The organism is Lachnoclostridium sp. An169, from assembly GCF_002160525.1.
Taxonomy (GTDB): Bacteria; Bacillota; Clostridia; order Lachnospirales; family Lachnospiraceae; genus Mediterraneibacter; species Mediterraneibacter cottocaccae.
The window spans coordinates 1-230,686 of record NZ_NFKT01000002.1 but is presented as its reverse complement, the minus strand read 5'-3'; the positions used below and the strand labels follow the sequence as shown (position 1 = coordinate 230,686).

Below are 230,686 nucleotides of genomic sequence, written 5' to 3'. Positions count from 1 at the left end.
AGTGATTTGTGATACCCGTCTTTTTCCAGGTGATGAAAGAAAAATTTTCTTCCCGGATGAGCACGGTTGGGGCGGACCAGCTGCCCGTTATACTGTACTGCAAAATCGAGCGGTGCCTTCTGGCATAACTTCATGCGTCCGCTGACATTATTAAAAATCTGTTCTCCTTTTGCTGTATTTACAAGGACAAGAGATGTTCCCTTCCAGTCATTGCATTCTTCATTCCACCGATGAATCTGCCAGAAGTCCCCAAGTGTTAAATCAGCCACTCTGTTTCTCTGTGCATAATGACATGTGCTGCAGCAAGGTCGGTTAATGATCCCTTTCAGGAATCCGTCGTTCCACTTGGATTCATTCCAGGCCGCATTAAACACTGTGCCATCTTCAAAGTAGATCGTGGTTGGTGTTGACCACCCATAAACTGTTTTATCCCGGAAGTTTACTTCTTTTACTTTTCGTCCTTTTGCAGTTTCCTTTACAAATGACTGGTACGCAGTAAGTGAATTCGCTCCGTGGCATACCAAATCTGCAGTGTAAAGATTCGCCCAGTCCTGCCCGAGAAAAGAATACAGCCCTGCGACCTGACAAGGACATCCTACAAAAAGAACCTTTCTTCCCTGTTTAAGCTCCTGAAGCAGATCTTTATATACAGATCCGATTGCGCTTTGAACATATTTTGATCCTCTTAGTTTCTTTAGGCCATCTTTCCCATCAACGATAATATGTGATACTTCCATATAGTCATCGCTGTATGCGGCACCAGCAACAACACCGCCATCATCAAGAATCTTTTCCGCCAGCAGGGTAAACATTCCACCGGAGGAACTAACTGCCCGGATTTCATCATCAGCCATAGTGGCATAGCAGGTTCCTTCACTGTGGATCAGCTTTTGGGTCGATGCGGTATTTAACTCCGGACATACGTTAAAGCATTGTCCGCAGTTGACACACTTCTTTTCAGCTATGACAGGATAAATAAACCCTTCTCGGTCATACTGCATCGTGATTGCATTTACCGGGCATTTATTGAAGCAGGATGCACATCCGGTGCAGCGTCTTTTTTCCAGAACCGAAACTGTTCTATTCACTCTTTATTTCCCCCTTAATTTTTTTGTGACACTGTTTTTTCTAAAGCCTGGAGCCTCTTCTTAATACTGTCGATTTCATAAATGCGTTCACCATTTAAAACACGCGTAAATAATCGGTTGTCTAAAGATTGTTCACTATTCAGGTTATCCACACTGTTTTTGTCCGAAACACCTGTCAGGGAATCGATCGCATCCGCAAGATACCGGTAAGTTGCATCCGTATAGTGCAGAGGACTCTTTCCCCATTTATGATTTTCACTTGCATAAGTAAAAAGCGGCAGTTTAATTCTTTTACAGTTCGGAAGATACTCGTATAAAATCTTATAGAGCTTTTGCCAGAAAGCATTGCACTCTCCGATTTTATAGTCATTTTTATAGTTCGCCAGTTTTCCTGAGTTGGAAATAATATTTTTCGCGTACTGGATTTCGACAACATATATATTTTCCGGCAGATAACCGTCAGGATTTGTTTCGCTTTTAACGATATCCTCTGCAAAGCGGGAAAACTTTTCGCGTATTAATGTTTCATCCAGATCAAATGGTGACAGTACTTTTTCAAGTTTGTAAGCACCACCGTCTTTTTCGAATAACTGCCGGTAAAGCTCATCAACTTTCCCCCAGTGATTCAGCATAATTTTCTGACCGCTATGGTCCAGAATATATCTCTCAAGCCGTTCCTCACCCAAATCAAGAATCAGAATATCTGCTTCGCTGTTTTTCAGTTTCTGAACAGCATTCTGATGGAGCTGAAGCTCGAACATATTTTTTTCGTAATTTAAGACTTTTCCCGAAGAATTATCGAATTTTTCATTAACAGGCGGACAGTACAGGTTTGTTATTGCCAGTCTCTCAATATTGCTGCAGACGGTATAGCGCCCCGGAAATGTATACCTGAAAATGTCCCGGGACACACAACAGCCAAATATATCTACTTTAATTGAAGCCGTTTGTTTTTCAAGACGATCTATTCTTGCGGCAAGATCATGAATTTCTTCGAGGATTTCCCCGTTCGACTTTTGAAATAACATGCTGTTTTTCAGAGACTGGTCTCTGTAAAGGTTTTCTGTTGTATTTATTTTTGAAAATCCGCACAGTACATCAATTGCACGCATGAAATAATCATAGGTCTCCTGTGTATAATGCAGAGGATGTACTCCTCTTATATGATTTTCGGAAGAATATGTCTGCTCTGGCAGTTTAATAATCTTGCATTCTGAAAAATATTTGTGGAAGATCTCATATATCTTCCTCAGAAACTCATTTTTTTCAGAAATGTGATATCTCTCGTCATGCTTATGTAAGGATCCGTCATTTGACAGAATGTTTTCCGAATAATAAGACTCAATCACAATGATGTTTCCTGCCCGATATCCATTTGGATTTCCATCCGTTTTGATTATATCTTTCGCAAATTGACGGATACTATCTTCCGCAATCTCTATTGCAAGTCCACCCGAAACAATTCTGCCGGATAATTCATATTTTTCACTGAAGAGGCTATGATATTTTTTACGGTTTCTTTCCGGAACTGCCACCTGATACCAACCGTCTTCCAGAGTCCATCTTTCCATTAATTCGTCCGCCAGATCCAGTACCAGAACAGAAGCTTCACTTTTCTTCAATAAGTCTGTGGCTTTTCTGCTTAACTGTATTTTCAGCATTTGTTTTTCAAAGGCAGACAAAGCAGTTTCATCCAAGATGTCCTTTTTTATCGGAATCGGTTCTTCATACAAAGACGTTATGGGAACGTTACCCAGACGATTGCAGACCTTATACTTCCGATCATCCACATCCCGGAAAATGTCCCGGCAGACACAACTGCCGAAAATATCTATTTTAACAGCCATACAACTTTTCCTTTCTGATTTTGTAAGTATGCAGTATATTCGCATAACTGTTTTTCATTTTTAGTCTCCAGCTGACATATCTGTGAAATACAGGATTGACAAATTTCAGCAGTTCTGTCCGATCTTTCATCCAGTTATGCATTCCCGGCAGTTTCCCGCCTTTTTGAAAAAAACGGTATCCTTTCGTAAAATGATACATTGCCAGTATGCACAGATATTTCAGTGTCTGATCCCCCTCACGATGGAATTCCTCCAACCGTTCCTGCCACTTTTCGATCATCTCATTCGCATTTTCTTCCAGCCCATGCAGGGCATTTACCACCATCGGATTGCGGATATCGTAATAAATGATCCGCGGCGTTACCCGGTATTCATATGTCTCATGCCAGACCTGGACTCCCCTCAGAGCAGTCACGCGTCCCGGAAATCTCAATCCGTACTCCACATCATCACAGTGGATGAAGAATGGGAACGGGCAGTTTTCAAGAGCAAACTCCGCCGGATAAGTGCAGAACCACCATCCGCCGTAATCTCCGGACAGAGCAGTGGTGAGCATGGCGTTTTGGCTGATGCTCATATCCAGATTTCCTCCTGCGTGCCGGATGTTCCCCTTATTCCAGATCTCTATGCCGGTATACTGGATTTTCCGGTCATCCAGCCGGAACATTCTTCCGGCAACGGAAGTCATCTGCTTTTCTTTTTTCAGATAGGAAAGATAAGCAAACAGCCGATAGAAGCTTTCCATCTGGAATTCCACATCATCGTCCATAAACACCACATGGGAAAAGGAGCAGGTACTCTGCAGTTTCCTGATCTCTTCGAGACCTCGTGTAAATCCGCCGCTTCCTCCGCCTTTATTGGAGTTTGGATGGATATGGATGTTTGGATGTACAGGGTCTGATGTGAAGCTGTTACCGTTGTCAATTACAAACACATGCATTGATCCATTTAGTTCTGCAGATGGTTTCTCTGGTCTGTTCCGGGCTGGAATTTCCTGTAAATGACTGTTTTGAAAAAACACGCTGTCCATAAACTTCTTCAGATTATCTGCAAGCTGTTTTTCCCGATGAAAAGTGCAGATGTTTACAGCCAGACGGATATCGGAACGAAACGGTATGGTATCTGTGGAATAACTTCCTGCCCGAAATACCGAATCTCTGATCGCATGTATTTCCCAAAAGCATGTTCCGCCATATAAATTTTTCGGAATCTCAAAATGAAATTTCTCCATTGTTTCTGCTGCCGATTCTATGACCTCTTCCAGGAGGAGCATCTCGTTCGTTTGTCCATTTCTGCCATCCAGATACTTGAGAAAAAATCTGCCTTTTCCCTGGAATAAAACAGTCAGAGTAAATGTTTTGGCCGTGGTATCTTCCAACCAGCTCCCGAGGTCAAAAGCATTCATATAAGTATCAGTGCTTACAGAACTTCCCGCCGGCAGAAGGACAGAATCGTTATTCAGTTTTGCATTTCCACTTAGCCGGAAATAGATATCCTCTATCGGACAGACAGCATCGGGAAAAATGATATTCTGCAGGACCATATTTCACATCCTTTACTCTGCGGTACCTTCGATAATTGCTGATTATCCAACATTTACATCACGCAAATGTCTCTCGATGCCGGATAATTACGGATTATCCAACGTTCATTTCATCCATCAGTCCACAAATCTCTTTAAAGAACTCCCGGTTCTTCTCATTCTCCCCCAGCAGCATGGGTGCATAGGCATCTCTTCCGGAGATATTCTGGAACATGACCGATTTCTTCATAATTTTACCATATTCTTCAGCAAAGTCCAATATCCCTTTTTGAATCTGCTCTATTTTCTCATTATCGACTGTGGATTCTTTAAATCTACATTCATAATGTCCTGTTTCGTCCAGATAAAAGCCTTTCAGGCTTCCATGAGGCGCGTCCAGCAGGACCTCCCAGTAGAGATTGTGATTCTTCCCGGGATCATGGAATTTCCAGATATCCCGGTTTTTCCTCTGGGAATACATATAGCTTACTAGCTTTCCTGTCTGCAGGAAGGTTTCGCTGGCATCAGGTTCGGCGTTTGCCGCAGTATTTGTCCCGGCGATAATACCGGTTATACTGCAGTCCATCTTCCATATCTGATTTACGATGTGGTTAAGGGTAATTGCGCCGCTCCCTGCCCAGCCGATATCCACGGCTGCCGCACGGCTGCATCCTTCCAGTATTTCAGAAAAATACTGTTTTCCCGCTTCAAGCTGTTCCTTGTAGTGTTCCAGCACCCGTTCCCAGGACTTCATAAAGAAATCTTTTACCTTTTCCACATTTTTGTCTGTCAAATCTGTCTCTGTCCCCAGACCGCTCTCTTTTACAAGCCCGTCCAGCATATCATCCAGCTCCATTGCCCCCAGGATCTTCCTCATTGTGTATCCCTGATTGACCTTGTGGAACAGGAACCTGCGGAAGTAATCATATTTGAAATACTCCGCCGCCATCTTGGTGGCCGCCAGGCGGGACCAGTATACATACCTGCACATTCCGGCGTCTTCCGGATACAGGAGCTTATAAGCTTTCATCAGGACATCGCCGTCCCTGGCCAGAAACAGGACTCTGTCCATCTTCTGTCTATGAACATAGTCGTGAATGAACTGACAGTATCCTGTCACAAACAGCCCGCCATAAATATATCCATATTCATATTCTCTGGTGTATTCATTCAGACCGTTATGGATATGGGCGTTTACCATTCCCCGGTAAATGCTTCCGGTAATGGAAGACATATCCTCAGGGCGGTATTCCATTCCGGCATCGTTGACATTTGCATAATGTCTGGACGCAAAACCGTGTTTCACAGAATTTTCTATGTCCGCAATCTTGTTGTCACCGACATGGATAAAGGTAAGGCCCTTTCTGCCCTTCTTCTCTTCTTCCTGTTTTCTGACCTCATCATACAGATCACCCCTGCTTTTTGATTTCCCCAGATCACATGATACATAATAAGCATCAAAAAATCCATAATCACATTTTTCCAACAGTGTCCGGATCCGGTCAGTATTCAGGTACATATCCGAGGTAATTATAATCCGCTTGCCAAGTCTTCTCAGTTCGCTGACAACCCGTTTCATATAGGGATTCGCAAAGCAGAAGCTGTATTCCAGTTCTGTCTCTCTCTTAAGAGCTGTATCAGAACAGATTCCTGTTTCTTCTGAAAGCACCTCGTATATTTCTTCCAGATTTACCTCGTAATGGTTCTCTTTCCTGTACTTTCTTTCCCTGGCGCGCCATTCCATCTCCATACGGATTCTTTTGAAATCCATATATCCCAGTTCATCTCCCAGCAGGAAGAACAGATCTGCCGGACTGGAGAAGGGCCTTAGAACCAGTGTGTCAAATACATCGAATGACACGACATCGTATTCTGCAAGCTCCCGCGCAAACTCTTCCGGGGTTTTCCGCCTGGAAAGGGAAGATTCGCTTCCACCGCAGTACAGACGTTTTGCTTCGTAATACGGATACTTTTCCGATATACCGATCTTCCGGTATCGGAAAATATGGTAGGCAGCGTTCAGATACAGCAGATAAAACCATACAAGACCGCGCCCGGCGCCTTTTGCCTGTTTTCTTTTTTTATTGTACCTCTCCCGGATTCCCGGCACCTCATTGACCAGTGCGCTGTAGATCCGGTCGATTGTTTCCATGCTGCTCATTTCCCTGACATCCTTTAACCCTGATTCATTTTCTCATACGCCGCGCACACTTCCTTTGGTCCGCCTACCATGCGCAGGTGTCCCTTTTCAATCCACACAACCTTTGTACAGTTGTTCCGGATCACAGAAGTGGAATGGGACACGATCAGTACGGTAGAACCGCCGTGCATCATTTCCTTCACTTTCTTCTCGCTCTTCTGGCGGAAGAACATATCGCCGACACTTAAGACCTCATCCAGAATCAGGATCTCCGGGGTATCGCGGATAGTTGCAATCGCGAATCCGAGTCTGGATACCATACCGGAAGAATAGTTTCTTACTTTTTCTTCCATGAATCCTTCCAGCTCTGCGAACTTGACAATATCGTCGTATTTTTCATCAATAAATTCTTTTGTATAACCGATTACCGCCCCGTTCAGGTATACGTTCTCACGTCCGGTAAGTTCGTAGTCAAAACCGGTTCCAAGCGTCAGAAGCTGAATCTTATTCTTGTCGACCGTAACTTTCCCCTGCGACGGCGCAAGCACGCCGGAGATAATCTTCAGGATCGTACTCTTTCCGGAACCGTTCGTTCCGATAATCCCGACAACTTCCCCCTTATGGACGGTAAAGCTTACGTCATCAAGAGCCTTGAATTTCTCTGTGTTCCTCTGTCCTTTCAGCGTACGAATCAGCAGTTCTTTGATACTTGTAGCCTCATCTTTCTCGCGCTTGAATTCCATGGTAACATGCTGTACGTCAATCTCAATCTCGCGTTCATCTTCCGCCGGGGCAGCCTGCGCTCCCTGCGTTGCCGCAGGCGTTGCTGCCGCTGTTGCCTTTTCCGCTGCCGGAGCCGCTTTTCCTGTCGCCGCCCCCGCTGCAGTTTCTTTTCCCGCCGATGTTGTCTCCTCAGTTTTCTTTATGTCTTCCGGTTTATCCGCCGCAGCGGGATGAACCTGCCGCTTTCTTTCTTCCGTCTTTTCTGACGCGGCCGCCTTTATCTCCGCCTCTTCAGCACCTGAAGCTGCCTGCCCTGTTTCTCCCCTTCGTTCCACAGGTTTTCTCCGCTTTACAGGCTGTCGTACGCCGCCGGTTCTGGATCGGTTCACAGCCGCCGTATGTCTGCGTTTATGTCTCTTCTTATTTCTCGAGATCCTGATCAGAGTTGCGATCAGGAGGAGAAGGATAATCGCAAGGACAACCAGTACAACCGCAAATATGATCTGTCCTCTTGTCAGCCTCGCGAGAGCATTCTGCACCGTTGGCTCTGCGGATACCTCTCCCTCACCAGGATGTTCTTCCGACACCGGATCCAGACTCGTCACAGGCTCCGCCCGGTTCACTGTTACTGTATATGTGACCTGATTTCCGGAAGAATTTGTCACAGTTACATTGATTGTATTCATCCCCACAGCAAGGGTCGTATCAGACACCTGCACTGCAGACGCAGCGTCTTCCGCGACGGCCTCTACATTTGCTGTGGCAATATCATTGGCTACATCCACGGAATACGCGAGCACATCCGGGCTGAACCCCGGCACAGGCTGACCGTTTACCGTCAGGGAGCTCAGAGCGCATCCGGCCGGGAGCGGGACGGAAATCGGCGCTGACGCATCCGTTGCTGTTGAAGTTTCACCGGACGCATACTGTACCGTCACATTCGTAATCGAGATCTGCGTAGTTCCCGAACGAAGCGGAGTAAAATAAACCATCAGACTGAACTGTTCTGTATTTCCCGCCCCGCTGCTGATCCGTACTCTCCCCTCTGCTTCCAGTTCACCGCCGGAATTATACTGGAGCATCTGCGGATCATACTGGAGTGTCATATCAACATAGGACATGGGCTCGTCAGACTCCACATATACACCGATGGGTGACTCTGTACCCTGCACCCACTCATAAGATTCCGAGCCGAATCTGGAAATTTCGCCTTCCGCCTCGGCATGAATATCGCTTATCAGAAATCCTGACACTATAATTGCCATAGCTGCCAGAACGTTTTTCATCCACCTCTTCATAACTACCTTCATCTGCTCCTTAAATCTTCTGCATTACCTGATTCTTATTCTTCCGGAACACGGCATAACCGACCGCGTATGCCACAGCCGCCCAGACCACCATCCGGGCGATCTCATCCGCCGGAGGGATAACGCCGTACATGACGACGCTCCGCATGCAGTCTATATACACAAAAATCGGGTTAATCTCAATAACCTGCCGGATAATCCCCTTCATACTGTCAATCGGATAGAACAGTGCCGAGCAATACATCCACAGTGTCAGCAGGACTGAATACAGATGCTTTACATCTCCAAAAAACACATATGCAGTCGAGAGAATAAATGATATTCCCAGTGCAAATATCAACAGAAACAGAACAATCACCGGCGCGAACAGCATAGTCAGTTTCGGCGTAACCCGGAACACGACCAGCATGATCACATAAGCGATCAGGGAATATCCCAGATTCACAAGCGCCGTGTACACTCTCGCAAGGACGAATATCTCCATGGGGAGCTTCACTTTAATCAATAATGTTTTATTATCCACCAGTGTAGTCATCGCCGCGTTGGTCGCTCCGGTAAACATCTGCCAGAGAATATATCCCGACAGATAATAGATCGGATAATTCTCAATAGAGCGCTGAAAGAGCTGCGAGAATATCATGGAGAGGACGGACATCATCAGCAGCGGATTGAGCACGCTCCAGACGATTCCCAGATACGACCTGGAATACCTCCTCTTGATCTCCCTCGACGTCAGTTCCCGGATTACGAAAAAGTACTGTTTTCTGTTTTCCCGTTTTTCCTGTCTTATTGCTTTTTTATCTATATTATTATCCTTCTTATCTCTGGACATTATTTCTTCTCCACATATACATCTGCCTTATATATAGCAGGTATTTATACATCCCATACTGCATGAGATGGTATCTTGGCCTTTTCTTGGCGCAGCGCACCACGCTGCCCTCGTACCAGGCGCTTTCCTTGATCTCGGTCTTGCGGATTCCCAGCATTACCAGGATCTTGTTGATCACATGGTTATCCGTGAGATCCTTTTCATCCATCACTGCCGCAAGCTGACGGCTTCCGTATTCAAGCACATCGTCACAGAAGACAAGGGTTCCGTAGACTTCCGCCTCATCTTTTGTGGGGTTACCCATGAAGAGCTTCAGAAGTTTCTTCATGGCTTTCTTATCCTTGCGGCAGTTGACTGCACTGATATCAGTGACGCTCTCCGCCGCTTTCTCTGTGTAACCGAGCAGTACCGTTTCCAACTGCTCCATATATTGCTTTCTCTCCGGCGCGATGGAATCATACACCGGTATGTATTTTCCGTCTTTTTCCTCGTACCTCAGGGTCATGCCGTGAGGTGCGCTGAAGATGGTTTCAAACAAATTGTTGTTGAAATTCACCTTCTCGCTGAGCTGTCCTTCCGGGCTGAAGTAATAGCAGTGATAGGTTTCCCGCGGCACACCCGGCGGAAGTTCATACAGTCCCCAGTAATATCCTTCCAGCTCGCTTTTTCTCCCCATGCTTTTGAGCATCTGGTTGAGGGTCTTCTGCATGGACCCGACCCATCCGCTGTCCACGATGGCGTCCTCCACACCGTCCAGAAAACCTTCCTGGCGCAGATATCCCTGCAGGGCAGGCATGGCGTCCTCCGAGTGACGGAGCATATATTCCATAAACATTTTGGAATGGTAAAGTTTCTCTTTTATTTCCGCAAGACGCACATAAGGGACAGGTTCATTTTCATGTCCCGTCTCTCCGATCTCGTTGAGCACGTCTTTCTGCTCCTGCATATCGAGCCCTGCGCGGTTAAGCACCCGCGTCAGAGTTGCATCGATACTGTCCCTGCATATGTAATCCATGGCGTCCTCCACGTCCAGATGGTACATCGGAATACGCAGGGAATAGCGTGAGCAGCTCACGTAACGGCAATCAATGGGAAGATTGAGTTTCTCCACATAGATTTTTGCCGTCCTGTACATAAAATACCCGTCCCTGGCTAAAAAATGCAGCCTTTTTTTACCACTTTTCAATGCCTCCTGCAAGACCCAGGTCACAAAAGTATTTACCATGGGTCCAAGCACGTAACTGCCGGCGCCGGCAAACGGATTATCCTCCGCCTTCTCCGGCACCGAGGCAGGGCAGTAAATCTTTTCCTTATTCAAAAATTTTCTGTAAGTTTCAAATCTGGCCTTTCTCGCATCTGTCTGAACAGCCATTCTTATTCCTCCTCAGTATATTATGCAGTAGTCCGTTCGGCAGGACGGCGCCTGCCAGCGGGCGGAACACATATACCGCTGTAGACGGCTTCAGGATTCCCATGCGCTTGAATCCGCGGTACCTGATGCGCATCTCATTCAATCTGTTATCTATACTTCTCCTTACATAGGAGTTCTGGTCTTCCCGGTATAAGAGCAGGCTTTCCTGCAGGTTATATCCCCGCTTCCCCTGCATATGAAGCCGCATGAAGAGCTCATAGTCCTCGCAGCGCCTCGTAACGCCGGCAGAAATATAGGCATTTCTGCCCCATACCGCCTCCCTCCGGAACATGACCGAGGGATGGATATAAGGGGAGTACCTGAGAAAATCTTTCTTTTCAGGCTTCTCCGGCATCGTTTCTGTCCGCCATATCCCGGTTTCGTCAAACAGGTCCGCATTTGAGCCGACCCAGTCATATTCCGGGTGCTGTTCCAGAAAACGCACCTGCTTCTCCAACCGCCGGGGCAGGGAAACATCGTCGTCATCCATTCTGGCAATATATGTTCCCGCAGACAGCTTTATGCACTGGTCAAGAGCATAGGCAAGTCCGTGGTTTCTCTCATTTCTCACACAACGGATCCGTCCGTCGAGATCAGCCGTTCTCCGGATAATTCCGGCGGCTTCCGGCGCCGATCCGTCATCATAGAGGATCAGCTCCCAGTCGGTAAACGTCTGTTCCATGATGGAGCGCACCGCTTTCGTCAGCTGCTCCTCCTTCGGGTTGTAAGTCCCGATGATCACGCTGATCTTCACATCACTCATTACGCATCTCTTCCTGATAGACATGCCTCATGATTTCATTGGCATATTTCTTGTCAAACTTCATCACTGACTCTCTGCAGTATTTCTGCATCTTGCGCCTTGCTTCCGGCTCAAGCCCCTGCACAAAACGGATCCCCTCGACAAAGCTCTCCGGGCTGCTGCTGTTGCAGACATATCCGTTCTTCTGATGTTCCATATACTCTCTGGTACCCCGGTTATCTGACGCGATAAGCGGCACACCCATTGCAAGCGCTTCGAGGGCAGCCATCCCGAGCCCCTCCCTGAGGGACGGGAACACTGACGCATCCGCGCACCCCTCGATGGGTCTGACATCCATACAGTATCCGAACATCCTCACGTTGTCCTGTAGTCCCATCTCATCAATCCACTCTCTCATACGGTCGTGAAAGAATCCGTCGCCGCAGATGCCGTAGACTATCCCCGAGATATCTTCCCCGGAATCCCGCATCTTCTTCAGTGCCTGGAGCACTACTATATGGTTCTTATTCTCATTGAGTTCTCCCACGCTGACGAGAAAGAACTTGTCCTCCACATGGAGCTCCTTCCGCTGCCTTTTTTTCTCCTCATCGGAGAGGGGACGGAACCGTTCCATATCCAGCCCGATGCTCGGCAGCTGGTATACTCTGCCGCCTTTTCTCAAATGCAGTTTTTTTGCGCTTTCGTAATCTTCTCTGTTGATTGTGATCAGCACATCTGTATAATGTGCCAGTATTTTCTCTGCAAGTTTATAAACTGTGTTGTTAATCAGGGGAGCGCCTTTGTAGAAGTGAAAACCGTGTGCTGTATATATAACCCTCAGATCCCGATTCTTATGTCTGAAATATCTCCCTGCAAGGCGTCCAAGTACGCCTCCCACAGGGGCATGGCAGTGAATGATGTCAATATTGTTCTGCTCAACGATCTCGATAATCTGACGCAGCGCCTTACTGTTGGCGCGCACCATGAAAGGAGACCGCTCCACGCAGATGTCATGTGGGATCACACCGAGTTCTCTGTATTCTTTCGGATCGAAAAGATAGTGTTGTTCCTTCATATTAGATGCATAGTGGACTTCATAGCCCAGTTCCCGAAGAATTCTGACATTTTCTTTTTCAAATTTATCGATAAATCCGCTGACACATGTCAGAATCAAAACACTCTTTCCCACTGTTTCTCCATTCCTTTGCCCAAAATGTGCCTTATACCACAATTTACATTTTAAGGGGTGGTTTTTTACCCCCCCCCAAAGAGAAACTGCTATATGCAATCACATCGTTAGTATTATATGCCCTGAAATGCACAATTGTCAAGGAAATGTGACACCTTACGACCTTGTACATACTGGGCTTTTTCCCTCTGCACCGGAAAAACTGTAAAAATTCGTTGGTGCTTGTAATTTTTGGTCGTTTTTTTGTAAAAAATAGCACTCCTCAAAACTGCTGTTTTTTTCATACAGCCGTCTTAAAAAGTGCTTTTTCTTACTGTTGCTTTATGGCGCCGTTATCACAGCGGTTGCCCCAGGAATCGATCAGCATGCCGTCCCGGTACACGCAGATGATCTCACAGTGGTTCGCGCATTTCCCGCAGGTCACTTCCCTGGTCTTAAATTCCATATCCGCCACATCAAAAGAGAACGCCCTCTCGTCCTGGCTTTCTTTTGCCAGAACCGCGATGCCGAACGCTCCCATGAGGTGCCCGTTCTCATCGACCAGCACGGGCATGCCCAGTTCTTCCTCGAACATTCTCACCACGCCTGCATTCTTGCTGACGCCGCCCTGGAACACCACAGGAGCCACAATCTTCTTGCCTTTTGCCACGTTATTGAGATAATTTCCCGCAACCGCCTTGCAGAGTCCGGCGATGATCTCCTCTTTCGGACATCCCACCTGAAGCTTGTGCACCAGGTCGGACTCTGCGAACACGGTACAGCGCGCAGCGATCGGCGCTGCCTTTTTCGCCTTCAGGGCGATCTCGCCGAATTCTTCCACTTCCACGCCCAGACGGTGTGCCTGGCTTGAGAGGAACGCGCCGGTTCCGGCAGCGCACAGGGTATTCATGGCGTAATCTACTGCCACGCCGTTCTCCACGCAGATGATTTTCGAGTCCTGTCCGCCGATTTCCAGGATCGTGCGCACATCCGGATGGAGGGTGGTTGTCCCCACAGCATGGGCGGTGATCTCATTTTTCACAACCTGTGCACCGATCATGCTCCCCACCAGTTTTCTGGCGCTCCCCGTTGTCCCGGAAGCCACAATCTTATATTCTTCCCGGCTGTTCGCGGCATCAAACTGGCTTTTGAGCTCATGGAGCACGTTCTTTGAGGCATTCATGGGATTGCCTTCCGTCCAGAGATAACACTGTGCCAGGATTTCATTTTCTTCATTAATAATAACGCCTTTTGTCGATATGGAACCGATATCGATTCCCAGATAAGCCTTCTTCATCGTAACACCTTCTTCTTTCTCTCAAGCATATCGTAAAACGCTTCCAGTCTCGTATCAAGTCCCGTATCGCTCTCCTGCAGGTCATAGCTCAGATACAGAACCGGAATGTGGTAATCCCGGCTGATATTCTGAAGCACCGGGATGGCATCCATCTCCGGCGTACAGCCAAAGGATTTCACATGAATGATCCCGTCAAATCCCTGTTTTGCATAGTCCATGGCCGAGTTGATCGTCCAGGTGGTGGTCGGACCCATGCTGTACTGCGCATATTCCCGGATTCTGGGGCGCAGCGCCGTCTCCTTTGCACGGAAATGGCAGTTTGTGATGTTCATGAACCGGTGGACCGATGCGCCCAGGTTAATCAGCTTTTCCTGCAGGAACTGGTTGGAATGTTCATCCATGATCGTATAGTACTCTCCCACCACGCCGATGCGCACGGGATTCTCCGGCATCTTCAGGGGGAGTTCCTCCAGCGCCTGCTTTGCCCTCTGATACCCCCTCTTTATCTCCTGTCCGCTCTCAGCGATCTGCATCTCCATAAGGAACTGCCGGTACACCTTTTTGTAACTGCCCTTCTCCGCCTCGAAGCCGGCGTTCCGGTAATACATGGCCTCGATCTCGTCCATATATTCCGCCATCTTCACCCCTTCATAAGCTCCCGTGACCAGTTTTGCGGGATTGAGTTTCGGATTTATATGGCGGGCCAGCCGGATCCATTCTTTCTTGCTGCCGCCCATGTACTCGGCAAGATTGATAAAATCGCACCGGTACCCCAGTTCCCGGATAATCTCTTTCTGGAGTGCGCCGTAATAATCAAGCCTGCACAATCCTCCCGTCTCCACCAGCACCTCCGCGCCGGCCTCCAGGGCTTCAATCAGGCTGCCCAGGGAATGTTTGAACGGCGCGCAGGCATAATCCGGGCTGTATTTGCTTCCCAGCTCGGATGTTTTCTTCGTCGCCGGCGGCAGAAGAATAAACTGCGCCCCGATCCCCTGTTCCACAATATATCGGATGGCATAATCGTAGTGGTTGATTCTGGGGAACGCCACTTTTTTTCTGTTGTCAATTCTTAGTTCCATAGCCGCCTGCTTTCTGATATTTGATAATATCGATAAAACTTTCTATTCTCGTCTCCACACCGGCCGTGCCGCTCTGTGCATCCAGCGTCAGGCTTAAGACCGGCAGGTCCTTGATCCTGCGGATGAGCATGTCGTTTACCAGGGCGTCCGGTCCGCACGGATACGCGCTCACCAGCACGATCCCGTCCGCTTTTTTCCGCAGCGCCATAAGCGCTCCTATTATCTCCCGGTTAATCAGCCAGGGCATAACCCGGGAGAAATCATAACTTTTCTTCAGGGCGCTGTCCCGGTCCACATAGTCTGTATACAGCACACTGGCACCCATCTTTTCCAGAATCCGCGCAAGTTCTCCTCCCATATACGCGTCATGAAGCACATAGGGATGCCCTGCCAGAACAACCTTTGTTCCCTCTTTTTCCATCAGCTGGTTCTGGGCTTTCTCACGGCTTTTCAGCCATGCTTCCTGCTGCTTCTTCGCAAAAATATACGCCTTTTTTGTCTCTTTTTTCGTCTTCCCAAGTTTATCGCCCAGTTCCAGATAAACTTTTTCCTCCGTTGTCCTGTCATACCAGTCATAGCTGACTGTCAGGACCGGAATCTGTTCATCGCGGAAAATGTTTTTCACAAGATCAGGCAGCGCCTCGTATCTTGTACACATTTTTTCCCGGGTTTTGAACCCGCCCATGCGGGGAATGAAAACAGCATCGCATTTCCCCATCAGTTCCATCACATGGCCCAGATACATTTTAAACGGAAGGCATGTCTCGTCAACCGCCCTCTCCGTTCCCTGCTCAAGGATCTGCCGGTCACTCTTCCGGCTGGTCACGCAGTGAAATCCGAGCTGTTCAAAAAAGTTTTTCCAGAGAACCCCGTCTCTGTGTATCATCAGTCCCCCAGGGATTCCTATTGTCTGAATCATACTGCAGTATTTTCCCCTTTCCTTCTTATTACAGAAATCTTCTCAGGACGAAAAGAAAGCGGCAGCGCATCCATGGCACTGCCGAATCTCTTTTCTATTGTTATTGTTCGATCTTTTTCGGTCTTGCAATCTTAAGCTGTACATTTACCCCGAACGGGTTGATCGCCACGCCCTTTGCCTCCGGGACGAGGAGTTCCGGGATCTTCCCCGCAGGAACAGCTGCCGTGCGGAACTTTTTATCCCGGGCAAACTTGCGGAATTCCACCGCATCGGTAAACACCGGCTGATAGACGGATCCGTCTTTCTGTTTCAGCACCGGCACCTGACCGTCTTCCTGTATGGCAAGGATAAATGTTCCTTCTGTATAATGTGCCAGGAGTTCTTCCTGAAGCTCTTTCAGCTCCCGGGTAGGTTCTGCGCCGTTCTGCCGGCGAAGCTCCTGCATGAAATACATTGCAGTAAGATGAAGCGCCGGATTCTCGATCAGTTTCTGTCCCTTCGGCAGTTCCTCCGGCGTCTTCCGTCTGACAAGCTCGTTAAGCTGCACGCTGATCGCCATATCCGTGCCGCTGTTCACAGCCAGACAGTTCACTCCCATAGTGTAAAGATTCGTATAAAATCCCAGGAGCTGCTTTTCTTCTACTTTTGCCACGGCAACCTGGTAACGCTGTTCCGCCAGTGCTTTTGCCTTTTCTTTTGCATCATCCAGGCGGTAATATAAAAATACCTGGTCGTCGAATGTCTCATCATCGCAGTCCACGAAAGGCATCCTGGTCGCCACGGACATGACCACATAGATCTCGCCCGGGTTTCTGAGCGCCTGAAGTGTCTCCTGCTTTGTGACAGTTGTTTTCTCTTCCATCGGTATCGTCTTTCCTTTCTCCTATCATGGGACAGACCATTCTGTCCCAACATCAAGTATTTTATCAGTATAGCCGCATGAAATCAACCGGGAATTTTAAAACAACCGGCTGAACAGCTCCGCCAGATGCGGCAGGAAGATAATGCACCCGATAATCACAGACATCACCGCAGAAAAAAGCACCGCTCCCGCTGCAGTATCTTTCGCAATCTTTGCCAGCGGCTTTTTCTCCTCCGTGACAAGATCCACAACCGCCTCCACCGCGGTATTTACCAGTTCCAGGGAGATGATCAGTCCGAACAGAAGCAGGCAGATGCACCACTCCGTGGCCGTAAGCCCCAGGAAAGTGCCCGCAGCCGTCACTGCAATCACAGCGACGCAGTGAATCTTCATATTGCGTTCTTTCCGGATGCCGGTCCGGATTCCGTCAAAAGCATATCCGAAACTTTTTACCAGCGAATTCTTTTTCTCCTGCCCGCTGCCCTGGATTCTGTCCTGATTATTCACCTGTTTTTTTCCGTTATTCTTATCCCGGTTCACCGTTCTCCTCCCCTGTCTGAGCAAAAAATATTTTATATTTTCCATATGTACTGCCATAAATATCTTCTGTCACGCACATGCACCGTCTACTTTCTCGACAGCAGATGCTTGATGAACACATACAGCACAATGATGAACGCCATTACGTATCCGAAGGCTCCCAGCGCCGGGATGCCCAGCACTTTCGGCGACATGTCCGTGGTGCAGATAATACTGGAACTGATCAGAAGCGCCATGACCCACAGCCCCATCACGATATTGCGCACCAGACGCCGGAGCAGGCGCGCCAGGTCATCCGTCACCTGCAGGTCCAGGTTCACTTTTGCCTGGCCTTTCAGATACCCGTTCATCATATCGGTAACCAGGGACGGGATATCCAGAGCTTTGCGCATGGATTTGAGCGCGCTCCTCCCGCTGTTCTTCAGCTCCTTTTTCAGGTCAAAGGAACGGAAAAATTCTCCCGCCATGTGGGATGCCGCGATTTCCACCATATTGATGTCCGGCGCGATGTCCGCCAGAACGCCTTCCATATGGGTAAGACCCCGGGCAAGCATGGTCAGGCCGTGGGGCATCTTGATTTTGTTATTCTTCATAACCTCCATCAGGTCCGCCATGACTTCCGCCACGTTGATCTGCCCCATCTCCGTGTTGCCGTATTTCATCAGCAGTCCTTCAATGTCCTCATGCAGTTTGCGCTGGTCCGGCTTCTCCCGGAACTCCCCCAGCGACAGCACCGCCTGCTGGATCAGCCCTACATCATTAAATGCAATGCCCTGCACGGCTCTCCCGATCATCTCCCGGTCATGTTCCGTCAGGCGCCCCATCATTCCCATATCAATCCAGATAATCTTTCCGTCCCGGATCTTTACATTTCCGGAATGGGGATCCGCATGGAAAAATCCGTCGTCCATGACCTGCTTGATGTAGTTGTCCACCAGTTTGCTTCCGATCTCCTTGAGGTCATATCCTCCCGCGAGCAGAGCCTCCTTATCATCGATTCCGCAGCCGTCAATGTATTCCATGACAAGTACATGGACCGTAGTGTACTGCTGATACAGAACCGGCGTCCCCACAAAGCTGACATCCTTATTCCGCCGGGCGAACTCCTCCATGTTCGATGCTTCTGTCAGGAAATTCATCTCATCTCTCGTGACAGACCACATCTCGTCCAGCACCAGATCCAGATCTGCCATGCCTTTTATGCTGACCGGTGGCAGAAGCTTCACCGCCTTGTGCAGGAGATCGATATCTCTTGCCATTTTTTCGTAAATGCCCCTTCTCTGGACCTTCACGACCACCTCTTCTCCGGTGCGCAGGACCGCACGATGTACCTGTGCAATCGACGCGGAACCCTGAGGCGTCTCCTGGATCTCGGAAAACACCCGTTTCCAGGAGCGCCCGTAGGACTCCTCGATCACTTCCTTCACTTCCTCAAAGGGCATGGGCGTCACTTCCGAGCGGAGCCGCATCAGTTCATCGCAGTACCGCTTCGGCAGGATATCCGAGTGCATGGACATGATCTGCCCCAGCTTGATGAAAGTGGGCCCCAGATCCTCCAGAATGGCGCGGAGCTTTTCCGGGGTAACTCCCTTTGTGATGTTATGCTTCCGGAGTACCGCAGTGATCTCCCGAAGCCTGGAATTGTATTCTATCGGTTCAATTGCACTCATCCTCATCCTCTTCTGCTTCCGCGGCTTCTTTCTTCAGGATCTGCTGTTTGAGCGCCTCGATCTGTTCCGGTGTCATATTGTCCAGAAGCTCGCTTAACTCCTCCGGCGAAGACGCCTTAACCGAGACGTTCACCTTATCTTTCACCGTCTTTTTAATGTTGTGCTTCAGCTCTTCATTGAGTACCTTTCCCTGTTCTACTGTCAGTTCGCCTTTCTCCACCATTTCGTCGAGAAGTTCTTTTGATTTTTCTGCAGTAACCGCCACAGCGCCGACTCCCGCAAGAAAGATTTTTTTCAGGTTGTCACTTAATTTTTCCATAATGTATTGTCTCCTTTCACTTCCATGCAGACTTTTATTTCTGCTGATCTGTTCCGTATTTTTCTTTATAGCGGTCAATACACTCCTCGATCACCTTCACCGCTCCCAGGGCGCCCTCGAATTCGTTGACCGCTGTCTTTTTGCCCTCCAGGTCTTTGTACACAGTAAAGAAATGGCGGATCTCATCAAAAATGTGTTTCGGGAGCTGTGAGATCTCTGTGTACGCCGCATATGTGGGATCCGCCCAGGGAATGGCGATCACCTTTTCATCCCCTGCACCGCCATCCGTCATCTTCATGACGCCGATGGGATAGCAGCGCACCAGCGTCATCGGCTCCAGAGGCTCCGAACACATGACGAGCACGTCAAGCGGATCTCCGTCGTCCCCCAGTGTCCTCGGAATAAATCCGTAATTCATCGGATAGATTGTGGACGTGTAAAGCACACGGTCCAGAATAATGAGCCCGGTCTCCTTGTCCAGTTCGTATTTCTTCTTGCTTCCTTTTGAGATCTCAATTACAGAAATGAAATCCGTGGGAAAAATTCGCTCCTCGCTGATATCATGCCAAATATTTCCCATAAACCGCACCTCCTGTTCTCCGGCTGTATTTTCCTATCTCTAATTCTACATCGTAAGCGCGGTTCCGTCCAGTAAAGATTCGGTTTTATCACCATATATCATGCCGGATGTAAAAAGGCACCCGGAGTTTTCCGCTCCGGATGCCTTCTTCAACAAATTTACATCAGTTTTCTGAACAGTTCTTTCAGGTCTTCCACGCTTGCGTCCTTCGGGTTGCCCGGTGCGCATGCGTCAGCATGTGCGGACTCTGCGAGGAACTGCAGGTCTTCTTCTTTGAGTGCTTCCAGTTTTGTCGGGATTCCGACGTCAACAGAGAGCTGGCGCACTGCGTCGATGGCTGCTTTTCTGTACTCGTCCACAGACATGTCATCCACGCCTTTTACACCCATGGCTCTTGCGATCTCGCGGTATTTCTCACCTGTACACTCCTGATTGTACTCCATAACAATGGGGAGCATCATTGCACATGCAACTCCGTGGGGAGTGTCATAGACAGCTCCCAGTGTATGTGCCATGGAGTGAGCGATACCAAGACCTACATTTGAGAATCCCATTCCGGCGATGTACTGGCCGAGAGCCATTCCGTCGCGTCCCTCTTTCTCGTTTGCGACAGCGCCTCTTAAAGAGCGGGAGATGATCTCGATTGCTTTCAGATGGAACATATCTGTCATTTCCCAGGCAGCTTTTGTCGTGTATCCCTCGATCGCATGTGTCAGAGCGTCCATACCTGTGGAAGCGGTAAGTCCCTTCGGCATGGAAGCCATCATATCCGGATCAACAACCGCGATAACCGGCATGTCGTGGGGGTCAACGCACACGAATTTTCTCTTCTTCTCTACATCTGTGATTACGTAGTTGATCGTAACCTCAGCCGCCGTTCCCGCTGTTGTCGGAACTGCAATAATCGGCACGCAGGGATTCTTTGTGGGAGCTGTTCCCTCCAGGCTTCTCACATCCTCGAACTCCGGGTTTGCGATGATAATGCCGATGGCTTTAGCCGTATCCATGGAGGAACCGCCGCCGATGGCAATGATATAGTCAGCCTCCGCTGCCTTGAATGCTGCAACGCCGTGCTGTACATTTTCGATTGTCGGGTTTGCCTTGATATCAGAGTAGATCTCATATGCAAGACCTGCACCGTCAAGCACATCCGTCACCTTGCCTGTTACGCCAAATTTGATCAGGTCCGGATCCGAGCAGACAAATGCTTTCTTGTATCCTCTTGCCTTTGCCTCTGTCGCAATCTCCTGGATCGCGCCTGCGCCGTGATAAGAAGTCTCATTTAACATGATTCTGTTTGCCATTGTTATCAGTCTCCTTTTCTTTCTGTGTTGAGTTTCTGCCGGAAATGACTGCCGTATGTTCACCTCCCGGCTTTCTGTTTATATTTTAACAATCTTACGCGGAAAGATAAAGTGACAAAGCAGGCAATCTGTAACGTGCAGAATCCGGCACGGCAGTCAGACTTTCGCTTACAGGAGGTCCAGCGTCCGGAACACTTCGCTCAGTTCCGCGGGCATGGCGTCCACCAGATCTTCCGCCATCTTTTCCGGATCCGCGTTGATCTTCCCCAGCACCCACTGCACGGTCATATAGATCGACCCCTGACAGTACATTTCCAGGAGAAATTTCAGATGCGGGGACATTTTTCTTCCGGTCTTCCCCTCAATCCGCTCCGTGTAAAACTGCAGGATCAGGTGAAAATCGTGGTCGCGCAGGTTATTCTGGTCATCATTTTTAAAAGCCGCCCGGAAGAACAGCTTCTCGTCTTCTATATAATGGAACTTGTTGACCAGTCCCTCGAAGATCGTCCTTCCCTCCCCCATGTGTTCGAAAGACTCCAGAAGGATCTTGTCGAAATACCAGTTGATCAGATCATATTTATCTTTGAAATTGCGGTAAAATGTCTGTCTCGTTGTCCCGCACTCATCCACGATCTCCTGAACCGTGATCTTCTCCACCGGGGACCGGCGCATGCAGATCTTCATGGCGTCCGCCAGACGGTATTTCATATTTTCAGATTTGTTGTGGTTTGTTTTTTCTTTATCTGCATTCACTTTTTTTCACATTCTCCATCTGTAAGCTGCTTTTCCATGACTTTATCTCAATATCTCAATATATCTTCCCGATCTCTTCCTCTATCCCGTATCGTTCCCGGAATTTTGCCAGATCGTCCTCCCCGCGGATCAGCATAACCTCCTCGAATTTTCCGGAAGCAAGATCCTGAAATCCGGCCACCTGCTCTCCGGTGCAAATACTGCAGCGCAGGACAGGGCGGCAGGTATTCCGGTCGTATGTGAGAATTTTCTTCTTTTTTCCGAACATTGTAGTTACACCTCTTTTTTCATTGTATCATCCGGCTTTTAAAATGACAAATCATTTGTCTCTCCTTTTTCCTATAATAAAGCTGCTTTTTACCCGATCCCCCGGATTCTCTCAATCACGCTTCTTCTCCGTATCATGCCCGCGCCCGCTGCCACCGGGATGGCGATACACACCGCCAGGGTAACTGCGGTCATTCCGACCACCGGACCAGCCGGCACCATAAAGGGCGCCTGCATATAATTCATGGACTGATAGATGAGGTACGTCACCGCCAGGCCAACTGTCCCGGTCAGAACCAGCGAGCCCGCGCCGTAGCAGAAACCTTCCAGAATCAGCAGAAAATTTCTCTGCCGGTCCGTCATTCCCACGCTCTCGAGCACGGCAAGCTCCATCTGGCGGTTCTGGACATTTCCCAGCACGGTATTGATGTAATTCAGGATCCCGATCACTGCCAGGAGCAGGGCGATCCCGGTGCTTACCAGCGACAGATTTCCCTGTGCCCGCTCTGCATCTCTCATGGAATCCAGTTTTGACTCCCATGAAAAATCCGATGTATCCGGAGACGCCTGGATCAGATCCATCACATGATTTTCCGCAGGCACGGCAGCATCCGCTTCATACCTCACGCCTGTTTTTTCCACGAAGGGATCCGCCGCAAATTCTTTTAACGCCGTATCGATCACAATGACCGTCGGAGTTATCCCCTGCGTTGTACCGGTATAATAGTATCCCTCATTGGTCATCCCGGCAATTTCAAATTTTCTGCTTTTTTCTCCTCCGGTCATATTCCCGTATATGCTGCCCGCATCCGCGGAAGCCGGATTGTCAGGCGGCTGACTGCCTTCCGCGCCGTCCATCGTCCGAAATGCCACACAGGTCACGCTTTTTCCCGCCGCATCCTCCGGCGTGAGATCCAGATCATTTCGATAGAGCACGCAGGTCTCCCCGCGCAGAAAAGCCTCTTTATCAAAAGGTACGGAAGACTCATCCAGTGTTTCCTGCAGATATTCCACCTCATTTTCGCTGATTCCGACAATCGAGGTGGGAAAGTTTTCCGGATGCTCTCTGTACTCTTCCGCTGCTTCTTCATAAGGGATGTTCATCCATTTTGCGTAGAATTCTTCCATCCACAGCTCCATGAAGTCCGGATCCCAGGGAACCATGATCTCCGCCGTGTAGAAAGGATATATTTCCTGCACCCCATCTGTGTCTGTCAGTTCTTTGAGAAACTCCTCATCCATGATCTGCTTCCACTCTGCCGGATCTTCTTTATCCAGAGTGTCATTCCTGAGCACCAGATCCGCATCCATGTGGTTTGTCACGATCGTTCTCGCCCCCTGGCTGTCGGCCAGTGTGGTCATGCAGAGAAAGACCGAGAGGCCCGCTGCCAGAGAGACCATGATCACTGCAGATTTTTTCTTATCTTTTGTGATCTGCCCCACAGCCATCCTCCAGAGAAGTCTTCCCCTTCCCGTTCTGTGCCAGCCGTCCCTTCCGCATGCCGGACGGTAGCTCACAGCCTCAAGAGGCGATACTTTTTCTGCCAGGCGTATCGGTTTCCTGCTGCCCGCCCAGATCGTAAGTGCCGCAACCGCAATGCTCAGGAGAAACACTGCCGGCTGAAATGTGATTCGTATCTCCCCCACGGTGCCGGTGCGGATCCCCATAAGCCTTATGATATAAGGAAGCAGCTGAAACGACACGGCGCTTCCAAGCAGGATCCCGGCTGCGATTCCGGATCCTCCGGTCAGGAGCATCTGCCGCCGGATCAGCATGCGGATCTGCCGCTGTGTCATGCCGATAGTCTGAAGCAGACCGAAATAACGGACATTCTGTGACACAGACAGGTACATGATATTATAAATGAGTAGATACGCACACAGGCAGGTGATCAGCGCAAGTCCGCACAGCCCCAGGAAGACAGGCAGGGAATATTCCGCGTCACTGTTAAAGAAGAGGACCTGCTTTTTCCCCAGATCCAGTCTCTCTTCATATGCCGCCTGCTGCCCGGGAGTGATCACCGTCTGTTTAAAGTCCAGATAATATCTCCCGGACGCCGCGTCTGCAATCTGAAAACCGGACTCCCGATAAAATGCTTCCGACACATAGAATGCGCTTTTCTCCCCGAATCCGTCCCAGATCCCGGATATAGTAAACTGCTTTGTCAGCGTGTTTCCCGCCGCGTCCACATACTGCGCCGAAAACGAATCCCCCACGCCAAATCCTGCAAGTCCGGATCTCTCAAGCCCTTCCCCGGTGACCATGACCTCATTTTCATCTACAGGGTAAGTTCCTTCCACACTCACTCTGGCAGGAGCCATGATCTCATTCCAGTACGCCTCATCCGCCCAGACGCAGCCTGCTTCCATGGTGTCGTCATTTTCTGTGGCGGAAATATAGCCTGCAATTCCGACTGTTCCTGTCTGCCGGATCGCAGGATCCGATTCGCACTTTTCCCGCTGTTCCTCCGTTACCCCATAAAGTACCGCATCATAATCTCCTCCGTTTAAACGGATATTCTGAAGCCGGTATAGCTTTATCCAGGTCACTCCCACGGTAAAGATACAGAAAAGCATGAACGAGGCAAGAACCACTGCCGCCGTCATAATCAGATTCCGGCGCAGGTTATTTCTCACAGAGCGCCCTGCCATCCGGCGGATCACTTTCCGGTTGTTATTCGCCAGCATATCCGTCACCTGCCTTTTTCAGAGCGGCACCGCCTCCGTCTCCCACAATTTTTCCGTCCTCGATATGCACGATCCGGTCCGCCATCTGGGCGATATCATTGTCGTGGGTGATGAGTATCACCGTCTGCTGAAACTGTTTTGCCGCCACTTTCAGAAGCCCCATCACATCGTGTCCGGATGCGGAATCCAGGTTCCCCGTGGGCTCGTCGGCTAAAATGATGGAGGGACGTGCCGCCACCGCCCTGGCAATGGCAACTCTCTGCTGCTGTCCGCCTGAGAGCATCCCGGGAAGCGCCTCCATTTTCTCTTCGATTTTTAACAGTTCAAGAATCCCGTGCACGAATTTTTTATCCACCCTTTTTCCGTCCAGTTCGATGGGGAGGACCACATTTTCATACACGTTCAGATCCGGCACCAGATTATAATTCTGGAAGATAAATCCTACCCTGCGCCGGCGGAATACGGCAAGCTGCTCCCGGTTCATATCCGAAAGTCTCCTCCCGTCCACATAAACCTCCCCCGCCGTCGGGGTGTCAAGGGCCCCGAGCATATGCAGAAGCGTGCTCTTGCCGCTCCCGGATTTTCCGATGATGGAAACAAATTCCCGCTCTTTTACGGCAAAGTCCACCCCGTCCAGGGCCTTCACAATATTATTTCCGAGACGATAGTATTTTTTCAGACCTTTTGTCCTGACGATCATGAAATCCATAGTCATTCCTCCTTTTCAGTTCCAGAATAATCTATAAAAATCACAAACCAGTCTCATTTTCAAACAATCACAAAACTGTGAAAATCTGCCGGCCGGATTTCTGATTCGGCAGATAAATACAAAAATCCGCGCCCTTTCCCGGCTCCGAATGAACTTCCACATAACCGCCCTGCAGCTCGGCAATCTTCCTCGTCAGATACAGGCCGATCCCCAGCCCCTCCCGGTCATGTACCTCCGGTTCCCGGTAAAACCGGGTAAAGATCTGCGCCTGATGTTCCAGCGGGATCCCCCTTCCCGTATCCCGCACATGAATCTCGGTGAAAATCTCCCTCTGACAGATGGCAAGCGTAACCTTTCCTCCCGGTTCCGTATATTTCACAGCATTGTCGAGAAGATTGTAGACCGCTTCCTCCGTCCATCTGCCATCATGGGGCACAAGGAGTTCTTCCGGTCCGCCTCCGCGCAGCCGCACTTCCGATCCTGTCTCCACAGCCAGAACAATTCCTTTCTTTTCTGCCGCAGGCACTACCCCGGAGACGGCTTTTCCCACTGTCTCCATGAGATCTTCTTTCTCTTTTCTGATCTGTATAATCCCGGTCTCCAGACGCGACATCTTCACCATACTGTCAAAGAGGAACTCCAGCCGGACTGTCTGGTGTTCCAGGCATTCCAGAGATGTGTCAATTTCTTTAGATATTATTTTATTTCCTATTTTACTTCTCAGGATCTCCAGATAGATTTTCTGATTGGCAAGCGGTGTCTTTGTCTGATGGGAAATGTCAGAGATCAGCTCCTGGATCTGTCTTTTTTCCTCCTGATTTTCCCGCGCTCTTCTTTCCAGAATATGATCTGCCCGCTCCAGCTTTTCACTGATTTTCCCCAGAAGAGAATCTTCTGTCTCCCTGTTCATCTCCGTTTTTTCTCCGCGAATCACTGCATCCAGGTTCTGTTCCACCTGATCGGCAAATTCATACACATCCATTTTCAGTTTCCTGTATTTCCATGCCAGAACAACTGCTGCCAGGGTCATGCAGACGGCAGCGACAGCTAACCAAGCCATTGATATCCCATCCCGTATACATTAGAAATATATTTGTGGTCTTTATCCTCAATCTTACTCCGGAGCCGGTTGATATTCACCGCCAGAGCGTGTCTGTCCGCAAGCTGACTGCCGCCGTCCCACAGCCGGTCCAACAGAACTTCGTATGTAAGGAGCTGTCCCCGGTGGGCGAGCAGTTCCCGGAGGATCCGAAACTCTGTCGGCGTCACCGGACAGTCGGAACCGTTTACCTCTGCTTTTGCCCGGGTAAAATCAATCTGCAGAAAGCCATCGTCGAATATCATCCCGCTCTTTGCCGTGTTCCTCTTGAGAATCACGTTGATCTTGCTCAAAAGGATCTTCATGGAGAAAGGTTTTGTCACATAATCCTCCGCTCCGGCCTCGTATCCTCTGAGCATGTCCTCCTCCAGATCACGGGCGGAAAGAAAGAGAACAGGTACCTCACGCCTTCCGCTTCTGCGGATCCATCCGCACAGTTCAAATCCTTCTCCGTCGGGAAGATTCACATCCAGAAGTACCAGATCCGGCTTCCCCGCTTCAAATTCCGCTTTTCCCTCTGCAATCGAACGGGCAGAAGACACCGCAAATCCATGTTCTGACAGAAACAGGGAAATCCCCTGATTCATCTCCCGGTCATCCTCAACAATAAGAATTTTCTGCATCATCTGCTTCCCCTTCTTCATATTCCTGAGACACTTCCTCCATCCGTATCTCAAATATCGTCTCCTCAATCACCCTTACACACTCATCTGTATGCTTTTTTATATCCGCTCCCCAGAAACGGATCACCGTCCAGCCTTCAAAAAGCAGCTTTTTATTCACCTCATCGTCTCTCTGCCGGTTACGGGAGATCTTGCTGATCCAGAATTCACTATTATTGCTTTTCTCAAGTCTGGGCTTAAGAACCTCCCAATCTTTCCCATGAAAAAATTCTCCGTCACAAAAAATGGCTAGTTTATATTTCGTAAACACAATATCCGGCTTTCCCGGAAGTTTATCGTAATTTTTACGGTAACGATAGCCTTTTTTCCAGAGAGCTTTCCTCAAAATCACTTCTATCTTTGTATTTTTACTCCGTATATGCTGCATGTTTTTCCTGCGCTGTTCCGGTGTCAGTGTATCCATATCTGCTCCTATGACTTCTGTACATAATCTAAAATACGCTCTGCAAACTTTGTCTCCCGGGATGGAGAAAGCTCCACAACCCACTGGCTGTACTCTCTTCTTTCTCTATCCATTGCATCCCCCGGCTGTATATTGAGTTCACGGATTTCCATCCTTTTACCGTCCTGTTTTTCTGTTTTCTTTCCCGGAAATATAAAACCGCATTTTTTTACGTTAAGAAGCAGCGCATAAAAAAGCAGTTGGTGTGAATTCTGCCGTCTTGTCTGTGCACAGACATCGCTGGTGCTGTTCTGATACTTTACGTCAAATACAGCGACATACCGTTCTTCTCCACCCCTTCGCTTTTTCAGAGCAATGTCGGGAATATAATTTTTCATCAGATATGCCTGGGGATCCTGATCTTTCAGCGTCAGAAGAGGATTGTTCCGGGGCGTCCGGTATGGATCCAGGAAAATCTCTGTTCCGGGCGTTTTCTTCAGATACTCCTTGATGGAAGAACGGACGTAAAACTCGAACAGCCGCTCCATATTGATCGTATACGGCACAACATAGCGCACTCCTTCCGCCTCGTCGTGATAGAGATCTCCGGTTCCCGCGCCGGACAGAACCGTCTTCGCCAGCGCCATCACTTTCTTGTAGCAGGAATCAAATCCCGTGAGGTTTACCTTTGCGAAATCACTTTTTGCCACGGAAACGGTCCTCACATCTTTTAAAACATTCTCACAGTAACGGCTGATCCTGCTGATTTCCTGCATGGCGATTCCGTTTTCCCTGAGGATCCGCTTTGACTTTTTAAGCGCCGCTTTCATGATCCGGTTTCCCGTAGTATCTACCGTAAATACCGGATATCTGCAGTATACCCGGTCTTCCCGCCCCTGAGCCAGATTTCGCCGGATATGCTCAGACACTTTAATATTCCCTACAATACGCCCGTTAAGATTTGCCTCCTCAAAGTCCATCCTCCGGCGGATAAATTTCCGGCACACCATCTCGCACTCTTTGATGCAGGAAACCGCCGCAAGAATCTCTCCTCCGTTCTCTGCAGCATTTACCGGGATCAGATCTTCCCCGGTCTTCACCTGAAAGAATTCCCCATCCCCACCGGAGGTATACAGCTCATACTCCGGATCGTTCATCACTTTCACGAGCATATCCCAGGGACTGAGCTGAAACCGGGGTGTGATCAGAACAGCTTTTCTATTGCCGCTTTTCGGATCCACAACCGGTTTTCCCGCATAGTCTTTCAGCCATCCGGCTCCCACGGTACCGCTTGTGTGGTAGTTGCCCCTGCTGTCCAGATAGAGCCCCATCTCATCCGGCGACACGCCGTTCATATTTTTTGCCGCCGCGGTTCCTCTGGGGATCTTCCGTTCACAATCCCTGCTCCAGTCAGTCAGCCCGCATATCAGGTCTGCCTTCATCTTTTATCCTCCTTATCGCTGTCCGAATAACCGCGCCTGCATTTTTTGCCTGCACACCCGGGAAACCGGCCTGCATGGTTCCTCTGCCTATTCGTCGTCAGATGATGCAGCGGCCAGAATATTTTTCTCCTCCAGCTTTTCACGGATACTGTCCAGAAATTCTGCTGCTGAGAGCTCCTCCAACAGTTTTCCGTACAGCTGCTCCATCTCATCTGGATCTGCAGAGTTCATCAGTTCCTCAAGAATCCGGAACGCCTCTTCCTCAAAGACTTCCGGGTCTCTGCCGTATGTATCATTAAGAAGCACGCCGTCATTATAGTACTCCCTCAGCACCGGAACCACCTGATAGAGGAAACGGTCCCGCATCTGCGCCGCTGCAGCGGGAGTATTTTCCTTTCTCAGGAAATAGGTATGCCCGGTCTGAACATCCGCCCTGCTGTAGTCGTCGGCATTCAGATACAGGTCGAACACCCTCTCTGTGAGGTGAAACAGCTTCAGTTCATCCGACGTTTTCCAGTCATCCCCATTCAGGCTTCCATAGACAATGCGGATATCCGGCAGCACAGGAAAGAAGAGGAATCTGCGCCGGATCGCATAGTCAATCGAAGATATGGACTTGTCCGCAGTATTCATCGTTCCGATGATATACAGGTTGCCTGGGATCTTAAGACGCGCCTCGCCTTCCGCCGCATAGGGCGTCACCACGCCGCTGTCTCTGTACTCCAGGGCATAGATCAGCTCTCCGAATACTGTGGCCAGATTCGCCCGGTTGATCTCGTCAATGATCAGATAGAATCTGGGACTGTTTTCCGGATTGACCGCATTGTAATGCTGCCCGGCAATCCGTGCCATCTTTCCGAGGGTCCGGTTCACGGTTTTATAAATCACCGGAGATGGCTGCTGCATTTTCAGGGTATATTTTGCCGTGCCGTTCTCATACACCTCGCCTGTCACTTCAGAAGTTCCCTCCGGCGCCGCAGTCACCGCGATTCCCCTCACGAAATCCTCGTAGGTGTATGATGGATGAAACTGAATAATATCCCAGTACACATTATCATTTCCCGTTAGTCCCCCTGGCAGGCTGTATTCATCGCCGTCTGAGACCAACTGACGTTTCTTCAGTTCTTCCTCATCCCAGTGTTCGCCTCTCTGGCTGATCAGTCCGGCCTGTATTGCCAGAAACTCTCTGGCCCCGTAGGTTTTGGAAGTTCCCGGCGGTCCCTGCAGAATCATCTGGTGTATCCCTGTGCTTTCCATCACTGACTGGTATCTGTCGTCCATTCGTCTGTAAACTCCTTTCAAATCTCCGCTTAACATTCTGCTCCATGTAGGCAGTGCCCGAATCTCCCCCAGCAGATTCCACCTCCGCTCATCCGGATTTCCCCCGTGCCACGCCATCTGGTCTATCCTCTCCAGGTCCTCTGACACCATCCTGATATCATCGTCTGCAGCTTTTCTCTCATCCGCATCTGGACTTTCACGTTTAAAGATCTGCAGCTGGTTTCTGAACTCCTGCAGATATTCATATACCAGAACTTTCACAATCGGATAGAGATTCCGGTACCTCGCGCGCACCGGCCCCGTCAGCCGGCAGCCATCCACGGTCTTCACGAAATCTTTGTTATCCAGGCCTATTTTTGAGAGCAGCACATATTTCTGCCCTTTATAGTAAAATGCATGAAGATCCCTTTTATAGGAAGTAAGTCCTTCATTTCCCGGGGTAGTATCCGTGCTTCCTGTTACGATCCGGTCTGACAGCCTGTTCTGGGCCAGAAGGCATCCCTCATACTGCCCCGTTTCATCCCGCTTAAAATAGATCTCCCGCCCGCGGCACAAAATCTCCATGATGCTCCAGTTATTAATCAGCGGATGGCAGATCATGTCGTAAACCAGTTCAAAGAGCACACCGTATGTAGGGTTATATTTCTGGCTTTTGTTCAGCGGATTCTGCACCCCTGCCGTGCGCTTTCTGCCCTGATAGAGATTCAGGAAGATCTTCCGGTAGTCCTGGTGAATCACAGGCTCTATTTTTTCTTCCTGCACTTCCCCCAGTTCTCTTGTTGTGGAAACATATGTTCTCTCCGCCTCCGGGAGCTCTGCTTCCACAAGGATTCCTTCCTCCCTGTACTGTCTCAAAAACGGGAGCACCTGCGCCCTGATTTTATTCTGCAGCAGTTCCCGGGCATTCCACATGGAAAAATTCTCTCCCGGGAGAAAACAGGTGCAGCCAATCCGGTATTTTTCCCTGTCCTGTGAAAACTCCGGGGCGATTCCGTCAAGAAATCCGTTATAATAACGGTACTCTTTCTTTACCTCCTCCCGGAAATCATCAAGGACGGAGACGGTCTTCTTTGAACAGAATCTGGAATACATTTCCCACAGTTCATTCAGCGCATCGCACATTTTCTCTGCGAGTGCATTATACTTTTTGATAAATCTGCGCGGAATACCCGCGCGCCTCGTCCATTTGAGCGGAAAAGTCACCTGCAGGAAGCGCTCCGCCTCTTTTTCTCCAAAGCACCTGGATACATCCGGCAGTTCAAGAAGAAACTGCTCCGTGTCCCCCGACGCCGTGAGAAGAATGCCGCCGCATCGCATGGCAGAAATAAGTTCCTTCCATGCGCTCTGCAGATCGATCACCTTCTCCAATGTCTCCGTCTCTATATTATAGTAAGCAGAACGGTAAAATTCTGAGACAAGAAGCTCTTCCAGTTTCTTTTCCGTATTTTCCATCTGGATAACCGAAAAACCATTTCTCACTGCCGCTGAAATTCCGAAAGCCGGCCGGAGCGTATTCGCAGTCATGAAAACATAAAGATTCTCCGGCACAGTAATACTTTTTCCCGAAGCCAGGGTCACGCTCTCTCTCCGGTGGGCAAAAGCATACAGCAGCTCTCCCAAAACAGCTGCTGTATCGACCCGGTGTATATCGTCAAGAATCAGGAATCCGGGCTTCTGTGTCGTTTTCATCTCGTCAAGAAGACCTGTTAATATTCCTTCTTTCTCCGCAAAGACGACGCGTCCATCCTCCGTCGTCATGCCCGGGCCGCCGGTAAAATCCGCCGGTGACATACCCTCGTGGAGAGACACCAGGCGAATTCCCGGAAAATAGTGTTTTTCTGCGTACTGAAATGCCTGTCCGCAGAAATTCTCCGGCCGGTAATATCTTGACTCTTTTTTCTTTTTCTCCTTATCCGTCATCCCATCCCAGATAAGACTAAGGACCGCCTGTTTGGCGCAATAGGTTTTCCCTGTACCCGGCGGCCCTGCAAAAATCCTGTTATCAGCCATGTTTTTTCCTTAATCAGCCCTCTGTCCTTCCTTTTTATTATCCGGCCCGTGGCTGTCGTAATCTGAAAGCAGATCGTACACTGCCTCTGCCAGTCTCCTTGAGAATTCCGGCGGAACGGCATTTCCGATCATTTTGTAAAGTTCTACATTACTTCCCTCAAAAATATAATCGTCATCGAAGGTCTGCAGCCGGGCAGCCTCCCTCACAGTAATCGATCTGAGCTGTTTTGTATCCGGATGGATATGCCGCAGCCCGTCCTTATAGAGATGAGCCGGAATCAGATTACTGGGTTCATCCCAACGGATCACATGATATTTATGCACGTTGGACGTTTTCCCCGTCTTCTCTGTATAGAGCTTTTTAATCGCATCCGCCGACACATACTCACATCGTCCTGATTCGATATCCTCGGTCAACAGCTTAAAGATCCCGATATCCCGCTCATTGTGCCACCGGGCTACATGGTTTGCCACAAATGGATCAGGCAGGGAGTGGGATATCTTCTTTCCATTATATTTTTCGTCGTGACCAAGCGGATACAGTCCCGGCAGATCGCCGATCGCTTCCCGCACCGTCTTCTTTGTTTTTCCCTTATAGCGGGGCAGATATTCCTCATAGAACCGCTCTGCCATTTCCGGGCACTTTTCCCCAAAATATTTCTTACTGATTCCCAGAATGATGATCCGTTTCCGGTTCTGTGGCACATCGTACTCTGTGAAATCGATCACCGCATTTTTCAGTTCCGGGAGGACATAATACCCCGATTCAGAAAAACTTTTCTGAATCACATCGATGATCGGAATATCCCCCGGCCTTGCACTTAAGATTCCCGGAACATTTTCAAACACAAACAGTTTCGGCTTATAGCGCTCCACCACCTTCAGATAACTCTCAAACAGATAGTTCCGGTAATCATTTTTCATCCCGTGTTCGTCCCGGATCCGCCCGGCGATGGAATACGCCTGGCACGGCGGACCTCCGATAATCAGATCAAGACCGCCCCCCTCTTCAATCCGTCTGTCAAGTCCCTCGTTCTTTCCATATTCTTTATCATCCCAACCGTGGAACAGTTCGTCCGTCCGCTGAATGTCAAAGCGGAGCACTCTCTTCTCTGCGTCATCGTACTTCCATCTGTCTCTCAGTCTTTTCTCAAGGTTCCGGCACGGTCCTTTCTCCCACTCGACGGCCGCAAGTGTCTTATAATGTCCGGACTTCTCAAAGCCTTCCATCAGTCCGCCGCAGCCGGCAAACAGATCGATCGAACGTATCTCCTTATTCCGCATGTTCTTCCTCTCTCCCTATACTTTTGAGCAGCGCTTTTGCCAGAGCCTGTCCCAGAAGCGGGGGCACCGCATTTCCCACCTGCCTGTTCTGCTGCGTTCTTGTCCCGGTAAACACAAAGTCATCAGGGAATGACTGCAGCCGGGCATTTTCCCGGATCGTCGGCACCCGGTTGTACTGGTAATGGAAATGGTTCCTGTGGCCGGTATCGATCGTCCGTGACGGCTTATTCCCATCATATCTGGTCCACGCCTCGTTGAACTTCCGGCTCTCTCCCCATCCCGGGGGCAGGTCCTTGTAATTGCCGCCTTCCGGCACGAGCGCGATGGTATCCTTTACCATCTGGGTATGGTTCGTTGCCACATGATTATAGAGGATATGGCAGTCCCCCCTCATAAGCTCCTGATATTCTGTAAGTGGGGGAGATGTATAATCGTCTTCCTCTTTTCCCAGTTCTTTTTCCCTTGAAGGGAGATCACTGATCGCATCCCGGCAGGTCCGGTAATTCTCCGGCGTAAACTCTGCTTCCGGGAACTGCGGATCCCCGTACTTTTTTTTCACTCCCATAAAAATCAGTCGTTTTCTCATCTGCGGCACACCATAATCCGCCGCGCAGAGAATCTTACAGTCAATATTATATCCCATCTTTCGGAATCTTCTTAAAATCTCTTCTTTGATCTGCCCTTTATACAGTGTCGCCATCCCGGGGACATTTTCAATAATAAACCCTTCCGGCTGAAAATCCTTCACCATCCGAATCACTGCCAGATACAGCTTGTTTCTCTCGTCATCAAAATTTCTCGGTCCGGTCAGAGAAAAGCCCTGGCATGGGGGGCCGGCAATAATCACATCAATTTTTCTGTCTCCGGCGATTCTTCTGATCTCGTCAAATGTCTCCTGTTTTGATAAATCCGCGTTCAGCGCCACGGCTCCGTTGTGATTTCTGACAAAAGTATTCAGAGCAGCCTGGTCATTGTCCACTCCGACGATAATGTCAAAGCCCGCGTCCATAAAGCCTTTTGACAGGCCGCCGCAGCCGGCAAATAAATCAATTGCGTTCAATCTTTCTTCCTCCATTTTACTGTCTCCAACTAATTTTACCATTAATGTACTTTTTTTCAACAGTGAAATCAAATTTTCCTTCTTTTTTGCCGTTCATTCTCTACAAAAAATATTTTTTATCAATGCCATACGTATGTCGCTATTTTTTAGTATTATTATTTACAATAAAGCATTGGGAGGAACAATTATATGGAAGACTGCAAATATTCCCCGTCTGTAAGACAGGTTCTGCTTTTTCAGCTGCTTCTGTCCCAGACACCGGTAACACGTATGGAACTGATGGATGCATTTCAAATATCAAAGCGGACTTTGGACCGGGATATTGCCTGTCTCCGGAACGCTCTGTCCGAAATGGCGGTATTTGAATTTCAGCTTCCCCTGTATACCCTTATCTTCGATCCGGAAAAAGACAGTTACCATCTGATAAAGGAGGAATTTTATGGTTAAAGAATTTTTGACGGAAAACTTAAAGGAACATGTACTCGACCTGGCATCGCGTAGCGATGAGGTAATTGTTATCAGCGGCTATATCGGGCCCGGTGCCGTCTCCGACCTGGCATTGGTCTGCCCCCATACTACTGTTGTTTATGGCATGTATGGAAAAGACGGCATCTCAGATTTCATGCACAAATCCGTTTGTGAACTCACCCGCAGCATGCCGCATCTTCGTATTTTGTACTCACAGAATGCGGTCCACGCAAAAATCTATGTATTTAAAAAGGACAGGTCGGTTTTCTGCGTTCTCACCGGTTCTGCCAACCTGTCTGAGCGAGGTTTGTCCGCGCCGGCAAACGCAGAAATTCTTACCGTACTTGCTCCGGACTATTATGCAGACGCCTCTGCATATCTCCGGACAGTCCTTACTGACTGCATCGAATGCAGCTCGCTACCGTCTGCTCCTGTCCGCACTCCTGCTTACCGCCGTGTTTCTGCCTATTCCGCACGCATAACCAATCCACTTACTGTTCTGATGCCCCTCTTCCTCACCGATACCCGCAGGAAAAAATATGTGCCAGAACACAGTGGGCTCAACTGGGGAAACCAGGCTGGCCACAGTCGGAAATCCGGCGCCATGGAGTCTTATATTCCAATCAGTGCCAGACACATAGACTCCTACCCCATGCTCTTTCCCCCAAAGCAGTTAGTGCGGCTTACTTCCGGTGGAAAAAGCACACGAGAAAACGATCCAATCGAAATCATCTGGGATGACGGTCATATCATGAAAGCGATTTTCAGCGGAAACGGAGTTATAAGAAACTCCCGGCTTTATCCGAAGCAGCTCACTTCCAACGACGGAGGCGGTGCAGAACTCGGAGGATATATTCGTACACGTATGGGACTGGACGAGCGGCAGCTGATTACCTATGCCGATCTTCAGCAGTACGGGCGCGATACGATTCAGCTCACTCTGATTCAGGAAGGGGTTTATGCCGCCGATTTTTCCGTAATATGAACCGTACTCCCGCGAGAATAAGCACCCCCGCCAGCGCCCCGGCGCTGTCCAGCAGCACATCTGATACCTGACCGCTGCGTCCCGGGATAAAAAGCTGATGAAACTCATCGGTTGCAGCGTACACCGTAGCGGTCAGCCAGGGAATAAAAATCTCCGTCCGTCTCCTTCTGAGCTCCCTGCCGTTTTCAATACAGGCTCCTGCCGCCAGAATCCCGAGAAGCGCATACTCGGAAGCATGGGCAGTCTTGCGCACCGGATGATCCACAGTTTCTGCAAAGGCCTGTTGTTCCGCTTCACTCCAGTCCTCAAATCCGGGAACAAAGATCTCTCCGATCAGAAGCCCCACTCTGCCGCTGTCCTGTTCCGACACACTGCCCGGACGGGCGGAAAAAGAAAAAATCACCACCATCCAGAGTATTGTCAGTATTAAAAAAAACTTCTGTCTTGACGACATGTTTCTAAATATTCCCATAGTATTCCCCTGTTTTGCATATATTTGTTCTGTTCTCCCAAACATCTGCCATTCTTAATTCACATCAACCGTCCGGTTCACTTCCATCTTGTCCATAATCCCGTTTGCAGTCACCCCGGGATGGGTCACTTTGATCCGGCACACCTGTTCCACAAATACAGGATCCAGCTGCAGGTCTGCCGCGATCTTCGCCACCTGCTGCCCCTTCTCCATCCGTTTCAGAATCTGTTTGAGAATCTTCAGAAGATCCTCCCCCTCCCCCGGAATCCTCACATCCACATCTGAGGCATCCATAGCTGTTTCAGCTTCTGTATCAGTCCCCGGCCGGCTTTCCGTCCTGTTCCGCCTGTCCTCATGTGGAATATCAATCCTCTCCACCGACCAGGCGCCATTTTCGATGGTAAGCACCGCCATGGTGATATCCTGGTTGAATCTGCACTTTCCGCAGCTCCCCGGATTCAGCCACAGGCGTCCGTCTCTGCTTTCCTCTGCATATTTGTGGGAGTGTCCGTATATGATGATCTGACTGTCACCCGGCTCCTGCGGCACATCCTTCTTTTTGTGGGTCATGAAAAACTTCACTCCACCCAGAATGAATTCTTCATAAACCGGAAGATTTTCCGCCCACTCCTTATCATTATTCCCCCGCACTACATAAAACGGCGCGTCCTTCTTCTTTGCCCGCTCTATCTCATCCAGAATCTTACGGCTGTTAATATCCCCTCCGTGGAGCACTGCATCACACGCACCTACCAAACGGATCACCTCCGGGCGGAGCAGCCCGTGTGTATCTGAAATCACCGCAATTCTCATTTTCTGCAACTTCCTTCCTGTAATACCTTTCCTGTGCCAATACCTTTTCTGTGCTGTCTCACCTCATTATAATCTATTTTCCCTTTCTTTACTGCACATACTATTTTCTATTTGCTTTATAAAATTCTGAATATTTATATTATTTATATTTTTTATCAGATTTTCTATTGACATTTTCACTGTTGTGAGTTATTATAATGACATCAAAAGAAAAGGAGGACGGACCACCAAAAACTTAATTTGAAAAACGGGAATTCTAAAGAAAAGAGGTATAGTCCAATGGGAAGGTAAGAAATCAACAGACGGAAAACACTATTTGAAAGAATAGTTTCAGATAGATATCAATTGAATAAGGAGGTAAGACCAATGGATGGAATAAGCTGAAAATCCACTGTACGAATCGGAAATCGATACAGTGGATTTTTTATTGCGATTTTTTATATTGATTTTTATAGTGATCTTTTATATGTAATTTTCAGGAATATTATATTTCCTTATGCCATATTTCGCTGTTCTCTTCAGAGAACAGCGCCTCAGCGAATGTACAAAAAGCGCATCCCTTTTTCTGTGTCATAATAAATTTTCATAACAGGTTCTTTCTTTCCGATATCTCCACGCTTCAAATAAACAGTAATATCCAGAATCCCCGGCATCTCTCCAATATCAGTCGAAAAATGGATTGTCTGAAACAAATTCTCCCGATACATCTCAAGTACCTGAGAAGCGAACGCTTCCCCGTCTTCAATCTTCCCGCTGTTAGCTACAACCGTCAGCCTGCATGTACCGCCGGCACTCACACTGCTCACAGCATCCGGAATCCCGGAATTATCCCGTTTCCACTGCTCATATTTTTCTGATATTACAGCCGCTGCTGCCACCAAAGAGAAAACGGTAAGAACGGCTGCCGCCAGAAAAAGGCCACACTTTTTTACATTTTTCATATTTGCTCCTTTTTGTCTCACTTTTACAACCGATTATATCTTCTGATGTATATAAAATCAAGAAAAGTGGTGCAAAAAATGAGACATCAAACGCAAAAAAGGAGGACAGATCCATGCCGAAACCAAGAACAAAAACGGGTGAAAAAAATCTGATCGGGAAAAACCTCATAGAACTGCGGGCAAGAAACAACTGCTCCCAGCGTCTCCTCTCTTACAAGCTGCAGCTGCTGGGGTACGATATGGACAAAAATGTCATTACAAGAATTGAAACCCGGAAACGGTACGTTACGGACATTGAGCTCAAAGCGCTGTGCGAAGTGTTTAGTGTTACTTATGAAGAACTGATCGACGGGCCAAAATCCTGAAGCATCCGCCGACAGGCTCGCAAAACAAAAACACTCCGGAGGACCTCGCTGCCCACAGCAGGATGTTTCCCCGGAGTGTTTATATTTTTTACTTTAATGCTTTTTGCGTCTGAAAAGTCTGTCCTGTTTCAAATACTAAGCCCTGCTTTTCCTTCTAAGCACCATAAGCGCTGTCGCCGCAGCTGCTCCCATCACGATCACGTACACGAAAACATTTGCGGAATCTCCTGTCTTCGGAGTAGAGCCCGTCTTATCTGTCGAGCCCGTCTTTGTCGGTCGAAGATCCAGAGGCACGTTGATCTCGGAAAGCTCCTGCTTATTTACAACAACAACATAGTCTGAAGCATGATCCATCGTGAAGGAAACATATCCGTCCGCGCCGATCTTTGAAGCGTCGATGAAATTAATCTTCTTATCGTTGTCATACCAGAAGAGGTTGCCGTATTTTCCGCTATATCCCGTCCCCATATAGATCTTAAGCTCTGCCGTAAATCCAAAGGCACCGTCATGCGCCAGGGTAAACTGCTTTGTTGCATTTCCGTTTGCCAGTCTCTTTACAACATCCGCCGGAATCGCATTTACATCAGTCTTCACGGCAAGATCAATATCTTTCAGAGAAGATGCGCTGACGCTCTTTCCATTGATCGTCCAGGTGTATCCGTCCATCTGAAGGACAACATTCACATCTTTTCCCTGCGCTGCAGAAAGGACTTCTTCCGGAACAACAGTCGTACTTCCCATGGAAACTGCCACGGATGTACCTTCTGCAGCTTTCTCCACTGCCGAAACTGCCTCTTCTACATTGAGAACCTCCTCGGCAGGCTTGTCCGTTCCCGGGTTATCGGTTCCGGGTTCTTCAGTTCCTGGCTCCTCTGTTCCCGGCTCTTCTGTTCCAGGATTTTCCGGTTCTTCAGTTCCTGGTTCCTCTGTTCCGGGGTTTTCCGGCTCCCCGGTCCCCGGCTCCTCAGTTCCAGGATTTTCCGGTTCTTCCGGAGTCGGATCTTCCGGTTCCTCCGGTACAATCGGCTCTACTTCCGGATAGCCTTCAAGGAAGGAAACATACTGCCACTCTCCCTGTCCGCCATCCTTTACCACAAGGGTACACTCCATATACTGGTCCGGGTCATTCATATCCGGTTCTTCCACCGCAGTTTTATATGACAGCTTAAAGCGGATCGCATACTGATCATAGCCCAGATCCTCTGTTTTCACGATCTCTGTCACATTCGGCGCGTCTCCCATTCCACTAAACGGCAGAACGATTGCATCCAGATCTTTATCATAATAGATCATTTCAGATGCAGTAATCAGTTTCAGGTCAGGCACATTTACAAAATATTTTTCTGCCTCCGCATAGAACACATCGTAGGGAACCTCTGCCTGGTTCTTTGTGTGATTATAGTACTCCGAATACGTGTCGAACATGCCAGCGCTCATCTGGTATGCTATCATGCCTGCAACTTCCGCCGACGGCGTTCCTTCAAACGTCAGGTCCGGGAAACCGGCGTCGCTCGTCCAGGTAATATACCTGATATTAGCAATAAACTTGGCAGCCGTCTCTTCCCAGTCTTTTACCTCTGTGGGAATCGATTCTTCCAACAGATAATATACATTAGACTCTCCCGGCACGAAATTATACCCGTCAAATGAAATGCTCTTTCCGTCTTCACTGACGGTTCCCGGCAAAGCTCCGATGCTGTACTCATCTTTGTAGAGTACCTTTATCCTTGATCCATCCCATCCCTCCGGAATCGGCATAGTCACTGTGATATCCTTCAGTTCCGGGTATTCTACATCGCCGAGGATCGTCGTTGTAAGCTCGTAGGCTTTTGCTCTGCCATGCTTATCCATAACGGAAACCAACTCATCGATATCCGCCTGGTCCGCATATTCTTTCGATACCAGTGTCATTCCGCTGAACCAGGATTCCATCTCTGCGGAACCCGGTACGGAAATGCTGAACCCGTTTCCGTCAGACAGCGTGCTCTGAGTCGAACCCGTTACCCGAAGTGTTGCCGGGGCGTGCAGGTCAACACCGAAATTCGTACTTCCGGAATACTGCTGAATCGTACCCGCATCAGACGGAATCAATTCCACATCTCCAAGTCCGTATCCATCCTCAAGCTCAAATCCGAAAGAACTCGGATGACCTGTATGGATATAAAAACCGGTTCTCTTTCCGTTCACCCATACCTCGGTGGCATCTCCGTCACCTCCGTAAATCGGCCCGGTATAAGTCACATGCCCGACCGTCTCAATCTTAATTTCATATTTCTTGTCCTTTGCTGTGTCGTTGAAAGTAAGGACTCCGTCGCTGATCGTGTACGGATAGATGGACTGCTCATCCGACTCTGCCAGAAGATTTCCCTCTTCGTCACAGAGCTGTGCCTTCACTTTGATAACCGCTGCCGTGCAGTCCGCGTCCGGCGTGTATTCCACATAATATACTGCGGAATCATCACTGCTCCACTCATCCGCCGGCTGAAGCACCATATCTTTGTGCTCCGGCTCTGCCAGTGCGATCTGGTCCGCTCCCTCTGTCACCACGACCTTCACATCGTAACCGTCAAGGGATACTTCCCGGTCAGATACATTCTCCACAAAAACGGAAAGAGTATCTGTATTCCCCACTAGCTGCTCAAGCGGATATTCGCTGAGGCTGACCGTCAGCGGCACTTCATTTTCTGCTGCTTCTGCTCCCAGTGCGGTGAAAGATGACATGCCGATCACCGTACTCACAGCAAGAGCACAGCTTAACATTTTTCTGTACATCTCTCCTACCTCCTCATATTATTTGCAAATATGCCTGTACAGGGCATATTTATTATATTGTACCACGTTATGGAAAGATTGAAATGCGGATGTAAAAATCGGCATATTCTATGTAATAAACAGCATTTTCCGCCGATCGTGTACTTTTTCGGCGTTTTCATATCAAATTAGAGGAATATCATTGATGAATTTACGACTGAAAAGAGGTGCCGCACAAGAGAGGTGACAACTGAAAAGAGCATACCGCAGAGGGAAATATAATACCCATGCAGTATGCTCTGATAAACTATCTTATATTATTCTGTCCGAAAGACCTCTTCCGGCATACAGGAAATTAAGCGTTCTTTTTTGCGATCGCTGCCTGCGCTGCCGCAAGTCTTGCCACCGGTACACGGAACGGTGAGCAGGATACATAGTCAAGTCCGATGCTGTCGCAGAATTCTACAGAGCTCGGATCTCCGCCATGCTCGCCGCAGATACCAACGTGCAGGTTCGGGTTAACCGGTTTTCCAAGTTCGATTGCCATCTTCATCAGCTTGCCAACGCCAACCTGATCCAGTTTTGCGAACGGATCGTTCTCGAAGATCTTAGCGTCGTAGTAAGCGTTGAGGAACTTACCGGCATCGTCACGGGAGAAACCGTATGTCATCTGAGTAAGGTCATTTGTACCGAAGCAGAAGAAGTCAGCCTCTTTTGCGATCTCGTCAGCTGTAAGAGCAGCTCTCGGGATCTCGATCATTGTACCAACTTCGTACTTCAGGTCACTGCCTGCTGCTGCGATCTCAGCATCTGCTGTCTCAACAACAAACTTCTTCACATATTTCAGCTCTTTCACATCGCCAACAAGCGGGATCATGATCTCCGGAACGATATTCCAGTCCGGATGAGCTTTCTTCACATTGATAGCCGCACGGATGACAGCTCTTGTCTGCATCTTTGCGATCTCCGGATATGTGACTGCCAGACGGCATCCACGATGTCCCATCATCGGGTTGAACTCATGAAGTCCGTCGATGATTGCTTTGATCTGCTCAACAGTCTTGCCCTGAGCGTCAGCCAGTTTCTTGATGTCCTCTTCCTCTGTCGGAACGAACTCGTGAAGCGGCGGATCAAGGAAACGGATCGTTACCGGGTTGCCCTCGAGAGCCTCATACAGAGCCTCGAAGTCTCCCTGCTGATACGGAAGGACTTTCTCAAGAGCTTTCTCTCTCTCTTCCTCTGTCTCAGCACAGATCATCTCACGGAATGCATCGATTCTTCCCTCGCCGAAGAACATATGCTCTGTACGGCAAAGTCCGATACCTTCTGCGCCAAGCTCTACGGCTTTCTTTGCGTCAGCCGGAGTATCTGCATTTGTACGAACCTGCATTGTTCTGTACTTGTCAGCCCACTCCATGATGCGTCCGAACTCTCCTGCGATCGTAGCGTCTACTGTCGGGATGATTCCGTCGTAGATGTTACCTGTTGTACCATCGATGGAGATCGCATCTCCCTCATGGAACTCTTTTCCGCCAAGAGTAAATTTCTTATTTGCCTCATCCATAACGATGTCGCCGCATCCGGATACGCAGCACTCGCCCATACCACGGGCAACAACGGCTGCATGGGATGTCATACCACCGCGGACTGTCAGGATACCCTGAGCAGATTTCATACCTGTGATATCTTCCGGTGATGTCTCAAGACGAACAAGGATAACCTTCTCGCCTCTCTCTGCCCACTCAACAGCATCGTCTGCTGTGAAGACAACTTTACCGCATGCAGCTCCCGGAGAAGCGCCAAGGCCTTTGCCCATCGGTGTAGCAGCTTTCAGTGCAGCAGCGTCGAACTGCGGATGAAGCAGTGTATCAAGGTTTCTCGGATCGATCATTGCAACAGCTTCTTCCTCTGTTCTCATGCCCTCGTCAACCAGGTCGCATGCGATCTTCAGAGCAGCCTGTGCTGTTCTCTTACCGTTACGTGTCTGAAGCATGTACAGTTTACCGTGCTCTACAGTAAACTCCATATCCTGCATATCTCTGTAGTGTGTCTCCAGAGTATGGCAAACTTCATTAAACTGTTTGAATGCCTCCGGGAATTTCTCTTCCATCTCGGAGATGTGCATCGGAGTACGAACACCGGCAACAACGTCCTCGCCCTGTGCATTTGTCAGGAACTCGCCGAAGAGTCCTTTTGCTCCTGTAGCCGGGTCACGTGTAAATGCAACACCTGTACCACAGTCGTCTCCCATGTTACCGAATGCCATCATCTGCACATTGACAGCTGTTCCCCATGAATACGGGATATCGTTGTCACGGCGGTATACGTTAGCTCTCGGGTTGTCCCAGGAACGGAATACAGCCTTAACAGCGCCTACCAGCTGCTCTTTTGCGTCTGTCGGGAAATCTGTGCCGATCTTCTCTTTGTACTCAGCCTTGAACTGTCCTGCCAGAGTCTTCAGATCCTCTGCTGTCAGCTCAACGTCCTGCTTAACGCCTTTTTCTTCTTTCATCTTATCGATGAGCTCTTCGAAGTATTTCTTTCCAACTTCCATAACTACGTCAGAGTACATCTGGATGAATCTTCTGTAGCAGTCCCAAGCCCAGCGCGGATTGCCTGACGCTTCCGCCAGAGCCTCAACTACTTCTTCGTTAAGACCAAGGTTCAGGATCGTGTCCATCATACCCGGCATGGAAGCTCTTGCACCGGAACGAACGGATACGAGAAGCGGATTCTCTTTATCGCCGAATTTCTTTCCTGTGATCTCTTCCAGTTTTGTCATTGCCTCCATGATCTGGCCCATGATCTCGTCATTGATCTGTCTGCCGTCCTCATAGTACTGAGTACAAGCCTCTGTCGTAACAGTGAATCCCTGCGGTACCGGGAGTCCAAGGCCTGTCATCTCTGCAAGGTTTGCACCTTTGCCGCCAAGAAGGTTTCTCATTGTAGCGTTACCTTCCGTGAACATATAAACCCATTTTGTTGCCATGTTCAATGACCTCCTCAAAAAATTTGCAAATATTTATGCAATAATTCGCATATAATATTTTAATGGTTCAAAGCCCGTGCGTCAAGCGTTTTATGGGGGAAACATACATAATCTTTACAACCTCTGCCATATTTTCTGTCTGATTCTGTCCTTTATGAGAAAAAACCGCCTTCTGCGGGGGAAGCATCTCCGGCAGAAGGCGGTAATGTATATCTGCGGTGTGTTATTCTGTGACCTATTCTACAGTCCATCCTGCTGATTCCAGATTTTCCACAGTTGCATCCAGCGAAAGCTGGGTCAGGTCTTCATCGTCCACGGGAAGCAGTCCCTGTCCGATTACCGTTTTGAGTGTGTCTTCATCTGTCGGAATTACAATCGTCTCCGTCAGATATCCGTCGCCTTTTTCCGCACTGTACTCCACGCCTTCAATTGCACTGTAGGCAGCCTGCGCCGCTTCCACTGCACTGTCCAGTTCCGCCAGCTGATCCTCGGTGTAACCTTCCAGACTGATGGAGGACTCCTGGGTCAGTCTGGTAACCCGGTCCCCTCTGGCATCAAAAATCATTTTCATCGTAACGCCATTCTGCTCCAGTGTGGCTGTTTTGGCCGCTTTGACTTCTTCCGGCTCGCCGCATGCGGTAAGTGCAAAGACAGAGAGCGCCAGAACAAATGCACAGACAGCCTTTTTCATACCGGAACGGAAGGTGTCTGTAATTGTTTTGGAATGGAAAACGTCTGTAAATTTTCTCATAAAGGAATCCCCCTTCATTTGTTCTTTTCTTTCAGTTTGTTTTATAATTTCAACTTCCCTTTTCTTTCAGCGTCCGCCTTCCGGGCCCCGGGACTTTACATTTTCAGGAATGCGCGGTATCCTTTGACCGCCTCGTATACGTCCGCCTTGCTTGAAACTTCGTAAGGTGCATGCATGTTCAGCACCGCAACTCCGCTGTCGATGACCTCCATGCCGTAATTTGCCATGATATAGGCGATCGTTCCGCCGCCGCCCAGGTCCACGCGTCCGAGTTCTGCAAACTGATATGCTACATCAGCATCGTCCATGGCTTTCCGAAGTTCTGCGATATATTCTGCATTTGCATCGTTGGAGCCGGATTTTCCGCGGCTTCCGGTAAACTTGTTAAAAGTGATGCCGTTTGCGAAGAACGCAGAACTTCGTTTTTCAAAGGCCTCCGCATACATGGGATCGTAGGCAGCACTCACATCGGAGGAGAGCATTTTGGAATTTGCCAGGGCACGGCGGACTTTCAGCTCGGATTCTCCCTCTGTGAGAGCCACCAGCTCGGCAACTGTGTTTTCAAAGAAACGGGAATGCATTCCGGTGGCGCCCACGCTGCCGATTTCTTCCTTGTCAACAAGGAGACAGCAGCCGGTACGTTTTGCATTTTCCACATCAAGCATGGCAAACAGGGAAGTGAACGCACATACCCGGTCGTCCTGTCCGTAGGAGAGAATCATGCTGCGATCCAGTCCGCAGTCACGCGCCTTTCCGGCCGGAACGATCTCAAGTTCTGCCGAGGCGAAGTCGTCTTCCTCCATGCCATACTTTTCTTTCAGAAGGGCAAGCACATTTGCCTTGATGGTGTCAGATGGTTTGGAATCGGACTGGGCTTCCGTGTTCTGATTAGACACATCGGAAGTCTGTGCGGCTCCGGTCTCCGGTTTTGCAGCTCCGGTCTCTGACTTTGCGGCATCGGCTTCCGGCTTGTCGAACACTTCGCTGACCGGGCGGTTGCCGATGAGCAGATCCAGTTTTTCTCCGTCAATCACTTTGGAAGCTTTCTTCTCCATCTGTTCCTGAGCCAGATGGACTAACAGATCCGTAATCACAAATACCGGATCACTTTCTTCCTCTCCGATATTTACTTTTACCACAGTTCCGTCCTTCTTTGCAACCACGCCGTGAAGCGCAAGAGGCTGCGCCACCCACTGGTATTTTTTGATACCGCCGTAATAATGCGTATCAAGATATGCCAGTCCTTCGTTTTCGTAGAGCGGATTCTGCTTGACATCGATGCGCGGCGAATCAATATGCGCGCCGAGAATGTTCATGCCTGCCGAGAGTGGCTCTTCGCCGATGCGGAATAAGGCCAGCATTTTCTTCATGCATACCGCGTAAATCTTGTCTCCGGGATGCAGAGGCTGTCCTGACTGCATGATCTCCTCTATGTCGCGGTAGCCTGCCTGCCTCGCCATATCCACGGCCAGCGCCACGCACTCCCGCTCCGTCTTACCTGCGTCCAGGCAGGCTTTATATCTTTCGTTGATTCGTTCCAGCTCTGAAAGCTGGTCTGTTGAGTAAGTTGTCCAGATGTTTTTCATGATTTGTCCTTTCCGGGACGTAGTAAAATTCAATTTTGCTACGTCCCGAATTAAGCTTCAGTGTGTCCCAAATTGAATTTTACCCTGTCCCTTTTTGCTATTTTCCAATTATACATCTTTTAACGTATCGATACAATTGTTCTGTTTTTCTTTTTGAAATATTCAGTTCCGTCTGTAGCTTTTCCTTATAGTTTTCACGCAGATTCTTATTTTCAATTATCTCTTTTGCTGTACCGGTATTATGAAGATGGGCCTCCTGCTCAAGCATTGCCAGAGCTATTTTCTTCCTCTGAAGTTCTACTTCATTCGGGACATCCATAAAGACATTCTTCTGATTTTTCTGATGAAAATCCAGATATTCATTAAAATCTGCAAACTCCGTCTGATACATTTTCAACGCATTCGGATGTATTATCTTCGTTTTCTCCGTCTCGTATTCCTTCATACTTGAGAAACTGTATTTCGAGGGATTTTTTACGATATTTGCATTCACCGGATTCATATGAATATATCTCATACAATTCCAGAAATACCGCGAATCTTCAACGCATTCGCTTTTAAAACGATTCTGAAAAACATGTCCATTTCTGTTATGTTTATAATTGTAATATTCTGCGAATTCTGCCAAGACAATGGCTATATAACCTGACAAGAATTTTAGATCCGCACGGATCAAAAGATGAAAATGTGTCGACATAATAACGTATGCATAGATCTCGACTCCGTACTTTTCCAGATGCTTCTCAAGAAGCCTTTTGAAATTATTCTTCTCTCGGGTTTGGTCAAAAATGCGCTCTCGGTTAATTCCCCGTCCTATCACATGATAAATATCCGTACTGCTTCTCTTTCGCGCGGCACGTGGCATCCCATCACCTCGTTTCTTTCTGGTTTGGGACAGGGTAAAATTCAATTTGGGACACACTGAACCTCAATTGGGGACATAGTAAAGTCCAATTGGGGACGTAGCACTTTTTAATTATACTACGTCCCCAATAAAATTACCACTCAAATTTTTTCTCAAAATATGCTTTCAGATCTTCGATCTTGACACGCTCCTGTTCCATCGTATCGCGGTCGCGCACGGTCACGGCTCCGTCTTCCTCTGACTCGAAGTCATAGGTCACGCAGAACGGAGTACCGATCTCATCCTGACGGCGGTAGCGTTTTCCGATGTTTCCTCTGTCATCGTACTCACAGTTATAATACTTGCACAGTTCTGTGTAGATCTTCTCTGCGCCTTCTGCAAGTTTTTTGGAGAGCGGCAGCACGCCGATTTTAACCGGGGCAAGTGCCGGATGGAAGTGAAGCACGGTTCTCATATCCGGTTTTTCTTCTGTTCCGATGTTCTCCTCATCGTAAGCGCTGCACAGGAAAGCGAGCACCATACGGTCAGCGCCGAGAGACGGCTCAATTACATACGGAATGTATTTCTCTTTTGTCTCATCGTCAAAATAGGTAAGATCCTGTCCGGATACGTTCTGATGCTGGGTCAGATCGTAATCGGTACGGTCAGCAATGCCCCACAGCTCGCCCCAGCCGAACGGGAAGAGGAACTCTACGTCTGTGGTAGCTTTACTGTAGAAGGAAAGTTCTTCCTTATCATGATCGCGGTAGCGCACTTCATCGTCCTTCAGACCGAGAGAAGACAGCCAGTTCAGGCAGAAGCTCTTCCAGTAGTCGAACCACTCAAGGTCCGTATCCGGTTTGCAGAAGAACTCAAGCTCCATCTGCTCAAACTCTCTTGTGCGGAAAGTGAAATTACCGGGTGTGATCTCATTACGGAACGATTTTCCGATCTGGGCGATACCGAACGGCAGTTTCTTTCTGGATGTACGCTGTACGTTTTTAAAGTTTACAAAAATTCCCTGCGCTGTCTCCGGACGGAGGTAAACGGTATTTTTCGCATCCTCGGTCACGCCCTGGAATGTTTTGAACATCAGGTTGAACTGACGGATATCGGTGAAATTATGTTTGCCGCAGGTCGGGCAGGGAATCTGGTGTTCTTCGATAAACGCCGTCATCTGTTCCTGGGACCAGCCGTCCACAGATCCGTCCAGGGTGATTCCCTTTTCCTCGCAGTAATCCTCGATCAGCTTATCCGCACGGAAACGTTCATGACATTCCTTGCAGTCCATCAGCGGATCGCTGAATCCGCCGAGATGTCCGGATGCCACCCATGTCTGGGGGTTCATAAGGATCGCGCAGTCAACGCCTACATTATAAGGATTCTCCTGCACGAACTTTTTCCACCATGCACGTTTTACATTATTTTTAAGCTCAACCCCAAGGTTTCCGTAATCCCAGGTGTTTGCAAGACCGCCGTAGATCTCGGAGCCCGGATATACGAAACCTCTTGATTTCGCAAGTGCCACAATTTTATCCATTGTTTTTTCAACCATGTTTACTTCCTCACATTCTTTTCATTTATCTCAACATTGTACCTATTATAAATTGTGCTCCCGCATTTTTCAAGAGATTCCTCTTCTATTTTGATATACTCTGCCATTTTTGACATACTCTGCCATTTTGACACGCCGCATTGTCTTTCCGATCTGTTCATCCTGGCCGGTTCTCACAGCAGCGTCTCCAGAATTTCCAGAGAATTAAACTTCTTATCCACGTAAATATCCATCAGTCTTCCCATCACTTTCCCCAGCTCTTCCAACACTTTGTCGGAGACAGTAAACGTGTAAAGTTTCTCGATTTTACTGGTTTCAATATATTGCATGCTATATAACGTCGATTTATCAATCACAATTCCGTCAGGCACATTCTCCCGGCATCTGCTGCACACAAGTCCGCCTTTGAGTGCGCTGAACACTGCCGGGCGTTCCCGGTCACCGCATTTGACGCACTGAAAGACCTGGGGAGCCTGCCCGTTAATGCACAGGGCTTTCAGCTCAAATATGTATCTTACAAGACGATCCGGAATGTGCGGGCTGGTCAGTGCCCGCAGTGTCTGGTAGAGAAGTTTTAGCATTTCCCGCTCGTCATTGTTTTCTTTTGTATAGTATGCGGCGAATTCAAGAAAATAGAAGCCATAGTAGGCTCCCGTCACATCTGAGCGCAGCTCGGCAAAATAATTGGAAATATTTGCCGACTGTATCGTATAGGAAGTCCGCCCCTCGTACACGGTAAACTCACCGAACGCAAACGGATTGACCGCCCCCACCAGAGGGCTGTTCGGTCTTCGTGCGCCTCTGGCAAAGGCGGAGATTTTTCCATGTTCTTTTGTAAGTAGCACAACACGGCGGTCATACTCTCCCACCGGTGCGGTGGAGAGCACCATCCCCGTCAATACAACCTGATTCACGCTGTTCCTTTCCGCTTCCGCCCGGAAGCATCTGTTTTTCCCTGTTCATCCGGAAAACATCTGTTTTTGCTCTCACCTGGAAGCACCTGTTCCCTTGTGCTCACTTATTGCGAAGTTTCGCATCACTGCCTGCGTTTTCTTCCGGCCTGCCGCCGGGAATGCCGCCCATACCGGAAATATGGTCCGGTGTAATCCCGCTGCATTCCCGATGTATCCGGTAGTTCAGATAATCATCAATCTTTCCTGTTGTCATAAACTTTTCCCAATATCGTTCTTCCATCAGATCACCTCTTCTTCCGTGTCTGCCGTTTTTACAGAACCTTTTTCTGCCCGGCTTCTGTTCTTAGGTTCCCCGATCGGAAAAGACGCTATACCCCGTAAAAAATACCAGATGTTTTTCCTGCAAATGCCTTGACAACTGTCCTGTCCATTATATTGGACTTTCTTCAAAAATTCAATATTTTCCACACTGTAAGAATGCATCAGTCAACAATTCTGTCCGCCGCCATATATGCAAGAAACACCGCTGCCGTCAGCAGGACTGCCGCAGCAATATGAAGCCGGAACAGGACTGCCGTCAGCAGAAGATTTACGAAGATACCGGCAAAAAATGTGGCGAAGAGAAGCGCGGCATTCCAGACTTTCCATTTCTTTTCCCTGCGGAACGCCGTTCTGGACAGGAACAGAAACAACCCGTCCGCTGCCGCAAGGATGAAGAGTCCGCCCAGAAGATTTCCTGCCGTCACGGACAGCCGGATTCCTGCAGGGCGATCCAGAAAATACAGCGCTGCATTTTCAAGCACACCTCCAATCAGCCAGATTGCCAGAAGAACGGCAAGCGCCAGAAGATTATCCCGGACGATGCCTGCCATTTTTTCCTTCCATGTCATATGAGGGATCTCCCGGAGCACACTGTCACAAAACTGACAGTAATCGCCGCCGATCACAGCCGCCGCAGTGTCTCCCCGCTGCTCTCCGTCTATCAGCATCCGGGTAATATCCCTGCGGATCAGTTCCTGCTGAAACGGACTGATATCACATCCCCGCAGATAGACAATCATATCGGTCAGAATGTCTCTCCCCTCCGGGGACAATTCTTCCTCCAAGCGGTTATTTTCCTGTAACAGCTGTCTTGTTCTTATGCTCATTCTCCGCACCTCCTATCGCTTTGCTGCTCTGTTTGCCTGCTGCTGCGCAGATCTTCCGCCACCAGCCTTACCGCTTCTGCAAGCTCTCCAAAGCTTGTGAAAAACGCTTCCATTTCCCGGTCTCCCTCTGCTGTAAGGGAATAGTATTTTCGTTTTGGCCCCTTTTCCGACTCCCGGTAATCTGCCGTGATCAGACCATTTTTCTCCAGACGGAGCAGAAGGGGATAGATCGTTCCTTCTGCAATATTTCCAAATCCGTATTCTTCCAGCTGTCTGGATATTTCATAGCCATATGTCTCCTGCTTTCCAATGATCGCCAGGATACAGCCCTCCAGAGTGCCTTTGAGCATCTGTGACGGGATCATGCTATCACCTGCCTTGCAATGCAATATAGTTTACTATATTGTATTACAAGGTATGATTTCTGTCAACCTGATCTCCCATATTTTATCTGGATTTTTCTGCGATTTTTCTGCATTGTCTGTATGGCCGGAGAAATGAGATGTGCCCGTCAAAGCTTTTTCGACAGATAAAAAAGCGGAAGACCTTTCTTCCGATCTTCCGCCCGCTTTTCTTTTTCCGTATGAATGAAGCATGGATGAAGCCGCTGTTTTAAAAGCAGCTTCTGTTCTCATCCGCATCTCTACATCTCGTCTTCCCGGTATCCGAAATTTTTCATCAGATAATCGCTGTCGCGCCAGTTTTTCTGCACCTTGACCCACAGTTTCAGGTTCACCTTGCAGTCCAGCATACGCTCAATCTCGTAGCGCGCCGTGCTGCCGATTTTCTTCAACATGCTGCCCTGCTTTCCGATAATAATCCCTTTATGGGAATCCCGCTCGCAGATGATGGTAGCGTCAATATGCATGACTTTATTCTGCATTTTCATCCTGTCAATGGCAACCGCGATACCGTGGGGAATCTCCTCATTCAGACAGTGCAGCGCCTTCTCCCGGATCAGTTCCGCCACGATCTGGCGTTCCGGCTGGTCAGTGACCGTGTCCTCATCGTAGAACTGGGGACCATAGGGAAGGTATTTCATAATCACCTTCACCAGTTCGTCCGTGTTGTCGCCTCTGCGCGCCGACACAGGCACAATCTCGGCGAAATCATATTCTTTGCGGTACACATCGATGGCAGGAAGTACTTCCTCATTCTTCACCGTATCCGTTTTATTGATCACCAGGATCACCGGTGTTTTCACCTTTTTGAGCTGATCGATGATGTGGCGCTCTCCCGCGCCGATAAAAGTGGTGGGCTCCACAAGCCAGAGCACAACATCCACTTCATTGAGGGTGCGCTCGGCCACATTAACCATGTACTCTCCCAGTTTGTTCTTCGCCTTGTGGATGCCCGGCGTGTCCACAAATACAATCTGCCCCTCCTCTGTAGTGAGAACCGTCTGGATACGGTTCCGGGTAGTCTGGGGCTTGTTTGATGTGATGGCGATCTTCTGGCCGATCAGATGATTCATCAGTGTGGATTTTCCAACATTTGGCCTGCCAATCAGCGTGACAAAGCCGGATTTGAAATTTTCTTTCATGTATTCTCCTCAATTGGGGACGTAGTAAAATTGAAAAATACTACGTCCCCCTTCACAGTTTTTTCACAAATTCTTGATTTCCATGAACATGTCTTTCGCCTCTTCTATCTTCTCCTCGCCGCCGATCACGCAGAGCAGGTCTGCGTCGAGAAGCGCCTGGAGGACGTCCGCGAGAGCGCGGATATCTTTCTGCTGTGCAGTCAGGATCTGTTCCCGCTCGGTGCGTATCATCTCTTCGGTGACATGGTTCATATACAGGTTCATGGAGCGGTTTCCCTTTGCTGCAGGGTTCATGGGGCGGTCGATATTGCTGATGGTGCCGATGATGAATTTATTCATATCCCGGTCTTCCACATTGAAGTTCTTCAGGTAATCGACAACACCTTCGTACACTTCCATGGTTTTTTTCAGGTTCGGGTCGCGGTAGGACACAAGATAGCCTTCACCGATCCGGTTGAAATTGCTCATGCATCCGTAGGCTCCGCCCTTGACGCGGATATTCTGCCAGAGATAATCATAGCTCAGGATCACTTTAAGGATCTGCAGGGCGCCGGTGTATTCCGCTCCGCCGTCAATGAAGTTCCCCACTCTCGCCACGTACTGAACCTTGGAAGATGTCTTGAATCCTTCATTTCGCTTTACGCAGTGGATAACGCAGGGCGTCTCCGGTCCTTTTTCTCCGGTATGGAGAGTATTCCTGATCTTCTCAAATGCTTCCGCCGCCGGGGCAATCCCCTCTTCTGCCGAGGTATAACTGATCATCAGGTTATCTGCGCGGAAGATCTTCTCCGCGATCATTTTCAGGTTGCGGATCATTTTCTCCTTATGCCCGTCAAAATCTTCCTCGATGGCTTTCACCACTTCATAGAAACCGATTCCATCCGTATCGTCCTTGAATTTCGCGATGGGCGAAGTGTATGACAGGGCGCGCAGGGCCGCAGTCGTATGTCCGGAGGAGGTAAAGGACATCTGAAGTCTGGATTTGAGCATGGCAAGGATCTCTTTTAAGCGCTTCTCATCATCCAGTTTCGACTCCATGAGGATCTCCCGCATCATTGCAAAGAGTACATCCATCTCCGGGTACAGCGCCTTTCCTTTCATCTCAAATGTAGCGCGGAACTCCTTTTCTTTTACCTTTGTCACATCGGTATAGAGTTCCAGGGATGTGCCGATTCCCCCGGTGTGTACGTTGATCTCGTTAAAGAGCTCCCCGTAGCCGTAATTGTTTGTATCAATAATTCCCAGAACACTCTGAAGCATTCCCACATAGGGGAGCAGCTCCTCGGAAATGCCGGAAAGATCGAACATGAGCGTGACATAGCCGATACCGTTTGTCTCCACATTGTGGTGGATCATCTTCACGCCGCCGATCTCTTTCTCCTCGTTGTAAACCGGGGCGATCTCCCGGGAAATGTCTTCTCTTCCCAGCACCGGAATCTTTGCCAGGTCCTCCTGGGAGGACTCTTCTTCCTGGTACGCCTCCAGTTCTTTCGTGTCATCCACAAGTTTCTGAACTTCTTCAGGAGAGAGGCTTTCCTTGTATACTTTCAGCTTTTCGGCGAACTCGTGGTCCATCCGCGCCGTGCGCCCCTTCTCCGGACGGATGATCACAACCGCGCTGTGAGTGTTGTCCAGAAGGTATTTCTGAATCAGATCTTCAAAATATCCTGTTTCCACCTGTTCTTTGAGGAAATCAAAGGTGGGAATCGCCTGCATATGGATAAACGGTTTGCTGTCATCATACAGCCAGCTGTCGAAAAGCTGCAGGCCGTACATCAGTCCCCGCGGATAGTTCCCGAAATCCGCCTCCCGGAAACGGAACTCATGGTAATTGATTCCCGCGCGCAGTGCCTTTTTGTCAATACCGTTTTCCACGATCCCCCTCAGTGTGTCTTCAATCACACGGACAAATTCTTCCTTCTGCTCCATGTTGGCGTTCTTGGAAATCACGGAGAACACCGGCTGGTACACGCCGTTGTCGTAGGATCCCAGAATGTCTTTCCCGATGCCCGCGTCAGTCAGCGCTTTTTTCAGTGGAGCTCCCGGCGCAGAGAGCAGAGCATAGTCCAGGATCTGGAATGCCAGGTAGAGCTTCTCATCCAGAGAAGTGCCGATTACCTTGTTGTAGGAAAGGTAGGTATTATCCTCCTCATTTTCATCGCTTGCTATGGAATATTCCTGGACAATCTCTTTCATTTCAGCAAACGGCTGCTGATACCCGATCTCGGAATCCACCTCGATTTTCCCGAAATCGGAGAGGTAATTTTCATCCAGCCATCTCAGCTTTTCCTCCATGTCCATATCGCCGTAGAGATAGATATAGCTGTTGGACGGGTGGTAGTATTTCCTGTGGAAATCGAGGAACTGCTCATAGGTCAGATCCGGGATCACCTCCGGGTCGCCGCCGGACTCGTTTGCATAGGATGTATCCGGGAAGAGGGAATTTAAGATCACCCGGTCAAGCACTCCCTCCGGGGAGGAGAACGCGCCTTTCATCTCATTGTAGACGACGCCGCTGACTGTCAGTTCCCCGTCCGGGTCGTCCAGCTTGTAGCTCCAGCCCTCCTGGCGGAAGATCTCATCATGCTCATAGATATTCGGATAGAACACCGCATCCATGTACACATGCATCAGATTCTGAAAATCCTTGTCATTGCAGCTTGCCACCGGATAAACGGTCTTGTCCGGATAAGTCATGGCATTCAAAAATGTATTTAAGGAACCCTTTACCAGTTCCACAAAGGGATCCTTCACCGGAAACGCCTTCGAACCGCAGAGAACCGAGTGTTCCATAATGTGGGGAACGCCCGTGCTGTCTGAGGGCGGCGTGCGGAAGCCGATGGCAAACACTTTGTTCTCGTCATCGTTTTCCATGAGCAGGACTCTCGCCCCGCTCTTCTTGTGTTTCAGCAGGATTCCTCTGGATTTCAGATCCGATAAATCTGCCGTCTGTAACACTTCATATGCTGTCAGATCATAAATACTCATAGATCAGTCTCCTTGCTTTTCCCCGCCTGTGCGGGGGATAATTCATCTTCACATACGCGCATCCCGCTGCATATGCGCAGCACGGATACGCCTTTTATATGCACTGTATAGTATACCACTAACCGGGAAAGTTTAAAAGCCGCTATCTTCTCAGCGCTATCTTTTCATCGCTGTCTTTTCATCGCTGTCTTTTCACCGCTGTCGTCGCAGCATATATTCCCGGATCCGCTCCTCTTCCCTTCCCTTATAATACGGAATCTCATGTTCGGAATTTCCCGCCGACGCCAGCAGATGTACTTTCCCGTGCCGGATCCCGGTAAGCCTTGCCAGAACATTCTCTTTAATCTCCACATACTGGATATTTCGGTAACGCATGCAGATATAGCTGCGTCCGAAATAGCCATGGGAAATCTTGAGGAAATCTTCCCCGATCCCCACGCCTGCGGCTATGTAGGAGAGTGTCATGAAGAGCAGCGCCAGAAGGACTGCCGCAACGGCACCGGGCAGGGCCCACATACGGTATTCGCCCATCCCGATTGCAAATCCTGCCGCAGTGGCGCAGACGACGAGCACATAGATTCCGAAGGGGATCAGCCATGCCGCCCACGTCGATGCGGGCTGCCTTTTCGTCTCCTGCTTTACTGTACCGGCGAATTCAGGCAGCAGCGCACTCAAACACTGCTCCATTTTATCCTTCTTCATGTAGAGCAGAAGAAAAGAGTCTTTCTCCTCTTTTTCGTCACCCATTCCCACGTTGACGATCTCCGCCATGTAACGGCGGGACAGTCTCGCCACTAAGGACTGGCGGATCACCAAAGCCTGGATCTTGTCCACAGGGATCATGTACTCCACTTTCTTCAGAAGCCCGTACCGGATGTAAATGCGGCTGCCCACCCGCTTTGCCCGGAAATCATAGTAACGGACAAAATCTTTTACCGTATCCCACAGAGCGGAAAACACCAGAGCCGCCACGACGAGGATGGCCGCCGCGGCGCTCAGCAGTGTCTGCATGAAATCCGGCTGGCTGACAAGCCGGGTCACGGCCGCCACAGCGGCGGCGATTCCTCCCACGAGAATGAGGATGGAAAACAGATTCACAGAGAACAGCCCGTGCTGGAGAATATCTCCCAGGTCCGCCCGTACATCGTAATTGCCGCCGTCATCCTCCGGTCCCATGTAACTTTGGGCGCCGTAGTTCTGTCCATCGAAGCCGTAAGCTGCACTCTCCCGTGCACAATAATCTGCCCCGGATATCCCGGCTTCTCCGGATAGCCTGTCTGTTCCGGCTGTTCCGGACATCCCGAAAGCTCCCGTTGCCTGTCCCTGCGTTTCCCCGGCATATTCCCGCATTCTCGCAAGGATTTCCTGCTTGAACCGCTCCGCATCTTTCTTTTTCAACACGATCTTCACATCCGTTTTTTCCGCTGTGGACCGGCTGTTTGTGTCGAGCTTTACCTTGCAGGTCCCAAGCAGCATCTCAAACAGATTCTGTTCCAGATTGATATTGGAAATATTCCGGATACTGATTGTGTTTTTCTTTTTGTTGACCGTATTCACCTCGATCACTATCGCATTCTCTTCCAAACAGATCCAGGTCTTTGACCAGACAAAGAACCGGTTTACCACAAGAACAGCAATCAGGGCAGCCACACCGAGGAGAACCAACACTGCAGTACCGGAAAAGGCCGACAGATCCTGCTGCGACAGATCTGCAGCCAAATCGGAGAACTCGTCAAAGTCCTGAATCACCATGGCTGCGACAAAAACGGCAAGCGCCACGATCCCGCCGCCGATCTGCTCTGCAATAATCGAGATATGGTTCCGAAATTTTCTTTTATCTTCCATTTTCTTCCCTCTGCTCCACTGCGATCTCATTGATCCTCTTTCTTAAGCTGTCCGCGATCTGCTCTGCCTTCTCCTCCTCAAGGAAGGAAATGGTCACATCGCCTCCCCCGGTGGTCACAATCACTTTTGCCACCCGGAACATCTGGTCAATCGGTCCCCTGGCAGTCTGAAGCTTGTGAAGCCGCTCAATCGGAACGATATCCCGTTTCACAAACAGATAGCCTTCCCGGATATCGATGCACTCGTCATTAATACTGTAACGATACCGGTGATACCGGAAATAGGGACTGACAAGCACTTCAATGAGAATGAGAATCACAAGGATCAGCGAGATCCATTTCCCGATCGTAATGTTCTTCGGGATGATCCAGAACAGATTCACAGCTCCGACAATCACCAGCAGAACCACACCTGTGACAAATCCCGCCGCATACATACAGTACAGCGCTCTCTTTGAGAGTTTTTCGTATTTTACTGTTTCTTCCTGCATAGTTGCCCTCCTCTGAAAATACTGATTTGCAGTCAGTATATCAGATCGGATATTCTCACGCAAGTGCCTCCTCGATCCTGAGCAGCCGGTTATATTTCGCCACCCGTTCAGACCGGCAGGGCGCCCCTGTTTTTATCTGTCCGGTGTTGAATGCCACCGCCATATCGGCAATGGTTGTATCCTCCGTCTCCCCGGACCGGTGGGAGATAACCGCCGCGTATCCGGCCTCCTGTGCCATGCGGACAGCTTCCAGTGCCTCTGTGACCGTGCCGGTCTGGTTGACCTTGATCAGAACTGCATTGGCAGCGCCGAGCTCGATTCCTTTTTTCAGCCGCTTCGTACTGGTCACAAACAGGTCGTCGCCTACAAGCTGCACCCGGTTTCCCAGTCTCCGGGTAATCAGCTGCCATCCCTCCCACTCATCCTCATCCAGCGGGTCCTCGATGGAGCAGACAGGGAACTCGCTGATGAGATCCTCATAGTATGTGATCATTTCTTCTGTGTTCCGCACCACCTCATGCCCCTTCATCCTGCTCTCCCCGGGGAATACATAGAGGTGCCGCCCTGCGTCATACAGACCGGAAGCCGCCGCATCCAGGGCAATCCGGATATCTCTTCCCATGCGGAATCCCGCCCGCTCCGCCGCATCCCGTATGGTCCGAAGCGCCTCCCTGGTATCCGCAAGATCCGGGGCGAATCCGCCCTCATCTCCCACAGAGGTATTCAGCCCCTTTTCCTGCAGCACTCTTTTCAGCGAGTGATACGTCTCGGTTCCGATTCTCAGTCTCTCCCGGAACGTATCCGCCCCGCAGGGCACAATCATAAACTCCTGAATATCCAGGGAATTATCCGCATGTACGCCGCCGTTTAAAATGTTCATCATGGGCACCGGCATCCTGACCGCCTGCATTCCTCCCAGATAACGGTACAGAGGCAGCTTCAGCGCGGCCGCTGCCGCATGTGCCGCCGCCATGGATACTCCAAGTATGGCATTGGCTCCCAGAGCACTCTTGTCCGCAGTTCCGTCTGCCCGGACCAGAGCCCGGTCGATTCCTTCCTGGTCAAATACATTCCTGCCGATTACCACAGACGCCAGACGGCTGTTCACATTCTCCACCGCCTGTTCCACTCCTCTGCCCCCGTACCGCTTTCCCCCGTCCCTCAGTTCCAGCGCCTCATGCTTTCCGGTGGACGCCCCTGAGGGAACCGCTGCGCTTCCAACGGTATCCTCCCCGACCAACACCTCCACCTCGATGGTAGGATTTCCCCGGGAATCCAGAATTTCCCGCGCATACACATCCCGAACCGGTAAATTTCTTTCCATAATATATTCTTCCTCCTGATCATTCTGAATTTAACCATTGCTGTACTGCTGTTTATTATCTCCCCGGCACTTTGATTAATGCGTTGACTTTTTATATTCCAGACATTACAATTTGAGTGGAAACAGGCAGTTAAAGGGGAGGAAATCAAACGATGAAAGAACGAATACGCTATATCCTGATGCTGACATTCAGCACGCTTCTTATCGCTGCAGGAACATATTTTTTCAAATTTACCAACAACTTCACCTTTGGCGGAGTCACCGGTCTTGCCGTGCTTGTGGCGCGTTCCGGGCTTATCTCAGCCGGAGACTTCAACCTGATCATGAGCATGATCCTTCTTGTGATCGGACTGATCGTCCTGGGAAAAAAGTTCGCCGCCAAAACCGCTTACTGCAGCATCCTGCTCTCGTTGGCACTATCCGCAATGGAACGGATCTGGCCCATGAGCGGACCGCTGACCGACCAGCCCATGCTGGAGCTCTGTTTTGCAATTGCTCTTCCCGCACTGGGCTCGGCAATTCTTTTTAACATCGGCGCTTCCAGCGGCGGTACTGATATCGTTGCCATGATTGTGAAAAAGTATTCCAGCTTTGACATCGGTCGCGCTCTGCTGCTCTCGGACGCGCTGATCACTGCCGCCGGATTTCTCGTATTTGATATTGAGACCGGACTGTATTCCGTGCTCGGTCTCGCCATCCGCTCATTTATGGTGGATACGTTTATCGAGAGTTTTAATCTTTCCAAATATTTCAATGTAGTGTGCGACCATCCGGAGCCCATCTGCGACTTCATCGTCCACACGCTCGGGCGCAGTGCCAGTGTATTCGAAGCAAAGGGCGCTTATTCAGGGAAGGAGAAACATATCATCCTGACGGCACTCAACCGGGTCCAGGCTGTACGTCTGAGAAACTATATCAAGGCGACGGAACCGACTGCATTTATCCTGATCTCCAACACAAGCGAGATCATCGGCAAAGGTTTCCACAGCGTATAAGCGCATAAGTGTATAAAGGAGAAATTTTTAATATGAAGCATCTTGTAATCGCAGAAAAGCCCTCCGTGGCGAGGGATATCGCCCGTGTCCTCGGCTGCGGGAAGAAAACCTCTTCCTATATGGAAGGAAAGGATTACGTTGTCACCTGGGCGCTGGGGCACCTTGTCACTCTGGCTGATCCGGAAGAATACGGGGAACAGTATAAGACATGGAGTATGGACACACTTCCCATGCTTCCCGAACACTGGAAACTGGTGGTAATCCGGCAGACATCCCGCCAGTATCAGGCGGTCCGGGAACAGATTTTCCGGAAAGATATCTCTGATATCGTCATCGCCACAGATGCGGGGAGAGAGGGAGAACTTGTGGCGCGATGGATTCTGGATAAGGCAGGAAATAAAAAGCCGCTGAAACGACTGTGGATCTCTTCCGTCACGGACAAAGCCATCCGCGAGGGATTCGCACATCTGCGGCCCGGAAGGGACTATGACAATCTCTATCATGCCGCTGTGGCGCGGGCAGAGTCAGACTGGGTGGTGGGCATCAACGCCACCCGTGCCCTGACCTGCAAATACAATGCCCAGCTCTCCTGCGGAAGGGTCCAGACGCCTACTCTGGCAATGATCGCCGCAAGAGAGGAGGAGATCCGCCGTTTCCGCCCGGAGACCTATTACGGTCTGAGGGCAGTGGCAGGAGGCGTTACATTTACCTGGGCAGACCCGAAGACAAATTCCGGGCGCACCTTTGACCGGAAACGGATTGAGGCGGTCAGGGACAGCGCCGGTCCGAAACTTCACATCACCGAAGTCAGAAAAAAGGCGAAGAAAACATTTTCGCCGGCTCTCTATGACCTCACAGCCCTCCAGCGCGAGGCGAACCAGCGGTATGGCTTTTCCGCCAAGGAGACGCTCAACATCATGCAGCGCCTGTATGAGAACCACAAGGTTCTGACCTATCCCAGGACAGACTCCCGGTATCTTACCACAGATATCGTAGGGACACTTAAAGAGCGCCTGAAAGCATGTGCTGTGGGTCCCTACCGGAAATGCGCAGCCCGCTTATCCATGCAGGAGATCCGCCCCGGCAAATCGTTTGTGGACAACACAAAGGTATCGGACCACCACGCCATTATCCCCACAGAACAGTTTGTTCAGCTGGAACATATGAGCAGCGATGAGCGGAAGATCTACGATATGGTCGTCCGCCGCTTCCTCGCCGTGCTCTCCCCCGCATGTGAGTACGAGGAGACATCGCTGACCGCACAGTTCCGGACAGACAGCGGACACGGCGGAAAAGCTGCCGGCAGATCCTCTTCCTCTGATGGCACTCAGAACGCTGCTGTCTTCCATGCCCGCGGGAATGTGATCCGCTCAGCCGGATGGCGGGACGTGTACGCGGACAGCAGTTTTGCTGCAGACACCCTGGAGGAAGACGAGAGCGATGAAGGATATGGAAGTCCGGGCGGTTCCCAGACAGCTCTTCCGGATCTGAAGGAAGGGGATGAGCTGACCGTCTCCTCCCTCTCCATCACGGAGGGGAAAACAAAACCGCCGGCTTATTTTACTGAGGGAACTCTGATCGCTGCCATGGAAAATCCGGTCCGCTATCTGGAACACAGGGACAGGACGCTCGTCCGCACACTGGGTGAAACCGGAGGACTTGGCACTGTTGCCACAAGGGCTGATATTATAGAGAAACTGTTCAACAGTTTTCTCATGGAGAAAAAGGGAAATGAGATCCACATCACGTCCAAGGGGAAACAGCTCCTTTCCCTTGTTCCCGCAGATCTCAAAAGTCCGGAGCTCACCGCCCAGTGGGAACTCCGTCTGCAGGCCATTGCCCGCGGAAAAGAATCCGACAGAAAATTCATGGCGGAGATCGAAGACTACACCCGCAGCCTGATCCGGAAGATCAAAGATGCAGACGGCACCTTCCGCCACGATAACATGACCCGCCACAAATGCCCCCAGTGCGGAAAATTCATGCTGGAGGTCAACGGAAAACACGGAAAGATGCTGGTCTGCCAGGACCGGGAATGCGGTTATCGGGAAACCATCTCCCGCCATACCAACGCCCGCTGCCCGGTCTGCCACAAGAAGATGGAGCTGGTTGGAAAAGGCGACGCCCAGCGGTTTGTCTGCTCCTGCGGCCACAAGGAGAAACTGTCCGCTTTCCAGGAGCGGAAGAACAAAGAAGGACGGGGAGCCAACAAGCGGGATGTGGCAAATTATATGAAGAAACAGGCCCGGGAGGCAAAGGAACCGGTGAACAACGCATTTGCCGAGGCACTGGGGAAGATCAAACTGTAAATGTAAAGTAAAAAAGGGATGCCGCACGAACAGTTACCTGCTTTGTGCTGCATCCCTTTTCCATGGAATCTATAAAATATGATAATGAGGAATAATGTCCTCATAGGTTCCGTCCTTCATCCGGAATCCGCCGGGGATTGTCCCCAGTCTCACAAACCCGAGCTTTTCATACAGCCTGAGGGCATATGTATTGCTTTTCACAACTGCGTTAAACTGCAGAATACGGAATCCCAGTTCTTTTCCCTTCTCCATGCAGTGCCCTACAAGCTGTTCCCCGATATGCTGTCCCCTCATATCCCTGCGTACTGCGTAACTTGCATTGCAGATGTGCCCGCACCGCCCTACGTTGTTGGGATGTAGGATATAAAGCCCGACGACTTCTCCCGTCGTGACATCGCAGGCAAGTCCCGTAAATGACTGTTCCTCAAAAAATGCTCTCCCGGTCTCTTCATTCAGCAGCTCCAGCTGCGGAAATGCCACACCGTCCTCCACCACCTGATTCCAGATCAGAACGGCTTCTTCTGTATCCTCCCGGCGGTACTCTCTTATTCGAATTTCCATAGTGTTCTTCATCTCTTTTCTTTCCCCCATCAGCACAGGCCGATGATTCAGTGAAAATAGTGATCCCCGATTTTCAGTCCCCAGTTTCCGTTTCCAAAGTACAGGCAGTCCCCTACAGGATTGCTTCCCGCCATGGCGTCTGCTGCTGCCTGCATGGCGGAATCCGTATACCCGCCTTTTGCCAGAACAGAATCCAGCCATCCGGTCATCGCCGGTCCGAACTGTCCGGACTGGTAGATCACTTCCCGGATTGTGTTCGGATAAGATCCGCTGTTTATCCGGTTCATAACCACCGCTCCAACTGCGACCTGCCCCTCATAAGGCTGGTTGCCCGCCTCGCAGAAAATCAGCGCCGCAAGCAGTCTCTGATCTGCCATTCTCGCTTCCTCGGCAGCTTTCTCCCGGGCAAGGCGCTCCGCCTCCTCGGCAGCTCTTCTTTCTTCCTCAACTTTCTCGATATATGCCTGCTGTGCTTCCTGCGCAGCATCCTTCATATCCAGAACGACTGACGCATGAATCTGCTCTGCCGTATCTGCAAAGTCCCATTCTTCTGCCCTCTCCTGTGCAGAGGAAACGATCACCCCTGCTGTGTCCTGCTCCATGGCCAGACTGGTAAAACCGGTCAGAACAGTCATACTGACTGCGGCGGCATATATGGCCATAAGAATCCGCCTGTTTTTATGTTGTATCATATACTCCTCCTCTGAACTTATTGCAATATCTTTACAATCACATTATGAAATATATGTGAAATTTTCAAAACTATTACAGATATTACAAAAATGTTACGGAGGCTATTCTAATACAAATTTCCAGATCTGTCAACTTTTTTATTTCATTTCTTTTTTCTTTCTCAAAATCCGGAAGCTTTTCTTACCTCTGCCAAACATCCGTCTATGCTTCCCCTATTGCCCAAAAGCCATTCTTCTGCCCGGAAGCAGAACGCAATAAATGCCCGGATCTGGAACATCCTCCACATCCGGGCATCCTCAGCACAGCCGATGTCTGCACAAGTCTTATTTCCTCAGGAAATTGGCAATTCTCTTATATACAATAAATGTAACTGCCCCGTTGATTCCTGCCTTAATTACATTGAACCCGACAATAAACGGCATCAGCTGCCACACTGTAATCGCAGGAACGCCCATAAACAGCGGCGTAATCACCATATTGGCACCCATCATGACAACTGCCATGGCCGCCATACCGCATACAAGGGCAATGACCGCCCTCACTCTTGTTTTCTTTCTGCTGTATATGGTTCCGGAAACTGTCACAAGCACACCGGTAGCAATCACATGCATCAGTATACCGTACAGACCGCTTGATGCACTTACAGTCAGCCCCTGGACTACCGATGTTACTACCGTCAGCACAAGCCCCGCAAGCGGTCCGAACGCAAACGTCCCGATAAGAATCGGAATATCTGCCGGATCATACTCAAGAAATGCTACTGCCGGAAAAATCGGGAAATGGATCAGGTAGACAAGCACCACCGAGATCGCCACCATTGCCGCCATTTTTACCATCTTCATTGTTCTTCCGCTGTTTACAGCCATCTGTCCTTCTGTCATCATTGTTCTCTCCTTTTTCTTCCGCATCTGGGCGGTTTATTGTTTCTGAAAAAGGCAATCTTCCCTGAAATCCCATCATCAAAGAACTTCTGTTCTGACACTGGCATACCTGATGTTTCGTATGTTAATGACAGAAAAAAGCCCCGGACCTTTTTTGTCCGGGGCATGAACTCTCTTCAATGAACCACTGCCGAATCCTCTGATTCCGGCAGATATGAATCTCTTCTCTCATCCAGACTATACTGTCGGTACCGGAATTCCTTCTGAAGAAAGTCACCGGTTCAGCCGCTGAAACAGCGGGTCGCGGACTATACCGCCGGTTGGGACTTGCACCCGACCCCGAAGATCAATCACTTTTTCTGCATATTAATATAACTCTTTATAAGCGCGATTTCAAGGGGTTTTTCGGAATTTTTGAAATTTATTTTTTCTCACTGATTGTCGTAAAATCCTATTTTACGACAGTCATTTGTCGTAAATTCAGCGTACATTTATCCCGTTGTTTCCTCTTTGTCATCTGTTTTTTATGATTGAGTTTCTGCATCTGATTCCTGACACGCTTCAGATTCACATGATCGTATGTCTTCTAGATTCTCTTTGCATCTACGTGCCCCATGATATACACCATGGGACTCAGGTCCACTTCTACTGTAGATGGACGTTTCAGACGCTCTTTCCTGAGTTCTTTCATAATAATTCATTCTTTTTAGCTCCTTAATCTTTCTTATTCTAATAGTTGATATATGAAAAACCCTCTGGAAATCCGTTCTTCCAGAGGGTTCTGTATTGCTTTTATTATTGATACCTCAAAACTTATATCTCTCCAACATATAAATCGGGACTGTTATAATTTTACCATCTTCTCCCCCCTTAGTATTTCCTTTCAGATACAGAAGCCGGTCCGCCTTTCCTGACTGCAGTGCTTTCAACGCGGTTTCAGCTTTTCCTCTTCCGGTCTTCACTTCCACCAGATAACGCCTGTTTCTTTCTAAACTCTGAACGACAAAATCTATTTCACCGCCTTTATATGTTGCAAAAGCAGGCGTTTCAAAAGCAATCTCCGGCGGGAAATCCTGCCTTTTCTTTAGATTAATAAACACATAATTTTCATTGAGTGTTCCGTTCAGAGCACGCTCGTCTGTACCTGTCCGCTTCAAATAATAATTCGCTACCCCCAGATCCATAAAATAGCACCTGCTCGCCGATTTAAAATCCATGATATCCAGTTCAGTTATCTTAGCACAAAAACCAATGATCCCGGAGAAATAAAGCCAACTTATCGCTCTGTTACAAGCTGCTTTTGTTATATTACTTGAGTAGTCTCTTGTGACGATCTTCTGAAGTTCCTCGCTGATACTGTCTTCAGCAAGACCCTTTTTCTCACGGTTCAGTATCCTGCATATAGAAAGGAAAATCTGAGTAAAGACTCTGTTGTCTAAAATATCTGTAAAATATCGGATTGATTCATTTGTAAATGTGTCAATGATCTTAACGAGTTCGCCCTGTGCTTTCTGTATATCTTTTGATTCCAGATATGTTTGTACGACTTTCGGATAGCCGCCCACCTGACAGTAAGTATCATAGATTGCTTTCAGCTTGTCATAGAGAGAATCTTCCTGTACCGTACCTGTTATCTGCATATACTTTTCATAAATCTCTGTGTCGTATGCTTCCAAAAATTCTTCAAATGACATCGTATAGATCGTAAGCTTTGTCACATCTCCGCTTGAAAACCGGAACTCCGGTTCATACACTCTGCCCAGATAACTCCCTGTCACAATAAAATGACACTGAAACTGTCTTGTAAACTCTCTGATCCGATTATAAATCTCCGCTGACTCCTGAATCTCGTCAATGATAATAACTGTATCATCTGTATCCTGAAAATCCGGTTCATACAGATGAAAGGCATCATGCAGGGGATGTTCCGGTCTTTTCTCCCCCGGCTGCCATTGTGTAGCCTGCTTATAACACTCCATGAACTGTTTGCCGCTCAGTTCAAACAGATTAACGTATATTTTATGTGCAAAATTTTCGTCCGCAAATTTATTGATCAGATATGTCTTGCCAACCTGTCTGGCGCCGTTGACCTCAAGCGTACTGTGGTCAGCATTATCTTTCCACTGTACAAGCCTGTCATATATCTTTCTTTTAAGGTACATCTGTTTCCTCCTGATCTGATTTAAAACTTCCATGTTTCTTTATTATACCAGAGTATCTACCGCTATACATCTATAATTTAAAAGTACCCCGCCACAAGGACGAGGTATTTCTTTTACAGAGCTCTTCTGATCTGCTTTTTATTTCATTTGTCGTAAAACCGACCTTTTTTCACTTCTAAGACGCCTGCAAACGGCGTATTTCCGGGATTCTCTGATTTATGAACTTATTTCCGACCCCGAAGATCAATCACTTTTTCTGCATATTAATATAACTCTTTATAAGCGCGATTTCAAGGGGTTTTTCGGGATTTTTGAAATTTTATTTTTTCAGGGCAGCCAGCTCCAGATGCTTCTTTGCCTCTTCCCTGGAGTGCAGGATATGCACTTCTTTCGTCCCGCTGTACTGTCTCACCAGTTCATACATCTGCGGGAGCTGGTCTTTCGGGAAATCCATGATCCACTGTCTGAACTCTTCATCGAATTCCTCCTCCACCCATGGCAGATCCTCCCGTTTCTTCCCGATCCGCGAACGCGCCCCTTCCAGGCAGACATCCAGAGGATAATCGAGAAAGAACACGGTATCGCACGCCTCAAGCCGCACATCAAGCGTCCGGAGATAATTCCCGTCAATAATCCATTTTTCTTTTAAGAGCAGTTCTTCCAGACGGGCATCAAACTCCTCCGGGGAGATATGCGTCCCGTCGCTCCTGTGCCAGATCATATCCAGATAAAACAGCGGAAGCCCCGTTATGTCACGGAGCTTCCTGGCGAATGTGCTTTTCCCCGCTCCGGGGCATCCGATCACAATCACTTTCTGCATTGTATACCTCTTCACATTTTTTTATCCTTTTATTCATAATCCATTCAAATCTTCATCACACTTTTTACACAACTTCTTTATATACTATAATTGTTCTTAAGAAGAGAACACTTTTTCATAAACTTTTTCCCCCTTTTGAGTCACAGCAATGTGACTCTTTCCTTTTGCCCGAAAAACTGCCCAGGGGCATCCTTATGCAGAATCTTCGCGCCTCACTCCTGCATCACAGAATTTTCCCCCGCATCCTGCCCCACAGATGGATCTGGACATAGTCGTACGCCCGGTCATAGATGAACAGAGCCACCTGGCCGGCAACAATAACTCCTGCCACGAATCCTGCGGACAGATCCCGGGAAAAGAGCAGATCCCGGAAAATCAGAACAACCGGTATATAAATAATATTGAAAATCACATACTTGGCAGCCGTAAACACCGTTCTGCGCCGTGCAAGCTGAGGCCGCCTTTCCAGAGCCCTCCACACAGCCTCGATCCCCCAGATATAGAGCCCCATGGCCGCAAACGTCAGCACATAAAACTTATTCGGTGCTGTGATAAGTCCAAGGAGTACGGCTGCGATATAGAAGGCGCCTCCCATCCGCAGACCGTATTCTCTTACCACAATTCCAACAAAATAGGACGCTGCCGCCAGAAGAAACAGCGTCCCCGTCTCGATCAGGCTGCCCAGGGCCATAAAAACGACGGTCAGAGCAAGCAGAAGACCGCCGAACGCGATGGTTTTTGCCTTTACATGCATGTGCACAAATCTCCTCCCATACACTCACAGAGCTGATCAGCAATACACAGATCACAGCACATATTTCCGGTTCCGCAGCCGTAACCACCTGTACCGTACCCGTTTCCGTAAGGGCTGTTCTGATATCTCCTGCTGCTGAAATCCAACTGATTCAAAAGCTGCCGGTACTGCATATTCCCGGGTTCCATATTCACCGCCTGCGCCGCATGATCCCTGGCAAGCACATTGTTGCCGAGACCGGCGTTGGCGCAGCCGCTTAAATAATACCAGAGCGCTGATCTCTGCGGAATCTGGTCCAGCGTATTCAGAGCTTCCCGGTATCGTCTGCTGTTGATATAGTTTACTGCCGCCTGAATCCTCGGATCCTGCTGGTCTCCCTGGCCGCTGTATCCTCCGCCGTAAGAATAAGATCCACCGTAGGAACTTCTTCCCCCGTAATTATTGCCGCCATAGGAATTTCCGCCGTAGGAACTGTTTCCTGAAGAATATCCGCCCCCTCCGGATGACCGTTCATGCATAATGGTGTCGTAAGCCTCCTGGACCTCCTTGAATTTCTCCTCTGCCAGATCAGCCAGTGGATTGTTCACATTGGCATCCGGGTGATACTTTCTCGTCAGATCCCGGTAGGCTTTCTTTATTTCATCGTCCGATGCATTCGGAGAAACGCCGAGCACATCATACGGATTTTTGTTCATTTTTCTTTTCCTCTCTTTTCTTCATCTGTATCTTATTATAACGATTCCAGACTCCATCATACAATATATTTCGTAAAATGTCCACATCAACAAGGCACGGAAGACGCTCAAATTCCGCGGTACTTTCCGCAATCATCATGCACAGGATCTGATGCATCCTCTCCTCATAATCTTCCTTTTCATAAATCACCTTCAGCGGATTATAACGGTTCTTTTCCATATCTTCCGGAAGGTCTTCATAAGCATCCATTATATAGATAAATTTTCCGAGAAAAAATCCCATCCGGCGCATATTCTTTTCCCAGATATCCTCCCGGTAGGCAAACAGCTCTTCCATCAGCCGTCCGAAACATCCGGCAGTCCGGTCGATATCCGTACTGTTCTCCTTCTCGCATACTGCCAGTTCCCTCAGGCACTCCTCGATCACGCGGCTCTGTCTGGGATATTCCTCAATGATCTTCTTCGCCTTCCCCTGAATCAGGCTCTTTGTCATAAAACTGCTTACCTTCCGGTCGTCCGCCCAGTCATCGGCCATATGATAATAGGCAAGAAGCACATTCATTGCCGCCGCATAGGAGGTGATCTCGCTGCGAAGCATCATCTGTTTTTTCACCGGATGGACCTTACACCGGTGCATCTGGGAAGTCACTTCACTCTCATAAAGAGAAGTCAGAAGAATCACAGCAAACGTCATATCATAGGTCAGGGTCATCTGTCCCATAAATCCGTAGCGCTCCTTCAGTTCCCTGCACAGTCCGCAGTAGTATGCCCTGTATTTTTTTAAATCCTTTACCTTCAGTTCCGGTTCGCATATCGTCACATAACCAAACATTATCCTTCTCCTGTCTTCCGCCGCATTCGTGTCATGCTGATATTGTACCACGCCCCGCAGTTTCTGTTTATAATATTTTTGTGAACTTTCGCTCCTTATTGTTAACCGCAAAATATTTTCAGTTGACATTTGCTTTTTTGCATTATATACTCTTGATGAATTTACAAAAAAGAAACGGGAAAAAGAAAGGACTTCTCTCATGACTGAAAAAAATCTGACATCAACGAAACCGCCCCACACAAGCACGAAAACACTCACTCTGATCGGACTGACAACCGCGGCGCTCTGTATCCTCGGCCCCATGTCCATCCCGATTCCGGTGAGCCCGGTTCCGCTTTCTCTGACGAATTTTGCCATCTATCTTATCATATATATCCTTGGCATGAAACACGGAACCATAAGTGTCTTTATCTACCTCTGTGTGGGAACCGTGGGACTGCCTGTCTTCTCGGCTTTCAGCGGCGGACCCTCCAAGCTTTTCGGTCCCACCGGAGGGTATCTCATCGGCTTCCTTTTCCTGGCTCTCATCCAGGGCTTTCTGATGGAACGCTTCCCCGGAAAGCGGACTGCCGCCATCACCGGCATGATCCTGGGGCTCGCCGTCTGCTATACCTTCGGGACAGTCTGGCTTGCCGCCCAGATGAATCTTGGCTTCTTCGCAGCCCTCGGTATCGGGGTGATCCCGTATCTGCCGGGCGACGCAGTGAAGATCATCGCAGCTGTTCTGGTGGGTCCCAAGCTTCAGAGCGCCCTCAGACGCTTTCGGTAAAAGAAAGGGCATGCAGCACAGAGAAGATTCTCATGCTGCACGCCCTTTCTTTTTTCTGTTCTATATCATCAGATAATTTTCTTTCGGTAAATCCCGCACTTTCTCAGCGCTCCTCGCGGAAGTAGTTGAGCCCGCAGCTCTTTGGCTGGGCATGCTCACGGCTCTCTCTCATACTTGTCACAACAAGTACCACAATCGTCGCCACATAAGGAAGCATATCGTAGATCTGTGCCGGAAGTCCCGGTATATTCACATACATACGCATGACAGTCAGTCCGCCGAAGACGATTGCCACAAGAATTCCCTTCGCCGGTCTCCATGTCGCGAAGATAACGAGCGCCACTGCCAGCCAGCCGTAACCGCTGACACAGTCGTGAACCCATACGCCGGATGTGGTGACCATGCTCATGTACATACCGCCGATTCCGCAGATACCGCCGCCGATCACTGTGGCCGCGTATTTGTACGCCGTGATATTGATACCCGCAGCATCCGCTGTCGCCGGATCCTCTCCCACCGCGCGCAGGTTCAGACCCACTCTGGAGCGGTTGAAGAACCATGCCATAATCACCGCCAGAACAATGGCGAAGTACACAAGCCAGTTATACTGGAACAGAAGCGGTCCGAGCACCGGAATATCGGAGAGGACCGGAATATTCAGCCGGGAGAATGCATTTTTCGTCACAGTAGAGACAGCCACATACCCGCCCGCGTTCTGTCCGATATATTCTCCGAAGAAATTGCCGAAACCGGTTCCGAAGATGGTCAGGGTCAGACCGGTTACGTTCTGGTTCGCCCGGAGTGTGATCGTGAGGAAGCTGTAGATCAGGGCCCCGAAAGCTCCGGCGATGAAGGATACCGCCAGCGCGATCAGCGCCGATACCACGCCGTTTGGTGTTCCTCCCGAACTGATAACGCCCTGCTCATAATAGTAGGAGCCTGCCAGTCCGGTGATGGCGCCCATGAACATCATACCTTCCACACCAAGATTTAAGTTTCCGGATTTCTCCGTCAGGATCTCGCCCAGTGCTCCGAGCAGCAGCGGCGTTCCCGCAAGTACGGCCGCAATCAGAAGACCATTCAGTGTATTAAGCATTCTGCTCCTCCTTTCCTCTCCTGATCAGACGATAGGAGATAAAGAACTCACATCCAAGCATAAAGAACAGGATGATTCCGATCAGAAGATCCGAGGCTGACGCCGGGATCTTGAAATTCGTCTGTATCGTATTGGAACCACGCTCAAGCATGGCGATGAACACGGACACGACAAGCATCCCGAAAGGATTCATCTTGGCAAGCCACGCCACCGTAATCGCGGTAAATCCCACGCCGCCGGCGGTTCCCTCTGTAATCGTGTAGTCCGCTCCCGCAAACTGCAGCATTCCCACAAGCCCGCAGAGCGCACCTGAGATAAACATGGTTCTCTTAAACACACGTCCCACATTGATTCCCGCATAGCGCGCCGTGTTGTTGCTCTCGCCCACAACAGCGATCTCATATCCCTGTTTGGTCTTGTTAAAATAAATATACGACACTACCACAAGGACGAGCGCGAGAATCCACCCCCAGTGGACGCCCAGCACCTTGGTCAGACGCGCCCCCGGAACAAGCATCGCAATCTTCGGGAAACTGCTTCCCTCCGCCTTCCAGGGTCCGTTCATCAGATATTTGATGAATGCCAGCGCGATATAGTTGAGCATCAGGGTGAACAGAGTCTCGTTGGTTCCCCATTTTGCCTTACATACCGCCGGAAGCAGGCCGTACAGTCCTCCCGCCACGATGGAGGCCAACATCATCAGGATTACCAGCGGCAGTTTCGGGAAAATGTGCGCCGTAAAAAGCCCGAACGCCCCGGCTGCGACAGCTCCCACAAGGATCTGTCCCTCTCCGCCGATATTCCAGAACTTCATTTTAAATGCAAACGAAATGCCGATCGCCGTGATCAGAAGCGGTACGGCAATTTTCACTGTCTCATGAATAACCGTGCTGGAGCCGAATGCGCCCACAACCATCGATGTGTAAACCGAAAACGGGTTGTGTCCCAGTAAAAGGATAACGATTCCTCCTGTCACCAGGGAGAGAATGAACGCCGCCGCACGGATTGCCCACGCTTTTTTCTGGGAAATGGCATCTCTTTTGACCATCCTGATCCATGGTTCTTTCTGCTGTCCGTTTTTTGTGCTCATTCCTTACGCCTCCTTCTCCTGTATTTCTTTCCCCGCATCTGCATGAATCATCATGAGACCGATATCATCTTTGGTAACTTTGTGCGGGTCCACGATCCCGCTGACCTTTCCTCCGCACAGAACCATGATCCGGTCGGACAGCTGCATCAGAACGTCCAGGTCTTCTCCGATAAAGATCACTGCAACGCCTTTCTTCTTCTGTTCGTTCAGCAGGTCATAAATCCTGTATGAGGAGTTGATGTCAAGCCCCCTCACAGGGTAGGCCACAATAAGTACGGAAGGCTGACAGGCGATCTCCCTGCCCAGAAGAACCTTCTGGACATTTCCTCCCGAGAGTCTGCCCACCGGAGTCTCCACGCCCGGGGTGATGATCTCCAGCTCCTCGATCAGCTTCTCCGCCAGCGCTCTCGGAGTCTTCCTGTCAACAAAAATTCCTTTTCCCGACTTGTAGCTTCTCAGCATGACATTGTCCGTCATGTCCATTCCCGCCACAAGCCCCATGCCGAGACGGTCCTCCGGCACGAATGCCATGGAGATTCCTTTTTTGACAATCTCATCCGGCTTCAGGCCCAGGATTCGCTCCTGAACCGGCACGCCGTCATGGCTTCCGGAATAGAGCACCGAACCGCCGATGGAAGGATAAAGTCCGGCGATCACCTCGCACAGTTCTTTCTGTCCGCTCCCGGCGATTCCCGCAACGCCCAGGATCTCCCCGCCGTAAGCGTCAAAGGAGACATTGTCGAGAGCTTTGATTCCATCGCTGTTCAGACAGGTAAGATCAATAACCTGGAGCCGCTTTTCCCCGCGCTCCACAGCCGGGCGCTCAATCTCAAGGCTCACCGGCCGTCCCACCATCATCTCCGTGAGCTGTGCCTGATCCGTCTCTGCCGTATTGACAGCTCCTACGTACTCACCTTTTCTCAGAATCGCAACCCGGTCTGAGATCGCAAGCACCTCATGCAGTTTGTGGGTAATGATAATAATAGACTTACCGTCCTTTTTCATGTTTCTGAGCACTGCAAACAGCTTGTCTGTCTCCTGCGGCGTCAGCACTGCCGTCGGCTCATCCAGAATCAGGATGTCCGCGCCTCTGTAAAGGACCTTCAGGATCTCCACGGTCTGCTTCTCAGAAACCGCCATGTTGTAGACCTTCTTTGCCGGATCGATCTCAAAGCCGTAACGCTGTGCAAGCTCTGCCACCTTTGCGTTGATCTCCTTCCGGTTTACGACCGCCTTTCCCGGCAGCCCAAGCACAATATTCTCCGCGGCGGTGAGCACATCTACCAGTTTGAAATGCTGGTGGATCATGCCGATGCCGAGATCAAACGCATTTTTCGGGGACCGGATTGTTACTGCCCTGCCCTTTACCCGTATTTCTCCATGATCCGGAAAATAAATTCCCGACAGCATGTTCATCAGCGTCGTCTTTCCGCTTCCGTTTTCGCCGAGAAGCGCCAGAATCTCTCCCTGCCTCAGCTCGAGACTGACGTCGTGGTTGGCCACAACCTTTCCAAAAGTTTTCGTTACATGATGCATTTCCACTGCATACTGCAAAGCCTCGCTCAAGCCCTCATCCTCCTTTGTCTGTAGATTATTTTATATCCCATGAGGTAAACAAAGCCGTCCGAAGACGGCTCTGTTTTTCACTGCTGTTTCACTATTCTACTACGTTGCAGCCCTCAATGATATACTGCCATGACGGTGCGGAAGCATCTTCCTGCTCGTGATAATAGTCACCTTCTGCAACATCGTACTCCTCACCCTCCGGGCTTACGCCTTTAAGCGGGCCTGCGAATACGTGAAGATCACCGGAAATAATCTTCTCCTTTGCCGCATCGATTGCTTCCTGAGTTCCCTCTGCTGCGATCGCGGTGTTCAGCGGTGACAGATAGACAGCTCCGTCTGCCAGACCCTTGCACCAGTCAACCGGAATTTCATCTCCGTTGATTACAGCCTGAACCGCCTCGGTTACATAGATACCCCAGTCAATACGCGGGGAGATCAGGGAAGCGTCCGGCGCTGCATCGATCATATCGTTGTTGTATCCAACCTGCCATACGCCGTTCTCCTCAGCTGTTGTAGCCGGAGCTGTTGAATCGGAATGCTGTGAGATCACATCGCATCCGCGGTCGATCAGCGCTTTCGCAACCTGGGACTCTACAGTCGGGTCATTCCAGGAGTTGGTGTACATGATATCCATCGTCACATCCGGGTTCACACTCTTTGCTCCCAGATAGAAAGCGGTGTATCCGCTGATAACCTCTGCAAACGGGAATGCTGCAACATACCCCAGTTTGTTCGTCTCTGTCTTCATACCTGCCGCGATACCTGCCAGGTAACGTCCCTCGTAGATCGAAGCAAAGTAGTTGTGGAAGTTGTCAAGTCCTGAATCTTTCGCCTGATATCCGGTAGCATGACAGAACTCGATATCCGGATACTCTGCAGCAACTTCTTTTACATAGTCCTCAAAACCGAAGCTTGTCGCAAAGATGATGTTGCATCCCGCGTCAACGAGCTCTCTCAGAGCCGTATCACACTCCGCGCCCTCCGGAACGTTGTATTTATTTACGATCTGATCGTCACTCAGGCCGAGAGCTTTCTGCATCTCCTGAGTTCCGAGATCCTGGTTGTATGTGTATCCCATATCACTCGGGTCGGATACGTGTACAAATCCTACCTTGATCTCATCCTTCGGGATTCCTTTCGATGTTTCAGACGTCTTGTCTCCTGTGTTGTCGTTTCCTCCTGTCTCTGCTGCCGGCGCGCCGCATCCTGCGATCAGAGTGACAGCCATGGCTGCGCATAAGAACATGCTGAGAATCTTCTTTTTCATATATTTCCTCCTTTACTGCGAAACGGGACCGTATCATTCTGCCGGTCCGACTGCATGATGTGAAAAAAGCTATCCGTACTCGAAAACATGTCCGCCATCGGATAGCTTTTTCAATGTAATTTTACTATATCGTGCTGTCAGAAGTCAATAGCGCACTGGAAAAACTAAACAGTATATTTATTTAAGAACAAATTTATAAAAAGGTAATCTTCTTGTTATTCCTTTTCCTCCATGTTAGAATTAGAATAATATTATGTACGTACTTTTAAGAAAGGAACCGGGTAAACTGATGTCGAAAGTATTTAACACAAATGGTGCCTGCAGACCTGATCTGCATTACATGGTTGATATCAGGCCAAAACTGAAGGAAATCAAGGCAATGGTTGATGCAGGCGAGTATTTTATTGTCAACAGAGCAAGACAGTATGGCAAGACAACCACACTCCATGCCCTGGCGGATTACCTGAAAGACGAGTATGAAGTGGTAAGCCTGGATTTCCAGATGATAAGTGCGCTTGCCTTTGAAGATGAGACAATATTTGTATCGGCTTTTTCAGAAGAATTACTGGATACTGTGCAGACTTTTCCGGAAGAAATAAGTATCAGACTCAAAGAATTTGCCACAGGGACTGCAAGGATCAATTCCCTCCAGATGCTGTTCAAAGTCCTGAAATCATGGTGTGCCGCATCTCCCCGGAAACTCGTCATGATTATCGATGAAGTGGATACCGCTTCAAACAACCAGGTATTTCTTGATTTTCTTGCCCAGCTAAGAGCTTATTATCTGAAAAGACCGGCAACCGCCACATTTCACTCGGTCATTCTGGCAGGAGTTTATGACGTCCGCAACATCAGACGAAAAATCCGGCCGGATGAGGAGCACAAATTGAACAGTCCATGGAACATCGCAGCTAAGTTCCGCATTGATATGAGCTTTTCCGCACAGGAAATCGCCGGCATGCTCCGTGAATATGAAAACGATCACCAAACCGGCATGGATATTGATATGATCGCGGATCTGATCTATACTTACACATCCGGGTATCCATATCTGGTTTCCTGCCTTTGTAAAAATATGGATGAAGAAGTCTGCGGAACAGCTGATTTTCCGGATAAAAAGAGTGCATGGACGAAAGCAGGTTTTTTCGAAGCGGAAAAACTGCTCGTCAATGACAGCAACACACTCTTTCAGTCACTGACCGGCAAGCTTCAGGATTACCCGGAACTGCGATCCGTGCTGTATGAACTCCTGTTCACAGGCAAACCGATTCCTTATGTTCCGCAGAACCAGTATATTGAGACAGCTGCTATGTTCGGTTTTATAAAAAACGATGGCGGAAATGCGGTAATTTCCAACCGGATTTTTGAAACGGTGCTCTATAACCTGTTCATTTCGGAGGAATTTTCTACAAGCGCTATGTACAACACAGCTGTGCAGGAAAAGAATCAGTTCATTGTCGGAGGACATCTGGACATGAGAAGAATCCTTGAAAAATTTGTAGAGACTTTTGATTATCTTTACGGTGATCAAAATGAAGAGTTTCTCGAAGATGCAGGGAGGCGGTATTTTCTTCTGTTTCTTAAACCGATCATTAACGGAGTCGGCAGTTATTGCATCGAACCACAGACAAGAAACAGCGAACGCATGGACCTGGTCATCTATTACCGCGGCGAACAGTATATCCTGGAGCTCAAAATCTGGAGGGGAAATGCTTACAACGAGCGTGGTGAAAAACAACTGTCCGGGTATCTTGATCACTTCCATCTAAAGAAAGGATATATGCTGAGCTTTAATTTTAATAAGAACAAAGTTGTCGGGGTAAAGGATATCGTGGTGGGGGATAAACGGATTGTAGAGGCGGTTGTGTAAATACAGCCTATTCTGAGGTATGAATTTTTACTAAAAACCGCGTCCTTTATAGAAGCAGCTCGGCTCAAAGACCTGTTAAAGGAGCTTTGAGCCGAGTTTTCTCTAACTTAATGTAATCATATGCCATTGCGATCCCGCAGCACTTCCACCTGGCATTCATACCATTTTTTGTTCTTATCATCAAACATTTCATCATTTGACCCGGAATTGATCCAGTAATTTTCAAGATTGTTATTCGCCAGGGACGCCACAACTGCACATGGATTGTAAATCTGTTTCCCGGATTTCGTGTAATAACCATCATACCAGATGCGAAGTCCTTCCCGTGTCACATTCCCTGCTGAAGATCGTCCGGACTGGTATTTCCGGAACAGTTCATCCACCTCATCGTCGGTAAATCCAAAATACTCGGAAAAAGCCTCCTCTTCCGCCATTGTATATTCATAAAACATATTAAGTTCCGAACCGCTTGAGTACTTGGCGATCGGCAGTATTCCGGTCATATATGCCAGTTCAACATATGGCTGATCTTTTAGAAGATTACTCAGGAAATCGATATATTCTGCCTTATCGTTATCCGTTACAAAATCTCTGTGGAAGATAAAGTCCCATTCATCCAGAATGAAAATGAACTTCTCACCGCTCCCGAATTCGATAATGCTGTTAAAGGCATCCCAGAGCGCATCCTCCTCTCTGATCGGCACATCCGGGAAAGCTCTTTTCAAGTCTTCCAGGAGTCTTGTCTCAATCCTCCTGATATACTCATCATAAGATCTGCACCTTCTTGGCATCTCATTTAACATGATGTGTATGACATTATGCCGGTTCAGATGATCCCGGAATCCATCGAGCGAAGCTGCTTTCAGTCTGCGGAAAATCTCACTGCTGTCGTTCTCTCTGCTGAAATAGGAAGAAATCATGTTTGCCATCACTGTCTTTCCAAACCGCCGCGGTCTGGTGACGCATATATATCTGTAACTTTTCCCCTGCTCTGCCCCTTGCTTTTTCGGGAAATTCTCCGTCAGTTCGACTGCAGGGATCAGATATTGAAGAATCTGCGATTTATCAACAAAGTATGCTGAATGTACATCTTCCTGAAACAGAAGATATGGTTTTTTACTGTTCAGATAAAATCCCATCCGCTCCACCTTTCTTCACTGATGCACTATAATATTACTGCATATATAGTTTACCATGATTTCTAAGATCACGAAAGACCTCTCTGAGAAATCATATACTCTTCATATCCTCACTCCCGCACAATGCCTCCACTCCATCTCCCCGACTGCTTACCGTGCAGTCCGCACATTCACAAAACTCACATTCCCGCAGTACTCCAAAGAAATATTCTGCTTTCTCACGTTCTCTTTCTTCCCCAGTGTCAGATCTTCAAATACGATATTCCTCAGTTCATGCCCCGGCTCATCAAATCCGGAGAGTTCCACCGGATCGCAGAGGATCACCGCATCCTCATCTCCGACATATTCTCCGGTGATCTGGATCCTGCTGAACCGGCAGTTTTCAAATACCGGCTGAACTCCTGCTCCGATGCCGTCGTCATTATACGGTACACTGTGCATCAGGATCCGGGGCGTCCGGCAGTTTCTCACGACAATATTCCTTACATAACCGCCCCGCTTTTTCGTGCCCTTGATCTCGATCCCGCACCTGGACCTGGTCATGTCGCAGTCCCAGATCATCACATCTTCCACTCCGCCGGACATTTCGCTTCCGATGGTGATCCCGTGTCCGCTCTCACTTTTACAGTCGAAAATGCGTATGTGGAGGGACGGTCGCCCGATCACATTTCCCTCCGGATTTTTCCCGGATTTGATGGCGATCCCGTCGTCTCCGGTATAAAACGTACAGCCGAATATCGTACAGTTTTCCGAGGAATCCGGATCCCATCCATCCCCGTTCCAGACACCTTTGGAGCGGAAAATACAGTTTTCTGTCACGATATTGTCCGAGTAGATCATATGAACGTTCCAGCTGGCTCCGTCTTTTATGGTAATCCCGGAAATATATATATTCCGGCAGTTACTGATATTGATAAGCCTGGGGCGGAAGCGTCCGGGGATCGTCTCCGGCTTTTCACATTCCAGTATCTTCTCCCCCAGAGATTCCAGATAGTCTTTCAGGTTTTCTGTCTCAAGAGCGATCACTCTCTCTGCCAGCACTCTGCCTCCGCCCGCAATGGTGCCTCTGCCCCGGATCACGATATTCTCACAGTTCGGCCCGCTGGCGTGATCCAGACTTCCCATGTTCAGCAGACTGCTGTAGCACATCATCTCCTGCCCTTCAAAACGGCTGGGAATCTTCGGGAGATAATCTTCCACTCTGTCCGTCCCCTGAAGCACAGCCCCCTCCGCCAGATAAATTTCCATATCGCTGTGAAGGGTGAGCGCACCGGTAAGAAAGATTCCCTCCGGTATATAGACACATTCCTCTTCTGTACAGTCATCAATAGCCCCCTGGATGGCTTCCGTGTTCATCGTCCTGCCGTCTCCCACAGCAAAATACGGTGCTTTGCTTATATCCAGGATCTTTTTGATTTTCTTCGTCTCAACGGATAGCGTCTGCGAAACCAGGACTGTTTCCCCCCGCATCCATTCCACCCGGGCATCAAATGATGTCTCGGACGGCAAATCTTCAAATGCCCAGTGGGTCCTATCCGTCTGTCCTGTCATCTTCCCATCCAGAAAGATCCTGTAGCAGTCTCCTTCCATAAAAAACTCCGGCATATCCCAGTAAATGCAGATCCTGTCATCTGTCGTCCTGACAGAGACAGGTTCCATTTTAACGGAACTCTGTTCCACTTTTTTTCTTTGTTCCATTTTTCCTCTCCACTCCATCCTGTTTTCTTCTCACAGATTTTCCTGAAAGTTGATATTCTATCAGATATGTCTGCTTTCTTCTCTTGCCTTCATCACAGCTTTGATCAGATCGGTTTCTGATTTTTCCACACGGTCCCAGACTTCCGCCTCACCACTTCCTTCTTTCCGGTTGATCTCCGCCGTCAGTTCTTCCCAGAGGTTCCCCTGAGGCTTAAAATCCACTCCCGGTCTTATCTCCGGAAAAACATCCGGAAAATATTCTGCCAGTCTTCCCGCGATAAACGAGGCAAACAGGTATGCACCATATTCATTTGTGTGGGTGCTGTCACCGGGATGAAAGTATCCGCGGGCCTCTTTTTTCCCTTTTTCTTTATAAAAGTTCACGGAATACTCGTGCAGGTCGATCACCCTTGTTCCATTCTCTTCTCCGACGCGGCGCACCATGTCGGCATATTCTTCCAGCAGGTCAAAATAAGTTCCATCCTCATGCCACATATTTCTTCCCAGAGGGGTAACAAGTACAGGTACCGCCCCCGCACGGCGCACTTCTTCGATAAACCGGCGCAGATTACTCCGATATTCTTTCTCCGGCTGGAGATGCGCTCTTTTCTGGTCATTGTGCCCGAACTGGAACAGACAGAGATCTCCCGGCCCCATGTGATGCTGTACCACGGCGAAATGGCCGTCTTTCCGGAAAGTCTCCGTTGTATTCCCGCTGTGGGCCTGATTATCCACAGCAGCATTCAGTCCCAGAAATGCAGGGAGGGACTGCCCCCATGAGGCATAACATGCTCCGGGCTCATAAGGGATCTCCCCGCACTGATCCGCAACCGTGGAATCCCCGCACAGGAAAACTCTCGGCAGATACTGCTCCTGTGCCGTACACACCTCCACCTCAACAGCATCTTTCTCTGCAGTGCAGACCGTAAAAAACAGATGTTCTACCATATATGCATGATGACGGTATCTGGGCACATACTCAGACACTACCTGATAGTACTCTCTTTCCAGAGTTTCCCCCTTCTGCATATAAAGGATATCCTGGAGCTGTTTCCGTCCCGTGAACAAAAATGTGGAACCTGTATCCTCAATCGCTCTTAAGCGGATGTGAATCTTATAGATTCCCTGTCGGACACAACCTGGCGTATAGAAGCTGACCGGCTCCATCCCCTTCCACCAGGTTTCCAGTCCGGCATCAAATCCGTTTGTCAGGTCGGGGATCGTAATTAATGCGTTTCCATTCTTCTCTTTGTGAGCAAGTTCAAACATTCTGAAAGTAATAGTTTTTCTTTTCTTATCCATTATATTTCTCCGCTTTTTCAGTTCATGGCATTTTCAGAGTTTTTCCAAATTTTTTACTGCCACTGTGCAGAATGCTTCATCCGCTTTCATAAGTTCATAAAGTTCCAGATCCTTCAGATGATTATCCATATTAAGAATCAATTTGATTCGCTGATCCTCTTCCGAATCCATGAACTCTGACTGCCATTCATAAAAGTGCGGACCGTCTCCCAAATTTCTTATATAGCTCATCAGCCCTTCCATAACCCATCCGCTTTGTTTCACATCTGTCAGGCATTCATTTGCATAAAACCCACGCCATTTCCCATGCTCCCTCAAACGCATTGCTTTATCAGCTTTCAGAAAGTTTTCTCTTGCATATCCCGCCAGATAAAAGGCTTCCCTGTAGTTTCCCCTGACGGCAGTCAGCATGCTGCTGCAGGCAAGGAATGCGCCAGTGTAGGAAAAATAGAGAATTTGAGACTGCAACAGTACAGTATCGCGGAAAAGTCTGCGTGCCCCAACACATTCACCAGGCTCAAAAAATGTTTCTTTTCCTGCTGTCTCCGCAAGACATACCTCCGCTTCACAGCATTCCTCCATATACAGCCTGTATCCGGACATTCCTTTTTTGCAGAGATTCAAAAAACACTTGATCTGCTCTTCCAACGTAGGAGCACTGCAGGCCCATTTCATTTCCCCGGCAGGACTGCTTTTATCCGCCAGGTACTGCGACACCAACACTCGAGTCATATGATTCGGGAACTGTTCCCCGGCATGCTCATCTTCTTTCTCTCCATATGATACGGAAAAATGATGGTAATCAATAAGGCATTTTTCAACCGGTACGGTGTTTTCCGCACTATAATACATAGAAATATATTTTTTTCTGTGTCTGCTCACATCTATTGTTCCCCACTTCCACAGGTTTGCAATAAAATCAAGAAAATAAATATGTGGTTTTACATTGGAACAATTTATAATCCAATAATTCCGCATATTACACTGCAACACCTTTTCGAGTTCATCTTTTACAAATTCTGGTGAATTTGGAAGCATGGTCACGTGATTTGCGGCTTGAAGATCATAAAAAGAAACATGGTAATAGATTCCATGCTTTCCCTCATCGTTTTTCTCCGGAAGTGCGGGAACTCTGGGGTTATGGTTCATCTGACGGCGGCTTACCATTTTTCCATATCCATTGTCTCCCCATATTCTGATCACATTTCGGGGCAGATCCAGACATCCCTCTTTATAAAGCTCCATTGCTTCTCCATAAAGATTTGTACAGCAGACAGCGTCCGGAATCTCCTTCCTGACCATTTCATACTGAAGACGTATCAGACTGCTCATCAGTTTTCCTCTTTCCTGTGGAGTCCGGTATCTGTCATCCTCCTCCCAAAACGGCCGGTCTCCCTGCCCCCTGAAACCCAGATTCCAGATGACTTTATATTTCTTCTGTCTGTTGACCGCTTCTTTCCAAAGATTCTGAAATTTTTCCGGATACCGGTCATATGAGGCTATAAGTTCCGGATAAACCCTTCCAAACATTTCTGCTCCGAGAGGCTCTGCATGATGATGTGTGATGTATAACCCCATAGTTGCAGCCGTTTCCCGATAACGAACAGCATTTTTATCTGTCCCGGGAATCACCATGTTCCCGCCGCATCGCAGCAGCGCTTCAAAAACCATTTCCCACGGTTCTGATTTCCTGTTGTTTACAGACCATTTATGTATGAGCACCTCATCATTTACAAACCACCCTCTCAGTCTTACCGCAAAAGGAACTGACTGTTTCCTGAAAGTTTCAGAAATGCTGTATCCTTTCCTTGGGACTATTCTCTGGTCATTCCAAAACCAGAAATTACTGATTCCCAGAATTTCCCGGCTGACTTCATAGATCCCATATATAAATCCCATTTCATCTCCTGCCCGGATAATCAGTTCATTTTGAACGTCATCCGCCTCAATGCGGAAACATTCTTCTTTCATTTCCTGTTCTTTCAGTCTGATTTTGCATCCGTTTTCATCTGACGGAAGACACGCCTTTCCAATATCCCGTTTCAAAACAGCCAGAGCATTCTCAACCGGCAGACTGCTACCCTCATAGATAATCTCTGTATTTATATTAAGAAATAATTCCATCTCTAATTTTCTCCTGCCTTTCTCTCTGCATCGCGGAACTCTCTGGGCGAGACCCCGGTATATTTTTTAAATACTTTTGAAAAATAGTTTGAGTTGGCATATCCTGTGTGGATCGCGATATCTGTCACTGACCACTGTCTGCCTCTCAGAAGTTCTTTTGCCTTTTCCATGCGGATTCCTTCTATATATGAGACCAGATTGATCCCGGTTCGCTCCTTGAACAGCGTGGACAGATAGCTCACATTCAGGCCGTATTTGTCGGCAAGCCATGCCACGCTCAGGGTATCCCCGTAGTTCCTCTCAATGTACTCTTTGATCTTCTCTACCACATCTTCTCTTTCTCTGTGCATCACTACGTCGACCAGACGCCGGATAAGACCCTGGAGCCGCTCCCGCAGTTCATCCGCCGTATGGTACACAAGGAGATAATCTTTACTGCGGAAATCATGGAAGAGGACATTGAAATCCATATCCCCGCTGGCCTCGTTTGGCAGATGCCTTAAAAGTACAAGGATCTCGTCAATTCCCTCTTCAATAAAGGCAATGGAATTCTGCTCTGTCAGAAGAGCGTCCACAAGATCTCCCAGTTCATCCTTCACGTATTCAAACTCTCCCTTTGAGATCTGAGCGTACACCCGTTCAAGATCCTGGCGGAACTTCCTCTCAGCCTCCGCAAAATCCCGGGTCTCCCAGACCGAGTGCGAGATCAGGCGTTTCCCGGGCTGAAATATCTTTCGTTTCAGATAACTGATGCTCTGGCTTACCGCCTTCTGCAGCCCTTCACATTCAAACGTTTTGGAAACGGCTGCCCGAAGATCCGGATCCCCGATCCAGTCCATGACATTTTCCGCGCAGATTCCTGCCAGTTCCTGGGTACCGGTCTCGGTATTCAGCAGAAACACATGACAGGTACTTCTCGAACAGTCCCGCAGATAATAGGAAAAACAGTTCTGGTGCTGTTCTGTTTCCGCCTTCATCGCCGATTCTATCCGCGCACCGTACTCTTCATCCTTTTCCGAATAAAACGCCAGCGCAGTCACCCATTTATAGTGAAACGGGATTTCCGGACCGCCGGGTTCCGTCTGGATACTCCTGGATATACGGCTTAATTTTTCTTCTTTTCTTTTGTGCAGCAGCTCCTGCAGAAGCTTTCCCAGCTCTTCTTCGTCCACCGGTTTCAGCAGATACGCCTCTACCCCCAGCTTGATCGCACTCTTCGCATATGAAAAATCACTGTATGCACTCAGGATCACATAGTCGATATCCGGATGTGTCTTTTTTGCCTCCCCGATAAACGCCAGACCGTCCATCTTCGGCATGCGGATATCGACCAGGACAATCTGCGGATTGAATGTATCCAGAAGCGCGAGCGCCTCCTCTCCGTTTCCTGCCTCTTCGATCTCCGTGATCCCGAACTTTTCCCAGTCCATCCGGTTCCGTATACTTTTCCGTATATATTTCTCATCATCAATGATCATCACTCTGTACATGGTCATGCCCCTCTCAATATGATATTGTCCGATGTGTCTTTCGGCTCCATGGGCTGATAGGGGATCTTGATCGCAATGCAGGTTCCCCGCCCCGGTTTACTGAAGATCTCCAGAGAGTATCCGTCTCCATAAAACAGCTTTGACCGCAGATGCACGTTCAATATTCCCAGACTCTTATACTGTTCAATATACTCCAGGGGATGTTCTCCTGTCACCTTCAGCCTCTCGTTCAGCTCTTTAAGCTTCTCCGGCTCGATCCCTGAGCCGTTGTCATAGACCATAAGGAGTACTTTGTCCTCTTCCTTTTTGATACGGATCCGGAGCATGCCTCCCGAATAAGTTTCACTGAGGCCGTGGGATACCGCATTTTCCAGCAGAGGCTGCAATGTAAATTTGAGCACCCGGCAATCCAGACACTCGTCGTCAATATCATAGAACACTTCAAACCGGTCTTCGAACCGGATCTTGATGACCGTAACATAATTCTGGATCTGTTCCAGCTCCCGGGCGATCACGGTCACATTCTCAAATCTTGTATTATATCGCAGAAGTCCACTTAAGCACCGGCTCACAGTGATGACCTCCTGGTTCATGCCCTCGCTCGCAAGCCCCATAATTGTCTCCATACCGTTATAGATGAAGTGGGGATTGATCTGCTGCTGAAGAGCCTTGATCTCAGCCTCTTTTACCAGGAGCTGCTCGGATTCCACCCGTTTGATCAGATCATTGATCCGCTGCATCATATCGTTGAATTCCCGGATCAGGATGGCGATCTCATCCTGGGTATCCGCCTCCACCCTTGCATCTAGATCGCCTTTTTTTACCTGCTCCATCCCGTTGACCAGGCGCTTAAAGTTCACTGTGATCACGGAAAAACATTTGCCGGAAATGAGCACAGTCACTGCAAGGATCACTGCAAGAATCAGCAGGAGCACCGGAATAATCCGGTTCTGTGCCTGCATGATCTCTGCCTTGGAACTGGCCATGCACAGATACCAGCCCGTACTCGCCTCCGTACAGTAGGATATGATATAATCTCCGTCCTCCCAGGTTCCTTCCTCATTTGCTTCCAGGACCGACAGAGGGATATCAACCTCCATCTTGTCATAGAACAGGATGTTTCCCTCTTTATCCATGATCGTCGCCCCTGCGATCTGGTTAAAACTGTGTACAAACCGTTCCCGCAGGTCATTCATATCCATATCGATCTTCAGATACCCGACTGTATGGGGGCTGTAGATATCTTCAATCTTAAAAACATAAGTCTGAGAAACTCCTCCCCCCTCCTCACTGGTCATAAGAATATTTTTCCCGCTTTTCCAGATGATCTCCTGATACCAGTCTGTATAGCGGTAATCGGAAATGGGAACCGCCCGTCCGCTCTCCTCGATCGAATAGCGGCTCGACCATTTTCCTGTTTTATAAAAACTGATCGTCAGTTCCGGGTGGGAATAATAATACTGGCTTTCCACGCCCCTAAGCAGCGCCATATCTCCTGGAAGATCCATGTCACTTCTCATAAAATCAATGATGTCCCGGTTGTAAATGATAGCATCGGCGATATTGTTGATATCCTCGAAATACTGTTCTACCATCGTTATGCTGGATTCCATCAGGCTCTGCCGGAGGTTCTCTGCCTGGTTCATGGCATTGGTGCGCATGATCCCATATAAAAACAGTGCCACAATAAGGTTGGAACCAATAATGATCAAAAGCAGATATTTCAAAAAACGTTTTGTAAGAGTCTGTTTCTCTTTCATCTTTCCTCCTGCCTGCGGGTATTTTTACCAGTTCAGTTCACTCAGCTCATCAAGTTCCCTGCGGATATTGCGGAATGTATATTCCAGTTCCTGCTGATCCATCAGATAAAGGGACACCTGCTGTCTCATGATCTCCATCCCACCCTGATACAGAGTTCCCACTGCCGTCTCTGCCGGAACTTCTCTCATCAGGAAATACTCTCTGCCGGCCGGATTTTCTGCAGAACTCAGATAGATCTCACAGATTTCATCTGTCTGCCATGCCGGGGCGGTGTTATTCTCTGCCAGTATTCTTGCGCCCTTCTCTCCCGTGCAGAACTCGATAAAGCGGAACGCTTCGTCCGGATGAGCCGACATTTCTGCCACCGAAGCTACCGCTGTATTAAACACATCCGTATATTCCCCTCCATTCCATGCAGGGAGAGACACAATATCATATTCCAGAGAAAGCCCCCGCTCCTGTATATCCTGGTTCAGAATCTTAACCTCTGTGTCATCCCCGAAAAACATTCCGAGCCTTCCCTCCAGAAACAGTGTATAATAATTATTTTCCACGTCATCGCCCCATTCAGCATAGGAAAACGGCCCGGAAAAATCGCTGGTAAACTCATGGCACCACTGCGCAGTCTCCTGGAACACCGCCAGGTCTTCCTCCCGGAACGGATCCACCGCTCCCCGGGTCCTGGCCGGAAGCGTCCACCAGTATCCGGAAGCCTCAAATCCCGGCGCTCCATAGACCTTCTCATTTCCGGACCATCCGGTCAGCTGTACGGCGGTCTCTTTTAACGCTTCCCATGTCCACCCCTCCTGCGGGTAAGAGATTTCCTGTGCATCAAAAAGTGTCTTGTTGTAATACACACAGATTCTGCCAATCCGGTAGGGTACCATGGAATATTTTTCGTCTTCCTCCATGTTGGCATACCAGTTCTGATAATAGGAGAGCACCGGACTGTCTTCCGACCACTCAGTCAGATCTTTTAAGATTCCTTTTTCCCGCCACAGAACCGCATCCCCCGTGTCCGGAAAGAAGATGCAGTCTGCCTCTGCCTCCTGATTTTTGATCTTCATCATCTGCTGTGTATATTCTGAATCCGGGATAAAATGAAGATTCACAGAGATTTCCGGATTTTCCTCCTCAAATGCTTCTGCCAGAAGTCCAAGACTCTCCTTCTCACTCTGCCCGGCGTAAACTTCCAGCACAGTTTCCTCCGTTTCCCGGTCAGCTGTGATCTCCTGCTCCGGTCCTTTGCATCCAGTGCACAGGCATATCAGAAGCATACCGGAGAGAATCATTTTCCCGTATTTTCTCATGTAATCTCCTCCCTTCAGCTTTAATCTGATTATAAGAACAAACACTGAAAAACTCAATCTGTTTATATATGGCTAAAGCTGCCTCTATGAACATCGGAAAATGCCCATAAAAGCAGCAGCTTGCCAACCAGTTGACTCAGCCTTTTACCGCCCCGGCGCTTAAGCCTCCCACGATGTTCTTCTGGAAGAAGAAGAACAGAAGCACCGGCGGGATCAGGGACGCCACACTCATGGCAAACATGGCTCCCCAGTCCGTCATCGATGAAGGATCCGAGAAAAGCTTCAATGCCACGGATACTGTATATTTTTTCGGTGACGTCAGGTAGATCAGGGGACCGAAGAAATCTTCCCATTTCCAGTAGAACTGGAAGATCACCGACGTTGCGATGGACGGACGGATCAGAGGAAGGATCACTCTTGTATAGACTGTAAATTTTCCGGCGCCGTCCAGATATGCCGCCTCGTCCAGTTCCGCAGGGATAGAGCGGATGAACTGCATATGCTGAAAGATGAAAAAGGCAGTTCCGAACCACGTCGGCACGATCAACGGCAGATATGTATCCAGCCATCCCAACTCGTTAAACATGATATACTGCGGGATCATAACGATCTGTCCGGGCAACATCAGGGAGATCAGGACCGTAAAGAAACACAGGTTCTTCCCTTTGAAATTCAGTCTCGCAAACCCGTAAGCCACCAATGGGCATATCACCACAGTTCCCAGTACACACAGCAGTACGACAAAGAATGTATTGCTGAAAAATGTGGAAAATGAGATCCCACCAAAACCGCTCCAACCTTTTACGTAATTTTCTATCTTGAAATCCCATGGGATCAGATTACCCGCATCCACAAATACCTGAGAGCTGTCTTTCAGAGAACTGGAAAGCATCCAGATAATAGGATAGAGGGCTGTCAGCGCAAACAGGATACAGACAAGATGAAACGCCACACTTCCTAATGTTTTCTTCTTTTTCACTATTTCTTCCCTCCACTTTCATAATATACCCAGGCATCCGAACTCTTGAATACAAAAAGGGTAAGGATCAGGACAATCACAAACATAATACACGACAGGGCAGATGCATACCCCATATTAAAGTCTTCAAACCCCTGCTGATATACATACAGCTGATAGAACAGTGTCCGGTTCATCGGTCCGCCATTCGTTACGACCAACCCCTGGGTGAATGTCATAAATCCATTGATCATCTGCATCACCAGATTAAAGAAAATGATCGGTGACAGAAGAGGGAGCGTGATCTTAAAGAAACACTGTATGCTGTTGGCGCCGTCCACTTTCGCAGCCTCATAATAACTGGTGGAAATATTTTTCAGTCCTGCAAGGAAGATCAGCATTGGCGAACCGAACTGCCAGATTGACATCAGGATCAGCGAACCAAGCGCTGTATTCGGATCTGCCACCCAGGAAATATCTGCATTGATCCCGGTAAGTGCCTCGATCAGCGCGTTCACCGCACCGTCACGAGAGAAGAGATTTCTCCACATTACAGAGACAGCCACGCTTCCGCCGATAATGGAGGGGATATAGAAAAGTGTTCTGTAAATCCCTATTCCTCTTCTCTTCTGCTTCAGGAGCACAGCGACCAACAGGGCGGCAATCAGCTTCAGGGGCACAGAGATCAGCGCATAGATAAATGTTACTGTCAGTGAAATAATAAATTTCTCATCCTGCGTAACGATCTCAATATAGTTTTTAAGCCCGGCAAACACCGGAGAAGTGAACATATTATAGTCCGTAAAGGAAAAATAGAGCAGGCAGATAAACGGGATCAGCGTCAGCAGGATAAATCCCAGAAGCCAGGGTGCCACGAAGATATATCCGCCATAAAGCTCAAAAAATCTTTTTTTCTTCATATTTACCTCCAACCACAGCGAAAAATGGGTACAAAATATGCGGGAGCCCGGTATCTCCACCGCCGCTCCCGCATATTTTCCTGTCAGTTCACACTGGCAGCTTCCGCTATTGCATCATATGCCTCTTCGGGAGTCACATCTTTGTACATGATCCTCTCTTCATATTCTTCGATCAGTTTCTGGATATCGGAAGTTCCTGCCATCGCCGGAAGATCATTTGCCGAACTGTACTCCAGCGCCTTATCCACAATATCTGATACCTTCTTTGTTGTTGCATCAAAGCTGGGAGTCATAGCCTCACGGATGTCATCCGCTGCCGGAATTCCTCTCTCGGTCTGCAGGATTTCATTTGCCTCTTCATCATTGAGCAGGAAGTCGATCAGTTTTGCTGCCGCCTCTTTATTTTTCGATGTACTTGCAATAGACAGATGTGCACCTGCCTGAACTATTGTTGCCTTGCTGACGGAAGCTCCCGGTAGTAAAATCATCTGGAGATCTTTGCCCGCCGCTTTCTCATAATTTGGAAACTGATTTGACGGGATGACCCCCACTGCAGATTCTCCTTTGACAAGTGTGCTGTCCTCTGCCCCGTTCTCAGCCATCGTGACATCATACGGTGGAATCCAACCATTCTCTGCCCATTTTAATCTCATTGTATAGAAGTCGACAAACGTTTCTTTGGAAAAACCAATCAGGCTGTCTCCTTCAGAAGCGAACTCCGTTTCGCCCTGCAGTCTGCAGTAATATTTCAGACCATCGCCGGCATGCCGGAAGAAATCCATAGATGCGTATTTTCCTGTAACTTCCTGGATCTTTGCGAGATCAGCCTCCATAGCCTCAAAGGACTCATATCCGTTCTCCGGAATCTCAAGTCCCGCCTGCTCGTAAATCTCCGGGTTCACTACCATAGCCCGGGTATTGATTCCGAAAGGCATACCGTACAGATTGTCTCCTACACTTCCTTCAGCTATCAGATTCTCAGAAATAGATGATGTGTCGATCAGGCCGTCTTCCACATAAGTATCCAGAGGTTCGATCAGACCTCCATCCTGAAACTGCTGCAGTTCTGATGATCCGATATAACTCTGGAACACATCTGGCAGGTTGTCAGACGTGGAAGCGATCGCCAGATTCTCGTAATAAGAATCATAAGGATAAAAGCTTGTCTCTACAACAATGTCCGGATTCTTTTCCATGAACAACTGTACAGCTTCATTTGTCATATCCGCTCTTTCCTGTCCGCCCCACCATGCAAAGCGGATCGTGGTCTTTCCTTCGCTGCTGCTTCCTTCGCTTCCCTCATTCTGCGTGTTTCCGTTTCCGCATCCTGCCAGTAATCCTGCTGCAAGTGTTCCGGCCAGCAGGCATGCCATCAGTCTTTTCTTTTTCATTTCTTCATTCTCCTCTCTTAAGTATCTCTCTCTTAAGTGTCTTTATTGTAGCTCTCTGTATATCAGATAAATATAAATTTTTTTGGGTAAAACCTATCAATTTTTTATGTCCTCTGTTTTTTATACTATTTCTGTCCATTCTCCCGTTTTGACATTCACTCACACGGAAACTGCCTGACTCCCGTAAGGCGCGATGACTACAGAAGTTTCGCGTCCTTCCACACCGATTCTTGTCTCCTGAGGCTGATCCGAATTATTGACTGCCACGAGCATTCTGCTCTCCGGGAAATATGCACATTCCACTGCCGGGTTATCAGGAAGTGAGACTGTCCTTTCATGGATCCCCGAGAGCAGAAGTTCAAGCAGCATCCTGTTATTTTCCGTTCCTTTTCTGAAGTGGGACATATAGATCCCCCGTCCTTTTCCATAACGATTTACAGTGAGAGTGGGGACATTTTCTTCCCGTATCTCCGACTTTTCCGCACGGAGTACTTCCACTTTGTCATGCAGCAGAAAGACTCCTTCCCCTTTCGGGATGCAGGCGTTTTCATATTCACGTTTTTCCTCAACCGGCCATCGCCCGTGGCAGGTTCTCGCTCCTGTATCTTTGTCCACCCCGAGCACTTCTGCCATCCTGAAATAGTTCATATAGCCGGGCACAGCCGACGGCTCATGGATCCCCAGGAACGTGCCGCCATCATATACGAAACGGCTGATCTTTTCCACCACTTCATCGTCTTTCCACCGGTCTCCTCCGCTCCAGGCAGTCCCTGCTGCTCCTGCGTTAATCAGCACATCCACACTGTCCAGGGCTCCGTTCTTAATATCTTCAAATCCCAGGAAGGACACCTGAACCGGGAACCCGGAAAGCGCCTCATTGACATGGATCAGATCATGCATATACGTCTCGTGGAAATGTCCCGACAGACTCCAGGAACGCAGAGCCCCCCAACTGTGCAGAACTGCCACCCTGACAGGACAGGTATATACGTCTCCTTCTTCGTGAAGCAGCACGATTTTTCTGAATTCTTCTGATATCTCCGCAATACAGTCCACAAAATCCGGATAATCCTGAACAAGATGAAGATATCCGCCAAGTCCGATCCGCTCAACCGGCTGGCGGAGCAGAGCCCTGCGGACCGCCACCCAGTAGCGCCTCGCATCTTCCGCCGGCTCGCCGCCTTTTGAAAATGTCGGTTTCCCGCCCAGTCCGACCGGGAACAGATAGGGATGCAGACGGATCTCATGGACCTCTGTTTTCACATTTGCACAGAGGCGTACTTCATAGCCGGAAAAGACACATTTGATCATTCCGTCAAAACCAAATTCCGGAAAAAGACTGCTGTACGGCTCCGTCCCCACCCAGCTGTCATCATAGAAGACATATGCCTTTTTCCCGTATGATTTGACCATATCCACAAGCTTTTTCCCGAACTCCACCACAAAACGGTTGGTAAATCCGATATAATCCAACAGTTTCTTTGTCGGAGGCATATGAGTCACGTGAAGTCTGCCCTGATTGATAAAGTCCTCTGACGTCAGCGCATATCCGCACTCTCTTTCAAAATCATCCAGCGCCTGGGGACTTACCGTAAAATCATAGGACGCCCAGTCCGTATAGAGATTCCGGTTCTTTTCACTGCTTCCCCAGATCCAGACAAAATTGTAAAACATCGAAGTAAACCGGACAACCGTAGTATCCGGGTGCTCTCTGCACCATTGCTCCAGCCACTGGTACAGATATGCCTGCGCTTCTTCTGATCTGGGATCCACAGGCATGAGATGCTCTTTGTCCCAGTTATTTGTCACATGATTGTACATGGAGATCTCTTCCCAGATCCTGTAAGCCATAAAATTCACCGTATACTGGTGAAACGGCACGGTATTCTTTACAGTGACCGTCTTTTCTTCCCCGTCATACTTCCAATTTTCTGCGGGAACCTCCTCATTTACCGTGCGGTCAAATACCTGCCAGTATTTTCGTGACTCGCTACTCTCATTGACACGGAACTGTTCCGTATAATAGCCGTCCAGCAGAGGAATCACTGCCAGATCAGATAATGCCGTAACCGGCTTTGAGATCAGAAAAGTCTGCTGAAGCTTATCCGGATGTTTCCTCGCCCATTCATTGTGATCCCGGATCATGCAGACAGTCGAATAGATCCCGTATCCTGCCTGAATAATCTCATCGGAGAGCGTTGTCCCGTCACTGTCTCGGATCACATCTGCTCCCCATTTTTCTGCCAGTTCAAGAGTCAGTTTCTCATACCCGGACTCCCCGGGCATGGTAAATCCTATCTTACTGTTCATCTTCTGATATTCCCTTTCCCTTTTACAATACATTTTATCGTTCCCGGTTTCATCCCTGCTGCCCATGCAGATATCTGGAAGCCTCCGCTCTCTCCGGCTTCCACGAGGACAGATGCCTGTCCGTGATACAGATGGATCCGATCTTCGTCACAGGGTTCACTGCTCATCAGGTTTCCGCTGTCAACTGCAAGTATCCTGCCATTCCCTTCCAGGCAGAATCTTACCAGAGAACTGTCTCTGAAACATGGGATTCCGGCTTCATCGCAGGCCCTCACTGTAAGCATCCGCTGTTCTCCTGCAGAGATCTCCACACATTCCGCTTCATCAAATGTGATCTGTACCGGATACGAGGGAGTTGTGACCGTTCTTCTGCACACTTCTTTTCCTCCGTCATATCCTATCACAGTCACTGTTCCGGGAACATACGGGATATATCCTGTGAGCATCCGGTCATGGCACTGTGCAGGCACCGGAATGAAATACTCTTTGTCGTTGACGAACAGACGTACCTTTTCACAGTTACTGGCGATCATATAAGGGATGACCGTTCTGTGAAACTGCGGGAAATGCCAGTGTTCTGCATACATGGGGATATCCCAGTGTTCCTTGGTCCCCTCATCAGCCAGGCTGTAATCCATAACAGCAAAATATACCATCGGTTCCTTACTCCAGTAGCTCTGCATCAGATAATAAGAAGGGCGTTTATCTCCGTTAGTACGGATCAGCGCCCCGCTCCACCCCTTTGACGGATAGCCCATAGATTCCCCCAGATAGTCATATCCGGTCCAGATACAGCTTCCGATCACATAATCTATGTTTTCCGGTACAAGAGACGGGTTTTCACAGATAAAATTCTGGATCTGATTCTCATGTCCTTTGAAAAACTGGTACACTTCCGTCCCAAGGATCAGTTTTTCCGGCATCCTTTCGTGAATCTTCTCATACCACTGTTCCTGGTAATTGCAGGAAATGATGTCCACGATCTCACCGATCGCCGCGATCCGCTCAATTCGTTCCTCCATATCATAGATCTCTGTATCATCTGCCTCATCCACAAAATTCTGAATATCCTCGATCTTCGAGACGTCAATATCACTTTCCCTCTTAAAATGAGGATTCATGGCATATGTCACCGGTCTTGTACCATCCAGACTCACAACATGTTCTTTCAGCATCTTCAGAATGCTCAGCATGGATGGCTGAGCCTGGTTCTCCACTTCATTTCCAACTCCCCAGATGAAAATGCAGGCCCTGTTTCTGTCCCGTTCCACCATGCAGGTCAGATCTTTTTTCCACTCTGTTTCAAAATATCTTCCGTACAGCCCTCCGGTCCATTTATCAAAGCATTCTTCATAGACATAGAATCCCATCTCATCACAAAGGTCGAGAAATTCTTCCGCGTAAATATGGTGGGCTGTACGGATGCAGTTACACCCCATCGCTTTAAGCGTCCGGAGTCTTTCCCTCCATAACTCCTGTACCACCGCAATTCCCCTGCATCCCACATCCTGATGGAGACAAACGCCTTTTAACTTGACCGGACTGCCATTGACATACATTCCCCGGCCCGGTACAAAAGAAAATTCCCGGATTCCGATCTTCATCCTGATCTGGTCCGTACTCCTGCCATTGTCCAGCAGTTCCAGAGTAAGGTCATAGAGCGCAGGATTTTCCGCCGACCACAGTTCAGCCTGAGGGATCGATATACGCAGCGTTTTTCCCTTCCCATCTGTCTGCCAGATCTTATCCTTTCTGCAGACAGTAAGGCGGACCCTTTCATCTGTTCCCGGTTCTACGGTGATCACTCCATCCGCCCCTTCCCGTGCTGTCTGAATGATCACCTTCCGTTCATCCAGATGTTTCTCCTCCAGTTCCAGCCACTTCACGGTTCGGTAGATCCCCGCTCCACTATACCAGCGGTCCACCGGTCTGGCTGTATTGTCCGCCCTTACAAGGATCTCATTGTCCCCCGCTCTCACGAGATCTGTGATATCCAGGCGGAACGGGCTGTATCCGTATTTTCTTCCTCCGGCTTCTGTTCCATTGACCCACACAGTACTGTTCTCATAGACTCCGCCAAAATCCAGGTAATACCGGTATCCATTCTTTTTTTCCGGCAGGAAATGATTTTTTCTGTACCAGCCTACTCCCCAGCGTTTACGGAAGCCCTGAGCTTCCCCCTGTTCCATATCCTTCTGGAACGGAGCGGTAACAGCCCAGTCGTGGGGAAGATCAATCTTTTTAAAGATTTTTTCACCGTTTTCTTCCAGGGCAAACTCCCAGTTTTTCATGATTTTTATCTCTGTTCTCGGCATTATCTTTTCTCCTTTTATTCCTCAAAATCTTTCAGCCAGTTTTCCACCAGATCCGGCCAGATCTGCACAGACGGTTCCTCTTTTCTCTGGGCATGCTGTCCACATTCCTTAAGCGCTGTCAGGATATCACTTCCCCTGGGAAGAGAATTCAACTTCTCAAGCGGTTCCGGCAGTGCGATCCCATGCTCAATACAGTAAGAGACATATGCCGCCTGCTGTTCCATGGTATAGTCTCCTCCGACCTTTCTTGAAACCCATTGTTTATCCGCCAGTGACAGTCCGTGTATCCCCCTTCGGAATACATGATGCTCAAAGGGGACCTCTGCCTTTCTGCACGCTTCTGCGAACAGATAACTGTTTTCAACAGGTACAGCAGCATCTTCAGCAGTCTGCCAGAGAAACACCGGAGGCATGTCCCCTGTTACCTGCTTTTCCAGAGACATATACTCTAGTTCTTCTTTGGAAGCATCTTCCCCAAGCAGCGCTGTAAAAGAGTCTCTGTGCGCATATTTTCCTGAGGTGATCACCGGATATGCAAGCACCACATAATCCGGACGGTTCGATATCCCTGCATACTCACCGCCGATTTTTACCCTTTCATCTGCATAGTGTACCGCCAGACTGCCACACAGATGTCCTCCCGCTGAGAAGCCACATATTGTCAGATTTTTTCCATCCACCTGAAGCTCCTTTTCATTCTTGCGGATCCACACAAGTGCTTTTGACAGATCCCTCAACGGCTGAAATCCCAGAGGCCGAGGCCCCGGCATGCAGGTCGTATATGTCAGCACAAATGTCTGGAATCCCTTTTCATAAAATTTTTTTGCCACGATCTCGCCTTCGGCCGGGGAAACCAGCCGATATCCCCCGCCAGGCACAACGGCAAATCCTGGTCTTATCCCGCCATCTTCGTGCAGATACGCGGTCAATGTCGGAACAAACTCTCCGACTACAGGGTAAGTAAACTCTTCCTTTTTCCACAGTTTGATCGTTTTCATCTCCATGGCTTATCCTCCCTCGTACAGTATCTAACTAGATATTAGCGAATATCTTTTACTGAAAATAGCAATTTTCTTGGATGAAACAGGGAGAATTTTTGCATAAAAAAGAAAGCCCTATCAGGCTTTCCTTTTTATGCTTTCTCTTATTCCACACTCTTCAGCGATTCCACCATATTGATCGCCTTCAGCTTAAAGTACATCACCCCGTTTACAAAGCACGAGAAAGCTATCGTAATCAAAAATCCATACACATAACTGATCGGATTAATGTTCCTTCCGAACATCACCGACTCGATCTCCACCGTAGCAATAACAAACCGGTGAAGAATGATTCCAAGCACAATTCCAAAGAGCGCGCCGACCAGTGTCAGGATTATATTTTCCCGGTATACGTAAGCGCATACCTCGCTGTTGTAAAAGCCCAGAACTTTCAGCGTGGCAAGCTCCCGCTTCCTCTCCGTGATACTGATGTTGTTCAGGTTGTAGAGCACTACAAATGCAAGAGCGCCTGCCGAGAGGATCAGCACAACAATAACGATATCCAGCGCGCTCAGCATGTCCTCCACCTGCTGTTCCAGATCGGTGGTGTAGCTTACGCTCAGGGCGCCGGGAAGTTTCAGTATTTCTTCTCCGACTGCATCCGCCTCATCCGTCGTGTGATCCGGCGTCTCATAGTAAACGCAGTTTGCCTCAGGCGCTTCCCCGTAAAGCTTTTCATAAAGAACCGGCGTCATGTAAAGATAATGCCCCATATAGTTCTCACAGATAATCTCCACCGTTACGGTCATATCGCCTTTCTCTTCGTCGCGGATCGTGATCTCATCGCCCACTTCCACGTCGAGTTCTTTCGCCATCTTCTCCGTGAGTGCCGCGCCGCTGTCAGAGAGGGAATATTCCTCATGGGACACTCTGTCGCGGAGCACGACGAACTCAGGGAAGGAATCTGTTTCCTCCGGAACGTTGAGATATACATCGTGCCACTCGCCGTCATTTCCCACGGTAATCTGGGTCAGCAGGCTCTCCGCCGCTGCCGTCACACGGCTGTCTGAGGACAGCACTTCGTATACTTCCTCTTTTTCCTCCTCCGAAGCGTCCTCGTCCAGGATCACATTGCCGTCGTAGAGCTGGATCTGCTCATACTGGAGAACCGCTATGGCGAAGATGGAATCCCGCAGTCCGAAGCCCACCAGAAGGAGGGCCATACAGCCGCCGATTCCGAATATTGTCATGAAAAACCGTTTCTTATATCTCACAATATTGCGAACGGTAGCCTTCCAGGAGAAGTTCAGCCTCCTCCAGATAAAGGGGATTCTCTCCAGGAAAACTCTCTGTCCCTGTTTCGGTGCGGGCGGACGCATCAGTTCCGCCGCCTGTTCTCTCAGGTCTCTGTAACAGGAAAAGAAGGTGGCAATCAGCGTACATGCCAGTGCAGTGATTCCCGCCATTGCGCCGTAAAGCATATTATAAGGCACCCGGATCTCATGCATATGTTCATACATAATGCCATATGCCGTGATAATAATATACGGCAGGGACTTTTCTCCCAGCAGCACGCCCACAACCGCTCCGGTCACCGTAGCCAGGCAGGCGTATCCGAGATATTTCGCCGCAATGGAATGTCTCTCATATCCGAGGGCTTTCAGTGTACCGATCTGTGTTCTCTGCTCCTCCACCATACGGGTCATGGTAGTGAGGCTGATCAGCGCGGCTACAAGGAAGAACAGCACCGGGAACACCTCTCCGATGGCGCGCATCCGGTCCGCGTTATCCCCGTATCCGGAATGTTCCGGAAGGTTATCCCGGTCATATACATACCAGACCGGCTCGGACAGATCTGCAATCTCTGCCTCCGCATCCGCGAGTTCCTTCTTCGCATCCTCGATCTGCTGTTCGCCGTCAGCGATCTCATCCTGTGCTTCCCGCTCGCCTTCATAGTAATCTGCCCATCCGTCATCGATCTCCTGCTGCGCTGTGACAAGCTCTGCCTCCGCATCCGCAAGCTGCTGCTCCCCGTCTGCGATCTGCTGCCATCCGCTGTTGATCTGTTCCTGACCGGACTGGATCTGCGCCTTTGCCGCGTCGATCTGCGCCTGTGCCTGAGCGATCCGGGCATCCCCCTGGGTAATCTGTGTATAGAGTTCATTCATCACCGCCAGAGTCGCCTCGTCGGTCTGTCCGGAGGCAGCCAGGGCGTTGTACTGTTCCTTCGCCTCATTGAGCGTATCAATCTGCTCGTTTAATGTGTCAATCTGACTATTCAGCTCCTCCGCCGCCTGATCAAGCTGCGTCTGCCTGTCTGTCAGCTCCTGCCGGGAAGACTGGATCTTTGCCCGGTTGTCTGCCACCTGCTGCCTGCCGCTTTCCAGCTCTGCCTCCGCATCCTCAAGCTGTGCCCTTGCATCAGCAAGTTCTGCCTCGGCTTCCGCCTTTCCGTCCGCAAGCTCCGCTTCCGCATCGGCAAGTTCCTGACGGGCATCCTCAAGTTCACTGTCCGCCTCATCCATGAGCTCATCATAGCGCGCCTGTTCCCGCTCTGCGCTGATATCTTCCACCCGGGTCAGGACTTCCCCGATCCGCTGGTCATATTCATCGGTAAACTCCGTCAGCGCCTTCGCGCCTTCCACCTGAGCGTAAATCTCCGTGTAGACGTCCATGCAGAAGCTTTCCTCCGGCACGCAGATAAAGGCACTCAGACTTCCGGTTCCGATGGTGGTGCTTCCCCTGCTGAAAGCAATATAGCAGGGACTGCTCACCGAACCTACAATCGTAAATGTGTCCGTCTTCAGCGAATCTGTGACCGGATCATCGGTACCGCTTGAGAAGGTGATCGTATCTCCGATCTCCAATGAGCTCCCGTTCAGATAATCCACATCGACAACGCACTCATCCTCCGCTTCCGGAAGTCTTCCCTCTTCCAGCTGCACCTGGTTCATGGTCGGCAGAAGAGACATCACATGGACCGCTGCCTGGTTGTCCCCTTCCGTACAGAGGACATCCAGCGAGTATCCCCCTTCCGCCTTCTCAATCCCGTCCACCGCTTCCACCGCGGCGATATCGTCATCCGTAAGTCCCATGGTACTGATGACTTCAATATCCATCAGATTCTTACTGTCAAAATATGCATCCCCGGAATACCTCATATCCGGCTCCGACGAACGGATGCCGGAAAAGAAAGCACATCCGATGGCAACGATAAAAAATATGGACAGGAACCGGCCGAGACTGCGCCGGATTTCCATAAAAAAGTCTTTTCTCAACGCCTTCTTCTTCATCCCAATTCCCCTACCATTCTATCTCGTCGATCGACATCGGATTCTCGTTCAGCTCCATCTTTGACACCTGGCCGTTCTTGATATGTATCAGCCTGTCCGCCATAGGCGCAAGCGCCTGGTTATGCGTGATCACGATCACCGTCATGCCCCGCTCCCTGCACATATTCTGCAGGAGCTTGAGGATGGCTTTTCCCGTATTGTAATCCAGGGCACCGGTGGGCTCGTCGCAGAGCAGAAGCTTGGGATTCTTTGCAAGCGCCCTTGCGATAGAAACTCTCTGCTGCTCCCCGCCCGAGAGCTGTGCCGGAAAATTGTCCAGACGGTCTCCCAGCCCGACCTCCTCCAGGACTTCCTTCGCGTCGAGTGGTTCCTTACAGATCTGGAGAGCCAGCTCCACATTTTCAAGCGCGGTCAGATTCGGAACCAGGTTATAGAACTGAAAGACAAAACCAATGTCCTCCCTCCGGTATCCGGTCAGTTTCTTTGCATTGTAGGCGGTAATGTCCTCCCCGTCCACAATCAGTTTCCCGCTTGTTGCTGTATCCATGCCGCCCAGGATATTAAGCACTGTCGTCTTTCCCGCGCCGCTTGGGCCCACGATCACGACAAACTCGCCCTTCTTTATGGAAAAATTAATATTGTCAGCCGCCCGGATCTCCACCTCGCCCATTTTGTAAACCTTGGTGATATTTTCTAACTTTACAAAATCTTCCATATGCAGTTTTCTCCTGAGTTTTATTAAGCGGAGCGGATATCCTGTGTATCCGCTCCGTCCGTTATTTGTTTAATTATAACATAATATCGGGGAATTTTGAGATGTTTCGAAAAATTTCAGATTTATTTCATAATATCAGTTCCGGTTCAGCTTTACGGCAAAACGGAACAGTACCAGGCCGATCAGGAACATGACGGAAAGCGCGCTAACCGCAATGTTGATCTGACCCGTGAGCTGGCTTAACACGGAGACGAGTGCAGTTCCGATCACCGACGCCCCTTTTCCGCAGATATCATAGATACCGAAGTACTCTCCGGATTTCTCCGCAGGAATAATTTTCGCAAAGTAGGATCTGGAAAGCGCCTGAACGGTTCCCTGGAACAGGCCCACCATCACCGCCAGGATCCAGAAATCAAGCTGGGAGTCCAGCCAGTATGCATAGACGGCAATACAGAAATATCCTGCGATGCAGATTGTTATAATCGTCTCCGGTCCGATCTTCTTCACAAACCTGCTGAAGATCAGAACTGCCGGGAACGCAACGATCTGGGTCACAAGCAGCGCCAGGAGAAGTCCTGTGCTGTCAAGCCCCAGCGCCTGACCGTAGGCAGTCGCCATGTCGATCACCGTATACACTCCGTCAATGTAGAAGAAAAATGCCAGAAGGAAAACAAAGATATGCTTCTCTTTGACCACTTCCATCAGGGTATGTCCCAGGCGCTTGAAGCTGGTACTGATCACATGCTCTCCCGCATCCGCAAAATACTTCTGCTGGTAGCTTTTCAGCAGCGGAACGGAAGTACACAGCCACCAGAGCGCCGTAATCAGAAATGCAAGGATCATGGTCGTCTGCATCCCCAGGCCAAAGTTTCCACCGCCCAGCACAATCACCAGACTGATCACAAAGGGAATACAGCTTCCGATATATCCCCAGGCATAACCGTGGGACGATACCTTGTCCATCCGGTCCGGTTCGGTCACGTCCGTGAGCATGGAATCATAGAATACAAGGCTTGCGGAATAGCCGGTCTTTGCCAGGACAAACACGACGAGGAACCACAGCCAGGAGGAGAGGAAGCCCAGTACAATACATCCCACAACGCCCACTCCCATGGAAGCCGCAAAGATAATCTTCTTAAAGTTCTTCGTGTCCGCGACCGCACCCAGGGTCGGTCCCAGAATCGCCACGATCAATGTACATACGGATGTGGCATAGCCCCAGTACGCAAGATAATCTACATCCGAGATTCCCGCATTTCCGGCAAGATAGTTAAAATAGATCGGGAAAATGGTGGACACCATCAGCGTAAACGCCGAATTTCCCACATCATAAAGCACCCAGTTCTTTTCCAGTGGTGTCAGTTTAAACTTCATTGTCATACTCTCTCTTTCTTTTTTTGATTTTACGCATGTGCAGAGCCGCCGCAGCCGCATGCCGCAGAGCCGCACTTACAGCGTCAGCTTCTCCCAGTTCTCCCCCGCGCCGAAAGTCTCATGGAACCGTTTCGGCAGTTCTCCGTTATTGAAAAGCTTCTTCTGATACTGGATGATCAGCCCTGCCGCCAGAGGCACGGCGCCCGCGAACTGCCTTTTCAGGAGCTGGCAGTAGTCCCTGCACGCCGGGTTGGGTTCCAGGCTCATCACCATCCCGTGCATGGAGTCGTAGATCTTCGCCAGTCTCATCACCGTGAAGATCAGATTCCGTTTCGCGGGGCCAGGCGCCAGCAGCACCTTATGGCAAAGGATCATCCACTTCATGCACTTTTCCACAAGTTCCGGCGTGAGATCGCTGTAAAACGGAGCAATCACCTCGCCGTTCTTCAGGCTGGGATGGATATGTTTTGTCGCAAGATACCTCACCGGGTTGATGTAATCTTCCTTCAGCAGGAGCCGGTCGAACTCCATCTCGATCTCCGAATGGCTGATGCCGCTGACCTGGATCATCTTCTCCACATAAGGATGGCATTCACTGTCCAGGGCAAAGTGGCAGATCACTCCGTAGATATAGGCTCTGGCAGCCGCCGGGTCCTCCGCCTTTGCGATAACCTCTGCAGCGTGGTTGAAAAACACATCCGCCATCTCGTCATGCAGCGCATATCCCTGGCTGTTCACCGGATTCTTTGACAGTGGTTTATAGTAAAAAAGAAGATCCGGACCATGAAGTCCCACGTCAAACAGTTCTCTGTTGTTTTCGATTGCATTCTGCAGCGGCCTCGGCAGTGCGCTCATAACTTCTTTTCCAAACTTGTAATGTGCATATGTTGTCGGCATGTACAAATCCCCTTTTCTGTATAAAATCATCCTGCCCGGATTGCGCGGGTTCGCAGCGCAGGAACCTCACCGCGGCATCCGGACACTATGATATTATATTATCACATATCTTACGTAAAGAAACCATTATATCTATGAAATTTTTCTGTAAAATGTAAACTCTTTTCCCTTGACTTTTTTCAGTCCTGCACCTATTATAAATATGTGTGAAAACACACTGTCTTTTCGGATACACTGTTTGTGTATTCTGTTTTTACGGGCTTGTACTGGTTTCGACAGGGATCTTGAAGATGGAGAAGCTATCCGCAGGCTGATGCGTCAAATCGCAAACTTAAAATTAAACGCTAACGACAATTACGAATTAGCTGCAGCCTAATTGCTGCATGTCAGCCCCGGGGCACTCACACTTCGGGAATCTGGCATCAAACATGTGAGAAACGATGACGGCAAAGCTTTGAGCCGTCAGGCGTATCATGAAGCTACTGAACCCGTGAGGATGTTCGTTTCCGCACGGCAGAGGGAATGAAAAAGAACGGACTATGATAGTAGAAGTACATGGGATAGGTTTTTGGACGCGGGTTCGATTCCCGCCAGGTCCACTTGGCCGCGAAGCGGCGAACACTTTGCGGCCGGCCGCAGACGGAAACATAGCTCAGCTGGGAGAGCGCTCGCCTGACTAGCGGGAGGTCATGGGTTCGAGCCCCGTTGTTTCCACTGATAAAAAGGACTCTGCACATGCGTCATAGTCCTTTTTTGCTGTCTTCCTTTATTCCTGCTCCTGCAGGATCTCGCATCTTCCCTTTCCGTTCCGCTTGATCCCGTAGAGAATCCGGTCTGCCATCTTGTAGAGTTCGGAGAAGGTTCTCTCCTGTGTCCCGTATATGCCGCCTATGGAAACTGATGTGGACACAAGGGGATATCTGCGCCCTGCCTCTTCTTCATAACTCCGGATTATTCTCTCTGCAATCTCGGATACAGCCTCCGGGCTGTGGCAGGGCTGCGCAAACAGAGCGAACTCGTCGCCGCCCAGCCGTATGACAAAGTCCGAAGCCCGGAACGAACGTTTCAGAAGCCCGCCCATAAACCGGAGCATTATATCGCCTTCATTATGTCCGTACAGATCATTTACATTCTTAAAATTATCCAGATCAAACATGAGGAATATGTAGGGCACATCCTTCTGCATATGGCGTGAGATCAGAATCTCGCCGCCTTTTCTGTTGAACACACCTGTGAGATAATCTTTCTCCGCTTCTTCCATAAGACGGTCTCTCATTTTCCTGCTGTCTGAAATATCTACGAGGACACTGATAATAACCTGACGGCCGTCTTCCATGGTAAGCTTTCGCCCCACATCGTGAACCCAGAGAAAGGATCCGTCCTTTCTTATAATCCTGTACTCTACAGCCAGCTGCTTTTCCCACTTTACCCTGGCTGACAGAAGTGCCTGGACGATATCGCGGTCCGCCGCGCAAACCGCATTGAGCATCATTCCCCCTGTCCTCTCAACAAACTCGTCGTAAGTATATCCCAGCATCTGAAGCATCGTGTCGTTGATGACATAAAGAGGGAAACCCTTTTCTATATATATCCCTATGATTCCGCCCGGCATCATACGGCAGAGGAGTTCGATCAGCTCATACTGCGCTGCCTCGCTCATTTTTCCTCTCATTCCTTCATTATCCATCTGACTCGTCCTTCCCGCCCGGCTTCCTATTTCTTCAACAGCCGGGCTTTTCTAATATTTCTGATAATCAAAGAGCTTTGTCAGTTTTCCGTCAAAGAGTTCCGTCAGCTCTGGTAGAGGCGGCGAAGCGGCTTTTCCGCCGAGAAGAAACACTCCAGCAGCCTCGGATTGAAAGCCCCGCACTCTCCGTCTCTTATCATGCGGAGGGCCTCTCCCGCCTCAATGGCGCCTTTATAAACCCGCCTGCTCACAAGAGCGTCATACACATCCGCCAGGGATACGATCTGTGCCCACAGAGAGATCTCATCCCCTTTCAGTCCGTCCGGATATCCTCTTCCGTCCCACCGCTCATGGTGGTGTTTTGCGATGTCATAGGCGTACTGGAACATCCGGTTGTCCATGATATGGGGGATCTTCTTCAGGAGCTCCGCTCCCTGCGTCGTATGCGTTTTCATCACTTCAAACTCCTCTGCCGTCAGGCGCCCCGGTTTGTTCAGGATCGCATCCGGAATCGCGATTTTCCCCACGTCATGCATGACGGCAGCCATTGCGATCTCGCGGATATTTTCCTCGTCAAGCCCTTCTCCCAGAGGAGTATTTCTCAGAAGATATCCCGTAATGTCCCGGATCCGATGGACATGGTCTCCCGACTCGCCGCTCCGGAACTCGATTGCAGTCGCAAGGGATTCCACCATATCCATGTTGAGCTGAATGATCTTGCGTGCCTGGGAAAGGAGCTCCGCCTGCTGCTCCTCCACCTTGCTGCTGAGTCTCTGCCTTGCACGGTACAATTCAATAACCGAATCGATTCGACGTCTGACCACGTAGGGGACGACCGGTTTACGGATTACGTCCATCACTCCGAGTTCATACGCATCCTTCAGGATACTGTCATCTGCCTCCGCTGTAATGAGAAAGACCGGGATCTCATTCTGCAGGCTTTTCTCATTGATTTTCCTCAGGACTTCCATTCCGTCCATCACCGGCATGACCACATCGAGAAGAACCGCACATATGCTGTCTCTGTTTTCATCAAGGATCTGCAGCCCTTCCTTTCCGTTTTCTGCCTCAGTCACCCGGTAACCTGAGAGAAATATATTCTCCAGGATCGCCCGGTTGATTTCATCATCGTCTATGATAAGAATCGTATTCTGCATCTTGCTTTCACTCTCGTCTGCCCTACGGTTTCCTGTCATTTTACTCCTCCGCTCTGTCCTGTCTTTCAAGAATCAGTTTTTCCATTGTATCTTTCAATATACGGAAATCAATCGGTTTCGAAATATGTGCATTCATTCCCGCTTTCTTCGTAAGTGCAATATCCTCGGCAAATGCATTGGCCGTCACCGCAATGATGGGGATCCTCCGTGAATCCGGACGTCTTGCCCTGCGGATTGCCACAGCCGCCTCGCATCCGTCCATCACAGGCATCTGCATATCCAGCAGAATCAGGTCAAAATACCCCGGTTCCTGGGCCTCATACAGTTCTACCGCCTGTCTTCCATCCCAGGCGGAAGCGGTCTCTGCACCGAAGGAGCCGAGCATCTCTGTCATGATCTCCATGTTGATCGTATTGTCCTCCGCCACAAGGATCCTTTTTCCCGCAAGGATCTGTGTCTCTCCCTCTCCGGACTCTCCGGCAGGGCCGCGTTCCTCGTGTATTTCGGAACTGCCGCCGGTTTTTCCGCCGCTGACGCGGAAAGGAATCGTAATTTCAAACAGACTTCCCTCTCCTAGCGCGCTCTCCACCGCAATCGTTCCATCCATCTTCTGCACCAGTTCCCGGACAATCGGCATGCCCAGTCCTGTCCCCGCCACTTTAGCCGCGCCAAACTGGACTTCCCTCTCAAAGGGAACAAACAGTTTGTCCAGGAATTCCCGGCTCATCCCGGCTCCATTATCCCGGATCCGGAAACAGTATTTTCTGAACTGGCTGTTCGTATCGCGGATCTCGCCTACATCCAGCTCGATCACTCCGTCCCGCCCGGTGAACTTGAAGGCATTGGAGAGGATATTGTTCAGTATCTGCTGGAGTTTTCCCCAGTCGCCCACAACTTCCGTGTCCTCAAATTCAAACTTCACAATGAGTCTTTTCCCTTCCGCTTCAATCTGGGAACGGTACAGGGAAACGAGATCTTCCAGATTTTTCTTCAGGTCAAAGCTCTCGCTGCGCAGTTCCAGTTTTCCCGCTTCAATCCGCGACATGTCAAGGATATCGTTGATCAGTTCCAGGAGCTGTTTCCCCAGGCGCCTGATTTTCCCCAGCGTATCCCTGATTTCGGAAGGATCATCCACATTGTTCTCCGCAAGGTCTGTCAGACCGATGATCCCGTTGAGGGGCGTCCTCATGTCATGGGACATCTGGGAGAAAAATATGTTTTTGCTCTTCGCCATATTGTCCGCGGCTTCCAGAGAATTCTTCAGCAGTTCCAGACGGGAGAGGTCCTGTTCCTTCGCCTCATTGACATCCCGGAAGGCAAGAACTACAGTGCCTTTCTGCAGAGATTCATCATACAGCATCTGCACATGTACCCAGCGGTATTCCCCGTTGAACTTTCTCTTAAAATCACCGCCGAAATCCCGCACTCTGCGCTTCACCAGTTTCTCCATGCCTTCCGAGGAAAACACCCGGCAGAACTCCCCGTAATCGTCTTCCCGGATCACTTCCCGCATCACGGCCAGGAGCTCGCTGTAGTTTCCTTTTCTCGGGATCTTGACCCTGACATAATCAGAGCCTTTCATCATGTAATACCGGTCTGCGCGCAGGTCGATCTGGTAAAGGGCATAGTAGGAATTTCCCAGGACTCCGATAATCTCATTGTAGACGGCAGCTTTGCGGCTTGTCCGGAAATCCGTAACTGCAAACAGAATTACCGTCAGGACGAATACCGTGATGACGCCGATAAATATCTTCCACGCCTCAGCATACGGTTCCCAAAGTGCCTCATAGGGGATCGTAACAACTGCATACCATCCGGAGTCCAGTCTGTAATAGTAAGCCCCCCGCTCCAGACCGTCCACGCCGATGATGCGCGAATCACTTTTCCCCTGTACATTCTCTATGATCTCACGGAATACCCCGTCAAACCGCTCCTGCAGTTCCTCATAGTTCAGCTCTGTCAGGCTGTATGACAGAAGCGTTCCTACAGAGTCACAGATATAGTAGTTCGTTCCTTCCGGCGCATCCTGTTCGCCCTTCATCTCCGCTTCATGTGCCGGATATATATCCACCGCAACAACATCATCCGTTCCCCGGATCTTCATTGCAAGTGTCACCACATCCCTTTTAAGCCTTACATCCTCATATACATCTGTATAAATAATATCTCCGTCTGCAGCCATCGCCTTCTGATACCACTCTGCATTTTCCGGATTGAAATTCTCCCTGCCTTCCCACTCCAGCGCTGCATAGATCCCTCCGTCTATTACCGCATACAGATCAATCTCGCCGAGATCCATGGTATCCATGGCGAATGCGAGGTAATCCCGGATCATCGCCGAGCAGTCTTCCGTCCTGTTCTCCGGTCTCAGCTGATACTCCATCGCCTCCAGAACCGTCTCATATCTGCGGACTGTAATCACTTCATTCAGCCCGTATACATGCGCTCTTTCATCGCCTGCCGTCTGTACATTTTCGATAACAGCCTGATACATCCTTGAAGCCGCATAGGGAATGAAAATGCTTATGATCAGGATGGACAGGATCAGAAAAAGATAGCTTTTTCTTCGTTTCTTTTCCATGTTTTCTACTTTCCGCTTTCGTTTTCTTTTATATCCGTATGGAGAATTTTTCTCTATAACATTATAGTTTCCGGATAAATTATATTCAACCGGAAATTTCCCGGTCAAAAAAACAGCCGGAGAAATGCCTTCCCCGGCTGTATAAAATCCTATGGAGTATACGGGATTCGAACCCGTGGCCTCCACAATGCGAATGTGGCGCGCTCCCAGCTGCGCTAATACCCCATGGAAAAGAGTATAGCACTATTGCCGGGAAAATACAAGTAATTTTCTCCAACAAGTTCGACATCGGAGGGTCCGCTCCCGCAGCGAAAGTCCTACGCTTTCGCTCCTAGGCTGTCTATAATGGTGATGACCAGTCCCCGGATGCTGTTCTCCGTAGTCCGGTAGGGTGCAATACGCAGTGTGTAATACCTGCCGTTCATGGCTGTCACTTCCCGGTCGATCGGAACCAGGTCCTTGAGCACTTCCTTTGCATCTTTTATGATGTCCTCATCCGGGAAGCTGTGGGCAAAGATCTGCAGGGAACGTCCCACATCATGGTCCATAAGCTGGAACTCCCGTCCCACATACTCCGTAAATTTGCGGATATTCAATGCGCTGTCCACGAACAGAATTCCGATCATTGTGGAGGAGAGGAAGTTGGACAAGTCATTGGTCAGCATGGTCAGTTCATCCAGTTTCTGCTGATACTCGGTATTCACCGTGTACAGTTCCTCGTTCACTGACTGCAGCTCCTCATTGGAACTCTGGAGTTCTTCATTGGCGGTCAGGAGCTCCTCGTTGGCTGCCTGAAGCTCCTCGTTCACCGTCTCAAGCTCGCCGATGGTCGATTTCAGGTCATTCTGTGATTCATGAAGCTCCTGCTCCAGATCCGCGATTCTTCTGGCTGCCGTCGTATCTACATCATACTTCTCTGTCACTCCGCCGGGATCTTCCGTGTCATGCTCCGCGAAAAGAACGGCAATAAGTCCTGTATCCTCCCTGTTTTTCCCCGGCACGGGGCTGACTGTCAGATTAATGGTCCTGCGTCCCGACGGACAGTCCACGGTGATTCCGGTATAGGTGACTGTGTTATGTTCTGTCCGGCAGCGGTTCAGCGCCGTGGATGCCACCAGGCTCAGATCCTGGTTGATCAGGCTGAAAAAGTTAAACGTCGCCTTGCCCGGTGCGATGGTGAGATAATCCTGATAATTCCCGAAGAAATGGATTACATTGTTTGCCTCATTCACCACCACCGATGCAGGAAGAAAGTTCTCCAGGAAATGCACGTATGTGCTCTCCAGTGTATAATCCCCGGACTCCCTGTCAAGAACGCTGCTTATTCTGGGTGACACATTCTGGACATTCGGTATATTAAACGCGATCGGCGCAAATTCGTCCACTTTCCCCTCTCCTTTATGTACATATATTTTTTCTGCATTGCAGACCGGCGTAAATACCGCCGAGTACTCTCCCGCAGTCTCGCTCTTTCCGAGGAAGAGGTATCCTCCGTCTTTCAGCGCGGAATGGAAGATACCGAACAGCGCCCTCTGGAGCACCGGCTGAAAATAGATCATCACATTCCGGCAGCTGATCAGGTCCAGCTTGCCGAAGGGCGGATCGGAGAGCATATTGTGGGGCGCGAAGATGATCATCCTGCGGATCTCCTTGGAAATCGTATACTGATCATTCTTCTTGGTGAAAAACTTCGCCAGTCTCTCACTGGAGACATCATCGAGAATACTCTCCGTAAACACTCCTTTTCCCGCCTGCTCGATCGCTTTTGTGTCAACATCGGTGGCAAAGATCTTGACGTCCCGCTGAACGCCCAGCTCATCCAGGACTTCCCGGAACAGAATTGCCAGGGAATACGCCTCCTCACCGGTGGAACAGCCTGCGCTCCACACGCGCACAGGCTCGTTCTCCCCCGCCCGTTCCACGATCCTGTAGATCACTTTCTGCTTCAGTTTTTCAAAAAACGACGGATCCCGGAAGAAATTGGTCACACCGATCAGAATCTCCTTGACCAGAATCGAAGCCTCATCCGCATCTCCTGAGAGAAATTCCACATACTCTGCCAGGCTCGGCTTGTGGGTGACCACCATGCGCCGCTCGATTCTGCGCAGCACGGTGGTTCTCTTGTAATTTGTAAAATCGATCCCGCTTGCTTTCTTAAGAATGGCGTAGATCCGCGGGAAAGTCTCCTCATCCGAGAAAAGCACATCCTTCTCCTGAGGTCTCAGAAGTGTGGGGTAATGGGAGAAATTCAGGATCTCGTCCACGATCTCATCCGGCGAAAGAATAAAATCAGCAAGCCCCGTATTGATCGCGCTTCTCGGCATCCCGTCAAATTTCGCCGTCTCCGGGCTCTGTACGATAACCAGACCGCCCTTCTCCTTTACGGCCTTGACGCCGCTCGTACCGTCGGATCCCGTCCCGGAGAGCACCACGGCAATAGACCGGTCATTCTGCTCTTTCGCAAGGGAGGTGAAGAACACATCGATCGGATGGTTGAGCGTCCCCTGGACGAAATCTGTCAGAATGAGCCTTCCGTTCCGGATCGTCATATTCTTTTTCGGAGGTATGAGGTAAACATTGTCCGGCAGGATCTCCATCTCGTTTTCCGCCTGCATCACCTGCATCTCCGTATGTTTTCCCAGGATGTCCGCCATAAGGCTCTTGTAATCCGGGGAGAGATGCTGGATCACGACAAAACTCAAACCGCTGTTTCCGGGCATATGCTGGAAAAACTGCTGCAGCGCCTCAAGGCCTCCTGCCGAAGCGCCGATACCGACTATGAGCGGGGAATTCTTTGAAACTTCTTCCGATGTTTCATTTGTACTTTTTCTTTCTGTCATCTTAAACAGTACCTCCTCGTTCTCGCATTGATTTACCTGTTCATATTCTGCTTCAGGTAGCGTTTTTCAAACTCACATGCCGGAAGGGGCGCCGCATAATAGTATCCCTGTCCGCAGAAACATCCCGCATTCAGAAGCGCCTCTGCCTGCTGCGGCGTCTCCACACCTTCCGCAACGCACTCCATCCCGAAATCATTGCAGATCTGCACAATATTCTCCACAAGCATGTTACTGATTTCATTTCCCGGCAGGTCGTTTATAATCGTCCTGTCCAGTTTGATTGCATTAAACCGGATATTGCTGAAAACAGAAATATTCGCATATCCGGAGCCGAAATCATCCAGTTCAAAGCCGATCCCGCACTCCCGGAAATTGTCCACGATACAGGCAAGAGTCGCTTTCTCCATATCTCCTGCCGTCTCCGTAATCTCCAGTTCGATCTGCTCCGGAGGGATCTCGGGGTAACGGCTCTGTATGGCCAGCACCGAGGCAAGGGACGTAGGATTGAAAAGGGTAATCCTGGATATGTTTATGGATACTTTCACCTGCGGCATCCCCGCCTCTTTCCAGTCATGCAGCTGCCTGAGCACCTGCTCCAGCATCAGCAGATCCAGCTCCCGGATGGAACCGCTCTGTTCCAGCACATCAATAAACTGAGCCGGAAGTACGATATTCCCTGACTCATCAACTCCCCGCGCCAGCGCCTCCGCCCCGATCAGCGCGCCGCTGCGCATATCGATCTTGGGCTGAAAATACGGCATAAAGTGACTCCCCGAGATTTCCGCCGCGGCGGTTTTCTTCTCCACATGCAGCATTCCTCCTGCCGGATCCGCCACTCTCGTATTCTCGCTGCGCATGACAGCCTGTGCCTCACGGACAAGATTTCTCGCCGAGAAGATTCCATCCGCCCAGACATAGCCGATTCTGACCTGTCTCGGATACCTTCTCTGGATCATCGTGCGCAGCCGGGTGCACCGTCCGATAAACACTTCCTGAATCGTATTCGGGAAGAGCACGACGAACTCCGCATCCCAGGTCCGGAAGATGAAGCCTCTGCCAAATACACTGGTGAGCGACTCGGAAATATAAAGGAGGAACTTTCTCCCGTACTCAAAACCGAAGTTGCTGTTGAGCATGGAAAAGTCCGGCACATCCAGGGACAGTGCCCCCATGGAACTGTAGGAATCCGAATCCAGGGAGTAAACCACATCCATATAGGAACTCAGATTCGGCAGGCTCGTCAGCGCATCCTGCCCCGCCCCCGTCTGTGCAGCCAGAGATTCGAAGCGTTTCCTCTCTCCTGCTATATACGGGATCAGTGTTCCGAGCAGAGCTGCTTCCCTGCAATGTTCCTGCGCATTTTCGATGCACAGGAATCCTTTCACTGTATTCTCTCTCTGCAGCGGGAACACGAAGAACCGCCACGCCCCGCTCCTTTTCAGATCTTCCGGCGCTGCCGGACATTCCATAAATACGGGCTTTTCCTGCCTGAGGCATTTTCCCAGCAGAGGGATCTCTTCCATTCCGACTCCGGTCAGAATATGCTGGATGCTCTGGCGCCCTTTATTCGTCCACTCATAAAGCATGGATACGGTACGTCCGTCCTCCTCCAGCGAGAGAATGTATGTCCGCGCCGCCTGATAGTATTCTCCGATACACCGGAGGGCATTGAGCATGGACGCCTCCAGAGAACGGGCAGTGAGCATATCCGTGACACAGTGAAAGGCCACGCCCTGTTCTTCCCTGGTAAGCCGGCGCTCCATCTCGTCCTCCTGCACCTCAATGCCGGAGTCTGCGCTCTCTTTTCTCAGTCCTGCCCACGCCCAGTCTTCCTCTTCTCCAGGAAAGGCAACCGTGTCCATGGCAGAATTTTTCCACATCTCGCACAGGTATCCCGCCCGGATCACAAGGATATCATAATCCGCCCGCTCCACAGGCTCCACCACAGCTCCCGCGACGAACCGCGACATCTCCACGCCGTAGATATCCCCCATACACGTCCGGATATATGCGAAGGCATCTTCTATCCTCTTCTTCAGGTCAAACCTGGAGCCGGGAGCGGGGAAGAACGCCAGGAGTGTATCCGGCCTGTACTCTCCCACAATACAGTCCATCCCCAGCGCCGTAGCCAGCACCGTGGCGAGGAATCTCCGGGATTTTTTCTCTCTTTCCCCTTCTTCGCCGCTCCCCGGCCAGGGACCGCCGACAAAGCGGATCATGGCAAGGGCACATTCCGCTTCGATTCTGTTCCGGATCAGGCATTCCGCCATGTTTTTCAGGGACTGCGCCGTACAGATCCCGGTCTGCGGATCGCGCTCCGGTTTTCTTCCTGTCATCCGCTCCCGGTCGTGGCGCTGCTGGTTATCGCAGAAGCAGGCAAACATATAGACATCCTGTGTCTTCGGCTCCTGAACCAGATTGACCATATCCTCCATCCATCGGATATTTCCGCCGCTGTCAACTCTTCTGTACTCTGAGGAGGACCAGACCTCCCCTTTCTTCATATCTTCGAGAAGACGTTCCCGGCGGAACCGCTCTTCAAAGTCCATCCCCTGAGACTTAAGGAACATATGGTTCTTTTCAAAATGCATAACCTCGGTATACGTCTTTCCCCAGGTCCACGCAGTCTGATCCATGCCGTTGATCCAGATCTCCTCCACGTAATCTGCTGTCAGATTGGCTTTCACGCGGATAAGAAGGGTATGTCTGAGTATCTCCGGGAGAGCCCTCCGCGGAAACATGGCGCTTCCGATCCCTGAAAGATCCGGAAGCTTCGACTGGATCCCCACTGCCTTCACCGGCCGTCCGTCCGGGTCGTAGGTCATCCGGTACGACAGCGCAACCCATCCGTAGCACCGGCTCGCCCTGTCGCGGATAATGAAATTGCCGCTTCCCGCGTCTTTCCCCGCCATGAGCTGGTCTGCGAAGGCGGAAAAATCCGCCGCGGAATCCGGGTGTATTATGCCGCGCTCGATAAACGACCAGGGGAAATCCCCGATCACGGTATCCTGTCTGCAGCACTGTTCATCCACATTGAATGTATTGTACGTCCGATTCTCAAGATCCACCTCCCACATCATATGCGGTGTCTGGCGGAACGCGACCCTCAGACGCTCATTGCTTTCCCGGAGCTGGCGCTCCTTCCGGATCAGCTCTGAGATATCGGTGGACATCTCCAGCATGACCGGATATCTGCTGCCCGGATAGGCAACCCTGGCAATCCGGACATGCCGCCAGATCCAGTCGGAGGCCCGCTCTGAGGACCCCCTCCTGGAAATGCGGTGGATATGGTCTGAGATGCCTTCTTTATCCGCACTTTTCCGGATCAGCTGTTCATAATCCGCCTCATAGTCGGGGTGGATTCCGATCTCTTTCAGGCCGCAGGGCAGCCGCAGCTCCTCCTGGGTAGTCCCCAGCATCTGGCAGAATCCCTGATTTGCATAGATCAGCCTGAGCGCCGGTCCCACCTCGATCAGACCCACTCCGCCGTCCAGATATTCCAGCAGCGTATGCACGGATATTGCCCCGGAAGTCGCTCTCAGCGCCCTGTCCCGCATCTCATCCGCATTCGTCAGCAGGTGGTAGCTCCTGCGCCCGTTATTCTTCGCCTCGTAGAGGGCAGCGGCAGCCTGCCCGAACAGCTTCTCGAACGTAAAGCTTCCGCCCTCCGCAAGGTAGACTCCCACAGAGGCAGTCACCTGTATCACCGGATCCGTTCCTGCTTCATAATGCATCATGCTGCAGAGCTGTTCCGCTTTCCTCTCGATATCTTTTTCCGTAAAAATTCCCTTTACAAAGACCAGAAACTCATCTCTTCCGATCCGGCTCACCACATCCGTGGCCTTAAAAAGAGCAGAGAGAGTCTGACACGCACACTGTTCCACGTGTTCCTCTTCCCGGTAGCCGAGCCGCTCGTTGACTTCCGGCATATTGTCCAGGTCGATCATGAACATGGCGCATCTGTCCTCTTCCGACATCTTTTCCAGATGCCAGTCAATATACTTCCGTGCCCTCTCTCCGTTTATAAGTTCTGTGTACTTATGCCTGTACTTTGACACTTTACCCTTCCCTGTTGTGTGACGCTTTTCCGGGTCGGGTTCTGTATTTCCCATCATCAATTTTATCTCCTTAAGATGCAGCCTTTTGAAGCGTCGCTCTCCAGTTCATTATAGTCCCATTTTTCGGCATATTCAATACACATTCAAATCTTTTTCTTCTCCCGGGGCAAGAGAGATCTCCCCTCCGTCAGGCAGCACAAGAATGCCTTTCATCCCTTCCGGGAGGCAGATTCTGACTTTCCAGCCCTCTCCTTTTTCCGAATCAGTAACTTTTGTGTAGGAAAAACCTATTTTTCCTCCCGGAACAGCTGCCTCTCCCTCCAGATCCGGCAGGTAATCCAGGTGAGGACAGATTCGCACTGTCTCCCAGCCGGCTTTGTCCGGACAGATTCCTGCCACAGAACGAATCATCTCATAGATCGGAAGAGCGCTCCACGCATGGCAGTCGCTTCTCGTATCCCCCGGCGTCTCCGGACAGGTGGTGCAGTTCAGATCCAGAAGTCCTTTCCAGAGTTCCATGTTCTCTTCTGTGTACGCATACATTCCCGACTGTTCCAGTGCCCGGAACCACTCGTAGGACGTTGAGAATGTCACTTTAAGGACGTCTCTGCCCTCCGCGGCATTTCTCAGGATCCGGTGTGACTGCTCCGCATCCGTCATCCCGTTGAGCACCGCCCACGCCTGGGCGTGTTCCGTGTACTGTTCAAATGACGGTCCCTCACGGTACATGCCGCGCTGTTCATCCCAGCACGTCTCCTCTACTTTATCTGTAATGGCTTTCTGACGCGCAAGATACTCCTGCGCCATCCCTTTTCTTCCTGCCGCTTCGTTCAGCTGTGCCGCACACTTCAGGGCATAGGCGTACATCAGATTGATAATGCTGGACGGTCCCTTTGCCAGAGCAGCGGGAATGCCCGCGCATTCTCCCCATGCCGGCTGCCAGTCCACGAACTCCCAGTATCCGAGCCGTCCCACCAGGCCGTCCTCCCCGATCTTCCTGTCATAGAACGCAAGGATCATATCCATGTCCGGGAAATACTTTTTCACCGTGCCCATATCCCCCGTCTGCATCCAGTACTCCCGCAGCATATAGATATAGTGCAGGGAGAATGTGGAGATGATCTGCGGGTAGGCAGAGGGGTATTTGCCGTGGATCAGTCCCTCCGGAATCATGGAGCAGTGATAGTCTTCCAGCGCCTTTTTCGCCAGACGCGCATCCGTACTGACGCAGTAGGTGAACATGGCCTGGAGGCGGGTGTCCATGGGGAACTGCATCTGCTCGTAGTACGGGCAGTCCATATACGTCTCCAGCATACAGTTTTCCAACGTCCGGAGGCTCATCTCCCAGATCTCTTCCACCCATTTTTCCGAAGACTTCACCCAGGAACCTGTCTCAAGGGGATATCCTGTTCTCCGGAATACAGGGGCTTTCACCTGCACGTCTTCGGCTCCCGCCTCAATGCTGATGCGGACAAACCGGAAGGTTCTCACCCAGAAGGGCTCGTAGGCAAGACCGGTTCCATCCAGGATAATCTGATCGGTAATCCCTTCAATCTCTCCGTTCTCCACGTCATCTCTTCTTAAGATTTTCCCTTCCTTTACAAATTTTTCGAAAAAGGTCACAGATACCTTTGCTCCTTCTCCTCCCTCAAAACAGAATTTCGGATAGCCGTTTTTGATCACGCCGGCATCCAGGATCAGTTCCTGTTTTTCTCCTGCCGGAACGGTAATCTCTCCCTTCTTTAATATCCCTGTCCCGCTGAATGCGGAGCCTGTCACCTCCCTGACGAATGTTTCCTGTCTCTCATATAAAAGAGGAATCTGCCTCTCCATCATGGGAAGGCGCTGCACCAGGCCCACCGTATTCATAAAATGATCAATCGCAACCGTCTCGATCCGGGTACATGCCGCCCAGCCGGAAGAGTCGAAATCCGTCTCCTTCCACGCGGAAGGGGTGTTCCTGAAATCAATCTCCTCGCAGACTGCGCCGAGATTCTCCGTGACCTTAGTGCTCTTCAGGCAGAAGCTGCCGTCCAGATACACTCTCCAGTCCGCTTTTCCTGTTGTCACGGTTCCCCGCTTCTCCCCGTTTTCATCCAGAATATCGCCCTCCACGGCCAGCCGGTGTCCGCCTCCCGGGGAAACCACTGCGAATATGGACGCCCTCTCATCTGTCTGCTTCACAGCCTCGTCCGGGTCACAGTAGAGCACCTGTACTGCCAGTACATTTTTCCCCGGCCTCAGATACCCGCTCAGCTCCAGGGTATCGTAAAACTGGCGGTAACGGTCCCCTTTGCAGGGTCCGGAATTCACCGGACAGCCGTTCACCCACAGCCGGTAGCGGGCGTTTGCCCCGATATCTATGGTGAGTTTCCCCTGTTCCGGCGCCTCAGCTTCAAGGCGGTAATAGGCGAACCTCCCTGTCATGTCTCCCTCGAGAATGTTCCATTTTTCGATCTCCGCCCGGGGCACCCCGAGCCATACTGCTTCTTTCCACATGTTATTTTCCTCCTGAGTCTCTGAATTCACCTGCTGCCATCCGCAGTTACTGCTATTTTAAAAAAATGTCTGTGATGTGCACAGACATTTTTTTGCTATATTGTAATATTTTTCGCTGTCTTTTTCATCTGCCGACTTATCTCGGGCGGCCGGCTTTCTTATTTGTCTTTCATGGCGAATACTTTCATGGCTTTCTTGCAGTTCTCTTTCATCGCCTGAGTGCCCCAACGCACGATATCGTGGTACATAACAGGCTCGTCATGATCCCCCTCCACAAGAGAATAGCAGTATTTGTACTTCTTGCCGTTCTTCTCCAGAGGAATGCATCCCATGCGGAACTGATCCTCGATCCCTTTTCCACCTGCGATCGCCATATAAGTATAGTAATTCACCTTTCTCACGCCGCTTCGGATCGCCCTGCGGAAATCCTCGTCGCTGACGCCGGAACCGCCGTGCATGACAACCGGGATATGTGCCTTTTCACGCACCCGCTCCACCACGGAGAAGTCAAGTTTGGGAGCGCTTAGGTACACGCCGTGGGTCGTCCCGAAGGAGCATGCCAGGGCATCGATTCCTGTTGCCTCCACAAAGATCTTTGCCTGCTCCGGATCGGTATAGATCTTATCCGGATCCGTGCCGTTCCCTGCAGAACCGGTTCCCGTCTCTCTCTTTCCCATACAGCCGATCTCCGCCTCCACAGAAGCCCCCGTCTGCCTTGCAAAGGAGACTACCATCTGGGTATTGGCCAGATTCTCCTCAAAAGGCAGAACGGAACCGTCATACATGACGGAGGTAAACCCGAGATCCAGCGCCCTGCACACATACTCCAGAGTCTCGCCGTGATCCAGGTGTACGCACACCGGCACCTTCGCCTTCTTCGCCATTGCAATCATGATCGGTCCGATCACGTCGATAGGCATAATCTCCTCATGGACTTCCGCATGCTGGATGATCACCGGCACGTCCAGCTCCTCCGCTGCTCCGATGACTGCCATCACTGCCTCCAGGTTCGGTGTGTTAAAAGACCCCACCGCACATTTTCTCGCCTCGCACAGATTCAGAATCTGTCTTAAAGTTACTAACATCTGTCTTTCCTCCTACATCTTTTTATCCGATAATCTGATTTTCACACAGTAAGATTTCTTCTCTCCCGGCGCAAGCATTTTGAGCATCCCGGTCTTCCGCATGACATCGCGGCCATCGGGATAGCAGTTGCCGCACTCCAGTCCCAGGACGTAGTCCCGGACGCCCATCATCTTCCACTCCACAAAGCCGTCCAGTTCTTCCGCATTGAAAGTGATCTCCAGTCCCATGGAAAGTTTCGGCTGCCAGATGGAAGCCCGTCCGTCCTTCCCGGCAAACCGGTGGTAATAGCAGCGCTCCACGTATCCTGCCTGGGGCGGGATCATCCGGCTCCAGTTTTCCAGGTCTTCCGCCGCGTGGTCATCCCGGGGAGTCACACTGACGGAGGGGATCTCCACGATGCTCTCCTCATCCAGAAGCGGATATCCCATATTCATATGGTAGAGGATTTCCAATGGCTCCTCCCGGTCCCCGGTGTTCTCGACGGTATCCCGGATCTCAAAGCTGTTCTCCTCCAGGCTGATCCCGTACTCTCTTGTCAGCCTGAGCTTCTGTGCGAAGATCCTCTCATCTTTCATCACCGCCCGGACTACAAGTTCCTTCTTCTCCCGGTCCTCGAACCAGTATGCCTGTTCTGCGGGCGTGTTGGCGATGGTGCCGTGGAGAGGCAGCCGCTCTCCCGCATCCGTGCAGGGCGATCCCACAGCGCGCAGCCCGCAGGTGGTCAGATATCCCGCGGTAAAGGACTTCAGCCATCCGTCCTCCCGGTCGTCGTAATAGGACGGAGAGACGTACCCGCAGGGTGAAAAATATGACATGTTGATTCCTTTATATGCCAGCCTGGAAACGTCGGCGCACCGGTCCAGGGAAACGGTCATCTCCAGCCCCCGCCCGTTGCTGATCTCCAGAAGGCGCATCCCGTCTCCCTTTCCTCCCACAAGCCGGTGTTCTTCCATCCGGTATAACTGGGAGTCATGTCCGATATAGGAATTGACTAAACGATCTGAATTCATGGTTCTTCTCCTTATTCTCTTCTATTCTCCTGCCAGAGGCCGCACTGCCCTGTACAGCCTGCGGTAGCGCCGGTAGATTTTCTCATATTTCTCATGCATCTCCGGCCTGGGCTCATAGACTTTCTTCTTCTCCACCATATGTGCCGCCGCATCCTCAAGATCCCGGAAACATCCCGCCGCAATCCCGGTCAGCATGGCGCTGCCGACGGTTCCCGCATCCACCGTATTCAGAGCTGTAATGGGCACGTTGAGCACATCCGCCTTCATCTGCATCCACACCTCGGATCTGGCTCCCCCTCCGGTGGCGTGAAGCATCTTAAAGTGAATCCCGGAATCCTCCAGGCACTCCAGATTGAGCTTCATCTCATAGACAACGCCCTCCATACACGCCCGGTAAATATCGCTGACCGTGGTATCTGTCGTAAGTCCGACCACCGCTCCCTTTGAGCCGGTGTCCATATAGGGCGTGGCAGCTCCGGCGAAATGGGGAAGCACCAGAAGCCCAGTCGGTTCATCCGGCGCTTCTCCTCCTCTCTCCAGCATGGAATTGACGGAAATCCCCTGTTCCTTTGCCAGTTCCTTCTCCTTCTTTGCCAGCGTGTCCACGCACCACTGGATCAGTGCCCCTCCGGTATAGGAAAATGCGTAGCACACGTATTTTCCCGGAATCACATAGGGCACTACCGCAAAATTGCCTTCATACATCACTTCCAGTTCCGGAACACTGTCGTACACCGGTGTCAGGCACTCCACGGTTCCCGCGCCGTCCACTGCCCTGTCGGAATCAAAGACGCCGGCGCCCACTGCCGCGGCGATCTGATCATGACTGATGGAGACGATCCGGGTATCCGGGGAAAGGCCGGTCTCCTGTGCCACCTGCTCCGTGATCCTGCCCGCCGGGGTTCCGGTGGGGACAGGCTCGGACATAAGCTTCATGTCGATTCCCGCCAGATCGAACATCTCCCGGCTCCATTTCAGGCCGGTGATGTCAAACGCCATGGTCCGGGTGGCCAGGGAATAATCGATCTGCGCTTTCCCGGTCAGGGCAAAGACCACATAATCCTCCATGAGGAAGATGTGTTTCGCCTGCCGGTAGATCTCCGGCCGGTTCTTCTTCATCCACATGATCTTGCACAGGCTGTACATCTCATGAGGCTTCAGCCCGGTAATGGAAGCGATGGACTTGCCGTCCAGTTTCTCCGTCAGTTCCCGGCACTCTTCCGCTCCCCGGGGATCGGTGTACAGCATTGCCCGGTGGAGCGGTTTTCCCGCCTCGTCGGTCATCACAAAGGTCTCCCCGAAGCTTGTGACGCCGATTCCCGCGATCTCCGGGTGGCGCGCCGCCATCTCCCGGACCACTGCCATGACACCTTCCATAATCGCCTCCGCGTCAATCTCGTGCTCACTCTTTCCGCGCTTTGCCGGGTAATCCCGGTAGGACTGATCCAGCTTTTTCCCGGTACTGTCAAAGACCGTCAGCTTGCAGCCGGTGGTGCCAATGTCAAGGCCGGCGATCTTGATATTCCTGACATTCCTACGCTCCTTTTCTTCTACTGTTGTGCCGTCCACCTCACAGTGCCTCCTTTCCCTCCGAAAAGCCCGCTCCGCTGTATACGTCTTTCAGTATCTCTTCCACATAGCTGCGGCTGCGCGCAAGGGATTCCGGATACTTTCCGTCATCATTCACAGCGAACTCCACGGTCATGGAACCTTTATAACCCATTTTTACAAGTTTTTCGATCACATCCGGCAGACAGATCATCCCGGTTCCCGTCGGTGCCGTACACATGGGCATCCCGTCGCAGTCGTGGTCCGCAGCCGGATGATCCGCCGGGGCTTTACGCATATCCTTGAGATGCACATACCCGATGCGCCCCTCGAAGAGATCCAGGAACCGGACCGGATCCTCTTTCTCGAGGATCATATTGCCGCTGTCGTATACCAGTTCCAGTGCCGGCACCTGATCCAGAACGGATCTCACATCCTCCGCCCGGCACAGTCCCAGCCGGAGATCCGGGAAGTCTTCGATGACGGCATGCATGCCTTTTCCTTTTATGTATGGGACGATTTCTCTCCAGTGCCGTACCTGCTGCGCACGGATTTCGTCCTTTGTATATCTGTCAATATCGTCCGAAGCCTGCGTCACCAGCATGATTACATCCGTTCCCAGGCGTTCCGCCTCGTCTGCAGCTTTCTTTGCGTCTTCCACTCTGCCGGCGAATCCGGCCTCGTCCATGGCGGCAAATGCTCCAAAGCAGATATAGCTGCTCACTCTGAGATGATGTTTCTTCAGAGTTTCCATGACAAAATCAGTTCCCAGAAGCCCGGTCTCCCATGCCGTCACATCCACGGCGGGATACCCGGCTGCCTCCGCCATCTCCATGATCTCGTCATACCCGTCCTGCAGGGTGTCGATTTCTTTCTGTATCCGGTACATGAAGAAAAGTCTCCCGGTCATATTCATCGTCATCAGGCTGATCTGATTCATCTCACAGCGCCTCCCTTCTTAAATCCAGGTATTCACATTCTTCCTGCGTCAGTTCGATGCGAAGGGCTTCGATATTCTCCCGCATCCGCTCCGGTTTTGAAGTGCTCACCACGGCAAACATGTTCATGTTCTGGCGGAAGATCCAGGCCATGGCGATCTGCGGCACAATCACGCCCTTTGCCGCCGCCAGGAGCTCGCACCGCCGTAACCGCTCAAAATTCTCCGGATAGCCGTACCCTTTCATGGCGTTGGCGTCCAGGATCTTCCCGGCATTTTCCGCATCGCTGCTCCTGAGTTTGCCGGAAAACAGGCCGCGCCCGAGACTGGAGTAAGCCACCACCGGCATCTGGTTTTTCCGGTACCATTCCCGCGCCTCTTCATTTTCCGGGCCGGAAATGGTGACACATCCTCCGCCCCAGGGATCTTCCATCTGGTCTGCCAGACCGAAATTCGGACTGGAGACGGAAAACGGGATCAGATTGTGTTTGTATGCATACTCATTTGCCTCTTCGATCCTCCGGTGGGTCCAGTTCGACCCGCCGAAAGCGCCGATCTTCCCCTCTGCGTGCATCCCGTTGAATGTTTCCACGATCTCGCCCACATTCATCTCCCGGTCATCCCGGTGGAGCAGATAGATATCAATGTAATCCGTGCGCAGATATTTCAGGGATCTTCCCAGGTCTTTCTTCATCTCTTTTTCATTGACACGCTTTTTTCCGAACATACTGGGATGGCCGCACTTGGAGAGAAGCACGATCTTATCCCGCATGTTCTTCTCCTCAATCCATCTTCCCAGGGACTGCTCTGCCGCCATATAATTTCTCGCCGTGTCAAATGTCGTCACTCCCGCGTCGTACACTGCATCCAGCAGATCATTTCCGTTGCCATTTGTCATAAACGGCTGCATGGCAGTGCCGAACAGAATCCGTGAAACCGGTTTGTCCACATAAGGTACGGTTGCATACATCATCTTGTTTTCCATGAAATTTTCCTCCTTCTGAAAGACGAAGAGGCAGTCTGAATTTCCCAGGCTGCCGTTCGTTCCGTGAGATTTCTATTCGTCGATATCCACCCAGTCATATCCGAGATATGTGGTAAACGCTTCTTTTAAAATCTCTTTCATATGTCCCACGCCTACGGAGGTGTGGTGTTTGAAGCCGCCTCTTGCCAGACGGATCAGTTTGTTCTGCAGATCCGGGATCTCCGCAACGCCGCCGCAGCCGAAGAATTCTTCCTCGATCGGATCATCGGTGAATCTGGCTTCGCTTGCGTAGACCACGATCTTTCCGTCTTTTGTCTGGCAGTTGGACATGGTCATGTCAAAGGGACGGATTCTTCCCTCGTTGCTGCCCCATCCGGAACCCGGATCTCCTTTTGCGAACATCTTGTGTTCCGTCACGGTTCCCTTTGCCGTCATCAGAGACTGTGCCACCGGACCGCAGTGGAAGAGGATCACTTTATTCTCATCGTCGCCGTAGTTGTTGTTCCAGTCAAGAACTGCCGTGGGCTGCTCGCTTGCCAGGTTCATGGCGCGCATGGTCAGGGCGGAACACATGTCGATCTCGCAGGAAGCCACGATTCCCCGGTCATTGAGTTCGCTTAAAAGCACGCAGGGACATACCCGCATGATCGTCTCCATCTCATTCCAGCAGCGAAGGGTAAGCGCATCCAGATGATACTCTTCGATATACTCGTCCAGAACAACGGAGATCTTCGCCAGGGTGAGCATGTTGCTCTCCGGCACTTTTGAGCAGTCCGTATAGTTTTTCAGACGCTCGATCTTCGCCAGCACTGCCGCGTCATCGTCCGCTTTCTGGTTCACCTTGAAGAACACTTCCGAAAGATCAAAGGACTCCACGTTGATCCCATATTTCTGGAGGGTGATCTCGTCAAAACGCACCGTCTTGAAAGCGGTCGTCCTGGCGCCGATGCATCCCACATTGAACCGTTTCATTCCGTTTACTACACGGCAGATCGCCGCGAAGTCTCTCAGGTTCTGCGCGAATGCCTCTGACAGCGGATGAACCACGTGGGGTTTCATCACGGTAAAGGGTACCTGATACTGGGTAAACACATCCGTCACGGAGAATTTTCCGCAGAACGCATCCCTTCTGTGAGCGAAGTCCATCTTGCCGATCTCGTCCGGATATGCCTGCATCAGTATCGGCACGCCCGCGTCCTGAAGAGCTGTGATGGCTCCGTTTTCGTCCGCGAAAATCGGCATGGAAAAGATGACTCCGTCATACTGTCCCTCGTGCTCCTTGAGCCATTTGGCATACAGAAGCCCCTCGTCTCTTGTCTCCACACCGCCGTAACGGGTCAGCTCCGCATCCATGGCAATGTAGTCGTATCCCGCGTCCGTCACTGCCTTGATCATGTCGTCCCTTGCCCCGTAGATCAGTTCTCCCGGCATGAATCCTCTGTTGCAGAAGCAGAGTGCAAATGTCATTTTCTTCATTTTCGTCCTCCTGTCCTTTTCTCGAATCCGGTTCGTCCCGGTGTTTCCTGTTTCGCTTTCACGGTTCCGTGTCTGCGATTTCGTTTCTGTGTTTTTGTTTCTGTGATTTTATTGTAGAGAAAAGGACAGGAAGATGATATAGTATAACGTTCTTTTTTCTTTGAATTTGTCCGCTCAGTGCTGTACCGTCTCCGTATTGAATCCCCGGGCAAAGACAGGTCCCATGTACTTTGCCACAAGAGGCACGAGTTCCCGGTCAAAATTGTCTTTTACCGCAGTCTCTTTTCCGAACACCATGGTATGTTCCGTCTCCGGGTCGGAGGCTGACCAGTGGGGAACTTTGCTGTGGTTCGGATCGCCCTTTTCCGCGAAGGCCATCACACAGCCGAAGACTTCTTCCTCCACCTTCTTCGTAACCTCCCCCTGCTGCGTCACGGGGACAAGCTCCGTATTGCGGAACACGAATGGAATATCCGCACAGTGCCAGGGCGCTCTTCCGTCACCCACAGCCATATTCAGATCAAACAGATAGGAGTAGGTGCAGTCGTTTAATCCGCTTCTGATCTTAATATATTCCTGGGTCGGCAGCCGGAAAATGAAATCAAGCATCATCACTTCCGCCGGATCTCTCTCCGGGTATGCCTTCTCAAACAGCGGAAGCAGCTCCGCCGCTGCATCTGCGCCCAGAAGCCCCTTCACGGCTTCCTCTCCCGGGACAGACGGATCCCGTCCTGCAAAGGCATCGGAAAACGCGGTAAACTCTCCAAACACCGTGCCGATCACAAGGGGAATACGAGCCGTCTCCTGACGGAAACCGTTTTTCTCCGGCGTTCCTCTGTAAAATGCATTCGGATGTGGTGTACCGCCGATGTATTTTCCTTCTTTCTGGAGCTTCGGGCTCACCCGGTTGTACGCGGCTGCCAGATGCCCGTAGGACACCTTCTCAAGCTCCTTCACGTCAGTAAGCTTCAGTTCCTTCATCATGGCGCGCACCAGTTCTTCTCCGCTGCCCTCGCTGTCCGCCAGCACCGGTCCGATGATTCCGCTCATGATGATCCCCTTCGCATACAGCCCGTCCGCCGCCGGCATCTGCAGGAGTGTGGTGATCTTCGCCCCGCCGCCGGACTGTCCGAACAGCGTCATATTGTCGGGGTCTCCTCCGAATTTTGCGATATTATCCCGAATCCATCTCAGAGCGGCGATAATGTCATCCATTCCCGCATTTCCGGAATTGGCGTATTCTTCACCGAAAGCCGAAAGGTCGCAGAATCCCAGGACATTGAGCCTGTGGTTCACGGAAACGACAACCGCCTGTCCCTCCCGGCACATATTCTCCCCTTCATAAGCCACCTGCTCGATGGCGGAGCCTTCCCTGAACCCGCCGCCGTGAAGCCAGACAAGCACCGGACGTTTCCCGTCATCGCAGCCCGGCGTCCAGATATTCAGGTTCAGGCAGTCCTCGTTCTCGATCCAGTAGCGGTGGGGCACCATCAGCTCGCCGTTTGCCTGGGGACGGTTCAGAAGCGGGCAGACATACCCGTAATTCGTGGCGTCCCGCTCGCCTTCCCACGGCTCCACCGGCTCCGGCGCGTGAAAGCGCCGCGCTCTCGCGTAGGGTATCCCCTTGAAAATGGAAATATTGTCGTACTCATATCCTCTGATCTTTCCGTAAGTTGTCTCAACGACCGCCTTTCCCGGGCCGTATGTAAATACATGTGACATAATCTGATACTCCTTCCTGTTGGTTTGTCTCTATTTTATATATTGTATATCAGTGCAGGCATGTGGACAAGAAGGAAAAACTTTTTTGCCGGGGAAGGGATAACTGTGCTATACTGAATTTGCTGTATCAATCGAAGTACACGGATATTTTGAGGAGGATGACCATGATTTCCACTTTCAACCTCCAGAAGCTGGGCGACCTTCTGAAAGACTTTTATACGCTGACCCGGATCCGGATCACCGTCTTTGACGAGACGTTCCGGGAACTTGCCGCATGCCCGGAAGAAGTCGCGCCTTTCTGCCAGGTGATCCGGACCGATCCCGAGGCAGCCCGGCGGTGCCGGCTCTGCGACACACTGGCCTGTCAGACTGCATCCCAGAGGCGTTCCCCCTATACGTACCAGTGCCATGCGGGACTGACCGAGAGCATTGTCCCTCTCTATACCGGGAATATTCTCATCGGATACCTTCTTTTCGGACATGTGTTTTCCTATCAGAGCCACGAGGACGGATGGGAGATCATCTCCCGGCGGTGCAGAAACTACAACATCGACATGGACGCGCTGAAAGACGCCTGTTTTGAGCGTCCTCTCATCCCGAAAGACTACATTACCTCCGCCACGCATATCATGCAGGCCGTTGCCTCCTACCTGTGCATGGAGCGGATGGCTTACCTGCGGCAGGAATCTCTTCCCGTGCGGATCGATGAATACATCAGCCGGCATTTTACCGGGGACATGGATATCGAAACGCTCTGCGAACATTTTCAGATCGGCAGAACCCGCCTCTATGAGATTGCCCGGGAGAATTACGGCATGGGCATCGCGGAACATATCCGCAGGCTCCGCATCGAGAAAGCGAAAGTACTTCTGGAGGAAGAGCCCCGGATGTCCGTGGCGCAGATCGCATCGGAGTGCGGTTTCGGGGATTACAATTATTTTATAACAGTATTTAAAAAGCTGACAGGATACGCTCCGGGAGCGTACCGCCGACGGAATGGAGATAAATGATGAAATATAAGAATATTGTCTTTGACTTTGGAAATGTTGTGGGAAGATTTGACGGAAATTACATTTTACATCAGTTCTGTTCTTCCGAAGAGGATTATGAGACGCTTTTCCCCGTCCTCTTCTCCAGGTGGCAGGAGCTGGACAGGGGCACGATCGATTACGATCAGTATGCAAAAGACTGCGAGGAGGCGCTTCCTGACCATCTGAAAAAAGCATGCCGCAGCTTCTTCCGGAACTGGGCGGACTTCGCCCATCCCATCCCGCAGACGGCAGAGTTCATACATGAATTGAAAAAGCAGGGGGCAGGGATCTATCTGCTCTCCAACGCTTCCACCTACTTTGCAGACTACATGCGGAAAAACTGCAAAGCCCTGGAAGAATTTGACGGCATTGTATTTTCCGCACCCCTTAAAATGGCAAAACCGGAGCCGGAAATCTACCGCTATCTTTTCCGCACTTATGATCTGAACCCTGAAGAATGTTTCTTCATCGATGATCTTGAGCCCAATATAGAGGCCGGACGCAGACTGGGAATGGAGGGAATTGTCTTCACCGGAGATATCGACGCAGTGAAAAAGGCGGTCGGCTTCTGAAAGCCGCCCGCCTTTTTCCCGAATCCGCATTTTGACATACTCGTACTTCTACATATTCCGCACTTTGAATTCTCTCTGTGCCTCTCTCTTCTGGTCTTTCTTTGCGATATCATCCCGCTTGTCGTAGAGCTTCTTACCTTTTGCCAGGCCGATCTCCACTTTTACCAGACTTCCGCTGAAGTAGACCTGCAGCGGCACCACGGTGATTCCTTTCTCCCGCATCTTCCCGAAGATCTTGTCGATCTCTTTCTTGTGAAGGAGGAGTTTTCTCACACGGAGCGGATCCTTGTTGAAAATATTTCCTTTCTCATAGGGGCTGATGTGCATGCCGTAGATGAACATCTCCCCGTTCTCCACCCGGATGAACGCTTCTTTAATGCTGCACTTTCCCATTCTGAGAGACTTGACCTCCGTCCCGTGAAGGACGATGCCCGCCTCGTATTTCTCAAGGATAAAATAATCGTGATACGCTTTTTTGTTATTCGCGATAAGTTTGATTCCTGTCTTTGCCATAATTCTTCCCTCTTTCCACAGGCTGCCGCAGCCCGCTTACACCAGTTCAAAATTCACTGTCCGCAGGAGCCGGTCCGCCGCGCTTACACGGACTTTCACCGTCTGTCCCAACTTGTATGTCTTTCCGGTATGCTCCCCGACCATCTCGTAGCGTCCCTCCACGAACTCATAATGATCATCCCACATATCACTGACATGTACAAGTCCTTCCACCGTATTCGGAAGTTCCACATAGATTCCCCATTTTGTCACACCGGAGATCACACCCTCGTACTCTTCTCCGATACGGGATTTCATATACTCTGCCTTTTTCAGCTTGACAACCTCGCGTTCCGCCTCCTCAGCCGCGCGTTCCTTCATGCTGCACCGGGCTGCCACCTCCGGCAGGATCTTACGGTAATGTTCGATTCTGTCCTCATTCAGCCTGCCTCTTAAGTTCTCCTTGATAATCCGGTGAATCTGGAGATCCGGGTATCTGCGGATGGGGGAAGTAAAGTGTGTGTAATACTTCGCCGCCAGTCCGAAATGTCCGGTGTTCTCCGTGGTATACGCCGCCCGCTTCATGGACCGCAGGGCAAGCCGGCTGATCAGCGCCTCCTCGGGCGTACCGTCCACTTTTGCCAGAAGCTTCTGGATCTCCATGGGGCGGACTTCATTTCTCACATGGATGTGGTAGCCGAAATTGTTGATAAAAAGGCTGAGCTGCCGGATCTTCTCCTCCTCCGGCGCCTCGTGGGTCCGGTACAGGAAGGGCACCTCCCGCCAGAAATACTCCTCCGCCACAGTCTCATTTGCCAGAAGCATGAAATCCTCGATGATCTTCGTGGCAGGGTTCCGGTCATATGGACGGATATCCACCGGTCTGCCGTTTTCATCCAGGTCGATCTTCGTCTCCGGAAGGTCAAAATCAATGGAGCCCCGCTTTCCCCTGCGTTCGCGGATCAGTCCGGAGAGTTCATGCATCAGCCGGATCATGGGGATGAACGCTTCATTTTCCGCAAGGACATCCGCATCGCCTTCCAGCATCTTTGCCACTCCGGTATAACTCATCCGCTTATCCACGCGGATCACTGTCTCCGCTATGATATGGTCTGTCACCTCCCCGGAAGGATCTACCGTCATAATACAGGAGAGCGCCAGCCGGTCCTCCCCGGCGTTGAGGGAACAGATGCCGTTGGAGAGAGTGTGGGGCAGCATGGGAATCACCCGGTCCGCCAGGTAGACGCTTGTTCCCCGATTCAGCGCCTCCCGGTCAAGAGCACTGTACTCCTGGACATAATTCGTCACATCCGCGATATGGACGCCCAGACGGTAATTCTCCCCGTCTTTTACCACGGAAACCGCATCGTCCAGATCCTTTGCATCCTCCCCGTCGATGGTCACCATCTGCCAGTCCCGCAGGTCCATCCTTCCCGCGCAGTCCGCCTCGCTGACCGGTTTGCCGACACGGACCGCCTGATTGAGCACCCGCTCCGGGAATTCTGTGGGAAGTCCGCTGTCTTTTACAATCGAGAGAATGTCCGTTCCGGGGTCATTGACATGTCCCAGAATCTCAACCACCTTTCCCTCCGGCTTTGTGCGCTCGCCGCCGTAGGATGTCAGCTCCACCACAACCTTGTGCCCTGTCATGGCTCCCATCTCTTTTCCCGCAGGAATATAGATATCGCTCAGATATCTCTGATTGTCCGGCCGCACGAAACCGAAGTTCTTACTCTTTTCATAGAGTCCCACAACTTTCACGACGCTGTGGCTGAGAATCTTTACGATCTTTCCTTCCCTGCGTTTTCCGCCCGGATTCCCGGTGACGATATATTCCACCTCATCACCGTGGAAAGCGCCGCCTGCATACTCTTCCGGAATAAAGACGTCGTCCCCGCCTTCCTCCGGAGCGACAAAGCCAAAGCCGCGCACATTTGCCTGGAAAATGCCTTTTTTCCGTACCGCCTGATCTTTGCTGTATTTCCCCCTCTTGGAAAGAGAGACTTTTCCTTCTTCCACAAGAGCGTCAAGCACACTTTTCAGTTCTTCCCGCTGCTCTCTCGGAATCTGCAGAACAGCCGCAATCTCCCGGACCCGCATCGGCACATAGAGATCGTCGCAGATAAAATCATAGATTACTTTTTTTCGCTTTTCAAATGTCTGGTCCATCGTTACACTCCCCTGACGTATTTATAGCTGCCGTTCGCATACGCCCCGTTTCCCGGCGTCTGCGCAGAAAAAAGAAAACACCCTATATCCGCATAGAGTGTTTTGTCATTCATTATCTTCCGATCTCTGTAAATCCATACATGTTAGTTTAACACTTTTAAGTTCAGAACAACTGCAAGTACCATAAAAAGTATGCCGAGAATTCTCGTAGCCTTTACAAGTGCTCCTTCCATGGAACGGCCCTTATTCTGGCCCCAGTATGTGTCTGCCACCCCGCTGATCGTGCCAAGTCCCGCCGACTTTCCTTCCTGCAGAAGAACGATCGCAGACAGAGCGATACAGTCTATAACAAAGATAATCGATACAACAATCTTTAAAATATCCATCATAACACCTCCTGCGGATAAACCGTATATATATTACCACAGACAGGGGACATTTGCAAGACTTTTTCGCGCTGCCTGCGCAATTCTTAATTGACCTTCTCTTATTTTTATAAAATTTTATGAAATCGTCTGTAACATACCTGAATGTTCCGTAATCACCTTTTTCATAATGTCAATGTCATCTTTCATCGCATCAATTTGTTCCGCCCCTCTTTGATACCTGCGATATGTTGATGTATAACAGGATTCTATATTCTGTATTCGCGGCAGAACATCATTTTCCAGTAAGAGTTCTACTCTCTTTGTTCTGCTTTCTATCGGCTGCAATTTCTTATCAAGAATCTCTGACATTGCCAGTAATAATTCGTTATCAGTCATATGTAATGTCCTCCTCTGTGCGTATTCTACCCCTTGAATTCCGCCGGTGTGTATATAATATCATTTTAAGAGCAAAACATCCATTGACATTTTGACGAATCTATTTTGAAAAAGATCAGATGGTAACTACGCCCTTCTGGAGCATGATATTCGCATACAGCGCCGACTCGCCTGTGGCAATGATCGCATATGCAGTTTTCGCCTCATCATAAAATGCAAAGCGCTCGATGTTTCCTACTGCTGCATCTCCTCTGTCGTCGTATTTGCGGATGATCTCTTTATAAGTATCCCAGATCGGCGTCTCCACGTCATCACCGGGCATTACTTCCATCAGGTTCACCGGATGTTCCACATAAGTATCCAGGGGGAACACCTGGAGGATTGCATCCAGAAGTTCCGGTACGCCGTGGCCGTCGCAGCGGATCACGATCGCATTTTTTCCCATTGACTCAGCCGGAAAATTTCCGTCTGAGATCACCAGTCTGTCACTGTGTCCCATCTCCGCGAGCACTTTTAACAGCTCCGGAGAGAGGATTTTCGGTATTCCTTTTAACATTTTTATTCATCTCCTTTTTGTTTTTCCACATTTATTGTTCTCTACGCTGTCACCCTGCAGAATCTTTCATACGCTTCATCCCATTTTTCTTTCTCGCATGGCTCATAAATCTTAATATCCTGGGAGCGGCGCACGATTTTTCTTGCCTCTTTCAGGGAACCGATCTCGCCGGTTGCCATCAGCTGTAACGCCACATTTCCCAGTACGGTGGCTTCCACCGGTCCGGCGCTCACCCGGCATCCGCAGGCGTTGGCGGTAAACTGGCACAACAGTGCGCTCTGGGTCCCTCCGCCCACGATGTAAATGGTCTGATAATCTTTTCCGGTGCAGTCTTTGATCTCCTCTACTGCCTGGCGGTACTTCATGGCAAGGCTCTCGTTGATGCAGCGCACGACCTCGCCGATGGTCTCCGGCACCGCCTGCCCGGTCCGTCTGCAGTATTCGCGGATCCGCTCCGGGATATTTCCTGCAGGGGTAAATTCCGGCGCATCCGGATCGATGAAGCACTTCAGCGGTTCTGACGCTGCCGCCATCTTTTCCAGTTCGCCGAAGCCGTACTCCTGTCCTTCCCGGATCCACTGGCGCCGGCTCTCCTGGATACACCACAGACCGATGATATTCTTGAGGAAGGAAGTCTTTCTCCCGTACCCGCCCTCGTTGGTGATATTATAAAACTCTGACTTTTCATTGATAATGGGGGCCTCCAGTTCGGTTCCCAAAAGGGACCATGTCCCGCAGCTTAAGAAGATAAAATCATCTTCCGATGCCGGAACCGCCACCATGGCTGCCTGAGTGTCATGCCCTGCTGCCGCGATGACGTCGATCCTGTCAAGTCCCAGCTCCCCGCAGATCTCCTCCGAGAGCTGTCCGATCTTTGTTCCCGTGGGAACAATCTCGGGGAAGATCTCTTTCGGAAGTCCCAGAGCGGAAATCACTTCATCCGACCATTTTCCTTCCTTTGCATCGAGAAGCTGCGTGGTGGACGCGATAGAATACTCTGCCTTTTTCTCTCCGGTGAGGAAGTAGTTGAAGAGATCCGGCATCAGAAGCATCTTGTCCGCCCGCTCCAGAAGGTCCTTTCTGTTTTTCAGCAGATAGAGCAGCTGAAATGCCGTGTTGATCTCCATGAACTGGTTGCCTGTAATCTTGTAAAAACGCTTTTTGTCAATCAGACAGAAACTTTCCTCAAGCATGCCCTCCGTTCTTGCGTCTCTGTAGTGGACCGGATTTTCCAGAAGGCGGCCTTTGCCGTCGATCAGTCCGAAGTCCACGCCCCAGGTGTCAATGCCGATACTCTCGATATGTCCGCATTTTTTCGCCTTGATCAGCCCCTGTTTGATCTCGAAAAACAGGCGCAGTACATCCCAGTACATGGTGCCGTTTAAGATGACCGGGTCATTGGAGAAACGGTGCAGTTCCTCTATGGTGATCTTCTCGCCGTTAAAAGTCCCGCACATCGCCCTGCCGCCGGAAGCGCCGAAATCAAATGCCAATACTTTCTTTTCCATATATTTCTCCTGTAACTGTGCCGGATAAAGCAGATGGACATGCCCCGGCACGTCCATCTGTATCTCTTTTCACGGCAGTCTGTTGATAACGTTCACTCTGAAAAGCTGTCTCTATTTGTAAAGCGGTCCGTATGTCGCGCAGGCTCTGTAGTCAGCGCCCTCTTTGTCCATGCCGAATGCATTCCATGCGGACGGACGGAAGATCTTCTCCTCCGGAACATTGTGCATAGCTACCGGAATGCGGAGCATGGATGCCATTGTGATCAGGTCAGCGCCGATGTGTCCGTAAGAGATTGCTCCGTGGTTTGCTCCCCAGTTGTTCATCACATCATATGCGGATTTGAACGGTCCTTCTTTGCCGTCGCATCTGGGAGCGAACCATGTACACGGCCATGTGTAGTCTGTACGTTTCCACAGCTTGTCAGATACTTCTTCCGGAAGGGCAACGGTCCATCCCTCTGCGATCTGAAGCATCGGTCCAAGGCCTTTTACAAGATTCAGACGGATCATTGTGACAGGCATCTGTACCTTTGTCTCGAAACGGCTTGAGTATCCGCCGCCGCGGAAGTATCCCAGGTCAGCCATATTCCATGTGGTCGCGTCCATAACCGCTTTCTGGTCTTCCTCTGTCATCTCCCACCACTGTTTCATAACGCCGTTTCCGTCCGCGTCTTTCGCTGCACCGCTTGCATCCAGGCAGGCTGCGCCGGAGTTGATCAGGTGGATGAATCCGCCATTCTCTTTGGCAACGCCTTCAATGTCATATCCGGTTGCTTTCTTCACTGCCTCCGGGCTCCAGTATGTACGGACGTCCGCGAAGATCTGCGCACGGTTTGTCAGTAATTTCATGAACAGCATGCCAAGTCCGTTGAGCACGTCGTTCTCTGTCGCAAGGATGTACGGCTCTCTTGCCCCGTTCCAGTCAAAGGAAGTGTTGAGCATCGCCTCTGCGAAATCGCCGTTCGGATAGAAGTCTGTCCACTGTCTCTGTCCCTGGAAACCTGCCGCAATGGCGTTGTGTCCGATTGCCTCCTCAGAGAACTGCTCCGGGAAGTTCTTGTTTCCGTTCATCAGGTCTTTGATGATCACCGCCATCTTAACCACAAACTCGAACTGTTTCTCTTTCTCTTCCTCAGATTTCTGCAGGTTTTCCGGGTTCTTGTCGAATCCGATGTGGCAGGACTCTTTCGCCCACTTAAGAGCTTTCTCGTACTCTACCTCGTCATAAATGCCTTCTGTCATGCGGCGGATGATCTCAACCTCATCCACAGACTCCACACGCATTCCCAGATAGGACTCGATGAAGTCGGAATCAATAATGGATCCGCCGATACCCATAGTAACAGAACCGATCTGCAGGTAGGATTTTCCTCTCATGGAAGCTGCCGCCACCGCCGCACGGCCGAACCGCAGCAGTTTCTCCTGTACGTCGTCCGGAATGGAAGTATCGTCTGCCTCCTGTACGTCATGTCCATAGATACCGAATGCCGGAAGTCCCTTCTGAGCATGTGTAGCCAGAACGGAAGCCAGATAAACTGCGCCCGGTCTCTCTGTCCCGTTGAATCCCCATACAGCTTTGATCGTCTGCGGATCCATATCCATTGTCTCGGAACCGTAGCACCAGCACGGTGTAACAGTCAGAGTAATATCCACTCCTTCTTTTCTGAACTTATCTGCACATGCGGCGCTCTCGCCCACACGTCCGATTGTAGAATCAGCGATCACAACCTTTACCGGCTCACCGTTTGAGTATCTTAAGTTCTCCTCAAACAGCTTCTTCGCTGATTTTGCCATATTCATTGTCTGCTCTTCCAAAGAACCTCTTACGTCAAGCGCTCCTCTTCTTCCGTCAATCGTCGGCCGGATGCCGATCACAGGATAGGAGCCTACCAGTCTGCTCTCTGCCATAATAAATTCCTCCTGTTTTCTGAAAAATCGTTTTTATAAAGTTTCGGTCTGCCCTGATTCTCTTCAGTTCCACACCTTCTCTTTGACTGTAATTATAATCTTGTTCCCCGGCCTTGTCTTGTGGTATACTGGAAGAAAAATATAACGATATTCACTTTTCATGCAATCCACTTTTCGTTTTGGGGATTCCATATTTTTTATTGATAAAAAGGAGAGTATCCTCTATGAAATACATCGCATATAAAGAAGACAGAAAACACGGAACGTTTGATTTCCCCATAGAATTTTACCATGTCACACCGACTCATCCCCGCTATGAGATGTCCTATCACTGGCACATCGAGTATGAACTCATCCGTATTCTGGAGGGCGAACTGCTCATGACGGTCAGTGAGGATGAATTTACTGCTCATGCGGGAGATATCGTGTTTGTAAAAGGCGGTCTGCTCCACGGAGGAATTCCCAAAGACTGTCTGTATGAGTGTCTTGTCTTTAATCTGGACTCCCTGATCCTCTCAAGTCACGCTGCGGAACGCCTGTTGAAGAAGATCACCGGGGATTCTGTCTCCGTGTATCCTGTCTTCTGCGCCGGATCTGCTCATGTGCACACGGCGAATGGGCAGACAGATCCACAGGTGGTCGGAGATCATAACAGTGCACGGAGTCATGGTGATGTGCAGGAGCAGCGTGATGTGCAGGGCAGGACGGTCCCGACCGCCGACAGCCGGCTCACAGAAATCGTCTCCACCTTATTCGGACAGATGCAGTCCCGCAGAGAAGGCTATGAACTGGCTGTAATCGGCTCTCTCTATGAGTTTTTCGGGTATATTCTTGAAAACAGACTTTACACGGAAGGGCCGTCCGTCCAACAGAAGGACGCCCGGAGAATCGAGCATCTGAAGAAAGCCCTGGAAAAAATAGAAAGCTCCTACGCAGACTGCCTGACTCTGGACGACCTGGCCTCGGAAGCCGGGATGAACTCCAAATATTTCTGCCGCTATTTCCGGGAGATGACCCACCGCACGCCCATTGACTACCTGAACTACTACCGGGTGGAGCAGGCGTGTTTCAAGCTCGCCACCACAAATGAATCCATCACGGATGTGGGGCTTTCATGCGGTTTCAATGATGTGAGCTATTTTATAAAGATGTTCAAAAAATATAAAGGGGTCACTCCGAAAAAATATCTGAGTACCCCTCTGTAGGATTCTGCCTTGCAGAGCAAAAAATTGTTCTGAACACAGGAAGGGCTGCCCCCGCGGGGACAGCCCTTCCTGTCTTTTGATAACTTTATTCTTCTTAATTACTCAGCCTTATCAGCAGCGTATACATCTACCAGTTTCTTCAGGTAATCGTATCTCTCCATAGCCTCTTTCTCGTTCTGAGCAAAAAGCTTCGCTGCCTTCTCCGGATTGGATCTCTTCAGAGCATTGTAACGGACTTCTCCGTCAAGGAATGCCTGATAATCCTCTTCCTTCGGTGCCTTGCTGTCAAGGAAGAACTTGTTGCCTTCAGCAGCCGGATTGAACCGGAAGTTGTTCCAGTATCCGCACTCTACAGCAAGCTGCTCCTCGGTCTGAGCTTTGCTCATACCTTTCTTGATACCGTGGTTGATACACGGAGCGTAAGCGATGATCAGTGACGGTCCCGGATAAGCCTCAGCCTCTGTGATAGCTTTGACTGTCTGGTTGAAGTCAGCACCCATAGCGATCTGTGCAACGTATACGTATCCGTAGCTCATTGCCATACCTGCCAGGTCTTTCTTCTTCGTCTCTTTTCCGCCTGCTGCGAACTGTGCCGTAGCACCTGTCTTTGTAGCCTTGGAGGACTGTCCGCCTGTGTTGGAGTAAACCTCTGTATCGAATACCATGATGTTGATGTCCTTGCCGCTTGCAAGTACGTGGTCAACACCGCCGAATCCGATATCGTAAGCCCATCCGTCACCACCGAATACCCACTGGGATTTCTTTGCAAGGAAATCTTTGTGTTTCAGCAGTTCAGCCTTCTCAGCGCTGTCGCATCCGCAGTTCTCAAGAGCTGCTACCAGTTTGTCTGTAGCTGTTCCGTTTGTAGCGCCGCATGCAAATGTATCAAGGTACTCCTGAGCAGCAGCCTTAACATCAGCGTTCTCTGCAGACTCAGCAAGCTTCTCTGCGTAGCCTTTCATTCTGTCACGGATTGTGTTCTGAGCGAGCAGCATACCGTAACCGAACTCTGCGTTGTCCTCGAACAGGGAGTTGCACCAAGCCGGTCCTTTGCCTTCCGGAGTTACCGTGTAAGGTGTGGACGGTGAGGAGTTACCCCAGATAGAAGAACATCCTGTAGCGTTTGCGATATACATTCTGTCGCCAAACAGCTGTGTGATCAGTTTTGCGTACGGTGTCTCACCGCATCCTGCACATGCGCCTGAGAACTCAAGCAGCGGCTGTTTGAACTGGCTTCCCTTTACAGTTGTCTCTTTGAATTTTGCGACAACTTCCGGTTTTACCGGGATCTCTCTTCCGAAATCGAAGTACTTCTGCTCGCCTGCGTTTTCTTCCATGTTGCCCATAACGAGAGCCTTCTCGCCCTTCTTGCCCGGGCAGACATTTGCACAGGAACCGCATCCTGTACAGTCGTAAGCGGATACTGTCATTGTGAACTTCATTCCCGGCATACCGATCATGTCGAGAGTCTTCAGTCCTTCCGGAGCCTTTGCAGCCTCTTCCTCTGTCAGAGCTACCGGGCGGATAACAGCGTGCGGGCAGACATAGGAGCAGCGGTTACACTGGATACAGTTGTCCGGATTCCAGATCGGGATATCTACAGCGATACCACGTTTCTCGTAAGCGGAGGAACCTGACGGTGTAGATCCGTCTACGTAGTCGTTGAATGCAGATACCGGAAGTGTATTTCCTTCCTGAGCATTTACCTTCGCCTGGATATTCTTAACGAAATCAACAACATCTTTTCTTCCGTTCTCGTCTACGTGCGGTGTAGCAAGTCCCTCGTCAGCTGCGTCTTTCCAGCTCTCCGGAACCTCTACCTCAACAACCTGTTTTGCACCGGCGTCGATTGCATCGTAGTTCATCTGAACGATCTTGTCGCCTTTTCTTCCGTAAGTAGCCTTTGCAGCAGCCTTCATCAGGTCGATTGCCTCTTCCTCCGGAATGATTGCAGCAAGTTTGAAGAATGCAGACTGAAGGACTGTGTTGATACGTCCGCCAAGTCCGATCTCCTTACCGATCTTGATACCGTCGATCGTGTAGAACTTGATGTTGTGGTTTGCAATGTATGATTTCACCTGTCCCGGCAGATGTTTCTCAAGTCCTTCCATATCCCACGGGCAGTTCAGAAGGAATGTACCGCCGTCAACAAGTTCCTGAACCATGTTGTACTTGTCCACATAGGACGGATTGTGGCATGCCACAAAGTTTGCCTGATGGATCAGGTATGTGGATTTGATCGGTGATTTACCAAAACGCAGGTGGGACATTGTAACACCGCCTGACTTCTTGGAGTCGTAGTCGAAATATGCCTGGGCATACATGTCTGTGTTGTCACCGATGATCTTGATGGAGTTCTTGTTTGCTCCGACTGTACCGTCAGCGCCAAGTCCCCAGAATTTACAGTTGATCGTTCCTTCCGGTGTTGTAACAAGCGGCTCGTCAGCTTTCAGTGACAGATGTGTTACATCATCCTCGATACCGATCGTGAATTTCTGTTTCTCATCATTGTGGTATACAGCAACGATCTGAGCCGGAGTCGTATCCTTGGAACCAAGTCCGTAACGTCCTGTGTAGATCGGAACTGCATCGAATTTTGTACCTTTGAGTGCTGCAACAACATCCAGGTACAGCGGCTCGCCGAGAGATCCCGGCTCTTTTGTTCTGTCAAGAACAGAGATCTTCTTAACAGTATCCGGAATTGCATCGATGAGAGCCTGTGCGCAGAACGGTCTGTACAGACGAACCTTTACAACGCCGACTTTCTCTCCTGCCTTTGTGAGGTAGTCGATTGTCTCTTCGATTGTGTCGCAGACAGATCCCATAGCTACGATAACGTGCTCTGCATCCTCTGCTCCATAGTAGTTGAACAGTTTGTAGTCTGTTCCGATTTTTGCATTAACCTTGTCCATGTACTCCTGAACGATTCCCGGAAGAGCATCATAGTACGGGTTGCATGCCTCTCTTGCCTGGAAGAAGATATCCGGGTTCTGTGCGGAACCTCTCTGGCACGGATGGTTCGGGTTCAGTGCGTGTGCACGGAAAGCGTCAACTGCATCCATATTTACCAGATCTTTCAGATCTTCGTAGTCCCATGTCTCGATCTTCTGGATCTCGTGGGATGTACGGAATCCGTCGAAGAAGTTGATGAAAGGAAGCTTTCCTTCCAGAGCTGCACAGTGTGCTACCGGTGTCAGGTCCATAACTTCCTGAACGCTGGACTCACAGAGCATAGCTGCTCCGGTCTGACGACAGGCGTAAACGTCGGAGTGATCGCCGAAAATTGAAAGTGCATGGCTTGCCAGCGCACGAGCAGATACATTGAACACGCCCGGAAGCTGCTCACCTGCTACTTTGTATAAGTTCGGGATCATCAGGAGAAGTCCCTGAGAAGCCGTAAATGTTGTTGTCAGCGCACCAGCTGCAAGAGATCCGTGTACAGCACCTGCTGCACCTGCCTCGGACTGCATCTCAACTACGTGAACTGTCTGTCCGAAAATGTTCTCTCTGCCTTCTGTAGCCCATTCATCAACGTGCTCCGGCATAACGGATGACGGTGTGATCGGATAGATAGCTGCAACTTCTGTATACGCGTAGGAAACGTGAGCCGCAGCCTGGTTGCCATCCATGGTCTTCATTTTTCTTGCCATTTTTTTGTTCCTCCTTAAGTTTTACATTAGAAAATAAAAATCTTCGCATGTGTTTTTATTATATCGCCAAAAATGTCAAAAGTCTATAGAGAGCGGTCGGTTTTTTGTATATTTTGAGGTGCAGGGAGGGGTGTTTTTATACACAGCGGGGTTCCGGCAGGGACGTTCTGTGCTGCCTGGTTACTGGCGTGTATGAAAAACAGCGGAGAAATAAAAAAGACACCTGAAAGACTGATTGTCCATCTGATGTCTTTATTATATGCATTTTTTTACCAAACCACAACTTCGAATCACATTTTTCGAAGGACTTTTGTGTGTATCCCGCACATTTTGCGAAGGACTTTCATGCGTATCCTGCGCATTTTGCGAAGAACTTTTGCGAGACCGTTGTGTTTCGCGGCATTTACACACGCATCATTCATCCTATTTATCTTTAAACCTGAAGATCCTGTCCTTCTTTTTCGGCGGCTTCTTCCCCTCAATCGTATCCGGCATTGGTTCGTACTGCCTGACGGTCTTCATCATGGGCAGGCGCTTATGGTTCTTCCTGAGATAGAGCAGCGCGATGCCGGCAAAGATCACGCTACATCCCGCGAGCACCTGTGACACCGGAAGTCCGATTCCCGGGATCAGGAGTTGGTCAGTGCGCAGCCCTTCAATCCACACTCTGCCGAGAGCGTATCCGAAGATATAGAGAAGGAACACTTCCCCCTGATATTTTTTATGGCTTTTGTAAGCGAAAAGAATAATCAGCAGGATACAGCACCATATGGATTCATAGAGAAACGTGGGATGCACCTGAATATAACTCACCCCGTCGATTACCTGCATATGCTCCCGCATCAGTTCCGTCACGTCGCCGGAGCGAACCGCATCAAGGGGCAGACGCATGGCGAAAAGCCCGTCTGTATACTCGCCGAAAGCTTCCCGGTTGAAGAAATTTCCCCAACGCCCCAGCATCTGTCCGTTGAGAATCGCCGGAGCCACTGTGTCGAGAATCTGAAAGGCGGAAAGTTTCTTCACTCTTGCAAGGACAAAGACCGCGATCACCGCGCCGATCACACCGCCGTAGATGGCCAGGCCGCCCTCACGGAGATTGAAGATATCCAGCAGATTGTCCTTGTACAGATCCCAGGAAAATATGACGAAATACAGCCTTGCCCCCACAATGCCGCAGATAACGCCGATAATCCCCATATCCAGATAGTCTTCCGGATTCTGCCGGGTCCGTTTTGCCTCGGATATGGCGATCCAGAATCCGATGAGGATCGCACAGCCGATAATGATTCCGTAATAGGCTATAGTAAAGCCGAAAACATCAATATTTTTCCCAACATGATTCAGATAGATTCCCAGATTCGGGAAACTGATATCGTAATGCATGCTGTAAGCTCCCTTCTGTTATTTTCCCCCACATGCTTTTCCTACACATTGAACCGGAACAGCATGATATCGCCGTCCTGCACAACATAGTCTTTTCCTTCCAGGCGGATCAGGCCTTTCTCCTTCGCCGCCGTGTGGGAACCGCAGGCGATCAGATCGTCATAGCTCACCACCTCGGCACGGATAAATCCGCGCTCGAAATCGGAGTGGATCTTGCCCGCCGCCTGAGGTGCCTTCGTGCCTTTCGTGATCGTCCACGCCCTGACTTCCGGCTCTCCTGCGGTCAGGTAGCTGATCAGTCCGAGAAGATGATAGCTTGCGCGGATCAGTTTTTCAAGGCCCGACTCCTTTAATCCCAGATCATCCAGGAACATCTTCTTCTCCTCATCGTCCAGTTCGGAAATCTCTTCCTCGATCTCCGCGCACACGACAAATACTTCGCAGTCCTCCTTCTGTGCGTACTCGCGCACTGCCTGAACGCCCGCATTGGATGCGCCGTCATCCGCAAGGTCATCCTCGGAGACATTTGCCGCGAAGATCACCGGTTTTGCGGTCAGAAGGTTGTAGCCTGCAAGCCACGCCTGCTCGTCCTCATCGTCTGTAGTGAAGGTCTTCGCCAGTTTGTTGTCCTCCAGATGAGCCTTGATCCGGTTGAGCAGATCCAGCTCTTTCGCCGCTGTCTTGTCATTGCGGGAAAGTTTGACTGTCTTGGCGATTCTTCTCTCCAGAATCTCCAGATCGGAGAAAATCAGCTCCAGATTGATGGTCTCGATATCACGCATAGGGTCGATGCTTCCGTCCACATGGACGATATTGCTGTTCTCAAAGCATCTCACAACATGGACAATGGCGTCCACCTCGCGGATATTTGCAAGAAACTGGTTCCCCAGGCCTTCCCCTTTGGAAGCCCCTTTCACCAGACCTGCAATATCGACAAACTCAATGGTTGCCGGTATGATTTTTTTCGTGTGGTACATCTCTCCGAGAACATTGAGCCGCTCGTCCGGCACCGCAACCACGCCCACATTGGGGTCGATGGTACAGAACGGATAGTTTGCCGACTCTGCTCCCGCCTTTGTCAGTGAATTAAACAGTGTACTTTTTCCTACATTTGGTAATCCGACGATTCCCAGCTTCATATGAATTAACTCTCCTTGTATATTATTTCGCGCCTCAGCTCCGTTATTTTTCTCAGTCCCTCGTCTCCATGAGGATCACATGCCCGTACACGAATGAGATCTCCACCTCATCCGCTTCGAACTCATTGCTCACACAGAGACTGTCACAGGGTCTGAGTATATGGTTCTTAAGGGGATACTTGGCTCCTTTGATATTGAAATCCTCCACCGGAAGTTCCAGGGGAAACAGTGAGAAAAAGGGGCCGAATGCCTCTTCTCTTTTCAGCGTGATCCCTCTGTCCAGAAGGCGGATCTGATTGTGGCTGTCCACGATACGGGCCTCCACACCGGCGTCCAGTGCGATCTGCAGGCACTGCACGTTCGCCCACAGGTGGTCGATCCGGTTGCCGGTTCCCCCGAGAATCCAGATTTCACGTCTTCTCAAACCGATGCAGAGCCGCAGGGCGATCTCCGTATCGGAAGCATCTTTGACCGGATTAAACTCCCTTATCGGCACATCCAGTTCTTCCCGGTAATAGTTTACAAGCTTGCGGGGGACACTGTCAAAATCCCCTACGATGTAGTCCGGGCGGATCCCGTGCTCATAAAGGAAAACAAGTCCCCGGTCCACGCCGATGACAAACTCTGTGTCCTCGCTTTTCAAAATCGGGAGGACAAAATCCTCCTCCAGCATACCTCCGCTTACAATTACAGTTCTTTTACTCATATCTTCTCAATATCTCCATAAAATCTGCTGTATTCTTTTCTACATCCCCGTTAAACACTCCCGAGCCGGAGACAAGCACATTTGCCCCGGCATCTATGACCTCCCCGACATTGGAGTGGTAGATTCCGCCGTCCACCTCAATATCGGCTTCAATCCCCCGCTCATCCAGAAGGTTTCTGAGTTTCCGGATCCGTTCCAGCGACTCCGGAATAAACTTCTGACCGCCTCTGCCCGGCTCAACGCTCATGATCAGGAACATCTCCGCCCGGTCAAGATAGGGGATCAGCTCCTCCACGGCAGTCCCCGGCTTGATGGAAATCCCCGCCCTGACGCCGCAGCTGTGAATCCGGTCGAGAGCAGCCCCCGGATCTTCACACGCTTCCAGGTGGACCGTAATAATATCCGCGCCGCACCTGGCGAATTCCTCCACATACCGGACCGGCTCTGTCACCATAAGATGCACGTCCATGGTCTGGCCGGTCGTTCCACGGATGGAGGAAAGAACCGGCATTCCGAAAGAAATGCTCGGCACGAAGATCCCGTCCATCACATCAAAATGGATATACCCGGCTCCTGCGCGCTCCGTCTCTCTGAGCTGTTCTCCAAGAATCCTGAAATCCGCCGACAGTATGGACGGCGCCAAAATCATTTTCATTCCTAATACCTCTTTCTTTCCTTCAGTTCCCGGTACATCTCCTCATAGTCCGCATACCGGATCTTATGTATTCTGCCTTCTTCCACCGCTTCTTTCACCGCACATCCCGGCTCATGGATGTGATCGCAGCCGTGGAACCGGCACTTTCCCTCATAGGGGGCAAACTCCGGGAAGTAATATTTCAGTTCCTCCTTCTCAAAATCATTGACATAGAGGGAACTGAATCCCGGCGTATCCATAATATAGGAGTCATCGCCGATCACAATCAGCTCGGCGTGGCGGGTTGTATGTTTTCCCCTTGCAATCTTCCGGCTGATGCTTCCCGTCTCCATCCTGACCTCATCCTGAAGCAGATTGATCAGAGATGATTTCCCCACGCCGGAAGGCCCGGCGATGGCAGTTGTCTTCCCTTTCAGAAGAGCCGACAGCTCCTCAATGTTTTTCTCTTCCTTTGCACTGGTAAAGAGTACCGTGCAGCCGCAGCCTTCATAGATGCGCCGCAGTTCCTCCGCCTGTTCCTCACGGCCGTCATCCGCCTTGTTAAAACAGAGAACCGCCGGGATACCCTTGCTCTCCATCATGACCAGGAAACGGTCCAGAAGATTGAAATGGGGGTCCGGCTCTTTCACCGCAAACACCACAAGCGCCTGATCGATATTCGCCACTGCCGGGCGGATCAGTTCATTTTTCCTGGGAAGGATCTCCGTAATGTTTCCTTCCATGTCCTTCTCATCCAGGATCTCGATCTCCACATTGTCTCCCACAAGAGGCTTGATCCCGTCTTTGCGGAAGATTCCTTTTGCCTTACACTCATAAACACCGGATTCCACTACGTGGACGTAGTAGAATCCGGCAATTCCTTTTACAATTTTCCCCTGTATCATACGATCGTCCGCTCCGGTCATTCCTGCTGACTCCCGCTTCCGGTGTTCTCCCCGTCGGAGCCTCCGGTATTATCTGAATCACTTCCGGAACCGCCGTCTCCGGTATTCCCGGAACCGCCTGAGCCGCCTGTCTCCGGACCGCTGCTGATCCAGTAGCGCACCGTCGTACCCGGTGCCACGGAAGTTCCCGGATCATAGGACAGCCGGCATACCTGGTCCGCCGGTCTGCTACTTGTCTCGTAGCCGGCATATACCGGTTTGAGTCCCGCAGCTAAAAGGTCTTCCTCCGCCGACTCGCTGTCCGCGCCGATCACATTGGGAACTGTCACATTTTCCGGTCCCCGGCTCACCACATAGCTGACCGTCGTACCCGGGTTCACATGGCTTCCTGCGGACGGATCCTGGGAGATTACATATCCTTCCGCCACACTGTCGCTGTATTCATAAGACGGATTTCCGTTCAGCCCTCTGGAAGACAGGGCGCCTGCCGCGTCATCCGCCGTCTGGTTTTTCAGGTTCGGCACTTCCACCTGTTCCTGTCCCAGGCTTACCACAATCTTAACTGTGGAGCCTTCCTCTACTTCCGTTCCCTGATCCGGCGAGCAGGACATTACCGTTCCCGCCTCATACTCTGAGCTGTAGTCGGAATCTTTCGCCACCGTAAGGTTTGCATCCCGGATCATCCGCTCTGCATCCGCTTCTTTCTCTCCGACCACGTTGGGGACATTAACCGTCTTGGGTTCTTCGCCGGAGCTGACCACCACATAGATCGTAGTGTTTGCATCGACTTTCTCCCCGGGTGTGGGATCCTGGGACATGATCTGTCCTTCCTTATACTCGCTGGAAGGCATCGTTCCGTTCTGCCGGATACCGACCGGATAGGTATCGCGGTTCTCCTTCAGATAATCGTTCGCTTCCTCCACGGTCATGCCGCGGAGATCCGGCACATCCACCTGTTCTTCTTCCTGCTTGGTGGCAAGTCCCGGTGTACTGAACGCGCCGAAAGCATTTGCCACAAGGAAGATCACGAGAAGGGCGATCACGACACCTGCCACGATCATCAGAATCCGCATGACTTTCCTGGTGTCGGGATTCACGTCATTTCTTCCGCGCCCTCTGCTGCGGCTCCGGTTCACCCTCTCCCTTCTGTCGTCCTCATCCTCGTCATAGTCGTCGCCGTCTTCCTCTTCGTCGTAGTCGGAATCTTCATCCTCATCATAATCGTCATCATCATTCAGATGGCTGCGCTTCTGAAGCTCGGAGAGTTCCTCCGTTGACATGACCACCGTGCGGTCTGAATTCCCGGCTGACGCCGCTGCAGCGCCTCCCGTGACAACGAAATCGCCGTCCGGATCCACCAGGGACCGCTTCAGATCCAGAAGAAGAGATTCGCAGTCGTGATATCTGCGCTCCGGGTTCTTCTGGGTACATTTCATAATAATACATTCCAGGCTGTACGGAATATCCGGCACTTCCTCCGCCGGAGACTTGATCTCCTCCTGCAGATGCTTGAGCGCCACGGACACCGTGGAATCCCCGTCAAAGGGAACATGTCCTGTCACCATCTCGTACATGGTGATACCGACGGAGTAGATATCGCTCTTCTGATCCACGACTCCGCCCCTTGCCTGTTCGGGGGATGTATAATGCACAGATCCCATCACGCTCGTGCTGATCGTCTGGGTGGACGTTGTCGCACGGGCAATTCCGAAATCTGTTACCTTTACTTTTCCTTCTTTTGAAATAATAATGTTCTGGGGTTTGATATCCCGGTGTATGATATGCTGGTTGTGAGCTGCCTGGAGTCCTGTCACCATCTGAATCGAGATGCTGATCGTCTCCTTCGCTGAAAGCTTTCCTTTCTTCTCAATATAATCTTTCAGCGTGATTCCCTCGACCAGTTCCATTACCATATAGTAAAGCCCCCGGTCCTGGCCCACATCGTAGACATTTACCACGTTTGGGTGCATCAGGCCTGCCGCAGCCTGTGCCTCGCTTAAAAACTTCTGGATAAACACCTTGTCCGTGCGGTAATCACTTTTCAGCACTTTTATCGCCACGTACCGGTTCAGCTTATGGTCTTTGCCCTTGTAGACATCCGCCATACCGCCGGAACCGATCCGTCCCAGTATCTCATATCTCTTCCCTAAAAATACGCCTTCCTTGATCATAATACACTCTCCTCATCCGCAAACGGTTCCACCAGAACAACACCGATGTTGTCCGTACCGCCGTTCTCCTTCGCGGCTTCCACCAGCGCCTGCGCTGATTCTACAATATCCCTTCCTCCCTGCACGATGTGGAAGAGTTCCTCGTCCTCCACCATATTGCTCAGTCCGTCCGTACACATCAGTATGATGTCTCCCCTTTTCAGACGGTGCTCATAAAAGTCAACATCCACGTCCGCCTTTGCGCCGATGGCCCTGGTGATGATGTTCTTGTCCGGATGATGCTTTGCCTCCTCCGGCTTGATTCCTCCCAGCCTCACCATCTCCTCCACAAGGGAGTGGTCCTTCGTCAGCTGCTGGATCCCCTGATTGATCAGATAGAGGCGGCTGTCCCCCACATTGGCGAAATACATCATCTGGTTGATGATGGTCGCCGCCACCACGGTGGTGCCCATCCCTTTGAGATGCACATCTTTGGAAGCCTCCCGGATAATCTCCCGGTTTGCGGTCTTGATGGCGCCCACAAGCACCTTCTCCACGTCCTCGCCCTCGCTCTTTTTCAGCTCGCGTTTTAAGACTTCCACCGTATATTTGGAAGCATAGTCTCCTGCCTGATGTCCGCCCATACCGTCTGCCACGACGAAGAGGTTCCGGAGAATGCCGAGCGGCCGGTCCGTCGTATAGACATAATCCTGATTCACCTGTCGTACCATTCCTACGTCTGTAATTGAAAATGTCCTCATAATCTTCTCCTTATCTCCGTCATTGATCCGTTTCAGCATCCGCATAGCGGAGTCTGAGCTGTCCACAGGCTCCGTCGATATCAGAGCCCATTTCCCTTCTTATAGTAACATTTATTCCGCTTTTTTCAAGATTATTTTTGAAATTCAGGGCATTTTTCCTGTCCGGGCGTACAAAATTTCTCTCCCGGACCGGGTTCACCGGGATCAGATTGAGGTGGCAGCTCCGGGGTTTTAAGATCGCAGTCAGCTCGCGGACATCCTCCGGCGTGTCGTTTACCCCGTGCACCAGACTGTACTCGAAAGTGACGCGGCGCCCGGTCTTCTCAAAATATTCGTCACAGGCTGCCAGCACCTCCGCAAGGTCGTATTTGTTTGCCACCGGCATCAGTTTTCTCCGCTTTTCCTGGGTGGAGCCGTGGAGGGAAAGAGCCAGGGTGATCTGAAGCTTCTCGTCCGCCAGCGCCCGGATCTTCGGGACAATGCCGCAGGTGGAGACGGTTACATTTCTCTGGCTGATGTGAAGGCCGTGCTCATCCGTGAGCATGCGGACGAATCTGAGGAAATTATCGTAATTATCCAGAGGTTCGCCGGTTCCCATAATCACCACATTGGATACCCGCTCCCCGCTGATCTTCTGGATCTGGTAGACCTGCCCCAACATTTCCGAGGCTGTAAGATTCCGTTTCAGCCCGCCGATGGTGGAGGCGCAGAAGGCGCATCCCATCCGGCATCCCGCCTGGGAGGAAATGCATACGGAGTTGCCGTGCTTATAGTACATCAGCACGCTCTCCACCACGTTCCCATCGTGCAGACGGAAGAGGAACTTGTTGGTCCCGTCGATCTTCGAGATCTGCCTTTCCAGCATCTCCACGGGAAGGATCTCATACGACTCTTCCAGGCGTGCGCGGAGTGCCTTGGAGAGATTCGTCATCTCTTCAAAATCTCCTGCAAGCTTTACATGGAGCCACTCGTAGATCTGCCGTGCCCGGAAAGATTTCTCTCCCAGATTCTGTATCTCCGTATTCAGTTCTTCATAGTCCATAGACCGGATATCTTTCTTCATGATGCAGCATTCCTCATTTTTCTGTTTTTCCGGAGCAGGTTCCCTCTTCTTTCCCCGCTTCCGCTTTCTTCTTTAACCGTGCAATAAAAAATCCGTCACATTTATGTACCCCGGGAAGGAGCTGGATACAGCCCTCCTCCTGCACACTGTCCCTGAGTTCCGGGCAGAGCCTCTCCCCGATGGGATCCGGCGCGAACTCAGGGAACTGTTCCAGGAACCAGTGAACATTGTCCATATTTTCCGCCCGGCTGATGGTACATGTGCTGTAGAGCAGCACACCGCCCGGCTTCACGTACTCCCGGGCGCAGGTCAAGATTTTCCTCTGGAGCTGTGCCAGCTCCTCAACACTCTCCTGTGTCACCCGGTATTTCAGATCCGGTTTCTTTCCCAGGACGCCCAGACCGGAACAGGGCAGATCCGCAATGACAAGATCCGCTTTTCCCACGGACGCCTCATCCAAAACCGCAGCGTCCATGCACACCGCATCCACCGCCACATTTCCCGACATCGCCGGATTCCCCGCCCCGGCAGCTCCGGATAACCGGCGGATATTCTCACGGATCAGCTCCACCTTCCGCCCGCTGATGTCCCGCGCCTCCACTCTGCCGCCGCCTGCCAGGGCGAGCTTTTCCGCCACATGAAGGGCCTTGCCGCCGGGTGCGGCACATACATCGATGACAAAATCATCCTTCCGGGGATCTGCGATCTCTCCTGCCAGCATGGAGCTGATATCCTGCACGGCAAACATTCCCTCCCGGAAACTTTCCAGTGCCTCAAGATGATCAAAACCGCTGATGCACAGGGCGTAAGGCAGATACGGGTGTGTCTCTGCCCGCACCCCCTCCCGGGCAAACTGCTCCTTCAGCCGCTCCGGCGTGGTCCGGTCCAGACAGCAGCGGACGGTAAGAGGCTTTTCCCTCTGGAAATCCTCCAGAATCTTTTCAATCACATCCCCGCTCCACGTCTTCTGCCAGTAACGGATGATCCACTCCGGGCAGGAATACCGGACAGAGAGGGCCGCCGTCGGATCTTCGGGATATGGGATCTCATCCATCTGCCTCGCCACATTTCTAAGCACTCCGTTTACGAAGCCTTTTAAATTAATAAAGCCTTTCCGCCCGGCAAGCTTCACCGCCTCGCTGCACACGGCGCGGTCCGGCACACTGTCCATAAATTTAAGCTGATACACGGACATCCGCAGGATATTGCGGATCACCGCCTTCATCTTCTTCACCTTCACTTTCGAGACATGATCCAGAATATAGTCGATCTCGATCAGATGTTCCAGGGTTCCCTCTGTCACCCGGGTGATAAAGGCGCGCTCCCGCCTTGGAAGGTACTGGTATTTCCCCAGCACTTCCCGCAGGATCACATGGCTGAACGTCCCGTTCTCCGTGATTTCCATGAGGATTCCCAGGACAATCTCCCGTTCATTTACCGGCTTATTCATCATTCCTTCTTCTTCCTCCTGTTATGATAAGGAGACGCAGAAGCTGCAGGATCGCAGAGGCTGCGCCCGCCACGTAAGTCAGAGCAGCCGCCCCCAGCACCTTCTTCACTTCCCCCACTTCATCGCCCCGGAGCATCCCGGAGCTTTCCAGCACTTTCACGGCTCTTCCCGACGCATTGAACTCCACGGGAAGGGTCACCAGCTGAAAAAGCACTGCCGCCGAGAAAAGAATAATCCCCAGATCGATCAGCAGCACGGACACCTGACTGTTAATCAGCAGTCCGATGAGGATCAGCGGCCAGGCCAGGCTGGAGCCGAAATTCGCCACCGGGACAAGGGCGCCCCGGATGGCAAGCGGCGTATATCCCTCCGCGTGCTGTACGGCATGCCCGCACTCATGGGCCGCAACTCCGATGGCTGCCACAGAACTGGAGCCATACACCGTGTCGGAAAGCCCCAGCGTCCTGTTGCGGGGATCGTAGTGATCTGTCAGGTTTCCCGGTATGTGGACCACCCGCACATCATAGATCCCGTTTCTGCGCAGGATCTGCTCTGCCGCCTCCCGCCCGGTCAGGCCGGAATAACTTCTCACCTGCGAATATCTGCCAAAAACACTTCTCACCCTGGCGGAGGCCGCCAGACAGATCAGCACTCCGATGACCACAAGAATATAGGTCGGATCAAAATAATAGTAGAACATAATATCACCCTCGCGTAAATATTGTTCCCCTCTCCATCGCATACCCTCTCAGGAAAGCACCGGTTTCCATCCTTTTCTTACCCGGGATCTGCAGTTCATACACTTTCAGAATCCCGTCCCCCGTCTGCACGGAGAAACTGTCTTTCCCGACAGCGACAACTGTCCCGGGAGCCGCTTCAGCAGTTTCACCCGGCTCCGCCCCGGCGCGCCAGATCTTCATAACCCGGTCGCCCCAGCGGGTGTAGGCGCTGGGCCAGGGACTTAAAGCGCGCACCAGACGCTCGATGCGCCGGGCGGAATCATTCCAGTCGATATCTCCCATTTTCTTGTCCAGCATCTTTGCATAAGCGGTCGGTGAATCCCCCTGTTTCTGCGGAGAAACCGTATGGTTTTCGAGAGCGGCCAGCGTCTCCACGCAGAGCGCCGCGCCTGCTGCCGAGAGTTTATCGTGAAGGCTCCCGCCTGTCTCATCCTCTGCAATGGGAACTTCTGTCTTCAGGAGCATGTCTCCCGTGTCCAGTCCCTCATCCATCTGCATGGTGGTAACCCCTGTCACAGCCTCGCCCTCGATGATGGACCACTGGATGGGCGCCGCGCCGCGGTATTTCGGAAGCAGGGACGCATGTACGTTAATACACCCGTAAGGCGTCAGCTCCAGAATCGTTTTGGGAAGGATCTGTCCGAACGCCACTACCACGATCACATCCGCATTGTATTTCTTCAGTTCTTCCACACACTCCGGTTCCCGGACTCTTTTCGGCTGAAAAACCGGAATTCCGTGTTTCTGCGCCGCTTCCTTCACCGGAGTGGGCTGCATCTCTTTGCCCCGTCCTTTCGGCTTGTCCGGCTGGGTCACAGCCAGACACACATCGTGTCCCGCCTCGCAGAGGGCTTCCAGTGTCCCCACGGAGAAGTCCGGCGTACCCATAAAAATAATCCGCATACTCTATTCCTCCGTTTCCTCTTCATCCTCATAAGTCACATCGTGAAGTCCGTCTTCCGTCTTATCCACATAGAGCTGTCCGGAAAGATGGTCGATCTCGTGGCAGAATGCACGGGCAAGCAGTCCCTCGCCCTCCAGCTCCACCGGGTTCATCTCCTTGTCAAGCGCGCGTACCTTCACGTGATCCGGGCGGGTCACATAGCCCCATTTTCCCGGGACACTCAGGCACCCTTCCTCTCCGGTCTGCTCCCCGGAAGTCTCGATAATCTCCGGATTGATCAGTACAATGGGACCTTCCCCGACATCGATGACCACGATTTTCTTGAGCACGCCCACCTGGGGAGCCGCAAGCCCTACCCCGTTCTTGTCATACATTGTCTCCAGCATATCCCCGATGAGGATCTTCGTGCGAAGGGTCATCTTTGTCACTTCCTTGCACTGTTTTGTCAGTATCTCGTCTCCGATTTCTCTTACCTGTCTGATTGCCATTTTCTTTTCCTCTTCCTCTCTTTATGAAATATTCATGGGATTAAAATCAAACTGGATTCTGATCCGGTTAAACCCTGAATTAATTTCAATATATTGTTCCATTCTGTCCTTTATCCTTACAAGTGTATCATATTCCGGCGCTTTTATATAGAGGACTCTCCTGTATACATCTTTAATCCGGTCGATTCCCGGACTTGCCGGACCGATTACCGCCGCCTGGGTCCTGCCCCGGACGCGCAGGGCATACTCCTTCAGATAGCGGCATCCTTTTTCAAGAAGCGCCTCATCTTCCCCTGCCGCCAGAACCGCCAGAAGATTCTCCACCGGGGGATATCCCATCAGTTCCCGGTAACGGATCTCCTCCTCATAAAACCGGGCATAATCCTGGTCTGCCGCCGCCTGGATCACCGGATGGTCCGGACTGTACGTCTGGATCACCACCTCGCCGGGGCGCTCCCCTCTTCCTGCTCTTCCCGCCGCCTGGGCGAGGAGCTGGAATGTCCGCTCCCCGGAGCGGTAATCATCGGTATAAAGGGACATATCCGCAGCCAGGACACCCACCAGGGTGACGCCCGGGAAATCATGCCCCTTTACAATCATCTGGGTTCCAACCAGGATATCCGCCTCCTCGTTTGCAAAAGCGGAGAGTATCTTCTCGTAGGAATCCTTCTGACGGGTGGTGTCCATATCCATGCGCAGTACCCGTGCCTGCGGGAAACGCATCTTCACAATATCCTCGATCTGCTGGGTTCCCGCCCGGAATTCCCCGATATGGCGTGAGCCGCACTCCGGACACTCCGTCACCCTGGGCTGTGTGTATCCGCAGTAGTGGCAGACCATCTTTCCGCCCCGGTGAACGGACAGGGACACATCGCAGTGGGGACATTTCACCACATGGCCGCACTCCCGGCAGGAGATAAATCCCGAATATCCCCGCCGGTTCAGGAACAGCATGATCTGTTCCTTTCTCTCCAGACGCTCCTCCATGAGTTCCTGCAGCCTGGCGCTTAAGATCGAACGGTTGCCGTTCATCAGCTCCTGCCGCATGTCAACGGTCTCCACATGAGCCAGGCTCTGCATCCGGGAGCGTTTCTTCATCTCAAAGAGCACATATTCCCCGTTCCTCGCCCGGTACATGGCTTCCAGGGACGGGGTGGCACTGCCGAGCACCACGCTGGCGTTCTCCATCTGCGCCCGCTTTACCGCCGTCTCCCGGGCATGGTAGCGGGGCGTCTGCTCGCTCTTATAGGTCGGTTCATGCTCCTCGTCGATGACGATCAGCCCCAGATCCGGGAACGGGGTGAACAGAGCGGACCGGGGACCGATCATCACGTCCACCTCCCCCGCCTTTGCCCGCATGAGCTGATCATACCGTTCTCCCGGGGAAAGCCGGGAATTCATAATGGAGACCCGGTCCCCGAAACACCGGCAGAACCGCATCACAGTCTGGTAGGTCAGGGCAATCTCCGGGATCAGGACAATGGCCTGTTTTCCCTGTTCCACCACAGTGCGGATCATCTCCATATATACTTCCGTTTTCCCGCTCCCGGTGACGCCGTGGAGCAGATAGGTCCTGCGGATCCCCTGTGTATAGTCTTGCCGGAAACTGTCGGTCACATGCTTCTGTTCCCCGGTAAATGTTATATCCCTGCTCTGTTTTTCCGTCTGCTTCACCGGATTGCGGTAGACCTGTTTCTCCTCCACAGCCAGAACATTCTGTTCCTCCAGGGCACGGATCACGGAGGCGGACACATTGAGCTTCTTCGTCACCAGTTCATACTCCAGGATGGGATCATCCAGGAGTGCTGCCATCAGCCTTGCCCTTGCCTTCTGGTTTTTCTCCAGATAATAGTCAAGCTGGCGCTTTCCCGTCTCTTTGTCAAGGAGAAGGCGCAGGCGCTTCTTCACCCGGGCATTCTCCTTCTGCCGGACAGGCAGGACAGTCTTTAATGCCTGGATCATGGTTCCGCCGTAATACTCTTTCATCCATGCCGCCAGGGCGATCAGCCTGCCTTCGATCTCCACGCTGTCCCTGGAGATATCCACGATCTCCTTGACTTTGGACAGATCGTAATCACAGGTCTCCCCGATCCCGGTGACGTACCCCTTGCGGGGATGATTGCCCTTTCCGAAGGGCACCAGCACCTCCATCCCGGGGCGGAGTTCCTGCTCCAGACGCTCCGGAATCCGGTACTGAAAGATTTTATCCAGTTTTTCATGCTGTATATCTATAATAATATCTGCAAACACATTTTCACCATTCTTCTTACAATTCCGCCAGGATCTCCCGGATCAGCACACGCTCATCCATGGGATACTTTTTTCCTTTGATTTCCTGGTAGTCCTCATGCCCTTTCCCCGCCAGAACGATCACATCGCCGGGCTGTCCGTGGGTGATGGCGTAGCGGATAGCTTCCTTCCGGTCGCATATCTCCACATATTTTCCCGCGGTTCTCCCGATCCCGGCGCGGATGTCCGCCATGATGGAAAGGGGCTCCTCGTAGCGCGGGTTATCTGATGTGATAATGGTCAGGTCGGCAAGCTTCCCCGCGACCTCCCCCATCTCAAATCTTCTGTCCCTGGAGCGGTTACCCCCGCAGCCGAAGAGACATACAATACGCTTCGGCTGATACTCTCTGAGCGTCAGCAGGAGACTCTTAAGGCTCATGGCATTATGCGCATAGTCGATCATCAGGGTAAAACGATCCGACACCTTCACCATCTCAATGCGCCCCTTTACCTGCACGATCTTCAGAGCTTCCCGTATCTTCTCCTCCGGCACCTGAAAATGACGGCACACCGCAATCGCCATAAGGGAATTGTAAATGCTGAACCTGCCGGGGATATCCACCTCTACGTCCATCTCCATCTTCCCGCTGACGTGGTAAGCCACTCCCAGATAGCCGGGGCTTGACAGGAACCGGGGCTGTTCCGCCCTCAGATCCGCCTTCTCCGAAAATCCCACCGTCTCTACCTTGCATGTGGCAGAGCGGAAAATATCTTTGAAATAAGGGTCATCCACGTTGCCGATGCCGATCCTGCACTGGGAAAAGAGCAGGCTCTTGCAGCGCTTGTAGTCCTCGAAATCCCTGTGTTCCCCGGGACCGATATGATCCTTTCCCAGGTTGGTGAAAATACCGATCTCAAAGGGGATCCCTGCCGTCCGGTGGAGCATCAGCCCCTGGGATGACACTTCCATCACCACGCTGTCGCACCCGGCGCTGACCATCTCCGCAAAGTACCGCTGAATCTCACTGGACTCGGGAGTCGTATTTTCCGCAGGGTAGTGCTTTTCACCCACAACCGCCTCCACAGTGCCGATCAGCCCGGTTCTGTGGCCGGTACTCATCAGAATAGACCGGATCATATACGCCGTAGTCGTCTTCCCTTTCGTCCCCGTAACGCCGATCACTTTCAGTTTCTCCGCCGGATAGCCATAGTAAGCGGCAGACATCAGCGCCAGGGCATATCTGGTGTCTTTCACCCGGATGACGGTCACATGCTCCGGCACAGCCACCGCCTTCTCCACCACCACTGCCGCCGCACCATTGCGCACTGCCTCAGGAATAAACCGGTGTCCGTCGGTCCTGTGTCCCCGGATACAGACAAACACCGCGCCGGTATTCACCTTATCCGAAACACTGACCGGTTCCGTCACTTCCGTGTCCCCGCTTCCCTGTATCACTCTGTACTCAAGACGTTCCATAAGCTGCTTTAATACCAAAGCCGTTCCTCCTTAAACGGAATCTTTTCTACCGCGACTTCTATAGAATACCATACTCCTGCTTTTCTTGCAAAGTCCCTCTGTGCAGCAGACCCGTATCAGAAGGGCCGCGCATCATGCCGTCAGGTAATCTTTTTCCCGATCCGTGTTCTGCCAAGCAGCCACACGCAGAGAAGCGATACCGCCGCGATCCCTGCCGTCAGAAGGGGCACGGCAATCCATGCCGGCAGATCCGTGGGCTCCATATATTTCTTGTAGTTGTCGAGAAACAGAATATGGATCAGATAGATGCCGAAAGAACATCCGCAGAACAGATCAATAACCTTCTTCGCCCCGGCGTTCGGAACATAATCCCCTTTTTTCAGCCGGACCATGAACAGGAAAAACAGGGCGCCCGCCAGAACAAGGAGCGGACTTCCGTACTGCAGCGCCGTCTCATAGTGATCCCCGCGCAGCACCGTCACGCCCCAGGTGATACCGAACGTTGCAGCCAGGCAGAAAATGCACCCGAAGAAAGCGGTTCCCTGCCCAATGCGGATATGCCTGCGGTATTTATATATGTAATATCCTATGAAAACATAATAAGAATATACCTGATCTCCGATCAGCGGAATATCATAATACGCTTCCCCGTGCTGCAGAGTCAGGATATAGTTGAAAATGACAGCCGCCGTGATCACCACAAGAAACGCCCGCTCCATCCTCAGATTCATACCGGCGCACATAATCTGAAAGAAGGGCATGACGAGATAGATGGGAATCATGGCATAGAGATACCAGAGATGCGCCTCCACCGGCGTATACAGGATCTCGCTGAGATCGTAGGGCGTACCCATATAGAATGTATTCCAGAGATAGTAGACCAGGCTCCACACTATGAGAACTGTCCCAAACCGCAGAAGCCTGCGGGCATGCTTTCCCAGCGGCTCTCTCCTGCCCAGGAGAAGGGCCCCGGTAATCATGAAAAAGCAGGGCACACTGAGCCTGGATGCCGTGTCTAGCGCCAGGGAAAAGAGGTATTCTCCCTGTGTAACCTCCCCGTAAGCCCTGCAGTAATAGTTAGTCACATGGATGACGATCACCATGACAAAGGAGATCATCCGAATCAGCTCGAGATTGTAATTTTTGCTTTTTTTCTTTTCCGGCCTGTTTTCCGGCCGGACGCTTTTCTGATGTTCTGTCATAGCTTTCTCTTCCCGCCCGTTTCCTCTGTTTTTTCTCTTTGGCTGTTCCGTTTCATCAGGCTTGCCCTGATCACCGCTCCGCTTCCGTAGCGGGTATTCAGCTCATCCAGGGCGGCTTTCAGCTTTTTATGCTTCTCGTCCGGTTCTTCCGGCGGCTTCAGATCAAAGATCGTAAGCTGTTCCGGCTCCGACTCATCGGAAAGCTTGGAAGTGCGGATTCCCAGAAGCCGCACGGGCTGCCCGTTCCACATCTCCCGGAACAGAGCACATGCCGTGCGCCATATAACCTCCGGATCGTAGGTGGGCCGCTCGAGCTGAGTCTGATGGGAAATGGTGCGGAAGTCGTAATACTTGATCTCCGTACTGACCATCCCTGCTTTCTGCCCCGCCTTCTTCAGGCGGCGTCCCACGCTCTCCGCCAGTTCCTTTAAGACGGCATCCGCCTCTTCTTCCGTGGAGGCATCCTCCGAAAGGGTGGTGGAGTTGCCGATCCCCTTCGCCTGTTCCGGCTCCGACTGGACGACTGCAGTTCCCCGTCCGTTAGCGAACTCCCAGAGCATCCGCCCGTGGCTTTTCAGGTGGAGCTCTATGAGCCTGGGGTCTGACCGTGCCAGATCCCCGATGGTGTTGATCTCCAACTTTTTCAGGACTTCTACACTGGAACGCCCTGCCATGTAGAGTTCGCTGACCGGCAGAGGCCACATCTTCTCCTGAATTTCTTCCGGGAAAAGAGTATGGATCCGGTCCGGCTTCTCGAAATCCGATGCCATCTTCGCCAAAAGCTTGTTGTTGGAAATGCCGATATTTACCGTGAATCCGAAGCGCTCACGGATTCCGTCCTTGATCTCCAGGGCGCCATCCACCGGCGAATGATATCTTCCTGCGATCGAGGTAAAGTCCATGTAGCACTCGTCCACACTGACCTGCTCGATCTCTTTCGTAAATGTCCGAAGATACTCCATGAGCATCCGGCTCTTCTCCCGGTACATCTTATGATCCGGGGGATACATGACAAGATTCGGACACTTACGAAAGGCATTCGCAACAGGTTCCCCCGTGCGGATGCCATACTTTTTCGCCGCAGGCGACTTGGCGAGCACCACACCGTGGCGGGATTTCTGGTCTCCGCCGATAATGGCAGGTATCTCGCGCAAATCTACCTGTGCGCCGTTTTTCAGTTGTTCTACCGCTGTCCAGCTGAGATAAGCGGAATTTACATCAATATGAAAGATGATGGGTGTCATTCGGGGATAGCCATCCTTTCGTTTTTACAGAGCCAGATCTTCCGGCTTTTCGCTCTCGATAATCTGGCCTTTCACCTCCGCAAGCAGGCTGCCGTCTTTCGCATCGATCAGAATCGTATCTTCCCTGCCCACGTTGCCTGCGAGAATCAGCCTTGCCGCCAGGGTCTCCACATTCTTCTGCAGATATCTCTTCAGCGGCCTTGCGCCGTACATCGGATCGTACCCGCCTTCCACAACGAAATCTTTCGCCGCTTCCGTCAGTTCGATCTTCAGTTCTTTCTCTTCCAGACGCTTATTGACGTCTGCCACCAACAAATCAATAATGGCACGGATATTCTCTTTCGTCAATGGTTTGAACATAATTATTTCATCCAGACGGTTCAGGAACTCCGGTCTGAAGTGGGCCTTCAGGTCGTTCATGGTCATCTCCTGGCACTGCTCGTCGATGGAGCCGTCGTCCCGGATCCCCTCCAGCAGGTAGTTGGCACCGATGTTGGAAGTCATAATCAGGATCGTGTTCTTGAAGTCCACAGTCCTTCCCTGGGAATCTGTAATCCGCCCGTCGTCAAGCACCTGAAGCAGGACGTTGAACACATCCGGGTGGGCTTTCTCCACTTCATCGAAAAGTACAACCGAGTACGGTTTCCTTCTCACCGCTTCCGTCAGCTGACCGCCCTCGTCGTACCCTACATATCCCGGCGGTGCTCCGATCAGTCTGGACACGGAGTATTTCTCCATGTACTCACTCATATCGATACGCACCATGTTGTTCTCATCGTCAAACAGGCTCTGGGCAAGCGCCTTGGCAAGCTCTGTCTTACCGACTCCGGTAGGTCCGAGGAACAGGAAGGAACCAATCGGCTTGCTTGGGTCTTTGATCCCGGCTTTGGACCGGATGATGGCCTCTGTCACAAGCTCTACAGCCTCATCCTGCCCCACCACACGTTTGTGCAGCTCATCCGCAAGATGAAGCGTCTTGTTCCTCTCGCTCTCGTTGAGCTTTGCTACCGGTATGCCGGTCCATCTGGACACAATACGGGCAATCTCGTCATCCGTCACAGCTTCATGGACAAGAGAAAGGTCTTTTTCTTTCACTTTCTCCTCCTCTTCCTCCAACTGTTTCTGGAGCTGAGGCAGCCTTCCGTACTGCAGTTCCGCAGCCTTGTTCAGGTCATATTCCCTCTGCGCCTTCTGAATGTCCTTGTTCACCTGCTCGATCTCTTCCCGGATCTTCTGGACACGCTCAACAGACGTCTTCTCATTCTCCCACTGAACTTTCTTGCCCGCGTACTCTTCCCGCAGGCCTGCCAGTTCTTCCTGGAGATGTTCCAGACGCTCTTTGCTTAAGCGGTCGTCCTCTTTTTTCAGGGCTTCCTCCTCGATCTCAAGCTGCATCACACGCCGCCTCAGTTCATCGAGTTCCGTTGGCATGGAATCCAGTTCCGTCTTGATCATAGCACAGGCTTCATCCACCAGGTCGATGGCCTTATCCGGCAGGAAACGGTCGGAAATGTAACGGTTGGACAGTGTAGCTGCCGCAACCAGGGCGCTGTCCGTAATCTTCACGCCATGGAATACTTCATACCGCTCCTTTAAGCCACGGAGAATGGAAATGGCATCCTCCACCGACGGCTCATCTACCATAACCGGCTGGAAACGGCGTTCCAGAGCCGCATCCTTCTCAATATACTGCCGGTACTCATCCAGTGTGGTCGCACCGATACAGTGCAGCTCTCCTCTGGCAAGCATGGGTTTTAACATATTTCCCGCATCCATCGCGCCGTCAGTCTTGCCCGCGCCCACGATGGTGTGCAGCTCATCGATAAACAGGATAATCCTGCCGTCGCTGTTCTTTACTTCCTCCAGGACCGCTTTCAGACGTTCCTCGAACTCGCCCCGGTACTTCGCACCGGCAACGAGGGCTCCCATATCCAGGGAGAAAATCGTCTTGTCCTTGAGTCCTTCCGGCACATCGCCGCTGACGATTCTCTGAGCCAGTCCCTCGACAACCGCCGTCTTGCCGACGCCGGGTTCACCGATCAGAACCGGGTTGTTCTTCGTCTTACGGGAAAGGATTCTCACAACATTCCGGATCTCCTCATCACGGCCGATAACCGGATCCAGCTTCTGGTCTCTTGCCCGCTCCACGAGATCCTGCCCGTATTTGTTCAGTGTGTCATAAGTTGCCTCCGGGTTGTCGCTGGTCACCCGCTGGTTGCCTCTCACCGTGGAGAGTGCCTGCAGGAATCCCTCCCGGCTGATGCCGAATTCCCGGAAAATCTGCTTCATCTCACGGCTCGCGTATTTCAGCAGGGCAAGAAAAAGATGTTCCACAGAAACATACTCGTCTCCCATCTGTTTTGCCTCATCCTCGGCATGGATCAGCACGTTGTTGAGATCCTGACCCACATACGCCTGGCCGCCCTGTACTTTCGGCCGCTTTCCGATTGCCTGCTCCACGCGGTCAATAAAAAGCTGTCCCTGTATGCTCATTTTTTCAAGAAGTTTTAAAATCAGGCTGTCATCCTGCGTCAGCAGGGCATAGAGCAGATGCTCCTGGGCAAGCTCCTGGTTGCCGTTGTCCGCTGCTATCTTCTCGCAGTTCTGGACTGCCTGCAGTGAATTCTGCGTAAATTTATTGATATTCATGGTCATCCCTCCTTATGGTGTCAGTCTGGCTGACATGGAACCACGACTTGTTTTCGTGTTCTAGTAGCAATATAGCAAAACTTGTTAGCACTGTCAAGAGGTGAGTGCTAATTCATTTATAAAAAATATATGAACATGCAGTTGCGGGAAGGGATGACTCAAAATCTCGCCGGATTATCTCCTGCAGGATTTAATCCAATGTCCTTGCAAATGGTACCAATTCAGCAATACGATTTCTTGCATAAGCTTTGATAAATGCAACCACAACGGGGTCTGCAAACTCTTTTGCCATCGGCGTTATTTCCTCCAAAGCCTGTCGAAAATCAGAAACTTCCAATTCATCAAATTCTTTTCTTCTCAAAATCTGGTTGAAAGCAACCATGATCTTTCCCATTTCATCAAAACTAATTCCATGTTCCAGACATAATAAACTGGCAGAAATAGGATTGCTATTAGAATGTCCCAACGCTTCTGCGATCTGTTCCAATGCCAACAAAACAAGTCTATCTTCCATAACATTCTCCTTTTACTTGTGTTCTAAACAAGAATATTCCAATGCCCTTTCTGGCTGGTGCCCACTCGTTCCAGTACTTGATTCTTTTTTAGCTTCGTAATATAGTGCTTCACTTTTCCCAAACTCCACCCAAGCTGCCCTGCCATTTCCATTTGTGTAATTGCCGGTTTATCAGCCACCAACTGCACTAACTGCTTTTCTTCATTTTTGAGGAAAATATTCTTCTGGTTCAATTTTCCTGCTGTCCGCTTCACAGCCTGGTTCGCTTGTTTCGCACCTTGGTTCGTCATTTTTGCATCTCAGTTCGTTTTTTGGCTACCTTGGTTCGTAGCTTGGTTCGTTTTTGTATCTCCTTGACTACGATACAGATTCACCCGAAATGCAATTCCCATTTCCACAAATTCCGGTTCCCGCAGGCCATAATCCTCCATCGCCTTCATCAGCTTGGGAATACCGCTGCCCCACGCTTCAATCAGATTCATATAGGAAAAAGCGTGAGCAAGGGCACGGTTCCGGATCTTTGAGTATCCTTCTTTCATTCGCTCAAGTGTTACGCCCGGCATCAATCCTCCCGGAGACGTAATCTCAAGCCGGTCATCGTAAACAGCCACCTGAATATGGGAATTCTGTAGAAAACTGCAGTTCATAACCGCATTAATAATCAGCTCTCTGATACTGTCCGGCGGCAGCTCATAAATATCCTGCCGGTACAGTCCTTCCAGTCTGGCTCCCAGATGGATGTTGCGAAGTACAAACTGGAAGGCATTTTCAATCTGTTCCCAAAGTGCACCTCCGTACTCCCGTTTATCCACGAATACAGCACGGGTTTTCCCCTTAAACATCCCACATTGAATATAAGAAAGAAAGGAGTCTTTTCCCAGGAGGAAAACAAAACCATTGGTAGGATGAGTCGCACCCTCCTCATCCTCCGCTAGCAGCCCCCAACTTAAAATCCCGCCCGTTTATCACATCTCCAAAGCCTGCCTCCCATTGCAGACCCTTTTCAGAGCCTCCGCATATTTCCTGTTTTTCCCATCAAACACAATGTAAAAAGTCACTTTTGCCTCCCTGTCCGTAATGGGGATGGTGATTCTGTCCCTGTACACATCCCTGTCATACGTCGCAACATCCGTCACAAAGCATGGCAGGGTGGACTCCCGAATCAGTTCCTGCATGGTAAACTGATCCGTCTGTACAAGGAACCGGGACGCCGGCATCTTTTGCCTGCACATATCGTCCCAGAACCCCAGTCTTATTCCAAGGAGAAAATTATACCCGTTCAGCTCTTTAAAAGAAACTTCCTTTTTCCCGGCCAGTTCGTGTGTCGGCGGAACGCATACCGCCAGATTTTCTTTCATAAACGGCATACTGGTGTACTCTTCAGAAATATGAGCTTCGGGGACATGTGCTCCTGAAACATGCACTCCCGTGATGAACTCTTCTGAAAGAACAGCCAGCTGACACTCCCCGGCTTTCAGGTCTTCCATAACCGCCTCATTATTTTTTATAGCGGAGGAAATCGTCATATCCGGAAACGCATCCGACAGTGCGGGGAGCAGACGCCACAGGGGCGCGGGAGCGCAGGAGCTGACCGTGATCGTATGCAGGCTCCGGTCAAAAGCCCGGACGTCCTCCACCGCCTCCCGGGCATCCTTTAAGAGCTGTTTTGCATGCACGACAGCCTTCCACCCTGTTTCATTCAGCGCAATGTGATTCTTCGTCCTCTCAAACAGAGGGGCGCCAAACTCATCTTCAAGATGCTGCATGGTCCTCGTAATCGTCGGCTGTGAGATATTCAGTTTTTCCGCAGCTTTTGACAGTGTTCCACAGTCTGCAAAAGCAGCAAGCTGCTCTAATTCCAGAAGATTCAGCATTCTTCTTCCACCTCCCGGTATTGATTCAATGATGTTTCAGTATTCATTTTCAGGAATCTGGTTTCCTGTATTCTTATTGTACTTTTTTTCTTTTCGGATGTAAACTGTTAAATGCAAACAGGAAGACGAAACGGAGGAATTTATCATGGAATATGTAACACTGAACAACGGAGTTAAGATGCCGAAATTGGGATACGGAGTATATCAGACTCCCCCGGAAGAGACAGAGCGCTGCGTACTGGACGCCATTGAAGTCGGCTACCGCAGCATTGATACTGCGCAGGCATACGGAAATGAGGAAGGCGTGGGAAATGCCATCGCCAAAAGCGGTCTTCCGAGAGAAGAGTTCTTTATCACCACAAAGGTGTGGATCTCCAACGCAGGCTATGAAAAAGCGAAAGCTTCTATTGAGGAATCTTTAAAGAAGCTGCAGACAGACTATATTGACCTGCTTCTGATCCATCAGCCGTTCGGCGATTATTACGGAACCTACCGCGCAATGGAAGAGGCTTACGACGAGGGTAAAGTCCGGGCAATCGGCGTATCCAACTTCTATCCGGACCGCTATCTGGATATCTTCCATTTCTCGCGCATCAAACCTGCAGTAAACCAGGTGGAAACCCACGTATTCCAGCAGCAGAAAGTTGCAAAAGAATATATGAAGAAGAACGGCACGCAGATTATGTCATGGGGTCCCTTCGCAGAAGGTAAAAACGATTACTTCAACAACCCGGTTCTGAAAAAAATCGGTGAGAAATACGGAAAATCTGTGGCACAGACCGCTCTTCGTTTCCTTCTTCAGAGCGACGTGGTGCTGATTCCGAAGTCCACTCACAGAAACCGTATGGAAGAGAACTTCAATATCTTTGACTTCACTCTTACAGATGAGGAGATGAAGGAGATCGAAGCACTCGACACCGGAAACAGCCTGTTCTTCTCCCACTATGATCCTGCGACGGTAGAGTGGTTTATGACACTGGTATAAAATCAAAAATGTAGAATCTTTTTGGACTGAATTATTAAAAAAAGGTGCTCTGTATAGCTGAAAGTCTTGCAGAGCACCTTTTCCTGTCTATCTTTCTTCCAGTTCTTTCAGATAATCAAAGCAAAGACCGCCGTCACAGCGGTAGAAAAACGGATCGTCCCGGATTGTATCTGCACTGTTTATAATAAAGCTTTCGATCTGCTTTCCCTCTTCATCATAAAAGCCCAGGCGAAAACCATATCCTGTATAAAACAAAGAGAGTGTATCTCTTTTCATCTCCGCGCCCTGTATATTCTCTACAATATACTGAATTTCTTCCGGTTCTTCTATGTTGAAACTTTTTCCTGTATTTCCGTCAAAGACAGACACGGATCTGACATCAGATGGCGCAGCCCCTCTCAGAAAAGTCTTCGGAAGTACATACCAGACTCCTGCAAATACAAAGATTGCCGCTGCAGCCGTTATAATTGAGACAAGTATTTTCTGCTTTCTTTTCATATTATAACGACCTCCCCCTCCGCCAGGTAATTCAACTTCTTCATATAGCTCTTCATAAACTCAAACTGTCGCACGCCCGTACAGTGGCATGTATAGTATTCCGTATCATGGGAGTCCAGAATCTCAGCATACTCTTTCAGCCGGTCATCCGGCTCCAGTTTTGAAAAGTGGAAACCGCCGATCAGCACATCCGGCTCAAACCAGGAGACGATATTCAGGATTCCTTTGTGGGAGCATCCACTGAAAAGGATTCTCTTCCCGTTCTCTTCGATCACCATATACTGCTCGTGGCGGAAATCTTCGGGGACGATTTTCCCGTCTGATACCATATTCAGCCCGCCGGTTCCCATATCATACTGCATGGGATATCTGCCTGTCTCAGAAACCGGGTAAAGCGTGATTCCCTTTCCGATCTCTATTGCTTTGTCCGTAAAAATCAGCCGTTCATTCTCCGCAAAGGAACTATCCAGGAGAGAACTATCCAATCCGATATATTTCTCTGTCCCATTGTAGTGTGGTTCAAAGGTATGGCAGCTTAAATATACCGGCGCGCTACGGTTTATCTCCAGGAACTTTGCAAGCCCGCCCCCGTGATCGTAATGTCCGTGGGAGAGCACCGCAAAGTCCGCTCTGCCCAGATCCACTCCCAGTTCTTCCGCGTTCCGCACAAAAAGATCCGACTGTCCCATATCAAACAGAATCGTGTGCTCTTCTGTCTCTATGTACAGGCTTAACCCGTGTTCGACAGGCAGCCCGGTACTGCATGTGTTTTCAACTAAAGAAGTTATTTTCATCACATTCCTCTTCACTCTGTGACATATTTTTCAATAATACACTGATGTTTCTTTTGCTTTCTGTCATAACTGACCCCGACCAGAATTATCTCTCTGATGGACTCTACTTTCTGCATATAATTTTTCTGTTTTATCTGACGAATTGCATTTTCAGCAGAATCATCAACTTTCAGTTCTAAAATTATTGCCGGAATTTCCTTTTTCTTTGGAACAAACAGGTAGTCGCAGTATCCCTTCCCGCTCTTTTCTTCGCGCTCTATACGATAGTCTTTCCGGGCATAGAGATAGCAGAGGGTTATCACGCATGACAGAGAGTTTTCATCATTATACATAAGAAATGGAATTTCTCTGTCATGAACTTCTTCCAGAATGCCCGCCACTTTATCTGCATCACACGCCAGCGTAGCTGTCAGCATAGCCCTGGATCTGTCTGTAATTTCTTTTACTTCCCCCATACTGTCACGGGAAAGCACCCGCTGAAATTTCTCCATCAGTTCATGATTCGGAATTTTCAGGTATCCATCATAGTAAGAAAGAAATCCATATACAACCATAGCAGAGAGGATCTCATCTCTTGTATACAGCTCCTGTTCAGCAGCACTATATCCGCTTAGCTCCGCTTCCACCGGCACACCGGAAACCATTTTTACGATATCCTCGCGCACTTCCTCCACATTATTTTCAATACAGTCAGCCACCTCATTCATAGGACCGGTTTCTGTCCAGTAATTTCTGCAAACGCCATCTGTCAGCGCACGGTTGACCGACCTTGGATTAAACAGATGTCTGCCGTCACTCATGAGATATCCGTCATACCACCACTCAAGTTCTTCATAGCTGACCGCATCATATTTCCGACAAAGGCCTTTTACTTCATCTTCAGTAAGCCCGAAAAACTCCTCGTATACCTGATCGTTCATGAAATTATATTCCCAGAACATATTCAGTTCCGAACCGCTGGAATATTTTGCAATCGGAAGCACTCCTGTCATATACGCCAGATCCACATATGGTCTGTCTTTAAGCATTGTTTTCAGGAATCTCAGAAAATGTATTTTATCTGCTTCCGTCACATATTTCTCACTAAACACAGAATCCCACTCATCTAAGATAAAGATAAACGAGTCTTTTGTATCGGACAGCATTTCACTGATTCCTTCATATTCCCGGTCTTGCAGCAGCGGGTATGCTTCCCTCAGATCTTCCTGCAATTTTCTGATAATATTTTTCAGATAAGCATTATACCCATCACAAAAATCCGGGAAAACGCTGAAATCAATGTGAATCACATTATATCGGTTTATCTGACTCTCATAATTCTCTGTGTGTGCGATATTCAGGCTATCAAACAGATCATGTGTATCATACCCTTTTGTATAGTATGCCCCCAGCATATTGGCATTTACCGTCTTTCCGAATCTCCGCGGTCTGGTTATACATACATACTTTGCATTTGTCCGGATGAGCGGTGAAATTTTCCGGATCAGCATGCTCTTGTCCACGTAAATCTCGCTGTTCAGCATATCCCGAAACATGATAATCTGTGCGTCTGTATTCAAATAATGCATCCAATCCCTCCCGTTTCTGACACATCCTGCTTTCCTTTAAGTATACACAAAAAGATCCCGAACCACAACCGTGATTCCGGATCTCCTTTCATATAAGTTCCATATATTTTGCACTACCCTGATGCAAAATTCCCATTAATTCTTTTTTAATATCTCTCCCACGCTTCCCGCATCCACGCCAGATCTTTCTGCGCGGTCTTCAGGTCCAGCTCTTCCCTGACAATAACGATGTCCGGCCTGTTTTTCTTCAGCCATCTGATAATCTCTGCATATTGAATCACGCCCTCGCCCAGGCATACCGGACAGTATTCTTTCTGCGGACCTTCGACGAAATCTTTCATGTGGATGGCCTCGATCTTATCTCCCAGAACGGAGAGCCACTCCTTCCAGTATGCATCCTGGTCGATCTCCGGCTCCGGCAGGACATTGGCGGGATCGAAGATCATTTTCAGATGGCGGCTGTTCATCCTGTCAAATACTTCCGCCGTCACCTCCAGATTCTCCAGGGGATGCCAGTACACCGGCTCGATCGCCATATCCGTATCCAGGCGCTCCGCCTCCTCCACAAGCCGGGAGATGCTGTCCATCATATACGGATGCCATACTTTTTTCTCCTCCGGGGTCAGGTGGGGATAAGCCGTCTCCGTGCCGACGATGGACGCTCCCAGGATCTTGTTCCATGCCAGACATTTTTTGAACGTGCTGACCGAATTTTTCCGCACCTCATCGTCCGGATTTCCCAGATCCATATAACATCCCAGGATATGGATCCGGATCCCTTCATCCTCAAAACTGCGGCGGATCCGCTCAACAATCTCAGGTGTAACTTCATCATAGGAGCTGATCTCTGTAAATCCTTTGGGCAGTACAAGCTGTGCCGCGCCGATTCCTTCCGACTTCAGAAGCGAGGGAAGCTTCTCGATCGGCTGCTTTCCATAATCGTGGGTTCTCGCTGCGATTATCATATCTTGGTTTACTCCTTCCTGCTCTGTCTCTCTGTACAGATCTCCATATATCACACAGGGGCGCGCTTACCACGCACCCCTTTATCTGTATCAATGTCTGTTTTACTGCGGCTGTTTTCCAATGTAAGCCAGGATACCGCCGTCAACGTACAGGATATGTCCGTTTACGAAGTCAGATGCTTCGGAAGCAAGGAATACTGCCGGTCCCTGCAGGTCTTCCGGATTGCCCCATCTTGCAGCCGGTGTCTTGGAAACGATGAACTGGTCGAACGGATGTCTGCTTCCGTCAGCCTGACGCTCGCGGAGCGGTGCTGTCTGCGGTGTAGCGATGTATCCGGGTCCGATGCCGTTGCACTGGATGTTGTACTCGCCGTACTCGGAGCAGATGTTTCTTGTAAGCATCTTCAGACCGCCCTTGGCTGCTGCGTATGCGGATACCGTCTCACGGCCGAGCTCGCTCATCATGGAGCAGATGTTGATGATCTTTCCGTGTCCCTTCTCGATCATTCCCGGGATCACTGCCTTGGAAACGATGAACGGAGCGTTCAGGTCAACGTCGATTACTTTGCGGAACTCGGATGCTTCCATCTCAAGCATCGGTTTTCTCATGATGATTCCGGCATTGTTTACAAGGATATCGATTACGCCGACTTCCTCTTTGATCTTTGCAACAAGAGCTTTTACCTGTTCCTCATCTGTTACGTCGCATACATAGCCGTGTGCCTCGATTCCTTTCTCTTTGTAGGAAGCAAGTCCCATATCAACCTTCTCCTGGTTGATGTCGTTGAAGCATACTGTTGCTCCTGCCTCCGCGTATGCGGATGCGATAGCGAATCCGATACCGTAGGAAGCGCCTGTTACCAGTGCAATTTTACCTTCCAGTGAAAAATTTACCATGATTGTTCTCTCCTTTTTTTCTTATTTTCGTCTGCATACAGCAGATTTTTTTCTTCTTATCTGAGATCCTTGTTTGCGATATTGTCCATATCATCATAGTCCTGATTTTCTCCGCACATTCCCCAGATGAATGTGTATGCCCTGCTGCCGCATCCGGAATGGATGGACCAGCTCGGTGAGATGACAGCCTCTTCGTTGTGCATAATGATATGTCTCGTCTCCTGCGGCTCGCCCATATAGTGTACAACGAATGCGTCGTCAGCCATGTCAAAGTACAGATACACTTCCATACGTCTGTCATGAGTGTGTGCCGGCATGGTGTTCCATACGCTTCCTGGCATCAGTCTTGTCATACCCATTGCAAGCTGGCAGCTCTGTACCTGTCCCGTCACGATATACTTGTTGATCACTCTGTGGTTTGCATCCTCCAGTGTACCGCACTCTACTTTGTTCTCATCCTTGATGATGACAACGCCGTCCTCCGGCTCGCCTTCCGGTTTGATATGTACAGTCGGGTAAGCCACATGTGCCGGCGCGCTGTTGAGATAGAATTTTGCCGGGTTGGATGCATCTTTGCTCTCGAAAGAAATGTCCTTCGAACCTCTTCCGATATACATTCCCTCTCTGGCATTGATCTCATAGACACGTCCGTCAACGGTCACGATTCCGTCTCCGCCGATATTGATCAGTCCCATCTCTCTTCTCTGAAGGAAATACTCTGCACGGAGCTCGTCCCCTGCAGTCAGGTCAAGCTTTTCATTTACCGGAACCGCTGCGCCCGTAATGATACGGTCAATGTGGCTGTAAACGAGATTGATCTTGTCCGCCTGGAACAGGTTCTGGATCAGAAATTCTTCTCTGAGCCTGTCTGTTGTGTAGTGCTTCACGTCTCTCGGTGAAGCCGCTGTCCTTACTTCCATTGCAAAAACCTCCATAAAAATAATTTTGTTTTCTGCTTATTTCTTTCTCTGTGATTCTAGTATATCATTCGTTTTATTCCATTTCTTGTGTTTTTTTGATATGAATATTGAAAATTTTGAACACAGCAGATATAATGAAGAAAATCCTGTCATGCACAGAAGATATATCGGAGGAGAAGAAACATGAAAGCATGCCCATCCTGCAAGGAATCCATGCGCCAGTGCATGGAGAGCCATTCCTTTGCATTTGCTCATTTATATAATGATGAAAAAGCCATGGATATGCATATCCATGACTGCTATGAGATCTACTATTCCATCTCCGGCGGAAAACAGTTTCTCATCGACAACTGTTTCTACGACATCCAGGACGGTGATATCTTCCTGATCAACCAGTTTGAGAGCCACTATCTGTCCCAGATCGACAGTCAGAAGCATGAGCGGATCATCATGTCCATTGATCCGGAATACCTGAAAAGTCTTTCCACGGCATCCACCGACCTGGACCGCTGTTTCCACTTCCGCGACACGGAGATGCCCCACCGGATGCATCTCACGCCGGAGGAACAGAACCGCTTCGTCTATCTGATCCACAAGTTCCCGTCCAATGCGGGACTGGGCGAGGATATTCTGGACCGGGCGGTTTTCCTGGAAATGATGGTGTTTCTGAACCGTGCTTTCGACAGGCGATGCCGGAAAACGGAAGAAAGTGCCGGCCCTAAAGCGGATGAAGAACCGAACAGCTACCATGCCCAGGTAGATGACATTCTCTCCTATATCAATACACATATCCAGGAGAACCTTTCCCTGGAAGAACTGTCATCTCATTTCTACCTGAGCAGTTCCTACATCTGCCGGATCTTCAAGGCGACAACCGGAACCACGATCAATAAATACGTTACCGCCAAGCGGATCACCCTGTCCAAGTCCCTCTTGAGCCAGGGTTACTCCGTCAACGAAGCATGTGAGGCATGCGGGTTCAACGACTACAGCAATTATCTGAAAGCATTTACAAAAGCAGTGGGAGTTTCCCCGAAAAAATATGCGCAGTTCAACTCGTGAACTGCGCATATTTCCGGCTTCTTCCGTTTTCTTCTCTTATTATTTCGGAATCTTTCTTCCTCATCCCGTCCGCCCCGCTGCCCGGTACTCCTTGGGGCTCACCCCGTACCGTTCCCGGAACTTCCGGTAGAAATAACTGGTATTGTCATACCCCACAGAACTGATGATCTCTGACACCGACATTCTGCTGTTGGTCAGCATATACGCTGCCTGCTGCATCCGTTTTTCCTGGAGCAGTTCTTTATATGTCCTGCCGGTCTGCCGCTTGATCTCGCGGCTCAGCCAGTATATATCGAACTTCAGCTCCGCTGCCAGCTCCTTCAGGCTCGCTTCGCGGTAATGCTCATCGATGTAGCGGAACACCGCTGCTGTAATCTCTGTGTCGAACTTTCTGCCTCCTGTCTCCATCTTGTCCATGTAATTCAGAAGCTGAAGAAAGAGAAGCCCCATGGTGATCTGGTTGCAGCTCCTCTTGTTTGGTGTGTCATAGAAGATCGTCCACACCATGTTTTCCACCAGATTCTGGATGGGGAGGATATCCGCCACGTGGAAATACAGATAGGAAATCTCCCCGTCCCTGCCGCAGAGGGCGCCCACAAGGAACTCCTTGAGCAGGTTATCCTCCTCTCCCATCATGGAAAAAGCCGTGTCAAAAAATTCAGGCAGGACGATAAAATTCACCGCAATATCTTCCCTGCCTGCGGGAAGGATCTCCTGCACGGCGTTCTGATTCAGAAAGAGCAGATCCCCTTCCTCCAGGACAACCCGGCTGCCGTTGAGGATATGGGTGGTTGTCCCCTGGCACATGTAGATCACTTCGATATAGTTGTGGGTATGCTCCGGGAAATGGACGAAACGGGTATGGGGACGCACCTGGATCAGTTTGCCTTTCTTCAGGAGCTTGCCGCTGTCCACAATCCTGTCATTCTTTTCCATATAGATCTGCTGGTCGATCTCGTCTTTTCCGTCCAGGATCCGCTGTTCCTCCTCTGTAATAACTGCCAGCTCTTCAAGAAGCTGCCGGTGCATCTTTCCACCTCCTCTATTCTGCCGCGTCGATCTCTTTTGTCAGCTCCATATACTCCTTCGCGCTTCTGCTGCTCTTCTTGTACGCCATCACCGGAGCGTTGTTGTCCTGGGACCACTCGATCCCGCTGTCCACCCGGATATAGGTGTCGAATACCTTCACGTCATCCAGTTCTTTCAAGGTATCCAGTGTCTGGCGGAAGTAATTCTTCCTTGTATCCACCTTTGTGATCACGATGCCGCCCATTTTCAGATCCGGCACAATCTCCCGGACCTGCTCGAGGAACTCGAACATGTTCCCCAGCCCGAAAAGCCCCCAGGGGGATGCCTCTACGGGAATGATGATCTCGTCTGACGCGCAGAGAATGTTCATAACCCAGCCGCCCAGTGTGGGAGGAGCATCGATCAGAATATAGTCATACCTCCCGGATTCCCGGATTTTCGAAATACATTTTTTCAGAATATACTCCCTCTGCCATTTGGTGAACAGTTCGTACTCGATGGAGCTCATCAGCGTGGAGGATGGGATCAGATCCAGATTCTCATAGGGGGTCGGGACAATATAATCCGTCAGATCATCCTGCCGCCTGATCCCCTCATACAGGTTCTTCTCTCCCCGGGCGAATGCCAGAACCCGGTCTTCGTCAAAAAGGGAAAGCGAGAGATTGAGCTGCATGTCCCCGTCGATCAGCAGGACTTTTCTGCCAAGCTGCGTCAGTCCGTAACCCACGTTGGAACAGGTCGTCGATTTCCCGCTTCCCCCTTTATTGTTTGCAAAACAGATTACTTTTGTCGATGCCATCTCTAACTGTCTCCTTTCCTCCAGTCTTCTCCCGCCGGTCCCGGTCCGAAGTTCTTATCGATCAGTCTGCAGTATTCCTCATATGCAGGCACTCCCTCGAAATTCTCCCGCAGCACATCCCGGATTCCCTTGTAGTACCACGCCATGGCGGATTTGCTCTGCATCCGGAAACGCATCCAGAGCGCTTCTCCCTCGGTCGGATAATCCCGGTCAATATCTCGCATGTTGGAAAGCTTGTCCGCCAGTCCGATCATCTGTACCTCCACGGAAGCATCCTTCAGCCGGGTAATCGTATTTCCCTTCCGTTCTTCCCATGTCTGGGACTTGTCCTCGCTCTCCTGGGATACCATATCCGCAACCCGGTCGCCGAACTGGAGCTTCAGGATATCCTTTGTGATCCCGCTGCAGTCCTCGATGGTGTCGTGGAGCACCGCCGCACAGATCACCTCCTCGTCCCTGGTCATCGTGGAAACAATGTCCGCCACCTCAATGGGGTGGACAATATAGGGACGTCTCGTCCCCTTGCGGAACTGCCCGTCATGGGCTTTTGTAGCAAACTCAATCGCATCGTCTATCATCGGCGTATCCTCCTTATACAGAAATCTTAACACACACGGAAGAAGTTCACAAGAAAAAACCGCCTGGCCACTGCGCCCTGAAATGTCTTTTTCTGACATTTCCCGCAGTATCCGGCGGTTTCCCGACATCCCGTTTCCGGGATCTTTTTTACCACAGATCTTTGTAGATCTTTATCACATCTTCCTTCGTCGGCACCCTCGGGTTTGTGGCTGTACAGCTGTCTTCCAGAGCAGCCTCCGCCATCTTGTCAATGGCGTCGAAATACTCTTTCTCCGTTATCGTCCCCATCTGGGAGATCGACAGCGGAATATCCATCTCTTTCAACATGAACTGTACCCAGTTTACAAGGGATCTGACAGTCATGATCTTGTTATAGCTGCTTAAGCCGAGGATCTGCGCTACTGTAGAATAGCGCTTCACGGCCGGAAGATATTCTGTCCTGCTCTTGCTGTGCTTGTTGATATCACTGTTGAACTCAATGATATGCGGAAGCAGCATGGCATTCGCGCGTCCGTGGGGGATATGGAAAGTAGCGCCAAGCTGGTGCGCCATACCGTGATTCAGTCCGAGGGACGCCACATTGAATGCAAGACCTGCCAGACAGGATGCGGAGTGCATCTTCTGGCGTGCATGGGTATCGTTTCCGTCCAGGTAAGCCCGGAGCAGAAAGACTCCGCAGATCTCAATTGCCTTTTCCGCAAGAGCGGTGGAGAAATCATTCCGGTTAATGCTCACACACGCCTCCAGAGCATGGGTGAACACATCCATTCCGGTATCCGCTGTGACTGAAGGAGGAACACTCTTTACGAGTTCCGCATCCAGGATTGCCTCATCCGGGGTCAGATCCCAGGACACGAGCGGATATTTTCTCTGCTCTGCCGGATCGGTCACAACCGCGAACGAAGTAACTTCCGATCCGGTTCCGCTGGTTGTCGGAATCGCGATCAGGCCGACTTCACCGTAGTGATCCACGCGCAGTGCAAACTCGCGGATCGATTTTGATGAGTCGATAGCGGAACCTCCGCCTACTGCGACGATTGCATCCGGTCTGTACTCCAGCATCTTCTTCACCCCGACGCTGATCTTCCCGATCGGCGGATCCGGGACTACATCGCTGAAGATCTCGAATTCTTTATTTCCGCGTCTGAGCGGATCAAGTACAAGCTCCATCATCTTGCTCTCAGCAATAAACGGGTCTGTCACAATAAGTATTCTCTTGTACGGAACCTCGGCGAGACGGTCAAGCGCCTGATCTCCGAAGTTCACTCTTGTTTTAATCTGAAAGCTTTTCATAATCGTCCTTTCCTATTCAGGATAAATGCATTCCACACCTGCATCCTGAAAGACCTGGAGCCATTTTGCCTCAGGCTTTTCATCTGTGATAACCGTGGAGATCTCTTCCAGTGCGCCGATCTCCGTAAAGGCGATCCTGTCGAATTTGCTCCTGTCAACTGCCAGGATACGTTCCTTTGCCGCCTTCAGCATGGTTCGCTTGTTGTTGGCGTGGAGCTCGTCCGAGTCTGTTATGCCCGCTGTCACGTCGATTCCCTTACAGGATATAATCGCCTTATCCACGTGATAGGTCTTCAGCATCCGGTCGGTCTGGGGACCTACCAGAGCAAAAGATCCCTCGCGGGAAACGCCTCCCGTGGAGAGGATCGTCCAGTCCTGGGCATCAAACAGCTCGATGATAATCTCGATGGAATTGGTTATCACGGTCAGGTTCTTTTTGCCTTTTTCCTGCAGCGCCTTTGCAACATAGACGGCCGTCGAGCTGGCGTCCATCATAATGCTGTCGCCATCCCTGACCCGGTCGGCGATCAGCTCTGCAATGTGCTGTTTTCCCACAATATTACGGTTTTTTCTGATGTTAAACGGCAGATCAATATTGATATTTTCGTTGATGACGGCGCCGCCGTAACTTTTGATGGCGTATCCGTCGTTCACCAGCTTTTCAAGATCCCTGCGGATTGTCTCCTCCGAAACGTCATAGATCTGGCTCAGCTCGCTTACCACAACTCTTCTGTCCGTCTGCAGCTTTTCCAAAATTTCATTACGTCTCTCTATCGCAAGCAATTCACTGCCTCCCATCTATGGAAAAAACGGTTTTTCCGATACAGTTATTTCACAAAAGGCATTCTCCGGCTTACGCCGGGAAGCCTTACAGAATCGCATCGCGGATCTGAGCATCCGGATGGGCAATAACTGAAGAATCGAGGAACATTCCTCTGTCTTTGATTGACTCCTTTGCCCGCTCGATGGCAGCCTCCACAGCAGCCACTTCACCGGTCAGCAGCATATAGGATTTGCCGCACATACCTCTCGCGATACGCAGCTCGATCAGATCCACAATCGCCGTCTTGGCAGCCTCATCCGCCGCAACGATGATGGAGGATGCGTCGTATGTCTCCAGGATTCCCAGAGCAGCCACGTCCTCAATCTTCGCAGCTCCGTAGATAGCCGGGAAGATCGACTCGTGGGGGTTGCCCAGCACGAAACTGTCAATCAGGTGAAATCCGTGCAGTTCCCTGGCATTGTCAACTGCTGCCTTCACGGCACTTAAGTCACCTGTAATGATCGCGATATACTTGCCCGGACATACTGTCTGAGCTTCAATTATACTGACATCAGAGGTCTTTACCATCGCATCTGCTGCGGTAATGCCTGCTGAAACAGTCTTATATTCTACCATTCCAATTGCCTTACTCATTGCCTGCACGTCCTTCCTTAGGTTTCTATGATAATATACTTATCGTTTACTTCTGTCACTGTTCCGGTAACCGACGCATGGATTCCCACGCTTAACCCTTTGCCCGGCTCAGCAATCATCTGTCCCTTTGTCACCTTGTCGCCCGCCTTGACAACAGCAGACGCCGGTGCGCCGATATGCTGGCTTAAGAGAATTCTGACTTTCTTCACTGCCACCTCGGATTCATCCAGAGGCGCTTCTCTGTTATATTTCGTCAGATCCAGTCTCGCCATCAGCCGTTCCATGGGAACTTTTCTGTACTCTCTCTCAGGTCCTACCGGTTTTGCCTCCACCTTCGGAGCACGGATGCCGTGGGCTCTTAAGCCTGCCTTGTACTCTGCCATAAGGCTTCTCGGTGAGAGTCCCTGGAAGCAGGAATACAGCTCACAGACGCCGCAGGATGAACAGAACATCGTATTGACGAAAATGTCCGGTTCCTGAATATCCTTGCATGTAGCTGCAAGCATGAATTTGTTCGGCTCGATGGGATGGCCGAGAAGATGTCTCGGACACAGATCCGTACACATGGAGCACTGGCAGCAGCACGCTGCGGCGCGCTTCATGTCAATCGAATTCTTCTTCAGCTTCTTCTGAACAATATAGTGGTCTTCCGGGAGGACGAGAATCGCATTCGTCGTCTTCGTCACAGGCTGTGCGCCTGTTCCGATGCTTCCCATCATGGGACCGCCCACAAAGTAAACCGGATTCGGTGTCGTCACATGTCCTGCCATTGCCACCACTTCATCCAGCGGAGTTCCAATCGGTACACGAACGGTAACGGGATGCTCCACTTCCGCAACAACAGAAACCAGCTTGTCCTCAACCGGCGTCTGCTCATGGAGCGCCCGGTATGCATTGTATACAGTCTCAACATTGAATACCGCGACTCCGCTCTCTATCGGAAGTCCTCCCGGCCGTACAACCTTGCCGGTCACCTCATAGATCAGAACCACTTCATCTCCTGCCGGATAGACCTCATCCAACAGTCCCAGTCTTGCCTCCGGGTATTTTCCAATCACGGCTTCAACCGCATCTATCGTCTTCTTATATGCTTTCTTTATGCCGATGATCAGTTCTTTTGCGCCGACTGTCTCGCCGATCACATGGAACATGTCAATGATCTCTTCCGCATGTTTTTCAAGCAACTGTCTATGTAATCTCAGCAGCGGTTCACATTCCGCGCAGTTCAGGATGATCGTCTCCGCACGCTCGTCAAGCTTCGCATATGTGGGGAAGCCTGCGCCGCCTGCACCGACCACGCCGTTTTGCTGCAGGATGCTGCTCAATTCTTTCATATCCATAATCTCACTACTCCAGTCCTGTTCCATCGTCAATAATTCCAACGATCGCCGCATCAACAGGAGAATCCGGCATGCCGCTTCCGACACGCGCGGCACTTCCCTGCGCCACGAGTACATACTCGCCGATTCCCGCACCGATCTTATCGATTGCTATAAGCTGTTTTGCACCGGACTGCATATGTTCCAAAACATCTACGATCATAAATTTATTGCCGATTAAATTTTCACATTTGCGTGTCGAAACAACGCTTCCAACAACCTTACCTATCAGCATGATATTATCCTCACTGTGTCACCGGTCGCAATCTTTGCAGCGTTGGCCTCATCTGTATCAATATGCATTTCCAGTGTAAAACTGTCGTCCACACGGATCTGCACGTTATTGAAGATCGTCCCTCTCTCATTGTCCGCCTTTACGGAAACGATATCGCCGTCATGCACTCCGGCCGCCATCGCATCCTGCGGCGACATGTGAATGTGACGCTTTGCGATAATGCAGCCCTCGTCGAGATAAATGGCTCCCTTCGGACCGACCACTGCAATCGCAGCGCTTCCGGCGATATTACCGGACTCCCGGATGGGCGCCTTCACTCCCAGACGGATGGCGTCTGTCGCGGAGATCTCAACCTGTGTCTGTTTTCTCACCGGGCCGAGCACCCTGACATTCTCTATTGCCCGGAGTTTTAACCCCACTATGGTGACCATCTCGTTGGATGCGAACTGGCCTCCCATAAGTTCTTTTTTCTTTGTGAGCTGATAACCTTTTCCGAACAGAACCTCAACATGTTCCTGTGTAAGATGGATATGTCGTGCGGACACCCCGATGGGTACGAGGAAGCCTGTCTCCCTGGAAGCTTTCTGTTTTTCAACTGCTTCCAGGACCAGTTTTGTAATTAATGCCACATTGCTGTTATCCATATCTTAATTCTCCTTGTTCAGGTATTCACAGAGAACTGCCGCGGATAACCGGGCAGTTCCCTGAAACATCCGGTATGTCTGACAATTATTTCAGAACCGGAAGAATCTTCTCCACATCGCTGTGCGGTCTCGGGATTACGTGTGTAGCAACAAGCTCGCCGAGTCTTCCTGCTGCCTCGGATCCTGCCTCAACTGCGGATTTCACAGCTCCGACATCTCCGCGTACCATTACTGTTACCAGTCCGGAACCGATCTTCTCTGTTCCTACCAGTACTACGTTAGCAGCTTTTAACATTGTATCTGCTGCCTCGATTGATGCTACCAGACCTCTTGTTTCCACCATTCCTAATGCTTCCTGTGCCATTTTTCTTTCCTCCTTCTGAATTGTTACTGGCTGTTCCTGTACCTGTTCTGCCTGCTGCGCCGTCTTTCTTACTCTTCTCACTGTCTTTGCCGGCGCTTTGGCGGTTGTTTTCTTCTCATCTGCCATCGGTAAACTGCCTCCTAACTAACCCTGTTTGCACTGCTGTTGATGATCTTGAGCACCTCTTCGTGAGGACTCGGGATCACAACGTGGCAGACCGGTTCCTTAATTCCATTTGCAGCGGCAGCTTCAATGGCCTGCGTAACTGCAGAGACATCGCCGCGGATAATAATCGTGACAAGTCTTCCGCCCAGTTTTTTCTCCCATGTGACAAACTGCACATCTGCAGTCTTGCACATGATATCTACGGCAACCACCGCCGCCGTCACACTCGGGATCTCAAAGAACCCATACGCTTTTCCCATGAGACTGCTCCTTTACTTTAATCTGCAGATCCGACCGATAACTAGATTGTAGGAAGAATCTTCTCTACATCGTTGTGCGGTCTCGGGATTACATGTGTAGCAACAAGCTCGCCGAGTCTTCCCGCTGCGTCTGATCCTGCCTCAACTGCTGCCTTGACAGCTCCGACATCGCCGCGTACCATTACTGTTACCAGTCCGCTTCCGATCTTCTCTGTTCCGATCAGAGTAACCTCTGCTGATTTTGTCATTGCATCTGCTGCCTCAATCGCTGCAGTAAGTCCTCTTGTCTCAATCATTCCTAATGCCTGCTGTGCCATTGCCATTTTTCTTTTCCTCCTAAATCTCTTCTATATCTTTTTCACTGACAATATGTGGTTTTCCTTTATCCAGCCCGGTAATCTTAAGCATCTTTTCCGTATCTTCCGTGGGCCTTGCGATCTCATATTCCGCCACGATCCCGGCAAGTTCGTTTGCCCTTCTCTTCGCGGCTTCCATGGCCGCTTCCACATCGGATACGCTCCCGCGGAATTTGACCATAACGATCAGGGGTACGGGCAGTTCGTCTGCATTTGCCGGTTTGTTCTTGTCGAACGTCTCAAGCCGGACATTTCCGGCCTTGCATCCGGCGTCCGCCGCGGCAAACGCTGTGGCAAGTCCGAATACTTCCAGCATTCCTACTGCTTCTCCCATAATATATCACCTGCTATTTATTTACAATAGCGATCTTGAGTCCCTTCATTGCAAGGTTTGTCTGATGAGCCTCGTTGATCTCCTCCAGCGGGAACTCGTGTGTGATCAGATCATCCATCGGAAGTCCGATCGCTTTCGCTCTCTTGAGGAAGTCAAATGTCGTCGCGTAATCTCTCAGTGTGTATACCCAGGATCCCACCAGTGTGATCTCCTTGGAACACAGGTCAAAGTGCGGATTGATCGTAGCGTCTCCGCCGTTGATGAAGAATCCCAGCTCGCACAGTCCGCCGCCGTTGCGGATGAATTTGTAGATGTTGGAATGTGCCACCGGTGATCCTGTACACTGGAATGCGAAGTCTGCAAGGTGTCCGCCGAATGCGTCTTTTACCGCACCTGCAAGGTTCTCAATCTCTTTGTACTGTGTAAAGTCTACGGATTTGTCCGCGCCCATTCTCTTCGCGAACTCAAGTCTCTGCTGGTTTCCGTCTACTGCCACGATGTTCTCGATTCCCATGGTGCGCAGCACTGCGATACAGATCAGTCCGATCGGTCCGCATCCCTGTACAACAACTCTGCTGTTGAATCTTAAGATGCCTGTCGTCTTTGCTCTCTCTACCGCGTGGACAAGAACCGCACATGGCTCGATGAGGATACGGGATTTCAGGTCAAGGTCGCTTACGTTGAATACTGTGGATCCCTCGCGGATGAAGATGTAATCCGAGAACCATCCGTTCAGATGGATGTCGTCATCCGGAAGAAGTCCGTATACGTCAGCATCGCCTACATTTTTCTTGTTCAGGTCGAACATCTCGATCTCCGGGTCATCCTTGAAGATCATGCAGGTAACGACTTTGTCTCCCACTTTCAGCGGCTTTCCTGCGCTGTCTGTCTTCACGTTCTTACCCATCTTCACGATCTCGCCGGTTCCCTCATGTCCGAGTGCTACCGGGATCAGTCCGAAGGGATCTTTTCTGAACTCATGTCCGTCTGTTCCGCAGATACCGCATCCCTCTACTTTTACGAGGATGTCTCCGTCTCCCACTTCCGGGATCGGGAACTCTTTGATGTCATAGTGCTCCAGAGCCGTCAGCATGGCAACATGTGCTGTCTTCGGAATCGCCTGGCTTGCTGCCGGCTGTGTTGTTCCCTGGGAAGGGATCTTCTTCTCCAGCATGCTTTCCAGCACCTGTTTAACAACGGCTTCTACATTAGCGGAATTCATTTCCATTTTCTTGTCTACCTCCTGTTTCTGTTTCTCTCTTCGCTATGCACAGTGCCATAAGTGCATGGCTTATCGAATACACAGGCTGTCTGTCATCACGCAGCGTCTTCTCTTGGTAAATGTGCTCGCGCTTGTAAGGCCCTCGCCTGTCCTGCTGGCAATCGTAAATGTACAGAAGCCTTCCCCGCCGAATCCCAGCGCCGCATAGGACGGGCCGTTCTTTACGAGGATCGCTGTATCGATCGCCTTTGCATATTTTGTAATATTATCCACATTCTTGGAATGGATGTGGGCGGAATGGCGGTTGCCGTGCTCCAGCCATACAGCCTGCTCCACAGCATCGTCAAAATCTTTCGCTCTCACCACACCGAGGATCGGCATCATCAGCTCTGTGGTGATCAGAGGATGCTCCTTCGGTCCCTCGAATGTAATACACCTGATGTTGTCCGGAACTGTCACGCCGATCATGCCGAGCAGCGTCTTTGCGTCCCGTCCCACACATTTCCGGTTCAGCTTGCCGTCTTTTAAGACAACCGCTGTCAGGGCGTCCTGCTCTTCCTTTGAAGCCAGGTAGCATCCCTGTTCATTTATCATGTAGCTCATCAGCTCATCCACAACGGAATCCACTGCTACAATCTCTTTCTCCGCGATGCACGGAAGGTTATTGTCAAAGGTACATCCGTTTACGATATCCTCCGCTGCCTTGCGCAGATCTGCAGTCTCATCGACCAGTGCCGGCGGATTGCCCGCTCCGGCGCCGATCCCTCTCCTTCCGGAAGAGAGGACTGCCGTAACCACTCCCGGACCTCCTGTAGCGGCGATAAGCTGAATGGCTTTGTGCTTCATCATGATGCCGCTTGTCTCCAGTGTGGGATGTTCCACCGTACATGCAATGTTATCCGGACCGCCGGCTTCCACGGAAGCCTCGTTCAGCAGATTGATCGCATAGATGGAAGTCTTGATCGCAGCCGGATGAGGATTGAATACCACGGTATTTCCTCCTGCAAACATTCCGATGGTGTTGCACAGAACCGTCTCGCTTGGGTTCGTACACGGAGTGATCGCTCCGATAACTCCGAAAGGTCCCATCTCAATCAGGGTAAGCCCCCGGTCGCCTGACCACGCCGTCGTTGTGATATCTTCCGTTCCCGGAGTCTTCTCAGCGACAAGAATGTGTTTCAGGATCTTGTGGCCGACATTTCCCATGCCGGTCTCCTGCACGCCCATGCGTGCCAGAATCTCCGCATTCTCCTTGATCTTCTTCCGGATATTGGAGATCACTTTTTCTCTGTGGTCCAGAGACATCCGCGCCACCGTCTTCTGGGCTTTCTGGGCCGCCGCAATGGCTTCGTTCATATCCTTGAACACGCCTCTGCTGCCGGTCACATCAGATGCGATCTGCATCTTCGCCAGAACTTCCTGCACAATGTCCTGAACCATCTGTTCATTTACAGACACGCTAATACCTCCTTAAAAGCTTCCTTTCCGTAAGCTGCAAGAGAAGTGTCCTCCTGGGCGGAACCGCCGCTTACGCCGAGCGCTCCGACGATCTTCCCGTCTGCCTCGAGGACCTCGCCGCCTCCGAAGATCACGATCTTCCCGCCGTTGGTGAACTGGATCCCGTAAAGGGACTGTCCCGGCTGGCTTAAGCCTGCAAGCTGTTCGGTGGACATCTTCAGGCTTGCGGATGTGAAAGCTTTATTCACTGCAATATCGAAACTTGCTATGTACGCGTCATCCATACACTGGACGGCGACCGGTCTTCCGGCCTTGTCTGCGACAGCGATCACCACCTGAATTCCCATCTGCTCCGCTTTTGCCCTGACCTTTTCAATCAGCGCATTCGCCTTGTCCAGAGTCATGGCATTCTTTCTGCATTTACAGACATGCCCTTTTTCCTGATGGCTTTCTTCCCGGCAGCTTCCTGTCCCTTTCATCTGCTCCAGCACAGCTCTCACTGCATTGGAAATGTCCTGTTCATTCATAGCAAATCCTTTCTGTCACTTCATTTGGAATCTGATCATCCTTCCGGTCAGCGCCGGGGATTACAGTCCAAGCTGCTCCATAACCTTCTTTGTGATGGAAGCCACCAGATCAGCATCCGCTGCATCTGCTGAAGAAGAGGAAGCAACTGTCTTCGCGCCGCATCCGCCGCCGCATGTGTGGCAGCTCGGTTTTCCTGCTCTTGCGTTCGGGCACAGATCTGCCGGATGTTTGCCCTTCATGCCCATCTGTCTTCTGATCTCATAGAGTCTCTCAACCTGCTCCGGGCTGAACTCCTGCGGTCCGCCGATCTGCATGGTCTGGTACAGCAGACGTGCGTAGAACTCTACAGACTCCATCTTGTGGTATGCGTTCAGAAGGCTGTCAGAGAATGTCAGCGCTCCGTGGTTCTCAAGAAGAACTGCGTCGAAATGCTCAAGATACGGCTCTACCGCATCCGGGATCTCCATGGTGGACGGTGTGCCGTATTTTGCGATCGGAACACATCCCAGGGCGATGACTGCCTCCGGCATGATCGGCTGTGTCAGCGGGATACCTGCGATGGCAAATGTTGTCGCATAAAGCGGATGCGCATGTACCACTGCCTTTACGTCCGGTCTCTTCTGATAGACGCGCATGTGCATCTTGATCTCTGAGGAAGGACGGAATCCTTTATTTGCCTGAAGAACATTTCCGTTCTCGTCTACTTTACAGATAAATTCCGGTGTCATGAATCCTTTGCTTACGCCTGTCGGTGTGCAGAGGAATTCGTGATCGTTAAGCTTTACGGAAAAGTTACCGTCGTTGGATGCAACCATTCCGCGGTTGTAAACGCGCTTTCCGATCTCACACATTTCTTTTTTGATCTCATATTCGTTTTGCATTTCTTCTCCTCCTTGGATTTCTGACAAAACATTTTGTTTTGTGTTGTTTCTGTTTGAATATTACCACACAATCCCACAATAGTCAACTTATTTCACTGTTGTTTTTTGTTTGTTTTATGCGTTTTTCCATTGACAACTTCCACAAAATCCCTCATACTGAATATAGTGTTATTCCTGCAGATACACTGCGTACTATTAATATAGAAGGAAGGTCTGTTTCATGTCCGTCAGATATGAACTGGATATTCATACTCATACAATCGCAAGCGGACACGGCTCCACCGCCACGATCACAGATATGGCGAAAGCTGCTGCCGCCCGGAACATAAAGATGCTCGGCATCTCCGACCACGGTCCCCGGACATTCGGCGGGGGCAGAGCCTCCTATTTCCGAAGCCTTGCCAATGCACAGAAGGAACGTCTGGGCGTGCGGATGCTCTATGGCGCGGAAGCGAATATTGTCGACAGGAAGGGGCGTCTGGACCTGCCGGATGAAGTTCTGTCCCGGCTGGATTTCGTCATTGCCAGCATGCACCGCCCGATTCTGAAACCGGGATCAAAAGAAGAAAATACCGAGACCTATCTGCGCGTCATGGCGAATCCGTATGTGACCGTTATCGGGCACTGCAGCGACACCCACTTTCCCGCAGATCCCTTCCGGCTGTTTTTCGAAGCCAGGAAGAGGCATATTCTGCTGGAGATCAACAACAGTTCCTTAAGCCCCGAAGGTTACCGGGGCGACACCCGTTTCGCGGATCTGGTGATCCTGAACTTAAGCGCCCACTTTCACTATCCGGTGCTCTTCTCCAGTGACAGCCACGGGACGGCGCATATAGGAGATTTTGCTTATGCGGAGGAACTTGCCGGAAGGGCGCAGATCCCGGAGGGGCTGATCCTGAACCGGTCGGCGGAAGGATTTCTGGAGTTCTTGAGAAAAGATAAATAAGAAGTTAAAGATGTATTAACTTCCGCCGCAGATGGCGGAAATCATGTATAATATTTATCACCTGCACATACAATGTGCAGGTGACATTTTTACATGCAGGTGATGATTATGAAAAAAATCAGACATTACATTGCCGGAGGCATCCTCTTTACCTGGGTAATCGGGACGCTGGCACATTTTTTCTATGACTGGAGCGGTCAGAACAGTCTTGCCGCCCTGTTTTTCCCGGTCAATGAATCTACCTGGGAACATATGAAACTTATCTTTTTCCCCCTGCTGCTGTTTACCCTTCTCACCCGGAAGAGGGCATCCGGATTTTCTCCCGTACTTCCGGCAGCACTCCTTGCCGGAAACCTGACCGGAACGCTCTGCATCCCGGTACTCTTCTACACGTATTCCGGCATTGTGGGGAAGAATATTCCCGCCGTGGACATTGCGGTATTTTTTATCAGTGTTCTCATCGCTTTCTGGACCGCCTGGAAGTTCCGCGAGTCTGATTTTCTCTACCGGCACCGCACCGGCGTATGGCTCCTGTGCGCCCTGATGGCGGTCCTGTTTTTCGTCTTTACGATTGCGCCGCCGGAGCTCGGGCTGTTCCGGGTGCCGTAAACGGCACCCGCATGGTTATTCTTTTCTTTCGGGCTCTGTCCATTCTGCATCCGCAGGCGGGCGCTCCTCGCCTGCCGTGCAGTAAATCCGGTCAATCCGAAGACCTGACTTTCTGGCAATGACCGAGAACTGATGAACCCCTTTTTCAAAGTACATATCCGTCACAAGACTCCAGAAGTATACCTGTGTCGTGCTGTAGGTAAACAGACTGCCTCCCGACAGCTGTTCCTGCAAAGGCTGCACCTCGCCGTCCAGAGCGAAGAAGCAGGAATCCGACTCCTCGTCAAAAAACCGCAGAAGAAGCCAGATATGGTAGCATCCCGGATTCTCAATCCGGATCCGGTAATGCATGCCCGGCGCCAGGAATGGTTCTTCCCAGAACATCCCCCTTTTCTTTACGTACATGGCAAAACCCGTACCTCCATTCGTCTCCGCCTGCAGATGCGTCCAGGAAATATTTCCGTGGTCAGGATCCGGCGTAAGCCATGCAAAATAGGAATTTTCCATGGCATACTCTGCCTCTATGGCAAGCCGTCCGTCCCGCTCCTGGAAGTATCCCCTGCCAAAGTAAGCGAATACGCCGCGGGGATTCTTTTTCTTTTCGGCAGTGTATTTTCTGTTTCCCAGGATCTTCTGTTCATACTGTTCGTTCTCCATATAGAGAATATCCTTTTTCCAGAAATCCCTCCCCGCATACACTACCGGGAGAAGCGGAACATTCTCTTCTCTGTACCCGTACATCTCCAGAAGGAACCGGTCCATCCCGGTCTCATCCGGCACAGGATAAAACGGCAGCCTTCTTTTTTGCTTCCCGGACCGTTCTCTCTGACCTGATATGATTCTGCAGCTCTCCTCCGGTCCCGCATCAGACTCCGTGATCTCACCGGTATAAAGCACCAGACTGGAAAACGTCACATAATTGTCTATCATAAAGATTTTGACGACATGGGGGCCTTTCTCTACAAAAGGCAGAAAAGCCCGCATCTTCTCGCCGTTGTTCATCACGCAGTTTTTCCAGTCTCCCAGCCATTCATCCCGAATCTCAGATTCCAGAATCACCGGAGGCAAATCATCGATCCCTGCAGCCAGACGGATCCGTCCCGTAGAGTTCAGAGTAAGCGCACGATGGATTTCCAGACAGCAGGGGCCGTCTGTTACGGTAAAGACAGAGTACTCAAGACGCGGGCTGCCAGCAATGTCCGGTCTTCTCTCTTCCAGCGGCTCAAGGTGCGGATTATGCGCCATCATGGCATCCCCCTGTCCTCTTCCCATATGGGGGATCTTCTCCCAACAGCAGTCTCCTGCCGGGAACTCCGCGGTAAAATCTCCCGCTGCTATGGATATGCATCCGTCTCCTTCGATAAATCCACGGAAACCGGCATCCGGCTCTCCCTTCTTCCTGCCGCGGACAGTAATCCGGTAAACCTTCCCGCCGGTATCATCCCAAATCTCCAGAATTCCTTCTTTATTTTCACCATCCCAGCTTTTTTTCGCTTCCAGATAGAGGATTTCTTCTATATTATAAGCTCCGGAATTACATGCTCCTGTTTCCCCGGACAGTTTCAGCCATTCGCTTCCCTCCGTAACAGCTGCACGGTATGAGATTTTCCCGGCGCCTTTATTGCCCAGTTCCAGAGCTTTTACATGGCTGCCCCAGAAATCAAAGGTAATCGTTCCTTCCCGGGTAAGATCTGTCTCTCCCATATACAGGGTCATCTCCGGTTTGCCCAGATATAAGGCCGGAGTGCCCGCAGGATAGAGTGCGGTGGGCGGCGGTGAGAATCTCTCCGGGGTCAGTATCCGGTCCCATTTCCCGCCTGCCATAACCTTATTGTAGTAATGGATCATCCACCTGCGGTATCCCGCAGCTTTCCGGCTGAAGCGGATATATTCATCGGCTCCCGCCATATTTCCCCTGTTATAAGAGAGCTGGCTTCTGTCGGCATAATAATACTCCAGCGCCGTAAAATAGGAAGCGTGCATTTTCATGAGGAACATCTGAAAGAAAGCATCCTTTTCCTGGTCCGGAAGGGCCGCATATATGGCATTTCCCCCGTCAAACATCTCTTTGAGACGAAGCACTCTCCTGCCTGCCTCGTTGTTCCAGGCCGTCTGAGAAAACACATGATTATCCATATGTTCCACCTTGCGCATATTGGTGGTCTGTGCATAAATATTGTAGAGTGCCGCCGCCATCTTCCCGTGCATACCGGAGAAATTTCTGTTTATCCAGTCTTCTACAAAAGCATCTGTATCTTTCGTGATACTGTCCTTTTTCCCTGCATCCCAGCCGCAGCGCAGGAAAAATTCCACATCCTGCTCCAGAGGTTTCAGTGCTCCCACATTCAGCACCCATAATTTCCGTATTCCCGATTCCCACGCCTTGCGCAGTTCATTGCCCGTATGCGCCAGAGGTATGGAATTGATAAAAAGATAGCTCATCGGCGGCGGAGCCCAGTAGGAATTATGATAATACAGTCCGTGTCCCCCGGATCTCTTACGCTCATTTTTATCGGGATAGCGCCGAATATTGCCATGGTTGTCATTTGCCCAGATCACAGTCACATCGTCGGGGACCTTCAGTCCCCGGTCGTAAAGAGACAGAACCTCTTTGTAAGGGATGAATGTCTGCATTGCCCGCTTTCCCTTTTCCTCGCCGAGCACTTCCTTTAGTATTTCCCGCTGATCAAGCATCACTTTCTCCAGAAGCTTCACCCTTGCTTCTGTTTTCTCTTCCTCTGTAAGCCCGGAATCACCGTCAATCGCAGAAGTTACAAATCCGGTATCATGGATTCCGCGCATGCCGATGGTGTAGCAGACTTCAAAATCCTTATTCTGCTCCACGCTCTCCCTCCAGTACTCCTTCAGGATCTCCCTGTTCCTTCCTTCTATGGAATAATCGTAGGACACATCTGTGTATCCTTTCTTTTCAATCCACGGCTTCCACTCGTTCTGGTTGCTGCGCAGAAGCATGTCGCAGTGGGAAGTACCCACAACAATCCCCATAGAGTCTGCCAACCGGCCGTTTTCAGGGTTCTCATTAAAATAGTTCACATGCATGGCAGGCCAGATATAGTTGCCCTTGAGCCGGAGGATCAGTTCGAAGATGCGGCCATAAGTCTCGGGACCTATCGTGTCGTCCTGTGTGTGCAGCTTCGCCCATGCGTTCAGCTCTTCCTCATCATTCAGAAAAATCCCCCTGTACTCTACAGAAGGATAATCTGACTTTAGATAACCGTCCCCGTACGCAATCTTCTCCTTTGTCTTTACCGGGACGTCCGCGAAATAATACCAGGGTGAGACTCCCTGTGCCTCCGTAAAATCATAGATGCTGTAAATGGTTCCTCTGCGGTCTGCCCCCACGAGAAAAAGGCAGTCCTCCGTCTGCTGGATGACAAACCCTTCCCGCCGGATCTGCCCCTGTCCGTCCCGGATTCCGTTCAGATTCAGTCTTCCTTGTTCTGCCATTTCGGTAATTCTGCTGCTAACCCCCAGCGTTCCCAGGCAGATCTGGCATTCTTCGTTCTCCTCTTCCCCGGACAGTACAGCTCTGCAGCCGCATATTTTCTCCAGGTCCCTGCAAAGGTCATCGGCAGCTCTCTTCACTGCCGACGATTCCCTGCAGGAAATACTTATCTTACAGATTTTTCCTTTTTCCGCAATTATTTTCATTTTATGTTTATCCTTTTAGACCTGATGTACTGATTCCTTCCGCCAGATATTTCTGGCAGAAAATAAAGATTATAACGGCAGGCAGGGTTTCACCCCAGTTCACACCCCAGTTCAGCTTCTGATACCATAGGTACTGCTTTCTACTTGCCCGCCAATAATCACAAAATCAGGGAAGGGGCTGCGCATCCGGAATTATACCCTGGCTACGCCCCCCTTCCCTGTTTGGGTTTGGATTTGTTTCTTTTCTGAAAAGAATCTGTTATCAAAAACAATTATATATAGAAAGGATTAAGCTCTCTTTGAGAGTACCTCTTTCTCATATCTCTGTACTTCTTCGAACCATGCTTCTTTCACCGGAACACCGCTGATCTCGCAGTAGTAATCCCATACATCTCCCATCGGGTATGTCTTGAGTTCTTCCTGTCTCATCATCAGCTCTGTGAACTGCATGTTGTCCTGAAGCTCTTTTAACTTCTCATTCGGGAGAAGCAGTGCGTTTAAGAGTGCTTTCTGCATGTTTCTCATGCCGACTACCCACGCGGAGATACGGTTGATACTTGCATCAAAGTAGTCTGTTGCGATGAACACTCTGTCAAGTGCGTCATTTCTGACGATCTCTTTCATGATCTCTTTTGTCTCGTCGTCGAGGAGCACTACATGGTCGCTGTCCCATCTCATCGGTCTTGTCACATGAAGAGCGATCTTGTCGTGGAACAGAAGCATGGAAGAGATCTTGTCGGATACCATCTCAGTCGGATGATAATGTCCGTTGTCCATCAGCGGGATGGTTCCTTCCTTGTTCGCCACATAGTTCATGGTGAACTCTGCGGATCCTGCCGTATATGCCTCAAGTCCGATACCGAATACCTTGGACTCTACGCACACATATACTTTTGTCTTGTCATAGTCAATGCTCAGGATCTGATCCAGGGAGTCTTTGTATCTTGCTCTCGGTCCCAGTCTGTCAGCCGGGATATCCTTGAATCCATCCGGAATCCAGATGTTCATTACACAGGGCATTCCCGTCTCTTCTGCAAAATACTGGGAGATTCTCACACATGCCTGTCCGTGGCGGATCCAGAACTGGCGGATCTCCTCATCCGGGCTTGTCAGTGTGTAGTCAGCAGCCTTCGGATGTGAGAAGAATGTGGGGTTGAAATCCAGTCCCATGCCGTGTGCTTTTGCGAACTCCACCCATTTCTTAAAGTGCTTCGGCTCCAGAGCGTCTCTGTCTGCCCACTCGCCGTCCTCGAAGATTGCATAGGATGCGTGAACATTGATCTTCTTTGTCCCCGGGATCATCTTGATTGCTTCATCCATATCAGCAAGAAGCTCTTCCGGAGTTGTAGCCTTGCCCGGATAGTTTCCTGTTGTCTGGATACCGCCGGAAAGCGCTTCCTTCTGGTCAAAGCCGATTACATCGTCTCCCTGCCAGCAGTGCATGGATACCGGAATCCCTTTGAGGATCTCCAGGGCTTTGTCTGTGTCTACTCCTGCTTTTGCGTAAATTTCTTTTGCAGATTCATATCTTTCTTTTACTGTCATCTTTCTATCCCTTCCTTTTCTTTTATTTGTATTTACTCGTAAATCGCCACGTCAAAGGACTCGCCCACGCAGGTTCTCGCCTCCGGCAGGCTTGTGAACACGCCGTCATACAGCATCTGCACGATGACATTTCCGATGGCTGTGGCCTCGGACGGACCTGCGGAAACTTTTCTTCCCGTATATTTTGCCGTCAGTTCATTTAAGTACTCTGCGTTGGAACCGCCGCCTACGACATAGATCGTATCGTATTTATTTCCGGTGATATCCTCGATCTCCTTCACCGTATCGCCGTAGCATTTTGCCAGACTGTTGTAGATCACGGAAGCGATCTCGCCTACGGTCTCCGGCACCTGCTGGTCTGTATCACGGCAGAACTTCTGTACTGCCTCGATCATGCTCTTCGGCGCGAGGAAGCAGTCATCGTTGCAGTCCACGATGGAAGAAATTGTCTCTTTGGACGCCATCTCGCAGATCTGCGCAAAAGAGAGATCCTCGGTAAATTCTTTCTTCACGGACTGGATCATCCACAGTCCCATGATATTCTTGAGGAAGCGGAAGCGGTGGTCATAACCGCCCTCATTCGTAAAGTTTGCTTTCATACTCTCCAGGGAGCAATCCGCCTCTTTCCTCTCGATTCCCATCAGCGACCATGTTCCGGAACTGATGTACACCGCGTTGTCATCGTTGGTCGGAACGGCAAGGACAGCGCTTCCCGTATCATGTGTTGCCGGAAGGACTACGGTACAGTCGAATCCGACTTCGTTTTTCACTTCTTCCGTAAAGTTTCCGACTACGGTTCCCGGCATGGAAACAGGCTGGAACATCTTCGTATTGTATCCGAGCATTTCCATCAGTTCATAGTCCCAGTCGTTCGTCTTCGGGCTGATGAGCTGTCCGGTCGTGGCGTTGGTGTACTCGTTTTTCTTCACACCGGTGAGCAGATAATGGAAATAATCCGGAATCATCAGAAATGTCTCTGCCTGCTCCAGATACTCCGGATGGGTCTCTTTCACCGCCATAAGCTGATAGATCGTATTGAAGATCTGCTTCTGGATTCCGGTTCTCTCATACAGTGCGCTCTGTGAGATGATCTCGTAAACCTTGTCGTCCATTCCGTTTGTGCGGCTGTCACGGTATCCCACAGTATCTCCCAGGATCCTGTCATCCTTGTCCAGAAGAACATAGTCCACTCCCCAGGTATCAATTCCCATGGATACCGGAATCTTTCCGATCTCTTTACATTTCTTCAGACCGTTTTTGATCTCTGTAAAGAGACGCTCCGTATCCCAGCAGAGGGTTCCGTTCCTGTCGTCCATGCCGTTCGGGAAACGGTACACTTCCTCGAGCTGAATCTTCCCGTCTTTCATGCTGGCAAGCATATGACGGCCGCTGGACGCTCCGATATCAATGGCGAGATAATATTTCTCCATCGATTTGTACCTCCTTTGTATTTTTTACACTCTGTTTACATTATAATTGGTAAAAGCGCACAAAAAAAGGACGCTGTTTGCGAAAAAAAGCGTCCTTTTTTGCAGGATCAGTCTGCCAGCTTCAGTGCCTCCGCCAGAGCCAGTATGGTCAGCGACTGGCCGTAAGCCATGGGCGCGATAAGGATGTTCTTATAGTGGTCCGCATCGTATCCCATACCGGTGCCGCCGGATACATTCAGCACGGTGCCGTCTTTGTCGATATTTTTCAGGATTGCCTGAACCGCATTCTGCGCACAGGGCAGATAGGAATCATCCAGGATTCCCATGCGGATTCCTTTCATAATACCCGCTGCAATGGCTGCAGAACCGGATACTTCCTCGTAGCTCGTGGAGTCGTCCAGAACCGTGTGCCACAGACCGCTTTTGCTCTGAAGTTCTTTGAGCTTTCTCACCTGTGCCCTGTAATTATCGATGATCAGTGTCTTCACGCCTGCATTGAGGGTCCCCTTAAACATCTCCACATAGTCCAGAATTCCCAGAGTAAACCAGCTGTTGCCCCTGCACCAGAAGACGCCTCCGAAATTATCCATCCGGTTGAAGGACCAGCCGTGATAGAACAGTCCCGTGCGCGTGCAGTAGAGATATTTGATGTGCATAAGCACCTGATGGATGGACTCGTCGATCCACTCCTGTCTCTGATATTTCTGTCCCATTTTATTCAGGAAGAGCACAGTCATGAACAGAGTATCGATCCACATTTCGCTCTCGTTGAGCCGCACCCCCTGACGGTCGCCGTTGGCGCTTGTGACATGCTGGAAGCCGCCCTCTTTTGTGCGGGGAATGCAGTTCATCAGCCAGTCCGCCCAGTCCAGGCAGAGGTCCTCGAATTCTTTGTCGTTGTACCACTCATTTAATTCCACCAGAGTGAGAAGGGGCGTGGTGGTATTGATATTTCTCGACGGCAGCCCGTCGGCAATGTTTCCCTTAAACCAGTTGTATAGGAACTCTTTGTAGTCCTCATTTCCCTGGTACTTCATGATTTTTAACAGCCCGTACAGCCCCACGCCCTGCGGCCAGTCCCACTCCGCAATGCCGAAATCCCGGCGGAAGAACCCGACAGCCTCTCCGCCTTCTTTGAGCTCCTCCTCGTTTTCCGGTCCTCCCAGATTCATCAGCTTGTCAATCACAAGCGCAAGTTTCTGTTCGATCTGTTCTTTTTTCATGTTTTTCATCCTCTTTCACCTGTACTTTTGTTGCTTTTCACACCCTCGCCAGATTCCAGGTTGTACTGCTCCATGTTGTCACGAAGGCCCGTAGTGGAACGCCGGCCCTTGGGCTGCGTCTTTTGCAGCCTTAGTGCCGCTGCGTTCCACTCCCGAGCGAAAGCGTGGCCGCCGGGGCAATATGGGGCAGTACAACCGGATGACTGGCAGACGTATGAAAAATAACGTACAATCCTTTCATTTGCCTGATTTTGTAGATTTTTTTCTTTTTCTTCTCTATAATGGGAATGACACATTATCATCCCGGAAAGGAGCCTTTTTATGGATCAGACCATTTATTACTTTTCAGGAGGCGGCATCGCCCTGGAACACATGAAACGCCCGCCCGGCTTCAACATGAGTTCCAAGCATTTCCACAATGAATATGAGATCTATCTGCTCCTTGAAGGGGAACGGATTTTCTTCTTCAACAACCGTTCCTATCTGATCAAAAAGGGGAGCCTGATTCTTGTGGACAGCAACCAGATCCATATGACCCATTCGGTTCCCGGAGACCAGACCGGCTATGAACGGATCATCCTCTATCTGGAAAAGGCAAAGACTGAAGAATTTGACCGGATTTTTCCCCGGCTGAATCTCGCCTCTTTTTTCAGAGAGCACTACGGAGTCTATGAACTCACCGGCAGCCAGCAGGAAGATTTTCTCGCCATGTACCGCGCTCTGAGGCGCGAGTCTGATCAGAAGAGCAGAAACTACGGGATCATGATGGACACGGAGATTATCCGCTACTTTGTGGGCTTCATGCGCGAAAGGCGCAGTGAAACACCCGTCCGTATGGAAGCGTCCCCTTCCGGCAGCGGAAGGTACCGGACCATCTATGCGATTGCAGATTATTTAAGTGAACATTATACAGAAAACATTTCCCTTGACCGGCTGGCAGGTGAATTCTTCCTGAGCAGATACTACTTAAGCCGCTCCTTCAAGGAAGTCACCGGTTACGGCATCAACGAATATGTCAATATATTGAGAACAAAGAAGGCGCGGCAGCTCCTTGAGGAGACTTCCCTGAGCGTTTCCGAGATCGCATCGGAAGTCGGTTACGAGAGTATTACTTATTTTGAAAAAGTATTTAAAACCTACCTCTCTGTCTCCCCGCTGAAGTACCGCAGAACCCTGTCCGGACTCACCCGCCCGCAGTCCCGCTGATTTCAGGCTCTTTACAGCACTGATCTTAGCACAGGCGGGAGGCGGGTTCTCATACTATCTTGCCCGGGGAAGAAGTTTTTCAAACTATTTTGCGTTCAACAGAGGAGGCAGCCCCGGCTTACCGCCGTGCTGCCTCCTTTGCGCTCTCGATTGCTGCAAGAAGCGCTCGTGCATCTTTCTCTTCCTTGTCAAACAGTTCCCGCTGGGTCGAGGTATCCTGGTCCGGACCTTTTCCGGATAGTTTTTCCCACAGTCCAGGCTCCGGAATGAACTTTTCCACACTCTGCGTCCCGGTAATCCCCAGTGGGAAGATATCCGGGAACAGACGCGCCAGTTCTTCCGCGATATATGCTGCCGCCCGGTACGCCCCGTACTCGTTGGTATGGGTGTAATCCCCGGGATGGAAATATCCCCGCGCGTCTGCCATTCCCAGTCTGTTGAGGAAGCAGACCGATGCGCCGTGCAGATCAATACAGGGAACTTTCTTCTCCTTTGCCACACGGACAACAGTCTTTGCATACTCACTTAACAGATCGTTGTAGGAACCGTCCTTTTTCCAGATATTGCGTCCCAGAGGCGTGACGAGAACCGGCTGTGCCCCGGTCTGCCTCACCTCGTCCACAAAGCGGACCAGATTGCGGTAATATCCGGTATCTGCCATCAGATGAGGCAGCTTCTGGTCATTATGCCCGAACTGGAACAGACAGAAATCCCCTTTTCTGATATGACGCATCACGATATCAAAGTGGCCCTCCTCCCGGAAGGACTCCGTGGTAAGTCCGCAGTGTGCCTGATTTTCCACTGCCGTTCCGTCAAGAAACGCGGGAAGCGCCTGCCCCCAGGATGCATAGCATGCTCCGGAATTATACGGCAGTTCTCCCGCCTGATCGGTCACCGTAGAGTCACCGCACAGCCAGACCACCGGAACATTTTCCGCAGGAGCCGCAGAGCATTCTTCCATGGAGATGCTCTCCGAATTCCGGGCGGCATAAGAGACAAACAGGCGTTTTGCCGTCCATTCCTCCGTGTGCCACCGGGGAATGATCTCGCAGAGATGCTGGTAATAAACAGCTCTGTATTCCTCCCCTTTTTTCAGTGACACGACTGCCCTTAACTGTTTTCTCCCGGCAAAAACCCTCAACTGCTCCACATCATCAAGTGCCCGCAGGGTAATCTGAACCCGGTAAGTCCCCCGGGGAAGCTCTTCTGTCATAAAACTTACCGGAACCATTCCTTCCACAGCAGCCGTTATCTCCGGTGCATCCCCGGCGGCATCAGACTCCCCGGGCGCGAGAAACCCGTCCGTGATCTCGGGAATCGCGAATTCTTTCCCGCTGTTTTCCTGCCTCAGGAATGGCTGAAATCCATACGCCGTCACAGCGCCCCGTCTCCTGCAAGGTTCTCATAATCCAGGACAGCCGCGAAGAATGCCAGGGTCATTCCCTGACCCCATCCCTGAATCCACTTTTTGGAAATATTGCGGTAGCCGTCCCGGTCCTTCATCACTGCCGTGCCGCCGGAGACATCCGTCACTCTTCCGTCCGGGGCTATATGGGCGAGCACGCCGTCGATGGCTTTCTCTACATATTTAATATGGAGAGGATTCGCCTTCAGCGTCATAGCCGCTGCGATTCCCGCAGACGCGGACAGTTCCTCATAGGAACCTTCATCATCCAGGATCGTCCTCCACAGACCGTTCTCTGTCTGCAGCATTTTCAGGGCGGAGAGCTGTTCGTTCAGACTTCCCACGATCTCAAGATACTGGGGATACAGATAGCACTCCGGCAGGATCCGTCCCACCTTGCTCATGGTGTAGGCTGCCCAGCAGTTTGCCCTGCCCCAGTAGAACCCGGACATATGATCCTTTGTAATGTTATTGTAGCCGTGATACCACAGCCCCGTCTCCTCATTCTGAAGATACTGGATGTGCCAGTAATACTGGTTCAGCGCGTCCGCGATAATCTCTTCGTCCTTTGTCATCACGCCGTAACGGAGCAGGAAGAACGCCGCCATAAACAGCGTATCCGCCCAGCACTGCTCCGGGAAATCATTGTTTGCGGAAACGGTGTGCTGCAGCACGTGATCGCCGAAGCGGAGTGCATCATTCCTCAGATAATCGATCTTTGACCTGATAATATCCAGGTATTTCTCATCCCCGGTGGCCTGGTAGAGGGTGATCAGGCAGTGTCCCATGGCGCAGGTGTTCACCGTCCACGCAGGAAGCCCCAGGCTGATCAGTTCATCCACTCTCTCCTTCAGGAAATCAAGATACTCCTGTTTTCCCGTAATCTCATAAGCCTCCGCGATCCCGTAATAGGCAACCCCGCAGGGCCAGTCCCAGGACATATCCATCCGTTTCGTGCGCTCCACCACGCGGTCAATCGCATCCTCAATCTGCGCTCTGTCAAAATTCAGTTTTCCCATTTGTCGAACCTCCTCATTTTATAGATATATATAAATCAGCCTTTCAGATTTCCTTTTCTTCCTGCCCGTAAGGCTCCAGTGTAAATACCACGCTTCCATGCTCTGTCTGCACTGTTGTCTTCTGTTCTTCATCGGAGTTATTGATCACCACAAGCCTGCCCGCTGCCGGATAGTAAGCGCATTCTGTCCACGGATTGTCCGTCAGCCACAGACCGCAGTTTTCCGAAGTTCCGAAAAGGATCAGGTTCAGCAGCAGTCGGGCATTGACCGGCGTATAGGCAAATCCGCCAAGATAGATGCCGCAGCCGCTGCCGAACTGATGCACCGTCAGATCCGGCGTCCCATCATGGGATACAAGCACCTGTGCAGTCCCGTCAGTGAGGAATGCCCCTTCCCGCTCCGGGATACTGTATCCTGCCGGGAGCAGCCCTGACGGAGATATTTCCTTCTCCGGCACTTCTTCAAAACTCCACTTTCCATGGCACACTCTCGCCCCGGTGTCCTTATCCACGCCAAGCACGTGCGCCATACGGAAGTATGTGGCATAGCCTTCCACCGCAGATGGCTCTCCGATTCCGATAAACACGCCACCATCATACGCCCATCTGGTCAGTTCTGCAACAAGATTTTCATCCTTCCAGACATCGCCGCCGCTCCAGGCGCTTCCCGCGCGTCCGGCATTGATCACCACATCGTAATCTTTAAGCTTCCCTGCCTTTGCATCCTCGAAACTGATGAAATCAACGTCCAGAGGAAGTCCGGAGAGCGCCTCGTTGACGTGGATCAGGTCGTGCATGTATGTCTCGTGGAAATGTCCGGACAGGGTCCACGGCCGGAAACTGCCCCAGCAGTGAAGCACTGCCGTCCTCGCCCGGAACGAGAACGGTTTCCCCTGGCTGTGGTAAGCACGCATCCTGCGGAACTCATCGGACACTGATTCGATATAATCCTGAAAATCCGGAAAATCCTCGGTCAGATGCAGGTATCCTCCCAGACCGATCCTCTCCACAGGCTCCCGGAGGAGCGCCCGTCTCACATGGTTCCAGTACTCCTTTGCATCCCGGGTCGGATTACCGCCTTCCATAAATGTGGGCGCTCCGCCAAGTCCCACAGGGAACAGGTAAGGATGAAGCCGCAGCTCATGGACAGGGATGTCCGCTCCGGCGCACATTCTCGCCTCATATCCGGAGAACACGCATTTGATCAGCCCGTCAAAGCCGATCTCCTGAAAATGTTTCCCGTAGGGCTCCACGCCGATCCAGCTGTCATCGTAGAACACATATGCCTGCTTTCCGTACCGGTGTACGATATCCACCAGTTCTTTTCCCAGTTCCGCCACAAAACGGCAGATGAACTCCATCCAGTCTCTCTTGTGTGCAGTGGGCGGCATATGAGTCACCTGGAGTTTCCCCTGATTGATAAAATCCTCCGCCGTAAGTGCGTACCCGAACTCTTCTTCAAAATCCCGGAGTGCCTGAGGACTTACCGTGAAGTCGTAGGAACCCCAGTCGGTAAAGAGATTCCGGTTTCTCTCACTGCTGCCCCAGATCCAGACGAAATTGTAGAAAAGGGAAGTAAAGCGCACCACCGTTGTCGCCGGATGCTCCCGGCACCACTGTTCCATCCATTCAAGCATGAACCTGCGCGCTTTCGCTGGCCGGGGATCGATAGGCATCAGATGCTCCTTGTCCCAGTTATTTGTCACATAGTTGTACATGGAGATCTCTTCCCAGATCCGGTAGGCGAGAAAGCTCACCGTGTACGTGTGAAAGGGCGTAATCCCCCGGACAGTCACCGTCTCATTTTCTTCATCATAATTCCACTTTTCCGGGGGAACCAGGGTATCGGAAGTCCGGTCCCACACCTGCCAGTAAGCAAGGGATTCCTCCGAATCATTTACCGCAAACTGCTCCCGGAAGAACTCTTTCATCACCGGGATTTCAAGGGCATCGGAATCCGCCGTCACCGGGCTGGTGGAAAGGAAGGTCTGCTGCAGGGCGTCCATGTTTTCTCTCGCCCATTCATTGTGATCGCGGATGATGCACACAGTGGAATAGATGCCGTAGCCTGCGCCTGTAATCTCCGGGGAGAGCTCCGTGCCGTCACTGTCGCGGATCACGTCCGCTCCCCATTTTTCCGCCATTTTCAGTGTCAGGGCTTCATATCCCGCCTCGCCGGGCAGGGTGAAGCCGCCTTTTTCTCTGCTCATTTTCTGTTTTCTCCTGTTTTTCTGCCTGATTTGTTAAAAAAGGCAGCAGGACCTTTTCGGGTTCTGCCGCCCTGTTGTTTTTTATGTATTTAGCCTTTCAGACCTGATGTGCTGATTCCTTCCACAATGTATCTCTGCATGAAGATGAAGATCACAATGATCGGGAGAAGGGAAAGGCTTGCCATGGCAAACATCGCGCCGTAATCCGAAGTGGAACCCGGATCGGCAAACAGTTTCAGCGCAAGGCTGACCGGATATCTCGCCGAATCATTGATGTAAAGCAGTGCGGAAAGGAAGTCGTCCCATCTCCACATGAAAGAGAAGATGAATGACGTTACAAGCACCGGCTTTAACAGCGGGAAGATAATCCTTGCAAAAATACCGTAATAGGTACATCCGTCAATCTTGGCGGATTCATCCAGCTCTTTCGGGATACCTCCGATAAAGTTCATCACAAGGTATACGAAGAATCCCTGGATCGCAAAGCAGTACGGAACGATCAGCGGAAGGTAGGTTCCCACCCATCCGAGCTGCTGATACCACAGATACTGCGGGATCATGAGGACCTGTGCCGGGAGCATCATGGAGAGGAGCATGGCCACAAAGAGGATTCTGCTTCCCTTAAACTTGCAGCGCTGAAGTCCGTATCCCACGATCGCCGACGAGAACACCGTTCCGATGGTCGCCAGGATGGAGATGAAAAGAGAGTTGCCGAAGAATGTGCCGAAGCTGATTCCTCCGAATCCCTTCCATCCGTTTGCATAGTTCTCAAACTTGAATGTCTCCGGAATGAGCTGGGTTGCTGTCGTAAATATCGTGTTCGTGTCCTTGAAAGAACTCATGAACATCCATACCAGGGGATAGATCATGATCAGGCCGAACAGGGTGACAAGCACATGATAAATTGTTTTATTAATAATCTTTTTTCTTCTCATATCTGTCAGTTCCCTTCGTCATATACCCAGAATCTCTTCGTGGCAAACAGTACCAGAGTAACCAGTCCGACAATCAGAAGCATTACCCATGCCATTCCTGCGGCATAACCCGTCTTATAGAATTCGAACGACTGCTGATACGTATACACTGTAAAGAACAGTGTGGAATCCATAGGCTTGCCCTGTGTGATGATGTAACACTGGGTAAATGCCAGGAAACCGTTGATCATCTGCATAACAAGGTTAAAGAAGATCGTCGGTGTCAGCAGAGGAAGGGTGATCCGGAAAAATTTCTGGATTCCGTTAGCTCCGTCAACGTTTGCCGCCTCGTAAAGTTCTGCCGGGATCTGTTTCAGTGCGGACAGAAAGATCAGCATGGATGATCCGAACTGCCATACCGCCAGGATAATCAATGTCCAGATAGCCGTGCTCGTCTGTCCCAGCCAGGACGTATTGTCCGGCAGCCCAAACATTCCCAGGATCTGGTTGATCACGCCGTCTGTCGCGAACATTCTCTTCCAGAGGATGGATACCGCAACCGAACCTCCGATGATGGAAGGCAGGTAGTATACCGCGCGGTAGAAAGGAGACGCCTTGCTTCCTTTTACCAGGATCATCGCCACGATCAGGGCGAAGATCAGACGCAGCGGAACCGATACAAGGGCAAAATAAAATGTCACTCCGATAGATTTCCAGAAACGGTCGTCAGCGGTAAACATCTGAATGTAGTTCTTCAGACCGACAAACTCCGGCGGTGACAGAATATTGTAATCACAAAACGAATAATACAGGGATATTCCCATGGGCACAATCATAAAGAACAGGAAGCCTATGATGAACGGCAGGGAGCATACCACTCCCGCCGTACTTTCTCTGTTCAGTCTCTGTGCCAGTGTCAAAGACTTTTTCTTCATAACAGTGTTCTCCTACTCCTACCTTACTGTGCAGAAGCCAGTGCTGCATTTCCCTGATCAAAGAGCTGCTGTGCCGCATCTGCCGGCTCAAGCTGTCCGTACAGTACCTGCTCCTCAAGATTTGTCAGAATATCGTAGAACTCATTTGCCCCTGCCGGTGCCGGCGGATTGATCGGGCTTGAATTCGGTGTTACAACATCGTTGATGTAAGCCACAACTGCCTGGTCTGTCTCGGAAAGTTCTGAAGCAATTGCGTCGGAAATTGCTGTGGAAATCGGAACGCCACGCTCTCCAAGGAGAACTTTGTTGCACGCTTCATCATTAATGAACCAGTTGATGAACTCAACGGCAGCATCCGGGTCCTCGCAGTTTGCACTTACGGAGAAGAGCTGACTCGGTTTCAGGTAATTGGATTTTGCCGGGTCCGGTGACGGCCATGTTGTGATACCGATCTCCATTCCTTCCGGAGCTGCGTTCTGAACTGCTGTCAGCTGGTTGGAAGTGGAGAATGCACACCAGGACATTCTGTCCGGATCAGTTCCGTATACAAGCGGATCCTGCTCGGTGGATTTCAGTGTGATCTCTGTAAATACGCTCGGGTCAAGATGCCATCCCTCTTCGATTCCCTGTTTCTCAAGGTCAAAGATAGTCTGAAGCTGATCCGGGCTGTCTACGCCGAGTTTGCCGTCTCCGTAGAGCACGATGTCATCCGCTCTGCACCAGAACTCCGGCAGAGACTCAACGCTGTATCCCAGGTTTGTGCGAAGTCCGGTTTTCTCTTTTACTTCCTTGCAGAGATCTACGAACTCGTCCAGAGTCATGTTGTCCTTTACGGTGATACCTGCCTCGTCAAGAGCCGTCTTGTTGTAGAACATTGCATTTGCGTTTGTTCCAAGGGAAATCGCATATGTCTTTCCGTCAACCTTCTGTGACTCCTGAATGTTCTCCGGTACGTTTGACATATCCAGAGTTCCGTCCTCGATGTAAGGAGTCAGGTCGAGGAGAAGTCCGTTGTCCACATACTGATCCAGATACATATAATCCATCTGCATAACATCCGGAAGTGCGTTTCCTGCGGAACTTGTTGCCAGCTTGTTCCAGTAGTCATCCCACTCTGAGAACTGTCCGTCGATGGAAAGCCCCGGATGATCCTCCAGATACATGTTGATTACTTCCGTCGTCCTGTCGTTTCTTGTCTGGTTTCCCCACCAGGAAACTACCATGCTGCTACTGCTGTCAGATCCGCTGTCTCCGTCTTTGGATCCCCCGCCGGAATTTCCGCATGCTGCCAGGGAAACTACCATTGCTCCTGCGAGCAGTGCTGCCAGAACTTTCTTTTTCATAAATACATTCTCCTTTCTTTTCTCAGGTGTTTTTCCTTTCCTGAGCTTGTTTCTGAAACAGATTATACACTCCAAAAGACCGGGTTTAAATAAACAAAACCTAGTACCGTTTACACGAAACCTTGTTTTTTTTCAGTTCGCTTGCTCTTGCAGTTTTCTTATATTAAAATAAGGTAGCATCAGACAGGGAGATAAATTTCCCGGCTGTAAAGAGGCGTCCCTGTTTCGTGCAAACCGTAGTGAAAGGCAGATAAAATCCATGTTTCATACATTAGCAGACAAAATGCGGAACGCGCCGCTTTCCAAAAAAATCCTGGTCATACTCCTTCCCGGCATCTTCCTGCTTGCCATCATTATACTCACCGGTTTCCTGCTTATCGTCCGGGTGGACAACCAGATGCTCTATGAGACTTCGGCTGACCTGCTCTCCTACTCGTCCCGGGATATCTCCAACTCCCTGAACGCAGCATCCGGCATGTCCGATTTTCTGATCGCTGACTCGACGATCCAGGATGCCCTTGCAGCTACCCAGGACGCCGATGACGGCAGGACTCCTCCGGACGCATACTCCGATATTCACTCCACGCTGGAAACTTATTATCAGAGATACCGGGAACACTATGTCAATTACATCAAAGTAATTTCCAAAAATTATACCGTCAGCTCCTACAGCTCCGATTCCAATATCATGCCCAGCGACATGGAAAACGAACTCATCGAAAAAGCCCGGGAACAAAAAGGCGGCGTGACATGGATTACGGACTACAGCGATACTTACGGTATCTACCTTGTAAGGATCATCCGGCGGATCGAATATATGCGTCTGGATGAAATCGGCGTCCTGATCGTGAACATCGACCTGAATGAAATGATGGAGGATATTTCTTCCGGGAACAGCCGCAACAGCTCCACATCGTATCTCCTTCGAAATGACCGGCAGATTCTGTATGCCCCTGATTCCATGAAGGGACTGACCGCGGATGATCTTTCCGCGTTTCCTTCCTCCGGATCCTCTTACAGCATACAGAAAGTCGGCGGTGAGCAGTACTTCATCGTCCCCGGCAGGATCAGCGCCACAGGATGGGATTACTACTGCCTCTCCTCCTATGAAGAGATGTACAACAGCCTGCGCTTTTTCCAGTCAATGTTCTTCCTGGTACTGCTGATTGCGGTATGTATGTGCATCGTGCTGACCAAGCGGCTTATCAAGCCCATTATGATCCATTTTGACACACTTATGATAAAAATCAAAGCTTTTGGAAACAAGGATTTCAAGATCGCCGAAGTGCCCTATTCCTATGAACACCGCACCGACGAGATCGGTCTGCTCCATCAGCAGTTTGATTCCATGGCCACGGAAATCCGCTCCCTGATCCGCGAGAACTATGAGACAAAGCTGGCCGCAAAAGATTCCCAGTTAAGAGCCCTGGAGATGCAGATCAACCCGCATTTTCTGTACAACACGCTCCAGTCCATCAACTGGCGGGCAAAGATGCTGAAAGACGGAGAAATCTCGAGTATGACCGAAGCGCTCGGCAAGCTTCTCCGCATTACCTTAAGCAGCCGCAACAAGGACTCCAACCTGGGGCAGGAGCTGGACCTGGTCGGCTATTATATGACCATACAGCAGATCCGCTATGAAGACGCACTCTCCTTTGAGGTGAACGTCCCCGAAGAACTGCGGCAGGTCTATCTGCCCAAGTTCACCCTGCAGCCCCTGGCGGAAAACGCCATCCGCTACACGGTTGAAGCGGACAGCGACGACTGTCTGATCCGTATCTCCGCTGTTGTCACGGAGTACTGGGTGGAAATCACACTGGCAAACACCGGGTCGTCCTTCGACCCTGATCTCCTGGAAAAACTGAGAACCGGGGAGATCACCCCGCACGGATTCGGGATCGGCATCCTGAACGTGTACCAGAGGCTGAACCTGACTTTCGGGCAGCGCTTCCGTCTCAAATTCTATAACGAGGACGGGTTCGCTGTGGTGAAGATCTCCGTTCCGCACACCACAAAGGAGGAAAACAAATGATACGTCTGCTCATCGCCGATGATGAAAAAATCATCCGCGAAACCATCTGCAACATTATTGACTGGAAAAGTCTGGGGATCGAGGTTGTCGCCGTCTGCAAGGACGGGCTGGAAGCCTACGACGCCATTCTGGACGAGTACCCGGATATCGTGCTCACCGATATCCGCATGCCAAAACTCTCCGGTCTGGAACTGATCCACCGGATCACCCAGAACCATGACGACATCCAGTTCATCATCCTCTCCGGGTACGACGAGTTTGACTATGCCCGGGAGGCAATGCGGTACGGAATCAAACACTATATTCTGAAGCCATGCAACGAACAGGAGATTATCAATGCAGTTCAGGACGCCGTAAAAGAGCACTACCGGAATCTGGAAATGCGCGGGGATCTGCCGGATTCCGCCGGAGAAGGCGGCCTGCTCCGCACGGACCTGATCTACCACATCTTCCTGCGCGCCCTGCCCTCCGGCCAGAGCCTTGAGAATCTTCCCGCAATTTTCGGGAGGGCTCTGGACTTCTACCATACCCCTTACCAGCTCTGCTACCTCTACTTTCTGGAGGAGGAGTATGTACAGAAGTGTATCGACCACATCCGGGAACTGACTGCCGCCAACGGGTTGGGCTGCAGTTTTACCTATGTATATGTTAAAAATACCCTTGCTTTTTTCACGCCGGATAACGGAATTGACCTGGATCTGATGGACCGCCTTCTCAAAACTGTGGACTTCGGCGCCCATCCCGGCATGTGCGTGTACGACCGAACGGAGTGCTCCAGCCTTCTCTCTCTGCTTGAGACACTCTGCGGCAGAGTCAAACGGTATGAGACCATTTCCCTTTACTCGCAGGATCAGAGTACCACGATCTACAACTACGCCTCCCTCTTCCGGCAGATCACCGATCTTGCCGACAGCCTGTCCCACGCAGAAAATGAAGAGACACGGGTGCAGTACATAAGCGAGATCCGGAACATCATCTCCGGCATCAAGAATAAAGATCTTCTGCAGGCGCTCACCGGAAGCATCCTGATGAAGGCAATGCAGAATAACTCCAACTATTCCGCGGCAGATATCACGGAATTCATGGCGTCTGTGAGCAGTAAAAGCACTACAGAAGAGATCTGCTCATTCCTTTTTGAAAAACTGGACTCTCTCTTCGGGAAACCGGCTGGGGAGGAAGGGAAATACAAGCCTTTTATCCAGGAGATTATGGACTATACGAAGAAGCATATCGCGGATCCCAACCTGACGCTGAAATGGATCGTGGAGACACAGCTCTTCATGAACGTGGATTATGTAAGCCGCCAGTTCATGCTCCAGACCGGCACCAAGTTCTCGGCCTACTTAAACGGGCTGCGGATCGAGCGCGCAAAGCAGCTCCTCCTCCAGTGCGACACGGAGAAGATCTACTCCGTGGCGGAACAGGTTGGTTGCGGGAATAACCCCCAGTATTTCAGCCATCTGTTTAAGAAATTTACCGGAATGACGCCGAAGGAATATATTCAGAAAATGACTGAGACAAAAAAATGAGTGACTGAGACAAAAAAGTAAGAAAAGAGGTATCGATATGAGACTGTTTGACCCGGAAGGGAAATTCGCGGTTACCATGACAAAACTTTACGATCTGGTGGCGATGAACCTGATGTTCCTCGTCACGTCCATCCCCATCATCACCATAGGCGCAAACATGACCGCCCTGTACAGCGTCACCCTGAAAATGGTAAAGAATCAGGAGTCCTATGTTTTCAAAAGCTACTGGAGCAGTTTCAAGTCCAACTTTAAGAACGCCACCATCCTCTGGGTCATCTATGCCCTGATCGGCGTGTTTCTGATCGCGGACTTCCTCGTATCCGGGAAAATGGGAGGGAGCTTTCTCTTCTTCCGCTATCTGATCGGTGTGGTTCTCTTTATATGGGTGATGAGCCTGACCTACGTGTTCCCGCTCCAGGCAAGATTCGACAACGATGTGAAAACCATTGCCAGAAATGCCGTCCTCCTGCCCATCCGCCATCTGCCCTGGACGGTTCTGATCCTGATCATCAACGCCATCCCTGTTGCAGGATTTTTCTTCCTTCCGGGGATCGCGGGCGCCCTCTTCTCCTTCATCCTGCTCCTGGTCGGATTCTCCGGGACAGCGCTGGCAGCTTCGCATATCTTTGTGAAGAAGATCTTTCCTTATTATGTGAAGGAGGAAGCGTGAAAGAGGCGTGAAAAAACTTTACAGTGCGGGAAGATGGGGATACAATTTCAGATACAGAAGTGATTTTGGATTAATAAACAAATAACTTTATCTATTTGAAGGAATTCTCAAAAAAGGGGACGCGCTTATGACTATGATTAATCTGCCATATGGAATTGACGATTTCAGAAAAGTACGGGAAAGCAACTGCTATTATGTCGATAAAACCCCTTTTGTAGCAGAGCTGCTGAGTGAAACATTCTCCGTAAATCTGATCACAAGACCACGCCGTTTCGGAAAAACACTTGCCATGAGTATGCTGGCAGAATTTTTTGACATCCGTTTCGACTCCACAGAATTATTTAAAGGTCTTGCAGTCTCCGAGATGGAAGAACTCTGCGGAAAATGGCTCAATAAGTGGCCGGTTCTCTTCCTGACACTGAAAGATATCGATGGGGAAACCTTTGAGGATGCATACAACATGATCTGTTTTACCATCGCATCCCTCTGCGAAGAGCACCGCTATCTGCTCAACAGCCGGAACGTCTCCGATACAGATAAAAAACGGTTTCTGCGCCTGTTGGAACAGACCGGAGAAAAAACGGACATACGGACCTCACTCTTCGTCCTGACCCGTATGATGAAAGCCCACTATGGGCAGGATGTAATCCTTCTTATCGATGAATACAATGTTCCCCTGGCGAAAGCCAGCGATCACGGATATTACAAAGAAATGCTCGATATTGTCAAAACGTTCCTCGGCATGGCGTGGAAATCAAACCCTGCGCTTAAATTTGCCGTAGTGACCGGATGCCTGCGCATTGCCAAAGAGAGCATTTTCACCGGCGCCAACAATTTCATCTCCAATTCGATTTCTGATGATCACTACAGCAGCTGCTTCGGCTTTACTGAGCCGGAAGTCTGCCGGATGCTTGCGGATGCCGGATTCTCCGATCGGCTGTCGGAGATGAAGCGGTGGTATGACGGTTACTTTTTCGGAAATACAGAAGTTTATTGTCCGTGGGATGTCATCAACCATCTCCGCGCATTGGGCAGGAAGCCAGATGCACAGCCCGGTAATTACTGGCGGGACACAAACCACAACAATATTATCCGCAGATTTATAGATGTAAAAAGCAATGCCGTCAACGGCAAATTCGAGACTCTGCTTGCAGGCGGCATTATCCGGGAACCGATTATCGAGGATCTGAATTATGATAACGCAAATTCTTCCGAAGATTATCTCTGGAGCATTCTCTATCTCACCGGTTATCTGACCAAGGCTCCGGATTCCGGTTCTGCGGGCGAATCTGTTTCGGACGGAATGATGAACCTGCGGATTCCAAACGAGGAAGTGAAAACCATATTTGCAGATACCGTAAAACAGTGGTTTACAGATACTGTTGAGTCAAGAGACCGCCAGGAATTTTTTGAAAAGTGGTGGAATGGCAACGACATTGACCTGACAAAGGATGTAACAGATATTCTTTTTGATACAATCAGCTATTTTGATTATAAAGAAGACTATTACCATGCTTTCCTCACCGGGCTGTTCTCCGGTGCAGGATACGAGGTAAAATCCAACTCCGAACAGGGCACCGGGCGGGCAGATATTGTCGTCACCGACCGGCAGAACCGCCGCGTCATCATTATCGAAGCGAAATGGTCCCACAGCGAAGAACTTCTGGATAAAGAGTGCGATGAAGCCCTGCAGCAGATTGAAAAGAAAGAATACGCCCGGAAATATTTCACTGAGGGCTATGAAAAAATACTCTGCTACGGCGCTGCATTCCGCGGGAAGAGATGCCTGATAAAATGTAAGCGGGATTAAAATCGCGGAAACAGCTTCCTCCACCGGACTGTAATCATGGGCACCTGGAACAGCAGCATTGCCACCCAACCGCAGAAATTCGCCCAGGCAAGCCGGTCGAATCCGCCGCCGAGGATATGGGTCATGATCCAGGCGGCCAGGAAACGGACCGCCATATTCAGGACTGTACTGATCAGGGTCACTTTCAGGTCGCCCAGACCGCGGAAAAAGCCCTGGATAATGTTCGTCGCCGCGGGCATCACATACATAAAGGCGATCAGCTGCAGATAGGAGATTCCCAGAGTCACAACTTCCTCCGAATCTTCTCCCACAAACATTTCCATGATCTGTCTTGAAAAGACGAATACAATCACAAGCACGACTGCCGTATAGGCGGCCTCCAGGAGGATGGAGCAGAGATACCCTCTCTTCATCCTCGCCATTTTTCCCGCGCCTCTGTTCTGCGCCATAAAGGTGGTCGAGGCGTGGGCGATATTCTGCTGGGGCGTCATGGCGAAATCATCCACCCGGTTGATGGCGGTGAAAGCGGCAATAAATTCCACTCCCTGAACATTTACAACCGTCTGAACACAGATCTTTCCCAACTGCACACACATCTGCTGCAGGGCGCTTGTGATGCCGTAGGAAACTGTACGTCCCAGTACGGACCGGTCAAACACCTTCCACTTTCTCCCCAGACAGAGCAGCGGCACTCTTTTTCTGATATAAGCCAGGCAGAACAGGCAGCAGAGCGCTTCGCTGAGCACTGTAGCCAGCGCACTTCCCGGCACGCCCCACTGAAATGCCACGACAAAGAGCAGATCCAGCACCACATTGAGGAAGGCGCTGATAATCAGGAAATAAAGGGGAATCTTACTGTCCCCCAGAGCCCGCAGTGTATTGGAAAAGAAGTTATAGACAAATGTAAATATCAGACCGGCAAACACGATGCGCAGATACACCGCGGACGGTCCGATGATATCCGAGGGCACCTGGAGCAGCAAAAGCAGCGGATGCGCCAGAATCAGCAGAAGCAGCGTAATCACAAGGGAAAATCCGATTCCGCCAAGCATCGTAGTGCTGATCTGCCGTTCCAGCTGGTCATATTTTTTCGCTCCGTACTGGGTGCTCATGAGAATTCCCGCGCCCATACACATTCCGCTGATAAAAAGAATTATCATATTCATGACCGGTCCTGCGGTTCCAACTGCTGCCAGAGCGTCGTCTCCCACAAATTTTCCCACGATCACCGAGTCCGCTGCATTATATGTAAGCTGAAAAAGATTTCCCAGAATAAGCGGAATTGTAAATCCCGTCAGCTGAGGCAGTATTCTGCCCTCTGTCATGTCTGTTGCCATAGTTCCCCGTTCCTTCTTTCTTCTGTGCCTTTCCGCTCTATTATAGCACTGTCCGCGGAAAATGCTATCAGTTAAAAAATAATTCGTACAGCTTATTTTGTTTGTAGGTTTCCGCACACATTTCCGAAAAATGTTCAAAAAAACAGACCCGGTACGGTTCTCTGTCCGTACCGGGCCCGTCTCTTTATTATACGATTGCCACAGCTTATCTCTTGTTGAGCCGGCACACTGCCTGTGCCGGCCCGCTTCCCCTTACCGGGGAATCACATGCTCTGAAAGGATTATCCCTCAATGGCAATGGACTTCTTCGTCTCCACAGCCTGTGCATCTTTCTTCGGGATGCTCAGTCTCAGGATACCATCCTCGAATTTCGCCTTGATATCTTCCTGGGTTACCGCATCACCAACATAGAAGCTTCTCTGTGCAGCTCCTGCGTAACGCTCTTTCCTGATATATTTGCCCTTCTTATCCTGCTCATCCTTATCCAGGCCTTTTGCAGCCGAGATCGTCAGGTAACCATTCTCAAGCTCAACATTGATCTCATCTTTCTTAAATCCGGGCAGATCAATATCCAGTTCATATCCGGTATCATGCTCGCGGATATCTGTCTTCATTATATTCTTTGCATTCTTTCCATACAACGGGTTCCTGTTTCCCCAGAACTCTCTGTCAAACGGGAAATCCATCCAGTCATCAAACAAATTTTCTCCAAAAATACTCGGCATTAACATAAGTCATTTCTCCTTTCAAATACTGAACCTCTGAAATTATTATCTATGAACTGCTTTAAGCAGCTGCCATCAGCACTCCTGAAGTTGTCTCAAGTGTTGCGATCTATGGCAACTCGGGATTCGGATTCCGGAGCCTTCCGGCTTCCTTTTTGTTCCTCTTCCTTTGTTCTAGCTGTAATATAGCACGTAGATGTTAGCCAAGTCAAGATCTGAGTGCTAATTTTTTAAAAAATTTTTTACTCCACCAAAACTCCATTTTTGTATGACGCACTGTTGTCCAAATAGTGGAGGTACTGTTATGGCAAAGACAATTTTAATATAGAAGCTGTACTATCGTCCATAATATCGCCGAAGCAATCAGATGAAATCCCGGCATTTTTCCATTGAAAAACCCCCCTACTCTATTGACAAGCATGTTTTATATGAATATAATGTTCTTATACGATAAGTACATTATATAACAAAGGAGGGGCGCTGTGGAAATTATTATCAGCAGTAATACGAGTAAGCCTATTTATGAACAGATAACTTCACAGATAAAAGCCATGATTATGAGTGGTGAATTAAAGACTGGCGATCCCATTCCTTCTATGCGGGCGTTGGCAAAATCAATTCATGTAAGTGTCATTACTGTTCAAAAAGCATATGAAGATCTGCAAAGAGACGGATTTATTGAAACAACAGTAGGCCGCGGAAGTTTTGTATCGGCCCAAAACAAAGACTTTTATCAGGAAGAACAGCAAAGATTAGCTGAAGAACATTTGCAGGAAGCCGCCGACATTGGGCGGACAAGTGGAATATCGTTGGGAAAACTGGTTGAATTACTGACTATGTTTTATCAAGAGGAGGATTAACTATGGACGCTATTTTGCAAGTTGATAACTTGACCAAGCAATACACTGATTTCACGTTAGATCATGTTTCTTTTTCAGTGCGGAAAGGGACCATTATGGGCCTGATTGGTGAGAACGGAGCCGGAAAGAGCACAACCATCAATGCTATTCTTGATTTGATCCATAAAGATGAAGGTAGTGTCACTTTCTGGGGACAGAAATTGTCGTCTTCCAAACAACTTAAAGAGGAAATTGGGGTAGTATTTGATGGAATCAATTTCTATGAAACTCTCACTCCGTTCAAAGTTGGGAAAATTGCCGGTGCTGCATACAGGCAATGGGATGCACAGTTATTTAAGGACTATCTGAAACGTTTTCAGCTTCCTGCGGATAAAGAGATCAAATCTCTGTCCAAGGGAATGAAAATGAAACTGTCTATTGCCGTTGCGCTTTCTCATAAGCCTAAGCTGTTGATTCTGGATGAAGCTACCAGCGGTCTTGATCCTGTGATGCGGGACGATATTCTTGATGTATTCCTTGACTTTGTGCAGGACGAAAATCATTCCATTTTAATGTCTTCTCATATCACAACGGACTTGGAAAAAATCGCAGACTATATTACTTTTATTCATCAGGGGAAAGTCCTTTTCTGCAAAACGAAAGACGAGCTCCGTTACAACTACGGTATTATCCGTTGTGGTGCAACTTTATTCGATCAGCTCGACAAAGACGAAATTCTGGTTTATCGCAAGGATGAATATCAATGGAATGTATTGGTAGCTGATAAGGAAAAAGCCAGAAAAAAATATAAAAAAGCCGTGGTGGATGATGCAACGATTGATGACATTCTACTGTTGTATGTGAAAGGAGAGCAAACCAAATGAAAAGCCTTGTTTTGAAAGATTTATTCAATATCGGCCATAACGCGAAATCCATGTTATTCATTCTAGTGGTTTTTGCTGTTGCCTTTATCCAGTTTTCTAACGTGGAAAGCTATATCTTCGTGTGTGCTGTTTTATGCAGCATGATGATCGTAACAACCTTTTCTTTTGATGACAGTTCCAAATGGACACGGTATGCCATGATCATGCCGATATCCAAGAAAGAATTGGTAGTTGGGAAATTTGCTGTACTCGTGATTTTCTGTACTGTTGGCAGTTTATTTGGATTAGTTATTGCTTCTGTTGGTGGTCTTATCACTAATAAAATTGCACTTGAGCTGGCTGGAATCGCAGAACTTCTGTTGTTGACTTTAACAGCATGGGTGATGTCCCTGATTTTCGGAAGTATGTCAATTCCTCTTGTGTTCAAGTTTGGGGCGGAGAAAGGGCGTGTACTTCTGTTGGTATCGTTCCTCATTCCGGCGGCAATTTGTTTTGGCATATATCAGCTTCTTGCTCTACTTGGAATTGTTCTGACAGACCAGATTGCGTTTATTCTTCTCTGCTGTTCACCACTTCTGGCATTGGTATGGTGCTATGTAATGTATCAGCTCAGTTATCGCATTTTTGAAAAACAAGAGCTTTGATTTTTTACAGTTAGGAGGCTATCATGGAAAGTAAGAGATTTGAAATTGCTGAAACAACAGGGAGTGTGAAAGGTTTTTATGTTGTGGTGGATAAAGAAACCGGAGTTAATTACCTTATCGCAAAGTTTGGAGCAGGTGTTGGGATTTGTCCCCTGATTAACAAAGATGGAAAGCCCATTGTAACGAAATGGAATTAAGGGGGTGAACCGTACAATAAATTGGGTTTTATGCCCTGTATGCGATAATAAAACACTGATTGCAGTACATCAACCGAATATATCCGTTATCAAAAATTCAGATGCAGAGCCGATAATTCATAAGATGCTTCCTTATGGTTACTGGTTCTGCTTTTTATTTTTAGACTCCAATAAGAAAAGAGACAGAAACCGAAAGCCATTTTGTCACAAATGGAGTAAAGAAATAGAAAAAAGCAAGGTGAGGATACGTCACGGAACATTACGGAAATCCTCAAGGAGAGCGCTCACAGGATAAACAAATGCGTGGCAGTCGTTACCCATTCAGAGGCACTTGCAAAAGAGGCAGATGTGATATTCCGGCTGAAGCGCGGAGAGCTTCGTATATGATATGAATGAAGATATCCGGCCCATGTGGGGAGTCGGATATAGTTTTGTGGATATCCCAGGGTATAAGCCTCTGGGATATTTTATTTGGCATTATTAGAAAAACGGCAAAAATAGAAAAAAATGCCGAATTTTTTATTTTTTTGCAAAGTACCTCCACATCTGGTATCATAATTACATCAGTATCTTATTGTAAAGAGGAGTGTGAAACTTGAAATATGAATGATTCAGGAAGAAATGGAACGATGAGCGAAAATAAAATTAAGCTCTTTATCAATGGCAAGATCTTTTCCGCGGATGACGCGATTCCCTTTGCCGATTCCATGATTGTGCAGAACGGGCGTATCGTCTGGATCGGGCAGGAAAAAGATCTGCCGCAGGAGAGCATCCCGGAAGACGCGCAGACGTTTGATCTGGACGGACACAGGGTGATCCCGGGGTTTGTGGACGCCCACATGCACCCTGTCATGCTTGCGGATTTTCAGAAGCAGATCACCATCATGCCTCCTGCTATTAATTCCATCGCAGAACTTACCGAAGCTGTTCGGACTGTACGGGAAAAGCAGGGGCCGGATCAGTGGGTTCTCGGATGGGGATACGATGAACAGGGATTACTTGAAAAGCGGTCCCCCAACCGCTATGATCTGGACCGGGGATGCAGCGATGCCCCCGTCTCCATCATGCGGACATGCGCCCACATCCGCTGTGTCAACAGCAAAGCTCTCGAGATCGCGGGAATCGACCGGAACACCCCGGATCCCCCGGGCGGAGAGATCGAGCGGGATGAAAACGGAGAACCGACAGGCGTATTAAAGGAAAATGCCCGCAACCTTCTTGCCCCTTATCTGCCGGTTGAGGCGCAGGACAGACAGGTGGAGAATCTCCTGGATCTGGGAAATCTCCTGACTTCCCAAGGTATCACCGCCATCTGCGACATGGGAAACCTGGACTCCACGGACAATATTCCAATCTACGAGAAAGCCGCACAGAAAGGCTTTCACCAGAGGGTTGGCGTTTATTATATGTGGGACTTCTTTGCGGACAACCCGGAATTTGACATTCCAGAGGAGCTGCTGAACCGGAACCGGCAGGTTTTCGCGGCAGGTCTGAAGCTGATCGGAGACGGAAGTATCTCCGGACGGACCGCCTGGATGGACCGTCCTTATCTGGGCTCCACAGATGATTACGGCATCTCCGTCTGTGATGACAAACTGGTGGAATCTGCCATCTCATTCTGCAGGGAACACCACTGTCAGCTCTCCATGCACGCCATGGGAAGCCGCACCATCTCTCGGATGGTCGGAAGGGCAGCACAGGAGGAGAGCTGGACGGAAGCGGGTATCCCCTATGTGCGCATCGAGCATGTCACCGATCCCACGGAAGAGAGCATCACAACTGCGGCAGCCCACGGCATTTCCTTTGTCACGCAGCCCATTTTCCTCTATGCGGAAAGTGCCAGCTATCTGAAGAATCTGGGCAGCGAGTGGATGAAGCAGTGTTATCCGGTAAAACATATCCTTGAGAAAGGCGTAAAGCTGGGATTTTCCACTGACGCCCCTGCAACCTTCTGGGCAGTGCCTTCTGATCCCTTCCCAGGGATCAAACTGGCAGTAACACGGCGCGCTTACAGCGGTGCAGACTGCGGGCAGGACCAGGCAGTGGATGTACAGACAGCAGTAAAACTCTACACCCGGGGTGCAGCAGAAGCTGCAGGATTCCCGGAACAGGGAGTGCTCGCCCCCGGATACCGGGCTGATTTTGCCGTACTTGACCGGGATATTCTCGCCATTCCTTCCGAGGAGATCGACCAGGTGAAGGTTGCGGAGACTTATATCGGCGGAGAATGCGTATACCACAGAGACTGATCCCGGTGGTTCCGCCGATTACACCGGAAATTCAGATACAATAAAAGAGAAAATATCAAAAAGGGAGATAAAACTATGTTTCAAATGCCAGAATACAGAGAACCTGACTTTACACAGCCAAAATTCACCGACGCGCCGGACGCGAAATGGGAGGCTGTCAGCACAGCCGGTGTTGCACCGGAAAATTATCACAGCACTTCCATGTATCCGGAATACTTCAAGATCAACGGGAAATGGCTGCTCGCCAAAGAGAGTCGCATGGATTCCAGTGTCGTCATCGGGGATGACGGGGAGCTGAAAGTTGTGGAGAACCGGAATCTGAAGGTCGGGGACAAGGTCATCCTCGGTCGCACTGAGAACGGAGAGGAAGGGATCTATCTGCACAGTACCGGCTTTGAGTCGCCGGATGAACCTGAGAGCGACCAGTTCGTATTCCGCCAGGGCAGAAGCCGTGAGACTTCCTATGCCCGTGATTATGACCGCCTCTTTGAACTGCTCAGATATGAGCGGGAACACGGAAATATCCTGTGGGTCATGGGACCTGCCTTCTCCTTTGACGCGGACGCCCGCAGGGCCATGCAGGCAATGGTGGACAACGGATATGTGGACGGACTGATGGCGGGAAACGCCCTTGCCACCCACGATCTGGAGGGAGCCATGTTCCACACCGCGCTGGGACAGGATATCTACACCCAGCGCTCCCAGCCCAACGGACATTACAACCATCTGGATGTGATCAACCGGGTGAGAAAGAGCGGCTCCATTCCGCAGTTTATCGAGGACTATAAGATCGATAACGGAATCATGTACGGATGTGTGAAGAACAATGTTCCATTCGTCCTCACCGGCTCCATCCGCGATGACGGTCCGCTTCCGGAGGTAATCGGGGACGCCTACGAAGGACAGACAGCCATGCGGAATATGGTAAAGAAAGCTACCACCGTGGTGTGTCTTGCCACCATGCTCCACACCATCGCCACAGGAAACATGACCCCCTCCTACCGGGTTCTGGAGGACGGATCCGTGCGCCCGGTATTTCTCTACACCGTGGACGCCGACGAGTTTGTGGTGAACAAGCTTCTGGACCGGGGAAGCCTTGCCGCCACCACCATTGTCACGAATGTACAGGACTTCATCATGATCGTGGCCAAAGGGCTGAATATTCTCTAAGCAGGGACGGCTGCTGCGCCGTATTTTCCTGTGCTCCGGCAGACTGCAGTGCTCGGCAAACTGCATCGGCAAACTACAGCGCTCGGCAAACTGCAGCGCTCGGCAGTTTGCGGAACTGACAGCATAAAAATCGCATAAAAATCGGGATATCCCGGGGAAATACTCTCCCCGCAGGATATCCCGATTTTTATGTTGCAATAACAGCTCCTAAAACGGTCCGTATCCGATTCCGTAAGCGATCATGATAAGGATAAATGCACTCACAATCAGCGAGAGATAGATCTTCCAGCAGAATCTGATCCACGTTCCGTAGTCCACACCGCACATGGACAGCTGGACAAGAGAACTTCCCGGCCAGAAACTGTTGGTGATCCCGTCTCCGTACTGATAGGCAAGCACAAGCACCTGCTGATTGATGTGCAGGATCTCTCCCAAAGGCTGAAGAATCGGCATGACAATAACCGCCTTTCCGCTTCCCGACACCACAAGGAAGTTAAACAGTGTCACGAACACGAAGATAATCAGCAGCGCCAGGATCGCGCTCCTGTTCTGGAGCAGCAGCGACATTCCGTGTACAATCGTATCCATGATACATGCCTGGTTCATCAGAACAACCACCGACTGAGCCAGACCTACGGCAAATGCAGCGGCGAACACTCTCACCGCACCTTTGCAGAACAGCTGGCAGGCCTCGCTTGGTCCGATCCGGAAGATCAGGGCAAGAAGGATCCCCAGGATCACATAGATCGCTGCGATCTGCGGGAAGGACCATCCCAGACGGATGCATCCGTATCCCTGCACGACAATAATGCATAGAAATGCCAGCAGCCCCAGCACTCTCCTCAGAGTCATCTCTTCCATCCCGGAAGCATGTTCCTCCCGGTTCTGATTCAGATACTCCTCACTCATCAGACTCCTGGACGGATCCTTTTTGATCTTCCGGCAGTAAGTATAAAGTCCCACCAGACCGATCACATAGAACACTGCCAGTCCCACCGCGCGGAATCCGATTCCCGAGAACAGCGGCAGACCCACGATCTGCTGCGCCACCCCGGTGGTAAACGTATTCATCAGCCCTGACGTGAAGCCCACCGTGCTTCCCACGATGGCCAGTGCCGTCCCCACCATCCTGTCATAGCCCAGTGCAAAGCCGATGGTGACTGCCAGAGGATAGAAGGGATAAGCCGCCTCCCCGTATCCCAGGACACCGAAGATCACGAAAATGGTATAGAAGATACAGACCACGGAAAACTCCCGTCCCTTCGTCTTTTTCAGGATCACATTGATCCCTGCACCGAAGGCTCCGCTCACTTCCAGGAGATAGATTACGCCGGAACTGATAAAGAGCGTTCCCATGATCGTCGCCCCGTTGACAAATCCGGTATAAATCGCCTCAAAATAGTCCATAAACGTTATAGGCGTCTCATTTTCCACATAGCGGAAAGTATCCGGATCAATCACCGAGATTCCTGCCGCGTCCTGAATTCTGTCATAGATTCCGCTGGGGATCAGGTACGAGAGCACAACGACAAACAGCATGATCACGAGAAGGATGATAAATACATGAGGCATGTGAAATCCTCTCTGTTTTTTCTCTGTACAGTTCATCTTACGCATCCTCCTTTCCGGTTCCGTGTTCCTCAAGCCACGATACCGACGCCATGGCGTACACCGCCGCTCCCACCGGCAGTACATCTTCGTCCAGTACCATGTGCGGACTGTGAAGCGGCGCATTCCCGGGTTCTCCCGCCCCGATGAACACAAACATTCCCGGCACGTTCTCGGTCACATAGCCGAAGTCTTCCGTCCCCGTCATAGGCGGAATCTGATGAACCTTCTCCTCCCCGGTAATCATCCCGATATACGGGACAAGTTCCCGGCATAGCTTTTCGTCCGTATAGGTACAGGGCGTGTGGAACACGGTCAGATCATAGGTTCCGCCCCAGGCCTTCACATAGTGGTCGATCAGCTCGGGGATGCGCCGGTTCAGATGATTCGCCGCTGCGACGTCCAGGGTCCGCACTCCGATGTGCAGTTCGGCCTCCTCCGGGATAATGTTCACCGCCGTGCCTCCTTTGGCGACTCCGCAGGTCAGTGCCACCATAGCGGCAGGGTCTGTCTCCCGTGTCACCAGCAGGTTCACCGCCTGGTACACCTGATTCATGATCATCAGCGGGTCCACACAGAGCTGAGGCTGGGAGCTGTGTCCGCCCTTTCCGTGAATCTTCAGGATAAAGCTGTCCAGGGATGCAGAGTTGACTCCGGCTGCATACCCGGCTGTCCCTGTCTCTTCCACCGTCTGCACATGCAGACCCAGCGCTGCATCTACCTTCGGATTCTCCAGGACTCCGTTCTCCACCATCACTCTGGCGCCGGCGCCGGTCTCCTCACCGGGCTGGAACATCAGCTTGACCGATCCTTTCAGCTCCCCTTCCATATCTTTTAATATTCTCGCCGCACCGAGCAGCATGGCGGCATGGCTGTCGTGGCCGCACATGTGGCCGGTGCCGCTGCAGGACCGGAAGGAAAGTTCATTCTCTTCCTTCACCGGCAGGGCATCCATATCCGCCCGCAGCAGGATACAGGGACTACCGCTGCCGATCACCGCCGTTACTCCGGTTGCCCGCTCCATCCGCGGGAATCCCGCCGCCATGTAGTCTTCCGTCATCTTCCGCGGGAGCGGTCCTCCGCACATTTTCCAGGAAATCCCCATCTCATCCAGACATTTGCAGATATATGCGCTGGTCCGGGGCAGATCCATCCCAATCTCCGGATCCTGGTGCAGAACTCTTCTGTCTTCCACGATCCGGGAACGGATCTTCTCCGCCCTTTCCCGAATCCGGACGGCGCGCTCCCTGTTTTTCCCGCTCACTTTTTCTGACGCTGACACATCTCTTATGTTTTCCTGTTTCTCTCTCTTCTCATACTCCGTGCTCATCGTGGTATGTTTCTCCTTTCCGGACGTCCGCCATCCTGCTCTCCTCCGGTTTCTCCGGGATCAGGCTGAAATTCCCCGCATCGTGAGCTGAATCCTTTTTCTCTTCAGATCCACGCTCATCACTTTCACATCCACGATGTCCCCCACGCTCACCGCTTCCAGCGGATGCTTAATATATCTGTCTGTTATCTGGGAGATATGAACCAGACCGTCCTGATGGACGCCGATATCCACAAATACCCCGAAATCAATAACATTTCTCACAGTTCCCTTTAACACCATTCCCTCTTTCAGGTCCTTCATCTCCAGCACATCCGTGCGCAGAATCGGCTTCGGCATCTCGTCCCTGGGATCGCGGGCAGGCTTCTCCAGTTCTTTCACAATATCCCTCAGAGTGATCTCGCCGATCCCCAGTTCATCCGCCAGCTTCTTATAGTCCCGGATGGTCAGCGACAGTCCGGTCAGATTGTGCTCTGTGATATCCTCCGGCGTATATCCCTGCTTTTTGAGGAGCTTCTCCGCCGCCTCGTAGGACTCAGGGTGAACGCCTGTGGAATCCAGCGGATTCTTTCCCTCCAGGATCCGCATAAATCCCGCACACTGCTCAAATGCTTTCGGTCCCAGTTTCGGGACTTTCAGCAGTTCTCTGCGGTCTGTAAAGCGTCCGTTCTCCTCACGGTATGCCACGATATTTTTGGCGATCGTGCTGCTGATTCCGGAAATATAGGAGAGAAGCGGCGCCGACGCGGTATTTAAGTCCACGCCGACTTTATTTACGCAGTCTTCCACAACGCCATTCAGCGATTCGCCCAGCTTCTTCTGGTTCATATCATGCTGGTACTGCCCCACGCCGATGGACTTGGGGTCGATCTTCACCAGTTCTGCAAGAGGATCCTGCAGCCTTCTGGCAATGGACGCCGCGCTCCTCTGTCCCACATCAAACTTCGGGAACTCTTCACTTGCCAGCTTGCTCGCGGAGTAGACAGACGCCCCTGCCTCGTTTACGATCACATACTGCACCTTCTCCGGGATCTCTTTTAACAGCTCCACAATGAACTGTTCCGATTCTCTGGACGCCGTTCCGTTTCCGAGAGAGATAAGAGAAATGTGATATTTCGGTATGATCTTCTTCAAAAGATCCTTGCTTGCCTGGATCTTTTTCGGCGTGGTCGGTGCAGTCGGATAGATCACTGTCGTCCCCAGCACCTTTCCTGTGGGATCCACAACCGCCAGCTTGCAGCCGGTACGGAAAGCGGGATCCCATCCGAGCACCACATGTCCCGCAATGGGCGGCTGCATCAGAAGCTGGTGCAGGTTCTTCCCGAACACTTCGATGGCTCCGTCCTCCGCCTTCTCGGTCAGTTCGCTGCGGATCTCCCGCTCGATCGCCGGGGCGATCAGCCGGTGATAGCTGTCCTCCACGGTATCTTTCAGAACCGGTGTGGTATAGGGATTATCCCTGGTGATTGTCTTCCGCTCAAGGTAACTGATGATCTCATCATCCGGCGCCTCCACCTTTACAGTGAGAAATTTCTCCTTCTCTCCGCGGTTCAGTGCCAGGACACGGTGTCCCGCAAGTTTCGCCGCCGGCTCCTCAAATTCATAATACATCTCATAAACCGACTCCGCCTCCGGATCCTTTGCCGCAGAGACAACCTTTCCCTTCTTCATGGTCGTCCGGCGGATCCAGCTTCTATAATCCGCATTGTCGGAAATGGACTCTGCGATAATATCCTTCGCACCGGCGACAGCGTCCGCCGCGGTTTTCACATCCTTCTCCTCCGAAACATATGCTTCCGCCGTTTTCTCAAGAGGCTCCTTCGCATTCTGCAGCATGATCAGCGCAGCAAGAGGCTCCAGCCCCTTCTCCTTCGCAATGGTAGCACGGGTCCGCCTCTTCGGACGGTAAGGACGGTACAGATCTTCCACCGCCACCTGTGTCTGGGCTGCAAGGATCTGCGCACGCAGCTCTTCTGTCATCTTCCCCTGCTCCTCGATACTGGAAATCACCTGTTCCTTCTTCTCCTCCAGATTGCGCAGATAGACCAGTCTCTCATACAGCTTCCTGAGCTGTTCATCGTTAAGAGAACCTGTCGCCTCCTTCCTGTATCTTGAAATAAACGGAATCGTATTCCCCTCGTCAATCAGTTTTACCGCTGCATCCACCTGCCAGCGCTTCACCGCGAGTTCATCCGTAATTTTCTGATTAATATCCATCTTTGTCTTTTCGTTCCTCTCTACTTCAATGTTTCCTGGTATGACGCACGGACGCTCTCCGTCAGCTCTGCGCCTCCATTATCATACCATTCTACCACAAAAGTATCGAAATAATCTACCGGTTTTTCGCCGACAATAATCTGAAGGAACGCTTCCCTTTCCATATCTCTGAGATTCTGCGGGATCTCTGCATCTGCATCACCTATCGAAATAACCGGTTTTTCTGCGTTTCCGACCGCTTTGAGCACCTGGACCGCCTGAATTCTCGATGCATATGCCGCCCATTCATTGGCACTTCCCCGCTCTTCATTCAGGTATGCTTCACAGGTATCGTAATAGGATTTTTCAAGACCGGATAGTTCATCCCTGCTCATCTCACCGTCCAGTGCAGCCTCAAGATTTGTTTCACACCGAAACAGTGCGTCAATGTAATCTACGTTTATGTTCATCGGCCGCGCCGTTGGATCCACATTGATCGCAAAATATTTGTTTACATCGTTGGCATACCGGTCATCTTCATACCTGGAGTAATCAAAAATAGCACTCACATATTTTCCTACAATCTCCGGATGCTCATATCCTTTGCGTACCACAACATACATCCATTTATCATATGCCTCAAATGTCTGGGGTTGTTCCTGCACATCTTCGGCAAAAAGATAAGGCTTCCACACTGCCGTATCATCCGCCTCATAAGACAGGCTCAGCGGATTGTTCGGCGCCCACCAACGCCCGAATATTGCACCGCACTTCCCATTTATCACGAGATCATCGATATTTTCCGTCTGCCGCAGGAGGAAACGGGAATCAAGAATGCCGTCCTCATACAGCTGATTCAGAAATGCCAGAGCTTCCTTTGTCTCGTCTGTCAGAGATCCCCACACCACACCGTCATCGTCATCCAGGATCCACCGTTCCGGTACAGAACCAAATCTTGTGAAAATCCCGTCCACACCGTAAGTACCGCTGGAGCCTGCTATCAGTTCCGTACTGCATGCCAGACCGATTGTCTCTTTGTTTCCGGCAATATCATTTTCTACAAAAGCCTTAATAATCTTCATGGCATCATCCATGGACGCCGGTTCCTCAAGCCCAAGCTTCTGAATCCAGTCCGTCCGCAGCCAGAGCAGCATATGACCATCGTCGATCTCACAGTTCGGAAAAGCATAAAGCTTTCCGTCAAATGTAGCGGAACCCAGAAGATCTTCTCCATAACTCTCATACATTGCTTTGATGGTTTCAGTTGTGCACTCCTCATATACCTGCGTCAGATCTTCCACAAGTCCGGCCTCCACAAGCCGCATCAGATTCTCCCGCCCATTCACCACAAGGACATCCGGTAAACTCTTATCCGCAATAGTGACCTCCAGTGCCTCCTCATAGGCGCCTCCGGTCTGAAGTTCAAAAATATCCACGTTCTGGATATTAAGGATTTCCCTGAGATAACGCGTATATGCATTATCCTCATAGGTGTCCCCTTCCGGCATATTGGAGCTATTTGCTCCGGAGATCTTGCCCAGGGTATACTCTACCGTCTCCGGATACTTTCCCAGCGGCGTATGTTGTGCGCTCTCCCATGCAGCTTCGCTGCCTCCGCTCTTCTCCTTCGTTCCTTTCGGCTCTGTCCTGTTCTCACTGCATCCGGACAGCGCTCCGGCACTCAGAAGCAGCGTCAGAGTTACTGCTGCCGCACGAATGATCCCCTTTCCTTTTCTCATGTCTTTTTCCCTGCTTTCTTTGGAATTCTGATTATCACTTCCGTCCCCTCACCCGGGGTGCTTTTTACCTTCATGCTTCCGTCTTTCCCGTACAGCACCTGTATCCGTTCAGACACGTTTCTCACTCCGTATCCGGAAGACTGGTAGGTAAGAATCTGCTCTGTCTTCTGCTGTTCCATTCCTACGCCGTTGTCCTTTACGCAGAACACAATATCATTTCCGTCTCCCTGAACAGAGACTTCCAGAATCTTCTCCGCTTTCTCCGACATATCAAGCCCGTGGTCAATGGCATTTTCCACAAGCGGCTGAAGAATAAGTTTCGGAATTTCATACCCGCAGAGTTCCTGATCGATCTTTTCCCGGACCTGGAAACTATTGTCGTGCATAATAAGCTGAATTCTCAGATAGGCGCGGATATTGCTGACTTCACTCTCAACTGTGGTCATCGTCTCTCCCCGGTTAAGACTGGTACGGTAATAAGTAGACAGTGCCAGTGTAACCCTGCTGATCTCATCCTCCCCCGCTTCAATTGCCTTCCAGTTGATGATAGAGAGAGAATTATACAGGAAATGAGGATTGATCTGAGCCTGAAGCGCCTTCATCTCACTGTTCTGCAGTTTAATCTTGCCTTCGTACACCTCTGAAATCAGATGGTTCATCTGATCCATCATCCTGCGAAAGGAGCGGATCAGTACACCGACTTCATCATTGGAATCACTGCTGACAGTCACCTTGCGGAAACCTAAATGGATCTGATTCATATTCTCCGTGAGCATTTCCAGACCGGCAATCGTCTTCCTGGCGAAGAAATAGCCCGCTATTACCATCAGTACAATGCAGATTATAACAATCGGGATATTCCTTAATGTCAGAACCGAGGCAGACTCTGTTATGACCTCCGCAGGCCGGTACATACAGAATTTCCAACCGGTTCCTTCCATCTCCTGTACCGAACAGGTGTAATGATCCTGCAGATATTCCAGGGACTCCCCGTCTGCCGGCTGATATTTTTCATCCATGCTGTAACCGGAATAAATCACGCTGCCGCTGCTGTCAAATATGATTCCCCCTGTATTATCCCGGATCTGATTCGTAAAGGGTTCCAGAACCGTCCCATAGTCCAGGCTGATTGCAAGAACCGCTGCAATGTCATCATCTCCGTAAAATATCCGGAATGCTGTAATCTCCTGTGTATCTCCCTGTGCTGCATACCACTGCAGAAGCCCGGAATCATCGCCCAGCCTTGAATACCACGCCTGCTTTCCCGCCATTTCCAACGGAAGAAGCGTATCTCCGTGTGCCACCTCAATGCTGTCCGAATACAGGGAAATACTTCGAATCTCCTGATGATAAATCTGCGGCATCTGAAGCAAAGGATCCGCCACATTTACATACTCACTGTAAGTCTCATAATCCGACATCGAATCCATGGTAAGGATAGACCGCAGACTCTTGGAATAGGAAAGATAATTCACCAGATTTTCATAGATTTTCTCCTGGTTTTCTATGGATCTCACGGACTGTTGCAATGTCTTGTCCATGTTGTCAATTTCTGTCTCATGGAGCAGGTTAATCATTCCATACTGCATATACACGACAATAATCATCACCGGTATAAGACCTGCCGCTGCAATCAGCAGCGTAAGTTTATACCGGAACTTCAGATTTTTAAATATCCTGATCAGTTTCTTCATCCGTCTTTCCTTTCCTGCATGAATCCGGGGACATACCAAAGAATTCCCGGAAACTGCGGCAGAAATATGAACTGTTGGCGAATCCGACTTTCTTTGCGATCTGCGCGATTTTCATGTTTGTTCCCTCAAGCAGTTCTTTTGCCTTGTTCATCCTCACTTCGCGGATATACCGGTTCAGAGTCACCCCTGTCTCATCTTTGAAAATAGTGCTCAGATATCCCGGTGACAGATAAACCTGGGCAGCAAGCGTTTCCGGTCCGATGTTTTTCTCGCCGTAGTGATAGTGGATATAACTCTTAACTGTTGAAATCTCCCGACGAAACCCTTCCTCCTGCTCACTGATGTACGCTTCATATTCCCTCATTGCCTCAGATACGATTTCAAGCACATCCTGTATCTTCCTGCACCGGTAAAGCCGTTCGACCTTTCGGGAAAGATTCTTCTCATCCCCTGAAGGGATCTGTTCAAAGAGTTCTTTCATAATTCCGGAAAAGACGAATTTCACATACATTTCCGAAAACTGCTTATCCTGCCTGTATTTCTGCGCCAGAGTGCCGAAATCTTTTTTCAGCTGCGTAATATCCTTATAACCGATATCTTTCGAAATGCGCTCCGTAATTTCCGAATCATGCTCTGCGTCCCAGGATTCCTCATCTTTTTCCTCTCCGTTTACAAACACATGATGTCCCGGCTGATAAAACTGTTCCTGCAGGAGCTGTTCCAGTATCCGGAACTCATCAGGCATCTGTCTCCACCCCGCAAGGTCTTTGCTTACTGCAAAATAGCAGTCTGTCTCATAGCGCTTGAGGAAAAACTGATGAATCATCTCGGCCAGAGCCCTGTAGTCCGTATACTTTTCCGTAAAAAGGAAAAGTGACTCATTAGAATTCAGATTGACATAATAGAATTCCCTCTGAAGCTGTTCCTTCAGATTTTCGATAAAGTGTTCTTCCTCCGTCTCAAACAGCCCGTTCGAAGCCCCTGCCAGGATCATTCTGGTACACCGGCCGATCAGCCCGTTTTTTTCTCTGCCCTGTTCCAGAATATGCGCCACCTTTTCCGCCTTCTCCGCGCTTCCGGTATAGAGATAATCGATGAAAAAATATTTCATCAGATAGTCCGTCTTCGCATTATTTCTCTCTTCTTCCTCTTCTCGTCCGCGTATATGATCGCATACCCTCATCAGCGTCTTGTGGAATTCCTCCGGATCTACCGGTTTCAGGACATAGTCCACCACGCCGTAACGAAGCGCTTCCCTTGCATAAGTGAAATCATTATAACCACTGAAAATCACAATCTCCATCATGGGATAAGATTCTCTGACCTGACGGGTAAGTTCCAGTCCGTTCATATAAGGCATCTTAATGTCCGAAAAAATAATATCGACATGGTTGGACGCCAGTATTCCCAGAGCATCTTTGCCGTTTTCCGCCTCGAGAATACGGAACTCCTCCTCTTCCCTTTTCAACAGGAATTTAATCCCGTTTCTCTCCAGTCTTTCATCATCCACTATCAGAATCGTAAGCATAATCCTCTCCCTTTCCCTGCTGTATCCCGGAGACTTGTCCTCCCATCCCTTTCCCCCGGAAAGCTTCTTTCTGCTATTATAATACGTGTAAAAGAAGAAAGCAAAAAAAACTGTTATTGTCACTCCCGGGCGCAGGCATAGCCGCCGTGGCAATAAGGGGCGGTGCTGTGGACGCTTAACGGACATGTGAAAGTAACAGCGCTGCAATAGATTTATGTTGTATTATAACAAAGTTCTTTTCCGACCGGACATATTAAAAAATAAAGAAATGTGTTCTTTTTCCGTGATTTATCTTCTATTTCCCGCACGGTTCCTGTATAATAGCAGACAGACCTGTCCGCGGACGTTACACCCTGCTGTACCTTTGTCCGGTGTACTGCTGTTCTGCCGCGGATAAATACGAAATCGAGGATACAAAATGGAAAGGGAAATCAACTATCAGATCACCGCTGAAGATGCAGGGCTTCGCGCCGAGCAGTATCTTCGCAGGAAAGGTTATTCGTATCAGAATCTCACTCAGCTGAAAAAGATGCCGGAGAGTCTTCTCATAAACGGCGTCTGGACCTATATGCGCACGCCGCTTGCAGAGGGAGATCTTCTCACTGTACACATTAATGAGCATGAGTCCTCACCGAATATACCGGCAGTTTCCCTTCCCCTTGATATCGTCTACGAGGATGAGGATATCATTATCGTAAACAAGCCCACCGGGATGCCGACCCATCCCTCTCTCAACAATTACCGGAATTCTCTGGCTAACGCGCTGATGTACTATTTTGAGCAGCAGAAGAAGCCCTTCATCTTCCGCTGTACAAACCGACTGGACCGGGATACTTCCGGTCTGACCGTGATCGCCAAACATCTGGTCAGCTCCAGTATTCTCTCCGGCATGGCTGTGCGTCATGAAATCGAGCGGGAATACCTGGCTCTCGTCCGCGGAAGCATCCAGCCTCCTTCCGGAACGGTCTGCGCACCGATCGGGAGAGCCGGAACTTCCCTTATCGAGCGGAAAATCGATTTTGAAAATGGGGAAGCCGCGGTCACTCATTTCCGTAAAGTCGAAGAAAAAAACGGGCACAGCCTTGTCTCCCTCATCCTGGAAACAGGCCGCACCCATCAGATCCGTGTCCATATGAAATATATCGGTTATCCCCTCATAGGCGATTATCTGTACAATCCGGACATGGAATATATCACCCGCCAGGCTCTTCACTCGTACCGCCTGAGCTTCCGCCATCCCATTACCGGGGAACAGATAGAATTTACCGCGCCGATGCCGGAAGATATGGACCGGGTGCTGAATCCGGATTTCTGCTGAGATGGTCTTCCTCCTGATATCAGAAAGTGCCATATTCCTGCTGATATCAGATCAGGGAGCCTGGCTATTTCTTCCGGGAGGTTTCCTTTTTCCACTCCTCTGCGATCTTGGTGACCTCGCTTATGTCCATCTCGAGGATATCCGCGATCTCTTCCGGGGCATTTCCCTTTTCCAGTTTTTTCTCAACCAGTTTTTTCAGAGCACTCCACTCTCCTAGCTCAATTCCGCGCTTCTCTCCACGCTCGAATCCACGTTTTTCTCCACGCCGCTCCGCGCTCCTCATCTGGGTATTATAATCCAGAAGCGCACGCTCTCTCGCCTCGTACTCCAGCCTCTTCTTCTCATCCAGACTCAGTCTTTTCAACTCGTTATACGCCTCTTCGATATACTCGTCTTTCTCTGCCATATCTTCAAACTCCTTCCGGGTCTTCCCGCCCAGAAAGCGCATCCATCGGATTACGCCCTCCTCATTCTGGTCTTCCTCCGGCAGTTTTTTCAATTCCAGGATATGCAGTTCCAACAGATCCGTATACTGTTCACCGGTTTCCACATCACAGAGAGCAATCTTCCGGTAACAGCGATTGTCCTGTGGAAAGTGGATGAAATCGAGAATGCTGACATGGATACAGGGCTTTAATACTTCATAAGACTCACCTTTTTTGATCTGTCCGACATATATCCTGCACTCGTAGAACAGCACCCGGCTGGGCCAGTATTCAAAATAAGGCACCTGCATCTCTATGTTGAGCTTTTCACCGGTCTCCAGTTCCACCATCACATCCAGGATTCCCAGTTTGTCATCCGGAGCATCCCTGCGCAGTTCCGTAGGAATCAGCGTTGTCCTGCGGATCTGGGACGGTTCTTTCCCGAGCACTGCTGCAATAAAGCCCAGACGCACCTTCTCGTTGTTCATCAGTTCCTTGAAACAGAAATCCACCATGGGAAGCATGATAAAGTTTTCATTGTTACTGCTGTTTTTGTCAATTAATTTTACTGCGCCATTTGTCTCATTTTTTCCGCGATATTTAA

The 230,686-nt window shown here is 50.3% G+C and carries 187 protein-coding genes, 2 tRNA genes, 1 other RNA gene, 1 pseudogene and 1 riboswitch (1 of these 192 cut by a window edge); of the genes and pseudogenes, 28 read left to right on the top strand and 163 right to left on the bottom strand.

Annotated features, from left to right (window positions below):
• From B5F07_RS02570 to B5F07_RS02430, 29 genes are all read right to left on the bottom strand, one after another.
• On the bottom strand, window positions 1-1,088 hold the start of the coding sequence (locus B5F07_RS02570; RefSeq protein ID WP_087159707.1) for a polysaccharide pyruvyl transferase family protein. The gene continues 1,192 nt to the left of window position 1, outside the view; 1,088 of the gene's 2,280 nt are visible here — the first part of the coding sequence; its start codon is at window positions 1,086-1,088; the stop codon falls past the left edge of the window.
• A gap of 14 nt (window positions 1,089-1,102) precedes the next feature.
• A complete protein-coding gene (locus B5F07_RS02565; protein ID WP_087159706.1) occupies window positions 1,103-2,935 on the bottom strand; it encodes a DUF6270 domain-containing protein in 1,833 nt (610 codons plus the stop codon).
• Complete coding sequence (locus tag B5F07_RS02560; RefSeq protein WP_087159705.1) at window positions 2,925-4,478, bottom strand: glycosyltransferase; 1,554 nt, start codon at window positions 4,476-4,478, stop codon at window positions 2,925-2,927. The genes B5F07_RS02565 and B5F07_RS02560 overlap by 11 nt, the downstream gene beginning before the upstream one ends.
• 94 nt (window positions 4,479-4,572) lie before the next feature.
• Window positions 4,573-6,618, bottom strand: coding sequence for an HAD family hydrolase (locus tag B5F07_RS02555; protein ID WP_087159704.1), 2,046 nt, complete (start codon window positions 6,616-6,618; stop codon window positions 4,573-4,575).
• 14 nt (window positions 6,619-6,632) lie between these two features.
• Window positions 6,633-8,630: an ATP-binding cassette domain-containing protein gene (locus B5F07_RS23330; RefSeq protein WP_087159703.1), complete on the bottom strand. Its 1,998-nt coding sequence runs from the start codon at window positions 8,628-8,630 to the stop codon at window positions 6,633-6,635.
• Between the two features lie 7 nt (window positions 8,631-8,637).
• Entirely contained in the window at window positions 8,638-9,459 is an 822-nt protein-coding gene (locus B5F07_RS02545; RefSeq protein ID WP_087159702.1) for an ABC transporter permease, read from the bottom strand.
• Window positions 9,446-10,831 carry a hypothetical protein gene (locus B5F07_RS02540; RefSeq protein ID WP_087159701.1) on the bottom strand — a complete coding sequence of 462 codons (1,386 nt, stop codon included), beginning with the start codon at window positions 10,829-10,831 and terminating at the stop codon, window positions 9,446-9,448. Before B5F07_RS02540 ends, B5F07_RS02545 begins: the two co-directional genes overlap by 14 nt.
• Complete coding sequence (locus B5F07_RS02535) at window positions 10,794-11,633, bottom strand: glycosyltransferase (protein WP_087159700.1); 840 nt, start codon at window positions 11,631-11,633, stop codon at window positions 10,794-10,796. Before B5F07_RS02535 ends, B5F07_RS02540 begins: the two co-directional genes overlap by 38 nt.
• Complete coding sequence (locus tag B5F07_RS02530; RefSeq protein ID WP_162613034.1) at window positions 11,626-12,786, bottom strand: glycosyltransferase family 4 protein; 1,161 nt, start codon at window positions 12,784-12,786, stop codon at window positions 11,626-11,628. Before B5F07_RS02530 ends, B5F07_RS02535 begins: the two co-directional genes overlap by 8 nt.
• A 325-nt stretch (window positions 12,787-13,111) precedes the next feature.
• Window positions 13,112-14,077 (bottom strand): acyl-CoA dehydratase activase, encoded by a 966-nt coding sequence (locus B5F07_RS02525; RefSeq protein ID WP_087159698.1) that lies wholly within the window; start codon window positions 14,075-14,077, stop codon window positions 13,112-13,114.
• On the bottom strand, window positions 14,074-15,156 hold the full coding sequence (locus B5F07_RS02520; protein ID WP_242972399.1) for a 2-hydroxyacyl-CoA dehydratase: 1,083 nt from the start codon (window positions 15,154-15,156) through the stop codon (window positions 14,074-14,076). Before B5F07_RS02520 ends, B5F07_RS02525 begins: the two co-directional genes overlap by 4 nt.
• Complete coding sequence (locus B5F07_RS02515; protein ID WP_087159783.1) at window positions 15,140-16,075, bottom strand: acyl-CoA dehydratase activase-related protein; 936 nt, start codon at window positions 16,073-16,075, stop codon at window positions 15,140-15,142. Before B5F07_RS02515 ends, B5F07_RS02520 begins: the two co-directional genes overlap by 17 nt.
• Window positions 16,076-16,175: 100 nt before the next feature.
• Window positions 16,176-16,937 carry an SseB family protein gene (locus tag B5F07_RS02510; RefSeq protein ID WP_087159697.1) on the bottom strand — a complete coding sequence of 254 codons (762 nt, stop codon included), beginning with the start codon at window positions 16,935-16,937 and terminating at the stop codon, window positions 16,176-16,178.
• Between the two features lie 96 nt (window positions 16,938-17,033).
• A complete protein-coding gene (locus B5F07_RS02505) occupies window positions 17,034-17,426 on the bottom strand; it encodes a diacylglycerol kinase family protein (protein WP_242972404.1) in 393 nt (130 codons plus the stop codon).
• A 137-nt stretch (window positions 17,427-17,563) separates the two neighbouring features.
• Window positions 17,564-19,147: an ABC1 kinase family protein gene (locus tag B5F07_RS02500; protein ID WP_087159696.1), complete on the bottom strand. Its 1,584-nt coding sequence runs from the start codon at window positions 19,145-19,147 to the stop codon at window positions 17,564-17,566.
• Window positions 19,134-19,466: a phasin family protein gene (locus B5F07_RS02495; RefSeq protein ID WP_087159695.1), complete on the bottom strand. Its 333-nt coding sequence runs from the start codon at window positions 19,464-19,466 to the stop codon at window positions 19,134-19,136. Before B5F07_RS02495 ends, B5F07_RS02500 begins: the two co-directional genes overlap by 14 nt.
• Window positions 19,467-19,500: 34 nt before the next feature.
• The gene (locus B5F07_RS02490) at window positions 19,501-20,046 is read right to left on the bottom strand and encodes an inorganic diphosphatase (protein WP_087159694.1); all 546 of its coding nucleotides are present in this window, start codon (window positions 20,044-20,046) and stop codon (window positions 19,501-19,503) included.
• A gap of 158 nt (window positions 20,047-20,204) precedes the next feature.
• Window positions 20,205-21,350: a lactaldehyde reductase gene (gene fucO, locus B5F07_RS02485; protein ID WP_087159693.1), complete on the bottom strand. Its 1,146-nt coding sequence runs from the start codon at window positions 21,348-21,350 to the stop codon at window positions 20,205-20,207.
• A 168-nt stretch (window positions 21,351-21,518) separates the two neighbouring features.
• Window positions 21,519-22,058, bottom strand: coding sequence for a TetR/AcrR family transcriptional regulator C-terminal domain-containing protein (locus tag B5F07_RS02480; RefSeq protein ID WP_087159781.1), 540 nt, complete (start codon window positions 22,056-22,058; stop codon window positions 21,519-21,521).
• A gap of 100 nt (window positions 22,059-22,158) precedes the next feature.
• Window positions 22,159-22,371 carry an aspartate dehydrogenase gene (locus tag B5F07_RS02475; protein WP_087159692.1) on the bottom strand — a complete coding sequence of 71 codons (213 nt, stop codon included), beginning with the start codon at window positions 22,369-22,371 and terminating at the stop codon, window positions 22,159-22,161.
• 89 nt (window positions 22,372-22,460) lie between these two features.
• Window positions 22,461-25,058 carry an ABC transporter permease gene (locus tag B5F07_RS02470; RefSeq protein WP_087159691.1) on the bottom strand — a complete coding sequence of 866 codons (2,598 nt, stop codon included), beginning with the start codon at window positions 25,056-25,058 and terminating at the stop codon, window positions 22,461-22,463.
• Entirely contained in the window at window positions 25,045-25,767 is a 723-nt protein-coding gene (locus B5F07_RS02465) for an ABC transporter ATP-binding protein (RefSeq protein WP_087159690.1), read from the bottom strand. Before B5F07_RS02465 ends, B5F07_RS02470 begins: the two co-directional genes overlap by 14 nt.
• Window positions 25,768-25,834: 67 nt before the next feature.
• Window positions 25,835-26,827 carry a sensor histidine kinase gene (locus B5F07_RS02460; RefSeq protein WP_087159689.1) on the bottom strand — a complete coding sequence of 331 codons (993 nt, stop codon included), beginning with the start codon at window positions 26,825-26,827 and terminating at the stop codon, window positions 25,835-25,837.
• A complete protein-coding gene (locus tag B5F07_RS02455; RefSeq protein WP_087159780.1) occupies window positions 26,815-27,489 on the bottom strand; it encodes a response regulator transcription factor in 675 nt (224 codons plus the stop codon). Before B5F07_RS02455 ends, B5F07_RS02460 begins: the two co-directional genes overlap by 13 nt.
• Entirely contained in the window at window positions 27,467-27,952 is a 486-nt protein-coding gene (locus B5F07_RS02450) for a very short patch repair endonuclease (RefSeq protein WP_087159688.1), read from the bottom strand. The genes B5F07_RS02455 and B5F07_RS02450 overlap by 23 nt, the downstream gene beginning before the upstream one ends.
• Before the next feature lie 8 nt (window positions 27,953-27,960).
• Window positions 27,961-29,373 (bottom strand): 5-methylcytosine restriction system specificity protein McrC, encoded by a 1,413-nt coding sequence (locus B5F07_RS02445; protein ID WP_087159687.1) that lies wholly within the window; start codon window positions 29,371-29,373, stop codon window positions 27,961-27,963.
• Window positions 29,374-29,460: 87 nt separating this feature from the next.
• Window positions 29,461-32,664, bottom strand: a complete 3,204-nt coding sequence (locus B5F07_RS02440) for an AAA family ATPase (protein ID WP_087159686.1) — start codon at window positions 32,662-32,664, stop codon at window positions 29,461-29,463.
• Between the two features lie 9 nt (window positions 32,665-32,673).
• Window positions 32,674-33,948 carry a DNA cytosine methyltransferase gene (locus B5F07_RS02435; RefSeq protein WP_087159685.1) on the bottom strand — a complete coding sequence of 425 codons (1,275 nt, stop codon included), beginning with the start codon at window positions 33,946-33,948 and terminating at the stop codon, window positions 32,674-32,676.
• Window positions 33,938-35,008, bottom strand: a complete 1,071-nt coding sequence (locus B5F07_RS02430; protein WP_204248805.1) for a DNA cytosine methyltransferase — start codon at window positions 35,006-35,008, stop codon at window positions 33,938-33,940. Before B5F07_RS02430 ends, B5F07_RS02435 begins: the two co-directional genes overlap by 11 nt.
• Before the next feature lie 189 nt (window positions 35,009-35,197).
• On the opposite strand from B5F07_RS02430, the gene B5F07_RS02425 reads away from it, so the two are divergent.
• Together B5F07_RS02425 and B5F07_RS02420 are read left to right on the top strand one after the other, a co-directional pair.
• Window positions 35,198-35,455 carry an HTH domain-containing protein gene (locus tag B5F07_RS02425; RefSeq protein ID WP_087159683.1) on the top strand — a complete coding sequence of 86 codons (258 nt, stop codon included), beginning with the start codon at window positions 35,198-35,200 and terminating at the stop codon, window positions 35,453-35,455.
• Complete coding sequence (locus B5F07_RS02420; protein WP_087159682.1) at window positions 35,448-36,461, top strand: restriction endonuclease PLD domain-containing protein; 1,014 nt, start codon at window positions 35,448-35,450, stop codon at window positions 36,459-36,461. Before B5F07_RS02425 ends, B5F07_RS02420 begins: the two co-directional genes overlap by 8 nt.
• Here the strand turns inward: B5F07_RS02420 and B5F07_RS02415 are convergent.
• From B5F07_RS02415 to B5F07_RS02405, 3 genes are all read right to left on the bottom strand, one after another.
• On the bottom strand, window positions 36,412-36,933 hold the full coding sequence (locus B5F07_RS02415) for a VanZ family protein (RefSeq protein WP_162613033.1): 522 nt from the start codon (window positions 36,931-36,933) through the stop codon (window positions 36,412-36,414). The two genes, B5F07_RS02420 and B5F07_RS02415, sit on opposite strands and share 50 nt — an antisense overlap.
• 54 nt (window positions 36,934-36,987) lie before the next feature.
• Window positions 36,988-37,746, bottom strand: coding sequence for a metallophosphoesterase family protein (locus B5F07_RS23325; protein WP_087159680.1), 759 nt, complete (start codon window positions 37,744-37,746; stop codon window positions 36,988-36,990).
• 533 nt (window positions 37,747-38,279) lie between these two features.
• Complete coding sequence (locus tag B5F07_RS02405; protein WP_087159679.1) at window positions 38,280-38,687, bottom strand: hypothetical protein; 408 nt, start codon at window positions 38,685-38,687, stop codon at window positions 38,280-38,282.
• Between the two features lie 113 nt (window positions 38,688-38,800).
• Between B5F07_RS02405 and B5F07_RS02400 the strand changes: the two genes are divergently transcribed.
• On the top strand, window positions 38,801-39,052 hold the full coding sequence (locus tag B5F07_RS02400; RefSeq protein WP_087159678.1) for a helix-turn-helix domain-containing protein: 252 nt from the start codon (window positions 38,801-38,803) through the stop codon (window positions 39,050-39,052).
• Between the two features lie 135 nt (window positions 39,053-39,187).
• Here the strand turns inward: B5F07_RS02400 and B5F07_RS22780 are convergent, their stop codons facing one another.
• From B5F07_RS22780 to eno, 17 genes are all read right to left on the bottom strand, one after another.
• Window positions 39,188-41,824, bottom strand: coding sequence for an LPXTG cell wall anchor domain-containing protein (locus B5F07_RS22780; protein WP_140397968.1), 2,637 nt, complete (start codon window positions 41,822-41,824; stop codon window positions 39,188-39,190).
• Window positions 41,825-42,158: 334 nt separating this feature from the next.
• Window positions 42,159-44,792, bottom strand: coding sequence for a pyruvate, phosphate dikinase (ppdK, locus tag B5F07_RS02390; RefSeq protein WP_087159677.1), 2,634 nt, complete (start codon window positions 44,790-44,792; stop codon window positions 42,159-42,161).
• Between the two features lie 235 nt (window positions 44,793-45,027).
• Window positions 45,028-45,543 (bottom strand): DUF1307 domain-containing protein, encoded by a 516-nt coding sequence (locus tag B5F07_RS02385; RefSeq protein WP_162613032.1) that lies wholly within the window; start codon window positions 45,541-45,543, stop codon window positions 45,028-45,030.
• 95 nt (window positions 45,544-45,638) lie between these two features.
• Window positions 45,639-47,129 carry an aminopeptidase gene (locus B5F07_RS02380; protein ID WP_087159675.1) on the bottom strand — a complete coding sequence of 497 codons (1,491 nt, stop codon included), beginning with the start codon at window positions 47,127-47,129 and terminating at the stop codon, window positions 45,639-45,641.
• A 97-nt stretch (window positions 47,130-47,226) separates the two neighbouring features.
• Complete coding sequence (locus tag B5F07_RS02375; protein WP_087159674.1) at window positions 47,227-47,994, bottom strand: transposase; 768 nt, start codon at window positions 47,992-47,994, stop codon at window positions 47,227-47,229.
• 133 nt (window positions 47,995-48,127) lie between these two features.
• Window positions 48,128-49,528 carry a glycine--tRNA ligase gene (locus B5F07_RS02370; protein ID WP_087159673.1) on the bottom strand — a complete coding sequence of 467 codons (1,401 nt, stop codon included), beginning with the start codon at window positions 49,526-49,528 and terminating at the stop codon, window positions 48,128-48,130.
• Between the two features lie 2 nt (window positions 49,529-49,530).
• The gene (locus B5F07_RS22545; RefSeq protein WP_162613031.1) at window positions 49,531-49,689 is read right to left on the bottom strand and encodes a hypothetical protein; all 159 of its coding nucleotides are present in this window, start codon (window positions 49,687-49,689) and stop codon (window positions 49,531-49,533) included.
• Window positions 49,690-49,701: 12 nt separating this feature from the next.
• Complete coding sequence (recO, locus tag B5F07_RS02365) at window positions 49,702-50,418, bottom strand: DNA repair protein RecO (RefSeq protein WP_087159779.1); 717 nt, start codon at window positions 50,416-50,418, stop codon at window positions 49,702-49,704.
• Between the two features lie 124 nt (window positions 50,419-50,542).
• Window positions 50,543-50,722 carry a hypothetical protein gene (locus B5F07_RS02360; RefSeq protein ID WP_087159672.1) on the bottom strand — a complete coding sequence of 60 codons (180 nt, stop codon included), beginning with the start codon at window positions 50,720-50,722 and terminating at the stop codon, window positions 50,543-50,545.
• A 202-nt stretch (window positions 50,723-50,924) separates the two neighbouring features.
• Window positions 50,925-51,590, bottom strand: coding sequence for a hypothetical protein (locus tag B5F07_RS02350; protein WP_087159670.1), 666 nt, complete (start codon window positions 51,588-51,590; stop codon window positions 50,925-50,927).
• Window positions 51,587-51,955 (bottom strand): PadR family transcriptional regulator, encoded by a 369-nt coding sequence (locus tag B5F07_RS02345; RefSeq protein WP_087159669.1) that lies wholly within the window; start codon window positions 51,953-51,955, stop codon window positions 51,587-51,589. The genes B5F07_RS02350 and B5F07_RS02345 overlap by 4 nt, the downstream gene beginning before the upstream one ends.
• A gap of 33 nt (window positions 51,956-51,988) precedes the next feature.
• Window positions 51,989-52,225 carry a hypothetical protein gene (locus B5F07_RS02340; RefSeq protein WP_140397967.1) on the bottom strand — a complete coding sequence of 79 codons (237 nt, stop codon included), beginning with the start codon at window positions 52,223-52,225 and terminating at the stop codon, window positions 51,989-51,991.
• An 8-nt stretch (window positions 52,226-52,233) separates the two neighbouring features.
• On the bottom strand, window positions 52,234-53,133 hold the full coding sequence (gene era, locus B5F07_RS02335; RefSeq protein WP_087159667.1) for a GTPase Era: 900 nt from the start codon (window positions 53,131-53,133) through the stop codon (window positions 52,234-52,236).
• 63 nt (window positions 53,134-53,196) lie between these two features.
• Window positions 53,197-56,121, bottom strand: coding sequence for an insulinase family protein (locus B5F07_RS02330; protein ID WP_087159666.1), 2,925 nt, complete (start codon window positions 56,119-56,121; stop codon window positions 53,197-53,199).
• Between the two features lie 192 nt (window positions 56,122-56,313).
• Window positions 56,314-57,966, bottom strand: coding sequence for a PH domain-containing protein (locus B5F07_RS02325; protein ID WP_162613030.1), 1,653 nt, complete (start codon window positions 57,964-57,966; stop codon window positions 56,314-56,316).
• Window positions 57,956-58,456 (bottom strand): PH domain-containing protein, encoded by a 501-nt coding sequence (locus tag B5F07_RS02320; protein ID WP_087159664.1) that lies wholly within the window; start codon window positions 58,454-58,456, stop codon window positions 57,956-57,958. The genes B5F07_RS02325 and B5F07_RS02320 overlap by 11 nt, the downstream gene beginning before the upstream one ends.
• 55 nt (window positions 58,457-58,511) lie before the next feature.
• Window positions 58,512-59,780, bottom strand: a complete 1,269-nt coding sequence (gene eno, locus B5F07_RS02315; protein WP_087159663.1) for a phosphopyruvate hydratase — start codon at window positions 59,778-59,780, stop codon at window positions 58,512-58,514.
• Between the two features lie 152 nt (window positions 59,781-59,932).
• Between eno and B5F07_RS02310 the strand changes: the two genes are divergently transcribed.
• On the top strand, window positions 59,933-60,775 hold the full coding sequence (locus tag B5F07_RS02310; RefSeq protein WP_087159662.1) for a YitT family protein: 843 nt from the start codon (window positions 59,933-59,935) through the stop codon (window positions 60,773-60,775).
• A 32-nt stretch (window positions 60,776-60,807) separates the two neighbouring features.
• Entirely contained in the window at window positions 60,808-63,084 is a 2,277-nt protein-coding gene (locus B5F07_RS02305) for a DNA topoisomerase III (protein WP_087159661.1), read from the top strand.
• Between the two features lie 69 nt (window positions 63,085-63,153).
• Here B5F07_RS02305 and B5F07_RS02300 read toward each other — a convergent pair whose 3' ends face one another.
• From B5F07_RS02300 to B5F07_RS02265, 8 genes are all read right to left on the bottom strand, one after another.
• Window positions 63,154-63,645, bottom strand: coding sequence for a GNAT family N-acetyltransferase (locus tag B5F07_RS02300; RefSeq protein ID WP_087159778.1), 492 nt, complete (start codon window positions 63,643-63,645; stop codon window positions 63,154-63,156).
• Between the two features lie 47 nt (window positions 63,646-63,692).
• Window positions 63,693-64,337, bottom strand: a complete 645-nt coding sequence (locus tag B5F07_RS02295; protein ID WP_087159660.1) for a cell wall hydrolase — start codon at window positions 64,335-64,337, stop codon at window positions 63,693-63,695.
• Window positions 64,338-64,661: 324 nt separating this feature from the next.
• A complete protein-coding gene (locus tag B5F07_RS02290; protein ID WP_242972397.1) occupies window positions 64,662-65,222 on the bottom strand; it encodes an ECF transporter S component in 561 nt (186 codons plus the stop codon).
• 213 nt (window positions 65,223-65,435) lie between these two features.
• Window positions 65,436-65,570, bottom strand: a riboswitch (FMN riboswitch).
• Between the two features lie 455 nt (window positions 65,571-66,025).
• Window positions 66,026-67,381 carry an ATP-binding protein gene (locus tag B5F07_RS02285; RefSeq protein ID WP_087159659.1) on the bottom strand — a complete coding sequence of 452 codons (1,356 nt, stop codon included), beginning with the start codon at window positions 67,379-67,381 and terminating at the stop codon, window positions 66,026-66,028.
• A gap of 319 nt (window positions 67,382-67,700) precedes the next feature.
• Window positions 67,701-68,201, bottom strand: coding sequence for an adenylate kinase (locus B5F07_RS02280; RefSeq protein WP_087159658.1), 501 nt, complete (start codon window positions 68,199-68,201; stop codon window positions 67,701-67,703).
• Window positions 68,202-68,424: 223 nt separating this feature from the next.
• Window positions 68,425-68,955, bottom strand: a complete 531-nt coding sequence (locus B5F07_RS02275) for a hypothetical protein (protein ID WP_087159657.1) — start codon at window positions 68,953-68,955, stop codon at window positions 68,425-68,427.
• Window positions 68,946-69,650: a DnaJ domain-containing protein gene (locus tag B5F07_RS02270; RefSeq protein ID WP_087159656.1), complete on the bottom strand. Its 705-nt coding sequence runs from the start codon at window positions 69,648-69,650 to the stop codon at window positions 68,946-68,948. The genes B5F07_RS02275 and B5F07_RS02270 overlap by 10 nt, the downstream gene beginning before the upstream one ends.
• Entirely contained in the window at window positions 69,631-70,482 is an 852-nt protein-coding gene (locus B5F07_RS02265; protein ID WP_087159655.1) for a DUF5685 family protein, read from the bottom strand. The genes B5F07_RS02270 and B5F07_RS02265 overlap by 20 nt, the downstream gene beginning before the upstream one ends.
• Before the next feature lie 199 nt (window positions 70,483-70,681).
• On the opposite strand from B5F07_RS02265, the gene B5F07_RS02260 reads away from it, so the two are divergent.
• Complete coding sequence (locus B5F07_RS02260; protein WP_087159654.1) at window positions 70,682-71,251, top strand: biotin transporter BioY; 570 nt, start codon at window positions 70,682-70,684, stop codon at window positions 71,249-71,251.
• A gap of 103 nt (window positions 71,252-71,354) precedes the next feature.
• Here the strand turns inward: B5F07_RS02260 and B5F07_RS02255 are convergent, their stop codons facing one another.
• From B5F07_RS02255 to B5F07_RS02240, 4 genes are all read right to left on the bottom strand, one after another.
• Window positions 71,355-72,347 (bottom strand): ABC transporter permease, encoded by a 993-nt coding sequence (locus tag B5F07_RS02255; protein WP_087159653.1) that lies wholly within the window; start codon window positions 72,345-72,347, stop codon window positions 71,355-71,357.
• Window positions 72,340-73,437 carry an ABC transporter permease gene (locus B5F07_RS02250; RefSeq protein ID WP_087159652.1) on the bottom strand — a complete coding sequence of 366 codons (1,098 nt, stop codon included), beginning with the start codon at window positions 73,435-73,437 and terminating at the stop codon, window positions 72,340-72,342. Before B5F07_RS02250 ends, B5F07_RS02255 begins: the two co-directional genes overlap by 8 nt.
• A gap of 3 nt (window positions 73,438-73,440) precedes the next feature.
• Window positions 73,441-75,003 (bottom strand): ABC transporter ATP-binding protein, encoded by a 1,563-nt coding sequence (locus B5F07_RS02245; protein ID WP_087159651.1) that lies wholly within the window; start codon window positions 75,001-75,003, stop codon window positions 73,441-73,443.
• Between the two features lie 91 nt (window positions 75,004-75,094).
• Complete coding sequence (locus B5F07_RS02240) at window positions 75,095-76,270, bottom strand: BMP family ABC transporter substrate-binding protein (protein ID WP_087159650.1); 1,176 nt, start codon at window positions 76,268-76,270, stop codon at window positions 75,095-75,097.
• Between the two features lie 289 nt (window positions 76,271-76,559).
• Between B5F07_RS02240 and B5F07_RS02235 the strand changes: the two genes are divergently transcribed.
• Window positions 76,560-78,140, top strand: coding sequence for an AAA-like domain-containing protein (locus B5F07_RS02235; protein ID WP_087159649.1), 1,581 nt, complete (start codon window positions 76,560-76,562; stop codon window positions 78,138-78,140).
• Between the two features lie 116 nt (window positions 78,141-78,256).
• Here B5F07_RS02235 and B5F07_RS02230 read toward each other — a convergent pair whose 3' ends face one another.
• From B5F07_RS02230 to B5F07_RS02150, 17 genes are all read right to left on the bottom strand, one after another.
• Window positions 78,257-79,279, bottom strand: a complete 1,023-nt coding sequence (locus B5F07_RS02230; RefSeq protein ID WP_087159648.1) for an AAA family ATPase — start codon at window positions 79,277-79,279, stop codon at window positions 78,257-78,259.
• Between the two features lie 150 nt (window positions 79,280-79,429).
• Window positions 79,430-80,977, bottom strand: coding sequence for a glycoside hydrolase family 28 protein (locus B5F07_RS02225; protein WP_087159776.1), 1,548 nt, complete (start codon window positions 80,975-80,977; stop codon window positions 79,430-79,432).
• A gap of 60 nt (window positions 80,978-81,037) precedes the next feature.
• Window positions 81,038-82,279, bottom strand: a complete 1,242-nt coding sequence (locus B5F07_RS02220) for a rhamnogalacturonan acetylesterase (protein WP_087159647.1) — start codon at window positions 82,277-82,279, stop codon at window positions 81,038-81,040.
• Between the two features lie 33 nt (window positions 82,280-82,312).
• The gene (locus B5F07_RS02215) at window positions 82,313-84,403 is read right to left on the bottom strand and encodes a glycosyl hydrolase 115 family protein (RefSeq protein ID WP_087159646.1); all 2,091 of its coding nucleotides are present in this window, start codon (window positions 84,401-84,403) and stop codon (window positions 82,313-82,315) included.
• A gap of 2 nt (window positions 84,404-84,405) precedes the next feature.
• Window positions 84,406-85,893, bottom strand: coding sequence for a response regulator transcription factor (locus B5F07_RS02210; RefSeq protein WP_162613029.1), 1,488 nt, complete (start codon window positions 85,891-85,893; stop codon window positions 84,406-84,408).
• A 2-nt stretch (window positions 85,894-85,895) separates the two neighbouring features.
• On the bottom strand, window positions 85,896-87,653 hold the full coding sequence (locus B5F07_RS02205; RefSeq protein WP_087159644.1) for a sensor histidine kinase: 1,758 nt from the start codon (window positions 87,651-87,653) through the stop codon (window positions 85,896-85,898).
• Window positions 87,654-87,677: 24 nt separating this feature from the next.
• Window positions 87,678-88,964: an ABC transporter substrate-binding protein gene (locus tag B5F07_RS02200; RefSeq protein ID WP_087159643.1), complete on the bottom strand. Its 1,287-nt coding sequence runs from the start codon at window positions 88,962-88,964 to the stop codon at window positions 87,678-87,680.
• Window positions 88,965-89,100: 136 nt separating this feature from the next.
• A complete protein-coding gene (locus tag B5F07_RS02195; protein ID WP_087159642.1) occupies window positions 89,101-89,943 on the bottom strand; it encodes a carbohydrate ABC transporter permease in 843 nt (280 codons plus the stop codon).
• Window positions 89,943-90,842, bottom strand: a complete 900-nt coding sequence (locus B5F07_RS02190; protein ID WP_087159641.1) for a carbohydrate ABC transporter permease — start codon at window positions 90,840-90,842, stop codon at window positions 89,943-89,945. Before B5F07_RS02190 ends, B5F07_RS02195 begins: the two co-directional genes overlap by 1 nt.
• Window positions 90,843-90,925: 83 nt before the next feature.
• On the bottom strand, window positions 90,926-92,233 hold the full coding sequence (locus B5F07_RS02185; protein ID WP_087159640.1) for an ABC transporter substrate-binding protein: 1,308 nt from the start codon (window positions 92,231-92,233) through the stop codon (window positions 90,926-90,928).
• A gap of 159 nt (window positions 92,234-92,392) precedes the next feature.
• Window positions 92,393-94,543 (bottom strand): 1,3-beta-galactosyl-N-acetylhexosamine phosphorylase, encoded by a 2,151-nt coding sequence (gene gnpA / locus B5F07_RS02180; RefSeq protein WP_087159775.1) that lies wholly within the window; start codon window positions 94,541-94,543, stop codon window positions 92,393-92,395.
• The gene (locus tag B5F07_RS02175; protein ID WP_087159639.1) at window positions 94,540-96,858 is read right to left on the bottom strand and encodes a glycoside hydrolase family 2 protein; all 2,319 of its coding nucleotides are present in this window, start codon (window positions 96,856-96,858) and stop codon (window positions 94,540-94,542) included. The genes gnpA (B5F07_RS02180) and B5F07_RS02175 overlap by 4 nt, the downstream gene beginning before the upstream one ends.
• A 14-nt stretch (window positions 96,859-96,872) precedes the next feature.
• Window positions 96,873-97,862 (bottom strand): alpha/beta hydrolase, encoded by a 990-nt coding sequence (locus tag B5F07_RS02170; protein WP_087159638.1) that lies wholly within the window; start codon window positions 97,860-97,862, stop codon window positions 96,873-96,875.
• Between the two features lie 140 nt (window positions 97,863-98,002).
• Window positions 98,003-101,131, bottom strand: a complete 3,129-nt coding sequence (locus tag B5F07_RS02165; protein WP_087159637.1) for an ABC transporter permease — start codon at window positions 101,129-101,131, stop codon at window positions 98,003-98,005.
• A gap of 10 nt (window positions 101,132-101,141) precedes the next feature.
• Entirely contained in the window at window positions 101,142-101,846 is a 705-nt protein-coding gene (locus tag B5F07_RS02160) for an ABC transporter ATP-binding protein (RefSeq protein ID WP_087159636.1), read from the bottom strand.
• Window positions 101,847-101,981: 135 nt separating this feature from the next.
• Window positions 101,982-103,220, bottom strand: a complete 1,239-nt coding sequence (locus B5F07_RS02155) for an MFS transporter (protein WP_087159774.1) — start codon at window positions 103,218-103,220, stop codon at window positions 101,982-101,984.
• 75 nt (window positions 103,221-103,295) lie between these two features.
• A complete protein-coding gene (locus B5F07_RS02150; protein ID WP_087159635.1) occupies window positions 103,296-104,117 on the bottom strand; it encodes a zinc dependent phospholipase C family protein in 822 nt (273 codons plus the stop codon).
• Between the two features lie 257 nt (window positions 104,118-104,374).
• On the opposite strand from B5F07_RS02150, the gene ssrA reads away from it, so the two are divergent.
• Window positions 104,375-104,719: a transfer-messenger RNA gene (gene ssrA, locus B5F07_RS02145) on the top strand.
• Between the two features lie 39 nt (window positions 104,720-104,758).
• A tRNA-Val gene (locus B5F07_RS02140) sits at window positions 104,759-104,831 on the top strand.
• Window positions 104,832-104,883: 52 nt separating this feature from the next.
• Here the strand turns inward: B5F07_RS02140 and B5F07_RS02135 are convergent.
• The 14 genes from B5F07_RS02135 to B5F07_RS02070 all read right to left on the bottom strand — a co-directional run bounded on the left by B5F07_RS02135 (window position 104,884) and on the right by B5F07_RS02070 (window position 127,703).
• On the bottom strand, window positions 104,884-105,804 hold the full coding sequence (locus B5F07_RS02135) for a GGDEF domain-containing protein (protein WP_087159634.1): 921 nt from the start codon (window positions 105,802-105,804) through the stop codon (window positions 104,884-104,886).
• A gap of 104 nt (window positions 105,805-105,908) precedes the next feature.
• Window positions 105,909-107,000 (bottom strand): HD domain-containing phosphohydrolase, encoded by a 1,092-nt coding sequence (locus B5F07_RS02130; RefSeq protein WP_087159633.1) that lies wholly within the window; start codon window positions 106,998-107,000, stop codon window positions 105,909-105,911.
• 1 nt (window position 107,001) lies between these two features.
• Window positions 107,002-109,542 (bottom strand): hybrid sensor histidine kinase/response regulator, encoded by a 2,541-nt coding sequence (locus B5F07_RS02125; protein WP_140397966.1) that lies wholly within the window; start codon window positions 109,540-109,542, stop codon window positions 107,002-107,004.
• A 152-nt stretch (window positions 109,543-109,694) separates the two neighbouring features.
• Window positions 109,695-109,767: transfer RNA gene (locus B5F07_RS02120), tRNA-Ala, on the bottom strand.
• A gap of 92 nt (window positions 109,768-109,859) precedes the next feature.
• Window positions 109,860-112,382, bottom strand: coding sequence for a chemotaxis protein CheB (locus tag B5F07_RS02115; protein ID WP_087159631.1), 2,523 nt, complete (start codon window positions 112,380-112,382; stop codon window positions 109,860-109,862).
• 32 nt (window positions 112,383-112,414) lie between these two features.
• Window positions 112,415-116,497 (bottom strand): EAL domain-containing protein, encoded by a 4,083-nt coding sequence (locus B5F07_RS02110; RefSeq protein ID WP_087159630.1) that lies wholly within the window; start codon window positions 116,495-116,497, stop codon window positions 112,415-112,417.
• Between the two features lie 75 nt (window positions 116,498-116,572).
• Window positions 116,573-118,939 (bottom strand): family 78 glycoside hydrolase catalytic domain, encoded by a 2,367-nt coding sequence (locus tag B5F07_RS02105; protein ID WP_087159629.1) that lies wholly within the window; start codon window positions 118,937-118,939, stop codon window positions 116,573-116,575.
• 158 nt (window positions 118,940-119,097) lie between these two features.
• A complete protein-coding gene (locus B5F07_RS02100; RefSeq protein ID WP_087159628.1) occupies window positions 119,098-120,024 on the bottom strand; it encodes a class II fructose-bisphosphate aldolase in 927 nt (308 codons plus the stop codon).
• Between the two features lie 12 nt (window positions 120,025-120,036).
• Entirely contained in the window at window positions 120,037-121,035 is a 999-nt protein-coding gene (locus B5F07_RS02095; RefSeq protein WP_087159627.1) for an aldose 1-epimerase family protein, read from the bottom strand.
• Window positions 121,036-121,056: 21 nt separating this feature from the next.
• Window positions 121,057-122,604, bottom strand: a complete 1,548-nt coding sequence (locus B5F07_RS02090) for an FGGY-family carbohydrate kinase (protein ID WP_242972396.1) — start codon at window positions 122,602-122,604, stop codon at window positions 121,057-121,059.
• 1 nt (window position 122,605) lies between these two features.
• Window positions 122,606-123,523 (bottom strand): sugar phosphate isomerase/epimerase family protein, encoded by a 918-nt coding sequence (locus B5F07_RS02085; protein ID WP_087159626.1) that lies wholly within the window; start codon window positions 123,521-123,523, stop codon window positions 122,606-122,608.
• A gap of 1 nt (window position 123,524) precedes the next feature.
• The gene (locus B5F07_RS02080; RefSeq protein WP_242972395.1) at window positions 123,525-124,505 is read right to left on the bottom strand and encodes an aldo/keto reductase; all 981 of its coding nucleotides are present in this window, start codon (window positions 124,503-124,505) and stop codon (window positions 123,525-123,527) included.
• A 72-nt stretch (window positions 124,506-124,577) separates the two neighbouring features.
• Window positions 124,578-125,981, bottom strand: a complete 1,404-nt coding sequence (locus tag B5F07_RS02075) for an L-fucose/L-arabinose isomerase family protein (RefSeq protein ID WP_242972394.1) — start codon at window positions 125,979-125,981, stop codon at window positions 124,578-124,580.
• A 174-nt stretch (window positions 125,982-126,155) separates the two neighbouring features.
• Window positions 126,156-127,703, bottom strand: a complete 1,548-nt coding sequence (locus B5F07_RS02070) for a carboxylesterase/lipase family protein (RefSeq protein WP_087159625.1) — start codon at window positions 127,701-127,703, stop codon at window positions 126,156-126,158.
• A 164-nt stretch (window positions 127,704-127,867) separates the two neighbouring features.
• On the opposite strand from B5F07_RS02070, the gene B5F07_RS02065 reads away from it, so the two are divergent.
• Window positions 127,868-128,713 carry a PocR ligand-binding domain-containing protein gene (locus B5F07_RS02065; RefSeq protein WP_162613028.1) on the top strand — a complete coding sequence of 282 codons (846 nt, stop codon included), beginning with the start codon at window positions 127,868-127,870 and terminating at the stop codon, window positions 128,711-128,713.
• Complete coding sequence (locus B5F07_RS02060) at window positions 128,710-129,306, top strand: HAD family hydrolase (RefSeq protein ID WP_242972393.1); 597 nt, start codon at window positions 128,710-128,712, stop codon at window positions 129,304-129,306. Before B5F07_RS02065 ends, B5F07_RS02060 begins: the two co-directional genes overlap by 4 nt.
• A gap of 48 nt (window positions 129,307-129,354) precedes the next feature.
• On the opposite strand, the gene smpB is transcribed toward B5F07_RS02060, so the two are convergent.
• The 7 genes from smpB to B5F07_RS02025 all read right to left on the bottom strand — a co-directional run bounded on the left by smpB (window position 129,355) and on the right by B5F07_RS02025 (window position 136,703).
• A complete protein-coding gene (gene smpB, locus B5F07_RS02055; protein ID WP_087159622.1) occupies window positions 129,355-129,819 on the bottom strand; it encodes an SsrA-binding protein SmpB in 465 nt (154 codons plus the stop codon).
• Between the two features lie 36 nt (window positions 129,820-129,855).
• Window positions 129,856-131,967 (bottom strand): ribonuclease R, encoded by a 2,112-nt coding sequence (gene rnr / locus B5F07_RS02050; protein WP_087159621.1) that lies wholly within the window; start codon window positions 131,965-131,967, stop codon window positions 129,856-129,858.
• 143 nt (window positions 131,968-132,110) lie between these two features.
• The gene (secG, locus tag B5F07_RS02045) at window positions 132,111-132,353 is read right to left on the bottom strand and encodes a preprotein translocase subunit SecG (RefSeq protein WP_087159620.1); all 243 of its coding nucleotides are present in this window, start codon (window positions 132,351-132,353) and stop codon (window positions 132,111-132,113) included.
• A 117-nt stretch (window positions 132,354-132,470) separates the two neighbouring features.
• A complete protein-coding gene (locus B5F07_RS02040; protein ID WP_087159619.1) occupies window positions 132,471-132,731 on the bottom strand; it encodes a hypothetical protein in 261 nt (86 codons plus the stop codon).
• 115 nt (window positions 132,732-132,846) lie between these two features.
• A complete protein-coding gene (locus B5F07_RS02035; protein ID WP_087159618.1) occupies window positions 132,847-133,287 on the bottom strand; it encodes an RbsD/FucU family protein in 441 nt (146 codons plus the stop codon).
• A gap of 41 nt (window positions 133,288-133,328) precedes the next feature.
• Window positions 133,329-134,795 (bottom strand): rhamnulokinase, encoded by a 1,467-nt coding sequence (locus tag B5F07_RS02030; RefSeq protein WP_087159770.1) that lies wholly within the window; start codon window positions 134,793-134,795, stop codon window positions 133,329-133,331.
• 111 nt (window positions 134,796-134,906) lie between these two features.
• Entirely contained in the window at window positions 134,907-136,703 is a 1,797-nt protein-coding gene (locus B5F07_RS02025; RefSeq protein WP_087159617.1) for an L-fucose isomerase, read from the bottom strand.
• A 224-nt stretch (window positions 136,704-136,927) separates the two neighbouring features.
• On the opposite strand from B5F07_RS02025, the gene B5F07_RS22950 reads away from it, so the two are divergent.
• Complete coding sequence (locus tag B5F07_RS22950) at window positions 136,928-137,908, top strand: AraC family transcriptional regulator (protein WP_242972392.1); 981 nt, start codon at window positions 136,928-136,930, stop codon at window positions 137,906-137,908.
• 98 nt (window positions 137,909-138,006) lie between these two features.
• On the opposite strand, the gene nifJ is transcribed toward B5F07_RS22950, so the two are convergent.
• The 22 genes from nifJ to B5F07_RS01905 form a co-directional block, all read right to left on the bottom strand.
• Window positions 138,007-141,558, bottom strand: coding sequence for a pyruvate:ferredoxin (flavodoxin) oxidoreductase (gene nifJ / locus B5F07_RS02010; RefSeq protein ID WP_087159616.1), 3,552 nt, complete (start codon window positions 141,556-141,558; stop codon window positions 138,007-138,009).
• A gap of 423 nt (window positions 141,559-141,981) precedes the next feature.
• Complete coding sequence (gene lgt, locus B5F07_RS02005; RefSeq protein ID WP_087159615.1) at window positions 141,982-142,941, bottom strand: prolipoprotein diacylglyceryl transferase; 960 nt, start codon at window positions 142,939-142,941, stop codon at window positions 141,982-141,984.
• A 41-nt stretch (window positions 142,942-142,982) separates the two neighbouring features.
• Window positions 142,983-144,080: a redox-regulated ATPase YchF gene (gene ychF, locus B5F07_RS02000; RefSeq protein ID WP_087159614.1), complete on the bottom strand. Its 1,098-nt coding sequence runs from the start codon at window positions 144,078-144,080 to the stop codon at window positions 142,983-142,985.
• 52 nt (window positions 144,081-144,132) lie between these two features.
• Window positions 144,133-144,786 carry a thiamine diphosphokinase gene (locus tag B5F07_RS01995; RefSeq protein ID WP_087159613.1) on the bottom strand — a complete coding sequence of 218 codons (654 nt, stop codon included), beginning with the start codon at window positions 144,784-144,786 and terminating at the stop codon, window positions 144,133-144,135.
• Window positions 144,779-145,441: a ribulose-phosphate 3-epimerase gene (gene rpe, locus B5F07_RS01990; RefSeq protein WP_087159612.1), complete on the bottom strand. Its 663-nt coding sequence runs from the start codon at window positions 145,439-145,441 to the stop codon at window positions 144,779-144,781. The genes B5F07_RS01995 and rpe overlap by 8 nt, the downstream gene beginning before the upstream one ends.
• Window positions 145,442-145,443: 2 nt before the next feature.
• A complete protein-coding gene (rsgA, locus tag B5F07_RS01985; RefSeq protein WP_087159768.1) occupies window positions 145,444-146,322 on the bottom strand; it encodes a ribosome small subunit-dependent GTPase A in 879 nt (292 codons plus the stop codon).
• A 20-nt stretch (window positions 146,323-146,342) separates the two neighbouring features.
• Entirely contained in the window at window positions 146,343-148,496 is a 2,154-nt protein-coding gene (gene pknB, locus B5F07_RS01980; protein WP_087159611.1) for a Stk1 family PASTA domain-containing Ser/Thr kinase, read from the bottom strand.
• Window positions 148,493-149,236, bottom strand: a complete 744-nt coding sequence (locus B5F07_RS01975; RefSeq protein ID WP_087159767.1) for a Stp1/IreP family PP2C-type Ser/Thr phosphatase — start codon at window positions 149,234-149,236, stop codon at window positions 148,493-148,495. The genes pknB and B5F07_RS01975 overlap by 4 nt, the downstream gene beginning before the upstream one ends.
• A gap of 19 nt (window positions 149,237-149,255) precedes the next feature.
• The gene (gene rlmN / locus B5F07_RS01970) at window positions 149,256-150,299 is read right to left on the bottom strand and encodes a 23S rRNA (adenine(2503)-C(2))-methyltransferase RlmN (protein WP_087159610.1); all 1,044 of its coding nucleotides are present in this window, start codon (window positions 150,297-150,299) and stop codon (window positions 149,256-149,258) included.
• Between the two features lie 13 nt (window positions 150,300-150,312).
• On the bottom strand, window positions 150,313-151,749 hold the full coding sequence (rsmB, locus tag B5F07_RS01965; protein ID WP_087159766.1) for a 16S rRNA (cytosine(967)-C(5))-methyltransferase RsmB: 1,437 nt from the start codon (window positions 151,747-151,749) through the stop codon (window positions 150,313-150,315).
• Window positions 151,742-152,449 (bottom strand): zinc metallopeptidase, encoded by a 708-nt coding sequence (locus tag B5F07_RS01960; RefSeq protein ID WP_087159609.1) that lies wholly within the window; start codon window positions 152,447-152,449, stop codon window positions 151,742-151,744. Before B5F07_RS01960 ends, rsmB begins: the two co-directional genes overlap by 8 nt.
• Window positions 152,450-152,453: 4 nt before the next feature.
• The gene (gene fmt / locus B5F07_RS01955; RefSeq protein WP_087159608.1) at window positions 152,454-153,392 is read right to left on the bottom strand and encodes a methionyl-tRNA formyltransferase; all 939 of its coding nucleotides are present in this window, start codon (window positions 153,390-153,392) and stop codon (window positions 152,454-152,456) included.
• 3 nt (window positions 153,393-153,395) lie between these two features.
• Window positions 153,396-153,881: a peptide deformylase gene (gene def, locus B5F07_RS01950; RefSeq protein ID WP_087159607.1), complete on the bottom strand. Its 486-nt coding sequence runs from the start codon at window positions 153,879-153,881 to the stop codon at window positions 153,396-153,398.
• A 21-nt stretch (window positions 153,882-153,902) separates the two neighbouring features.
• The gene (gene priA / locus B5F07_RS01945; protein ID WP_087159606.1) at window positions 153,903-156,131 is read right to left on the bottom strand and encodes a replication restart helicase PriA; all 2,229 of its coding nucleotides are present in this window, start codon (window positions 156,129-156,131) and stop codon (window positions 153,903-153,905) included.
• 16 nt (window positions 156,132-156,147) lie between these two features.
• Complete coding sequence (locus B5F07_RS01940; RefSeq protein ID WP_087159605.1) at window positions 156,148-157,605, bottom strand: UDP-N-acetylmuramoyl-L-alanyl-D-glutamate--2,6-diaminopimelate ligase; 1,458 nt, start codon at window positions 157,603-157,605, stop codon at window positions 156,148-156,150.
• 122 nt (window positions 157,606-157,727) lie between these two features.
• Window positions 157,728-158,789 carry an acyltransferase gene (locus B5F07_RS01935; protein ID WP_087159604.1) on the bottom strand — a complete coding sequence of 354 codons (1,062 nt, stop codon included), beginning with the start codon at window positions 158,787-158,789 and terminating at the stop codon, window positions 157,728-157,730.
• A complete protein-coding gene (locus B5F07_RS01930) occupies window positions 158,786-160,033 on the bottom strand; it encodes a Y-family DNA polymerase (protein WP_087159603.1) in 1,248 nt (415 codons plus the stop codon). Before B5F07_RS01930 ends, B5F07_RS01935 begins: the two co-directional genes overlap by 4 nt.
• A gap of 24 nt (window positions 160,034-160,057) precedes the next feature.
• Window positions 160,058-162,682 (bottom strand): ATP-dependent chaperone ClpB, encoded by a 2,625-nt coding sequence (gene clpB, locus B5F07_RS01925; RefSeq protein WP_087159602.1) that lies wholly within the window; start codon window positions 162,680-162,682, stop codon window positions 160,058-160,060.
• A 190-nt stretch (window positions 162,683-162,872) separates the two neighbouring features.
• Window positions 162,873-163,196 (bottom strand): hypothetical protein, encoded by a 324-nt coding sequence (locus B5F07_RS01920; protein ID WP_087159601.1) that lies wholly within the window; start codon window positions 163,194-163,196, stop codon window positions 162,873-162,875.
• Window positions 163,197-163,219: 23 nt separating this feature from the next.
• On the bottom strand, window positions 163,220-163,486 hold the full coding sequence (locus tag B5F07_RS01915; protein ID WP_087159600.1) for a winged helix-turn-helix transcriptional regulator: 267 nt from the start codon (window positions 163,484-163,486) through the stop codon (window positions 163,220-163,222).
• 9 nt (window positions 163,487-163,495) lie between these two features.
• Window positions 163,496-164,038 carry an ATP-binding protein gene (locus tag B5F07_RS01910; protein WP_242972391.1) on the bottom strand — a complete coding sequence of 181 codons (543 nt, stop codon included), beginning with the start codon at window positions 164,036-164,038 and terminating at the stop codon, window positions 163,496-163,498.
• Window positions 164,039-164,161: 123 nt separating this feature from the next.
• A complete protein-coding gene (locus B5F07_RS01905) occupies window positions 164,162-165,070 on the bottom strand; it encodes a LysR family transcriptional regulator (RefSeq protein WP_087159598.1) in 909 nt (302 codons plus the stop codon).
• Window positions 165,071-165,215: 145 nt separating this feature from the next.
• On the opposite strand from B5F07_RS01905, the gene B5F07_RS01900 reads away from it, so the two are divergent.
• Window positions 165,216-166,055: an aldo/keto reductase gene (locus B5F07_RS01900; protein ID WP_087159597.1), complete on the top strand. Its 840-nt coding sequence runs from the start codon at window positions 165,216-165,218 to the stop codon at window positions 166,053-166,055.
• Between the two features lie 87 nt (window positions 166,056-166,142).
• Here B5F07_RS01900 and B5F07_RS01895 read toward each other — a convergent pair whose 3' ends face one another.
• The 6 genes from B5F07_RS01895 to kduI form a co-directional block, all read right to left on the bottom strand.
• Window positions 166,143-166,553, bottom strand: coding sequence for a hypothetical protein (locus tag B5F07_RS01895; RefSeq protein ID WP_087159596.1), 411 nt, complete (start codon window positions 166,551-166,553; stop codon window positions 166,143-166,145).
• Complete coding sequence (locus B5F07_RS01890; RefSeq protein WP_087159595.1) at window positions 166,550-167,347, bottom strand: MBL fold metallo-hydrolase; 798 nt, start codon at window positions 167,345-167,347, stop codon at window positions 166,550-166,552. The genes B5F07_RS01895 and B5F07_RS01890 overlap by 4 nt, the downstream gene beginning before the upstream one ends.
• An 11-nt stretch (window positions 167,348-167,358) precedes the next feature.
• A complete protein-coding gene (locus tag B5F07_RS01885; protein ID WP_087159594.1) occupies window positions 167,359-168,915 on the bottom strand; it encodes an AAA family ATPase in 1,557 nt (518 codons plus the stop codon).
• Between the two features lie 146 nt (window positions 168,916-169,061).
• Window positions 169,062-169,880 (bottom strand): sugar phosphate isomerase/epimerase family protein, encoded by an 819-nt coding sequence (locus B5F07_RS01880; RefSeq protein ID WP_087159593.1) that lies wholly within the window; start codon window positions 169,878-169,880, stop codon window positions 169,062-169,064.
• A 102-nt stretch (window positions 169,881-169,982) separates the two neighbouring features.
• A complete protein-coding gene (locus tag B5F07_RS01875) occupies window positions 169,983-170,777 on the bottom strand; it encodes a gluconate 5-dehydrogenase (protein ID WP_087159592.1) in 795 nt (264 codons plus the stop codon).
• A gap of 56 nt (window positions 170,778-170,833) precedes the next feature.
• Window positions 170,834-171,697, bottom strand: coding sequence for a 5-dehydro-4-deoxy-D-glucuronate isomerase (gene kduI, locus B5F07_RS01870; protein ID WP_087159591.1), 864 nt, complete (start codon window positions 171,695-171,697; stop codon window positions 170,834-170,836).
• A 183-nt stretch (window positions 171,698-171,880) separates the two neighbouring features.
• Here kduI and B5F07_RS01865 point away from each other — a divergent pair, with 183 nt between their 5' ends.
• Window positions 171,881-172,759 (top strand): helix-turn-helix transcriptional regulator, encoded by an 879-nt coding sequence (locus tag B5F07_RS01865; RefSeq protein ID WP_087159590.1) that lies wholly within the window; start codon window positions 171,881-171,883, stop codon window positions 172,757-172,759.
• Between the two features lie 60 nt (window positions 172,760-172,819).
• Here B5F07_RS01865 and B5F07_RS01860 read toward each other — a convergent pair whose 3' ends face one another.
• The 17 genes and pseudogenes from B5F07_RS01860 to B5F07_RS01780 form a co-directional block, all read right to left on the bottom strand.
• Complete coding sequence (locus B5F07_RS01860) at window positions 172,820-173,788, bottom strand: AraC family transcriptional regulator (protein WP_087159589.1); 969 nt, start codon at window positions 173,786-173,788, stop codon at window positions 172,820-172,822.
• 13 nt (window positions 173,789-173,801) lie between these two features.
• Complete coding sequence (locus tag B5F07_RS01855) at window positions 173,802-174,587, bottom strand: ParA family protein (protein ID WP_087159588.1); 786 nt, start codon at window positions 174,585-174,587, stop codon at window positions 173,802-173,804.
• Window positions 174,588-174,589: 2 nt separating this feature from the next.
• Window positions 174,590-175,165 carry an HD domain-containing protein gene (locus B5F07_RS01850; RefSeq protein WP_087159587.1) on the bottom strand — a complete coding sequence of 192 codons (576 nt, stop codon included), beginning with the start codon at window positions 175,163-175,165 and terminating at the stop codon, window positions 174,590-174,592.
• 148 nt (window positions 175,166-175,313) lie between these two features.
• On the bottom strand, window positions 175,314-176,459 hold the full coding sequence (locus tag B5F07_RS01845) for a 1-propanol dehydrogenase PduQ (RefSeq protein ID WP_087159586.1): 1,146 nt from the start codon (window positions 176,457-176,459) through the stop codon (window positions 175,314-175,316).
• A gap of 12 nt (window positions 176,460-176,471) precedes the next feature.
• Window positions 176,472-177,242: a DeoR/GlpR family DNA-binding transcription regulator gene (locus B5F07_RS01840; RefSeq protein WP_087159585.1), complete on the bottom strand. Its 771-nt coding sequence runs from the start codon at window positions 177,240-177,242 to the stop codon at window positions 176,472-176,474.
• Window positions 177,243-177,327: 85 nt separating this feature from the next.
• Window positions 177,328-177,876 carry a BMC domain-containing protein gene (locus B5F07_RS01835; RefSeq protein ID WP_087159584.1) on the bottom strand — a complete coding sequence of 183 codons (549 nt, stop codon included), beginning with the start codon at window positions 177,874-177,876 and terminating at the stop codon, window positions 177,328-177,330.
• A pseudogene (locus B5F07_RS01830) lies at window positions 177,869-179,216 on the bottom strand (SLBB domain-containing protein). The gene B5F07_RS01835 and the pseudogene B5F07_RS01830 overlap by 8 nt, the downstream one beginning before the upstream one ends.
• 7 nt (window positions 179,217-179,223) lie before the next feature.
• Window positions 179,224-179,490 (bottom strand): EutN/CcmL family microcompartment protein, encoded by a 267-nt coding sequence (locus B5F07_RS01825; protein ID WP_087159583.1) that lies wholly within the window; start codon window positions 179,488-179,490, stop codon window positions 179,224-179,226.
• On the bottom strand, window positions 179,484-180,134 hold the full coding sequence (locus B5F07_RS01820) for a phosphate propanoyltransferase (RefSeq protein ID WP_087159582.1): 651 nt from the start codon (window positions 180,132-180,134) through the stop codon (window positions 179,484-179,486). Before B5F07_RS01820 ends, B5F07_RS01825 begins: the two co-directional genes overlap by 7 nt.
• 85 nt (window positions 180,135-180,219) lie before the next feature.
• Window positions 180,220-180,498, bottom strand: a complete 279-nt coding sequence (locus tag B5F07_RS01815) for a BMC domain-containing protein (protein WP_140397973.1) — start codon at window positions 180,496-180,498, stop codon at window positions 180,220-180,222.
• Between the two features lie 140 nt (window positions 180,499-180,638).
• Window positions 180,639-180,923, bottom strand: a complete 285-nt coding sequence (locus tag B5F07_RS01810; RefSeq protein WP_087159580.1) for a BMC domain-containing protein — start codon at window positions 180,921-180,923, stop codon at window positions 180,639-180,641.
• Between the two features lie 41 nt (window positions 180,924-180,964).
• Window positions 180,965-181,240 (bottom strand): BMC domain-containing protein, encoded by a 276-nt coding sequence (locus B5F07_RS01805; protein ID WP_191403718.1) that lies wholly within the window; start codon window positions 181,238-181,240, stop codon window positions 180,965-180,967.
• A gap of 19 nt (window positions 181,241-181,259) precedes the next feature.
• Window positions 181,260-181,613: a BMC domain-containing protein gene (locus tag B5F07_RS01800; protein WP_087159578.1), complete on the bottom strand. Its 354-nt coding sequence runs from the start codon at window positions 181,611-181,613 to the stop codon at window positions 181,260-181,262.
• A 13-nt stretch (window positions 181,614-181,626) separates the two neighbouring features.
• Complete coding sequence (locus tag B5F07_RS01795) at window positions 181,627-182,841, bottom strand: zinc-dependent alcohol dehydrogenase (protein ID WP_087159577.1); 1,215 nt, start codon at window positions 182,839-182,841, stop codon at window positions 181,627-181,629.
• 63 nt (window positions 182,842-182,904) lie between these two features.
• Window positions 182,905-184,293: an aldehyde dehydrogenase family protein gene (locus B5F07_RS01790; protein WP_087159576.1), complete on the bottom strand. Its 1,389-nt coding sequence runs from the start codon at window positions 184,291-184,293 to the stop codon at window positions 182,905-182,907.
• Window positions 184,284-184,820 carry a GlcG/HbpS family heme-binding protein gene (locus B5F07_RS01785; RefSeq protein WP_087159575.1) on the bottom strand — a complete coding sequence of 179 codons (537 nt, stop codon included), beginning with the start codon at window positions 184,818-184,820 and terminating at the stop codon, window positions 184,284-184,286. The genes B5F07_RS01790 and B5F07_RS01785 overlap by 10 nt, the downstream gene beginning before the upstream one ends.
• Window positions 184,821-184,880: 60 nt before the next feature.
• A complete protein-coding gene (locus B5F07_RS01780; RefSeq protein WP_087159574.1) occupies window positions 184,881-185,702 on the bottom strand; it encodes a class II aldolase/adducin family protein in 822 nt (273 codons plus the stop codon).
• A gap of 220 nt (window positions 185,703-185,922) precedes the next feature.
• On the opposite strand from B5F07_RS01780, the gene B5F07_RS01775 reads away from it, so the two are divergent.
• Window positions 185,923-186,648 (top strand): phosphatase, encoded by a 726-nt coding sequence (locus B5F07_RS01775; protein ID WP_087159573.1) that lies wholly within the window; start codon window positions 185,923-185,925, stop codon window positions 186,646-186,648.
• A 93-nt stretch (window positions 186,649-186,741) separates the two neighbouring features.
• Window positions 186,742-187,257: a DUF6512 family protein gene (locus B5F07_RS01770; protein ID WP_087159572.1), complete on the top strand. Its 516-nt coding sequence runs from the start codon at window positions 186,742-186,744 to the stop codon at window positions 187,255-187,257.
• 15 nt (window positions 187,258-187,272) lie between these two features.
• Here B5F07_RS01770 and B5F07_RS01765 read toward each other — a convergent pair whose 3' ends face one another.
• The 4 genes from B5F07_RS01765 to B5F07_RS01750 form a co-directional block, all read right to left on the bottom strand.
• Window positions 187,273-190,929 carry a glycosyl hydrolase 115 family protein gene (locus tag B5F07_RS01765; protein WP_087159571.1) on the bottom strand — a complete coding sequence of 1,219 codons (3,657 nt, stop codon included), beginning with the start codon at window positions 190,927-190,929 and terminating at the stop codon, window positions 187,273-187,275.
• Window positions 190,930-191,217: 288 nt separating this feature from the next.
• Window positions 191,218-192,474: an L-rhamnose isomerase gene (locus B5F07_RS01760; RefSeq protein WP_087159570.1), complete on the bottom strand. Its 1,257-nt coding sequence runs from the start codon at window positions 192,472-192,474 to the stop codon at window positions 191,218-191,220.
• 32 nt (window positions 192,475-192,506) lie between these two features.
• Window positions 192,507-193,904 (bottom strand): rhamnulokinase, encoded by a 1,398-nt coding sequence (gene rhaB / locus B5F07_RS01755; RefSeq protein ID WP_087159569.1) that lies wholly within the window; start codon window positions 193,902-193,904, stop codon window positions 192,507-192,509.
• Window positions 193,905-194,011: 107 nt separating this feature from the next.
• Complete coding sequence (locus tag B5F07_RS01750) at window positions 194,012-195,136, bottom strand: glycoside hydrolase family 88/105 protein (RefSeq protein ID WP_087159568.1); 1,125 nt, start codon at window positions 195,134-195,136, stop codon at window positions 194,012-194,014.
• A gap of 312 nt (window positions 195,137-195,448) precedes the next feature.
• Here B5F07_RS01750 and B5F07_RS01745 point away from each other — a divergent pair, with 312 nt between their 5' ends.
• On the top strand, window positions 195,449-196,333 hold the full coding sequence (locus B5F07_RS01745) for an AraC family transcriptional regulator (protein ID WP_087159567.1): 885 nt from the start codon (window positions 195,449-195,451) through the stop codon (window positions 196,331-196,333).
• 118 nt (window positions 196,334-196,451) lie between these two features.
• Here B5F07_RS01745 and B5F07_RS01740 read toward each other — a convergent pair whose 3' ends face one another.
• From B5F07_RS01740 to B5F07_RS01715, 6 genes are all read right to left on the bottom strand, one after another.
• A complete protein-coding gene (locus tag B5F07_RS01740) occupies window positions 196,452-197,711 on the bottom strand; it encodes a rhamnogalacturonan acetylesterase (RefSeq protein ID WP_087159566.1) in 1,260 nt (419 codons plus the stop codon).
• The gene (locus B5F07_RS01735; protein ID WP_087159565.1) at window positions 197,708-198,757 is read right to left on the bottom strand and encodes a glycoside hydrolase family 88/105 protein; all 1,050 of its coding nucleotides are present in this window, start codon (window positions 198,755-198,757) and stop codon (window positions 197,708-197,710) included. Before B5F07_RS01735 ends, B5F07_RS01740 begins: the two co-directional genes overlap by 4 nt.
• 43 nt (window positions 198,758-198,800) lie before the next feature.
• On the bottom strand, window positions 198,801-200,966 hold the full coding sequence (gene gnpA / locus B5F07_RS01730; RefSeq protein ID WP_087159564.1) for a 1,3-beta-galactosyl-N-acetylhexosamine phosphorylase: 2,166 nt from the start codon (window positions 200,964-200,966) through the stop codon (window positions 198,801-198,803).
• An 89-nt stretch (window positions 200,967-201,055) separates the two neighbouring features.
• Window positions 201,056-201,901, bottom strand: a complete 846-nt coding sequence (locus tag B5F07_RS01725; protein WP_087159563.1) for a carbohydrate ABC transporter permease — start codon at window positions 201,899-201,901, stop codon at window positions 201,056-201,058.
• A gap of 5 nt (window positions 201,902-201,906) precedes the next feature.
• Window positions 201,907-202,815 carry a carbohydrate ABC transporter permease gene (locus B5F07_RS01720; RefSeq protein WP_087159562.1) on the bottom strand — a complete coding sequence of 303 codons (909 nt, stop codon included), beginning with the start codon at window positions 202,813-202,815 and terminating at the stop codon, window positions 201,907-201,909.
• A 23-nt stretch (window positions 202,816-202,838) separates the two neighbouring features.
• Window positions 202,839-204,158 carry an ABC transporter substrate-binding protein gene (locus tag B5F07_RS01715; protein ID WP_087159561.1) on the bottom strand — a complete coding sequence of 440 codons (1,320 nt, stop codon included), beginning with the start codon at window positions 204,156-204,158 and terminating at the stop codon, window positions 202,839-202,841.
• A 259-nt stretch (window positions 204,159-204,417) separates the two neighbouring features.
• On the opposite strand from B5F07_RS01715, the gene B5F07_RS01710 reads away from it, so the two are divergent.
• The 4 genes from B5F07_RS01710 (at window position 204,418) to B5F07_RS01695 (ending at window position 210,199) form a co-directional block, all read left to right on the top strand.
• On the top strand, window positions 204,418-206,190 hold the full coding sequence (locus B5F07_RS01710; protein ID WP_087159560.1) for a cache domain-containing sensor histidine kinase: 1,773 nt from the start codon (window positions 204,418-204,420) through the stop codon (window positions 206,188-206,190).
• Window positions 206,187-207,719, top strand: a complete 1,533-nt coding sequence (locus B5F07_RS01705; RefSeq protein WP_087159559.1) for a response regulator transcription factor — start codon at window positions 206,187-206,189, stop codon at window positions 207,717-207,719. The genes B5F07_RS01710 and B5F07_RS01705 overlap by 4 nt, the downstream gene beginning before the upstream one ends.
• Window positions 207,720-207,756: 37 nt before the next feature.
• Window positions 207,757-208,389, top strand: a complete 633-nt coding sequence (locus tag B5F07_RS01700; RefSeq protein ID WP_087159558.1) for a YesL family protein — start codon at window positions 207,757-207,759, stop codon at window positions 208,387-208,389.
• Window positions 208,390-208,516: 127 nt separating this feature from the next.
• Window positions 208,517-210,199, top strand: coding sequence for an AAA family ATPase (locus B5F07_RS01695; protein ID WP_087159557.1), 1,683 nt, complete (start codon window positions 208,517-208,519; stop codon window positions 210,197-210,199).
• Here B5F07_RS01695 and B5F07_RS01690 read toward each other — a convergent pair.
• Window positions 210,196-211,536, bottom strand: coding sequence for an MATE family efflux transporter (locus B5F07_RS01690; RefSeq protein WP_087159556.1), 1,341 nt, complete (start codon window positions 211,534-211,536; stop codon window positions 210,196-210,198). The two genes, B5F07_RS01695 and B5F07_RS01690, sit on opposite strands and share 4 nt — an antisense overlap.
• Before the next feature lie 281 nt (window positions 211,537-211,817).
• Window positions 211,818-212,267, bottom strand: coding sequence for an Hsp20/alpha crystallin family protein (locus B5F07_RS01685; protein WP_087159555.1), 450 nt, complete (start codon window positions 212,265-212,267; stop codon window positions 211,818-211,820).
• Between the two features lie 476 nt (window positions 212,268-212,743).
• Here B5F07_RS01685 and B5F07_RS01680 point away from each other — a divergent pair, with 476 nt between their 5' ends.
• The 6 genes from B5F07_RS01680 to B5F07_RS01655 all read left to right on the top strand — a co-directional run bounded on the left by B5F07_RS01680 (window position 212,744) and on the right by B5F07_RS01655 (window position 218,244).
• A complete protein-coding gene (locus tag B5F07_RS01680; RefSeq protein ID WP_087159554.1) occupies window positions 212,744-213,121 on the top strand; it encodes a GntR family transcriptional regulator in 378 nt (125 codons plus the stop codon).
• A gap of 2 nt (window positions 213,122-213,123) precedes the next feature.
• On the top strand, window positions 213,124-213,984 hold the full coding sequence (locus tag B5F07_RS01675; protein WP_087159553.1) for an ABC transporter ATP-binding protein: 861 nt from the start codon (window positions 213,124-213,126) through the stop codon (window positions 213,982-213,984).
• The gene (locus B5F07_RS01670) at window positions 213,981-214,628 is read left to right on the top strand and encodes an ABC-2 transporter permease (RefSeq protein WP_087159552.1); all 648 of its coding nucleotides are present in this window, start codon (window positions 213,981-213,983) and stop codon (window positions 214,626-214,628) included. Before B5F07_RS01675 ends, B5F07_RS01670 begins: the two co-directional genes overlap by 4 nt.
• Before the next feature lie 23 nt (window positions 214,629-214,651).
• Window positions 214,652-214,825 carry a DUF6440 family protein gene (locus B5F07_RS22775; RefSeq protein WP_191403695.1) on the top strand — a complete coding sequence of 58 codons (174 nt, stop codon included), beginning with the start codon at window positions 214,652-214,654 and terminating at the stop codon, window positions 214,823-214,825.
• A 629-nt stretch (window positions 214,826-215,454) separates the two neighbouring features.
• On the top strand, window positions 215,455-217,074 hold the full coding sequence (locus tag B5F07_RS01660; RefSeq protein WP_087159551.1) for an amidohydrolase: 1,620 nt from the start codon (window positions 215,455-215,457) through the stop codon (window positions 217,072-217,074).
• Between the two features lie 75 nt (window positions 217,075-217,149).
• Window positions 217,150-218,244: an ornithine cyclodeaminase family domain gene (locus B5F07_RS01655; protein WP_087159550.1), complete on the top strand. Its 1,095-nt coding sequence runs from the start codon at window positions 217,150-217,152 to the stop codon at window positions 218,242-218,244.
• Between the two features lie 207 nt (window positions 218,245-218,451).
• Here the strand turns inward: B5F07_RS01655 and B5F07_RS01650 are convergent, their stop codons facing one another.
• From B5F07_RS01650 to B5F07_RS01625, 6 genes are read right to left on the bottom strand one after another with little or no spacing between them, the layout of a single operon-like run.
• On the bottom strand, window positions 218,452-219,852 hold the full coding sequence (locus B5F07_RS01650) for a YfcC family protein (protein ID WP_087159549.1): 1,401 nt from the start codon (window positions 219,850-219,852) through the stop codon (window positions 218,452-218,454).
• A gap of 1 nt (window position 219,853) precedes the next feature.
• The gene (locus B5F07_RS01645; protein WP_087159548.1) at window positions 219,854-221,182 is read right to left on the bottom strand and encodes a M20 metallopeptidase family protein; all 1,329 of its coding nucleotides are present in this window, start codon (window positions 221,180-221,182) and stop codon (window positions 219,854-219,856) included.
• Between the two features lie 60 nt (window positions 221,183-221,242).
• Window positions 221,243-223,399, bottom strand: coding sequence for a Tex family protein (locus tag B5F07_RS01640; protein WP_087159547.1), 2,157 nt, complete (start codon window positions 223,397-223,399; stop codon window positions 221,243-221,245).
• Between the two features lie 20 nt (window positions 223,400-223,419).
• Entirely contained in the window at window positions 223,420-225,117 is a 1,698-nt protein-coding gene (locus B5F07_RS01635; protein ID WP_087159546.1) for an extracellular solute-binding protein, read from the bottom strand.
• Window positions 225,114-226,811, bottom strand: a complete 1,698-nt coding sequence (locus B5F07_RS01630; protein WP_087159545.1) for a sensor histidine kinase — start codon at window positions 226,809-226,811, stop codon at window positions 225,114-225,116. Before B5F07_RS01630 ends, B5F07_RS01635 begins: the two co-directional genes overlap by 4 nt.
• Window positions 226,786-228,339, bottom strand: a complete 1,554-nt coding sequence (locus B5F07_RS01625) for a response regulator transcription factor (RefSeq protein WP_087159765.1) — start codon at window positions 228,337-228,339, stop codon at window positions 226,786-226,788. The genes B5F07_RS01630 and B5F07_RS01625 overlap by 26 nt, the downstream gene beginning before the upstream one ends.
• A gap of 418 nt (window positions 228,340-228,757) precedes the next feature.
• On the opposite strand from B5F07_RS01625, the gene B5F07_RS01620 reads away from it, so the two are divergent.
• Window positions 228,758-229,657, top strand: coding sequence for an RluA family pseudouridine synthase (locus tag B5F07_RS01620; protein WP_087159544.1), 900 nt, complete (start codon window positions 228,758-228,760; stop codon window positions 229,655-229,657).
• Between the two features lie 64 nt (window positions 229,658-229,721).
• Here B5F07_RS01620 and B5F07_RS01615 read toward each other — a convergent pair.
• The coding region (locus B5F07_RS01615) for an Rpn family recombination-promoting nuclease/putative transposase (protein WP_330397701.1) at window positions 229,722-230,686 on the bottom strand (965 nt) is incomplete at its 5' end.

What these genes read in the sequence shown, in the direction of transcription:
- B5F07_RS02565 (WP_087159706.1), bottom strand. Translation starts at nt 2,935, where the DNA reads ATGGCTGTTAAAATAGATATTTTCGGCAGTTGTGTCTGCCGGGACATT.
- B5F07_RS02560 (WP_087159705.1), bottom strand. Translation starts at nt 4,478, where the DNA reads ATGGTCCTGCAGAATATCATTTTTCCCGATGCTGTCTGTCCGATAGAG.
- B5F07_RS02555 (WP_087159704.1), bottom strand. Translation starts at nt 6,618, where the DNA reads ATGAGCAGCATGGAAACAATCGACCGGATCTACAGCGCACTGGTCAAT.
- B5F07_RS23330 (WP_087159703.1), bottom strand. Translation starts at nt 8,630, where the DNA reads ATGAAGGTAGTTATGAAGAGGTGGATGAAAAACGTTCTGGCAGCTATG.
- B5F07_RS02545 (WP_087159702.1), bottom strand. Translation starts at nt 9,459, where the DNA reads ATGTCCAGAGATAAGAAGGATAATAATATAGATAAAAAAGCAATAAGA.
- B5F07_RS02540 (WP_087159701.1), bottom strand. Translation starts at nt 10,831, where the DNA reads ATGGCTGTTCAGACAGATGCGAGAAAGGCCAGATTTGAAACTTACAGA.
- B5F07_RS02535 (WP_087159700.1), bottom strand. Translation starts at nt 11,633, where the DNA reads ATGAGTGATGTGAAGATCAGCGTGATCATCGGGACTTACAACCCGAAG.
- B5F07_RS02525 (WP_087159698.1), bottom strand. Translation starts at nt 14,077, where the DNA reads ATGAAGAAGGCTTATCTGGGAATCGATATCGGTTCCATATCGACAAAA.
- B5F07_RS02520 (WP_242972399.1), bottom strand. Translation starts at nt 15,156, where the DNA reads ATGGAACTAAGAATTGACAACAGAAAAAAAGTGGCGTTCCCCAGAATC.
- B5F07_RS02515 (WP_087159783.1), bottom strand. Translation starts at nt 16,075, where the DNA reads ATGATTCAGACAATAGGAATCCCTGGGGGACTGATGATACACAGAGAC.
- B5F07_RS02510 (WP_087159697.1), bottom strand. Translation starts at nt 16,937, where the DNA reads ATGGAAGAGAAAACAACTGTCACAAAGCAGGAGACACTTCAGGCGCTC.
- B5F07_RS02500 (WP_087159696.1), bottom strand. Translation starts at nt 19,147, where the DNA reads ATGAGTGCAATTGAACCGATAGAATACAATTCCAGGCTTCGGGAGATC.
- B5F07_RS02495 (WP_087159695.1), bottom strand. Translation starts at nt 19,466, where the DNA reads ATGGAAAAATTAAGTGACAACCTGAAAAAAATCTTTCTTGCGGGAGTC.
- B5F07_RS02490 (WP_087159694.1), bottom strand. Translation starts at nt 20,046, where the DNA reads ATGGGAAATATTTGGCATGATATCAGCGAGGAGCGAATTTTTCCCACG.
- fucO (WP_087159693.1), bottom strand. Translation starts at nt 21,350, where the DNA reads ATGGCAAACAGAATCATGTTAAATGAGACTTCTTATCACGGCGCAGGC.
- B5F07_RS02480 (WP_087159781.1), bottom strand. Translation starts at nt 22,058, where the DNA reads ATGAAATACCGTCTGGCGGACGCCATGAAGATCTGCATGCGCCGGTCC.
- B5F07_RS02475 (WP_087159692.1), bottom strand. Translation starts at nt 22,371, where the DNA reads ATGTTCGGAAAAAAGAAGAAAATTCTCACATACGACCGGAATACCTGC.
- B5F07_RS02470 (WP_087159691.1), bottom strand. Translation starts at nt 25,058, where the DNA reads ATGCTGGCGAATAACAACCGGAAAGTGATCCGCCGGATGGCAGGGCGC.
- B5F07_RS02465 (WP_087159690.1), bottom strand. Translation starts at nt 25,767, where the DNA reads ATGGATTTCATGATCGTCAGGACAAAAGGTCTGAAAAAATACTATCGT.
- B5F07_RS02460 (WP_087159689.1), bottom strand. Translation starts at nt 26,827, where the DNA reads ATGGCTTGGTTAGCTGTCGCTGCCGTCTGCATGACCCTGGCAGCAGTT.
- B5F07_RS02455 (WP_087159780.1), bottom strand. Translation starts at nt 27,489, where the DNA reads ATGCAGAAAATTCTTATTGTTGAGGATGACCGGGAGATGAATCAGGGG.
- B5F07_RS02450 (WP_087159688.1), bottom strand. Translation starts at nt 27,952, where the DNA reads ATGGATACACTGACACCGGAACAGCGCAGGAAAAACATGCAGCATATA.
- B5F07_RS02445 (WP_087159687.1), bottom strand. Translation starts at nt 29,373, where the DNA reads ATGAAGGCAGACCTGATATGCGGGCTGACTGACTGGAGCAGGGATTGT.
- B5F07_RS02440 (WP_087159686.1), bottom strand. Translation starts at nt 32,664, where the DNA reads ATGGCTGATAACAGGATTTTTGCAGGGCCGCCGGGTACAGGGAAAACC.
- B5F07_RS02435 (WP_087159685.1), bottom strand. Translation starts at nt 33,948, where the DNA reads ATGCGGAATAAGGAGATACGTTCGATCGATCTGTTTGCCGGCTGCGGC.
- B5F07_RS02425 (WP_087159683.1), top strand. Translation starts at nt 35,198, where the DNA reads ATGGAAGACTGCAAATATTCCCCGTCTGTAAGACAGGTTCTGCTTTTT.
- B5F07_RS02420 (WP_087159682.1), top strand. Translation starts at nt 35,448, where the DNA reads ATGGTTAAAGAATTTTTGACGGAAAACTTAAAGGAACATGTACTCGAC.
- B5F07_RS02415 (WP_162613033.1), bottom strand. Translation starts at nt 36,933, where the DNA reads ATGGGAATATTTAGAAACATGTCGTCAAGACAGAAGTTTTTTTTAATA.
- B5F07_RS23325 (WP_087159680.1), bottom strand. Translation starts at nt 37,746, where the DNA reads ATGAGAATTGCGGTGATTTCAGATACACACGGGCTGCTCCGCCCGGAG.
- B5F07_RS02405 (WP_087159679.1), bottom strand. Translation starts at nt 38,687, where the DNA reads ATGAAAAATGTAAAAAAGTGTGGCCTTTTTCTGGCGGCAGCCGTTCTT.
- B5F07_RS02400 (WP_087159678.1), top strand. Translation starts at nt 38,801, where the DNA reads ATGCCGAAACCAAGAACAAAAACGGGTGAAAAAAATCTGATCGGGAAA.
- B5F07_RS22780 (WP_140397968.1), bottom strand. Translation starts at nt 41,824, where the DNA reads ATGTACAGAAAAATGTTAAGCTGTGCTCTTGCTGTGAGTACGGTGATC.
- ppdK (WP_087159677.1), bottom strand. Translation starts at nt 44,792, where the DNA reads ATGGCAACAAAATGGGTTTATATGTTCACGGAAGGTAACGCTACAATG.
- B5F07_RS02385 (WP_162613032.1), bottom strand. Translation starts at nt 45,543, where the DNA reads ATGAGAAAATTTACAGACGTTTTCCATTCCAAAACAATTACAGACACC.
- B5F07_RS02380 (WP_087159675.1), bottom strand. Translation starts at nt 47,129, where the DNA reads ATGAAAAACATCTGGACAACTTACTCAACAGACCAGCTTTCAGAGCTG.
- B5F07_RS02375 (WP_087159674.1), bottom strand. Translation starts at nt 47,994, where the DNA reads ATGCCACGTGCCGCGCGAAAGAGAAGCAGTACGGATATTTATCATGTG.
- B5F07_RS02370 (WP_087159673.1), bottom strand. Translation starts at nt 49,528, where the DNA reads ATGGTTGAAAAAACAATGGATAAAATTGTGGCACTTGCGAAATCAAGA.
- B5F07_RS22545 (WP_162613031.1), bottom strand. Translation starts at nt 49,689, where the DNA reads ATGAACAGATCGGAAAGACAATGCGGCGTGTCAAAATGGCAGAGTATG.
- recO (WP_087159779.1), bottom strand. Translation starts at nt 50,418, where the DNA reads ATGGTGCTCTCCACCGCACCGGTGGGAGAGTATGACCGCCGTGTTGTG.
- B5F07_RS02360 (WP_087159672.1), bottom strand. Translation starts at nt 50,722, where the DNA reads ATGGAAGAACGATATTGGGAAAAGTTTATGACAACAGGAAAGATTGAT.
- B5F07_RS02350 (WP_087159670.1), bottom strand. Translation starts at nt 51,590, where the DNA reads ATGAGCATAAGAACAAGACAGCTGTTACAGGAAAATAACCGCTTGGAG.
- B5F07_RS02345 (WP_087159669.1), bottom strand. Translation starts at nt 51,955, where the DNA reads ATGATCCCGTCACAGATGCTCAAAGGCACTCTGGAGGGCTGTATCCTG.
- B5F07_RS02340 (WP_140397967.1), bottom strand. Translation starts at nt 52,225, where the DNA reads ATGAGAACAGAAGCTGCTTTTAAAACAGCGGCTTCATCCATGCTTCAT.
- era (WP_087159667.1), bottom strand. Translation starts at nt 53,133, where the DNA reads ATGAAAGAAAATTTCAAATCCGGCTTTGTCACGCTGATTGGCAGGCCA.
- B5F07_RS02330 (WP_087159666.1), bottom strand. Translation starts at nt 56,121, where the DNA reads ATGAGTATTTATGATCTGACAGCATATGAAGTGTTACAGACGGCAGAT.
- B5F07_RS02325 (WP_162613030.1), bottom strand. Translation starts at nt 57,966, where the DNA reads ATGGAAGATAAAAGAAAATTTCGGAACCATATCTCGATTATTGCAGAG.
- B5F07_RS02320 (WP_087159664.1), bottom strand. Translation starts at nt 58,456, where the DNA reads ATGCAGGAAGAAACAGTAAAATACGAAAAACTCTCAAAGAGAGCGCTG.
- eno (WP_087159663.1), bottom strand. Translation starts at nt 59,780, where the DNA reads ATGGAAAGAAATTTACCGGTTCGGGATGTGTATGCGCGGGAAATTCTG.
- B5F07_RS02310 (WP_087159662.1), top strand. Translation starts at nt 59,933, where the DNA reads ATGAAAGAACGAATACGCTATATCCTGATGCTGACATTCAGCACGCTT.
- B5F07_RS02305 (WP_087159661.1), top strand. Translation starts at nt 60,808, where the DNA reads ATGAAGCATCTTGTAATCGCAGAAAAGCCCTCCGTGGCGAGGGATATC.
- B5F07_RS02300 (WP_087159778.1), bottom strand. Translation starts at nt 63,645, where the DNA reads ATGGAAATTCGAATAAGAGAGTACCGCCGGGAGGATACAGAAGAAGCC.
- B5F07_RS02295 (WP_087159660.1), bottom strand. Translation starts at nt 64,337, where the DNA reads ATGATACAACATAAAAACAGGCGGATTCTTATGGCCATATATGCCGCC.
- B5F07_RS02290 (WP_242972397.1), bottom strand. Translation starts at nt 65,222, where the DNA reads ATGATGACAGAAGGACAGATGGCTGTAAACAGCGGAAGAACAATGAAG.
- B5F07_RS02285 (WP_087159659.1), bottom strand. Translation starts at nt 67,381, where the DNA reads ATGTACCTTAAAAGAAAGATATATGACAGGCTTGTACAGTGGAAAGAT.
- B5F07_RS02280 (WP_087159658.1), bottom strand. Translation starts at nt 68,201, where the DNA reads ATGCAGAAAGTGATTGTGATCGGATGCCCCGGAGCGGGGAAAAGCACA.
- B5F07_RS02275 (WP_087159657.1), bottom strand. Translation starts at nt 68,955, where the DNA reads ATGCATGTAAAGGCAAAAACCATCGCGTTCGGCGGTCTTCTGCTTGCT.
- B5F07_RS02270 (WP_087159656.1), bottom strand. Translation starts at nt 69,650, where the DNA reads ATGAACAAAAATCCGTATGATGTGCTCGGCGTTTCTCCGAATGCATCG.
- B5F07_RS02265 (WP_087159655.1), bottom strand. Translation starts at nt 70,482, where the DNA reads ATGTTTGGTTATGTGACGATATGCGAACCGGAACTGAAGGTAAAGGAT.
- B5F07_RS02260 (WP_087159654.1), top strand. Translation starts at nt 70,682, where the DNA reads ATGACTGAAAAAAATCTGACATCAACGAAACCGCCCCACACAAGCACG.
- B5F07_RS02255 (WP_087159653.1), bottom strand. Translation starts at nt 72,347, where the DNA reads ATGCTTAATACACTGAATGGTCTTCTGATTGCGGCCGTACTTGCGGGA.
- B5F07_RS02250 (WP_087159652.1), bottom strand. Translation starts at nt 73,437, where the DNA reads ATGAGCACAAAAAACGGACAGCAGAAAGAACCATGGATCAGGATGGTC.
- B5F07_RS02240 (WP_087159650.1), bottom strand. Translation starts at nt 76,270, where the DNA reads ATGAAAAAGAAGATTCTCAGCATGTTCTTATGCGCAGCCATGGCTGTC.
- B5F07_RS02235 (WP_087159649.1), top strand. Translation starts at nt 76,560, where the DNA reads ATGTCGAAAGTATTTAACACAAATGGTGCCTGCAGACCTGATCTGCAT.
- B5F07_RS02230 (WP_087159648.1), bottom strand. Translation starts at nt 79,279, where the DNA reads ATGGGATTTTATCTGAACAGTAAAAAACCATATCTTCTGTTTCAGGAA.
- B5F07_RS02225 (WP_087159776.1), bottom strand. Translation starts at nt 80,977, where the DNA reads ATGGAACAAAGAAAAAAAGTGGAACAGAGTTCCGTTAAAATGGAACCT.
- B5F07_RS02220 (WP_087159647.1), bottom strand. Translation starts at nt 82,279, where the DNA reads ATGGATAAGAAAAGAAAAACTATTACTTTCAGAATGTTTGAACTTGCT.
- B5F07_RS02215 (WP_087159646.1), bottom strand. Translation starts at nt 84,403, where the DNA reads ATGGAATTATTTCTTAATATAAATACAGAGATTATCTATGAGGGTAGC.
- B5F07_RS02210 (WP_162613029.1), bottom strand. Translation starts at nt 85,893, where the DNA reads ATGTACAGAGTGATGATCATTGATGATGAGAAATATATACGGAAAAGT.
- B5F07_RS02205 (WP_087159644.1), bottom strand. Translation starts at nt 87,653, where the DNA reads ATGAAAGAGAAACAGACTCTTACAAAACGTTTTTTGAAATATCTGCTT.
- B5F07_RS02200 (WP_087159643.1), bottom strand. Translation starts at nt 88,964, where the DNA reads ATGAGAAAATACGGGAAAATGATTCTCTCCGGTATGCTTCTGATATGC.
- B5F07_RS02190 (WP_087159641.1), bottom strand. Translation starts at nt 90,842, where the DNA reads ATGAAGAAAAAAAGATTTTTTGAGCTTTATGGCGGATATATCTTCGTG.
- B5F07_RS02185 (WP_087159640.1), bottom strand. Translation starts at nt 92,233, where the DNA reads ATGAAAAAGAAAAGACTGATGGCATGCCTGCTGGCCGGAACACTTGCA.
- gnpA (WP_087159775.1), bottom strand. Translation starts at nt 94,543, where the DNA reads ATGAACAGTAAGATAGGATTTACCATGCCCGGGGAGTCCGGGTATGAG.
- B5F07_RS02175 (WP_087159639.1), bottom strand. Translation starts at nt 96,858, where the DNA reads ATGCCGAGAACAGAGATAAAAATCATGAAAAACTGGGAGTTTGCCCTG.
- B5F07_RS02170 (WP_087159638.1), bottom strand. Translation starts at nt 97,862, where the DNA reads ATGGAGATGAAAACGATCAAACTGTGGAAAAAGGAAGAGTTTACTTAC.
- B5F07_RS02165 (WP_087159637.1), bottom strand. Translation starts at nt 101,131, where the DNA reads ATGAAGAAGAAGGCGTTGAGAAAAGACTTTTTTATGGAAATCCGGCGC.
- B5F07_RS02160 (WP_087159636.1), bottom strand. Translation starts at nt 101,846, where the DNA reads ATGGAAGATTTTGTAAAGTTAGAAAATATCACCAAGGTTTACAAAATG.
- B5F07_RS02155 (WP_087159774.1), bottom strand. Translation starts at nt 103,220, where the DNA reads ATGAAGTTTAAACTGACACCACTGGAAAAGAACTGGGTGCTTTATGAT.
- B5F07_RS02150 (WP_087159635.1), bottom strand. Translation starts at nt 104,117, where the DNA reads ATGCCGACAACATATGCACATTACAAGTTTGGAAAAGAAGTTATGAGC.
- B5F07_RS02135 (WP_087159634.1), bottom strand. Translation starts at nt 105,804, where the DNA reads ATGGATAATGAAGGAATGAGAGGAAAAATGAGCGAGGCAGCGCAGTAT.
- B5F07_RS02130 (WP_087159633.1), bottom strand. Translation starts at nt 107,000, where the DNA reads ATGACAGGAAACCGTAGGGCAGACGAGAGTGAAAGCAAGATGCAGAAT.
- B5F07_RS02125 (WP_140397966.1), bottom strand. Translation starts at nt 109,542, where the DNA reads ATGGAAAAGAAACGAAGAAAAAGCTATCTTTTTCTGATCCTGTCCATC.
- B5F07_RS02115 (WP_087159631.1), bottom strand. Translation starts at nt 112,382, where the DNA reads ATGACAGAAAGAAAAAGTACAAATGAAACATCGGAAGAAGTTTCAAAG.
- B5F07_RS02110 (WP_087159630.1), bottom strand. Translation starts at nt 116,497, where the DNA reads ATGATGGGAAATACAGAACCCGACCCGGAAAAGCGTCACACAACAGGG.
- B5F07_RS02105 (WP_087159629.1), bottom strand. Translation starts at nt 118,939, where the DNA reads ATGTGGAAAGAAGCAGTATGGCTCGGGGTGCCCCGGGCGGAGATCGAA.
- B5F07_RS02100 (WP_087159628.1), bottom strand. Translation starts at nt 120,024, where the DNA reads ATGTTAGTAACTTTAAGACAGATTCTGAATCTGTGCGAGGCGAGAAAA.
- B5F07_RS02095 (WP_087159627.1), bottom strand. Translation starts at nt 121,035, where the DNA reads ATGAATTCAGATCGTTTAGTCAATTCCTATATCGGACATGACTCCCAG.
- B5F07_RS02085 (WP_087159626.1), bottom strand. Translation starts at nt 123,523, where the DNA reads ATGAATCAGATCAGCCTGATGACGATGAATATGACCGGGAGACTTTTC.
- B5F07_RS02080 (WP_242972395.1), bottom strand. Translation starts at nt 124,505, where the DNA reads ATGGAAAACAAGATGATGTATGCAACCGTACCTTATGTGGACAAACCG.
- B5F07_RS02075 (WP_242972394.1), bottom strand. Translation starts at nt 125,981, where the DNA reads ATGAAGAAAATGACATTTGCACTCTGCTTCTGCAACAGAGGATTCATG.
- B5F07_RS02070 (WP_087159625.1), bottom strand. Translation starts at nt 127,703, where the DNA reads ATGTCACATGTATTTACATACGGCCCGGGAAAGGCGGTCGTTGAGACA.
- B5F07_RS02065 (WP_162613028.1), top strand. Translation starts at nt 127,868, where the DNA reads ATGATTTCCACTTTCAACCTCCAGAAGCTGGGCGACCTTCTGAAAGAC.
- B5F07_RS02060 (WP_242972393.1), top strand. Translation starts at nt 128,710, where the DNA reads ATGATGAAATATAAGAATATTGTCTTTGACTTTGGAAATGTTGTGGGA.
- smpB (WP_087159622.1), bottom strand. Translation starts at nt 129,819, where the DNA reads ATGGCAAAGACAGGAATCAAACTTATCGCGAATAACAAAAAAGCGTAT.
- rnr (WP_087159621.1), bottom strand. Translation starts at nt 131,967, where the DNA reads ATGGACCAGACATTTGAAAAGCGAAAAAAAGTAATCTATGATTTTATC.
- secG (WP_087159620.1), bottom strand. Translation starts at nt 132,353, where the DNA reads ATGGATATTTTAAAGATTGTTGTATCGATTATCTTTGTTATAGACTGT.
- B5F07_RS02040 (WP_087159619.1), bottom strand. Translation starts at nt 132,731, where the DNA reads ATGACTGATAACGAATTATTACTGGCAATGTCAGAGATTCTTGATAAG.
- B5F07_RS02035 (WP_087159618.1), bottom strand. Translation starts at nt 133,287, where the DNA reads ATGTTAAAAGGAATACCGAAAATCCTCTCTCCGGAGCTGTTAAAAGTG.
- B5F07_RS02030 (WP_087159770.1), bottom strand. Translation starts at nt 134,795, where the DNA reads ATGGAAAAGAAAGTATTGGCATTTGATTTCGGCGCTTCCGGCGGCAGG.
- B5F07_RS02025 (WP_087159617.1), bottom strand. Translation starts at nt 136,703, where the DNA reads ATGGCAGAGAGCAGACTGGTAGGCTCCTATCCTGTGATCGGCATCCGG.
- B5F07_RS22950 (WP_242972392.1), top strand. Translation starts at nt 136,928, where the DNA reads ATGAAATACATCGCATATAAAGAAGACAGAAAACACGGAACGTTTGAT.
- nifJ (WP_087159616.1), bottom strand. Translation starts at nt 141,558, where the DNA reads ATGGCAAGAAAAATGAAGACCATGGATGGCAACCAGGCTGCGGCTCAC.
- lgt (WP_087159615.1), bottom strand. Translation starts at nt 142,941, where the DNA reads ATGCATTACGATATCAGTTTCCCGAATCTGGGAATCTATCTGAATCAT.
- ychF (WP_087159614.1), bottom strand. Translation starts at nt 144,080, where the DNA reads ATGAAGCTGGGAATCGTCGGATTACCAAATGTAGGAAAAAGTACACTG.
- B5F07_RS01995 (WP_087159613.1), bottom strand. Translation starts at nt 144,786, where the DNA reads ATGAGTAAAAGAACTGTAATTGTAAGCGGAGGTATGCTGGAGGAGGAT.
- rpe (WP_087159612.1), bottom strand. Translation starts at nt 145,441, where the DNA reads ATGAAAATGATTTTGGCGCCGTCCATACTGTCGGCGGATTTCAGGATT.
- pknB (WP_087159611.1), bottom strand. Translation starts at nt 148,496, where the DNA reads ATGATCAAGGAAGGCGTATTTTTAGGGAAGAGATATGAGATACTGGGA.
- B5F07_RS01975 (WP_087159767.1), bottom strand. Translation starts at nt 149,236, where the DNA reads ATGAGGACATTTTCAATTACAGACGTAGGAATGGTACGACAGGTGAAT.
- rlmN (WP_087159610.1), bottom strand. Translation starts at nt 150,299, where the DNA reads ATGAAGAAAGATATCCGGTCTATGGACTATGAAGAACTGAATACGGAG.
- rsmB (WP_087159766.1), bottom strand. Translation starts at nt 151,749, where the DNA reads ATGAATAAGCCGGTAAATGAACGGGAGATTGTCCTGGGAATCCTCATG.
- B5F07_RS01960 (WP_087159609.1), bottom strand. Translation starts at nt 152,449, where the DNA reads ATGTTCTACTATTATTTTGATCCGACCTATATTCTTGTGGTCATCGGA.
- fmt (WP_087159608.1), bottom strand. Translation starts at nt 153,392, where the DNA reads ATGCGGATTATTTTTATGGGTACGCCGGACTTCTCCGTGGGGACACTG.
- def (WP_087159607.1), bottom strand. Translation starts at nt 153,881, where the DNA reads ATGGCAATCAGACAGGTAAGAGAAATCGGAGACGAGATACTGACAAAA.
- B5F07_RS01935 (WP_087159604.1), bottom strand. Translation starts at nt 158,789, where the DNA reads ATGACAGAACATCAGAAAAGCGTCCGGCCGGAAAACAGGCCGGAAAAG.
- B5F07_RS01930 (WP_087159603.1), bottom strand. Translation starts at nt 160,033, where the DNA reads ATGACACCCATCATCTTTCATATTGATGTAAATTCCGCTTATCTCAGC.
- clpB (WP_087159602.1), bottom strand. Translation starts at nt 162,682, where the DNA reads ATGAATATCAATAAATTTACGCAGAATTCACTGCAGGCAGTCCAGAAC.
- B5F07_RS01920 (WP_087159601.1), bottom strand. Translation starts at nt 163,196, where the DNA reads ATGGAAGATAGACTTGTTTTGTTGGCATTGGAACAGATCGCAGAAGCG.
- B5F07_RS01915 (WP_087159600.1), bottom strand. Translation starts at nt 163,486, where the DNA reads ATGACGAACCAAGGTGCGAAACAAGCGAACCAGGCTGTGAAGCGGACA.
- B5F07_RS01910 (WP_242972391.1), bottom strand. Translation starts at nt 164,038, where the DNA reads ATGTTTAAGGGGAAAACCCGTGCTGTATTCGTGGATAAACGGGAGTAC.
- B5F07_RS01905 (WP_087159598.1), bottom strand. Translation starts at nt 165,070, where the DNA reads ATGCTGAATCTTCTGGAATTAGAGCAGCTTGCTGCTTTTGCAGACTGT.
- B5F07_RS01900 (WP_087159597.1), top strand. Translation starts at nt 165,216, where the DNA reads ATGGAATATGTAACACTGAACAACGGAGTTAAGATGCCGAAATTGGGA.
- B5F07_RS01895 (WP_087159596.1), bottom strand. Translation starts at nt 166,553, where the DNA reads ATGAAAAGAAAGCAGAAAATACTTGTCTCAATTATAACGGCTGCAGCG.
- B5F07_RS01890 (WP_087159595.1), bottom strand. Translation starts at nt 167,347, where the DNA reads ATGAAAATAACTTCTTTAGTTGAAAACACATGCAGTACCGGGCTGCCT.
- B5F07_RS01885 (WP_087159594.1), bottom strand. Translation starts at nt 168,915, where the DNA reads ATGCATTATTTGAATACAGACGCACAGATTATCATGTTTCGGGATATG.
- B5F07_RS01880 (WP_087159593.1), bottom strand. Translation starts at nt 169,880, where the DNA reads ATGATAATCGCAGCGAGAACCCACGATTATGGAAAGCAGCCGATCGAG.
- B5F07_RS01875 (WP_087159592.1), bottom strand. Translation starts at nt 170,777, where the DNA reads ATGGTAAATTTTTCACTGGAAGGTAAAATTGCACTGGTAACAGGCGCT.
- kduI (WP_087159591.1), bottom strand. Translation starts at nt 171,697, where the DNA reads ATGGAAGTAAGGACAGCGGCTTCACCGAGAGACGTGAAGCACTACACA.
- B5F07_RS01865 (WP_087159590.1), top strand. Translation starts at nt 171,881, where the DNA reads ATGAAAGCATGCCCATCCTGCAAGGAATCCATGCGCCAGTGCATGGAG.
- B5F07_RS01860 (WP_087159589.1), bottom strand. Translation starts at nt 173,788, where the DNA reads ATGCACCGGCAGCTTCTTGAAGAGCTGGCAGTTATTACAGAGGAGGAA.
- B5F07_RS01855 (WP_087159588.1), bottom strand. Translation starts at nt 174,587, where the DNA reads ATGGCATCGACAAAAGTAATCTGTTTTGCAAACAATAAAGGGGGAAGC.
- B5F07_RS01850 (WP_087159587.1), bottom strand. Translation starts at nt 175,165, where the DNA reads ATGATAGACGATGCGATTGAGTTTGCTACAAAAGCCCATGACGGGCAG.
- B5F07_RS01845 (WP_087159586.1), bottom strand. Translation starts at nt 176,459, where the DNA reads ATGAAAAGCTTTCAGATTAAAACAAGAGTGAACTTCGGAGATCAGGCG.
- B5F07_RS01835 (WP_087159584.1), bottom strand. Translation starts at nt 177,876, where the DNA reads ATGAGTAAGGCAATTGGAATGGTAGAATATAAGACTGTTTCAGCAGGC.
- B5F07_RS01825 (WP_087159583.1), bottom strand. Translation starts at nt 179,490, where the DNA reads ATGCTGATAGGTAAGGTTGTTGGAAGCGTTGTTTCGACACGCAAATGT.
- B5F07_RS01820 (WP_087159582.1), bottom strand. Translation starts at nt 180,134, where the DNA reads ATGGATAACAGCAATGTGGCATTAATTACAAAACTGGTCCTGGAAGCA.
- B5F07_RS01815 (WP_140397973.1), bottom strand. Translation starts at nt 180,498, where the DNA reads ATGGCACAGGAAGCATTAGGAATGGTGGAAACAAGAGGTCTGGTAGCA.
- B5F07_RS01810 (WP_087159580.1), bottom strand. Translation starts at nt 180,923, where the DNA reads ATGGGAAAAGCGTATGGGTTCTTTGAGATCCCGAGTGTGACGGCGGCG.
- B5F07_RS01805 (WP_191403718.1), bottom strand. Translation starts at nt 181,240, where the DNA reads ATGGCACAGCAGGCATTAGGAATGATTGAGACAAGAGGACTTACTGCA.
- B5F07_RS01800 (WP_087159578.1), bottom strand. Translation starts at nt 181,613, where the DNA reads ATGGGAGAAGCAGTAGGAATGCTGGAAGTATTCGGACTTGCCACAGCG.
- B5F07_RS01795 (WP_087159577.1), bottom strand. Translation starts at nt 182,841, where the DNA reads ATGGAAATGAATTCCGCTAATGTAGAAGCCGTTGTTAAACAGGTGCTG.
- B5F07_RS01785 (WP_087159575.1), bottom strand. Translation starts at nt 184,820, where the DNA reads ATGAATGAACAGGACATTTCCAATGCAGTGAGAGCTGTGCTGGAGCAG.
- B5F07_RS01780 (WP_087159574.1), bottom strand. Translation starts at nt 185,702, where the DNA reads ATGCAAAACGAATATGAGATCAAAAAAGAAATGTGTGAGATCGGAAAG.
- B5F07_RS01775 (WP_087159573.1), top strand. Translation starts at nt 185,923, where the DNA reads ATGTCCGTCAGATATGAACTGGATATTCATACTCATACAATCGCAAGC.
- B5F07_RS01770 (WP_087159572.1), top strand. Translation starts at nt 186,742, where the DNA reads ATGCAGGTGATGATTATGAAAAAAATCAGACATTACATTGCCGGAGGC.
- B5F07_RS01765 (WP_087159571.1), bottom strand. Translation starts at nt 190,929, where the DNA reads ATGAAAATAATTGCGGAAAAAGGAAAAATCTGTAAGATAAGTATTTCC.
- B5F07_RS01760 (WP_087159570.1), bottom strand. Translation starts at nt 192,474, where the DNA reads ATGACAGTAAAAGAAAGATATGAATCTGCAAAAGAAATTTACGCAAAA.
- rhaB (WP_087159569.1), bottom strand. Translation starts at nt 193,904, where the DNA reads ATGGAGAAATATTATCTCGCCATTGATATCGGAGCGTCCAGCGGCCGT.
- B5F07_RS01750 (WP_087159568.1), bottom strand. Translation starts at nt 195,136, where the DNA reads ATGAAAAACATGAAAAAAGAACAGATCGAACAGAAACTTGCGCTTGTG.
- B5F07_RS01745 (WP_087159567.1), top strand. Translation starts at nt 195,449, where the DNA reads ATGGATCAGACCATTTATTACTTTTCAGGAGGCGGCATCGCCCTGGAA.
- B5F07_RS01735 (WP_087159565.1), bottom strand. Translation starts at nt 198,757, where the DNA reads ATGGGAAAACTGAATTTTGACAGAGCGCAGATTGAGGATGCGATTGAC.
- gnpA (WP_087159564.1), bottom strand. Translation starts at nt 200,966, where the DNA reads ATGAGCAGAGAAAAAGGCGGCTTCACCCTGCCCGGCGAGGCGGGATAT.
- B5F07_RS01725 (WP_087159563.1), bottom strand. Translation starts at nt 201,901, where the DNA reads ATGAGAAGAAAAAAGATTATTAATAAAACAATTTATCATGTGCTTGTC.
- B5F07_RS01720 (WP_087159562.1), bottom strand. Translation starts at nt 202,815, where the DNA reads ATGAAGAAAAAGTCTTTGACACTGGCACAGAGACTGAACAGAGAAAGT.
- B5F07_RS01715 (WP_087159561.1), bottom strand. Translation starts at nt 204,158, where the DNA reads ATGAAAAAGAAAGTTCTGGCAGCACTGCTCGCAGGAGCAATGGTAGTT.
- B5F07_RS01710 (WP_087159560.1), top strand. Translation starts at nt 204,418, where the DNA reads ATGTTTCATACATTAGCAGACAAAATGCGGAACGCGCCGCTTTCCAAA.
- B5F07_RS01705 (WP_087159559.1), top strand. Translation starts at nt 206,187, where the DNA reads ATGATACGTCTGCTCATCGCCGATGATGAAAAAATCATCCGCGAAACC.
- B5F07_RS01700 (WP_087159558.1), top strand. Translation starts at nt 207,757, where the DNA reads ATGAGACTGTTTGACCCGGAAGGGAAATTCGCGGTTACCATGACAAAA.
- B5F07_RS01695 (WP_087159557.1), top strand. Translation starts at nt 208,517, where the DNA reads ATGACTATGATTAATCTGCCATATGGAATTGACGATTTCAGAAAAGTA.
- B5F07_RS01690 (WP_087159556.1), bottom strand. Translation starts at nt 211,536, where the DNA reads ATGGCAACAGACATGACAGAGGGCAGAATACTGCCTCAGCTGACGGGA.
- B5F07_RS01685 (WP_087159555.1), bottom strand. Translation starts at nt 212,267, where the DNA reads ATGTTAATGCCGAGTATTTTTGGAGAAAATTTGTTTGATGACTGGATG.
- B5F07_RS01675 (WP_087159553.1), top strand. Translation starts at nt 213,124, where the DNA reads ATGGACGCTATTTTGCAAGTTGATAACTTGACCAAGCAATACACTGAT.
- B5F07_RS01670 (WP_087159552.1), top strand. Translation starts at nt 213,981, where the DNA reads ATGAAAAGCCTTGTTTTGAAAGATTTATTCAATATCGGCCATAACGCG.
- B5F07_RS22775 (WP_191403695.1), top strand. Translation starts at nt 214,652, where the DNA reads ATGGAAAGTAAGAGATTTGAAATTGCTGAAACAACAGGGAGTGTGAAA.
- B5F07_RS01660 (WP_087159551.1), top strand. Translation starts at nt 215,455, where the DNA reads ATGAGCGAAAATAAAATTAAGCTCTTTATCAATGGCAAGATCTTTTCC.
- B5F07_RS01655 (WP_087159550.1), top strand. Translation starts at nt 217,150, where the DNA reads ATGTTTCAAATGCCAGAATACAGAGAACCTGACTTTACACAGCCAAAA.
- B5F07_RS01650 (WP_087159549.1), bottom strand. Translation starts at nt 219,852, where the DNA reads ATGAACTGTACAGAGAAAAAACAGAGAGGATTTCACATGCCTCATGTA.
- B5F07_RS01645 (WP_087159548.1), bottom strand. Translation starts at nt 221,182, where the DNA reads ATGAGCACGGAGTATGAGAAGAGAGAGAAACAGGAAAACATAAGAGAT.
- B5F07_RS01640 (WP_087159547.1), bottom strand. Translation starts at nt 223,399, where the DNA reads ATGGATATTAATCAGAAAATTACGGATGAACTCGCGGTGAAGCGCTGG.
- B5F07_RS01635 (WP_087159546.1), bottom strand. Translation starts at nt 225,117, where the DNA reads ATGAGAAAAGGAAAGGGGATCATTCGTGCGGCAGCAGTAACTCTGACG.
- B5F07_RS01630 (WP_087159545.1), bottom strand. Translation starts at nt 226,811, where the DNA reads ATGAAGAAACTGATCAGGATATTTAAAAATCTGAAGTTCCGGTATAAA.
- B5F07_RS01625 (WP_087159765.1), bottom strand. Translation starts at nt 228,339, where the DNA reads ATGCTTACGATTCTGATAGTGGATGATGAAAGACTGGAGAGAAACGGG.
- B5F07_RS01620 (WP_087159544.1), top strand. Translation starts at nt 228,758, where the DNA reads ATGGAAAGGGAAATCAACTATCAGATCACCGCTGAAGATGCAGGGCTT.